This window comes from Streptomyces sp. AHU1 (assembly GCF_045343905.1).
GTDB lineage: Bacteria > Actinomycetota > Actinomycetes > Streptomycetales > Streptomycetaceae > Streptomyces > Streptomyces triticiradicis.
In genome coordinates, this window is the sequence record NZ_CP174283.1 from 3,250,281 (window position 1) to 3,480,966 (window position 230,686).

189 protein-coding genes, 3 tRNA genes and 2 pseudogenes (2 of these 194 only partly in view) are annotated in these 230,686 nt (G+C 71.3%); 103 read left to right on the plus strand and 91 right to left on the minus strand.

Annotated features, from left to right (window positions below):
• Positions 1-486 carry the start of an RNA-guided endonuclease InsQ/TnpB family protein gene (locus ACICHK_RS14690; RefSeq protein WP_406837247.1) on the minus strand. Its footprint begins 738 nt before the window's first position, so 486 of the gene's 1,224 nt are visible here — the first part of the coding sequence; its start codon is at positions 484-486; the stop codon falls past the left edge of the window.
• 575 nt (positions 487-1,061) lie between these two features.
• Entirely contained in the window at positions 1,062-1,406 is a 345-nt protein-coding gene (locus tag ACICHK_RS14695; protein WP_406837248.1) for a DUF1330 domain-containing protein, read from the minus strand.
• Between the two features lie 198 nt (positions 1,407-1,604).
• On the opposite strand from ACICHK_RS14695, the gene ACICHK_RS14700 reads away from it, so the two are divergent.
• From ACICHK_RS14700 to ACICHK_RS14710, 3 genes are all read left to right on the plus strand, one after another.
• On the plus strand, positions 1,605-1,826 hold the full coding sequence (locus ACICHK_RS14700; protein ID WP_406837249.1) for a hypothetical protein: 222 nt from the start codon (positions 1,605-1,607) through the stop codon (positions 1,824-1,826).
• A gap of 194 nt (positions 1,827-2,020) precedes the next feature.
• Positions 2,021-2,431: a hypothetical protein gene (locus ACICHK_RS14705; protein WP_151471382.1), complete on the plus strand. Its 411-nt coding sequence runs from the start codon at positions 2,021-2,023 to the stop codon at positions 2,429-2,431.
• Between the two features lie 319 nt (positions 2,432-2,750).
• On the plus strand, positions 2,751-3,221 hold the full coding sequence (locus tag ACICHK_RS14710; RefSeq protein ID WP_406837250.1) for a VOC family protein: 471 nt from the start codon (positions 2,751-2,753) through the stop codon (positions 3,219-3,221).
• 235 nt (positions 3,222-3,456) lie between these two features.
• Here ACICHK_RS14710 and ACICHK_RS14715 read toward each other — a convergent pair whose 3' ends face one another.
• Positions 3,457-4,548, minus strand: coding sequence for a PP2C family protein-serine/threonine phosphatase (locus ACICHK_RS14715; RefSeq protein ID WP_406837251.1), 1,092 nt, complete (start codon positions 4,546-4,548; stop codon positions 3,457-3,459).
• A gap of 1,052 nt (positions 4,549-5,600) precedes the next feature.
• Positions 5,601-5,837 (minus strand): hypothetical protein, encoded by a 237-nt coding sequence (locus ACICHK_RS14720; protein WP_406837252.1) that lies wholly within the window; start codon positions 5,835-5,837, stop codon positions 5,601-5,603.
• Between the two features lie 567 nt (positions 5,838-6,404).
• Here ACICHK_RS14720 and ACICHK_RS14725 point away from each other — a divergent pair.
• From ACICHK_RS14725 to ACICHK_RS14740, 4 genes are all read left to right on the plus strand, one after another.
• On the plus strand, positions 6,405-11,825 hold the full coding sequence (locus ACICHK_RS14725) for a DUF6531 domain-containing protein (protein WP_406837253.1): 5,421 nt from the start codon (positions 6,405-6,407) through the stop codon (positions 11,823-11,825).
• Between the two features lie 27 nt (positions 11,826-11,852).
• Positions 11,853-12,332, plus strand: a complete 480-nt coding sequence (locus tag ACICHK_RS14730) for a hypothetical protein (RefSeq protein ID WP_406837254.1) — start codon at positions 11,853-11,855, stop codon at positions 12,330-12,332.
• 1,026 nt (positions 12,333-13,358) lie between these two features.
• Positions 13,359-13,715: a PadR family transcriptional regulator gene (locus ACICHK_RS14735; RefSeq protein ID WP_406837255.1), complete on the plus strand. Its 357-nt coding sequence runs from the start codon at positions 13,359-13,361 to the stop codon at positions 13,713-13,715.
• Positions 13,712-14,440, plus strand: a complete 729-nt coding sequence (locus tag ACICHK_RS14740) for a DUF1700 domain-containing protein (RefSeq protein ID WP_406837256.1) — start codon at positions 13,712-13,714, stop codon at positions 14,438-14,440. Before ACICHK_RS14735 ends, ACICHK_RS14740 begins: the two co-directional genes overlap by 4 nt.
• Before the next feature lie 294 nt (positions 14,441-14,734).
• On the opposite strand, the gene ACICHK_RS14745 is transcribed toward ACICHK_RS14740, so the two are convergent.
• The 11 genes from ACICHK_RS14745 to ACICHK_RS14795 form a co-directional block, all read right to left on the minus strand.
• A complete protein-coding gene (locus ACICHK_RS14745) occupies positions 14,735-16,705 on the minus strand; it encodes a TIGR03960 family B12-binding radical SAM protein (RefSeq protein ID WP_406837257.1) in 1,971 nt (656 codons plus the stop codon).
• Between the two features lie 176 nt (positions 16,706-16,881).
• Complete coding sequence (locus tag ACICHK_RS14750) at positions 16,882-18,408, minus strand: CHAD domain-containing protein (RefSeq protein ID WP_406837258.1); 1,527 nt, start codon at positions 18,406-18,408, stop codon at positions 16,882-16,884.
• Between the two features lie 138 nt (positions 18,409-18,546).
• Complete coding sequence (gene rodA, locus ACICHK_RS14755; RefSeq protein WP_406837259.1) at positions 18,547-19,743, minus strand: rod shape-determining protein RodA; 1,197 nt, start codon at positions 19,741-19,743, stop codon at positions 18,547-18,549.
• Positions 19,740-21,998 carry a penicillin-binding protein 2 gene (gene mrdA, locus ACICHK_RS14760; protein ID WP_406837260.1) on the minus strand — a complete coding sequence of 753 codons (2,259 nt, stop codon included), beginning with the start codon at positions 21,996-21,998 and terminating at the stop codon, positions 19,740-19,742. The genes rodA and mrdA overlap by 4 nt, the downstream gene beginning before the upstream one ends.
• 140 nt (positions 21,999-22,138) lie before the next feature.
• Complete coding sequence (gene mreD, locus ACICHK_RS14765; RefSeq protein WP_151471394.1) at positions 22,139-22,810, minus strand: rod shape-determining protein MreD; 672 nt, start codon at positions 22,808-22,810, stop codon at positions 22,139-22,141.
• A gap of 19 nt (positions 22,811-22,829) precedes the next feature.
• Positions 22,830-23,768 carry a rod shape-determining protein MreC gene (gene mreC, locus ACICHK_RS14770; protein WP_151471396.1) on the minus strand — a complete coding sequence of 313 codons (939 nt, stop codon included), beginning with the start codon at positions 23,766-23,768 and terminating at the stop codon, positions 22,830-22,832.
• Positions 23,769-23,987: 219 nt separating this feature from the next.
• On the minus strand, positions 23,988-25,007 hold the full coding sequence (locus ACICHK_RS14775) for a rod shape-determining protein (RefSeq protein WP_103551380.1): 1,020 nt from the start codon (positions 25,005-25,007) through the stop codon (positions 23,988-23,990).
• Positions 25,008-25,447: 440 nt separating this feature from the next.
• On the minus strand, positions 25,448-25,861 hold the full coding sequence (gene ndk / locus ACICHK_RS14780) for a nucleoside-diphosphate kinase (RefSeq protein WP_045557536.1): 414 nt from the start codon (positions 25,859-25,861) through the stop codon (positions 25,448-25,450).
• Positions 25,862-26,057: 196 nt separating this feature from the next.
• Complete coding sequence (locus ACICHK_RS14785) at positions 26,058-26,429, minus strand: DUF4233 domain-containing protein (RefSeq protein ID WP_406837261.1); 372 nt, start codon at positions 26,427-26,429, stop codon at positions 26,058-26,060.
• Between the two features lie 5 nt (positions 26,430-26,434).
• A complete protein-coding gene (locus ACICHK_RS14790; protein ID WP_406837262.1) occupies positions 26,435-27,973 on the minus strand; it encodes a bifunctional folylpolyglutamate synthase/dihydrofolate synthase in 1,539 nt (512 codons plus the stop codon).
• Between the two features lie 255 nt (positions 27,974-28,228).
• Positions 28,229-30,853 carry a valine--tRNA ligase gene (locus tag ACICHK_RS14795; protein WP_406837263.1) on the minus strand — a complete coding sequence of 875 codons (2,625 nt, stop codon included), beginning with the start codon at positions 30,851-30,853 and terminating at the stop codon, positions 28,229-28,231.
• A 137-nt stretch (positions 30,854-30,990) separates the two neighbouring features.
• Here ACICHK_RS14795 and ACICHK_RS14800 point away from each other — a divergent pair, with 137 nt between their 5' ends.
• Complete coding sequence (locus tag ACICHK_RS14800) at positions 30,991-31,926, plus strand: hypothetical protein (protein WP_406837264.1); 936 nt, start codon at positions 30,991-30,993, stop codon at positions 31,924-31,926.
• Between the two features lie 570 nt (positions 31,927-32,496).
• Here the strand turns inward: ACICHK_RS14800 and clpX are convergent.
• The 5 genes from clpX to ACICHK_RS14825 form a co-directional block, all read right to left on the minus strand.
• Positions 32,497-33,783, minus strand: coding sequence for an ATP-dependent Clp protease ATP-binding subunit ClpX (clpX, locus tag ACICHK_RS14805; RefSeq protein ID WP_151471405.1), 1,287 nt, complete (start codon positions 33,781-33,783; stop codon positions 32,497-32,499).
• Between the two features lie 159 nt (positions 33,784-33,942).
• Positions 33,943-34,623: an ATP-dependent Clp protease proteolytic subunit gene (locus tag ACICHK_RS14810; protein WP_037618822.1), complete on the minus strand. Its 681-nt coding sequence runs from the start codon at positions 34,621-34,623 to the stop codon at positions 33,943-33,945.
• A 117-nt stretch (positions 34,624-34,740) separates the two neighbouring features.
• A complete protein-coding gene (locus tag ACICHK_RS14815) occupies positions 34,741-35,349 on the minus strand; it encodes an ATP-dependent Clp protease proteolytic subunit (protein ID WP_192582552.1) in 609 nt (202 codons plus the stop codon).
• A gap of 469 nt (positions 35,350-35,818) precedes the next feature.
• Positions 35,819-37,204: a trigger factor gene (gene tig, locus ACICHK_RS14820; RefSeq protein ID WP_406837265.1), complete on the minus strand. Its 1,386-nt coding sequence runs from the start codon at positions 37,202-37,204 to the stop codon at positions 35,819-35,821.
• A gap of 211 nt (positions 37,205-37,415) precedes the next feature.
• A tRNA-Pro gene (locus ACICHK_RS14825) sits at positions 37,416-37,492 on the minus strand.
• Between the two features lie 151 nt (positions 37,493-37,643).
• Between ACICHK_RS14825 and ACICHK_RS14830 the strand changes: the two genes are divergently transcribed.
• Positions 37,644-37,717, plus strand: a tRNA-Gly gene (locus ACICHK_RS14830).
• Between the two features lie 260 nt (positions 37,718-37,977).
• Here the strand turns inward: ACICHK_RS14830 and ACICHK_RS14835 are convergent.
• Positions 37,978-38,172 (minus strand): hypothetical protein, encoded by a 195-nt coding sequence (locus tag ACICHK_RS14835; protein ID WP_103551386.1) that lies wholly within the window; start codon positions 38,170-38,172, stop codon positions 37,978-37,980.
• A gap of 645 nt (positions 38,173-38,817) precedes the next feature.
• Here ACICHK_RS14835 and ACICHK_RS14840 point away from each other — a divergent pair.
• The gene (locus ACICHK_RS14840; protein WP_406837266.1) at positions 38,818-40,080 is read left to right on the plus strand and encodes an acyltransferase family protein; all 1,263 of its coding nucleotides are present in this window, start codon (positions 38,818-38,820) and stop codon (positions 40,078-40,080) included.
• An 85-nt stretch (positions 40,081-40,165) separates the two neighbouring features.
• Here the strand turns inward: ACICHK_RS14840 and ACICHK_RS14845 are convergent, their stop codons facing one another.
• Both ACICHK_RS14845 and ACICHK_RS14850 read right to left on the minus strand, forming a co-directional pair.
• Positions 40,166-40,621 (minus strand): HD domain-containing protein, encoded by a 456-nt coding sequence (locus ACICHK_RS14845; protein ID WP_406837267.1) that lies wholly within the window; start codon positions 40,619-40,621, stop codon positions 40,166-40,168.
• A gap of 60 nt (positions 40,622-40,681) precedes the next feature.
• Positions 40,682-41,854 (minus strand): PP2C family protein-serine/threonine phosphatase, encoded by a 1,173-nt coding sequence (locus ACICHK_RS14850; RefSeq protein WP_037618834.1) that lies wholly within the window; start codon positions 41,852-41,854, stop codon positions 40,682-40,684.
• Between the two features lie 170 nt (positions 41,855-42,024).
• On the opposite strand from ACICHK_RS14850, the gene ACICHK_RS14855 reads away from it, so the two are divergent.
• The gene (locus tag ACICHK_RS14855; protein ID WP_406837268.1) at positions 42,025-43,254 is read left to right on the plus strand and encodes a GNAT family N-acetyltransferase; all 1,230 of its coding nucleotides are present in this window, start codon (positions 42,025-42,027) and stop codon (positions 43,252-43,254) included.
• Positions 43,255-43,277: 23 nt separating this feature from the next.
• Here ACICHK_RS14855 and ACICHK_RS14860 read toward each other — a convergent pair whose 3' ends face one another.
• Together ACICHK_RS14860 and ACICHK_RS14865 are read right to left on the minus strand one after the other, a co-directional pair.
• Entirely contained in the window at positions 43,278-44,087 is an 810-nt protein-coding gene (locus ACICHK_RS14860) for an Fpg/Nei family DNA glycosylase (RefSeq protein ID WP_406837269.1), read from the minus strand.
• Positions 44,088-44,190: 103 nt separating this feature from the next.
• Positions 44,191-44,679, minus strand: a complete 489-nt coding sequence (locus tag ACICHK_RS14865; protein WP_151471448.1) for a ribose-5-phosphate isomerase — start codon at positions 44,677-44,679, stop codon at positions 44,191-44,193.
• 261 nt (positions 44,680-44,940) lie between these two features.
• Here ACICHK_RS14865 and ACICHK_RS14870 point away from each other — a divergent pair, with 261 nt between their 5' ends.
• Positions 44,941-46,419 carry an amino acid permease gene (locus ACICHK_RS14870; RefSeq protein ID WP_406837270.1) on the plus strand — a complete coding sequence of 493 codons (1,479 nt, stop codon included), beginning with the start codon at positions 44,941-44,943 and terminating at the stop codon, positions 46,417-46,419.
• A 1,011-nt stretch (positions 46,420-47,430) separates the two neighbouring features.
• On the opposite strand, the gene ACICHK_RS14875 is transcribed toward ACICHK_RS14870, so the two are convergent.
• Positions 47,431-48,015, minus strand: coding sequence for a biotin transporter BioY (locus ACICHK_RS14875; RefSeq protein WP_151471451.1), 585 nt, complete (start codon positions 48,013-48,015; stop codon positions 47,431-47,433).
• A gap of 579 nt (positions 48,016-48,594) precedes the next feature.
• On the opposite strand from ACICHK_RS14875, the gene ACICHK_RS14880 reads away from it, so the two are divergent.
• From ACICHK_RS14880 to ACICHK_RS14905, 6 genes and pseudogenes are all read left to right on the plus strand, one after another.
• Positions 48,595-49,797 carry an ROK family protein gene (locus ACICHK_RS14880; RefSeq protein WP_406837271.1) on the plus strand — a complete coding sequence of 401 codons (1,203 nt, stop codon included), beginning with the start codon at positions 48,595-48,597 and terminating at the stop codon, positions 49,795-49,797.
• Between the two features lie 433 nt (positions 49,798-50,230).
• Positions 50,231-51,331: an ABC transporter substrate-binding protein gene (locus tag ACICHK_RS14885; RefSeq protein WP_406837272.1), complete on the plus strand. Its 1,101-nt coding sequence runs from the start codon at positions 50,231-50,233 to the stop codon at positions 51,329-51,331.
• 5 nt (positions 51,332-51,336) lie between these two features.
• A complete protein-coding gene (locus tag ACICHK_RS14890; RefSeq protein ID WP_406837273.1) occupies positions 51,337-52,398 on the plus strand; it encodes an ABC transporter permease in 1,062 nt (353 codons plus the stop codon).
• A pseudogene (locus tag ACICHK_RS14895) lies at positions 52,374-53,108 on the plus strand (ABC transporter ATP-binding protein); the annotation flags it as partial. The gene ACICHK_RS14890 and the pseudogene ACICHK_RS14895, both read left to right, overlap by 25 nt.
• 116 nt (positions 53,109-53,224) lie before the next feature.
• Positions 53,225-54,613, plus strand: coding sequence for an LLM class flavin-dependent oxidoreductase (locus ACICHK_RS14900; protein WP_406837274.1), 1,389 nt, complete (start codon positions 53,225-53,227; stop codon positions 54,611-54,613).
• A 49-nt stretch (positions 54,614-54,662) separates the two neighbouring features.
• Positions 54,663-55,556, plus strand: a complete 894-nt coding sequence (locus tag ACICHK_RS14905) for a TauD/TfdA dioxygenase family protein (RefSeq protein WP_406837275.1) — start codon at positions 54,663-54,665, stop codon at positions 55,554-55,556.
• A gap of 63 nt (positions 55,557-55,619) precedes the next feature.
• Here ACICHK_RS14905 and ACICHK_RS14910 read toward each other — a convergent pair whose 3' ends face one another.
• Both ACICHK_RS14910 and ACICHK_RS14915 read right to left on the minus strand, forming a co-directional pair.
• Positions 55,620-56,246 carry a histidine phosphatase family protein gene (locus ACICHK_RS14910; RefSeq protein ID WP_406837276.1) on the minus strand — a complete coding sequence of 209 codons (627 nt, stop codon included), beginning with the start codon at positions 56,244-56,246 and terminating at the stop codon, positions 55,620-55,622.
• A gap of 140 nt (positions 56,247-56,386) precedes the next feature.
• Entirely contained in the window at positions 56,387-57,055 is a 669-nt protein-coding gene (locus ACICHK_RS14915; protein WP_406837277.1) for a DsbA family protein, read from the minus strand.
• 192 nt (positions 57,056-57,247) lie between these two features.
• On the opposite strand from ACICHK_RS14915, the gene pepN (ACICHK_RS14920) reads away from it, so the two are divergent.
• From pepN (ACICHK_RS14920) to ACICHK_RS14930, 3 genes are all read left to right on the plus strand, one after another.
• Positions 57,248-59,839: an aminopeptidase N gene (pepN, locus tag ACICHK_RS14920; RefSeq protein WP_406837278.1), complete on the plus strand. Its 2,592-nt coding sequence runs from the start codon at positions 57,248-57,250 to the stop codon at positions 59,837-59,839.
• A 315-nt stretch (positions 59,840-60,154) separates the two neighbouring features.
• Positions 60,155-61,207, plus strand: coding sequence for a hypothetical protein (locus ACICHK_RS14925; protein ID WP_406837279.1), 1,053 nt, complete (start codon positions 60,155-60,157; stop codon positions 61,205-61,207).
• A 208-nt stretch (positions 61,208-61,415) separates the two neighbouring features.
• Complete coding sequence (locus ACICHK_RS14930; protein WP_406837280.1) at positions 61,416-61,982, plus strand: cysteine hydrolase family protein; 567 nt, start codon at positions 61,416-61,418, stop codon at positions 61,980-61,982.
• Here ACICHK_RS14930 and ACICHK_RS14935 read toward each other — a convergent pair.
• Positions 61,979-63,184, minus strand: a complete 1,206-nt coding sequence (locus tag ACICHK_RS14935; protein ID WP_406837281.1) for a serine hydrolase domain-containing protein — start codon at positions 63,182-63,184, stop codon at positions 61,979-61,981. The genes ACICHK_RS14930 and ACICHK_RS14935 overlap by 4 nt on opposite strands.
• A gap of 233 nt (positions 63,185-63,417) precedes the next feature.
• Between ACICHK_RS14935 and ACICHK_RS14940 the strand changes: the two are divergent.
• Positions 63,418-64,686, plus strand: a pseudogene (locus ACICHK_RS14940) (RNA-guided endonuclease InsQ/TnpB family protein).
• Here ACICHK_RS14940 and ACICHK_RS14945 read toward each other — a convergent pair.
• The 3 genes from ACICHK_RS14945 to ACICHK_RS14955 all read right to left on the minus strand — a co-directional run bounded on the left by ACICHK_RS14945 (position 64,683) and on the right by ACICHK_RS14955 (position 68,126).
• Positions 64,683-66,482 (minus strand): TIGR03767 family metallophosphoesterase, encoded by a 1,800-nt coding sequence (locus ACICHK_RS14945; RefSeq protein WP_406837282.1) that lies wholly within the window; start codon positions 66,480-66,482, stop codon positions 64,683-64,685. The pseudogene ACICHK_RS14940 and the gene ACICHK_RS14945 overlap by 4 nt on opposite strands.
• 259 nt (positions 66,483-66,741) lie before the next feature.
• Complete coding sequence (locus ACICHK_RS14950) at positions 66,742-67,647, minus strand: pyridoxamine 5'-phosphate oxidase family protein (protein ID WP_406837283.1); 906 nt, start codon at positions 67,645-67,647, stop codon at positions 66,742-66,744.
• 14 nt (positions 67,648-67,661) lie between these two features.
• Complete coding sequence (locus ACICHK_RS14955; RefSeq protein ID WP_406837284.1) at positions 67,662-68,126, minus strand: VOC family protein; 465 nt, start codon at positions 68,124-68,126, stop codon at positions 67,662-67,664.
• A 126-nt stretch (positions 68,127-68,252) separates the two neighbouring features.
• Here ACICHK_RS14955 and ACICHK_RS14960 point away from each other — a divergent pair, with 126 nt between their 5' ends.
• Both ACICHK_RS14960 and ACICHK_RS14965 read left to right on the plus strand, forming a co-directional pair.
• Positions 68,253-68,822: a CGNR zinc finger domain-containing protein gene (locus tag ACICHK_RS14960; RefSeq protein ID WP_406837285.1), complete on the plus strand. Its 570-nt coding sequence runs from the start codon at positions 68,253-68,255 to the stop codon at positions 68,820-68,822.
• 244 nt (positions 68,823-69,066) lie between these two features.
• Positions 69,067-72,375 carry a S8 family serine peptidase gene (locus ACICHK_RS14965; RefSeq protein ID WP_406841223.1) on the plus strand — a complete coding sequence of 1,103 codons (3,309 nt, stop codon included), beginning with the start codon at positions 69,067-69,069 and terminating at the stop codon, positions 72,373-72,375.
• A 172-nt stretch (positions 72,376-72,547) separates the two neighbouring features.
• Here ACICHK_RS14965 and ACICHK_RS14970 read toward each other — a convergent pair whose 3' ends face one another.
• Together ACICHK_RS14970 and ACICHK_RS14975 are read right to left on the minus strand one after the other, a co-directional pair.
• Positions 72,548-73,321 carry a hypothetical protein gene (locus ACICHK_RS14970; protein WP_406837286.1) on the minus strand — a complete coding sequence of 258 codons (774 nt, stop codon included), beginning with the start codon at positions 73,319-73,321 and terminating at the stop codon, positions 72,548-72,550.
• A gap of 1 nt (position 73,322) precedes the next feature.
• Positions 73,323-73,844: an RNA polymerase sigma factor gene (locus ACICHK_RS14975; RefSeq protein WP_406837287.1), complete on the minus strand. Its 522-nt coding sequence runs from the start codon at positions 73,842-73,844 to the stop codon at positions 73,323-73,325.
• A gap of 310 nt (positions 73,845-74,154) precedes the next feature.
• On the opposite strand from ACICHK_RS14975, the gene ACICHK_RS14980 reads away from it, so the two are divergent.
• Positions 74,155-75,174 carry an aspartate-semialdehyde dehydrogenase gene (locus tag ACICHK_RS14980; protein ID WP_406837288.1) on the plus strand — a complete coding sequence of 340 codons (1,020 nt, stop codon included), beginning with the start codon at positions 74,155-74,157 and terminating at the stop codon, positions 75,172-75,174.
• An 86-nt stretch (positions 75,175-75,260) separates the two neighbouring features.
• Here ACICHK_RS14980 and pepN (ACICHK_RS14985) read toward each other — a convergent pair whose 3' ends face one another.
• Positions 75,261-77,837, minus strand: a complete 2,577-nt coding sequence (gene pepN, locus ACICHK_RS14985; protein WP_406837289.1) for an aminopeptidase N — start codon at positions 77,835-77,837, stop codon at positions 75,261-75,263.
• 112 nt (positions 77,838-77,949) lie between these two features.
• Here pepN (ACICHK_RS14985) and ACICHK_RS14990 point away from each other — a divergent pair, with 112 nt between their 5' ends.
• Positions 77,950-78,426, plus strand: coding sequence for a DUF1203 domain-containing protein (locus tag ACICHK_RS14990; RefSeq protein ID WP_406837290.1), 477 nt, complete (start codon positions 77,950-77,952; stop codon positions 78,424-78,426).
• Positions 78,427-78,515: 89 nt separating this feature from the next.
• On the opposite strand, the gene ACICHK_RS14995 is transcribed toward ACICHK_RS14990, so the two are convergent.
• The 3 genes from ACICHK_RS14995 to ACICHK_RS15005 are packed head-to-tail and all read right to left on the minus strand — an operon-like array spanning position 78,516 to position 81,238.
• Positions 78,516-78,755: a hypothetical protein gene (locus ACICHK_RS14995; RefSeq protein WP_406837291.1), complete on the minus strand. Its 240-nt coding sequence runs from the start codon at positions 78,753-78,755 to the stop codon at positions 78,516-78,518.
• A gap of 57 nt (positions 78,756-78,812) precedes the next feature.
• Positions 78,813-80,969, minus strand: a complete 2,157-nt coding sequence (malQ, locus tag ACICHK_RS15000; RefSeq protein ID WP_406837292.1) for a 4-alpha-glucanotransferase — start codon at positions 80,967-80,969, stop codon at positions 78,813-78,815.
• Positions 80,969-81,238, minus strand: a complete 270-nt coding sequence (locus ACICHK_RS15005; protein ID WP_406837293.1) for a hypothetical protein — start codon at positions 81,236-81,238, stop codon at positions 80,969-80,971. Before ACICHK_RS15005 ends, malQ begins: the two co-directional genes overlap by 1 nt.
• Positions 81,239-81,535: 297 nt before the next feature.
• On the opposite strand from ACICHK_RS15005, the gene ACICHK_RS15010 reads away from it, so the two are divergent.
• The 6 genes from ACICHK_RS15010 to ACICHK_RS15035 all read left to right on the plus strand — a co-directional run bounded on the left by ACICHK_RS15010 (position 81,536) and on the right by ACICHK_RS15035 (position 89,412).
• Entirely contained in the window at positions 81,536-84,793 is a 3,258-nt protein-coding gene (locus ACICHK_RS15010; RefSeq protein ID WP_406837294.1) for a beta-N-acetylglucosaminidase domain-containing protein, read from the plus strand.
• A 33-nt stretch (positions 84,794-84,826) separates the two neighbouring features.
• Complete coding sequence (locus ACICHK_RS15015) at positions 84,827-85,447, plus strand: RNA polymerase sigma factor (RefSeq protein WP_406837295.1); 621 nt, start codon at positions 84,827-84,829, stop codon at positions 85,445-85,447.
• Positions 85,444-86,520, plus strand: coding sequence for a zf-HC2 domain-containing protein (locus tag ACICHK_RS15020; RefSeq protein ID WP_406837296.1), 1,077 nt, complete (start codon positions 85,444-85,446; stop codon positions 86,518-86,520). Before ACICHK_RS15015 ends, ACICHK_RS15020 begins: the two co-directional genes overlap by 4 nt.
• 98 nt (positions 86,521-86,618) lie before the next feature.
• Positions 86,619-87,377 (plus strand): ABC transporter ATP-binding protein, encoded by a 759-nt coding sequence (locus ACICHK_RS15025; RefSeq protein ID WP_406841224.1) that lies wholly within the window; start codon positions 86,619-86,621, stop codon positions 87,375-87,377.
• Positions 87,374-88,762, plus strand: a complete 1,389-nt coding sequence (locus tag ACICHK_RS15030) for a hypothetical protein (protein ID WP_406837297.1) — start codon at positions 87,374-87,376, stop codon at positions 88,760-88,762. The genes ACICHK_RS15025 and ACICHK_RS15030 overlap by 4 nt, the downstream gene beginning before the upstream one ends.
• Positions 88,759-89,412 carry a hypothetical protein gene (locus ACICHK_RS15035; RefSeq protein WP_406837298.1) on the plus strand — a complete coding sequence of 218 codons (654 nt, stop codon included), beginning with the start codon at positions 88,759-88,761 and terminating at the stop codon, positions 89,410-89,412. Before ACICHK_RS15030 ends, ACICHK_RS15035 begins: the two co-directional genes overlap by 4 nt.
• Before the next feature lie 51 nt (positions 89,413-89,463).
• On the opposite strand, the gene ACICHK_RS15040 is transcribed toward ACICHK_RS15035, so the two are convergent.
• Positions 89,464-90,000, minus strand: a complete 537-nt coding sequence (locus tag ACICHK_RS15040; protein WP_037618871.1) for an HNH endonuclease — start codon at positions 89,998-90,000, stop codon at positions 89,464-89,466.
• Positions 90,001-90,258: 258 nt separating this feature from the next.
• Here ACICHK_RS15040 and ACICHK_RS15045 point away from each other — a divergent pair, with 258 nt between their 5' ends.
• Positions 90,259-91,395 (plus strand): mechanosensitive ion channel family protein, encoded by a 1,137-nt coding sequence (locus ACICHK_RS15045; RefSeq protein ID WP_406841225.1) that lies wholly within the window; start codon positions 90,259-90,261, stop codon positions 91,393-91,395.
• Between the two features lie 134 nt (positions 91,396-91,529).
• Here the strand turns inward: ACICHK_RS15045 and ACICHK_RS15050 are convergent, their stop codons facing one another.
• Complete coding sequence (locus tag ACICHK_RS15050; RefSeq protein WP_406837299.1) at positions 91,530-92,129, minus strand: hypothetical protein; 600 nt, start codon at positions 92,127-92,129, stop codon at positions 91,530-91,532.
• Positions 92,130-92,365: 236 nt separating this feature from the next.
• Between ACICHK_RS15050 and ACICHK_RS15055 the strand changes: the two genes are divergently transcribed.
• From ACICHK_RS15055 to ACICHK_RS15120, 14 genes are all read left to right on the plus strand, one after another.
• The gene (locus tag ACICHK_RS15055) at positions 92,366-93,202 is read left to right on the plus strand and encodes a hypothetical protein (protein ID WP_406837300.1); all 837 of its coding nucleotides are present in this window, start codon (positions 92,366-92,368) and stop codon (positions 93,200-93,202) included.
• 255 nt (positions 93,203-93,457) lie between these two features.
• Complete coding sequence (locus ACICHK_RS15060) at positions 93,458-94,669, plus strand: ROK family transcriptional regulator (RefSeq protein WP_406837301.1); 1,212 nt, start codon at positions 93,458-93,460, stop codon at positions 94,667-94,669.
• An 80-nt stretch (positions 94,670-94,749) separates the two neighbouring features.
• On the plus strand, positions 94,750-96,084 hold the full coding sequence (locus ACICHK_RS15065) for an ABC transporter substrate-binding protein (protein ID WP_406837302.1): 1,335 nt from the start codon (positions 94,750-94,752) through the stop codon (positions 96,082-96,084).
• Positions 96,085-96,094: 10 nt separating this feature from the next.
• Positions 96,095-97,036, plus strand: a complete 942-nt coding sequence (locus ACICHK_RS15070; RefSeq protein WP_406837303.1) for a carbohydrate ABC transporter permease — start codon at positions 96,095-96,097, stop codon at positions 97,034-97,036.
• A gap of 3 nt (positions 97,037-97,039) precedes the next feature.
• Positions 97,040-97,933, plus strand: coding sequence for a carbohydrate ABC transporter permease (locus tag ACICHK_RS15075; protein ID WP_406837304.1), 894 nt, complete (start codon positions 97,040-97,042; stop codon positions 97,931-97,933).
• 2 nt (positions 97,934-97,935) lie between these two features.
• Positions 97,936-99,201 (plus strand): 6-phospho-beta-glucosidase, encoded by a 1,266-nt coding sequence (locus ACICHK_RS15080; protein ID WP_406837305.1) that lies wholly within the window; start codon positions 97,936-97,938, stop codon positions 99,199-99,201.
• Positions 99,198-100,211 carry an N-acetylglucosamine kinase gene (locus ACICHK_RS15085; protein WP_406837306.1) on the plus strand — a complete coding sequence of 338 codons (1,014 nt, stop codon included), beginning with the start codon at positions 99,198-99,200 and terminating at the stop codon, positions 100,209-100,211. Before ACICHK_RS15080 ends, ACICHK_RS15085 begins: the two co-directional genes overlap by 4 nt.
• Before the next feature lie 343 nt (positions 100,212-100,554).
• The gene (locus tag ACICHK_RS15090; protein ID WP_406841226.1) at positions 100,555-101,991 is read left to right on the plus strand and encodes a hypothetical protein; all 1,437 of its coding nucleotides are present in this window, start codon (positions 100,555-100,557) and stop codon (positions 101,989-101,991) included.
• A 14-nt stretch (positions 101,992-102,005) separates the two neighbouring features.
• Entirely contained in the window at positions 102,006-103,031 is a 1,026-nt protein-coding gene (locus tag ACICHK_RS15095; protein WP_406837307.1) for a glutamate ABC transporter substrate-binding protein, read from the plus strand.
• Between the two features lie 69 nt (positions 103,032-103,100).
• Entirely contained in the window at positions 103,101-104,435 is a 1,335-nt protein-coding gene (locus tag ACICHK_RS15100) for a hypothetical protein (protein ID WP_151471521.1), read from the plus strand.
• Between the two features lie 84 nt (positions 104,436-104,519).
• Positions 104,520-107,174, plus strand: coding sequence for a tetratricopeptide repeat protein (locus ACICHK_RS15105; RefSeq protein ID WP_406841227.1), 2,655 nt, complete (start codon positions 104,520-104,522; stop codon positions 107,172-107,174).
• Positions 107,175-108,629: a PP2C family serine/threonine-protein phosphatase gene (locus tag ACICHK_RS15110; RefSeq protein WP_406837308.1), complete on the plus strand. Its 1,455-nt coding sequence runs from the start codon at positions 107,175-107,177 to the stop codon at positions 108,627-108,629.
• Between the two features lie 100 nt (positions 108,630-108,729).
• Positions 108,730-110,076 (plus strand): VWA domain-containing protein, encoded by a 1,347-nt coding sequence (locus ACICHK_RS15115; protein ID WP_406837309.1) that lies wholly within the window; start codon positions 108,730-108,732, stop codon positions 110,074-110,076.
• A gap of 81 nt (positions 110,077-110,157) precedes the next feature.
• The gene (locus ACICHK_RS15120; protein WP_406837310.1) at positions 110,158-111,474 is read left to right on the plus strand and encodes an FHA domain-containing protein; all 1,317 of its coding nucleotides are present in this window, start codon (positions 110,158-110,160) and stop codon (positions 111,472-111,474) included.
• Positions 111,475-111,533: 59 nt separating this feature from the next.
• Here the strand turns inward: ACICHK_RS15120 and ACICHK_RS15125 are convergent, their stop codons facing one another.
• Complete coding sequence (locus ACICHK_RS15125) at positions 111,534-112,532, minus strand: methyltransferase domain-containing protein (protein WP_406837311.1); 999 nt, start codon at positions 112,530-112,532, stop codon at positions 111,534-111,536.
• Between the two features lie 132 nt (positions 112,533-112,664).
• On the opposite strand from ACICHK_RS15125, the gene ACICHK_RS15130 reads away from it, so the two are divergent.
• On the plus strand, positions 112,665-113,069 hold the full coding sequence (locus ACICHK_RS15130) for a globin (protein WP_151471529.1): 405 nt from the start codon (positions 112,665-112,667) through the stop codon (positions 113,067-113,069).
• A gap of 136 nt (positions 113,070-113,205) precedes the next feature.
• Here the strand turns inward: ACICHK_RS15130 and ACICHK_RS15135 are convergent, their stop codons facing one another.
• The 4 genes from ACICHK_RS15135 to ACICHK_RS15150 form a co-directional block, all read right to left on the minus strand.
• Positions 113,206-113,949, minus strand: coding sequence for a hypothetical protein (locus ACICHK_RS15135; RefSeq protein ID WP_406837312.1), 744 nt, complete (start codon positions 113,947-113,949; stop codon positions 113,206-113,208).
• Positions 113,946-114,356, minus strand: coding sequence for an acyl-CoA thioesterase (locus tag ACICHK_RS15140; protein ID WP_406837313.1), 411 nt, complete (start codon positions 114,354-114,356; stop codon positions 113,946-113,948). The genes ACICHK_RS15135 and ACICHK_RS15140 overlap by 4 nt, the downstream gene beginning before the upstream one ends.
• Before the next feature lie 6 nt (positions 114,357-114,362).
• Positions 114,363-116,027 carry an energy-dependent translational throttle protein EttA gene (gene ettA / locus ACICHK_RS15145; protein ID WP_151471533.1) on the minus strand — a complete coding sequence of 555 codons (1,665 nt, stop codon included), beginning with the start codon at positions 116,025-116,027 and terminating at the stop codon, positions 114,363-114,365.
• 251 nt (positions 116,028-116,278) lie between these two features.
• Positions 116,279-116,794 carry a hypothetical protein gene (locus ACICHK_RS15150; protein WP_406837314.1) on the minus strand — a complete coding sequence of 172 codons (516 nt, stop codon included), beginning with the start codon at positions 116,792-116,794 and terminating at the stop codon, positions 116,279-116,281.
• A 135-nt stretch (positions 116,795-116,929) separates the two neighbouring features.
• Here ACICHK_RS15150 and ACICHK_RS15155 point away from each other — a divergent pair, with 135 nt between their 5' ends.
• Complete coding sequence (locus ACICHK_RS15155) at positions 116,930-117,214, plus strand: DUF1876 domain-containing protein (RefSeq protein ID WP_192582553.1); 285 nt, start codon at positions 116,930-116,932, stop codon at positions 117,212-117,214.
• A gap of 336 nt (positions 117,215-117,550) precedes the next feature.
• Positions 117,551-117,934, plus strand: a complete 384-nt coding sequence (gene gcvH / locus ACICHK_RS15160) for a glycine cleavage system protein GcvH (RefSeq protein WP_406837315.1) — start codon at positions 117,551-117,553, stop codon at positions 117,932-117,934.
• Between the two features lie 800 nt (positions 117,935-118,734).
• Here the strand turns inward: gcvH and ACICHK_RS15165 are convergent.
• Both ACICHK_RS15165 and ACICHK_RS15170 read right to left on the minus strand, forming a co-directional pair.
• On the minus strand, positions 118,735-119,514 hold the full coding sequence (locus tag ACICHK_RS15165; protein ID WP_406841228.1) for an SAVMC3_10250 family protein: 780 nt from the start codon (positions 119,512-119,514) through the stop codon (positions 118,735-118,737).
• A gap of 209 nt (positions 119,515-119,723) precedes the next feature.
• Positions 119,724-120,482 (minus strand): GntR family transcriptional regulator, encoded by a 759-nt coding sequence (locus tag ACICHK_RS15170; protein ID WP_406837316.1) that lies wholly within the window; start codon positions 120,480-120,482, stop codon positions 119,724-119,726.
• A 78-nt stretch (positions 120,483-120,560) separates the two neighbouring features.
• Here ACICHK_RS15170 and ACICHK_RS15175 point away from each other — a divergent pair, with 78 nt between their 5' ends.
• The 5 genes from ACICHK_RS15175 to ACICHK_RS15195 all read left to right on the plus strand — a co-directional run bounded on the left by ACICHK_RS15175 (position 120,561) and on the right by ACICHK_RS15195 (position 124,000).
• Positions 120,561-120,839 carry a hypothetical protein gene (locus ACICHK_RS15175; protein WP_406837317.1) on the plus strand — a complete coding sequence of 93 codons (279 nt, stop codon included), beginning with the start codon at positions 120,561-120,563 and terminating at the stop codon, positions 120,837-120,839.
• A 541-nt stretch (positions 120,840-121,380) separates the two neighbouring features.
• Positions 121,381-121,605, plus strand: coding sequence for a hypothetical protein (locus ACICHK_RS15180; RefSeq protein ID WP_406837318.1), 225 nt, complete (start codon positions 121,381-121,383; stop codon positions 121,603-121,605).
• Complete coding sequence (locus tag ACICHK_RS15185; RefSeq protein ID WP_406837319.1) at positions 121,602-122,345, plus strand: GntR family transcriptional regulator; 744 nt, start codon at positions 121,602-121,604, stop codon at positions 122,343-122,345. The genes ACICHK_RS15180 and ACICHK_RS15185 overlap by 4 nt, the downstream gene beginning before the upstream one ends.
• The gene (locus ACICHK_RS15190; RefSeq protein WP_406837320.1) at positions 122,342-122,644 is read left to right on the plus strand and encodes a hypothetical protein; all 303 of its coding nucleotides are present in this window, start codon (positions 122,342-122,344) and stop codon (positions 122,642-122,644) included. The genes ACICHK_RS15185 and ACICHK_RS15190 overlap by 4 nt, the downstream gene beginning before the upstream one ends.
• A gap of 510 nt (positions 122,645-123,154) precedes the next feature.
• On the plus strand, positions 123,155-124,000 hold the full coding sequence (locus ACICHK_RS15195; RefSeq protein ID WP_406837321.1) for a DUF6602 domain-containing protein: 846 nt from the start codon (positions 123,155-123,157) through the stop codon (positions 123,998-124,000).
• Between the two features lie 121 nt (positions 124,001-124,121).
• Here the strand turns inward: ACICHK_RS15195 and ACICHK_RS15200 are convergent, their stop codons facing one another.
• Positions 124,122-124,973 (minus strand): DUF6602 domain-containing protein, encoded by an 852-nt coding sequence (locus ACICHK_RS15200; RefSeq protein ID WP_406837322.1) that lies wholly within the window; start codon positions 124,971-124,973, stop codon positions 124,122-124,124.
• A 217-nt stretch (positions 124,974-125,190) separates the two neighbouring features.
• On the opposite strand from ACICHK_RS15200, the gene ACICHK_RS15205 reads away from it, so the two are divergent.
• Positions 125,191-125,850 carry a hypothetical protein gene (locus tag ACICHK_RS15205; RefSeq protein WP_406837323.1) on the plus strand — a complete coding sequence of 220 codons (660 nt, stop codon included), beginning with the start codon at positions 125,191-125,193 and terminating at the stop codon, positions 125,848-125,850.
• A gap of 324 nt (positions 125,851-126,174) precedes the next feature.
• Here ACICHK_RS15205 and ACICHK_RS15210 read toward each other — a convergent pair whose 3' ends face one another.
• Positions 126,175-126,639, minus strand: a complete 465-nt coding sequence (locus tag ACICHK_RS15210; RefSeq protein ID WP_406837324.1) for an NUDIX hydrolase — start codon at positions 126,637-126,639, stop codon at positions 126,175-126,177.
• Between the two features lie 18 nt (positions 126,640-126,657).
• Between ACICHK_RS15210 and ACICHK_RS15215 the strand changes: the two genes are divergently transcribed.
• The 12 genes from ACICHK_RS15215 to ACICHK_RS15270 all read left to right on the plus strand — a co-directional run bounded on the left by ACICHK_RS15215 (position 126,658) and on the right by ACICHK_RS15270 (position 134,284).
• Entirely contained in the window at positions 126,658-127,437 is a 780-nt protein-coding gene (locus ACICHK_RS15215) for a GntR family transcriptional regulator (RefSeq protein WP_406837325.1), read from the plus strand.
• 138 nt (positions 127,438-127,575) lie between these two features.
• Positions 127,576-127,932: a hypothetical protein gene (locus ACICHK_RS15220; RefSeq protein WP_393199728.1), complete on the plus strand. Its 357-nt coding sequence runs from the start codon at positions 127,576-127,578 to the stop codon at positions 127,930-127,932.
• A 14-nt stretch (positions 127,933-127,946) separates the two neighbouring features.
• Positions 127,947-129,290 (plus strand): FtsK/SpoIIIE domain-containing protein, encoded by a 1,344-nt coding sequence (locus tag ACICHK_RS15225; RefSeq protein ID WP_406841229.1) that lies wholly within the window; start codon positions 127,947-127,949, stop codon positions 129,288-129,290.
• 82 nt (positions 129,291-129,372) lie between these two features.
• On the plus strand, positions 129,373-129,576 hold the full coding sequence (locus ACICHK_RS15230; RefSeq protein WP_406837326.1) for a hypothetical protein: 204 nt from the start codon (positions 129,373-129,375) through the stop codon (positions 129,574-129,576).
• Entirely contained in the window at positions 129,576-130,289 is a 714-nt protein-coding gene (locus ACICHK_RS15235) for a DUF2637 domain-containing protein (protein ID WP_406837327.1), read from the plus strand. The genes ACICHK_RS15230 and ACICHK_RS15235 overlap by 1 nt, the downstream gene beginning before the upstream one ends.
• Positions 130,290-130,306: 17 nt before the next feature.
• A complete protein-coding gene (locus ACICHK_RS15240; protein ID WP_406837328.1) occupies positions 130,307-130,492 on the plus strand; it encodes a hypothetical protein in 186 nt (61 codons plus the stop codon).
• A 6-nt stretch (positions 130,493-130,498) separates the two neighbouring features.
• On the plus strand, positions 130,499-130,690 hold the full coding sequence (locus ACICHK_RS15245) for a mobile element transfer protein (RefSeq protein WP_406837329.1): 192 nt from the start codon (positions 130,499-130,501) through the stop codon (positions 130,688-130,690).
• Positions 130,691-130,701: 11 nt separating this feature from the next.
• Complete coding sequence (locus ACICHK_RS15250) at positions 130,702-130,857, plus strand: hypothetical protein (RefSeq protein WP_406837330.1); 156 nt, start codon at positions 130,702-130,704, stop codon at positions 130,855-130,857.
• A gap of 23 nt (positions 130,858-130,880) precedes the next feature.
• A complete protein-coding gene (locus ACICHK_RS15255; protein WP_406837331.1) occupies positions 130,881-131,198 on the plus strand; it encodes a SpdD-like protein in 318 nt (105 codons plus the stop codon).
• Between the two features lie 88 nt (positions 131,199-131,286).
• Complete coding sequence (repSA, locus tag ACICHK_RS15260; protein ID WP_406837332.1) at positions 131,287-132,696, plus strand: replication initiator protein RepSA; 1,410 nt, start codon at positions 131,287-131,289, stop codon at positions 132,694-132,696.
• On the plus strand, positions 132,693-132,890 hold the full coding sequence (locus tag ACICHK_RS15265; protein WP_384788494.1) for a helix-turn-helix transcriptional regulator: 198 nt from the start codon (positions 132,693-132,695) through the stop codon (positions 132,888-132,890). Before repSA ends, ACICHK_RS15265 begins: the two co-directional genes overlap by 4 nt.
• Positions 132,890-134,284 (plus strand): tyrosine-type recombinase/integrase, encoded by a 1,395-nt coding sequence (locus tag ACICHK_RS15270; RefSeq protein WP_406837333.1) that lies wholly within the window; start codon positions 132,890-132,892, stop codon positions 134,282-134,284. The genes ACICHK_RS15265 and ACICHK_RS15270 overlap by 1 nt, the downstream gene beginning before the upstream one ends.
• 175 nt (positions 134,285-134,459) lie before the next feature.
• On the opposite strand, the gene ACICHK_RS15275 is transcribed toward ACICHK_RS15270, so the two are convergent.
• A tRNA-Arg gene (locus ACICHK_RS15275) sits at positions 134,460-134,535 on the minus strand.
• Between the two features lie 271 nt (positions 134,536-134,806).
• Between ACICHK_RS15275 and ACICHK_RS15280 the strand changes: the two genes are divergently transcribed.
• The 4 genes from ACICHK_RS15280 (at position 134,807) to ACICHK_RS15295 (ending at position 140,937) form a co-directional block, all read left to right on the plus strand.
• Positions 134,807-136,453 (plus strand): dynamin family protein, encoded by a 1,647-nt coding sequence (locus ACICHK_RS15280; RefSeq protein WP_406837334.1) that lies wholly within the window; start codon positions 134,807-134,809, stop codon positions 136,451-136,453.
• Positions 136,450-138,672, plus strand: a complete 2,223-nt coding sequence (locus ACICHK_RS15285; protein ID WP_406837335.1) for a GTPase — start codon at positions 136,450-136,452, stop codon at positions 138,670-138,672. Before ACICHK_RS15280 ends, ACICHK_RS15285 begins: the two co-directional genes overlap by 4 nt.
• Positions 138,673-138,804: 132 nt before the next feature.
• A complete protein-coding gene (locus tag ACICHK_RS15290; RefSeq protein WP_151471551.1) occupies positions 138,805-139,272 on the plus strand; it encodes a single-stranded DNA-binding protein in 468 nt (155 codons plus the stop codon).
• 258 nt (positions 139,273-139,530) lie between these two features.
• On the plus strand, positions 139,531-140,937 hold the full coding sequence (locus ACICHK_RS15295) for a Cys-Gln thioester bond-forming surface protein (RefSeq protein ID WP_406837336.1): 1,407 nt from the start codon (positions 139,531-139,533) through the stop codon (positions 140,935-140,937).
• Positions 140,938-141,175: 238 nt separating this feature from the next.
• On the opposite strand, the gene ACICHK_RS15300 is transcribed toward ACICHK_RS15295, so the two are convergent.
• Together ACICHK_RS15300 and ACICHK_RS15305 are read right to left on the minus strand one after the other, a co-directional pair.
• Entirely contained in the window at positions 141,176-141,955 is a 780-nt protein-coding gene (locus tag ACICHK_RS15300; protein WP_406837337.1) for a YcnI family protein, read from the minus strand.
• 31 nt (positions 141,956-141,986) lie between these two features.
• Positions 141,987-142,574 (minus strand): hypothetical protein, encoded by a 588-nt coding sequence (locus tag ACICHK_RS15305; RefSeq protein WP_151471556.1) that lies wholly within the window; start codon positions 142,572-142,574, stop codon positions 141,987-141,989.
• 234 nt (positions 142,575-142,808) lie between these two features.
• Here ACICHK_RS15305 and ACICHK_RS15310 point away from each other — a divergent pair, with 234 nt between their 5' ends.
• Positions 142,809-143,141: a chaplin gene (locus tag ACICHK_RS15310; protein WP_151471558.1), complete on the plus strand. Its 333-nt coding sequence runs from the start codon at positions 142,809-142,811 to the stop codon at positions 143,139-143,141.
• A gap of 75 nt (positions 143,142-143,216) precedes the next feature.
• Here the strand turns inward: ACICHK_RS15310 and ACICHK_RS15315 are convergent, their stop codons facing one another.
• From ACICHK_RS15315 to ACICHK_RS15340, 6 genes are all read right to left on the minus strand, one after another.
• Positions 143,217-144,083, minus strand: a complete 867-nt coding sequence (locus ACICHK_RS15315; RefSeq protein WP_406837338.1) for a tyrosinase family protein — start codon at positions 144,081-144,083, stop codon at positions 143,217-143,219.
• Entirely contained in the window at positions 144,067-144,615 is a 549-nt protein-coding gene (locus ACICHK_RS15320) for a tyrosinase family oxidase copper chaperone (RefSeq protein ID WP_406837339.1), read from the minus strand. The genes ACICHK_RS15315 and ACICHK_RS15320 overlap by 17 nt, the downstream gene beginning before the upstream one ends.
• A gap of 339 nt (positions 144,616-144,954) precedes the next feature.
• Entirely contained in the window at positions 144,955-145,584 is a 630-nt protein-coding gene (locus ACICHK_RS15325) for a vitamin K epoxide reductase family protein (RefSeq protein ID WP_151471561.1), read from the minus strand.
• On the minus strand, positions 145,584-146,081 hold the full coding sequence (locus ACICHK_RS15330) for a DUF5949 family protein (protein WP_406837340.1): 498 nt from the start codon (positions 146,079-146,081) through the stop codon (positions 145,584-145,586). Before ACICHK_RS15330 ends, ACICHK_RS15325 begins: the two co-directional genes overlap by 1 nt.
• Before the next feature lie 204 nt (positions 146,082-146,285).
• Entirely contained in the window at positions 146,286-146,588 is a 303-nt protein-coding gene (locus tag ACICHK_RS15335; protein WP_406837341.1) for a hypothetical protein, read from the minus strand.
• Between the two features lie 266 nt (positions 146,589-146,854).
• On the minus strand, positions 146,855-147,094 hold the full coding sequence (locus tag ACICHK_RS15340) for a chaplin (RefSeq protein ID WP_151471566.1): 240 nt from the start codon (positions 147,092-147,094) through the stop codon (positions 146,855-146,857).
• 315 nt (positions 147,095-147,409) lie between these two features.
• Here ACICHK_RS15340 and ACICHK_RS15345 point away from each other — a divergent pair, with 315 nt between their 5' ends.
• The 9 genes from ACICHK_RS15345 (at position 147,410) to ACICHK_RS15385 (ending at position 157,479) form a co-directional block, all read left to right on the plus strand.
• Positions 147,410-147,778, plus strand: a complete 369-nt coding sequence (locus tag ACICHK_RS15345) for a hypothetical protein (RefSeq protein WP_406837342.1) — start codon at positions 147,410-147,412, stop codon at positions 147,776-147,778.
• Positions 147,779-147,818: 40 nt separating this feature from the next.
• On the plus strand, positions 147,819-149,018 hold the full coding sequence (locus ACICHK_RS15350) for a glycosyltransferase family 4 protein (protein WP_406837343.1): 1,200 nt from the start codon (positions 147,819-147,821) through the stop codon (positions 149,016-149,018).
• Complete coding sequence (locus ACICHK_RS15355) at positions 149,015-150,451, plus strand: exopolysaccharide biosynthesis polyprenyl glycosylphosphotransferase (RefSeq protein WP_406837344.1); 1,437 nt, start codon at positions 149,015-149,017, stop codon at positions 150,449-150,451. Before ACICHK_RS15350 ends, ACICHK_RS15355 begins: the two co-directional genes overlap by 4 nt.
• A 4-nt stretch (positions 150,452-150,455) precedes the next feature.
• Complete coding sequence (locus tag ACICHK_RS15360; protein ID WP_406837345.1) at positions 150,456-151,865, plus strand: O-antigen ligase family protein; 1,410 nt, start codon at positions 150,456-150,458, stop codon at positions 151,863-151,865.
• A 188-nt stretch (positions 151,866-152,053) separates the two neighbouring features.
• A complete protein-coding gene (gene murJ, locus ACICHK_RS15365; RefSeq protein ID WP_406837346.1) occupies positions 152,054-153,841 on the plus strand; it encodes a murein biosynthesis integral membrane protein MurJ in 1,788 nt (595 codons plus the stop codon).
• On the plus strand, positions 153,825-154,589 hold the full coding sequence (locus ACICHK_RS15370) for a polysaccharide deacetylase family protein (protein ID WP_406837347.1): 765 nt from the start codon (positions 153,825-153,827) through the stop codon (positions 154,587-154,589). The genes murJ and ACICHK_RS15370 overlap by 17 nt, the downstream gene beginning before the upstream one ends.
• The gene (locus ACICHK_RS15375; protein ID WP_406837348.1) at positions 154,586-155,683 is read left to right on the plus strand and encodes a glycosyltransferase; all 1,098 of its coding nucleotides are present in this window, start codon (positions 154,586-154,588) and stop codon (positions 155,681-155,683) included. Before ACICHK_RS15370 ends, ACICHK_RS15375 begins: the two co-directional genes overlap by 4 nt.
• A 15-nt stretch (positions 155,684-155,698) precedes the next feature.
• On the plus strand, positions 155,699-156,355 hold the full coding sequence (locus ACICHK_RS15380) for a lipopolysaccharide biosynthesis protein (RefSeq protein WP_406837349.1): 657 nt from the start codon (positions 155,699-155,701) through the stop codon (positions 156,353-156,355).
• A gap of 44 nt (positions 156,356-156,399) precedes the next feature.
• Positions 156,400-157,479, plus strand: a complete 1,080-nt coding sequence (locus ACICHK_RS15385; protein ID WP_406841230.1) for a GNAT family N-acetyltransferase — start codon at positions 156,400-156,402, stop codon at positions 157,477-157,479.
• A gap of 24 nt (positions 157,480-157,503) precedes the next feature.
• Here the strand turns inward: ACICHK_RS15385 and ACICHK_RS15390 are convergent, their stop codons facing one another.
• From ACICHK_RS15390 to ACICHK_RS15415, 6 genes are all read right to left on the minus strand, one after another.
• Entirely contained in the window at positions 157,504-159,210 is a 1,707-nt protein-coding gene (locus ACICHK_RS15390) for a glycosyl hydrolase (protein ID WP_406837350.1), read from the minus strand.
• A 417-nt stretch (positions 159,211-159,627) separates the two neighbouring features.
• Positions 159,628-160,512: a chaplin gene (locus ACICHK_RS15395; RefSeq protein ID WP_406837351.1), complete on the minus strand. Its 885-nt coding sequence runs from the start codon at positions 160,510-160,512 to the stop codon at positions 159,628-159,630.
• Between the two features lie 106 nt (positions 160,513-160,618).
• Positions 160,619-160,876, minus strand: a complete 258-nt coding sequence (locus ACICHK_RS15400; protein ID WP_406837352.1) for a chaplin — start codon at positions 160,874-160,876, stop codon at positions 160,619-160,621.
• A 317-nt stretch (positions 160,877-161,193) separates the two neighbouring features.
• The gene (locus ACICHK_RS15405; RefSeq protein WP_406837353.1) at positions 161,194-162,780 is read right to left on the minus strand and encodes a von Willebrand factor type A domain-containing protein; all 1,587 of its coding nucleotides are present in this window, start codon (positions 162,778-162,780) and stop codon (positions 161,194-161,196) included.
• A gap of 264 nt (positions 162,781-163,044) precedes the next feature.
• Positions 163,045-163,908 carry an ABC transporter permease gene (locus ACICHK_RS15410; RefSeq protein ID WP_406837354.1) on the minus strand — a complete coding sequence of 288 codons (864 nt, stop codon included), beginning with the start codon at positions 163,906-163,908 and terminating at the stop codon, positions 163,045-163,047.
• Entirely contained in the window at positions 163,905-166,589 is a 2,685-nt protein-coding gene (locus tag ACICHK_RS15415) for an alpha/beta fold hydrolase (protein ID WP_406837355.1), read from the minus strand. The genes ACICHK_RS15410 and ACICHK_RS15415 overlap by 4 nt, the downstream gene beginning before the upstream one ends.
• A gap of 116 nt (positions 166,590-166,705) precedes the next feature.
• Between ACICHK_RS15415 and ACICHK_RS15420 the strand changes: the two genes are divergently transcribed.
• A complete protein-coding gene (locus tag ACICHK_RS15420) occupies positions 166,706-167,116 on the plus strand; it encodes a GNAT family N-acetyltransferase (RefSeq protein WP_151474374.1) in 411 nt (136 codons plus the stop codon).
• A 58-nt stretch (positions 167,117-167,174) separates the two neighbouring features.
• Here the strand turns inward: ACICHK_RS15420 and ACICHK_RS15425 are convergent, their stop codons facing one another.
• Positions 167,175-168,584: an APC family permease gene (locus tag ACICHK_RS15425; protein ID WP_406837356.1), complete on the minus strand. Its 1,410-nt coding sequence runs from the start codon at positions 168,582-168,584 to the stop codon at positions 167,175-167,177.
• A gap of 427 nt (positions 168,585-169,011) precedes the next feature.
• Between ACICHK_RS15425 and ACICHK_RS15430 the strand changes: the two genes are divergently transcribed.
• On the plus strand, positions 169,012-169,857 hold the full coding sequence (locus ACICHK_RS15430) for a hypothetical protein (protein ID WP_406837357.1): 846 nt from the start codon (positions 169,012-169,014) through the stop codon (positions 169,855-169,857).
• 61 nt (positions 169,858-169,918) lie between these two features.
• Here the strand turns inward: ACICHK_RS15430 and mmsA are convergent, their stop codons facing one another.
• From mmsA to iolC, 5 genes are all read right to left on the minus strand, one after another.
• Positions 169,919-171,421 carry a CoA-acylating methylmalonate-semialdehyde dehydrogenase gene (gene mmsA / locus ACICHK_RS15435; protein ID WP_406837358.1) on the minus strand — a complete coding sequence of 501 codons (1,503 nt, stop codon included), beginning with the start codon at positions 171,419-171,421 and terminating at the stop codon, positions 169,919-169,921.
• A 14-nt stretch (positions 171,422-171,435) separates the two neighbouring features.
• Entirely contained in the window at positions 171,436-173,343 is a 1,908-nt protein-coding gene (gene iolD, locus ACICHK_RS15440; protein WP_406837359.1) for a 3D-(3,5/4)-trihydroxycyclohexane-1,2-dione acylhydrolase (decyclizing), read from the minus strand.
• Positions 173,340-174,182, minus strand: a complete 843-nt coding sequence (gene iolB, locus ACICHK_RS15445) for a 5-deoxy-glucuronate isomerase (protein ID WP_406837360.1) — start codon at positions 174,180-174,182, stop codon at positions 173,340-173,342. Before iolB ends, iolD begins: the two co-directional genes overlap by 4 nt.
• Positions 174,183-174,189: 7 nt before the next feature.
• Positions 174,190-175,086, minus strand: a complete 897-nt coding sequence (locus ACICHK_RS15450; RefSeq protein ID WP_406841231.1) for a deoxyribose-phosphate aldolase — start codon at positions 175,084-175,086, stop codon at positions 174,190-174,192.
• Between the two features lie 104 nt (positions 175,087-175,190).
• Entirely contained in the window at positions 175,191-176,156 is a 966-nt protein-coding gene (iolC, locus tag ACICHK_RS15455; RefSeq protein ID WP_406837361.1) for a 5-dehydro-2-deoxygluconokinase, read from the minus strand.
• A 130-nt stretch (positions 176,157-176,286) separates the two neighbouring features.
• Between iolC and ACICHK_RS15460 the strand changes: the two genes are divergently transcribed.
• Together ACICHK_RS15460 and ACICHK_RS15465 are read left to right on the plus strand one after the other, a co-directional pair.
• Entirely contained in the window at positions 176,287-177,264 is a 978-nt protein-coding gene (locus tag ACICHK_RS15460) for a sugar phosphate isomerase/epimerase family protein (protein ID WP_406837362.1), read from the plus strand.
• A gap of 305 nt (positions 177,265-177,569) precedes the next feature.
• Positions 177,570-177,770 carry an AlpA family transcriptional regulator gene (locus tag ACICHK_RS15465; protein ID WP_151474367.1) on the plus strand — a complete coding sequence of 67 codons (201 nt, stop codon included), beginning with the start codon at positions 177,570-177,572 and terminating at the stop codon, positions 177,768-177,770.
• 62 nt (positions 177,771-177,832) lie between these two features.
• On the opposite strand, the gene ACICHK_RS15470 is transcribed toward ACICHK_RS15465, so the two are convergent.
• Both ACICHK_RS15470 and ACICHK_RS15475 read right to left on the minus strand, forming a co-directional pair.
• Entirely contained in the window at positions 177,833-178,876 is a 1,044-nt protein-coding gene (locus tag ACICHK_RS15470) for a zinc-dependent alcohol dehydrogenase family protein (protein ID WP_406837363.1), read from the minus strand.
• 42 nt (positions 178,877-178,918) lie between these two features.
• Positions 178,919-181,306, minus strand: a complete 2,388-nt coding sequence (locus tag ACICHK_RS15475) for an MMPL family transporter (protein WP_406837364.1) — start codon at positions 181,304-181,306, stop codon at positions 178,919-178,921.
• 166 nt (positions 181,307-181,472) lie between these two features.
• Here ACICHK_RS15475 and ACICHK_RS15480 point away from each other — a divergent pair, with 166 nt between their 5' ends.
• From ACICHK_RS15480 to ACICHK_RS15490, 3 genes are all read left to right on the plus strand, one after another.
• Entirely contained in the window at positions 181,473-182,147 is a 675-nt protein-coding gene (locus ACICHK_RS15480) for a TetR/AcrR family transcriptional regulator (protein WP_406837365.1), read from the plus strand.
• A gap of 397 nt (positions 182,148-182,544) precedes the next feature.
• Entirely contained in the window at positions 182,545-182,784 is a 240-nt protein-coding gene (locus tag ACICHK_RS15485; protein WP_151474364.1) for a heavy-metal-associated domain-containing protein, read from the plus strand.
• Positions 182,785-182,876: 92 nt separating this feature from the next.
• Positions 182,877-185,120: a heavy metal translocating P-type ATPase gene (locus ACICHK_RS15490; RefSeq protein WP_406837366.1), complete on the plus strand. Its 2,244-nt coding sequence runs from the start codon at positions 182,877-182,879 to the stop codon at positions 185,118-185,120.
• 577 nt (positions 185,121-185,697) lie between these two features.
• Here the strand turns inward: ACICHK_RS15490 and ACICHK_RS15495 are convergent.
• From ACICHK_RS15495 to ACICHK_RS15515, 5 genes are all read right to left on the minus strand, one after another.
• Complete coding sequence (locus ACICHK_RS15495; protein ID WP_151474362.1) at positions 185,698-186,987, minus strand: citrate synthase; 1,290 nt, start codon at positions 186,985-186,987, stop codon at positions 185,698-185,700.
• A 286-nt stretch (positions 186,988-187,273) separates the two neighbouring features.
• Positions 187,274-189,529 (minus strand): ATP-dependent RecD-like DNA helicase, encoded by a 2,256-nt coding sequence (locus tag ACICHK_RS15500; protein ID WP_406837367.1) that lies wholly within the window; start codon positions 189,527-189,529, stop codon positions 187,274-187,276.
• A 361-nt stretch (positions 189,530-189,890) separates the two neighbouring features.
• Positions 189,891-190,721, minus strand: a complete 831-nt coding sequence (locus ACICHK_RS15505) for a sugar phosphate isomerase/epimerase (protein ID WP_151474360.1) — start codon at positions 190,719-190,721, stop codon at positions 189,891-189,893.
• Positions 190,718-191,875, minus strand: coding sequence for a dihydrodipicolinate synthase family protein (locus tag ACICHK_RS15510; protein ID WP_406837368.1), 1,158 nt, complete (start codon positions 191,873-191,875; stop codon positions 190,718-190,720). The genes ACICHK_RS15505 and ACICHK_RS15510 overlap by 4 nt, the downstream gene beginning before the upstream one ends.
• Positions 191,872-193,023 carry a Gfo/Idh/MocA family protein gene (locus ACICHK_RS15515; RefSeq protein ID WP_406837369.1) on the minus strand — a complete coding sequence of 384 codons (1,152 nt, stop codon included), beginning with the start codon at positions 193,021-193,023 and terminating at the stop codon, positions 191,872-191,874. Before ACICHK_RS15515 ends, ACICHK_RS15510 begins: the two co-directional genes overlap by 4 nt.
• Before the next feature lie 307 nt (positions 193,024-193,330).
• Between ACICHK_RS15515 and ACICHK_RS15520 the strand changes: the two genes are divergently transcribed.
• From ACICHK_RS15520 to ACICHK_RS15530, 3 genes are all read left to right on the plus strand, one after another.
• Positions 193,331-194,380 (plus strand): LacI family DNA-binding transcriptional regulator, encoded by a 1,050-nt coding sequence (locus ACICHK_RS15520; RefSeq protein ID WP_151474357.1) that lies wholly within the window; start codon positions 193,331-193,333, stop codon positions 194,378-194,380.
• 488 nt (positions 194,381-194,868) lie between these two features.
• Positions 194,869-195,819 (plus strand): GNAT family N-acetyltransferase, encoded by a 951-nt coding sequence (locus tag ACICHK_RS15525; RefSeq protein ID WP_406837370.1) that lies wholly within the window; start codon positions 194,869-194,871, stop codon positions 195,817-195,819.
• Between the two features lie 210 nt (positions 195,820-196,029).
• Positions 196,030-196,932: an MHYT domain-containing protein gene (locus ACICHK_RS15530; protein ID WP_406837371.1), complete on the plus strand. Its 903-nt coding sequence runs from the start codon at positions 196,030-196,032 to the stop codon at positions 196,930-196,932.
• A 49-nt stretch (positions 196,933-196,981) separates the two neighbouring features.
• On the opposite strand, the gene ACICHK_RS15535 is transcribed toward ACICHK_RS15530, so the two are convergent.
• From ACICHK_RS15535 to ACICHK_RS15550, 4 genes are all read right to left on the minus strand, one after another.
• Entirely contained in the window at positions 196,982-197,617 is a 636-nt protein-coding gene (locus tag ACICHK_RS15535; RefSeq protein ID WP_406837372.1) for a GNAT family N-acetyltransferase, read from the minus strand.
• Positions 197,618-197,700: 83 nt separating this feature from the next.
• On the minus strand, positions 197,701-198,960 hold the full coding sequence (locus tag ACICHK_RS15540; protein ID WP_406837373.1) for a Gfo/Idh/MocA family protein: 1,260 nt from the start codon (positions 198,958-198,960) through the stop codon (positions 197,701-197,703).
• Between the two features lie 109 nt (positions 198,961-199,069).
• Complete coding sequence (aroA, locus tag ACICHK_RS15545) at positions 199,070-200,308, minus strand: 3-phosphoshikimate 1-carboxyvinyltransferase (RefSeq protein WP_151474352.1); 1,239 nt, start codon at positions 200,306-200,308, stop codon at positions 199,070-199,072.
• 4 nt (positions 200,309-200,312) lie between these two features.
• Positions 200,313-201,218 (minus strand): EamA family transporter, encoded by a 906-nt coding sequence (locus ACICHK_RS15550; RefSeq protein ID WP_151474351.1) that lies wholly within the window; start codon positions 201,216-201,218, stop codon positions 200,313-200,315.
• Between the two features lie 123 nt (positions 201,219-201,341).
• Between ACICHK_RS15550 and ACICHK_RS15555 the strand changes: the two genes are divergently transcribed.
• Both ACICHK_RS15555 and ACICHK_RS15560 read left to right on the plus strand, forming a co-directional pair.
• Entirely contained in the window at positions 201,342-202,253 is a 912-nt protein-coding gene (locus ACICHK_RS15555) for a LysR family transcriptional regulator (RefSeq protein ID WP_151474350.1), read from the plus strand.
• Between the two features lie 401 nt (positions 202,254-202,654).
• Positions 202,655-204,523: a glycoside hydrolase family 3 protein gene (locus tag ACICHK_RS15560; RefSeq protein WP_406837374.1), complete on the plus strand. Its 1,869-nt coding sequence runs from the start codon at positions 202,655-202,657 to the stop codon at positions 204,521-204,523.
• Between the two features lie 17 nt (positions 204,524-204,540).
• Here ACICHK_RS15560 and ACICHK_RS15565 read toward each other — a convergent pair whose 3' ends face one another.
• Both ACICHK_RS15565 and ACICHK_RS15570 read right to left on the minus strand, forming a co-directional pair.
• The gene (locus tag ACICHK_RS15565; RefSeq protein WP_406837375.1) at positions 204,541-206,004 is read right to left on the minus strand and encodes a S28 family serine protease; all 1,464 of its coding nucleotides are present in this window, start codon (positions 206,002-206,004) and stop codon (positions 204,541-204,543) included.
• An 86-nt stretch (positions 206,005-206,090) separates the two neighbouring features.
• Positions 206,091-206,480: a hypothetical protein gene (locus tag ACICHK_RS15570; RefSeq protein WP_406837376.1), complete on the minus strand. Its 390-nt coding sequence runs from the start codon at positions 206,478-206,480 to the stop codon at positions 206,091-206,093.
• Positions 206,481-206,665: 185 nt separating this feature from the next.
• On the opposite strand from ACICHK_RS15570, the gene ACICHK_RS15575 reads away from it, so the two are divergent.
• On the plus strand, positions 206,666-207,142 hold the full coding sequence (locus tag ACICHK_RS15575) for a hypothetical protein (protein ID WP_406837377.1): 477 nt from the start codon (positions 206,666-206,668) through the stop codon (positions 207,140-207,142).
• Here ACICHK_RS15575 and ACICHK_RS15580 read toward each other — a convergent pair.
• Both ACICHK_RS15580 and ACICHK_RS15585 read right to left on the minus strand, forming a co-directional pair.
• Positions 207,126-210,854, minus strand: a complete 3,729-nt coding sequence (locus ACICHK_RS15580; protein ID WP_406837378.1) for an ABC transporter ATP-binding protein — start codon at positions 210,852-210,854, stop codon at positions 207,126-207,128. The two genes, ACICHK_RS15575 and ACICHK_RS15580, sit on opposite strands and share 17 nt — an antisense overlap.
• Positions 210,855-211,032: 178 nt before the next feature.
• Positions 211,033-211,956 (minus strand): serine hydrolase, encoded by a 924-nt coding sequence (locus ACICHK_RS15585; RefSeq protein WP_151474344.1) that lies wholly within the window; start codon positions 211,954-211,956, stop codon positions 211,033-211,035.
• A gap of 188 nt (positions 211,957-212,144) precedes the next feature.
• Here ACICHK_RS15585 and ACICHK_RS15590 point away from each other — a divergent pair, with 188 nt between their 5' ends.
• Together ACICHK_RS15590 and ACICHK_RS15595 are read left to right on the plus strand one after the other, a co-directional pair.
• Positions 212,145-214,469, plus strand: a complete 2,325-nt coding sequence (locus ACICHK_RS15590; protein WP_406837379.1) for a glycosyltransferase family 39 protein — start codon at positions 212,145-212,147, stop codon at positions 214,467-214,469.
• Between the two features lie 203 nt (positions 214,470-214,672).
• The gene (locus tag ACICHK_RS15595) at positions 214,673-215,476 is read left to right on the plus strand and encodes an endonuclease I family protein (RefSeq protein WP_406837380.1); all 804 of its coding nucleotides are present in this window, start codon (positions 214,673-214,675) and stop codon (positions 215,474-215,476) included.
• A gap of 83 nt (positions 215,477-215,559) precedes the next feature.
• Here the strand turns inward: ACICHK_RS15595 and ACICHK_RS15600 are convergent, their stop codons facing one another.
• The 3 genes from ACICHK_RS15600 to ACICHK_RS15610 form a co-directional block, all read right to left on the minus strand.
• Entirely contained in the window at positions 215,560-217,245 is a 1,686-nt protein-coding gene (locus tag ACICHK_RS15600) for a thiamine pyrophosphate-binding protein (RefSeq protein WP_406837381.1), read from the minus strand.
• Positions 217,242-218,210: an agmatinase gene (gene speB, locus ACICHK_RS15605; RefSeq protein WP_151474340.1), complete on the minus strand. Its 969-nt coding sequence runs from the start codon at positions 218,208-218,210 to the stop codon at positions 217,242-217,244. The genes ACICHK_RS15600 and speB overlap by 4 nt, the downstream gene beginning before the upstream one ends.
• Before the next feature lie 63 nt (positions 218,211-218,273).
• A complete protein-coding gene (locus ACICHK_RS15610) occupies positions 218,274-219,737 on the minus strand; it encodes a sodium:solute symporter (RefSeq protein ID WP_406837382.1) in 1,464 nt (487 codons plus the stop codon).
• 185 nt (positions 219,738-219,922) lie between these two features.
• Between ACICHK_RS15610 and ACICHK_RS15615 the strand changes: the two genes are divergently transcribed.
• Together ACICHK_RS15615 and ACICHK_RS15620 are read left to right on the plus strand one after the other, a co-directional pair.
• Positions 219,923-221,560 (plus strand): PucR family transcriptional regulator ligand-binding domain-containing protein, encoded by a 1,638-nt coding sequence (locus ACICHK_RS15615; protein ID WP_406837383.1) that lies wholly within the window; start codon positions 219,923-219,925, stop codon positions 221,558-221,560.
• A 97-nt stretch (positions 221,561-221,657) separates the two neighbouring features.
• Entirely contained in the window at positions 221,658-222,446 is a 789-nt protein-coding gene (locus ACICHK_RS15620) for a phosphatase (protein ID WP_151470806.1), read from the plus strand.
• An 80-nt stretch (positions 222,447-222,526) separates the two neighbouring features.
• On the opposite strand, the gene tesB is transcribed toward ACICHK_RS15620, so the two are convergent.
• The 3 genes from tesB to ACICHK_RS15635 form a co-directional block, all read right to left on the minus strand.
• Complete coding sequence (gene tesB / locus ACICHK_RS15625) at positions 222,527-223,399, minus strand: acyl-CoA thioesterase II (protein WP_406837384.1); 873 nt, start codon at positions 223,397-223,399, stop codon at positions 222,527-222,529.
• A 34-nt stretch (positions 223,400-223,433) separates the two neighbouring features.
• Positions 223,434-224,591, minus strand: a complete 1,158-nt coding sequence (locus tag ACICHK_RS15630; RefSeq protein ID WP_151470808.1) for an acyl-CoA dehydrogenase family protein — start codon at positions 224,589-224,591, stop codon at positions 223,434-223,436.
• A gap of 108 nt (positions 224,592-224,699) precedes the next feature.
• Positions 224,700-225,326, minus strand: coding sequence for a TetR/AcrR family transcriptional regulator (locus ACICHK_RS15635; protein WP_406837385.1), 627 nt, complete (start codon positions 225,324-225,326; stop codon positions 224,700-224,702).
• A 98-nt stretch (positions 225,327-225,424) separates the two neighbouring features.
• Between ACICHK_RS15635 and ACICHK_RS15640 the strand changes: the two genes are divergently transcribed.
• The 4 genes in view from ACICHK_RS15640 to ACICHK_RS15655 are tightly spaced (at most 11 nt apart) and all read left to right on the plus strand, a layout consistent with a single transcriptional unit that may run on beyond the window.
• Positions 225,425-227,041: a carboxyl transferase domain-containing protein gene (locus tag ACICHK_RS15640; RefSeq protein WP_406837386.1), complete on the plus strand. Its 1,617-nt coding sequence runs from the start codon at positions 225,425-225,427 to the stop codon at positions 227,039-227,041.
• A gap of 8 nt (positions 227,042-227,049) precedes the next feature.
• The gene (locus ACICHK_RS15645) at positions 227,050-228,981 is read left to right on the plus strand and encodes an acetyl/propionyl/methylcrotonyl-CoA carboxylase subunit alpha (RefSeq protein ID WP_406837387.1); all 1,932 of its coding nucleotides are present in this window, start codon (positions 227,050-227,052) and stop codon (positions 228,979-228,981) included.
• Positions 228,978-229,937: a hydroxymethylglutaryl-CoA lyase gene (locus ACICHK_RS15650; RefSeq protein ID WP_225860630.1), complete on the plus strand. Its 960-nt coding sequence runs from the start codon at positions 228,978-228,980 to the stop codon at positions 229,935-229,937. The genes ACICHK_RS15645 and ACICHK_RS15650 overlap by 4 nt, the downstream gene beginning before the upstream one ends.
• Before the next feature lie 11 nt (positions 229,938-229,948).
• Positions 229,949-230,686 carry the 5' portion of an acyl-CoA dehydrogenase family protein gene (locus ACICHK_RS15655; protein WP_406841232.1) on the plus strand. 423 nt of this gene lie beyond the right edge of the window, so 738 of the gene's 1,161 nt are visible here — the first part of the coding sequence; its start codon is at positions 229,949-229,951; the stop codon falls past the right edge of the window.

Here is a 230,686-nt window from a genome sequence, read left to right on the forward strand (position 1 = left end):
GACCACGGTGACCGAGGAGGGCCGTGCGGGCAGGGTGCGGGACCACTTCACCTTCACCGCACCGATCTTGGGCAGGTTCAGACGGCCGCCGGTGGTGATGTTCCAGCGGGCGTTGGCGGTGAACCGGACGGACTGTCGGGTGTCCTTGCGGGACTTGAAGCGGGGCGCACCCAGCCTGGGGCCTTTGCGGGTGCCCTTGAGGGAGGCGAAGAAGTTGCGGTAGGCGGTCTCGGCGTCCCGCAGAGCCTGCTGGAGCACCACGGCGGAGACCTCACCCAGCCAGCACCGCTCCTTCGTCCGCTTGGCCTCGGTGATCAGGCGCGTGGACAGTTCACCGATCTTCGGGAACGGCCGCTGGGCCTTGCGGGCATCTTCACGGGCGCGGACCGCGTCGTTGAACACGACGCGGGCGCACCCGAACGCTCTGGCCAGCGCGGTGCGCTGAGCGACGTCGGGGTACAGCCTGAAGGCGTACCGGAGCTGCATGACGATCACACTAGGCAGGCCGAACCCACATCGTCACCGGGAACATGCGAGCGCCCCGTCACCGGCACGAAGCAGAGTCCGGCTCCGCCGGAACGCCACCGCGACGCTCCGCGTCGCGACCACAGGATCCGCTGGAAGTCTGTTCACGCGATCCCCGCGCCATCGCGAAAACTTCGTAGCGGGCCCCGGGACGAGCGCGAGCGGGGGCCGGACACCGGCCGCGCCCGGCCGTCCCTCACCCCGCCAGAGTCACCAGGACTCAGCCTCCAGGAACAGCGTGATCACCTCCCAGAAGAACCAGAGGATGAACACCAGACACGCGCCCCACAGACCCCAACGGACCTCTCGCCGTAAACGCATGAGCGGATCATCCCCTCCCACCCCCTACCCCGCACGGTCCGGGTCCCGCCACCGGCCCGGCACTTCCACCGCACAGCCAAGAGCCCCTTCCCGCGGGAAGGGCTCGATCGGCCGCACGGACAAAGGTGCGGCCCCGGCGCCCGTCAGTGGTGCCGGACGCCGGGGCCGGCGGGGGCGGGCGTGACCGGCAGAGCCTGTGCGGCACGCCGGGTGTGTTACCTGGGCGCCTGCGCCCGTAGTTTCTCCGCACGTTCACGCGGGTCGTAGCCGGGGCCGACGCCCTCGACCAGGACGAGGTCTCCGTCGATGTGGTCGGCCCGCAGCCGCAGGATCCTCTGGTACCCAGGGGACTCGTACCAGGCGCGGGCCTCGGCCATGCCGGGGAACTCGATCAGCACCATGCTGCCCGGCCAGCTCCCCTCCACCACCGCCGTCGGCGGTCCGTGGACCAGGAAACGGCCGTGGAACGGGTCGAGGGTGTCCTGGATCCTTTCGAGGTACTCGATGACGTCCGGGTGGTGGCGGCGGTCACGCAGGTGCGCGAACCCGTATGCGGGCATATCCGGCCCCTTCGTTCGTTCCGGCAGGACGGCGCGAACGTAGCCAGGAACGCCGCGCGCCACCATTACCTCGGAGGTAAGCGCCGGGGCCGCCCGGACCGAGGCGCGGCCGACGCGCACCGCGGCCCGGTTTCCCGTCCCGCGACAAGGGAACACGGCCGGTGGTATTCCGCGGAGGTACAAAGCGGAGGTACGAAGATGAGCGCCGGAGAACGGGCCAGGGCGAAGGCCGAACAGGTGGTCGGGAAGACCGTGCGGAAGGCGGCCCACGCGCTGCACAAGGAAACCCTCGCGGCGAAGGGCGCCGCCCTCGAGACCCGCGGCAGACTGCGCGGCACGAAGGAACGGGCCAAGGACACCTTCACGCCCTGGCACCTTCACGCCCTGGCACCTTCACGCCCTGGCACCTTCACGCTCTGACGGCCCGCCGGCCCGGTGCCCGGCCCCGCCCGGAACAGCCGACGACCGACGTCGGATCGGGGTGACTCCCGTCCATTCCGCCTGATCCGTCCGAGGTCCGGACCAATGATCTTGGAAGGCTAGAATCGGGCTCAACTCCTCACTCGACCAGAGGAGTTCGCACCGCAAGGCGGGTTGAAGGAACGGGGCACCAATTGAAGAAGACAGTCGGCAGGATCGCCGTGGCCTGCGCCGTGGCCATCGGCGGCGTGATCGCCACCAGCGGTACGGCGAGCGCGTACGGCACCGGGGACTGCACGTACTCGAAGGAGCGGACCGCCTCGGGCAGCGGGGACTCGGTCATCCTCCAGGTCTGGCGGTGCCCGGACGGGCACGACTACGTCAAGGGGATCATCTCCGGCAGCGCGAACGCCTCCAGGGCGCGGGTGTGGCTGGACGACTCGATCAACGGCGGCAGCAGCTGGACCCAGCGCCAGTACACGAGCAGCTCGTCGAGGTCGACGCAGACGCCGCAGAACAACCTGCTGTTCGACGGCTCGCCGCACAAGGTGCGGGCATGCGGTGACACCAGCGGTCACCGGACCATCTGCACCGCCTGGTACTGACCTGGCCGGTACGGCCCCGACCGGGTGACCGGCCGGGGCCGGTCCGCGTCACGGAGCCGCCGCCCACTTCTCGTGGGCGGCGGCTCCGTCCGTACGGGGCAGGGGCGGGGTTCCGCCCGGCTCCCGGCAGACCCCGCGGCCGGCGGACGCTCGCTCCGGCCGACCGCGACCACAACCACGACCCGACCGCGACCACGACCCGGCCGGGACGGCCACGAGCCGGCCGGGATCCGCCGATCCGCCGATGCACCGATGAGTTCCGCCGACCGGACCGGTCCACCAGGACGTACGCCATCGAGCCACCGACTGGAGACCCACCATGACGCACCCCGCACACCCCGGCCGCATGCTGTTCGTGAACATCCCCGTGGCGGACCTCGAGCTCAGCAAGGCGTTCTTCGCCAAGCTCGGGTTCGCCTTCAACCCGAAGTTCACCGACGAGACCGCCGCCTGCATGCTGGTCGGCGAGCACGCCTTCGTCATGCTGCTCACCCGCGAGAAGTTCGCGGAGTTCGCGAAACTGCCGATGGCCGATCCCACCACGCACACGCTGGCGCTGTACTGCTTCAGCGTGTCGTCCCGCGACGAGGTCGACGCGGTCAGCGCCGCCGCGCTCGCGGCGGGCGGCACCGAGGTGGACGGCGCCGAGGACTACGGCTTCATGTACTCGCGCAGCTTCTACGACCTCGACGGCCACGGCTGGCAGGTCATGTGGATGGACCCCGAGGCGGCGGAGCAGGGCCCCGAGGCGTTCGCGGCCTCCACGCAGAATGCCGACACCCCGGCCTGACCCACCGCGTGCCCCACCGCGTGCCGCGCGTACGCCGTCGTCGTACGGCCGACAGCCGCGCCGTGAGCCCCCTCCCGGGCGGGAAGGGGCTCACGGCCACACCCGTTCGGACCCGCGTTCCCGGCCGTCGGCGGCGGCAGGAGCTTCTCGCCGGCGGGACCGGTCCGGACGTGGGTGCCCGTCCGCGGACACCGAGCTGCCCGCGACCACGTCATGACACGCGGCGGGCACGCGGTCATGCACTGTCGTGGGCATGGGTGATGGCCAGCAGCGCCATGTCGTCGGCCCTCCGTCCACCGGTGTGCCGGTGCACGTCGGCCAACACGGCGTCGAGGAGGGCGTCCGGGCAGGCGTACCGGGATCCGGCGAATCTGCCGACCGGGTCGTAGAAGACGCCCCTCTCGTCACGGGCTTCCGTCAGACCGTCCGTGTAGAGCAGCAGGGTCGCGCCTTCCGGGAAGGCCAACGTGTCGACGGGCTCCGGACCGGGGGCCAGCGCGGCCATGCCCAGCGCCGGCGCCGGCCGGCTGGGCTCGACGTACCGCACGGCGTCGGGCAGGAACAGCACGGGTGCCGGGTGGCCCCGGTTGACCAGACGGACTTCCCTTTTCCGGCGGGAGAACTCCACCACCACGCTCGTGATGAACCCTTCGAGTTCGGTCTCGCTGCCCGGCTGCTGGGTCTCACGGGTGGCGGCCCGCTCCAGCCGCTCCACGAGCTCGATCAGACCGGGCTCCCGCAGGGCCGCCTCGCGGAAGGTACCGATGCTTGCCGCCACGGCCCTGACCGCGCCCAGCCCCTTGCCGCGCACGTCCCCGATCATGCAGCGCACGCCGAACGGGGTGTCCACCACGGCATAGAGGTCCCCGCCGATCTGCGCGTCCGCCTGCGCGGCTTCGTAGCGCGCGGCGAAACGAAGCGGACCGCTCGCCTTCGGCGGATCGGGCAGCACGGCCCGCTGGACGGCGACGGCGATGTCGCGCGCGGAGCTCAGCTGGGCCTGAAGGTGGTACAGCAGGCGATTGAGGAAGACCGCGATCACGGACACCGTCGCGACCATGGTCAACTCACTGGCCTCGGGCGGGCTTCTGTGGCGGCCGAAGTGGACGAACATGGCCAGGTCGACAAGGAGCGCGCACACCCCGGTGACGATGGTGCCGCGCAGGGAGAGCAGGGGCGCGGCCATCAGGACCGCGGCCGCGTAGAGGGCCGCGGCGCTGACGTCCTCCGGCGTGACGAAGTCGATCACCGCGGCCAGGAGCAGCAGGACGGCCGGCAGCAGACGCCTCCGTCTTTCCAGCCACAGCCACGCCCCTGGCCTCGCCACACGCTGCTCCAGATGCCGACTGAGATCCCCCTACGGCCCAGGCTAAGGTCCACCTCACCCGCTCGCTTCCGCGCTTCACCCCGGTTCGCCCACACCGCGCTGCCCGCCACCCGGACGGCCCACACATCTGGGACGCACTGCTGCCGGCCTCACGGAAAGCGGCACCGCGCCGACCGTGTCGACGAACCGACGGCGCACCTCCGGGCCGGGCAGCCTTCGGCCACGACAGGCCAGGAACCGGACGTCACGCACGCCCGAACGCCGACGAGCCCCCCTCCCCGGCCGGGAAAGGGGGCTCGTGATCCCATCACGTCAGTGCGAGTGCCCACTCGCAGTCGGCGCCGGACCCGCGTTCTTGACCGTCAGCGGCAGCAACTTCTTGCCGGTCGGGCCGATTTGTATGGCCGTGTCCATCTGCGGGCAGCCGGTTACCCGCAATCGCGCCAAGCCCTGTCGACCACCGTTTTAGGAGCGAGACGAGGCATTTGCTGGCGTGAGCTGCAGAAGCATGGCATGGAGCAAGGTCCGGTGCTTGCACCGTCGTTGCCCTCGAGTCCCCGTAAGGACCCGCCCGTTCTGGCGCGAGAGTGGCATGAGTGGTGGTGAGGCAGCCGACCCTTGTCGCACCCCGGGTCGCGGCCTTTACCGTGCGGACGACCTCACCGACCGCCCAGGCTACGGCCTTCTGATCCGTAGCTCTAGCCAGTCCGGTCAACAACGGTCATTCCGGTCGCTCCGAGGACTCTGAGGAACGCCGACGGGCCGGGGCAGTCGCTGAGGCTGCGGTGCCGCGCTGCTGTTCCAGGATTTCTCCAGGACTGTTGAGGCGCGCCTTGCCGTCGACTTCCTCCCGTGTCCACCGGAAGGAGCTCTCCGGTACGGCGCAGTGACGGACCGAGTCGCCAGTCACCCAAGGCCTCCGCCTGCGTACGTCGGCTTGCCGCACGCTGACCCCCGCCCAGCGCCACAGGCGTGCGACTGGTGGACAAGATCCCGATCACTAACGCAGCTCACCATCACCGCACGGCTGACGCCCACTGAATCCGGAGTTGCTAGTAGTAGAGCCACAGGGGGAATACTCCATTGCCCATGGCGATCACTACTTCACCCGGCCCTTGCGGCGGAGGGTTGTTCGCCGCTGTCGCGCAGTCAGCCGCGCTTCCGAAGTTTCCCTGAAAGTGCCACGTCTTGGCTGCGACACTGCTTGCAGTCCTTGTCTTGAACTCGATTGCCTCCTCCAGCGTGACCGTTCGGTCAGTCGGAAGCTCTTCATACTCCTGATCACCCATGATCATCCTCCTGTCTCGGTTCCCCACCGAGGATGCGTCGGGCTGTGTGGGCTCGCCATTTCTCGGCCGCCTTCCGTGTGGGGTGCGGGTAGCGGAATCCATGAGTGCACAGGCGCCTGCTCACGTTCACCAACCGTGACGGTACCGATGAGATATCCAGGGCTCGTTGCCAGTGGCCTGCTCTACGGGGTCGGCCATGGCACCGTCTGGGATCACTCGTGCAGGCAGAGGGTCTGCCGCACGATCGGGTGACATCTTGACCAGACCCGCTCCTCCGTGGCCCGCGCCGGACTGGTGTCGCGGGACCACAGTGATTCAGGCTCTTGTCGCGAGCGATGAAGCCAGTGGAATTTTTCATTCCGAATGCACAAACCGGGCGAGCGTAAGCTTCTACAGCGCTTTCAGTGCGTTCGCGGCCTGTCCTCTGCGTGTCCAGATCCAGCGTGTCCGATGCGGGAGAGGTTGACATTAGCCCATGCGGACCTGACAAGATCACATCTCCCTGTTGGCAACCTGGGTATTTTTCGCCCCAATGCTGAAAGGTTAGCTCCGATGCGGATTCGAATAGTGAGCATCTTCGCTGCAATAACGATCCTGATTGCACTGTTATACGCCAATTCCATGCAGCCGATGCCGAGTGGATACAGCGATCCGATCCTCCAGGTTTCAGCACCCGTCGCTAAGCGCACATCGAAGCCGCTTAAGCCCGCGAGGGCGATGACCGTCAAACAGCGAAGATACCAGTTGGATCGAGATGAGCTTCTGGCGACGCTTCGCCCCGGATTACGGCACAACAATCGCGTCCAGAAAGCATTGAGCAGCACGGTCGGTGACGGGCCCAGCACTATTAAGACCGGTCGCGGCACGCTCAAGCTTTCACGAAAGGCTGCTCCAGCAGCCACCGTGACTGATTCTAATTTCGAAGGAGCCATATGGGGATCTACCTACATCGTCAATGACGAATCACAGCTGGATCCCGCTGGCGTAGCAACGCCGCTGAAAGCGAATACTCCACGCAATCTCAAGGTGTACCCGAACTATCGGCCCGGGAGCACCACATGGTATGTGGGGGCAGATTGGCAGGAGGCTTCCAACGTTTTCCCGCTGATCCTGCGTGTGCAGTTGTATCGGGCTTCGGATAACCAATTGGTCGCGACGCGACTGACCAGCAGGGACACTTCCACCAGCGCAGAAACCAGTACTCAGTGCCTGCGGTGGAGCATGGGCAGCGCAGCGCCGCAGACGTGCCTGTGGTCGTTGCGTGACGGTGTGCTCGTCGGTAAGGCAGGCACGGCCTACTACGCAAAATTGTCGTACGCGACCGAGATGAAAAATCACTTCTACAAGGTGCCAGGCCAGGAGAGGCTGACCTACCGCGAATACTGGCTGCCCACGAAGTGGACAGCGACAGCCACCAGTCCGGCAGCGCCGGCTCTCTACACGCCGGGCATCAGCGACGGATTGTCCGGCCTGTGCACCTGCTGGTACCAGACGCGGATCGCCGATCCGGTGAACACCGCGACGGGCGCGGTCACGGAGACCGTCACCGACGCAGTCGTCCCGGGCAAGGGCCTTCCTCTCACCTTGTCCCGCTCGTATTCATCGGCATCCAGTGATACCACCAGCCTTCTCGGGAAAGGCTGGAAGCTGCCCTTCGAGGCCAAACTCACGGTTACAGCTGGCACCGTCACACTCAACGAAGCCGACGGCGCCAAGATCGGCTTCGTCAAGCAAAGTGACGGCTCCTACACGGCACCCAAGCCCGTGCGCTATGTCCTGGCGCAATCCAGCAACGGTTTCACGGTCACCAACATCGACCACACCAGTCGCGTTTTTGACACCTCCGGTCAGCTGACCGGCTGGCTGGACGGTGCTGGGCATGGCCTTTCATTCGGCTATGCAGGGGGAAAGCTCGCCAAGATCACGGACGCTGCCGGGCGCGCGACCACACTCGACGTCGACGCGGCCTCTGGGCGGCTCAGGTCGGTCACCATGCCGGGCGGCACGACGGTGACTTACGGCTACGAAGCCGGGCAGCTGAAAACAGTGACCGGAACCAATGGCGGCGTGACCACGTACACGTACGACGCCGGTCGGCTTACGACGGTTGTCGACCCCAAGGGAACCACTGTCACGCAGAACACCTACGACGCGACCACTGGGCGCATCAAACAGCAAGTCGACGCTTCCGGAGGCACGTACGCCTTCACCTGGCAACCCACCGCCAATGCGCCTGCAGGCTCGGGGAAATCGACCATGAAAGACCCGGGCGGCGGGCTCTGGACCGACGTCTACGAGGCCGGTGTCCTCGTCCGCAATTATCGACCCGCGGGCAGCAGCAACAACCGGGACTACGACCAGAACCTCAACGTCACAGCCGAATACGACGGCAACTCCAACAAAACGACACGGGCATTTGATGAGCGCGGCAACCTGAAGACCCAGGTAACAGAGGGCATTACGGAGATTTTCGACTTCGATTCCTCCAACCGCCTCAAGTCCGTGGCCAACGGACGCGGCTACACCACCACGTACACATTTGACGGAAACAGTGACCGTATCAAGACCCGTACGGGACCGGCTGGGGTCACAGCTTTCACCTATACGGCTGACGGCCAGGTCGAGACAGAAACGGCACCGGGCGGTGGCGTCACTCACTACGAATATACCGACGCCGGACTCGTGAAATCGGTGACGACTGCCGAGGGCAACAAGACCACCTACGGCTACGACGCCGCCGGCCGTGTCAAGACGGTGACGGAACCACGCGGCAACCTCGAGGGAACAGACCCGGCCAAGTACTCCACGAGCTACGACTACGACTCGCACGGGCGCTTGTGGAAGGTGACCGATCCGGAGAAGCACACCACCGCCTACGAGTATGACGAAAACGGCAACGTCAAGACCGTCACGGACGCGCTCAATCGGGCCGCCACGTACGAGTACAACAAGGCCAACAATCCGAAGAAGGTCACAAACCCCGACGGCAGTTCCTCAACCTGGGAATATGACGACCGCGGCAATCAGGCCGCAGTCGTGGACGAGACCGGTAGGCGTACCACATACGGATACGACGGCGAGAACCGCCTCTCATCCGTGACGACCCCTCGCGGAAATATCGCCGGAACTGACCCAGCAAAGTACACGACCACGTACGGCTATGACGGCAACGGCAACCTGACCAAGGTGGTCGATCCCACCGGAGCCCTGACAGTCACCAAGTACGACGCCTTCGATCAGCCGTATCAACTGACCGACCCCATGGGCAGCACCACCACAACAAAGTATGACGGCAACGGCAATCCAACTGAGGTGACCGACCCCCTCAACAAGAAGACGACATACACCTACACAGCAGCCGACCTCGTCGAAACGGTCACCAACCCACTGAGCAAGACCACGACATACGGTTACGACAAGGACGGCAACCAGACCTCGCTGACCACCCCCCTCGGCCGCAAGACGACGTGGACCTACGACCATGATGGACGGCTCACCAGCGAAACCGACCCCCGTGGTTACGCGGCAGGCGCCGACCCCCAGTCGTACACCACCCGATACCGCTACCCGGAGGCCGGCGGAAAGACCACTGTCACGGATCCTCTGGGCAACACCGAGACCACGGAATACGACAGCCGGGGTCTGATCAGTCAACACAGCGATGCCAACCAGCATCAAACGGGATACGGATATGACGATATTGGCCGGCTGAAGACGGTCACCGCCGCGGACGGCGGCCTCACGACGTACACCTACGACACCGCTGGCAACGTCAAGACACGCACCGACGACAACCAGCACACCACCACTTACGACTACGACGCCGCACACCGACTGAAGACAGTCACTGATCCGCTCAGTCACACCCTCAGCTACGACTACGATCCGGACGGGAACCGAGAGAAGGTCACCAACGCTCGCGGCACGGTGGCGACCACCACCTACAACGCCATCAACTTGCCCAACTCCACGGTGTACTCCGACGGCACACCCAGCGTTTCCCTCACCTACAACGCAGACGGCACACGGAAGACCATCACCGACGCCACAGGCACCCGCACGCTCGACTACTACGCGGGAGGCCGCCTGAAATCGGTCATCGCGCAGGGCCAGGCCAAGGGCTTCAGTTACACCTACGACGACGCGGGTCAACTCACCGGGCGCACCTACCCCGACGGGCGGGCCACCACCTTCACCTACACCTCCGACGGCGACAGGGACTCCAGCACAACCGACGGGCTGAAAACCACCTACGGCTACACCCCTGCCCGCCAGCTCTCAAGCGTCACGCTCCCCACCGCCAACGGCTACCAGGAGATCCGGTCCTACGACCAAGCCGGCCGGATGACCGACATCAGCAACACCAGGGGCACCAGTGTCCTTTCCTCCTGGCATCAGGAGCTCGACCCCACCGGACAGCCCTGGCGCCTTGATGCGACCCGCAAAAGCAGCGCCAAGTCCACGTACTACACGTACGACAAGGTCGGCCGCCTGCTCACCGAATGTGCCTCCACCACCAAAACCACAGAATGCCCCGCCGGTGAGGCCACGGACACCTATACCTACGACAAGGTCGGAAACCGGGCCACCCGGACTTCTGCCAGCGGCACAACCACCACATACAGCTATGACGCTGCCGACCGCCTCACCCAGACGAGTGCCGGCTCATCCACTACCGGATACGACTACGACCCGGACGGCAACCAGATCAAGGCCGGCAGCACCACCTTCGGCTACGACGCAGACAACCGCCTGACCGGTGTCACCACCAGCTCCACGCAGTACGGGTTCACCTACGATGCCGACGGCCTCCGAACGAAGGCAACAAAGAGCGGCACAGCACTGCGCACCACCACATGGGACCTCAACTACAACGACGGTTTGCCGCGCGTGGCAACCGAGACCAACGGGTCCGGGAGCCTCATCGCTGACAACCAATACAACTCCCTCGACCAGATCCAAGGAGAAACGGCCGGCTCAAGCCCCTTCTACCACCACCACGACCTGCTCGGCTCCGTGACCGACATCACCGACTCTGCAGGCGCCGCACAAACCGCGTACGACTACACCGCATTCGGCGAGCTGACCACCACCAACATCGCGGCCACCCCGCCGGTCAACCGGTTCACCTTCACCGGCGAGTACAAGGAGCCCACGACCAGCACCGCGGGCTATTACCTACGGGCCCGCAACTACGACCCGGGTACAGGACGCTTCACCACGCGAGATCCGTACGCCCCCGCGCAGGACACGTCATACACCCAGCCTTACGCGTATGTCGAGAACGCGCCGACCAGCCGCACCGACCCTAGCGGCCTGTGCAGCGTCACTACCCAGCTCAAGGACATGTTCACCGGCAACTGGGGCTGGAACAACAGCTGTACGAAGGAGGATCGCGAAACAGCGGGCAAGTCCCCTACCGCCCAAGCCGCCAAGAACCTGTCGGACACCACTACCCGCGGCCTGATCAACGTGTCTGGCCAAGCCAGTCTCGGTTTCCTCGACGGATTCACCTTCGGAACCTTCAGCTACTTCAGCGGAGCCCAGACCACCTGCCCGTCGGCCTACAACTTCGGTCTGTACGCGAGCATGGTGCCGTTCCCTGTTTCAGGGGGAAAGCACCTTGCCCTCGAGGGAGTGGAGTACGCCACCGCTTCCGTGTGGTCCAGGATCGCGGCGACTCAGCCTGCTTACTCCAACACTCTCCTTCCTAGATCGTTCAATCTGATGACTGCTACCGGTCGCCAGATCTGGGTGCACCCCAACGCGACGAAACACATCGCTGAGGAGATCATGCACAATTCCTTCTCTCGGAATATGAAGACCGAGGAAATGCTGGTCACCCTTGTCAGATCGGTGGATGACGCCACCAGGCAGGGCATCCAGTATGGTCGGAGGGTTCTCAGCCATGGCTGGGAACTGATCATCGTCCCAGGGAAGACGGTGCTGGACAATCCAGTGTTGAAACATGCGCGAAGGCTTGGGTGATCGAAGGTGCCGTTTGAGATTCTGGGAGTGAGTCCCGAAGTGAGGCATTTCGTCGAGATAGACGAATACGTCCCCTTGACAGTCCAATGGTCGGGTTACTCTCACCTGCGGGAAGCTCCACAATCCATTGTGTTGGACGCGGGAGCATCCCTGGTCGAAGTCAAGACGCACCGGGAAAGCGGTGAGGTGGTTGAACTCATCCTGATCGACATCGGTCAACCGGAGAACTTCGACACCTCGCTGAACGCCAGTGCGCCTGTGCTCATCGACTCAGGTGTTCCACTCGTGTCGTTCAAGGAATCTTCCCAGGACCGTTCGGTAGGCGGAGTCGACCTGTATGTCGACGGACTACGGCTCCGTCTGGGCGAGGGGCATACGGCGAGGGTGGTCGGCAGCCAGGATGCGGCGTTCGGGTTCTCGGATCCAGGTCACCTGGTCGAGTTCGACCTGAGGCTTGACCCAGACCGAATGGCTCAGCTGCGAGCGGTGGCCTGCGCCCGGCATTGAGCAGGCAGGATCACCGTACGCGCATGTGGATCGAGTTCGGCTGGAGGGCGGCAACGTGTCAGAACTGACAGCGCTGCCGCCCTCTCCGGCTCAGGCTGGCAATTTTTGGAGTGCCTGCCAGTGAGCCTCTTTCATCCTGAACAGTCGCAGGTCAGCAGTACGTGGATGGCTTGGACAGTGCGGCTGATGCGGCGAGTGGAGGAACGTGCTCTGCGCATGATGTATGAGCAGCTTCGTCCGGCCAAGGCCGGGACACGCGTGGAGAGCAGAGGGAGCCACCTTGATGGGGTGGAAGCAACTCGTAAGTCAGCCACGTGAGATACACGAGCGCCGAGTGCAGGGACTCACGCTGTCCAGCGCCAACAAGCCCCCTTCCCGGTCAGGGAAGGGGGCTTGCAAAGTCACACAGTCATGCAAAAGCCGCTACAGACCTTCAGACCCACTCCACCTCGGAAACGATGTGCAGCGAAGCCTCCGGACCCGGCAGGGGCGTCCGGAGGGGTGCTGACGACACCGGCGGGCGAGGGGCGGAGACGCCGACTGCGGACAGTGCGGCCGTCACCTCGTCCTCGCTAACCCCCGCCAACGCCTCAATCACCCGATCGAGTGCCCCGCTCACGTCAGTGAGAGTGACCGCTCGCGGCAGGCGTCGGACCAGCGTTCTTCACCGTCAGCGGCAGCAACTTCTTGCCAGTAGGGCCGATCTGGATGTGGGTGTCCATCTGCGGGCACTGAGCAACCCGCAGCCCCTCCGGTCGCTGACAACCGCTGGCTCGTTCGGCTTCCTGCCGGGACACCCCATCCGCTGAGGGCTGTCGTCAGCCGCTGCTCTTCGCTTCTGCTGGTGCCAGTCGCTGACGCCAGGGCGCGCTTCGGCAATCCGAGGTGCGGGGGCTGCCCGGGCCGACTACCTCCGCGCCTCGCAGAAGTGGTGCCGGTCCAGACTTCGGCTGCATCTGTGCGACCCAAGAGCCGCTGGTCAGAACCACCTTGCGATACATGCAACTGCCATCTACTATGCATTGCATGGAACCTGGCAAAACATTGAGCCAGCTCCGCAAGGGGGTCCTTGAGTACTGCGTGCTGTCGCTTTTGCGTGACGGTCCGCGCTACGGCACGGAGCTTCTGGGCGAGCTGGCGGAAACCGGCGCACTGGCGACGAGCCAGGGCACGGTGTACCCGCTGCTGACCCGGTTGCGACGCGAGGAACTGGTGACGACCGACTGGAGCGAGTCGCCCAGCGGCCCGCCGCGGCGCTACTACGCCCTGACGGACAAGGGCCGCACCGCACTCGCGGACTTCGCCCTCGTCTGGGCGGAGTTCACCCAGGCCGTCGACCGCCTCATCACCCCCGACCAGCACGCCGACCGGAGAGCACAGTGAAGACCACCGCCACCCACCCCGAGATACGCCGCTACCTGGCCGCCGTCGACCGCGCCGCCTCCGCCCTGCCCACCGGGCGCCGCAGGGAACTCCTGTCCGACCTCTCCGAGCACATCGACGTCGCCCTGGCCGAACGGCCCGGCGAACTCGACCGGATCCTCGCCGAACTCGGCGACCCCCAGGACATCGCCGCCACCGCCGTACGCGAGGACGCCGCATACGACGACCCCGAGCAGCGGCGCGGCAACCCGCGCACCGTTGTGGCACTGCTCGCGGCCAGCTCGGTGATGGGCCTGCTCACCGCAGCGCCGCACGCCGACGCGCTGAACTTCCCGATCCTGGTCGTCACCGCGCTCGGGTTCATCACCCTGGCCCTGTCGGCCTGGTGGACCACCGCACGCAAGTGGACCACCGCCGCCTGGTTCATCCTGCCGAACCTGTTCCTGCGCGTCGTCGACCAGGCCTTCGGACTGGGCCACCCGGCCGAGTTCGCGATGTCCTGCATCTCGGTGGTCGTCCGGGCCGGCATCCTGGTCTGGCTGTGGCGTCACCGCGTCACCCCCGAGGGTCCCGGACGCATCGCCTTCCGCCTTCCCCGCTGGGCCCGCATCCTGCTGTGGACCCTGCTGGTCCTCTTCCTCGCCTTCGAGGTGTTCATGTGGGTCTCGGCCTTCGCCGTCACCGACGGCCTCTCCTCGATGAAGGAAGGAACCTTGAACTCCTAGGACCAAGTCCGTCGGCCCACCGACCGACGAACGCCGACGAGCCCCCTTCCCAGCCAGGAAAGGGGGCTCGCAGGGTCATGGATGTCACGCAGAAGCCGATCCGGGCCTCAGACCCACTCCACCTCGGAAACGATGTGCAGCGAGGCCTCAGGTGCCGGCAGCGGCGTCCGAACGGGCGTCCGCGGCGCCGACGGGCGAGGCAGCCGGACGCCGACCGCAGCCAAAACCGCGGTCAGCTCGTCCTCGCTCGCTCCCGCCAACGCCTCAATCACCCGATCGAGTGGCCCGCTCACGTCAGTGAGAGTGACCGCTCGATGCCGGCGTCGGACCCGCGTTCTTGACCGTCAGCGGCAGCAGCTTCTTGCCGGTCGGGCCGATCTGGATGCTGGTGTCCATCTGCGGACACACCCCGCAGTCGAAGCACGGGGTCCAGCGGCAGTCCTCGACCTCTGTCTCGTCGAGGGAGTCCTGCCAGTCCTCCCAGAGCCAGTCCTTGTCGAGGCCCGAGTCCAGGTGGTCCCAGGGGAGGACCTCCTCGTAGGTGCGCTCGCGGGTGGTGTACCAGTCGACGTCGACGCCGAAGGGGGCCAGTGCCTTGTCGGCGCAGGCCATCCAGCGGTCGTAGGAGAAGTGCTCGCGCCAGCCGTCGAAGCGGCCGCCGTCCTCGTAGACGGCGCGGATGACGGAGCCGATGCGGCGGTCGCCGCGGGAGAGCAGGCCCTCGACGATGCCGGGCTTGCCGTCGTGGTAGCGGAAGCCGATCGAGCGGCCGTACTTCTTGTCGCCGCGGATCTTGTCGCGGAGCTTCTCCAGGCGGGCGTCCGTGTCCTCGGCGGAGAGCTGCGGCGCCCACTGGAAGGGGGTGTGGGGCTTGGGGACGAAGCCGCCGATGGACACCGTGCAGCGGATGTCGTTCTGGCCGGAGACCTTGCGGCCCTCGGCGATCACGTTCATCGCCATGTCGGCGATCTGCATGACGTCCTCGTCCGTCTCCGTCGGCAGGCCGCACATGAAGTACAGCTTCACCTGGCGCCAGCCGTTGCCGTAGGCGGTGGAGACGGTCCGGATGAGGTCCTCTTCCGAGACCATCTTGTTGATGACCTTGCGCATGCGCTCGGAGCCGCCCTCGGGGGCGAAGGTCAGGCCCGAGCGCCGGCCGTTGCGGGTCAGCTCGTTGGCGAGGTCGACGTTGAAGGCGTCCACGCGGGTGGAGGGGAGGGAGAGGCCGATCTTGTCTTCCTCGTAGCGGTCCGCCAGGCCCTTGGCGATGTCGCCGATCTCCGAGTGGTCGGCCGAGGAGAGGGACAGCAGGCCCACCTCCTCGAAGCCCGTCGCCTTCAGGCCCTTCTCGACCATCTCGCCGATGCCCGTGATCGAGCGCTCGCGCACCGGGCGGGTGATCATGCCCGCCTGGCAGAAGCGGCAGCCGCGGGTGCAGCCGCGGAAGATCTCCACGGACATGCGCTCGTGGACCGTCTCGGCCAGGGGCACGAGGGGCTGCTTGGGGTAGGGCCACTCGTCGAGGTCCATCACCGTGTGCTTGGACACGCGCCACGGGACGCCCGACTTGTTCGGGACCACACGGCCGATGCGGCCGTCGGGGAGGTACTCGACGTCGTAGAAGGCCGGGACGTAGACGCTGCCCGTCCTCGCGAGGCGGAAGAGGACCTCCTCGCGGCCTCCGGGGCGGCCCTCCGCCTTCCAGGCGCGGATGATCTCGGTCATGTCGAGCACGGCCTGCTCGCCGTCGCCGATGATCGCCGCGTCGATGAAGTCGGCGATCGGCTCGGGGTTGAAGGCCGCGTGGCCGCCCGCGAGGACGATGGGGTCGTCGAGCGTGCGGTTCTTCGACTCCAGGGGGATGCCGGCCAGGTCCAGGGCGGTCAGCATGTTCGTGTAGCCCAGCTCCGTGGAGAAGGACAGGCCGAACACGTCGAAGGCCTTCACCGGGCGGTGGCTGTCCACGGTGAACTGCGGGACCCGGTGCTCGCGCATCAGCTCCTCGAGGTCCGGCCAGACGCTGTACGTGCGCTCGGCGAGGACGCCCTCGCGCTCGTTCAGCACCTCGTAGAGGATCATGACGCCCTGGTTGGGCAGGCCGACCTCGTAGGCGTCGGGGTACATCAGGGCCCAGCGGACGTCACAGGACTCCCAGGGCTTGACCGTGGAGTTGAGTTCTCCGCCGACGTACTGGATCGGCTTCTGCACATGCGGGAGCAGAGCTTCGAGCTGTGGGAAGACCGACACGGCGGTTTCGGCAGGCATCTCGCGAACCTTCGTGAGCTGATGGGGGTGACCATCTAGCGTAACGCGATCGGAGGGGCCCGCCGCACCGCCGGACGGACACAGGGCTCCCACCACCTCCCGGCCCCCGTCTCCGGTGCCGCGCCGCCGGACGGGTGCTGGGGCTCCGGTCCTGTCCGTGACCTGCGGCGACGCCGTCAGACCGCCGTCTGTGCCTCGATCTTCTCCCAGGCTTCCGGCAGGGCCGCCTCGACCGCGGCGGCGCGCTGCTCCTCACGGCCGTAGAGCACCCCGTAGGTGAACGAGCTCTCCCCCGCCGCGTGGGCCAGGGCCGCCAGTTCCCGCAGGGTCTCCCGGGTCATCACGCTGTCCTGGTGGTCGCCGAGGAGGCTCTGCAGCGACTTCATCGACTTGACCAGGCCGGCGGCCGGTGCGCCCAGGGCCGGGGCCGCGGCCTCGGCGGCGTAGCGGGTGCGCTTGGCCTTCTTGCGGGCCTCGTGCATCGCGTGGTCACGGTCGCTGCCCGGCGGCTGGTCGAGGGCCTGCTCGACGAGGTCGGAGACCTTTCCGAAGTCCTTGCGGACGGCCTTCGCGATGACCTTCGCGGGGTCGCCCCCGGCCGCCTCGAGCAGGGGCGGGTCGGCGACGAGCGCTTCGAGCGCGGTGAGCAGCGTCAGGTACCGCTTGCCGTCCAGGACGGCGATCAGGCGGCGCCGGGAGCCGCCGCGGCGGGCGTTCGCCCAGGTGCGCAGCCGGGTGCGGACGGGTCCGGAGAGCAGGGTGCGGGGCAGTCGGCCGAGGGACTCGGTGAGCCGCTCGGTGAGGACTTCCTGGTCGCGGCCGACGCCGAGCTCGCCGGCCAGCCATTTCAGTTCGTCGCCGATCGGGTCGGTGACGGCGCGGTCCAGGACCTTCCCGTACGAGCGGAAGGTGCTGCGCATCCGGCGGGTGGCGACGCGCATGCTGTGCACGGAGTCGGGGAGGTCGCGGCGGACGGCGGGATCGAGTTCGACGATGGCGTCGTACTGGGCGCGGAGGTAGGCGAGGACGTGGTCGCCCGCGTCGGCCGGCTCCTTCTCGGGGGCGGGCTTCCCGGCTCGCTTCCCGGTCTCGCCCAGCGCCTTCGCCAGCTTGGAGGACGCGGTGGAGCGCCTCAGACCGGCTTTGCGGAGCTTCTTCTCGACCTTGTCGAGGAAGGCGGGGTCTCCGTCGTCGGCGAGTTCGACCTCGATCTCGGTCCAGGCCGCGGTGCCTTCGCCCGCGCCGATCCGGTCCGCGCCGATCCGGTCCGCGCGGACGCGGTCGAGGCTGACCTCGGCGAGCAGGGCGCCGGAGTCGTCGACGAGGTGGCGGACGTCGCGGGCCGAGCGCAGGCGTACGAGGGGGACGAGTTCGGCGTCGCGGACGCGGGAGCGGACGAGGCCCGCGAGCGCGCGGGGCACGGTGTCGGAGAGGGGGGCCCGGATCTCGTCGCGCACGCCCTCGGAGACGGGGAGCTTGAGGTGCCAGCCGGCGTCGTCGCCACCGGTGCGGCGGCGCAGGGTGAGGGAGGCGGCGGCGAGGCGCTGGTCGGGGGTGTCGTAGTAGGTGGCGTCGAGTTCGGCGACACCTTTGTCGACGATGCCCGCGACGCCCGGGACGCCGCTCAGGTCGGGCATCTCGGCGCCGCCCTCGGCGGCGGGTCCTTCGTACTTACGCTCGATCTCGCGCTTCGTGTCCGCCATGACCCGAATCTAGACGTGTTTGCGGGCCGTGGGCAGTAGCCGACCGGCCCCGGCTCGGCCGGAGGTCGCCCTGTGCGGCCGGTCCTGGTGTCGCCCCGTGTTCTCCGGGGCGACACCAGGACTCCATCCGGGAATCGCCTAGGCCGACATCGGGCGTTGCACCTTGATCGACTGCAGGAGGCCGATCGCGACCCAGACCGCGAACATGGAGGATCCTCCGTAGGACACGAACGGGAGCGGCAGGCCGGCGACCGGCATGATCCCCAGGGTCATGCCGACGTTCTCGAAGGACTGGAACGCGAACCAGGCGATGATCCCGGCGGCGACGATCGTGCCGTACAGCTCGGTCGTCTCGCGGGCGATGCGGCAGGCGCGCCACAGGATGACGCCGAGGAGCAGCAGGATCAGGCCCGCGCCCACGAAGCCCAGTTCCTCGCCCGCGACCGTGAAGACGAAGTCGGTCTGCTGCTCGGGCACGAACTGGCCGGTGGTCTGCGAACCGTGGCCGAGGCCGGTGCCGAAGAGGCCGCCGGAACCGATGGCGATGCGGGCCTGGTTGGTGTTGTAGCCGACGCCGGCCGGGTCGAGGTCGGGGTTGGCGAAGGCCGCGAAGCGGTTGATCTGGTACTCGTCGAGGACGTGCAGCCGCCAGGCGGCGACCGCGCCGAGGGCGCCCGCGCCGATGAGGCCGAACACCCAGCGGTTGGAGGCGCCGGAGGAGAGCAGCACGCCGAGCACGATGACGACCGCGACCATGATCGTGCCGAGGTCGGGCATGAGCAGCACGATCATCATCGGGACGGCCGCGAGGCCCAGTGCCTGGACCACCGTGCGGTGGTCGGGGTACATCTTGTCGCCCGCGTCCACCCGGGTGGCCAGCAGCATGGCCATGCCCAGGATGATCGTGATCTTGATGAACTCTGCGGGCTGGAGCGACAGTCCGCCCGCGACGAGCCAGTTGCGCTGGCCGTTGATCGTGGCGCCGAGCGGGGTCAGCACCAGCAGGATCATGAAGACCGAGATCCCGTACAGGATCGGCACGGCCGTGCGCAGGGTGCGGTGGCCGAGCCAGATCGTGCCGATCATCAGGGCGAAGCCGATGCCGGCGTTCACCAGATGGCGGATGAGGAAGAAGTACGGGTCGCCCTGGTTGATCTCGGTGCGGTTGCGGGTGGCCGAGTAGACGAGGGCCGATCCGATCGCCGAGAGCGCGACGGCCGACAGCAGTATCGGCCAGTCGAGCCTGCGGGCGATCGAGTCGCGGGCGAACAGGCGTGTCCAGCCCGCGCGCTCGGGTCCGTACCCGGAGACGGAGAAGTTGTTGGCTCCGGTCATGTCAGGATCCTCTTCCCCCGCCCCTTCGGCGGGCGGGCGGTACGCCTCCGGGTGACGCGGTTGCCGCCGGTGGGTGACGCGGTGGTGCCGGCGGGCTGGTCCGGGCCGGGGGTGGCGTCCTTGGGGGCCTGGCTGGCCTGCTGGTCCTTGGCCGGGTCCTTGGAGATGCGGCCGGACTCGATCGTGCCGTCGGTCTGGATCTTCGGCAGGCCCTTCTGCGGGGTGGGCAGGAGGGCGTTCTTCTTGTCGATGCTGCCGTCGGCGGCGACGCCGTAGAGCGCGTTGTAGATCTTGCGCACGGCCTCACCGGACGCTCCCGAACCCGTACCGGCCTGGGAGATCGTCATGATGATCGCGTAGTCCTTGGAGTACGTGGCGAGCCACGACGTCGTCTGCTTGCCGTAGACCTCGGCGGTACCGGTCTTGGCGTGCAGCGGGATCTTGTCCTGGGGCCAGCCGCCGAACTTCCAGGCGGCGGTACCGCGGGTGACGACGCCCGCGAAGGCCTCGTTCATGCCCTTGAGCGTGGCCTTGCTGACCGGCAGCTTGCCGCTGACCTTGGGCTTGATCTCCTGGACGGTGCTGCCGTCGGCGCTGACGATCGCCTTGCCGATGGTCGGCGTGTACATGGTGCCGCCGTTGGAGACCGCGGAGTAGATGACGGCTTCCTGGATGGGGGTGACGAGGGTGTCACCCTGTCCGATGGAGTAGTTGATCGAGTCGCCCTCGCGCATCTTGTTGCCCTCGAGGCAGTTCTCGTACTCGATCTGCTGGACGTAGGTGCCGCCCTTCTTGCCGCTCTTGCACCAGGCGTCCTTGTTGGCCTTCCAGTAGTTCTGCTTCCAGGTGCGGTCCGGGACGCGGCCGGTGACCTCGTTGGGGAGGTCGACGCCGGTCTCCTGGCCGAGCCCGAACTGGTGGGCCGTCTTGTAGAAGTAGTCCTTGGGCTTCTTCTTCGGGTTGATGCCGCCGTCCTTCTTCCACTCGTTGTCGGCGAGTCCGTAGAAGACGGTGTCGCAGGAGACCTCCAGCGCGCGGCCGAGCGAGATCGGGCCGAAGCTCTCCCCCTCGAAGTTCTTGAAGACCTGGCTGCCGACGGAGTACGAGCTGGTGCACGGGTAGTGCCCGTCGAACGGGTATCCGGCCTGGACCGCGGCGGCGGTGGAGATCACCTTGAACGTCGATCCGGGCGCCGACTGACCCTGTATGGCGCGGTTCAGCAGCGGGTAGTTGGACTTCTTGCCGGTGAGGGCGGTGTAGTCCTTGCCGGAGATGCCGCCGACCCAGGCGTTCGGGTCGTACGTCGGGGCGGACGCCATGGCGACCACGCGGCCGGTCTTGGCCTCCATGACCACGACGGCGCCGGAGTCGGCCTTGTAGTTCTCGCCGGTGATCTTGTCGAACTGGGTCCGGGCGACCTTCATCGCGTAGTCCAGCTCGTACTCGGCGACGCGCTGGACGCGGGCGTCGATGCTGGTGACGAGGTTGGCGCCGGGTTCGGCCTTGTCGCTCTTGGCCTTGCCGATGACGCGGCCGAGGTTGTCGACCTCGTAGCGGGTGACGCCGGCCTTGCCGCGCAGGGCCTTGTCGTACTGCCGCTCCAGGCCGGAGCGGCCGACCTGGTCGGAGCGCAGGTAGGGCGAGTCGGTGTCCTTGGCCTTGGTGATCTCGTCGTCGGTGACGGGCGAGAGGTAGCCGAGGACCTGCGCGGTGTTGGCCTTGCCGGGGGCCGCGTAACGGCGCACGGCCTCCGGTTCGGCGGTGATGCCGGGGAAGTCCTCGGAGCGCTCGCGGATCTGCAGGGCCTGGCGCGCGGTGGCCTTGTCGGTGATGGGGATCGGCTGGTAGGGCGAGCCGTTCCAGCAGGGCTGCGGCGTCTTGGCGTCGCAGAGGCGGACCTTCTGGATGACGTCCTTCGGCTTGAGGCCGAGGACGCCGGCGAGCTTGGTGAGGACGCCCTTGCCGTCGTCGGCCATCTTCATCAGGTCCGTGCGTGAGGCGGAGACCACGAGCCGGGTCTCGTTGTCGGCGATCGGCACGCCCCGCGCGTCGAGGATCGAGCCGCGCACGGCGGGCTGGACGACCTGCTGGACGTGGTTGCCGGAGGCTTCCTTGGCGTACTCGTCGCCGTTGCGGATCTGGAGGAACCAGAGCCGTCCGCCGAGGGTGCCGAGGAGGGAGAGGACGAGAATCTGGATGATGACGAGACGGATCTGGACCCGTGGGGTCCGGCCGGTCTCCGGGATATTGGTCACTGCTGCTGCCTCCCCCTCTCAGTGTGTGTACGAGTCGTACGAATACACGGCGAACCTGTGCGCGGTGACACCGCGGCCGGTCAAGTCCCGTGACGCCCGGGGCGCTTGGGCCGGCCGCCGGACGGGGCTCGTCGCTGTGGTCACAGGCGCTTGACCCCCTTGATGCGTCCGGCGCGGGCGCTCCGTGCCTTGGCCGCCTTCACGCGCAGTCCGCCGCGCTGGCTGCCGATGCGCAGGCCGGTGCCGGAGGACAGCCAGCCCGAGGAGACGTCGGCCGTCTTGGAGGCCGGACCGCCGTCGGTGAGCGGATCGTTCTCGGCACGCCGGGCCAGGGCCATCAGCACCGGCACGACGAAGGGCGCGAGCAGCAGGTCGTAGAGGGTGGCCGTGATGAGCAGGTTGTTGAGCCCGACGTGGCGGGCGGCGGTGTCGCCGACGAGTGCGCCGACGCCCGCGTACAGCACGGTGGAGCCGATCGCGGCGGCGACGACCACGGCCATGGGGCCGGTGGCCGACTTGAGCCGGCCGTTCTCGGGTCTGGCCAGACCGGCGAGGTAGCCGACGACGCAGAGCACGAGGGCGTAGCGTCCGGCGGCGTGGTCGGCGGGCGGGGCGAGGTCGGAGAGCAGGCCCGCGCCGAAGCCGATGAGCGCGCCGCCGACGTGCCCGTAGACCAGGGCGAGGGCGAGCACGGTCAGCAGCACCAGGTCGGGGACGGCGCCCGGGAGATGGAGTCGGGCGAGGACGCTCACCTGGATCACCAGGGCGACGACCACCAGGGTGACGGAGAGCAGCATCCGGTTGAAACGCATGGGATTCGGCTCCTCCTGTTTACTGCTGCTGGCCGAGGTCGGGGGCGCTCGCCGAGGGGGTGACCGTCACGGTCACGGTCGGCGTGGGCGTCGGCTTGGGTTTCGGGGGCAGCACGGTGTCGCGGGGGTCGCTCTTGGGTGCCGCGACGACGACGCCGACGATGTCGAGCTTGGTGAACGATACGAACGGCGTCACGTAGATCGTGCGGGTCAGGTCGCCGCCGGAGGGGTCGACCCGGGAGACGACGCCGACGGGGACGCCGGGCACGAACGGCTTGTCGGACTGCGAGCCGAAGGTGACCAGCCGGTCGCCCTTCTTGATCTTCGCCTTGGCGTTGAGGAGTTCGACGCGCAGCGGGCGGTCGCCCTGCCCGGCGGCGAAGCCGAGTTCGTCGGTCGACTCCATGCGGGTGCCGACGGTGAAGTCGGGGTCGTTGGCGAGGAGCACGGTCGCGGTGTCGGGGCCGACGGTGGTCACGCGGCCGACCAGTCCGTCGCCGTTCAGGACGGTCATGTCGCGCCGGATGCCGTCGTTGGCGCCGACGTCGATGGTGACGGTCCAGGAGAAGCCCTGGGCGGCACCTATGGCGATGACTTCGGCGCCCTTGATGCCGTACTGGCCCTCGCCCGCCACCTTGATCATCTTGTCGAGCTGCTTGAGGCGGCTGCGGTTGCGGTCGTCGCTGCCGAGCTTCGCCTTCAACGCCGCGTTGTCGTGCTCCAGTTGGGCGACACGGTCGTGCCGTTCACCCGAGTCGCGGACCGCGGAGATCGCGTTGCCGACGGGGTCGACCGCGGACGACACCCCGTTCTCGATCGGGCCGAAGACCGTCGCGGCGGCCTGGCGGGCACCGTCGACCGGTGAGTCCTGCCCGCCGCGGATGTCCACCGTGATCAGTGCGAACGCGATGGCGATCAGCAGCACCAGGAGCAGCCGGCTCTCTCGTGTGTCCCTCACGTGCGGCGGCCGTGCCTTCCTCGTCGTATTGGGTCAACAGGGGCGCGCCCTGGGCGAAAAGGATGCCCACGGTGCGATGAGGCTGGGGTGGGGGGTGGTGAGGCGGGGTGGCTGGTTTGGAGGAGTTTATGACTCTATGTCGCAGGAGTTTATGCCTCCATACCAACGATCCGCCGCACGAGAAGGGGTGATCTCGTACGGCGGAATCGAAGTGTTACGTCATCTGCGGGGCTGGGCGTCCAGGACCTGCTGGAGCGCCTCGAACTCCTCGACACACTTGCCGGAGCCGAGCGCCACGCTGTCGAGCGGGTCCTCCGCGATGTGGATCGGCATGCCGGTCTCACGGCGCAGCCGCTCGTCCAGGCCGCGCAGCAGGGCTCCGCCGCCGGTCAGGACGATGCCCCGGTCCATCACGTCACCGGAGAGCTCGGGCGGACACTTGTCGAGCGTCGTCTTCACGGCGTCGACGATCGCGTTGACCGGCTCCTCGATCGCCTTGCGGACCTCCGCGGCGGAGATGACGACCGTCTTGGGCAGACCGGAGACCAGGTCCCGGCCGCGGATTTCGGTGTGCTCGTCAGTGTCGAGGTCGTACGCCGAACCGATCGTGATCTTGATCTGCTCGGCCGTCCGCTCACCGAGGAGGAGGCTGTACTCCTTCTTGATGTGCTGGATGATCGCGTTGTCCAGCTCGTCGCCCGCGACACGGATGGACTGGGCGGTGACGATGCCGCCGAGCGAGATGACCGCGACCTCCGTGGTGCCGCCGCCGATGTCCACCACCATGTTGCCCGTGGCCTCGTGGACCGGCAGGCCGGCGCCGATGGCCGCGGCCATGGGCTCCTCGATGATGTGCACCTGGCGGGCGCCGGCCTGGGACGACGCCTCGATGACGGCACGGCGCTCGACGCCCGTGATGCCGGAGGGCACACAGACGACGACACGGGGGCGGGCGAGGTAGCGCCGCTTGTGGATCTTCAGGATGAAGTAGCGGAGCATGCGCTCGGTGATCTCGAAGTCGGCGATGACGCCGTCCTTCAGCGGACGCACGGCGACGATGTTGCCCGGCGTCCGGCCGATCATCTTCTTGGCTTCCGCGCCCACCGCGAGGATCCCGCCGGTGTTGGTGTTGATCGCGACGACGGAAGGTTCGTTGAGTACGATCCCTCGGCCCCTGACGTACACCAGCGTGTTGGCGGTCCCGAGGTCGACAGCCATGTCACGGCCGATGAACGACATTGAGTTCCCCATCAGGATTCGTCTGGCCTTCCCAAAGCGAACGTTGACGGCTTTTTAGGGACGGCGCGAGGTTGGTGCAGCGACGTGAACGGTCCCATCGTAGACGCGCCCGCACGAACACTGCGCGATGGTCCTGGCCATTGTCGGCAGATGGCGGAGCGACTCGCTTGCGGAGACGAGCCATCGGGGTCACCCGTTCCCTCGATCAGCACGCATATGCCACGGGACGGCCGGATTTTTCACGGCCGTCCCAGGTCAGACTGTCGAAACCCTACTGACGAGGCCTCAGAAAATTCTTTGAAAATGTACTGCCCGACAGGCCCCGGAGATCGTCACGGACGGCCCCGACGAGGCCGTCCGTGACCTCGGCGAGGCCGTCCGTACGCGAGACCGTGACCGTCCGTGCGCGCGGACGCCGCGCGGAACCGTCGTCCGGGCGCTCAGGCGCGGCCGGGGAAGAAGATCTTCACCTCGCGCTCGGCGGACTCCTCGGAGTCGGAGGCGTGGATCAGGTTCTCGCGGACGATCACGCCGTAGTCGCCGCGGATGGAACCGGGGGCGGCGGCGATCGGGTCGGTCGGGCCGGCCAGGGCGCGCACGCCCTCGATGACCCGCTCGCCCTCGACGATCAGGGCCACGACCGGACCGGAGGCCATGAACGCCACCAGCGGCTCGTAGAAGGGCTTGCCCTTGTGCTCGCCGTAGTGCTGCTCCAGCGTGTCCTGGTCCAGGGTCCGCAGCTCCAGCGCGGTGATCTGCCAGCCGGCCTTGCGCTCGATACGGCTGATGATCTCGCCGGTCAGGCCGCGACGGACGGCGTCGGGCTTGAGAAGGACGAGGGTGCGCTGGCTCACGGGAAAGCTCCTTCGGGGTCACACTTGTGCGGATGAACGAGGCTACAGGGCGTGTCCGGGTGGCCGTCGCACAGCGCCAGGTGGTACGGGCGCGCGCCTCCGTCCGCCGGGGCCGCGCGCTCGCGCGCCCCACGGACCGGTGCGGGCCGCCGTCCGCACGCACCGGAACGGCACACCGGGCCGGTCCGCCTGCCGTCTAGGCCGGGTTGCCGCCGGGCTCGGTCCGGTCCTGCGCCTGCGCCTGCGCGGCGAACCTGGCCTTGGCCTCGTCGATCTTCCGGCCGTAGTGGACCGAGGCCCACCACAGGGCGGCGAAGGCCGCGCCCAGGATGAACATCGACGGCACGAAGACGCCGCCGGCGATCAGCAGGATCTGCAGCGCCCAGCCGAGCTGGACACCGCCGGGCCGCGTGATCATGCCGCACAGCAGCACGCTCAGCGCCATCAGGACCCCGCAGACCGTCCAGACCGTGGCCGTGGACAGGTCGGGTTCCTTCATGGCGACGAGCCCGGCGAAGCCGATGACGAAGAACTCGCCGATCAGCGTGGAAGCACAGAGCGTACGCACGTGGGTCAGCCCTTCCCCAGGAGCAGTCGGACCTCGCCGACCGTGATGACGGATCCGGTGACCAGCACGCCCCCGCCCGCGTACTCGCCCTCTTCCTCGGCGAGCGTGATCGCGGCCTCCAGGGCGTCGTCGAGACGCGGTTCGACCTGTACCCGGTCCTCGCCGAAGACCTCGACGGCGATCCCGGCGAGTTCGTCCGCGTCCATCGCGCGATGGCTGGAGTTCTGGGTGACGACGACCTCGGCGAAGATCGGCTCGAAGGCCTCGAGCACTTCGCGCACGTTCTTGTCGCCGCTCACACCGACGACCCCGATCAGCCGGCTGAAGTCGAAGACCTCGCTCACCGCCTCGGCGGTGGCGCGGGCCCCGGCGGGGTTGTGCGCGGCGTCGAGCACCACGGTGGGCGAGCGGCGCACGATCTCCAGGCGGCCCGGCGAGGTGACCGAGGCGAACGCCTTGCGCACGGTGTCGATGTCGAGCCGCTGGGCGTGCGCCGAGCCGACGCCGAAGAACGCCTCGACCGCGGCGAGCGCCACGGCGGCGTTGTGCGCCTGGTAGGCGCCGTGCAGCGGCAGGAAGACCTCTTCGTACTCCCCGCCGAGGCCGCGCAGGGTCAGCAGCTGCCCGCCGACCGCGATCTGCCGTGACACGACACCGAACTCGAGGCCCTCGCGGGCCACCGTCGCGTCGACCTCGACGGCCTTCTTCAGCAGCACCTGGGCCGCGTCGACCGGCTGCTGGGCGAGGATGACGGTGGCGTCCTGCTTGACGATGCCCGCCTTCTCGGCGGCGATCTCGGCGTGCGTCTCACCGAGCCGGTCGGTGTGGTCGAGGTCGATGGGGGTCACGACGGCGACGTCCCCGTCGATCACGTTGGTGGCGTCCCAGCTGCCTCCCATGCCGACCTCGACGACGGCGACGTCCACGGGCGCGTCGGCGAAGGCCGCGTACGCCATGGCGGTGAGCACCTCGAAGAAGGACAGCCGGTACTCCTGCCGTGCGTCGACCATCTCGACGTAGGGCTTGATGTCGTTGTACGTCTCGACGAAGCGCTCGGCGGGGATCGGGGTCCCGTCCAGGCTGATCCGCTCGGTGATCGACTGCACGTGGGGGCTGGTGTAGCGGCCGGTGCGCAGGTCGAAGGCGCCGAGCAGCGCCTCGACCATGCGGGCGGTGGAGGTCTTGCCGTTGGTGCCCGTGATGTGGATCGAGGGGTACGCGCGCTGCGGCTCGCCGAGGACGTCCATCAGCGCCGCGATCCTGCTGACGGACGGCTCCAGCTTGGTCTCGCCCCAACGGGTGGCGAGCTCGGACTCCACCTCGCGCAGCGCCTTGTCGACCTCGGGGTCGGCGGGCCGCGCGGGTACGTCGGCCTGGGGACCGCCGCCGCCCCGGGTGCGCAGGGTGCGGCTGCCGGCTTCGATCACCGCGAGGTCGGGGTCGCGGTCGGTCTCGTTGGCCACGATCTCGTCGAAGAGACCGAGCGGGTCGTGGTCCTGCGACTCGTCGGACGCGCTGCTGTCGTGCGGGGGGAGGTCACTCACGGGGCCAGTCTACGGAGGTGGCGGGGTGTGGGGGCGTGTGGGGCCCCATGGGGTTTTTCGCCCCCTCCGCCCCTTCCCGTCCCGCACCCGGGGCTCCGCCCCGGACCCCGCTCCTCGAACGCCGGAGGGGCTGATTCTCAGCCCCTCCGGCGTTCGAGGACGAGGCCGTCCAGGCCGAAGAAAGCCTGTCGTGTACGGCGGAAGGCCCCCGGAACTCGATGGTTCCGGGGGCCTTCGCCGGGCCGGGGGCCGGGGCTACGCCTCGGGCAGGCGCTCCAGCTGGGCCTGGATGCGGGCGATGTCCTCGTCCGCCTTGGCGAGCCGGCCTCGGATCTTGTCCACGACGTTGTCCGGGGCCTTGGCGAGGAACGCCTCGTTGCCGAGCTTGGCGTTCGCCTGGGCCTTCTCCTTCTCCGCGGCGGCGAGGTCCTTGGCCAGACGCTTGCGCTCCGCGGCGACGTCGATCGTGCCCGACAGGTCGAGCGCGACCGTGGCGCCCGCCACCGGCAGGGTCGCCGTGGCCGAGAAGCTCTCGCCCTCCGGCTGGAGCCGCAGCAGCTGGCGGATGGCCGCCTCGTGCGGGGCGAGGGCCGTCCCGTCGAGGGCCAGCCGGGCCGGGACCCGCTGGCCGGGCTGGAGGCCCTGGTCGGCACGGAAGCGGCGGACCTCCGTGATGACCTGCTGGAGCTTCTCGATCTCCTGCTCGGCGGCCTTGTCACGGAAGCCCGAGTCGGTCGGCCAGTCGGCGACGACGACGGACTCGCCGCCGGTGAGCGTCGTCCACAGCGTCTCGGTGACGAAGGGGACGATCGGGTGGAGGAGGCGGAGCGTGACGTCCAGGACCTCGCCGAGGACCCGGCCGGAGACCCTCGCGGGCTCGCCGCCCGCCATGAACGTCGTCTTGGACAGCTCGACGTACCAGTCGAAGACCTCGTCCCACGCGAAGTGGTAGAGGGCGTCGGAGAGCTTCGCGAACTGGAAGTCCTCGTAGAACGCGTCGACTTCGGCGATGGTCTCGTTGAGCCGGGAGAGGATCCAGCGGTCGGTCGCCGACAGCTCCTCCGGCTCGGGCAGCGGACCCTCGACCGTCGCGCCGTTCATCAGCGCGAAGCGGGTGGCGTTCCAGATCTTGTTGGCGAAGTTCCGGGAAGCCTGGACCCAGTCCTCGCCGATCGGCACGTCGGTACCGGGGTTGGCGCCCTTGGCGAGGGTGAAGCGGACGGCGTCGGAGCCGTACTTGTCCATCCAGTCGAGCGGGTCGACGACGTTGCCGAAGGACTTCGACATCTTCTTGCCGCGCTCGTCGCGGACCAGGCCGGTGAGGGCGATGGTCTTGAACGGGACCTCGCCGTCCATCGCGTACAGGCCGAACATCATCATCCGGGCGACCCAGAAGAAGATGATGTCGTGGCCGGTGAGCAGGACGTCCGTCGGATAGAACTTCTGCAGGTCGGGGGTGTTCTCCGGCCAGCCGAGGGTGGAGAACGGCCACAGGCCGGAGGAGAACCAGGTGTCGAGGACGTCGGTGTCCTGCGTCCAGCCCTCACCGGTCGGCGGCTCCTCGTCGGGACCGACGCAGACGACCTGCCCCTCCGGCCCGTACCAGACCGGGATGCGGTGGCCCCACCACAACTGGCGCGAGATGCACCAGTCGTGCATGTTGTCGACCCAGTCGAAGTAGCGCTTCGACATGTCGGCGGGGTGGATGGCGACCCGGCCGTCGCGGACCGCGTCACCGGCGGCCTGCGCCAGCGGGGCGACCTTGACCCACCACTGCATCGACAGGCGCGGCTCGACCGTCGTCCTGCAGCGCGAGCAGTGGCCCACGGAGTGGACGTAGGGGCGCTTCTCGGCGACGATCCGGCCCTGCGAGCGCAGCGCGCCGACGATGGCGGAACGGGCCTCGAAGCGGTCGAGTCCCTGGAAGGGGCCGTGGACCGTGATGACGGCACGCTCGTCCATGACCGTGATCGACTCCAGGCCGTGGCGCTGGCCGATCGCGAAGTCGTTCGGGTCGTGGGCGGGGGTGACCTTGACGGCACCGGTGCCGAACTCGGGGTCGACGTGGGTGTCCGCGACGACGGGGATGGAGCGGTCGGTCAGCGGCAGCTTGATCCGCTTGCCCACGAGGTGCTTGTAGCGCTCGTCGTCCGGGTGGACGGCGACGGCGGTGTCACCGAGCATGGTCTCGGCACGGGTGGTGGCCACGACGAGGGTCTCGTCGCCCTCCCCGTACTTGATGGAGACGAGCTCGCCGTCGTCCTCCTGGTACTCGACCTCGATGTCCGAGATGGCGGTGAGACAGCGCGGACACCAGTTGATGATGCGCTCGGCGCGGTAGATCAGCTCGTCGTCGTAGAGCTTCTTGAAGATGGTCTGGACGGCCTTGGACAGGCCCTCGTCCATGGTGAACCGCTCACGGTCCCAGTCCACGCCGTCCCCGAGCCGGCGCATCTGGCCGAGGATCTTGCCGCCGTACTCTTCCTTCCACTGCCAGACCCGCTCGACGAACTCCTCGCGGCCCAGGTCGTGGCGGGACTTGCCCTCTTCGGCGAGCTGCTGCTCGACCTTGTTCTGCGTGGCGATGCCGGCGTGGTCCATGCCGGGGAGCCAGAGCGCCTCGTACCCCTGCATGCGCTTACGGCGCGTCAGCGCGTCCATCAGCGTGTGCTGGAAGGCGTGCCCGAGGTGCAGGCTTCCGGTGACGTTCGGCGGCGGGATGACGATGGTGTACGGAGGCTTCTCGCTCTTCGCGTCGGCGGCGAAGTAACTCCGTTCTACCCAGCGCTCGTACAGCTTCCCCTCTACCTCGGCCGGCGCGTACTGGGTCGGCAGTTCGGTACTGGGCGCTGATGGCTGCTGCTGAGCGTTCTCGGTCACGGGATCAGTTTAGGGGCGTCACGCCCATGTCCCGAAACGGGATTACTTCGTAACGGTGCACCCCCTGCGGACCTGGGGGCCTGACCTGTGCGTCAGGATGTCAGGAACACATAAGGCACCTGGAGGGGAACCCAGAAATGAGCTACAACCAGCCGGGCCCGTACGGCGGGCAGCCCCAGCAGCCCGGACCCTACGGTCAGCCGGGCGGCCAGCCCGGCCCTTACGGCCAGCAGCCGCCGGCCCCCCAGCCCGGCTACGGCTACCCCCAGCAGGCTCCCCCGGCCCCGGGTTACGGCTACCCCCCGCAGGCTCCGGGTGTCCCGCCGCAGACTCCCCCGTACGGCCAGCCGCCCTACGGCACGGTCCCGATGCCGCCCGTGCCGGACGGCGGCAAGAAGAAGACGGGCCTGATCATCGGCGGCGTGGCCGCGGTGGCGGCGATCGCGGTGGGCGCGTACCTGGTGCTCGGCGGCAGCAGCAGCGGCTCCGACGTGGCCGACGACGGCCCGCACAAGCTGACGACGCCGGCGACGGTGATCGACGGACAGTACAAGCGCATGGGCAAGGACCAAGGCCCGCAGGACCCGTCCTCCGGCGACGCGAAGGACCTGGCCGCCAGCGGTATCACCAACTCCAAGTCGGTGGGCGGCGTCTATTCCACGGTCGACCTGAGCAACCCGGACACCCTGAAGGACCCGACCGCCATCGCGGGCTCCAAGGCCATCACCTTCTCCGGCCTCTACGGCAAGGTGAAGGACCCCGAGGCGGCGATCGACGCCTCGTTCGCCAACATCAAGAAGGACTCCGCCAAGGAGTCCGACTCCAAGATCGAGTTCATCGGCGACGCCAAGTCCGTGAACCCGTCCGGCCTGGACGGCGCGATCATGAAGTGCCAGGAGGCAAAGGCGCCCAACCAGGCGACCGGCAAGACCGACACCCAGTACATGTGCATGTGGGCCGACTACAGCACGCTCGGCTTCGGCGTGGCCGCCCAGGGCGGCCAGGGTGTGAGCATGGAGGAGTCGGCCCGGGTGACCGCGGCCCTGCGCAAGGACATCCGCGTCAAGATCTGATGTTCCGCACCGCGTGCGGGAGCGCATCGAACGGTGAGGGGCTCGGCCTGTCGGACGAGCCCCCTCTTTCCCTGCGCTAAGGCCCTTGTTCCGGTCCCTTCAGAGCCACAGCCCATCCGTCATGCGTATTTACAAGCGCTGTCGGCTTCGCCAGCCTTGAGGCCCGCGTTGACCAACGCGACATAGCAGGCCGGATTTGCGACTCTGCCCGCGACCGGGGTCGATATGTGGTGATGGCCGCAAGCTGCGGTCACCTTGGGCCCGACGTTGTAGCCGAGCCAGGCGACATAAGACCGGCACTCCGCAGTGGTGGCGGACGCCGGTGCTGCCATCACGAGGGGAACGACCCCCGCCGCCGCAGCCACGCTCAGCGCCGTCAAGGCACGCCTCAGTCTCATCTTCCGGTCCTCCCGTTTCACCTTCGCAAGGCGGTCTACCTTGTGTGATCAATAAACATCAGATGTCGACACGATGTGGGCAGAAAACAGGAGTTGGCGTGATCTTTGCGTCACACGCCGAAGAGGCACCCGGCAATTGTCCGCCGGGTGCCTCTTTGTCATGCAGGTGTCGCTACGCCGTCTTCTGCTCCCCGGGGCCGCCGCGGCGGGCGTCCCTCGGGATCAGGGTCGGGTTGACGTTGCGCAGGACCACGTCGGCGGTGATGACGACGCGGGCCACGTCCTTGCGGGACGGGACCTCGTACATCACGGCCTGGAGGACTTCCTCCATGATGGCGCGCAGGCCGCGGGCGCCGGTCTGGCGCAGGATGGCCTGGTCGGCGATGGCCTCCAGGGCCTCGCGCTCGAAGTCCAGCTCCACGCCGTCGAGTTCGAAGAGGCGCTGGTACTGCTTCACCAGGGCGTTGCGCGGCTCGACCAGGATCTGCAGGAGCGCCTCGCGGTCCAGGTTGTGGACCGAGGTGATGACCGGCAGACGGCCGATGAACTCGGGGATCATGCCGAACTTGACCAGGTCCTCCGGCATGACGGCCTCGAACTGGTCCTTGGACTCCAGCTCGCGCTTCGAGCGGATCGTCGCGCCGAAGCCGATGCCCTTCGCGCCGGCCCTGGACTCGATGAGCTTCTCCAGGCCCGCGAAGGCACCGCCCACGATGAACAGGACGTTCGTCGTGTCGATCTGGATGAACTCCTGGTGCGGGTGCTTGCGTCCGCCCTGCGGCGGCACCGAGGCCGTCGTGCCCTCGAGGATCTTGAGCAGGGCCTGCTGGACGCCCTCGCCGGAGACATCGCGCGTGATCGACGGGTTTTCGCTCTTACGGGCGACCTTGTCGATCTCGTCGATGTAGATGATCCCGGTCTCGGCCTTCTTGACGTCGTAGTCGGCGGCCTGGATCAGCTTCAGCAGGATGTTCTCGACGTCCTCGCCGACGTACCCCGCCTCCGTCAGCGCCGTCGCGTCGGCGATGGCGAACGGGACGTTCAGCATGCGCGCGAGGGTCTGGGCCAGGAGCGTCTTGCCGGAGCCCGTGGGGCCCAGCAGGAGGATGTTGGACTTCGCGAGCTCGATGGCGTCCTCGCGGTTCTGGCCCGTGCTGTTCTCACCGGCCTGGACGCGCTTGTAGTGGTTGTACACCGCGACGGAGAGGGCCTTCTTGGCCGACTCCTGGCCGACCACGTACCCCTCGAGGAACTCGTAGATCTCGCGGGGCTTGGGAAGTTCCTCCCAGCGCACCTCGCTCGTCTCGGCGAGCTCCTCCTCGATGATCTCGTTGCAGAGATCGATGCACTCGTCGCAGATGTACACACCGGGGCCTGCGATGAGCTTCTTGACCTGCTTCTGGCTCTTGCCGCAGAACGAGCACTTGAGCAGATCGCCGCCGTCACCGATGCGTGCCACGGTGTGCTTCCCCTTCGCCTGGGAGCCGCCTGGATCCAGCGGCTCCTGGTGCTGCCTTATGTCCGACGGTACCTTGCCGAGCCCCTCGTTCGGGCCCCCTTGGCGCGGTTCACTTTGTCGTGAACCGCGCCAAGGGGCGGCAGACGATACAGCGATACGTCACACGACCGCGGAGTTGTTCATCTTGCGGGTGGAAATGATCTGGTCGATCAGGCCGTACGCCAGCGCGTCCTCGGCCGTGAGGATCTTGTCGCGCTCGATGTCCTCGCGGATCTTCTCGATCGGCGTGGTCGAGTGCTTGGCCAGCATGTCCTCCAGCTGACCGCGCATCCGGAGGATTTCGTTCGCGGCGATCTCGAGGTCCGAGACCTGACCGCGTCCGGTCTCGCTGTAGGGCTGGTGGATCAGCACGCGCGCGTTCGGGAGCGCCATGCGCTTGCCCGGGGTGCCGGCGGCCAGCAGGATCGCGGCGGCCGAGGCGGCCTGGCCCATGCAGACCGTCTGGATGTCCGGCTTCACGAACTGCATCGTGTCGTAGATGGCCGTGAGGGCCGTGAACGAGCCGCCGGGGCTGTTGATGTAGACCGAGATGTCACGGTCGGGGTCCATCGACTCCAGGCACAGCAGCTGCGCCATGACGTCGTTGGCGGAGGCGTCGTCGATCTGCACGCCGAGGAAGATCACGCGCTCCTCGAACAGCTTCGCGTACGGGTCGTACTCGCGCACGCCCTGCGAGGTGCGCTCGACGAAGCGCGGGATGACGTAGCGGGACTCCGCGCGAGGACCGGTGTACTCGGCCTGCGTGCGGGCGTAGAGGCCGCTGCCGGGGAAGTCGTTCACTGTGTCTCCTGGAAAACCTGAAAAGGGCTGAGCGGTCGGCTGTGGGCGCGCAAGGGGCCTGACCCCACTCGGGGACGGGGAAGGGCTCCGCGCCGCCCTCGGGGGCACTGGAGGGGCTTACGCCGCCCCGGTGCCGCCGCCGCCCGGCATGCCGGCAGCGGTGGGCATGATGTCGTCGATGAGGCCGTACTCCTTGGCCTCGATCGGGTCGAACCAGCGGTCGCGGTCCGAGTCGATGGTGACCTGCTCCACCGTCTGGCCGGTGTGGAAGGCGGTCAGCTCCGCCATCCGCTTCTTGGTGTGCAGCAGCCGCTCGGCGTGGATCTTGATGTCCGACGCGGAGCCCGCGAGACCCGCGGAGGGCTGGTGGATCAGGATCTCGGCGTTCGGCAGGGCGAAGCGCTTGCCGGGGGTACCGGCGCTGAGCAGGAACTGGCCCATCGAGGCCGCCATGCCCATGGCGATCGTCACCACGTCGTTCTTGATGTACTGCATGGTGTCGTAGATCGCCATGCCGGCCGTGATCGATCCGCCGGGGCTGTTGATGTAGAGGTAGATGTCCTTGTCCGGGTCGGAGGCAAGGAGCAGCAGCTGCGCGGTGATCTTGTTGGCGATGTCGTCGTCCACCGGCTGGCCGAGGAAGATGATCCGCTCGTTGAGCAGCCGGTTGTAGACCTGGTCGCCGAGGCCACCACCGAAGTTGGGCTCACCGGCGGCGGAGGGCATCAGATTCGTCACGTATCCACCTGCTCGTCTTACGACGGCGCCGGGCCGTCTCACGTCTTCTGTGGGGCCTGGGACCCCGGGTTCCGCGCCGCCTCCCGACGGCGTCCGGGGACTCCCCTGCCCTCGTATTCATGGACCCTAACGCGCGGGTCCCTCCGGGGAATCCCGCAGAGGGAACTGTTCGCTGTGAGCGCATGCGCTGCGCTGGCTTCACCAGGGTTCCGGTCCCGTTTCCCGGGGGCGGCCGGCCGGTGGCTCGCACCCTCGAAAGGCCGCACCCGTCGGGGGGGGGCGGAGGCCGGAGCGCGACCGCGGGGCGGTGGGGGTTGCCCGCGCAGTTCCCCGCGCCCCTGGGTAAGCCGGTGGGGGCCTGCGGAGAGAAGGTCCTAGGTCCCCTGCCCGGGTATGCCGACGGGCCCCCGGGGACTCGGAAGTCCCCGGGGGCCCGTCCGGGCTACCGCTGAGGCGATCAGGCCTCGGGCTTGTCCTCGGTGTCGGCCTCGGCCGCGTCGGTGGCCTCGACGGTGTCGGCCGTCTCGTCCTCCTCGTCGTCCAGGTCGACGATCTCGCCGTTGGTGTCCTTGACCGTGGCGGCCTCGACGACGACCGCGAGGGCCTTGCCGCGGGCGACCTCGCCGACGAGCATCGGGACCTGGCCGCCCTCGACGACGGCCTGGGCGAACTGGTCGGGGGACATGCCGGAGGAGGCCGCGCGACGCATGAGGTGCTCGGTGAGCTCCTCCTGGTTGACGTTCAGCTTCTCCTTGTTGACGAGCTCGTCGAGGACGAACTGCGTCTTGATGCCCTTGACCGCGGCTTCCTTGGTCTCGGCGTCGAACTCTTCCTCGGTCTTGCCCTGGATCTCCAGGTACTTCGCGAGGTCGAGACCCATCTGGCCGAGCTGGTGGTGCTCGAGGTTGTGCTTACGGGTGTTGATCTCGTCCTCGAGGAGCTTCTCGGGGACCGGCACCTCGACGAGCTCCAGCAGCTTCTCCAGGACGCGCTCCTGGGCCTGCGTGGCCTGGTCGTACTGCTTCATGTTCTCGAGGCGCTTGCGGCTGTCCGCCTTCAGCTCGTCGAGGGTGTCGAACTCGGAGGCGAGCTGCGCGAACTCGTCGTCCAGCTCGGGCAGTTCACGCGCGGCGACCTGGGTGACCTTGACGGTGACCTCGGCCTCCTTGCCGGCGGCGGAGCCGCCCTTGAGCTCGGAGGTGAAGGTGGCCTCGCCACCGGCCTCCAGGCCCTTCACGGCCTCGTCGATGCCGTCGAGCAGCTCACCGGAGCCGATGGTGTACGAGACGCCGCTGGCGACACCGTCCTCCAGGACCTCGCCGTCGACCTTGGCCTCGAGGTCGATGGTGACGACGTCGGCGTCCTGGGCGGCGCGCTCGACCGGGGAGGTCGACGCGAAGCGCTCGCGCAGGTCGGAGACGGCCTTCTCGACGTCCTCGTCGCTGACCTCGACGGCGTCGACCTCGACCTCGATGCCGGAGTAGTCCGGGATCTCGATGGTCGGGCGGACGTCGACCTCGGCGGTGAAGTTCAGCGTCTCGCCGTCCTTCAGCTCGGTGATGTCGACCTCGGGCTGGCCGAGGACGTTCAGCTCAGCCTCGTTGACCGCTTCGGTGTAGAACTTCGGGAGCGCGTCGTTGACGGCCTCCTCGAGCACGGCGCCGCGACCGAACCGCTGGTCGATGACGCGCGCCGGGATCTTGCCCTTCCGGAAGCCCTTCACCGTGACCTGCTGGTTGATCTTCTTGTACGCCGCGTCGAGGCTGTCCTTGAGCTCCTCGAAGGGCACCTCGACAGTGAGCCGAACCCGGGTCGGGTTCAGGGTCTCCACGGCGCTCTTCACGGTTCGGTCTCCTTGTGGCTGACTTCTTGGGGGGTTCTGCTGCGTGCCGCTGCCGGCCGGGCAGAGTCCCGGGCGGATTCCGCGGCCCTTGAGAGACGAACACTGCAGACATACGGGCACGCAGCTTGCATAGTAACCGCAGGCGGTACACGCCCCAAAAGGTGATCTTGTCCGAGCGAGCCCTCCGCGGGCCCTCCGCAGGTCCTGCCGGTGGTCGGGGTGGCGGGATTTGAACCCACGGCCTTCCGCTCCCAAAGCGGACGCGCTACCAAGCTGCGCCACACCCCGTCGGTGCGACACGTAGGGTACATGCCCGCGGACAGTGCGGCCGCCGCATTTCACGTGCTCCGACGCGGACGGGAACGGGGTGTGCATTGCGGGCCGTCGACCCGCTACGATGCATTCTGTGCCGCGGTCGCTGACCTGCGGCGCACGCTGTGCGGGCGTAGCTCAATGGTAGAGCACTAGTCTTCCAAACTAGCTACGCGGGTTCGATTCCCGTCGCCCGCTCCACATGGCACAAGGCCAGGCCGGAGGGTTATTCCTCCCCGCCTGGCCTTTGTCGTTCCCGGGCTCCGGGCGGCCCTCCGTGCACGCCGCGTGCCCGTTCGGCTGCCGTCGGTTCCCCGCCTCCCCGGGTGCGGAGGGCCGCGCGGACTTCCGGGCGCGGAGAGGTCCGTCACCGGCGCGCGGGACCGGTGACGCGCGCCCGGCGCGGGCCGTGCCGCCCGTCACGCGCCCACCGTCGGCGGACACCCTTCGCCGTGTTCCGCTCAGAAGCTGATCGAGTTGATGGTCTGCGCTATCGAGTCGAGGAACCGGTTGATGGACGGGGCCATACCGGTCGACGCGAGGAAGAAGCCGAAGAGCACCGCGACGATGGCGGGTCCCGGCTTGATGGATCCCCCTCGGATCAGCACCACGAGGATGATCGCCAACAGCAGCACCACTGACAGCGAAATGGCCACAACTGATCACACCCTACGGTCGGTCCGCTCTCCCGGCCCGGAGGTGCAGGCCCGCGCACCCCCGCCAGAACCATCGTGCCACCAACCGGCCATTCCTATGCGACAGGTGACGCATCGTCGGCCGGGGGCCGCCCCGTGAGCGATCCGGCACCCCACCGGAACAGCCCGGCACACCGTCCCCCGGCACTACGGGAAAACGTCAACTCCGCCGCCCCGCAACATAATTCGACGGCAGGCCGGGACGGCGAATTCACGACACCGATTGCCGTGTCCACACATCTCGTTCGCAGATATTTCGAATTACCGCCGCAGGCGCATCGTGAACGCGGGGCGCGGACGGACAAAGACAGCCGAACCGGACATATCTTCAGAGTCGCCTGCGGGCGTTATGCACCGATTGATCACCATAGAAGGGTACATAACACCCGTCATCGGTAAGTGAGTCGATGCGTGGAACCCGTGCGAATCGACAGGCACACATCTCCGAATCCGGGGTAGGCGCAGGCGATAAGCAGGAATGAGATCGAGCATTTCACGAGAACGCACAGACGACGCTAGGGTGCCTCAGATGTTCCACGCCGCCACGTCCCCCGCACACGCAGCGAGGTCCAGATCCGTCCCCCTGAGTTCCCGGCGGGAGGGCCTGTGACCGACTCGCTCCGACTCCATGACCACCAGGGATCACCCCCTCCGCCGGACCCACGGCCGACGGACCCGGCGAACGGGGTACCGGGCCCGCGCTCGCCCCGGGCCGCCGCGGCGGCCGCCACCGGCGCCGCGCCGGACGGCGGGCCCGCCGGACAGCGCGACCCCTTCTTCGACAACGCCAAGTACCTGGCGATCGTGCTCGTGGCCATGGGTCACGTGTGGGATCCGCTGAAGGGCCAGAGCCGGGTCCTGGAAGCGCTGTACATGGTCGTGTACGCCTTCCACATGCCGGCCTTCATCGTCATCTCCGGCTACTTCTCCCGTACCTTCGACATGCGCCCCGACCGCCTGAAGCGGCTGGTCACCGGCGTCCTCGTGCCGTATGTCCTCTTCGAGACGGCGTACTCCCTCTTCAGTCGCTGGGTCGGCGGCTCGGACCTGACGGTCAGCCTGCTCGACCCCTGGTACCTCACCTGGTTCCTCGCCGCGCTGTTCGTCTGGCGGCTGACGACCCCCCTGTGGAAGCTGGTCCGCCAGCCGCTCCCGCTGACCCTGTGCATCGGCCTGGCCGCTTCCGTCTCGCCGGAGATCGGGAACGACCTGGACCTCCAGCGGGTGCTGCAGTACCTGCCGTTCTTCGTCCTCGGCCTGTGCCTGAAGCCCGAGCACTTCCGGCTCGCGCGCCGCCGCGAGGTGCGCGTCCTGTCGGTCCCCGTCATGATCGCGGCGCTGGCCGTGGGCTACTGGGCGGCGCCCCGGATGAACGCCGCCTGGTTCTTCCACCGCGACAGCGCGCAGGAGCTGGGGGTCCCCTGGTGGACGGGCGTCCTCATGACGCTCGCGCTCTACTGCTGCTCGCTGCTGCTCACCACGTGTTTCTTCGCCTGGGTGCCGCGGCGCAGGTACTGGTTCACGGCGCTCGGCGCGGGCACGCTGTGCGGCTATCTGCTGCACGGCCTGGTCCTCAAGGGGTGCGATTACGCGGGATGGTTCGACCAGGCCTGGCTGCACGAGCCGCTCGGGGAGGCCCTCGCGACGGTCGCGGCGGCCGCGCTCATCACCGCCCTGTGCACACGGCCCGTCCGGCGGGTCTTCCGGTTCTCGATGGAGCCGAGGATGGAGTGGGCGTTCAAGCGGGACGCGGCGGAGGTCGCCCGCGAGCGGGCGAAGGCCGACGCCCACCGGTCCGGCGCACGACTGGCCGCGGCACGACCGGCCGACGCACGACCGGCCGGCGTACAGCCGGTGGGCCGCGCCTGACCGGCCGGTGCGGGTGAGGGCGGGTCCGGAGAACCGGGCCCGCCCTCTCCTTGCGTCGGCACGCCCTCCCCCGGCACCGGCTCGCTCAGCCCGGTGGCAGCCCCAGCAGCGCCCGCATCGTCGCGTACTTCCTCGTCAGACGGGTCCGGGTGAGCTCGTCGAGGACCGCGAGGCGGAGCGGGTCGGAGTTGTGCGCCAGGTCGGAGGCCTTGACCAGCAGGGCGCCCCGGGTGGTGCGGATGCGTCGCGCGTACGCCTCCGGGGCCTCGCCGTCCGCCTTGGTGAGCGCCCGGACGATGTCCTTCGTACGGGGGCTCAGCGCGGCCTCGTCCAGCCAGTCCTCGGAGAGGACGTCGTCCTCGACGGCGTCGTGCAGCCAGGCCGCCGCCACCTGGTCGTCGTCGCCCCCGCGCTCGCGGACGCCGTCCGCCACGGCCTGGAGGTGCTCGGCGTACGGCCGGCCGGCCTTGTCGGTCTGGTCCGCGTGCGCCGCGCGGGCGAGCGCCTCGACTTCGGCCAGGGTCAGGAGAGGTCGGGTCACGCGATCAGTGTCTCCTCGGTACGGGCCGCCGCCCCGGTCGCCGGATTCCGCGGGGCGCGGTCAGCGTACCGGCGCCAGACCGTCGCGGCAGATGAGCAGGAGGGCCCGGTCGTCGTTGACGTCCCTGGCCACCGCCTCGATGAGGTGCCAGGCGGCGCCGTGGAAGCCTCCGGCGACATAGCGGTCGGCCTCCCCGGTGAGCCGGTCGATGCCCTCGACGATGTCCCGGTCGGCGGTCTCGACCAGACCGTCCGTGAACAGCATGAGCACGTCCCCGGGCCGCAGAGATCCCTTCACCGGGTCGAACTGGGCGCCGTCGTACACCCCCAGCAGGGGGCCTTCGGCGGCCTTCTCCTCCCAGCGGCCGCTGCCCGCGCTGAGCTGCAGGCCCGGCGGGTGTCCGGCCGAGAAGAGTTCGTAGTCGCCCGAGTCGAGGTCGAGCACCAGGTGGATCGAGGTGGCGAAGCCCTCGTCCCAGTCCTGGCGCAGCAGATAGCCGTTCGCGGCGGGCAGGAAGGCGTGCGGCGGCAGCGAGCCGAGGAGGCCGCCGAAGGCACCGGACAGCAGCAGGGCGCGGGAACCCGCGTCCATTCCCTTGCCGGAGACGTCCGTGAGGACGACTTCGAGGGTCCGGCCGCCGTTCGTCCGGGCGGCCACGACGAAGTCTCCGGAGAAGGACTGGCCGCCCGCCGGGCGCAGCGCCATCTCGCGGTGCCAGCCCACCGGCAGTTTCGGCAGCTTGCTCTGCACGCGGATGCGTTCGCGCAGGTCGAAGAGCATGGTGCCGCCGCGGCGCCAGGGCACGCCCACCCGGCTGCGGAACTGTGCGATCAGCAGGCCGAAGAAGCCGCAGGCCGCGACGACCAGGACCACGCCCGGTGTGACCCGGGAGGGGCCCTCGGTGTACGGGCCGAGCTTCACGGACTCCACGATCAGCGCGGTGGCCGCGGCCGCGTACAGCCCGAGCAGGCTGGCGGGCCGCAGCAGGAGTCCGCCGGCCACGATCGGCAGGACCAGGGCGGCGGGCGAGCACCACACCGAGTTGACCAGGGTCGTGGAGGCGATCACCGGGATCATGATCAGCAGGCCGGCCAGCGCGATCCAGTCGGAACCGTCCCCGCGGAAGTAGTCCACGGCGGATCTGCGCAGCCCTGTGCGGGCCCGGTGCCATTGCATCTTCAACCGGGCCGTGAACGTATCGGCTTCAGCGCGCCGCTCTCGTCCTGCTGCCATTAGTTCGGGACCCTATCCATCGGACCAGGCGCTTGGCACGGGAGGTCCCACTTGTCCCCCTCCGAGCGCTCAACTTCACAGAGAACCGCACCGGCGCATCACGGCCGGGGGCCGTCGCGGCCGGGCGAAATTCCCTCGCTCGTACCGCATTGCCCTGGTAGGCATGGGTCATGACGACTGACGTTCGGGTGCTGCGGCGGGCCGACTGGGACGAATGGTACGAAAACCTGATCCGCGCGTTCGGAGGTGTGGCGGAGTCGTCCGAGGAGCGCGAACTGTGGAACGCGCTCACAGAGTACGACCGTTCGCTGGGCGTGTGGGACGGGGAGAACTGCGTGGGTACGGCGGGGGCCTTCTCCTTCCGTGTCACGGTCCCCGGCGGCGCCTCGGTGCCGGCGGCCGGGGTCACGATGGTGAGCGTCGCGGCCACGCACCGGCGGCGGGGGGTGCTCACCTCGATGATGCGGCGCCAGCTGGACGACATCCGTGCCGGGAGCGAGCCGCTCGCCGTCCTGGTCGCGTCGGAGCCGGGGATCTACGGGCGGTTCGGCTACGGCATCGCGACCTCCTCGGTCAGCGCGGAGATCGACACCGCCCGCGTACGGCTGTCCGTGCCGCCCGGGACCGATGGCGTACGGCTGCGCTACGCGGTGCCGGCCGAGGTGCTGGACGCGTGCGAGGCGGTGTACGCGCGGCTCGTGCCGGAGCGGCCCGGGATGCTGGCCCGGCAGCCCGGCTGGCAGCGGCTCATGCTCCTCGACCCGGCGGACGAACGGAACGGCGCCTCGCCGCTGCAGTGCGTTGTCGCCGAGCGGGACGGCGAGACCGTCGGGTACACGCGCTTCCGGGTCAAGCCGGAGTGGGGCCCGGCCGGGCACAACGGGGTGGTGACGATGGTGGACCTCGAGGGTCTTGACCCGGCGGCGCGGGCCGCGCTGTGGCGGTTCCTCTTCGACATCGACCTGACGTCCACCCTGCGGACCCGGGCCCGTCCCGTGGACGACGCCTGGCAGCACCTGGTCTCCGACATCCGCCGCTGTCAGCTGCGGGTGAAGGACTCGCTGCACGTACGGCTCGTCGACGTCGGGGCCGCGCTGGAGGCCCGGACCTACCAGGCCCCGGTGGACGTGGTGTTCGAGGTCGAGGACTCCTTCTGCCCCTGGAACGAGGGGCGTTGGCGGCTCACCGGCGACGCCAAAGGCGCGGTGTGCGCCCGCACCGAGGACGCCCCTGATCTCGCCCTGTCCGTGCGGGAGTTGGGGGCCGCCTACCTGGGCGGCGTGTCCCTGGCCTCGCTCGCGGCCGCGGGCAGGGTGCGTGAACTGCGGGGAGGGGCGCTGGCGGAGGCGGCGACGGCGTTCGCCTCGGCGCTCGCCCCCTGGCTGCCGCACGGATTCTAGGGTCCGGGACCCCTGACGGGGGCTCAGGCCTTCTGGCAGGCCGGGCACCAGAAGAGGTTGCGGGCGGCGAGATCGGCGGTGCTGATCTCGCCGCCACAGATGTGGCAGGGCAGGTCGGCCCTGCGGTAGACGTAGACCTCGCCGCCGTGGTCGTCCACGCGCGGCGGGCGGCCCATCGCCTCGGGAGTGTGTTCCGGCCGGACCGTGTCGATGCGGTTGTTGCGGACGCCCTCGCGCATGAGGTCCACGAGGTCGGCCCAGATCGCGTCCCACTCGGTGGCGGCGAGGTCCCTGCCCGCCCGGTACGGGTCGATGCCGTGCCGGAAGAGGACCTCGGCGCGGTAGACGTTGCCCACGCCCGCGATGACCTTCTGGTCCATGAGCAGCGCGGCGATCGTCGTACGGCTGCGGGAGACCCTGCGGTAGGCCGCCGACGGGTCGGCGTCCGGGCGCAGCGGGTCCGGACCGAGGCGGTCGTGTATCGCGTGCTTCTCGTCGTCCGTGATCAGGGCGCAGGTGGTGGGGCCGCGGAGGTCGACGTACGCCGTCTCGTTCACGAGGCGCAGCCGGACGGTGTCCGTGGGCGGCGGGGCGGGCGTGCCGCCGAATCCGACCTTGCCGAAGAGACCGAGGTGGATGTGGACCCACCGCCCCGGACCGAACCCGAGGAAGAGGTGTTTGCCGTGGGCCTGCGTCGCGGTCAGGACCGATCCGTCGAGGAGGGCCGCGGCGTCACCGAACTTGCCCTGGGGGCTGGTGACCCGGACGGCGCGGCCACCGAACGCGGCGAGGTAGTCCTCCGCGAGCCGGTGAATGGTGTGCCCCTCGGGCACCGTTCCTCCTGCTGTCTCTCTCGTCCGGCGGCCCGGGGGCCCGACGGTTCGCCGGCCCCGGGGCCCCGCGGGCCCGTGGGCCCGCGGTCCGTCGGTGCCGGTCCTACGGCTGCTGCGGGTGGTGGGCCGGGATCGGCGGGAGTTCCCGGGTCTTCTCGTAGTCCGCGAGCATCTCGATGCGGCGGACGTGGCGCTCCTCACCGGTGAACGGCGTGCCGAGGAAGGTCTCGACGAACTTCGTCGCCTCTTCCTGGGTGTGCATGCGGGCGCCGACGGAGATGACGTTCGCGTTGTTGTGCTCGCGGCCCAGCGCGGCGGTCTGCTCGCTCCAGGCGAGCACGGCCCGGACGCCGGCGACCTTGTTCGCGGCGATCTGCTCGCCGTTGCCGGAGCCGCCGATGACGATGCCGAAAGCACCCGGGTCGGCCACGGTGCGCTCCGCCGCGCGGAGGCAGAACGGCGGGTAGTCGTCCTGGGCGTCGTAGATGTGGGGCCCGCAGTCGACGGGCTCGTGGCCGGCGGCCTTGAGCCACTCGACGAGGTGGTTCTTCAGTTCGAGACCGGCATGGTCGGATCCGAGATACACGCGCATGGTCCGAGTGTGACACGGCCGTCCCGGGCCGGCCGCGCCGGGGCCCGCACGAGAAAACTGTGAGCAAGCCTACAGAACCTCAAGAAAACCTCAAGTAACAATCTGGATTCGAAGGTTCACGAACCCCTCCACCTCCGTTTCACTGGTCGTGCCCGTGCAGCGGTCCCCACGAAGGGTCGGTGCCGTGCCCTGTACGCCGCTCGTACGGGGCAGGCGTTCTGTACGGCGATCTGCTCATACGGCGCAAAGGAATCCCCCTTCATGACCTCGCAGCCGACCCCCACGAAGGCCGCACAGGCCCCCGGAGAACCCGGTGGCGGCCTCCAGGCAGGACTCAAGAACCGTCATCTGTCGATGATCGCCATCGGTGGTGTCATCGGAGCCGGGCTCTTCGTCGGCTCCAGCTCCGGCATCGCCACCGCGGGCCCCGGCATCCTCCTCTCCTACGCCCTCGTCGGCACGCTCGTGGTGCTGGTGATGCGGATGCTCGGTGAGATGTCCGCCGCCAATCCGACCTCGGGCTCGTTCTCCGCGCACGCCGACCGGGCGCTCGGCCGCTGGGCGGGCTTCTCCATCGGCTGGCTGTACTGGTTCTTCTGGGTGGTGGTGCTGGCCGTGGAGGCCACCGCCGGCGCCAAGATCCTCGAAGGGTGGGTGCCCGCCGTACCGCAGTGGGGCTGGGCGCTCATCGTGATGGTGGTGCTGACGGCCACCAACCTGGTCTCCGTCGGCTCCTACGGCGAGTTCGAGTTCTGGTTCGCCGGGATCAAGGTCGTGGCGATCGGCGCGTTCATCGTGGTCGGCGCCCTCGCGATCTTCGGGGTGCTGCCGGGCGTGGACGCCCCGAAGGCCGGGCTGGACAACCTGACCGGCCACGGCGGCTTCCTGCCGCACGGCCCCGGCGCGATCCTCACCGGTGTGCTGCTGGTCGTCTTCTCCTTCATGGGCAGCGAGATCGCGACGCTCGCCGCCGGCGAGTCCGAGGACCCGCAGCGGGCCGTGACCAAGTCGACGAACAGCATCATCTGGCGCATCGCCGTCTTCTACCTGGGTTCGATCCTCGTCGTCGTCGCGCTGCTGCCCTGGAACGACCCGTCGATCAAGGACAAGGGCTCGTACGTCGCCGCCCTGGACTCCCTCGGCATCGCGCACGCCGGTCAGATCATGAACTTCATCGTGCTGACGTCCGTGCTGTCCTGCCTCAACTCCGGCCTCTACACGGCCTCCCGCATGGCCTTCTCGCTCGGTCAGCGCGGGGACGCGCCGAAGTCGTTCGCCCGCACCACGGGGCGCGGTGTGCCGATGACCGCCATCCTCGTCTCGGTCGTGTTCGGCTTCGTGGCCGTCTTCTTCAACTACAAGTTCCCGGACTCGGTCTTCCTCTTCCTGGTCAACTCCTCCGGTGCGGTGGCCCTGTTCGTGTGGCTCGTCATCTGCTTCTCGCAGCTGCGGATGCGGAAGATCATCCAGCGCGAGGCGCCGGAGAAGCTCGTCGTGCGGATGTGGCTCTACCCGTACCTGACCTGGGCGACGGCCGCGATGATCGTCTTCGTGCTCGGCTACATGCTGACCGACACCGAGCACGACGGCCGGGAGACCGTGCTGCTGTCGCTGCTCGTCGCGGCGGTCGTGCTGGTCATCGCGTTCGTCCGGCAGAAGGTCGGCGCGGGCGCCCGCTCCTCCGCGCAGCCGGTCGAGAGCGGCGCTCCCGAGGAGACCCGGGCCGAGGTCGGCGCCTGACCCGCCCCCGACGCCCGAACGAGAGAGGGGCCCGCGGCCGATCGGCCGCGGGCCCCTCTCTCGTTCCCCTCGCCACCCGCACTTCCTCTCACCCACCGAAGCACGACGGCCTCCGGCCGGGACCGAGCCAAGTCCCCGGCCTCGGCCGGGGCCGGGGGCCGGCCGAGGCCGGGGCCAGAAGACGGAGGCGGGACCGGAGCCGGGCTGGAGGCCAGGAGCCGAGGGTCGGGACCGGGACCGGAGTCAGGGTCAAAAGCCGGACCGGGGGCGGAACCAGAGGGCCAGATGCGGGGCCAAAGGCCGGGAGCCGGAGCCGGGGGCGAAGTCCTGGCACCTGCCGCGGTGAGCCGACCGCGAGCCGCGGCAAAACACCGACCGCCAGGCCGGAACCGGAAGCCAGGGGCGGGGGCCATAGGCCGGGAGGCGGGGCCGGGGCGATGTCCTGACGCCCACCCCGGTGGGCCAGCCGCTGACCGCGGCGAGAACACCCATCGCCGGACCGGGACCGGAAGCCGGAAACGGGGCCGGGGGTAAGTGCTGGCGCCCGGCGCGGTGGGGCGGTATCGGAAGCCGGAGGCGAGGGGCTGCCGTTCGGTGCGGTGGGCGTGGTGCCGGGGCCGCGGTGAGAACAGTGATCGCCGGGACGGGACCGGGAGCCGGAGGCGGGTGCCGGGGCCGGCCGGGGCAGCGTGGCCGCGGTGGGAACAGTGGTTGCCGGGCCGGGACCGGGAGCCGGAGGCGGGGTGCCGGAGGCGGGGTGCCGGAGGCGGGGTGCCGGAGGCGGGGTGCCGGAGGCGGGGTGCCGGAGGCGGGGTGTCGGAGGCGGGGTGTCGGTGTTGGTCGGGGGCTTGGTGGGCCGCGGTGGTCGCCGGGGGTTGTGGCGGGTGGGGAAGCGTGAAGGCTCGCCGGGTGGGGTCGAGGACCGGGCCGGCGAGCCTTTCGCGGGGAACGACGACCGCTCGGACACGAGCGTCGTCCGGCCGGTGAGGTCCTGGCCCCACCGGCACGGTGTCACTTCTTGTCGACGAGCTTCCACGCGCCCGGCAGGATGCCCATCGCCAGGGCGGCCTTGAGGGCGTCGCCGATCAGGAACGGGGTGAGGCCCGCCGCGACGGCCGCGCTCGCCGACATGCCGGTGGCCAGGGCCAGGTAGGGAACGCCGATCGCGTAGATGATCGCCTCGCCGAGCAGCATCGTGCCCGCCATGCGCAGCACGGAGCGGTCGGCACCGCGGCGGGCCAGGGCGCCCACGACGGTGGACGCGAGCAGCATGCCGAGGATGTAGCCGAAGGACGGGGCCGCGGCACCGGAGCTGCCCCCCGCGAACCACGGGACGCCGGCCATGCCCACCACCGCGTACACCGCGAGCGACAGGAAGCCGCGGCGTGCGCCGAGCGCCGTGCCGACGAGCAGCGCGGCGAAGGTCTGGCCGGTCACCGGCACCGGGGAACCCGGGACGGGCAGGGAGATCTGGGCGGCGAGGCCGGTGAGCGCGGCACCGCCGAGCACGAGGACGGCGTCACGGACGCGGGAGGCCGGAAGAAGGTCGGCGAGGACCTCACCGGGGCGGGAGGGCGTGGCGACAGCGGTGCTCATGAGGACTCCGGCGAACGGGGGTACCCCCTTGGCCCACGCGGAGCTCGGGGGAGGACAGGTCGGAACACGGCGACGCTATCCCAGGGGCGTACGGGTGATCACCGTCAGTGCTCGACAAAGCGCGGATCCGGGGCTTGGTGGGCACCTTACAAAGAGTGCCCGGTACACCTGCCCCAGGGTGATGCTGGTCACTGAGGTGACGTCGTTTCTGCTACGGGGCGGTCCGGGGCCGGCACTGTGGAGATTCACCAAAGACCCCGCCGAGCGTCCGGACCCGTCCGGAGCCGGCCGGAGCGGGAACGCACCGGCGTTGTCCGGTCCTTGGGCGTATCTGGCGGGGGCCCCGGTCGGCCCCCTACCCTTCACCGCATGGTTCCCCAGGCCCTGAACTTCTCGTCGCGTCGCTACGTCGACCTGCGACGCCAGGGCACGGCCACCTGTCGCCGCCCGTCCTGAGGCGGGGCGGAGCGGATCCGGCTCGCCGAGACCACAGCGGACCACAGCAGACGCACGCCGCGCCCGTCGCGGCGGGGCGTACGTGACGGCGCTCGGCCGGACCAGCTCCCGAGGAAGAACTCCATGGCCAGTACGGTGGCACCCCCTTCCACGTCCCTTCCTTCCCCCGTCCTCGCCCGGCGCCGGGCGAGCGCCAGCGTGATCCTGCGGTCCGTGCTGGAGCACGGGCCGGTCGCCCGCAGCACCATCTCCCGGCTGACCGGGCTCTCCCCCGCGTCGGTGACCGACTACTGCGCCCGGTTCACCGAACGGGGTCTGATCCGGGAGGCCGCCGCGCCCCTCCGGTCGGGCGGGGTCGGGCGGCCGCACCTCCCGGTCGACCTGGACCACTCCCGTTTCGTGGTCGGCGGGGTGCACGTGGCCGTGCCGTACACGACCGTGGCGCTGCTGGACCTGCGCGGGCGGGTCCTCGCCGAGAAGCGGCTGCGGCACGACCGCACCGAACCGGGCCCCGTCCTCGCCAACGCCGCCGACGCGGTCGCCGCCCTCCTCTCCGACGTCCCCGGCCGGACCGCCCTCGGCATCGGAGTGGCGGCCGGCGGCTGGGTGGACCCGGACTCCGGCACGATCGTGGAGCACCCGATGCTGGGCTGGCGTGACGTGGCCGTGCGGGAGGCCGTCGGGACCCGCACGGGGCTGCCGGTCCATGTGGACGGCCACGCGCGGGCGCTGGTCAACGGGGAGCGGTTGTTCGGGCGGGCCAGGGGCAGCCGGAGCGTGCTGCACCTGTTCGCCGGCAACGTGGTGGACGCCGCCTTCGCCACCCACGACCAGGTGCACTACGGGCCCCGCTCGCAGGCCGGAGCGATCGCCCATCTGCCCCTGCCGGGCGGGTCGGAGCGGTGCGACTGCGGCCGGACGGGGTGCCTCCAGGCCGAGCTGAGCGAACGGACGCTGTGCCGGCGGGCCCGCGAGCGCGGGGTCACGGACGGCTCGAACCCGATGCACGTGGTCTCCGCCGCGGCCGCCGGCGACCCGCTGGCCGTGGAGCTGCTGACGGAGCGGTCCCGGACGGTCGGGCGGGCGGCGGGGCTGCTGCTCGACGTGCTCAACCCGGAGACGGTCGTCGTCACCGAGATAGGCGCCGTGCACCGGGAGGACTGCCTCGGCGCGCTGCGCGAGGCGGTGGGACCGGAGCGGGCGTCCGCGGTCCTCCCGACCAGCTTCCCCGATTCGGTGCTGACCGTGGCGGGCGGGTCCGTCGTGCTCGACGTCCTCTACCGCGATCCGCTGGGCTCCGCGGGCTCCCCACCGGGAGCTAATTAATTCAGAAAGTCGGAATGTTGACAGGGTTCGTTCCCGGACAGGAGCATCGTGTGCATGAGCAGCGCGCGGGTGCAGGTTCCGCTCACCAAGTGCCGTGTGGTCGACCTGATGCGGGTCGCACGCACACGTTGTTGCTGACCCTCTGTCGCTGACCGGCCGCCACTGACCCACCGTCACCGACGCGTGGTCACCGGCGCCTCGTCGCCGGTCCCCCGAGACGTTGATCCGCCGGTGCGCTGATCCGTCGTATCGCGGGACCGGCCGTCCGACGCCGCCGCGGCACGGATCGTCCGGACGCCGTCGTCCCGGTCGGCCCGTCTTCTTCGGCACGCCACCGGCGTGTGTCCTTCTCGGCGCGCCCGCCTCCCTTCCGGCTTCGCCATGCCCGGAACCCCGCGCGCCCTCCCGCCCCCTGGATCCCCGGAGTCCTTCCATGCCACCACTGTCCGCGCGGTCGACGCGTTCCTCCTCGTCCCCGTCCACGTCCGGTGTCGACCGGCGCGTGTTCCTGTCCTCACTGCTCGGTGCCGCGGCCGTGGCCGGGCTGAGCGGCTGCGCCGGCGCCAGCGCGGCCGGCAGCCAGTCCAAGGGAGACCTGTCGGCGCCCCTGTCCGACAAGGTGCCGAAGGGCACCAAGCTCTCGATCGCCTCGTACCAGGGCGTCCAGGAACTCCAGTTCAAGCTGGCGGGGCTGTCGGGACTGCCGTTCGCCGTGTCCGACTGGGTGAACATCGGCGCCGGGCCCGACGTCATCAACGCCTTCCGCGCCAAGTCCCTGGAGGTCGGGAACAACGCGGGCATCCCGCCGATCCAGGCGCACTTCCAGGGCTTCGACGCGAAGATCGTCGCGATCAACATCACCCGCAAGCCCAACTACCTGTTCGCCACCAAGCCCGGCAGCGACATCAAGGACGTGCAGGGCTTCAAGGGGAAGAAGCTGGCCTTCTCCCAGGGCCAGGCGCAGGGCGTGGTCCTGCTGCGCGCCCTGAAGCAGGCGGGTCTGTCCTACGACGACGTGAACCTCGTGCCGCTGACCAGCAACCAGTTCCTCACCGCGCTCCAGGCCGGGCAGGTGGACATCGCCCCGCTCGCCAACAGCCAGGCACCCGCCTATCTCAAGCAGTACGGGTCCAAGGGCGCCCACACCATCAAGACCGACGTGGTGGACCTGCTCAACCTGCTCTGGGCGCCCACCTCGGTGCTGGCCGACCGGGCGAAGGCGGCCGCGATCGCCGCGTACATCCCGCGCTGGGCGAAGGGCCAGGTGTGGGCGTACGAGCACCCCGACGAGTGGAACGAGGAGTTCTACGTCAAGACGCAGAACCTGACCCTCGCGCAGGCGCGGTCGATCACCGCGCTCGCCAACAAGCCCCTCTTCCCGCCGAGCTGGGACGAGGCCGTCAAGTGGGAGCAGGAGACCGCCGATCTGCTGGCGGAGGGCGGCTTCGTGAAGAAGTTCGAGGTCGGCTCGCTCTTCGACCGGCGCTTCGAGGCCATCGCGGCCAGGGCCGTACCCGCGGAATACCGGAGGTGACGGCCATGACGAGCAGGACCTCCACCGAGGACCGGTCCACGACCGGGTCCACTACCGGGTCCACTACCGGGTCCACGCCCGCCGCGGTCGCGGCCGGCACCACGCCCCCGCCCGTCTCGGCCGCGACCGCGGACGGCACCGCCCCGGCCTCCGCCGCCGCGCCGCCCGCCGGCGTCGGCACCGAGCCGCCCCCGGCCGTACCGGTCGTACCGGTCGCGGCGGAGGCGGCCGGTACGGAGACGTCCGGCGGGGCCGGCGGCCGTCCGTTCCGGCGGGCTCCCCGGACCCGGCGCCGCACCCTCGCGCCCGGCAAGCGACTGCCCGCCTCCCGGCTCGTCGGTCCGGTGCTGTTCCTGGCCCTGTGGGCCGTCGCGTCCGCCGCCGGACAGCTGGATCCCGGCGCGATCCCCGCGCCCTGGACGGTGCTGAGGACCACCGGTGACCTGTGGACCGACGGCACGCTGCCGACCGATGTGCTGACGTCGCTGGAGCGCGCGGGGTACGGGTTCGCGTTCGGCCTGACCGCCGGTGTCGTCCTCGCCCTCGCCTCCGGGCTCAGCCGGGTCGGGGAGGCGCTGATCGACGGGACCGTCCAGCTCAACCGGGCGATCCCGACCCTCGGTCTGATCCCGCTGTTCATCCTCTGGCTGGGCATCGGCGAGACCTTCAAGATCGCGATCATCGCCATCGTCGTCTACATCCCGATCTATCTGAACCTGCACTCCGCCCTGTCCGGCATCGACAACCGGTTCGTGGAACTCGCCGAGGTCCAGGGGCTGTCGAGGATCCGCTTCATCCGCCAGATCGTGATCCCCGGCGCGCTGCCCGGCTTCTTCGTCGGGCTGCGGCTCGGGGTGACCGGCTCCTGGCTCTCCCTGGTCGTCCTGGAGCAGATCAACGCCACCAGCGGCCTCGGCTACATGATGTTCCAGGCCCAGAACTACGGCCGGACCGACATCATCCTCGTCGGCCTGCTGATCTACGGCATCTTCGGGCTCGTCTCCGACAGCGCGGTTCGTCTCGTCGAACGAAAGGTGCTGTCGTGGCGACGCACACTCAGCAGCTGAACCGCTCCCACACGGTCCGCCTGCGCGGGCTCACCAGGTCGTTCGAGGGCCGCACGGTGCTCGACGGCATCGACCTCGACCTTCCGGCGGGCCAGTTCACCGCCCTGCTCGGCCACAGCGGCTCCGGCAAGAGCACGCTGCTGCGCGCCATCGCCGGCCTCGACCACGACGTCGCCGGGAGCGGAGAACTCACCGCCCCGGAAAGGGTGTCCGTCGTCTTCCAGGACTCCCGGCTGCTCCCCTGGCGCCGCGTCCTCGACAACGTCCTGCTGGGCACGGACGGCCGGGAGGCCGCGGCAAGGGGCCGCGCCGCCCTCGCCGAGGTGGGGCTCGCGGGACGTGAACGGGCCTGGCCGAACGAGCTGTCCGGCGGCGAGGCACAACGCGCCGCCCTGGCCCGCTCCCTGGTCCGCGAGCCCGAACTGCTCCTGGCCGACGAACCGTTCGGAGCACTGGACGCGCTCACCCGGATCCGGATGCACGTGCTGCTGCGCGAACTGTGGGAACGCCACCGGCCGTCCGTGCTGCTCGTCACGCACGACGTGGACGAGGCGATCGTGCTGGCCGACCGGGTGCTCGTGCTCGACCACGGCCGCATCGGCCTCGACCTGTCCATCGACCGCCCGCACCCCCGCTCGTACCGCGACCCCCTGCTCGGCGAATACCGCGAACGGCTGCTGAACGCCCTCGGGGTGACCGAGGACGTGACGGGGACGACGGCGAGGACGGAGCCCGGGACGACGGAACGCCCCGCGACCGGACCGGACGCGGCGGCGGACGACGGCGCCGGGCACGGCACGTCCGCACACCGGAAGGAGAAGCACCCGTGACCAGCCCGCGTCGGCTCCACCTCAACGCCTTCCTGATGAACACCGGGCACCACGAGGCCTCCTGGCGGCTCCCGGAGAGCGACCCGTACGCCCACGTCGAGACGGACCACTACCTGCGTCTCGCGCGGATCGCCGAACGCGGCACCTTCGACTCGCTCTTCCTCGCCGACGGCCCGGTCCTGTTCAACAGCGTGGGCCAACGCCCCTCCGGGGCGCTCGAACCCATCACCCTGCTCACCGCGCTGGCCACCGCCACCGAGCACATCGGCCTGATCGCCACCGCCTCCACGTCCTACAACTCCCCCTACAACCTGGCCCGCAGACTCGCCTCCCTCGACCACATCAGCGGCGGCCGGGCGGGCTGGAACATCGTGACCACCGCGGGCGCGGAGGCCGCCCGCAACTTCGGTCTCGAGGACGAGCCCGCGCACGCCACCCGGTACGAGCGCGCCGCCGAGTTCCTGGACGTGGCGCTCAAGCTCTGGGACAGCTGGGAGGACGACCTCGTCGTCGCCGACAAGGCGGCGGGCGTCTGGGGCGACCCCGGCAAGATCCATCCCGCGCGTCACAGGGGGACGTACTTCAGCGTGGAGGGCGCCCTCAACGTGCCCCGCACACCGCAGGGTCACCCCCTCCTCGTGCAGGCGGGCTCCTCCGAGGACGGCAAACGGTTCGCGGCCCGGTACGCGGAGGCGGTGTTCACCGCCCAGCAGACCCTCGCGGGCGCCCAGGAGTTCTACGCCGACCTCAAGTCCCGTACCGGGCGGGCCGGCCGGAACCCGGACCACATCAAGGTCCTGCCCGGCATCGTCCCGGTCGTCGGCTCGACCGAGGCGGAGGCGCGCGCCCACGAGCGGGTCCTGGAGGACCACATCGTGTACGAGCACGGGCTGAACCGGCTGGAGCACCTGCTCCACCTGGAGCCCGGCACGCTCGCCCTCGACGCGCCGCTGCCCGACGGCCTGCCGCCGGAGAGCGCGATCGAGGGGGCCAAGAGCCGCTACACCCTCGTCGTGGAGCTCGCCCGGAGCGAGCGGCTGACCGTCCGCGAGCTGATCGGCCGGCTCGGCGGCGGGCGGGGCCACCTGACCTTCGCCGGAACGCCCGAACAGGTCGCCGACACGATCGAGGAGTGGTTCCGCGGCGGCGCCGCCGACGGCTTCAACATCATGCCCGCCGTGCTGCCGTCCGGCCTCGGCCTCTTCGTGGACCACGTCGTGCCGATCCTGCGCGAGCGGGGCCTGCTCCGCCGGGAGTACGGCCCCCGGCAGACCCTGCGCGAACGCTACGGGCTGCCGCGCCCGGCCAACCGGTACGCGACCGCGCCCACCGTCCCCGCACCCACCCCGGCGACCGCGTCCGTGAACGCGACCGCCGTCGCCTGAACCCGACCGCACCTCCCCCGAACCGCCCAGCCGAAAGGACCCGCATCCCATGACGGACATCGAGATTCAGAAGGTCACCGCGCACATAGGCGCCCGTGTCCTGGGCGTCGACGTCTCCAAGCCCCTGGACGACATCACCGTCGCCGCCCTGCGCACCGCCCTCAACGAGCACAAGGCGCTGGTCTTCGACGACGTCGACCTGGACGACGAGGGCCAGCAGGCCTTCGCCCGCCACTTCGGCGACCTCACCACCGCGCACCCCACCGTGCCCGCCGTGGACGGCGCCCCGAACGTGCTGCCCGTCGACAGCGAGCGGGGCCGCGCCAACCACTGGCACACCGACGTGACCTTCGTGCTCAACCCGCCCCAGGCCAGCACCCTGCGCAGCATCACGATCCCGCCGTACGGCGGCGAGACGCTCATCGCCAACGCCGCGGCCGCCTACCGCGATCTGCCCGAACCGCTCCGGGCGTTCGCCGACACCCTGTGGGCCGAGCACACCAACGACTACGACTACGCGGTACCGGACGAGAACATCGACGAGGAGCAGGCCGCGCAGCGGGCCCAGTTCACCTCCATCACGTTCCGCACCGCGCACCCGGTCGTCCGGGTCCACCCGCTGACCGGTGAACGCGGCCTGTTCATCGGCGGGTTCGCGCAGCGGATCGTCGGACTGTCGGTGGGCGAGTCCCGCAAGATCCTCGACCTGCTCCAGGCGTACGTCACCCGGCCCGAGAACGTCCTGCGCTGGCGCTGGTCCCCGAACCAGCTCGTGCTGTTCGACAACCGGATCACCCAGCACTACGCGATCGACAACTACGACGGCCTGCCCCGTCGGCTGAACCGGGTGACGGTCGCCGGTGACGTGCCGGTCGGCATCGACGGCACGCGGAGCCACTCGGTCGAGGGCGACGCCTCGCACTACACGTCGGTGGCCGGCTGACGCCCCCGCCCGACGAGCACCGGGACGGCCCCCGCGGGGAAACCCCTCGCGGGGGCCGTTCCGTCACGGTCCGCACGGCACGTTGAGCGAGACCAGGGCGGCCGCCCCGTCCTCCATCCGGAGTTCGGTGACCGCCGCGTTGCGCAGGCTCGGCAGGACCCGGCGGTACTCGCCCAGCGGGATGGACAGGACGGTGCACAGCACCAGGCGCAGCAGGGTGTTGTGGGCGACGACCAGGACGCGTTCGCCGGGGTGGGCCTCGGCGATGCGGCGCAGGGCGTGCGTTCCCCGGGCCGCCGCCGTGCGCGGATCCTCCGCCTCGGGGAAGGGGTAGGACACCGGATCGGCACGGTACGCCTTGGCGCGGGCCGGGTTCTCCCGTTCGAACTCGGCGAGCGTGCGGCCCTCCAGCACCCCGAAGTCGCATTCACGCAGGGTGGGTTCGCGCCGTGCGACCAGCCCGAGGGCGCGGCACGCGGGCTCGGCGGTGGCGACGGCCCGGGACATGGTCGAGGTCCAGACCGCGTCGACGGGGTTCGCGGCGGCCCAGCGGCCGAGGGCCTCCGCCTGGGCGCGGCCCTCCTCGGTGAGCTGGATGTCGCTCACTCCGGCGTAGCGGTTCTCGGCGTGCCAGACGGTCTGCCCGTGCCGGACCAGGAGGAGGGTCGTGCGGCGGCTCGTAGTACTCATGAAGCCGCAGTATCCAGGTCGGGCCGGGTCCGTGGGCGCGCCACGGGAAGTCCCGGGCGCGGCGGACCGTTTCGTCCCGCGATCGGCCCCGCGGGCGCACGCGCCCGCGGGGCCGGTTCTCGTCCGGACGACCGGAAGGCCTACAGGTTGCTGAAGTCCGGTCCCGCCGTACGCGTGCGCTTGATCTCGTAGAAGCCCGGCACCGAGGCGACCATGAGCGTGCCGTCCCAGAGCTTGGCGGCCTCCTCGCCCTTGGGGGCCGGGGTGACGACCGGGCCGAAGAAGGCGAGCTGCTCGCCGTCGGAGCCGGGCACGGCGATGACCGGCGTGCCGACGTCCTGGCCGACCTTGTCGATGCCCTCCTTGTGGGAGGCGCGCAGCTCGGCGTCGAACTCGAAGTCCTCCTGGTCGGCGTAGTCGATCAGGTCGGCGGGCAGCCCCACCTCTTCGAGGGCGCCGGCGATCGCCTCCTTGGTCGCGCCCAGGCCGTCGTTGTGGAAGCGGGTGCCGAGCGCGGTGTACAGCGGGCCGAGGACGTCCTCGCCGTGCTTCTGCCAGGCGGCGGTGACCACCCGGACGGGCTGCCACGCCGTGGTCGCGAGCATCTCGCGGTAGTGGTCGGGAAGCTCGTCCAGCTTGGGCTCGTTCAGGACGGCCAGGCTCATGATGTGCCAGCGGACCTCGATGTCGCGGACCTTCTCCACTTCCAGCACCCAGCGCGAGGTCATCCAGGCCCAGGGGCACAGCGGGTCGAACCAGAAGTCGACGGGGGTCTTGCCGGAACTGGTCTGAGCGGTCTGCTCGGGCATGGCTCTCCTCGGAAGGCGGTCTTTCCCGTGGCAACACGGGCGAACACCTGACCCATTCCCGAGCATCCGTGCGATCGCGGGGTCGCATGGGGATTCCCCTGTGTCGCCGTCGTCACGCCACCCTCCGTAAGGAGCGCATGGCAGGATCGGCCCTGTTCACACATGTCTATGACGCCATGAGGGAGTGCAGCCGTGCCCGGTGAGAACCTGTCCCGCGACGAGGCCCAGGAACGGGCGGCATTGCTGTCCGTGGACAGCTACGACGTCTTCCTCGACCTGCGTTCGGCCGTCGGGGAGACGGAACCCGGCGCGGCGGCCGGGGAGCCCCGCACGTTCCGCTCGGTCACCACGCTCCGCTTCCGCTGCGCCGAGCCGGGCGCGGCGAGCTTCGCGGACCTGGTCGCGCCGAGTGTGACGGCCGTCTCGCTCAACGGCCGGGACCTCGACCCCGGTGAGGTCTTCGACGGCGTCCGGATCCGGCTGGAGGACCTCGCCGCCGAGAACGAGCTGGTCGTGGACGCGCAGTGCGCCTACTCCCGCACCGGCGAGGGCATGCACCGCTTCGTCGACCCCGAGGACGGCGAGGTGTACCTGTACACGCAGTACGAGCCCGCCGACTCGCGCCGCGTCTTCGCGAACTTCGAGCAGCCGGACCTCAAGGCCCCGTTCCGCTTCGAGGCACGGGCCCCCGAGGGCTGGACCGTCTGGAGCAACGGCGTCGGCGAACTCGTGGACGGCGTGTGGAAGTTCGCCGAGACGAAGCCGATCTCGACGTACATCACCGCGGTCGTGGCGGGCCCGTACCACTACGTGACGGACTCCTACTCCCGCACCTTCGACGACGGCACGAAGCTGGAGATCCCGCTCGGCGCGATGTGCCGCAAGGGCCTGGCCTCCCACTTCGACGCCGACGACGTGTTCCTGGTGACCAAGCAGGGCCTGGACTTCTTCCACGACCACTTCGACTACCCGTACCCCTTCGGGAAGTACGACCAGGCGTTCGTGCCCGAGTACAACCTCGGCGCGATGGAGAACCCGGGACTCGTCACCTTCCGCGAGGAGTACATCTTCCGCGGCAAGGTGACGCAGACGTCGTACGAGGCGCGGGCGAACGTCATCCTGCACGAGATGGCGCACATGTGGTTCGGCGACCTCGTCACCATGGTCTGGTGGGACGACCTGTGGCTGAAGGAGTCCTTCGCCGACTTCATGGGCACGTTCGCGAACGTCGGCGCGACCCGCTTCACCGACGCCTGGATCACGTTCGCCAACCGCCGCAAGGCCTGGGCCTACCGCGCCGACCAGCTCCCGTCCACCCACCCGATCACGGCCGACATCCGTGACCTGCAGGACGCCAAGCTGAACTTCGACGGCATCACCTACGCCAAGGGCGCCTCCGTCCTCAAGCAGCTGGTGGCGTACGCCGGACAGGACGCCTTCCTGGAGGGCGCCCGCCGCTACTTCAAGCGGAACGCGTACGGGAACACCCGCCTCGGCGATCTGCTGTCGGCCCTGGAGGAGACGAGCGGACGGGACATGGCCGCCTGGTCCCGGTCCTGGCTCCAGACCGCGGGCGTCAACTCGCTGACCCCGCAGGTGATCCTGGACGCCGAGGGCCGCGTCGGCGAGCTGTCCGTGCTCCAGGAGGCTCCCGAGTCCCACCCCGAACTGCGCCCGCACCGCGTGGCCGTGGGCCTGTACCGGCGCGAGGGTGACGGCCCGCTCGTGCGGTACGCGCGCGCCGAGGTGGACGTCGACGGGCCGCGCACGGTCGTGACCGAGCTGGCCGGCGCCGAGGCCCCCGGGCTCGTCCTCGTCAACGACGACGACCTCACGTACTGCAAGATCCGCTTCGACGAGAACTCGCTGGCCACGCTGCGGGAGGCGCTCGGCGAGATCACCGACCCGCTCGCCCGGGCCCTGTGCTGGTCCGCGCTGTGGAACCTCACGCGCGACGCGATCCTGCCCGCCCGGGACTTCATCGCCCTGGTGCTGCGCTTCGCGGGCCGCGAGTCCGACATCGGCGTCCTCCAGATGCTGCAGGCCTGGGCGGACTCCGCGCTCGTCCACTACGTGGCGCCCGACTGGCGCGAAGAGGGCGGGGCGCTGCTCGCCGAGGGCGCGCTGGAGGAGCTGCGGCTCGCCGAGCCGGGCGGCGAGCACCAGCTCGCCTGGGCCCGCTTCTTCGCCGTCGTCGCCTCCGGCGAGGCCGATCTCCAGCTGCTCCAGGGTCTGCTGGAGGGGACGGCGGAGATCGACGGCCTCGAGGTCGACCAGGAGCTGCGCTGGGCGTTCCTGGAGCCGCTGGCCGCGCGGGGGGCCGCCGACGAGTCCGTCCTCGCCGCCGAACTCGCCCGCGACGACACGGCGTCCGGCAAGCGGCACCAGGTCCGCTGCCTCGCGGCCCGCCCCTCGGCCGAGGTCAAGGCCCAGGCCTGGGCGGCCGTCGTGGAGTCCGACGCGCTGTCCAACGCCCTCGTCGAGGCGACGATCTCCGGCTTCGGCCGGCCGTCCCGGCGGGATCTGCTCGCGCCGTACACCGAGCGGTACTTCGCCGCCATCGACCGCGTCTGGGCGGAGCGCTCCATCCAGATCGGCATGGACGTGGTCAGGGGGCTGTTCCCCTCGCTCCAGGACTCCCCGGAGACCCTGGCGGCCACGGACGCGTGGCTCGCGGCGCACGAGGACGCCCCGCCCGCGCTGCGCCGGCTGGTGCTGGAGTCGCGGGACGACCTGGCGCGGGCACTGCGGGGGCAGGCCCGCGACATCGCCGCCGCGGGCTGATCACCCGTCCCGGACGGACCTGACCGCAGGGGGCACCGGCGCCACGGGCGTCCGGTGCCCCCTGCGGTGTGCCGGTCCGGCGCGCGCCGACGGGCCCGCCGGTGGACCGACCCGGCGCGCGCACCGGTCGGCTGATCCGATGCGCGCATTGGTTACGAAATGCAGGTATTCAGACCCGTAACCCCTATGAACGCCCGCCCGGACCAGCGGCTTTCCGTGGTCGAACATCCGTGCTTTCGGGAGCGTTTGTCGCGATTCTCCGACGGGCGGGTAACAGCGGTTAGAAGGCCGCTGTCCGGCGGGCATCCCCGGTCCATGAACCACAGCACCCCCCTCTCCATCCGCACCCTGCACCACCCGTCCCCCGTGCAGCACCGGGTCCTGACCGCCGCCCAGCTGCGCGACCACGGCGTGACCGCCGCGGACGCCGGCGAGCGGTGCCGGCCCGGCGGCCCCTGGCAGCGGATCCTTCCCGGCGTCTTCCTCCTGCATCCCGGCCCGCCCACCCCCGAGGAGCGGCTGCACGCGGCGCTGCTCTACACCGCCCGTCCCCCTTCCTCCCGCCCGGCGCCCCGCGTCCCCGCCCAGCCGGGCTCCGCGGGACCGTCCGCCCCCCGGCCCTCCGCGGACGCGCTGATCACCGGCCTGGCGGCGCTGGCCCTGCACGGCTTCTCCTGCGCCCCGCCGCTGCCCTCCCTCGACACGATCGACGTACTGGTCCCCCGTATGCGCCGGCTGCGCTCGACCGGCTGCGTCCGCATCGTGCGCACGACCGTGCCGCCGGCCCCCGTGTTCGTGGCCGGACTCCCGGTCGCGGCCGTCCCCCGCGCGCTGGCCGACGCGGTCGCGGAGCTGACCGACGGGGAGACCGTGCGCGGTCTGCTGACGGAGGCGGTGCGCCGCGGCCTGTGCGAGCCGCGCTCGGTCGTGGAGGAGCTGACGGCGGCCCAGCTGCTCGACCGCCCGCACGTGATCGACGCCGTGGACTCGCTGGTGGCGGAGGGCAGGGCGATCGCGGAGAACCGTCTGTACCGGATGGTCTTCGACCACGGGCTGCCCGACCCGGTCTGGAACGTCGGCCTGCGGCTGCCCGGAGGCCCGCACCTCGGCGGTGTGGACGCGTACTGGCCCGAGCAGGCGGTGGCGGTCGAGCTGGACACCCGGCCCCTGCTCCGGGGCGCGGAGGCCGGGCGCTCGGAGCAGGCCCGCAGACGCGAGCGGCTGGAGCGGCTCGGCATCACCGTCGTCCACATCGCCCCGCGCGGGCTCAGGGACGCGATGGAGGAGCAGGCCACGATCGTGCGGACCGCGCTCATGGCCGCGAGCGACCGCGATCCGGCCGCGTACGTCCTGGTGCTGCCCCGGTAGTGACGGACCGGGCCGCGCCGGAGGGGAGGGAGAGGGCCCGCGGACCGTTCGCGCGGGCCCTCTCCTGATTAGCGGGCCCTCTCCCTGATTACGGGGGCGTTGTCGGTGCGCCGAACTACTGTGGAGCGAGCGGGAGTTCCACGGCCGGACCCGCCTGCCACGACGAGCCGGGCGGAAGACGGGCCCGGACAGGAGACAGGAGAACGCGATGACGACCCTGCCCGACCGCCCGAACACGGCGCTGCTGGTGATCGACATGCAGCACGGAGCGGTGGACGGCGCCCACGACCTCGCGGGGGTGATCGCGAACATCGGCACACTGGTCGCCAGAGCTCGCGCCGAGGCCGTGCCGGTCATCTGGGTGCAGCACTCCGACGATCACATGAAGTACGGCAGCGACTCCTGGCAGTACGTGCCGGAGCTGGTCCGCCAGGACGGGGAGCCGGTCGTCCACAAGAACTACGGCGACTCCTTCGAGGCCACCGGGCTGGAGGACCTGCTCGCCGAGCGTGCCGTCGGCCATGTCGTGGTCACCGGCGCCCAGACGGACATGTGCGTCCGCTCCACCCTCCACGGCGCCTTCACCCGCGGGTACGACGTCACGCTGGTCGGCGACGCCCACACCACGGAGGACCTCACCGCGTACGGCGCCCCCGCCCCGGCCGAGGTCGTCGCGCACACCAACCTGTACTGGAAGGAGCAGCGCGCGCCCGGCCGGCGCGGGGACACCGTCGAGACGGCGAAGGTGGACTTCGCCGCCGGGGCCGCCGGCTAGAGCCCCTCGGACAGGCTTCGGGAAAGGCCCGGGGAGAGACCCGGAGAGGGGCTCGCCGCGGGCGGCCGCGTCCCGCAGAACTCCGCCTCGACGACCGCCACGGCGTCACCCGTCCAGTCGCCGTTGAAGTTGAAGGCGAGGGAATGACGGCCGTCCTCGGTGGTGACGGCCACGGAGGTCGAGCCGTGGATGCCGCCGTCATGGCCCCAGATCCGGACGCCGCAGCTCAGCTTCTGCTCCAGGAGGCCGAGGCCGTAGCCCGCGTCCGGGAAGCCGTCGATGCCGACCGTCGACTTCATCTCCTCGAGCTGCTCCCGTGGCAGGAGCCTGCCCCGCAGGAGGGCCGTGTAGAAGCGGTTCAGGTCGGCGCTGTCGGAGATCATCTCCCCCGCGGAGGAGCCCCAGGAGGGGTTCAGGGCGGTGACGTCGTAGGTCGGTCCGGTCGTCGTCTCGGCCAGTTTGGAGTACGCCCTGCTGTGCGGCCCGGGAACCGTGACCCGGGTGCCCGGCAGCGACGTGGCGTGCAGGTTGAGGGGCTTGATGATCCGGTCGCGGATCTGTGAGGCGTAGGAACGGCCGGTGACCTTCTCGATCACCATGCCGGCCAGGACGTAGTTCGTGTTGGAGTAGTTCCAGGACGTGCCCGGCTCGAAGTCCGGCTTGTGGGACAGGGCGACGGCGACGAGTTGTCCGGGTGTCACCGTGTCGTAGCGGTGGCGGAGGAATCCGTCCTTGGCGAGGTACTTGGCGCCGAAGCCCTCGTCGGCGGTGTAGTTGAAGATCCCGCTGGTGTGGTTGAGGAGCTGGCGGACGGTGATCTTCGTGCCGTCGTTGCCGTTGCCGCGCACCACTCCGGGCAGCCAGGTGTCCACGGTGTCGTCCAGTGACAGCCGTTTCTCCGCCTCCAGCTGGAGCAGGACGGTGGAGATGAACGTCTTGGTGATGCTGCCCACGCGGTAGTGGTCCGCCGTGGAGCGCGGTGCGCCGGTCCGCAGGTCTCCCACGCCCGCGGTGGCGGACCACGTGCCGTGCCGGTCCACGGCCGTCGCCGTCACCCCCGGCACACCGTCGCGCACGGCCGCCTCCATGGCCCCCCGCGTCGGTGTGTGGCCGCCCCTCGCGGGCGCCGCCGCCGCGATGCCCGCCTGCGTCACCGCGACTCCCGCCACGATCGCCCCCACCAGTGCCGTACGTACCCTCATGTCTTCCCCGTCTCGCTGTGGGACTCGGTCGGGGGGAGGGACACGAGGGCGCGTCGGCGGGTTGCCCGGTCCCGGCAGGTTGGGCCATTTTCAGCGAGATTCCAAGAGGAACGTCAGGTGGGTGAAGGCCAGATGCGCGTACAGAACGTGGACGATACTGCACTTCCCGCCTATGTCAGGGTTTAGTTTTCATTTTGGTGATACAGGACGATGTTGGACGCTAGCCTGAGCGGGTGAAGTTGGTGATGCAGGTGAAGCTTCTGCCGACGCCCTTGCAAGCGGAGGCGTTTGAAGCAACCCTGCACGCCTGCAACGAGGCCGCGACCTGGGCATCTGAGGTCGCCTTCACCAAAGACGTGAAGCGGAACTTCGCGCTGCGTGAGCACGTGTACGACGAAATCAAGCAACGCTGGGGGCTGGGTGCGCAGGCTGCCCAACACGTCATCAAGAAGACCTGTGACGCGTACGCCACGCTGAACGGGAACCTGAAAGCCGGGAACCTGGGCAAGCCGGGGTCCGGGCGCTATCGGCGGGCCACCGAGAAACCGATCGTCTTTCGCGCACAGAGCGCTCAGCCGTACGACGACCGGATGCTGTCCTGGCAGACCGCCCGGCGCACGGTGTCGATCTGGACGCTGTCGGGGCGGATGAAGAACGTGGCGTTCACCGCCGAACCCGAGCAGTTGGCCCGTCTGGCCCTGTACCGCAAGGGTGAGTCGGATCTGCTGTACCGCGACGGCATGTGGTTCTTGAACGCGACCTGCGAGGTCCCTGAAGCCGAGCCCAACACTGACCTTGTGGACTTTCTCGGCATCGACCTGGGCATCGCCAACATCGCCACCACCTCCGACGGCGAGATCATGGCCGGGCGTGCACTGAACCGGGGACGGCTGCGTGAACGCACGCTGCGCACCAAGCTGCAACGCAAGAACACCCCGTCGTCCAAGCGCCGACTGAAAAAGCGGCGGCACAAGGAATCGCGGCGAGCCAAGGACATCAACCACAAGATCGCGAAACATGTGGTGGCCGAGGCAGAACGCACCGGCCGCGGAATCGCCCTGGAAGACCTGACGGGCATCCGCGAACGGGTACGGCTTCGCAAGCCTGGGGGTACCTCCCACGCCCTTTAGGCAGTGGGGGAGGGCCACCCACTCCAGCTGGGCCTTTCATCAGTTGGGGCAGTTCATCGCGTACAAGGCCCGCAGGGCGGGGGTGCCGGTGGTGTACGTCGATCCGGCGTACACCTCCCGCACCTGCGCCGAGTGCGGCCACATCGACAGGGCGAACCGGGTCTCTCAGGCCTGGTTCGCGTGCCGGTCCTGCGGATTCGTCGATCACGCGGACCGGAACAGCTCCCGCAACATCCGCGCTCGCGCGGAAAAGTTGTGGCGCTGCGGGGCGCAGTCAATCGCCCCAGACCCACCGCCGAAACCGGACGTGGGACAGGACGCAAGCGCAGCACCACACCCAGTGGCGCCCGCTGTGCAAGCCCGGAGCTCTAGCGACGGGTAGTTGACCCCTTCTTGAGGATCAGCTCGGTGTTGCGGTCGCGCGAGGTGCCCGCCAGGGTGGTGCGGGCGCCGGGCGTGTTGAAGGAGATCTCGCGGTAGAGCGCCGCGAGCCCGGTCTGGGTGAGGTCGGAGAAGTCCGTCGTGTGCGGGGCCGAGGACTCGACGAGGGTGGTGAACAGGGAGAGCGTGCCGTCCTTGTTGTCCACCAGCTCGATGATCCGCGCGAGCTGGGGGAAGTCGATGTGGGAGGCGGTGCTGATCTCCCAGAAGGAGCGGTTGCCGGAGGCCGCGTGCGGGACGATCTCGTTCCTGTGGGTGTGGCCGTTCACCCAGGCGAGGACGTTGCTGTAGCCGGCGAGGAGGGCGACGAGCTCGTCCCCGCCGTGCCGCCTCTCGGCCGGGTGCGCGGGGTCGGCGTGGGTGTTGTGCATCGACTTGCTGGTGTGGTGGCTGAAGACGACGGCGTACGAGTCACTGTTCTCGCGCAGTGTCTTCTCCAGCCAGCGCATCTGCGCCGTGCCGATGGAGCCCTCGTAGTGACCGCCGGGGTCGGTGGTGTCGAGGCTGATGCCGATGACGTCCTCGGAGATGCGGAACGTGTAGTACTGCGTGCCCGCGGCGAGGTTCGCGCTGGAGTAGCCGTGGCCGATCGGGCCCGGTCCGGTGTGGGCCGGGTCGAGGTGCGCCTTGACGTACTCGGCGGGGGTGAACGGGGCGCGCTTCTCGTCGGGTGTGACCGAGCGCATCTGCCGGGTGTGCACCCTGAGGAGGTCGCGCATGTCGGCGCCCTTCGGGCTGGTGCCCGTCTTGAGGCTCTTGGCGATCGCGACGCACTCCGCCGCGCTCAGCGACATCAGCTTCTTGCCGCCGACGGCGAAGTCGGTGAGGTACGAGTCGCCGTGCGAGCCGTAGCAGCCGAGCGGGAGCGCGTCGTGGTTGCCGACGGTGGAGTACCAGGGCAGGTTCAGTCCGGGGCTGCGCAGCTCGCGGATCGCCGCGTCCAGGAAGCCCTGGATGCGCGGGAAACCGATCTGCTTGTCGATGTCGCGCAGGGCCGCGTCGGGCTGCCAGTAGGTCTTCAGACCGCTGGCCTGGACGCCCTCGTAGTGCCGCGGGTCACCGCTGTTCGGGGTGACGCGGCCACCGCTCATGACCTTCAGGAACCACTCCAGCTCCGTCTTGGAGTTGTTGTCCGTGTTGTCCCCGGTGGTCATGACGAAGTGCAGCGGGGAGCCGGTGACGGGAGCTCCCCGCAGCGAGTTGATGCGCTCGACCAGCGAGACGGCGCCCGCGACGGTCAGCGTCTCCTGGGGACGCCAGGCGCTCGTGTTCTGGGAGCGCAGGAACTCGACGCGCAGCGGGTGCTGGGTGTCGGTCAGATGCATGTCGGTGAGCTGGACGAACGCGGCGAGCGTGGTGCGCCGGTCGGCGCGGCCCGTCTTGGCCGCGGCCAGTTCGTCGCGCAGGACCCGCTTCCAGCCGGGGCCGGTACCGAGCCGGCGGTACCCGGAGGACCCGGAGCGCGGCGTGGCGACGCTGGTCAGTGTGGTGCCACGGGTGTACGGGACGAGGGCGGCCGGTGCCGTCCGAACGGTCGCGGCGGCTTCTCCCCCGGCGTGGGCGACGGAGTCGGCGACCGGAGCCTGCGCGGCCGGCGCCCCGTGCGCCGGGGACTGCGGGCGCAGGGCGAGGCCGATCCCGGCGGAGATGGACACCGCTCCGCCTGCAGCCAGCAGGGTGCGGCGATCGAGGGCGGGTACGGTGGCGACAGAGCGTATGCGCGGCATGGCGCGGTCTCCCCGAGTGCGAACGCATCGACAGTGGCCGCGGGGTGCTCGACCGGCGAACTCCCCGCTCGTACTGGATGGTTGGCACTCGGGATGACCTGCGCGTTAACTGGGCGGCAACGGGCGGCGCCGATCACCGTACGTCGATCTCGGCGCGCCCTGGGCGTCCATGGAGTCCTGTCCGAACGGCCGGTGGACGGTCACTCCGTGTTCATCTCGCTGGGTAGGGGGGGTGAATTCGGGTGTGGCGCCCGCCCGTTCACGGGTTCGCCGGCGAGTACGCGGGCGCGGACCAGCGCAGGGGACTGGCGGCGGGCGTCTCGACGGCCTCGGCGAGGGTGAAGCGGACGGTGCGTTCGCCGTCGGGGGCGAACTCCGCGCGGGCCGTGCCGGTCAGCTGGAGCACCGATCCCGATGTCCAGTCCAGGAAGAGCAGACCGGCCCGCGGGTCGGCCGCGAGGTTGCCGAGGGTCAGGAACATGGAGTTCCCGGGGTAGTCGCGCCAGCTCAGCTCGCCGGGCGCGTCGACGCGTACGAAGCCGGGGTTGCCGCCGCGATGGCTCGCGTCGGCGCCGTGCGCGTGGACCGTGGCGAGGAAGAAGGTGTCGGCTTCCTCGACGAACTCCCGTTGCGAGGGGGTGAGTTCCCTGCCGCGCCGGGGTGGGCCCGCCGTGCGGCCGGTGACCGTCCCGTACGTCTGCCTCTTCTGGATGTACTTGGGGCAGTTGGAGAAGACCTGGTCGGCCTCGACCGCGAAGCCGCGCGGGGTCGGCCGGGCCCGGCCGTTGAGGCGCATGCGGCGACGGGTGCGCGGGTCGAGGGCGATGGTGCCGACGGCCGTGCCCGGGGTGGCGAGAGCGTCGGCGAGCGGGTCACCGGCCGGGAGGCCGCCCACGACCGAGATCTGCCGGACGCCGGTGGCCCGTACGAATCCCGGCGCCCCGGTGAGCAGCGAGGCCCACACGCCGCTGTTCCCCGCCGCGGCGGCCCCGTACCGCGTGCCGCTCCCCGGGGCCGCCGCGCCGACGACCAGCATGGGCTGGAGTTCGAGGAAGGCGGCGGCCACCGGGCGGATGCCCTGTCCCACGGACCGGCCCACGTGATCGGCGAGGTCCCGGACGCCGACACGGTCCTGGATCGCCCGCGAGCCCGAGTGATACGTCATGACCTCTCCCCGGGCTAGAAGAAACCGCAGGTCGGCGCGGACGCGTTCGGTGCCGGTGCCTCTTCGGCGCCGCTCGCCGCGAAGATCTCCAGGCGGGTGCCGTCCGGGTCGTGGAAGAAGATGCCGCCCGAGGCCGCGCCCTCACGGTGAGCTACCACTCCGTCGTGGGCGAACGTCGCGCCGGCCTCGCGCAGGGCCGTCTCGTACTCCCTGACCCGCTCGACGGTGTCGACCTCGAACGCGAGGTGGTGCAGGCCCGCCAGGCCCGTGTCGAACCCGCCGCGCGCCTGCTGCCAGAGCGTGAGCACGGGGCGGCCGTCCCCGGACAGGGACCCGAGGAACGCGTACCGCCGCTCTCCGCCGTCGCCCTCCTCCTTGCCCTCGCCGAGCACCCCGAATCCGAGGACGTCGCGGTAGAAGGCGAGCGAGCGGTCGAGGTCGGTGACGTTCAGGCCGACGTGGCCGGTGCGCAGCGTCATGACAGTCCCTTTCTGCCGTTGGCCGCCCCATCGAGAGGCTAACCCTTGTCATTGACATTAAAGGTTAGAAGCGGGAGCGTCAACCAGTGACCTAACCTTGAAGGGTTAGCAGCGAAGGGAGACCCCATGTCCACCAGCCCCGACCCCCGGCCCCTCACCGGCGAGCCGGTCTCGCTCGACCTGCTCAACACCCGCTGGGTGCACGAGGGCGAGGTGCGGGACCTGCTGACCGACACCGGGGGCCTCGCGGTGTGGCTGGCGGGCAACGGCCTCGACTTCCCGGCCGACGACACCGTCCTGCGGCACACGCTCGAGGCCCGCGACGCCCTGCGCGCCGCGGTCGACACCCCCCGCGGAGGGGCCGGCGGACAGGACTCCCGGTTCCCGGCCGAGGCCGCCGCCCGCGTCGACGCCGTCCTCGCGCACGGGCGGATCCGGCTGAAGCTGACCGACCGGGGGCCGGGCGGGACGCCGGAGTTCGACGACCCCTCCTGGGGCCCGGCCTGGCTCGCCGCGCGCGACTACCTGGAACTGCTCCGGGCCGCCCCGGACCGCATCCGCCGCTGCGCGCACGAGGCGTGCGTCCTGCACTTCTTCGACACCTCGCGGAACGGCACCCGCCGCTGGTGCTCGATGGCGGCCTGCGGTAACCGCGCGAAGGCGTCCCGCCACTACGCGCGCACAAAAGAGAGCTGAATCGACAAAGAGAGACGTCCAGGTCGTCGGAGATATCCCCTCATAGCCCGTCATCGACGGCATGGCGCATGGCGGAAGTACGCCATGCGCCTTTCCTTGCTTGGTCAACTCTCCCCAAACAACTGCCCCTTGGGTAAAGCTGAGCGGTCATCCGGGTTCACATTCCGGACTGATGCGACCGGTGCCACAAGAACCACCGGAACCGGCCGTTCCACGCTCGTTCCTTTACCTACAAGGGATGCAGATGACCTCCGACCCTCAGCGCGCACCTATATCGGGCGCGAGACGCGTGGCCCGCCTGGCCATGGCAGCGGGCCTGGTGGCCGCGCTCTCCGCGGCCGGGCCGATACCCATGGCCTTCTCCGCGGACGCGAGCGCGCCCACGGCCGACCCCGGCACCAAGTCCGCCACCGCCAAACTCGGTTCGAGCGACGCCGACCTCCTCGCCGAGGCCAAGGCCAACGGCGACAAGAACGTCACGATGATGATCGCGACGGCTCCCGGTCAGACCGAGCAGGTCGCGAAGGAGCTGGACGCCGTCAAGGGCGGCTCGGTGGGCCGCAGTTACGACAAGCTCGGTTACGTCCGCGCCACCGTCCCCACGGGCAGGGCGGACGCGGCCATCGCCGCCGCCGCGAAGCTCTCCTCTGTGCACGGGATCGACCTGCGCCAGGAGATCGCGCTGGACGACCCCACGCCGAGCGCCGACACGGCCCGGCACGGCAGCAACACCTCCACGGCCGCCACGTACCCCGGCCCCGGCAAGAAGACCCCCGCCACGAACCCGTACAACCCCTCCTTCGAGACGGGCGCGGTCGACTTCGTCGAGGACCACCCGAAGGCGGACGGCCGGGGCGTCACCATCGGCATCCTGGACTCCGGCGTCGACCTGGGCCACCCCGCCCTGCAGAAGACCACCACCGGCGAGCGCAAGATCGTCGACTGGGTCACCTCGACCGACCCGATCCTCGACAGCGACGCGACCTGGCGCCCGATGGTCACCCCGGTGGCCGGGCCCGCCTTCACCTACGGCGGCAAGTCGTGGACGGCGCCCGCGGGTTCGTACGAGATCAGCACGTTCCGGGAGTCGGCGACGGCGGGCGGCGACGCCGCGGGCGACGCGAACCGCGACGGTGACACCACCGACGTGTGGGGCGTGCTCTACGACCCGGCGGCGGGCACGGTCACCGTCGACCTGAACAACAACAACGACTTCACCGACGACACGCCGATGAAGCCGTACAAGGACGGCTTCCAGATCGGCTACTTCGGGACCGACAACCCGGCGACGGACGTCGTCGAGCGGCAGCCGTTCGTCGTGGAGATCCGCAAGGACGTCCCCATGGACCCGTACGGCGGGACCTGGGTCGGCAAGAAGGCCGACTTCGTCAACATCGGCGTCATCGAGTCCGAGCACGGCACCCACGTCGCGGGCATCACCTCCGCCAACGGCCTGTTCGGCGGGAAGATGAACGGCGCCGCGCCCGGCGCGAAGATCGTCTCCTCCCGTGCCTGCACCTGGACCGGCGGCTGCACCAACGTGGCGCTCACCGAGGGCATGATCGACCTCGTCGCCAACCGTGGCGTGGACATCGTCAACATGTCCATCGGCGGTCTGCCCGCGCTCAACGACGGCAACAACGCGCGCGCCGAGCTCTACACGCGTCTCATCGACACCTACGGCGTCCAGCTGGTGATCTCCGCCGGCAACTCCGGCCCCGGCGCGAACACCATCGGCGACCCGGGCCTGGCCGACAAGGTCATCTCGGTCGGCGCGACCATCTCCAAGGAGACCTGGGCCGCCAACTACGGCTCGCAGGTGGAGAAGAAGTACGCCATGCTGCCCTTCTCCTCGCGCGGCCCGCGTGAGGACGGCGGCTTCACGCCGACGCTGAGCGCGCCCGGCGCCTCCATCAACTCCACCCAGACCTGGCTGCCGGGCTCCCCGGTCGCCGAGGCGGGCTACACCCTTCCGGCCGGCTACTCGATGCTCCAGGGCACCTCGATGGCCTCCCCGCAGGCCGCGGGCGCCTCCGCGCTGCTGCTGAGCGCCGCGAAGCAGAAGGGCATCAGCCTCACCCCCGCCGCCCTGCGCACCGCGCTGACCTCGACCGCCCACCACATCAAGGGCGTCCAGGCGTACGCGGAGGGCGCGGGCCTCATCGACGTCGAGGACGCCTGGGACTCCATCCGGGACGGCGCCACCGCCCACGACTACACGGTGAAGGCGCCGGTCGACACCGCGATCGACTACGCGCTGAAGACCCCGGGCTTCGGCACCGGCCTGTACGACCGCGAGGGCGGCCTCAAGGCCGGGCAGCGCAAGACGTACGACGTCACCGTCACCCGTACCTCGGGCCCGGACCGCAACCTGTGGCACGAGCTGTCCTTCGCGAACAACGCCGGGGACACCTTCCGGATCCTCGGCAAGGACGAGGTGAACCTCCCGCTGAACCGGCCGGTCACCGTCAAGGTCCAGGCCGCTCCGGAGTCCGCCGGGCTCAAGAGCGCGATCCTGGAGGTCGACGACCCGCGCACCGAGGGCGTGGACAAGCAGATCCTGACGACCGTCGTGGTCTCGTCGCCGCTGAAGTACACCTACGCCGCGTCGGGTTCGGTGCAGCGCAACAGCACCACCTCGTACTTCGTCACGGTCCCCGAGGGCGCCACGTCCCTGGAGGTCGCGATCGGCGGGCTCAAGGACAAGAGCCAGACCCGCTTCATCGCGATCCACCCGTACGGCGTCCCGGTGGACAACACCAGCACTCCGTACTGCTACAACAACTACCTCGACGGCAACGGCTGCAAGCCCGACGTGCGCGCGTACGCGGACCCGCAGCCCGGCGTGTGGGAGATCGAGGTCGAGGCGCGCCGCACCTCGCCGCTGCTCGACAACCCCTACAAGCTGGACGTCGCCGTGCTCGGCGCGGCCTTCGACCCGGCCGTCGTGACCGTCCCCGAGGCCAAGGTCGGCACCCCGGCCACCGCCTCCTGGAAGGTGACGAACAAGTTCGCCGCGCTCGACGGCAAGCTGAAGGGCGGTCCGCTCGGTTCCTCCAAGAACGCGCGGCCGACCATCACCGAGGGCGCGACGCAGACCACCACGGTCGAGGTGCCCGCGGGCGCGGCCTCGCTCGACGTGGTCATCGGCAACGTCTCGGACAACGCCGCCGACCTCGACCTGACGGTGAAGAACGCCGCCGGGACCGTCGTCGGGCAGTCCGCGGACGGCGACTCGGAGGAGGCCGTCTCCATCGCCAACCCCGCCGCCGGGACGTACACCATCGAGGTCGCGGGCTACGCGGTCCCGTCGGGCTCGACCGCCTACGACTACCGGGACGTCTTCTTCTCCAGCGCGCTCGGCACGGTCTCGGTGGACGGCTCCACCCCGGTGAAGCTCGCCACCGGTGCCTCGGCCACGGTGTCCGGCTCGGTCACCGCCGCCGCGGCGGCGCCCGAGGGACGCGAGTTCTTCGGCCAGGTCCAGCTGGTGAACGCGCGCGGCACGGTCGCGGGCATCGGCAGCGTGAAGATCGAGAAGGTCACTCCGTAGCGGGGTGACCCCCGGCCGCGCGAGCGGCCCGGGCACGGGGCGGGCGTCCGGGAACGGGCGCCCGCCCTTTCGCGTCACGCCCTCCTGGACACCGCCTTCCCGGACACCGGCCTCCCGGGCACCGGCCTTCCGGGAGCCGCCCTCCCGCGGGCGGCCCGGCCCGTGCCGGGCGTCACTGCGCGCACCTCATGCTCCGGGACTCGGGCAGCGCCTTGACGATCCAGGACCGGTCGCGGGCGATCTGCTCCTCCCCGGTGCTCCAGAGGTCGGGCGTCGAGTCGTGCTGCTGGATGCCGATCAGGACCTCGTCGCCCCGGTGCAGCCGCGGGTCGACGGCCTGGTCCATCAGGAAGGTGACCGTCTTCTCGCCCTCGGCCGGCTTGTAGTAGTGGTAGACGTCGAGGGTGATCCGGTCCCGCGTGGTGCCGGGGACCGCGGCCACCTTCGTGACCGTGCCCTCCACGAGGAGCCGCGAGCAGGCGATGTAGCCGGGCGCGGTGAGCTTGCCCTCGCTGCCGCTGTCCGCCTTGGCGTCCGAGGCTCCCTGGGCCTTCGCCGTGTCCGCCCCCCCGCCCTGCGCCGCCAGCCAGCCGATCCCCAGCACCAGGGAGGCCATGGCGGCCGCCACCAGCGTGCCGACGACGAGGGCGCCCGGATGCCGGGAGCGCTTCTTCGGAGCACCCCCGGGCCGCCCGCCGCCGGACGGCCTCGGCTCCCGGGCCCGCCGGTACCTCCCGGGCCTCCGGTCCCCCCGGGCCGTCCCGTCCGGCCGGCCGGAGTCCGCCAGCGCGTCCCCGATGATCACCAGCTGCTCCCGGAGCACGTCCACGTCCGCGACGGCCGACCGGTGCTCCGCCATGAACACGATGTCGTCGCGAGCGCCCTCGGGCAGTTCGGTGTCCGTGAGCGCGGCCAGCAGCGGGTCCAGACCTTCGTACTCGGCCACGTCACACCACCTCGTTCTCGTGCAGGCGGGCGCGCAGCGCGCGGACCGCCGTGTGCAGCCTGCTCTTGACCGTGCCCTCGGGGACGCCGAGCTCGTCGGCGATGTCCCGCACCGGCAGGTCGGCGTAGAACCGCAGGACGAGGACCTGGCGCTGGGCGTCGGGCAGTTCGTCCAGGCCCTGGGCGACGGCCAGCGAGAGCACGCTGGACTCCTCGTCGGAGGGCTGCTCCAACGGGCGCAGCGAGGCGAGCCGCTCGCCGAGGCGCTCCTGCCGGCGCTTGGCCCGGTGCCAGTCCATCGCCAGGTTCGAGGCGACGACCGCCGCCCAGGCGGACACGTCGCGCGGCGCCTCGTCCCCCTTGGCGGCCCGCTCCAGCAACCGCAGCCGGACCTGCTGTACCCCGTCCGGCAGGTCCGCCTGCGGTACTCCTCCGAGCGCGAGCACCGCCCGCACCCGGCGTTCCTGTGTCGCGTCCAGGGGGTCGTCCGCCCCCGGTGTCCGACGTGGTCTTCTGCGCAGCACGCCGCCCCTCCCCTCCCCGCGTCCCCTCTACGACGCCGGTGCGGGTGAAAACGTTCGGCCTCGTTCGAGGCGTGCGTCACACCGGGACCGGATCCAGGACCGGGACGCACCGTACGGCTTGCGGTTCCCCCGTGTCGCCGGGCGATTTCTTCGTACCCGGGCGCCCGGCCGCCGCAGGATCGGGCCCGTCGGCGCGTGGGTGCGCGTCCCACGCTGTGAGCCGCGCGACGAAAGGATTGGACACGTGGGCCCGGGTGAGACGCATGATGGAAGCGCTGGACCACGTAGAACGCACGTCAAGGGAGTCGCCGTGAGGGTCGGAATCGTCGGAGCCACCGGTATGGTCGGCACAGCCATGCGCAAGATCCTCGTCGAGCGGGAGTTCCCGGTCGAGGAGCTGCGTCTGTTCGCCTCGGCCCGCTCGGCCGGGACGGTCGTCGACGGGGTCACGGTGGAGGACGCTTCCACGGCGGACTACTCGGGCCTGGACATCGTGCTGTTCTCGGCGGGCGGGGCCACCTCCAAGGCGCTGGCCGAGAAGGTCGCCTCCCAGGGCGCCGTCGTGATCGACAACTCCTCCGCCTGGCGCAAGGACCCCGAGGTGCCCCTCGTGGTCTCCGAGGTGAACCCGCACGCGATCGCCGACCGCCCCAAGGGCATCATCGCCAACCCGAACTGCACGACGATGGCCGCGATGCCGGTCCTGAAGCCGCTGCACGAGGAGGCGGGTCTCGAGGCCCTGGTCGCCACCACCTACCAGGCGGTGTCCGGCTCCGGCGTCGCCGGTGTGGCGGAGCTGCACGGCCAGGCACTGAAGGTCGTCGGCGAGGCCGACCGGCTGACCCACGACGGCGAGGCGGTCGACTTCCCCGAGCCGCAGGTCTACAAGCGCCCCATCGCCTTCAACGTGCTCCCCCTCGCGGGTTCGATCGTCGACGACGGTCTGAACGAGACCGACGAGGAGCAGAAGCTGCGCAACGAGTCCCGCAAGATCCTGGAGATCCCCGCCCTCAAGGTCTCCGGCACCTGCGTCCGCGTCCCGGTGTTCTCCGGCCACTCCCTCCAGGTGAACGCCCGCTTCGCCCGCCCGGTCTCCGTCGAGCGCGCCACCGAGCTCCTCGCGGGCGCCCCGGGTGTCGTCCTCTCCGACATCCCGACGCCGCTGCAGGCCGCCGGCAAGGACGCCTCGTACGTCGGGCGCATCCGGCAGGACGAGACCGTCGAGCACGGTCTCGCGCTGTTCATCTCCAACGACAACCTCCGCAAGGGTGCCGCGCTGAACGCGGTCCAGATCGCGGAGCTGGTGGCGGCCGAACTCAACGAGGGCTGACACCCGGCTCCACCACACGCCCGAGGGGGCGGGCACCGGCCGGTGCCCGCCCCCTCGGGGTCGTTCCGCGTGCCTGGGCCGCGTGCCTAGGCGGTCGCCGCCGCGTCGGCCGCCTGCGCCTTCAGGGCGCGCTCGACACCGGAGCGGGACTCCGAGACCAGACGCCTGAGGGCCGCGTTGGGCTCGGCCGAGGCCAGCCACGCGTCCGTCCTGTCGAGGGTCTCCTCGGCGATGTGGATCCCCGGGTAGAGACCGGTCGCGATCTGCTGCGCGATCTCGTGCGAGCGGGTGTCCCAGATCTCCTTGACCACGGAGAAGTACTTGTCCGTGTACGGGGCGAGCAGCTCACGCTGGTCGGCCTGCACGAACCCGCCGATGACCGCTTCCTGCACGGCGTTCGGGAGCTTGTCGGACTCGACGACCGAGGCCCACGCCTCCGCCTTCGCCTCCTCGGTGGGACGGGAGGCGCGGGCGGTGGCCGCGTGCCGCTCACCGGCGGCGGTCTTGTCCCGCTCGTACTCGGCGGCGATCTCCGCCTCGTCGAAGCGTCCGACGGCCGCGAGCCGCTGCACGAACGCCCAGCGCAGCTCGGTGTCGACGGCGAGGCCCTCGATGCTCTCGCGGCCCTCCAGCAGCGCCTCCAGGAGGTCGAGCTGCTCCGGCGTGCGCGCGGTCGCCGCGAAGGCGCGCGCCCAGGCGAGCTGGTGGTCGCCGCCGGCCTCGGCCGTGCGCAGGTGGGCGAGCGTGGCGTCCGTCCAGCGGGTCAGCAGCGCCTCGCGGGCGGCCGGGTCGGCATACAGCTCGATCGCGAGCTTCACCTGCCGGTGCAGCGACTGCACGACACCGATGTCGGACTCCTTGCCGATGCCGGACAGCACCAGCGCCAGGTAGTCGCGGGTGGCGAGTTCGGCGTCGCGGGTCATGTCCCAGGCCGAGGCCCAGCACAGGGCGCGCGGCAGGGAGGACTCGAAGTCGCCGAGGTGCTCGGTGACGAACGCCAGGGAGTCCTCGTCGAGACGGACCTTGGCGTACGACAGGTCGTCGTCGTTGAGCAGGATCACGGCGGGGCGGCGCTTGCCGGCGAGCTGCGGTACGGCGGTCAGCTCGCCGTCCACGTCCAGCTCGATCCTCTCGACCCGCACGAGCTTGCCGCTGTCGGCGTCGAGGTCGTAGAGGCCGACCGCGATGCGGTGCGGGCGCAGCGTCGGCTCGCCCTGGGCGCCGGCGGGCAGGGCCGGGGCCTCCTGGCGGATCGCGAAGGAGGTGATCACGCCGTCGGCGCCGGTCTCGATCTCCGGGCGCAGGATGTTGATGCCCGCGGTCTGGAGCCACTTCTGCGACCAGGTGCCGAGGTCGCGTCCGGAGGTCTCCTCCAGGGCGCCGAGCAGGTCGGACAGGCGCGTGTTCCCGAAGGCGTGGGCCTTGAAGTAGGCCTGGACGCCGCGGAAGAACTCGTCCATGCCGACGTAGGCGACGAGCTGCTTGAGGACGGAGGCGCCCTTGGCGTACGTGATGCCGTCGAAGTTGACGAGCACGTCGTCGAGGTCGCGGATCTCGGCCATGATCGGGTGGGTGGAGGGCAGCTGGTCCTGCCGGTACGCCCACGTCTTCATGGAGTTGGCGAAGGTGGTCCAGGAGTGCGGCCAGCGGCTGTCGGGGTGGTAGGCCTGGCAGGCGATGGAGGTGTAGGTGGCGAACGACTCGTTCAGCCAGAGGTCGTTCCACCACTCCATGGTCACGAGGTCGCCGAACCACATGTGGGCCAGCTCGTGCAGGATCGTCTCGGCGCGCAGCTCGTAGGCGGCGTCGGTGACCTTCGAGCGGAAGACGTACTGGTCGCGGATGGTGACGGCGCCCGCGTTCTCCATCGCGCCCGCGTTGAACTCGGGCACGAAGAGCTGGTCGTACTTCTCGAACGGGTACGCGTAGTCGAACTTCTCCTGGAACCACTCGAAGCCCTGCCGGGTGACCTCGAAGATCGCGTCCGAGTCGAGGAACTCGGCGAGCGAGGGGCGGCAGTAGATGCCGAGCGGCACGGACTGCCCGTCCTTCTCGTACACGCTGTGCACGGAGTGGTACGGGCCGACGATCAGCGCGGTGATGTACGTGGAGATCCGCGGCGTGGGCTCGAAGACCCAGACGTCGTCCTTGGGCTCCGGGGTCGGCGAGTTGGAGATGACCGTCCAGCCGGCCGGCGCCTTCACGGTGAACTGGAAGGTGGCCTTGAGGTCGGGCTGCTCGAAGGACGCGAAGACGCGGCGCGCGTCCGGCACCTCGAACTGGGTGTAGAGGTAGGCCTGCTGGTCGACGGGGTCGACGAACCGGTGGAGGCCCTCACCGGTGTTGGTGTAGGCGCAGTCGGCCACGACGCGCAGGACGTTGCGGCCCTGAAGGAGGCCGGGCAGCGCGATCCGCGAGTCCTCGAAGAGCTCTGCCGGGTCGAGCGCGTCGCCGTTGAGGGTGACCTCGTGGACGGCCGGGGCGACCAGGTCGATGAAGGACTCCGCGCCGTTCTCGGCGGAGTCGAAGCGCACCGTGGTCACGGACCGGTAGGTGCCGCCCTCCTGCGCGCCGGAGAGGTCGAGTTCGACCTCGTACGAGTCAACGGTGAGCAGCTTCGCCCGCTGCTGCGCCTCTTCGCGGGTCAGGTTTGTGCCAGGCACGCGGTCATCTCCTCGTTATGTGTGGGTTGCGCCATCCTTCCACGGGACCCGCGCGGAACGCGATGTCCGTTTACCGCCGGTGCCGGGGCGTCACGGGCGTGATCCTCGGTGCATGACGACGTACACCGCACGGCCCATCGGCCCGGCCGCCCTGAAGGAGCTCCGCGACACCGACGACGCCGGGCACCGGCCCGTCCCGGGGACCGACGAGGAGGGCGGGTCCCCGCTGCGCTGCTGTCTGCGCCGCGGCGAGCCGGGCGAGCGCCTCCTCCTGGTCTCCTACGCCCCGTTGCGCCGCTGGGCCCTGGAGACGGGCGCCGAGCCGGGCCCGTACGCCGAGACCGGTCCGGTCTTCATCCACGCGGAGGAGTGCGCGGGCCCGGCCACCGACGCCCTCCCGTTCACCGACGCCCACCGTGTGGTCCGCCGCTACTCGGCCCGGGGGCACATCCTGGGCGGACGGCTGGTCGAGACGCCGGACGCGTTCGGCGAGGCCTTCGCGGAGGCGTTCAGGGACCCGGAGGTGGCGCTGGTCCACGTACGGGCGGTGGAGTACGGCTGCTTCCTGTACGAGGTGCGGCGGGGCTGACGGCGGTCCCGGGAACGCTCCGAGGGAGTCCCCGCGCCGGCCGGCGCGGGGACTCCCTCGGCGGAGAGTCGGGGTGAAGCGGGCGGGGTTCAGCCCTGCTTCGGCTGCTTGTGGGACTTGTCCAGGACCATCACGAGAGCGGTGATGCCCGCGAACAGCACGATCGGCAGCGCGACGTAGAGGCCGAGCGTCTGGGCCACGCTCAGGCCGGAGCCGGGGTCGTCGCCGTCGTCGCGGGTCACCGCGAGCGCGGGGGACGACATGAGCAGCATCATCAGCGTCGTACCGGCCGCCAGGGCACCGGCGCGCAGGGCGTTCTTCTTGTCCACGGTGCAAACGTAGCGAACACCCGACGGGGCCGCGCGCCCGGGGGTGCCGTACGAAGGTCACGGGGCCCGGCGCGGGGGGTCCGGGGGGCTCCCGGGCCCTCCTGCCGGGCCGCTCTCCGCCCGTACGACGTCGAGCAGGGCGTGCAGCCGGGGCGAGGCGGCCAGCTCCTCCAGGGTCACCGGGCGGCCCTCGGCGTCGGCGACGGGCAGGCGCCAGTTGGGGTACTCGTCCCAGGTGCCCGGAAGGTTCTGCGGGCGGCGGTCGCCGACGGCGTCCGGGAGCCAGACACCGATGAGGCGGGCCGGGGTGCGCAGCAGGAAGCGGTGCACGGCCTGGATCGCGGCCTCCTCCTCCGCGGCGGGGCTCCCGCCGTCCCGGTCGCCCAGCAGCCCGAGCCGGGAGAGCAGCTCCAGCCACTCCCGGGTGTCCGTGGCGGCGGCCGCCCGCTCCTCGCCGAGGGAGCCGGCCAACAGGCCAAGCCGGCCGCGGAGTTCGACATGCTCCCCGGTGAACCGGGCCGCGGTGGGCGGCAGGTCGTGGGTGGTGGCGGTGGCCAGGCAGTCGGCGCGCCAGGCGTCGGGCGGCAGGGGCAGGCCGTCCCCCTCCCAGTCGCGTTCGAACCACAGCACCGAGGTGCCGAGCACCCCGCGTTCCTGGAGCCTCTCGCGCACCCCGGGGCCGACGGTGCCGAGGTCCTCGCCGATCACCAGCGCTCCGGCCCGGGAGGCCTCCAGGACGAGGATCGCGAGCATGGCCTCGGCGTCGTAGCGGACGTAGGTGCCCTCGGTGGGCGGCCCGCCCTGCGGGATCCACCAGAGGCGGAACAGGCCCATGACGTGGTCGATGCGCAGGGCGCCCGCGTTCCGCAGGAGCGCGTGCAGCAGCCGGCGGTAGGGGGCGTACCCGCGGGCGGCGAGCCGGTCGGGCCGCCAGGGCGGCAGACCCCAGTCCTGGCCGCGCGCGTTGAAGGCGTCCGGGGGCGCGCCGACGGACATGCCGGCCGCGAAGTACTCCTGCTGGGCCCAGGCGTCCGCTCCGTCGGGGTGGACGCCGACGGCGAGGTCGTGCACGAGCCCGACGGTCATGCCCGCGTCGCGCGCGGAGCGCTGGGCGCGGGCGAGCTGGGCCTCGGTGAGCCAGGCGAGCCGGCTGTGGAAGTCGACGCGGGCCGTCAGCTCGCCCCGGGCGCGGGCGGTCGCCGTCGAACGGGGGTCGCGCAGCGCCACGGGCCAGTTCCGCCAGTCGGAGCCGTGCACCTCGGCGAGCGCGCACCAGGTGGCGTGGTCCTCCAGCGCCTGGCCCTCCTCGGCGAGGAAGGCGGCGTACTCGGCCTGCCGTCCGGGCCCGAGCGGCACCGCGCACACGGCTTCGAGCGCCTCGCGCTTGAGGTCCCACACGGCGTCGCGGTCGATCAGCTCGCCCTTGCGCAGAACGGAGTCGCGCAGCCGTCCGGCGCGTTCCAGCAGCGCGGACAGCCGGCCCTGGTCCTCGGCGTACGGGTACTCGGGGACGTCCTCGACGCGCAGGTGCACCGGGTCGGGGAAGCGGCGGGAGGAGGGCCGGTACGGGGAGGGGTCGGTGGGGGCGCCGGGGACGGCCGCGTGCAGGGGGTTGACCTGGACGAATCCGGCTCCCAGGGCCCGGCCCGCCCAGGTGGTCAGCTCGGCGAGGTCGCCGAGGTCGCCCATGCCCCAGGAGCGGCGGGAGAGCAGGGAGTAGAGCTGGACGAGCAGGCCGTGGGCGCGTCCGGGCGGCGCGGGCAGCCGGGCGGGGGCGACGACGAGGTGGACGTCGGCGTCCCGGCCGTCGGGGGCGGTGGCGTGCAGCGCGTGGACGCCGGGCGGGAGGCCGTCGGCACGGGTGCGGGACTCGCCCTGCTCGGTGGTGATCCGCAGCCGGGTGCCGTCCGGCAGCGCGGCGAGTTCGGCGGGGAGGAGGCCGCCCCAGCACACCAGGGTCGGCGGCAGCAGCCGCCGCGCCGCCTCGGCCTCGCGCAGCGCGAGAGCGTTCCGTACGGCGTCCGGGGTGCTCGCGTCGACGCCGAGCGCCGCCAGGACCGCCACGAGCGCGCTGTCGGGGGCCGCGACCGTGCGGCCCGGGGAGGGGCTGTAGGAGGGGGCGACGCCGTGCAGTTCGGCGAGCCGGGACAAGGGGGTCCGCGGGGGCGGCTCCGAGGCCGTCCGCGGCGGGTCGGCGGGCCCGGCGGGTGCCATCAGGCCCCCGACGCGGCGCCGGCGGAGGTGGGCTCGCTCGTCAGGTGCGCGGCGTCCGCGAGCGGCGGTTCGCTGGTCAGCGGCTCGGCGTCGGGCAGCGGGGGCTCGCTGGTCAGCGGCACCTCGGAGCGGGCGCCTTCCGATCCGAGCGGGCACAGGTGGGTGCCCTCGGGCCCGTCGGACGCCCGGCCCGCGCGGGGGCCGGGGAGGGACGGCTTTGTTCCGTGTCCGGACAGGGCCGTGAGGAGAAGGTGTGCCGATGCGGCCACGGGGGCCTCCTTGTCGAGGTCGGATGCGGCGGCCGGGGGCATTCCGGCGGATCGTGCCGGAAACGGGTGCCCCGGGCGGTCACCGCAGCCCTACCCCGTGGGCGCGACGGCAGACGCGCACGGACGGACAACGTGCTCCTGGTCACATTCCGTCGCCGTCCCGCATACCCGGGCCGCACCTCCAGGCTGGGGCAATCACGGCACTTCGGCCACTCTCGTTGACACTTTCGCCACCCGGATGGTGGGCTCGGACGCCAACCGACGCCGTGGTCGGAACGGCGGCTACGAGGGGGAACCGTGCGACTCGGGCGTGGAAGAGGAGCGACCGCACTCGCGTTCGCCGTGGTCGCGAGCGCGTTCGTCACGGCCCCCGCGGCCGTCGCGGCGACACACGGTCCGGCGGCCTCCGCGGACGACCGCGAGCCCACCGGGAGCGGGGTGGCCGCCGTCTGGCCCCGCCCGCAGTCCCTGCGCGCGAACGGCACCCCGGTCACGGTCACGGACGAGGTCGTCCTGGTCACCCCCGGGCCCGGCGCGGCCTCCGGGTCCACGGCCGGTCCGTACGCCCCCGGCGTGCCCCTGACTCCGTACGCCCCCGGCGTGAGCGTCGACGCGAACACCCCGGACAGCGCCCTCGACCCGTACGCCCTCGAAGCGTTGCGCGCCCTGCTGCGGCAGGCCGGCGCACGCACGATCACGACGGTGCGTGACGGTGACGCGCTCCCGGCGCACGCCCTGGTGGTGCGCCTGGGCACGGACCCGGCGGACACCGGCGGGCGGGGCGCGGGTTCCTTCGGCGGCGCGCGGGTCGCGTCGGGCTCCCTGGAACGGACGCTCACGGCGCTCGGCGCCGCGCCCCGGGCCGATCTCCCCTCCGGCGGCTACCGGCTGGCCGTCGGCCGCGCCGACGGCCGGGACACCGTCGCCCTCGCGGGAGTCGGCGAGGACGGCCTGTTCCACGCGGTGCAGACACTGCGCCAGCTCCTCGGGACCGACCGTCGGATCGCCGGCACCGTCGTCCGGGACTGGCCCGGCACCGCCGCGCGGGGCGTCACCGAGGGGTTCTACGGCAGCCCCTGGACCCCCGAACAGCGTCTCGCGCAGCTGGACTTCCTGGGCAGGACCAAGCAGAACCGCTACGTCTACGCGCCCGGCGACGACCTCTTCCGGCAGGCACGCTGGCGCGAGCCGTACCCGGCCGGGGAGCGCGCCCGCTTCCGGGACCTGGCGGAGCGGGCGCGCCGCAATCACGTCACGCTGACCTGGGCGGTGGCCCCCGGGCAGGCGATGTGCTTCTCCTCGGACGCCGACGTGAAGGCCCTGACGCGCAAGCTCGACGCCATGTGGGCGCTCGGGTTCCGGTCCTTCCAGCTCCAGTTCCAGGACGTCAGTTACACCGAGTGGCACTGCGGGGCGGACGCGGACGCGTTCGGCTCCGGCCCCGAGGCGGCGGCGAGGGCGCAGGCGCGGGTGGCGAACGCCGTGGCCCGGCATCTCGCCTCCCGGTACCCGGACGGGGCCGCGCTGTCGCTGATGCCGACGGAGTACTACGAGGACGGCTCGACCGACTACCGCAGGCGGCTGTCGGAGGCCCTGGAGGAGGGCGTCGAGGTCGCCTGGACGGGCATCGGTGTCGTGCCGAGGACCATCACCGGCGGTGAACTGGCCCGCACCCGCGAGGTGTTCGGCAGCCACCAGCTCGTCACCATGGACAACTACCCCGTCAACGACTACGCGCAGGACCGGGTGTTCCTCGGCCCGTACCAGGGGCGCGACCCGGCGGTGGCCACGGGTTCGGCGGCCCTGCTGGCGAACGCGATGCCCCAGGCGGAGGCCTCCCGCATCCCGCTGTTCACGACGGCGGACTACGCGTGGAACCCGCGGGACTACCGGCCCCAGGAGTCCTGGGAGGCCGCGATCGAGGACCTCGCGGGCGAGGACGCCCGGGGAGCGGACGCGCTGCGCGCGCTGGCCGGGAACGAGGCGTCCTCGGTCCTCGGCGGCGAGGAGTCGGCGTACCTGCGTCCGCTCATGGAGGCGTTCTGGCAGGCGCGGACGACCGCGGACCGGGCCGCGGGCGACCGTGCGGCCGAGCGGCTGCGCGCGGCGTTCTCGGTGATGCGCGAGACGCCCGAGCGGCTGGCGGGCCGCCCGATCGCCACCGAGGTGCGGCCCTGGACCGAACAGCTGGCGCGCTACGGCGAGGCCGGTGAGACGGCCGTCGCGCTCCTCGACGCCCAGTCGAAGGGTGACGCGACGGCGGCGTGGACGGCCTACCGCGCGCTGGACCGGCTGCGCGACGGGCTCGCGGCGAGCGAGGTGAAGGTCGGCACGGGCGTGCTCGACCCGTTCCTGACGCGGGCCCGCACGGCGTACGAGAAGTGGGCGGGCCTCGGCAACGAGTCCTCCACCGGCGACGGGGCCCCGAAGGACCCGGGGACGGCGGAGGACGGCGGGACGGGCACCGGCGGCGGCCCGACGGCGGGCACGGACGGGGGCACCGGAGGCGCGGACGGCGGCGGGACCGCGCAGGACGACCCCGCCCCCAGGGACGGCACCGGGCAGGACGGCCGCCTCGTCCTGCTCCCGCGCCCCCGTGTCCTCACCGACGTGAGCGTGCTCACCGACCCCGGCGCGACGGGGTACGTCGAGGCGTACGTCCCGGGCGAGGGCTGGCGGTACCTCGGCGCCCTCGACGCCGGGGGCGCGACGGAGATCGGCGCGGCGGAGATCGGTACGGCGGGCGTGCGCGTGAGCGCGCTGCGGGTCGTCGGTCCCGAGCGCTCCCAGGTCCGCCATCTCGTGCCGTGGTTCGCCGACACCCCCGCCGTCGCGCTGGAGCTGGACCGTTCCACGACGGACGTGGAGATCGGCGGCACGGAGCGGATCACGGCCCGGCTGACGTCACAGCGCCCGACCGGCGTCAGCGGGGAACTGACCGCACGGGCCCCGAAGGACATCCGGGTCGAGGTCTCGCAGCCGTCGCCGGTCCTGTCGCGCGGTGCCGTCGTCGACGGCACCGTGGAGGTCACGGTGCCGCCGGGGACGCCGTCGGGCACGTACGAGGTGACGGTCGCCTTCGGCGCGCAGACCCGCACCCTGACCGTCCGCGCCTTCCCGCGCACGGCGGGCCCCGACCTCGCCCGCACCGGCACGGCCTCCTCGTCCGCCGACGAGACCCCCGACTTCCCGGCCGCGGCGGCCAACGACGGCGACCCGGCCACGCGCTGGTCCTCCCCCGTCGACGACGGCGCCTGGTGGCAGGTGCAGCTCGCCGAGCCGGTGCGCCTCGGCCGGCTCGTACTGACCTGGCAGGACGCGCACCCGTCCGCGTACCGCGTCCAGGTCTCCGCCGACGGACGTGTGTGGCGCACCGCGACCACCGTGAACGACAGCCGCGGCGGCCGGGAGTCCCTCCGCTTCGACGAGCGCGACGTCCGTTACCTGCGCGTCCAGGGGATGCGGCGGGCCACGGCGTACGGCTACTCGCTGTGGTCCGTCGAGGCGTACGCGGTCGCCGAGGAGACCGGCGGACAGGAATCCGCCGCTCCGTGAACCGGCGGGCCCTGAGCCGTCGATAGACGGGGTGTGAGACTGTTCCGCCCCAAAGGGGGCCACCGGGAGGACGATTCGGACGCGGCGCTGCTGCGGGCCGTCTCGGACGGGGACCCGTCGGCGATGGCCGCGCTGTACGACCGGCACGCCGGCTGGCTGCACGCGCGGCTGACCCGGCGCTGCGCCGACCCCGAGACCGTGCGCGAGGTGCTGCAGGACACCTTCGTGACGGTGTGGCGGTCGGCCGGCGGCCACCGGGGCACGGAGGCCGGCGGTTGGCTGTGGACGATCGCCGCGCGGCGTCTGGTGGACGCGCGACGGGTCCAGGAGCGGGCGGACCGGGTGGAGTACACGGCGCCGGGCCCCGCGCCGTCCGCCGAGGACCGCGTCCTGGCGCGGCTCGAGTACGGCGACGTGGGCACGGCGCTGGACCGCCTCTCCCCCGAACTGCGCGAGGTGCTGCGGGCGACGGTCGTGGACGGGCTGACCACGCGTGAGGCCGCCCGCCTCCTCGGCATACCCGAGGGCACGGTCAAGACCCGTGCCCTGCGCGCCCGCGCCGAACTCCGCAAGGCGCTCGCCCAGTTGAACCCGCCCCAGGGCGCCCACGCGCGCCCGGCCCTGGCCCCGTCCCCGCTGGGAGGCCCGGCATGACCGGTTGGCACGCCCCCGACGACCTCGTCACCCGCTACGCGGACGGCTCCCTCGCGGAGACGGACGCCTGGTCCCTGGAGAAGCACCTGGAGCGCTGCGGCCGGTGCGCCGCACGCGTCTCGCACGCGGTGCGGGCGGGCGCGGCGGGACCGGCGCTGACGGAGGTCCGCGACGCGGTCCTGGCGGCGGTGCTCGACATGCCCCCGGCCGCCGCGCCCGTCCCCGCCACCCGGTCCGGCACGGATCGGGCGGCGGTTCCCACCGCACCCGCGGCCCGAGCCCGTACGACCCCGGCGGCCCTCCCCGCCGCACCCTCGGCCCAGGCCCACGCGAGCCCGGCGGCAATCGCACCCGCCGGCCCGGCCTCCGCGGCTGCGGCCGTACCGGTTCGCACTCCGGCGGCGGCAGCGCGGACCCCGCGGGCCTCCGGGGGACGGCTCACCCGGATCCTCTGGGCCGCGGGGCCCGCCGTCCGCGGAACCTGGACCGGGGCGGTGCTGCTCGTCGCCCTGGGCGCCGTCGCCCTCGCGTACGGAGGCGGATGGGCGGGCGCACGGCCCCTGCTGCTGGCCCTCGCCCCCGTCGTCCCGGTGGCCGGGGTCGCCCTCTCCTACGGACGGCACGCCGACCCGCTCCACGAGATCGCGGCGTCGGCCCCCTCGGGCGGGCTGCGCCTCCTGCTGACGCGGACGGCCGCCGTGCTGGTGGTCAGCGCGCCCTCGCTGACGGTGGCGGGGCTGCTCCTGCCGTCCTCCGGCCCGCGGCTGCCCGCGGGACCCGCAACGGCCGGCTGGCTGCTGCCCGGGCTGGCCCTGACCCTGGCCTCGCTCGTCCTCTCGGGATACCTGGGCTGCCGTACCGCGACGGCGGTGGTCGGCGGCGGATGGCTGCTCGCCGTCTCGGCCCCCCTCCTCGCGTCCGCCGGCACCGGTCTGACGGCCGGTCTCACCGAGCAGCTCTCCCTCTACTTCACCGGCGCCCCCTCCCAGGGCGGCTGGGCGGCGGCGACCGTGCTGTGCGCCCTGCTCCTCGCCGCGCGCCGCACCGCTTACGACCGTCTGGAGACGATGTGAACAGGCCCCGCACGACCGCCGTGCCGCCCTCCGGCGGCGCCGAACACCACCCGGCCGCCCCGACCGGGCGCGACCGGGACGGCTCGGGGGACGCAGCCGTGCGGGTCTCCGGACTGACGGTCCGGCACCGCAGGACCACCGCCCTGGACGGTGTCGACCTCGACTTCGGGCTCGGCGTCCACGGCCTGCTCGGGCCCAACGGCGCGGGCAAGACCTCCCTCGTCCGCGTCCTCGCGACGGTCGCGGAGCCCGCGGCGGGCCGGGTCGAGCTGCTCGGGAACGGCCTTCGCGACCACCGGGGACGCGCCGCGGTCCGCCGCGAACTGGGCTACCTCCCGCAGGACTTCGGGTACTACCCGGGTTTCACGGTGCGGGAGTTCGTCGCCTACGTGGCCTGGCTGAAGGAGCTGCCGGGAGCCGGGGCCGACGCCGCGGTCGAGCGGGCCGTGGCCCGGGTCGGCCTCGCCGACCGCATCGACGCCAAGGTCAAGACCCTGTCGGGCGGCATGATCCGGCGCGTCGGCATCGCGCAGGCCATCGTGAACGACCCCCGCCTGCTGCTCCTCGACGAGCCCACCGCGGGCCTCGACCCCGAGCAGCGCGTCGAGTTCCGCACGCTGCTGCGGGAACTGGGCCGCACCGCCACGGTGATCGTCTCCACCCATCTCGTCGAGGACGTGGCCGCGGCCTGCACGGAGGTGACGCTGCTCGAGGCCGGGCAGGTCGCCTACCGCGGCACGCCCGGCTCGCTCGCCGCGCTCGGCGCGGACGGCCACGAGTCCGACGGCAACGCCATCGAACGCGGTTACACCACGGCCCTGCGCGGCCACCGCGCGGCGACGGGGGCCGGCCGATGAACACCCGCCTCCGGCCGGGCGGAAACGGTCCGGCGCGCACCCTCGCCCAGAGCCCCCGTTCCGCGCCGCACCCCCTGCGTGCCGAATGGCTGCGCGGCTTCGCCCCCTGGGCGGCCACCGGGCTGCTGCTCGCCCTCGCGTGGTCCGTGGTGGCCAAGGCGGACCAGTGGCAGGGCAGCTGGGGGGCGACGACGGAACTGCTGAGCACCGCCGCCGCGCTGATCGGTGTCCCGTTCGCGCTCGCCGCGGGCGCCTGGCAGGGCGGCAGGGAGCGCAGACGCCGGACGGAGGAGCTGCGCTCCTCCACCGCGCGCACACCGCTCGTCCAGCTCCTGGCGGCCGCCCTGCCCCTCGCCTGCTGGCTGGCCGCTGCCCACCTGCTGGTGGTGGCCGGAACGCTGGCGGCCTGCGCGCCGTACGCGTCGGCGGGCGGACCCGCGTACACCGTGTTCGCCGGGAACGCCCTCACCCTCGCCGCCTGCACGGTCCTCGGTCACACGGCCGGGCGGGCCGTCCCCTTCCGGCTGACCGCCCCGCTGCTCGCGATCGGCGGATACGCCGTCGTCGGCGCCCTCGGCACCCGGCGGTCCGACGTCCGCCACCTCGCGCTCTGCATGGTCCACGTCCTCGGTGACAACGACCTCGCCGTCTGGTGGTACCCGCTGGTGTCGGCCCTGTGTGCGGCCGGGCTCGCCGCCGCCGCGGTCCTGGCCCTCACCGCGTACCGCCGTGCCGCCGCGCTGCTGCCGCTCGCGGCCGCTCTCGGCGCCGCCGTCCTCCTCGTCTCGACGGGCGACGGCCTGCTGCGCGACAACCCGCTCTCCCACCGCCAGGTGTGCGACACCTCGACCGCCCCGGACATCTGCGTCAACGCCACCTATCCGGGCATGCTGCCGGAGGTGACCCGGGCCCTGTCCGGCCTCACCGGCCGGCTGGAGGGGGTGCGGAACCTGCCGGTCCGCTACGAGGACCTGTGGCGATCCCCGCGCCCGGGCGAGGCGCAGTTGCCGAACCTCAGTCCCCTCGGCTGGAGCGCCGTCCGCGGCAAGGTGACCGACCCGGAGCGGTACGCGTGGGAGGCGGCCCACATGCTGGTCCGCCCGGACTGCGAGCAGGCGCCGACCGCGGGCCGGATCACGGTCACCGACGAGGCCGTGCTGCGCTGGCTGGCGCCTGAGCCAGGGTTCGCGGAGCTGCGTGAGTTCTCCGTGACGAGGGCCCGGCAGGAGGGGGACACGAAGAGACTCGCGTGGTACCGGGCGGAGGACGAGGCGTACGCACGCCTGAAGGCGATGAACGACGACGAACGCCGTTCCTGGCTCGGCCGCTACTTCGCGACGGCCGCCGAGTGCGCCCCGAAGCCGGGGGAGGTGCCGTCCCTGTGAACGCCCCGCAGACGTCCTGGGCCGCACGGTCCGCGTCCGGACACCGGTTCCGCTCCCCGGCCCTGTACGCCCGCTCGCGCGGCATCCCGGCGACCGTCGCGGCCCTGGTCTGCGCCGCGCTGCTCACCGTGTGGACGGCGAGCCGCCCGGACGCCTATCTCGACCCCGACCGCAGGGTGCCGCTGGTCGCGCTCGCCCCGCTGCTGGCCGCGGCGGCGACCGGCGCGAGCCTGCACACGCACACCCGTGAGCTGGACGACACCGCCGTACGCCGCTGGTGGCCCCGGCGCCTGGCCCACCTGCTGTTCCTCGGCGCCCTCTCCGCCGCTCTGCTGGCCCTCGCCGTGCCCGGGCACGCGCAGGAGTTCGGCGCGGCGGCGATGGTCCGCAACACGCTGGGAGCCGTCGGCATCACGGCCGGCGGGGCGGTGCTGATCGGCGCCCGGCTCAGCTGGATGCCGACGACGCTGTACTTCAGCGCCGTGTACCTCTCGGCCGCCTCTCCTCGTGTGAACAATGCGACAGTCGTGGGCTGGCTCGTGCAGCCGGGCCCGCAGCACGGCGCCTGGGCGGCCGGCCTAGTACTCTTCGTGACCGGCACGGCACTCTGCGCGGCCCGTGGGGCCCGTCCCGAAGGACCCCGCGGCTGACACGGGGTCGCACGGGCCGGGCCCCGTGAGCCAACGCAAAGGCCCGGATCGTCAGGCCGATATGCCGTCGATCCGGGCCATGGCGTCGTCCGCGCCGTACGGTTGCAGGTAGGGCATCCAGCGTGGGTCCCTGTGCCCGGTTCCGATGATGCGCCATGCGAGCCCCGTCGGCGGGGCGGGTTTGTGGCGCAGGCGCCAGCCGATCTCGACCAGGTGGCGGTCGGCCTTGGTGTGGTTGCAGCGGCGGCAGGACGCCACCACGTTGTCCCAGGCGTGCTGACCTCCGCGGGAACGCGGGATGACGTGGTCGACGCTGGTTGCGACGCCACCGCAGTACATGCACCGGCCGCCGTCGCGGGCGAACAGAGCTCGCCTGGTCAGCGGGACGGGCCCGCGGTAGGGGACCCGTACGAACCTCTTCAGCCGGACCACGCTGGGTGCGGGGACAGTAACGGTCGCGCTGTGCATGAAGGCGCCGGATTCCTCGAGGCAGACTGCCTTGTTCTCGAGGACGAGGACGAGCGCGCGGTGGAGCGGTACGACGCCGAGCGGCTCGTACGACGCGTTGAGGACCAGGACGTGCGGCACGGATGCCTCCTTGTACGCCGGCGGCGCGTGGCTCGCGCCGGGACGATCTGCAGCCAGTCTCCCCTCATGCCTGGTGACGGCGCCACCATGTCCCGGTAACGGGCTGGGAGTGTTTTCGACCACATCCCCTACATCCCCAGGTGAGCACCATCTCTCCCCTCGGCATGACAACGAGCCTCGCGCGTTGCCCCGTTAGTGTGGTGGTTCTGCCCGGACGGCATCCCTCTCGTGTCCCCCGCCGCGGGCAGACCGCTACGCCTGGAGGTACCTGCCGTGTCCCTGCCCGTCCTATCGGCCCTGGTCGCCGGACCAGCCCCGTCGCCGTCCCCCTCGACGTCGACCGGTCCGCTTCCGGTGACCCCCACGCTTCAGGACGCCCAGGAGAGTGCGACCCATGCGGCGAGCTGGGTCGAGGAGAACTGGTCGACCTGGCTGGCCATAGGCCTGCGCGTGCTGCTGATCCTGGTGATCGCCGCCGCGCTGAGAGTGTTCGTGCGCCGGGCGATCACCAAGCTCATCGACCGGATGAGCCGCACCGCCGAGGCCGTCGACGGCACGGCGCTGGGCGGTCTGCTGGTCAACGCGGAACGCCGTCGGCAGCGCTCCCAGGCCATCGGGTCGGTGCTGCGCTCGGTCGCGTCCTTCCTGATCATGGGCACGGCCGCGTTGATGATCCTCGGCACGTTCGAGATCGATCTGGCCCCGCTGCTGGCCTCGGCGGGTGTGGCCGGTGTCGCGATCGGTTTCGGCGCCCGCAACCTGGTCACCGACTTCCTCTCCGGCGTCTTCATGATCCTGGAGGACCAGTACGGCGTCGGTGACACGATCGACGCGGGCGTGGCCTCCGGCGAGGTCATAGAGGTGGGCCTGCGCGTGACCAAGCTGCGCGGCGACAACGGCGCGATCTGGTACGTCCGCAACGGCGAGGTCAAGCGCATCGGCAACCTCTCCCAGGGCTGGGCCACCGCCGGTGTGGACGTCACGGTCCGCGCCTCGGAGGACCTGGACCGCGTCCGGTCCGTCATCGCCGACGTCGCCGAGACCATCAGCAAGGAAGAGCCCTGGAGCGAGCGGCTGTGGGGCCCGATCGAGATCCTGGGCCTGGACAGCGTCCTGCTCGACTCCATGGTGGTCCACGTCTCGGCCAAGACGATGCCCGGCAAGGCCGTCTCCGTGGAGCGCGAACTGCGCTGGCGCATCAAGCGTGCCTTCGACGCCGCCGACATCCGCATCGTGGGCGGCCCGGCCGCATCCGCGGAGGAGGAGCCCCTCGACCCGACCGCCGTGGTGGCGGCCCCGTCGGCCCTGAACAACCCGGCCTCCCCGCAGTCGGAGGCGGCCGCGCCCATCCCGTCGCCGGCCCCGTCCCCGGCCCCGTCGGGCGTGCCGAAGTAGGCCCGCGACGCCACGCGAGAGGGGGCGGCACCCGGAACACCCGGGTGCCGCCCCCTTCTTCGTCGCCGTCCGGTCTCGTCGCCGTCCGGTCTCGTCGCCGTCCGGTCCGCGCCCGTCGGGCCGGGCGCCGCTCGTCAGGCGGTCCGCCGCTCGTGTCCCGCCGGGTGTCCGTCCACGAGCGCTCCCGCCTCCAGCCCGGTCGCCCCCGCTATCCGGCACAGCGCGGCGAACGCCGACCCCTTGCCCAGTCCGGCCACTCCCAAGAGCCCCTCACCGTCATGGACGTCGAGGACGACCCCTCCGGAGGGCTCGTCGAAGGACATCGATCCCCGGACCGACCGGTCGAGCCGCCCCGGACGCCACCGGAAGCGGATCTCCTCGCGGCCCTTCTCGGCGACGAGGAACGACCGCTCCGAGGCCTCCAGTTGCTCGCGGACCCGCTCCTGCCACCCGTCCTGGACCCGCGTCGGGCGCAGCACGTGTCTCTGCCGGTCCTCCAGCGCCTCGGCGGAGACCGCGGCACCGGCCGCACGGGCCCGCCGCCGCAGCAGCCACACCCCGACGACTGCCCAGCCGAGCGTCATGACCGCCCAGGTCAAAGGCCTGATGAACAGCGTTTCGCCCACCGAGTGCCACGTGAGACCGTCGTCCACGAAATCCATGGCGCTCAGCAGGAGCAGCGCCGGCACGAGCTTGACCGCGGCCGCGCGCCAGAACCCCGTCAGCAGCTTCACGGATGACCTCCACGGAGGACCCCGGCCGGAAAGGCCGACGCGGTCCACGCCGAACGATGCAGCTTCATGCGGCGGATCACAGAAAAAGGATCTTGCGGGGAAAGCGTCGGACGGAGCGCCCCCCTTCACACGGCCCCCGCATTCCGGCCACATCGTCCGACCGTCTACTGTCGCCCCGACAGCGGGCCCTTGTTCTGGAGCTCAACGCCCGGGGGCCCGCCTCGAATGGGGAACCCATGCGCAAATACGCCATCGGCGCCGTCGTCTCCGGCGCCCTGGCCCTGTCCGCCCTGGCCGTGCCGTCCGCTTCGGCCGCCACGCCGGACCTCTCCTTCTCGGGCGTGGTGGTGAACAACGGCAAGCCGATCGTCGTCGGCACCACCAAGACGGTGAAGGTCCCGGTCACGTACACCTTCGTGCGCCCGGCCGACCTCGTCGTCGACGGCACGAAGAGCGTCGCGGGCGTCCTCCTGTACCGCGGGGCGTCGCTCTCGCGGCAGGAGAACGAGCTGGGGCCGGACGACGCCCCGACCTGCACCACGAAGGCCACGACGGCCACGACCGTCACGCAGTCCTGCACCGAGGTCATCTACGTCGAACCCGACGAGTACCTCTACGAGGCGGCGGACGCCGGCACCTGGAAGGTGGCCGGCTTCTACAGCGACACCGTCGTGGACAACGACGACTCCGACAACCACATCAGCATGCAGTTCGGCTACGACATGTGGGGCGTCCCCGGCACGGCCCAGGTCAAGCGCGCCGCCAGGCTCACCGCCAACGCCACCCCCGAGCCGGTGAAGAAGGGCGCCACGCTCACCGTCAAGGGCGCGCTGACCCGCGCCGACTGGAACAGCGGCAAGTACGCCGGCTACAAGGGCCAGTCGGTCGTCCTCCAGTTCAAGGCCAAGGGCGCCACCGCCTACAAGGCCGTCAAGACGGTGACCTCCGGCACCGCGGGCGCCCTGAGCACCACGGTCAAGGCCTCGACCGACGGCACCTACCGCTACGCGTTCGCGGGCACCGCCACCACGGGCACCGCCACGGCCACGGGCGACTACGTCGACGTGAGGTAACCGGCGCCGAAGTCTCCTCCGGCCCACCACGAGCCGCCCCCGCAGCAGACGAACTCGTCCGCGGCGGGGGCGGCTTCGCGCATTCCGGCGACGGTCCCACCTCCCGGGCGGCGGTTTCCCTTGACGCCCGCGCCCCCTCCGGCCTACTTTCCTCGCAACAGCAATAGGAAACTTTCCTAACAGTGATCTTCCGGTGGACTTCCCGGAGGCTCCCCTGGGAAGCTGGTCGGCCTAGAAGGGCAGGTGGCGACAGACATGGCAGGATCCGCCGGCACACCGGGCACCCCGCGCGTCCTGCGCGCGATGAACGACCGCGCCGCCCTCGATCTGCTGCTCGCGCACGGACCGCTCTCGCGGACCCGGATCGGCAAGCTCACCGGACTGTCCAAGCCCACCGCCTCACAACTCCTCGCGCGCCTGGAAGCCGCCGGACTCGTCCTGGCCACCGGCACCAGCGAGGGGCGGCCGGGCCCCAGCGCCCAGCTCTACGAGGTCAATCCGGGCGCCGCGTACGCCGCCGGACTGGACGTCACCCCCGAGCGCGTCCTCGCCGCCGTCGCCGACATCACCGGCCGCACGATCGGCACGTACGAACTGCCCACCCCCGGCCGCCGCCCGGACCGGCCCGTCGTGCGCCAGGTCACCGACGCCCTCGACGGCGCGGTGAAGGCCGCCGGGCTCGCCCGGGACGACGTCCGCCGCCTGGTCATCGCCACCCCCGGCGCCTTCGACCCCAACACGGGCCGGCTGCGCTACGCCTCCCACCTGCCCGGCTGGCACTCGCCCACCCTCCTCGACGAACTGGCAGCGGCCCTGCCGATGCCCGTCGAGTACGAGAACGACGTCAACCTCGTCGCCATCGCGGAGCAGCGCCTCGGCGCCGCCCGGGGGCACGAGGACTTCGTCCTGCTGTGGAACGAGGGCGGTCTCGGCGCGGCCCTCGTCCTCGGCGGCCGGCTGCACCGCGGCTGGACCGGCGGCGCGGGCGAGGTCGGCTTCCTGCCGGTGCCCGGCGCGCCCCTGGTGCGCCAGGTGACCCGGGCCAACAGCGGTGGCTACCAGGAGCTGGCCGGCTCCCAGGCCATCCCCCAACTGGCCCGCGAACTCGGCGTCCAGGACCTGCCGACGGGTCCGTACACCGAGGTCGCGGCCACCCTCGTCGAGCGGGCCGCCGCCGTCGACGCGGGCCCCTACCGGCGGCTCCTGGAGAAGTACGCGACCGGACTCGCCACCGGTCTGGCCTCACTCGTCTCCGTGCTCGACCCCGAACTGGTCGTCCTCAGCGGAGCCTCGCTCACCGCGGGCGGCGAGCCGCTGCGCGCCCTGGTCCAGGCCGAACTGGAGGAGCTGGCCGCGTCCCGGCCGCGGCTCGTCGTCGGCGACGTCCACGAACACCCCGTGCTGCGCGGGGCGCTGGAGAGCGCCCTGGCGGCCACCCGCGACGAGGTCTTCGACACCTCCCGCTGAGTCCGTCCCGCTCCGCCGCTCCACTCGCACCGTCCCGCAACTCCCCCGTCCCGCCACGTCCTTCGCAGGGAGATCTCGCCATGCCCGGAATATCCCGAAAGGCGGCCGTCGCACTCGCCGCCTCCGCCTCGATGGCCCTCCTCGTCACCGCCTGTACCGGCCAGTCCGGCGGCGGGGGCGACGACGCCTCCAAGGAACAGACGATCAACTTCTGGCACGGCTGGAGCGCGCCGAACGAGGTCAAGGCCGTGAAGTCACTGGTCGCCGGCTTCGAGAAGGCGCACCCCAACATCCACGTGAACATCGTCGGCAACATGACCGACGACAAGATCAACCAGGCGCTGCGCGCGGGCGGCGACAAGGCCCCCGACGTGGTCTCGTCCTTCACCACCAACAACGTGGGCAAGTTCTGCTCGTCCGGCGCCTTCGTCGATCTGAACCCCCTCTTCAAGAAGGCGCACATCGACCCGGAGACGACGTTCCCGAAGGCGATGAACGAGTACACCCAGTTCGAGGGCGACCGCTGCACGGTGCCGCTCCTCGGCGACGCCTACGGGCTCTACTACAACAAGACCGCGTTCGAGAAGGCCGGGATCGCCTCCCCGCCGAAGACCTGGTCCGAGTTCGAGAAGGACGCCAAGAAGCTCACGATCGCCAAGGGCGACTCCTACTCCCAGCTCGGTTTCATGCCGAACTACCACGGCTGGGAGTCCACCACCGAGCACTACTTCGGGCAGTTCTCACCGACGTACTTCGACGGCGGCGGCAAGTCGAACATCGCCAAGGACCCCGCCTTCACGGCCGGGTTCACCCTCCAGAAGAAGCTGGTCGACGAACTCGGCGGGTTCGAGAAGCTGGAGACGTACCGCTCCAAGCTCGGTGACGAGTGGGGCACCAAGCACCCCTTCCACACCGGCCAGGTGGCCATGCAGCTCGACGGCGAGTGGCGGCTCGGCATGGCCGAGGAGGCGGGGCCCGGCTTCGAGATCGGCGTCGCCCCGCTGCCCGTGCCCGACGACCAGGCCGACCAGTACGGCAAGGGCTACATCACCGGCACGATCGCGGGCATCGCGTCCACCAGCCGCAAGCAGAACGCGGCCTGGGAGCTGGTGAAGTACATGACCACGGACACCGACGCGGTGGTCGGCTTCGCCAACGACATCCACAACGTGCCCTCGACGCTCGCGGCCCTCAAGTCGCCGAAGCTGAAGTACGACCCGCGCTTCAAGACGTTCCTGGACATCGCCTCGAACCCGGACTCGACGACGACCCCGCCGTCCGTCAACGGGGGCACCTACCTCGTGACGATCCAGCAGTTCGGATACGACTACGAGAGCGGCAAGGCGAAGGACCTGAAGGCGGGACTGGAAGCCACCGCCCGGCAGATCGACACCGACATCGCGCAGGCGAAGTAGCGGCACGGACATGAGTACCGTCACGCTCGCCTCCAAGCGCCGCAGGTCGGCGCTTCGGACCCTCGCCTTCATGTCGCCCTGGCTGATCGGCTTCGCGGTCTTCTTCGCCTACCCGCTGATCTCGACCGTCTACTTCTCCTTCATGCACTACGACGGCTTCAGGCCGCCGACGTGGAGCGGGACGAGGAACTGGACCTACGTCTTCGAGAACTACCCGCTGTTCTGGCCCGCGCTGCGCAACACCCTGTGGCTGGTCCTCGTCATGGTGACCCTGCGGGTGGTGTTCGGGCTCGGCGTGGGCCTGCTGATCACGAAGATCAAGACGGGCACGGGTGTCTTCCGCACCCTCTTCTACCTGCCCTACCTCGCCCCGCCGGTGGCCGCCACCATGGCCTTCGCCTTCCTCCTCAACCCCGGTACGGGACCGGTCAACTCGATCCTGGAGAAGGCCGGCGTATCGGCTCCCGGCTGGTTCAACGACCCCGCCTGGTCCAAGCCCGCCCTGACCCTGCTGGCCCTGTGGGGCATCGGCGACCTCATGGTCATCTTCATGGCCGCGCTGCTCGACGTGCCCGCCGAGCAGTACGAGGCCGCCGAACTGGACGGCGCCTCGGCCTGGCAGCGCTTCCGGTACGTCACGCTGCCGAACATCTCGCCCATCGTGATGTTCGCCGTGGTCACCGGGGTCATCCAGACCATGCAGTACTACACGCAGCCGCTGATCGCCGGGAAGGTCGCCTCGGGCGTGATCCAGGGCGCCGGAACGCAGTTCGAGCCCGGCTACCCCGACAAGTCGACGCTCACCCTGCCCCAGCTCGTCTACAACCTCGGCTTCCAGCGCTTCGACTACGGCTCCGCCTGTGTGGTCGCGCTCGTGCTGTTCGCCCTGTCCATGGTGTTCACCGCGTTCCTGATGCGGCGCCGGGGCGGTCTCATCCAGACAGGTGACTGACCGATGACCCAAGTACTCGACAAACCGGTGGAGCTGACCGACCGGGTCTCCCCCGCCGAACGCACCGCGCGCCGCCGGGCCCTGCTGGAGTGGGTCGCGGTCCACGCGCTCGGCGTGGCCGCCGCGCTCTTCTTCGTCCTGCCGTTCGTGTTCGTGTTCCTGACCTCGCTGATGAGCGACAGCCAGGCGCTCAGCCGCGACCTGGTCCCGCGCACCTGGGAATGGGGCAACTACACCAAGGTCTTCGACACCCCGGGCTTCCTCACCTGGTGGAGGAACACGCTGCTGTACGCCAGCCTCGGCACGGCGCTCACCGTCGTCTCGTCGGTCCCCGTCGCCTACGCGCTCGCCAAGTTCCGCTTCCGGGGCCGCAACCTGTCGCTGATGCTGGTCATCTCGATGATGATGCTGCCGCCGCAGGTCGTGATCATCCCGATGTACCTGTTCTGGGCGAAGCAGCTCGACCTGTCCGGCACCCTGTGGCCGCTGATCATCCCGATGGCGTTCGGGGACGCGTTCTCCATCTTCCTGCTGCGCCAGTTCCTGACGACCATCCCGAACGAGTACCTGGACGCCGCCAGGGTCGACGGCTGCGGGGAGCTGCGGACGCTGCTGAAGGTCGTCCTGCCGATGGCGAAGCCGGGCATCGCGGCCGTCGCGCTGTTCCAGTTCTTCTACGCCTGGAACGACTACTTCGGCCCGCAGATCTACGCGTCCGAGAACCCGGGCGCCTGGACGCTCAGTTACGGCCTGGAGTCGTTCAAGGGCGTGCACCACACCGACTGGAATCTCACCATGGCCGCGACCGTCCTGGTCATGGCCCCCGTGATCCTCGTGTTCTTCTTCGCGCAGAAGGCGTTCGTCGAAGGCGTCACGCTCACCGGAGTGAAGGGTTAACCATGAAACTCACCGTGGTCGGCGGAGGGTCGACCTACACCCCCGAACTCATCGACGGATTCGCCCGGCTCAGGGACACCCTGCCCGTCGAGGAGCTGGTCCTCGTCGACCCGGCCGCCGAGCGCCTGGAACTGGTGGGCGGTCTGGCCCGCCGGATCTTCGCCCGGCAGGGCCACCCGGGCCGGATCGTCACCACCCACGACCTGGACGCGGGGGTGGAGGGCGCCGACGCCGTGCTCCTCCAGCTGCGCGTCGGCGGGCAGGCGGCCCGCGAGATGGACGAGACCTGGCCGCTGGAGTGCGGCTGCGTCGGGCAGGAGACGACCGGCGCGGGCGGCCTGGCCAAGGCGCTGCGCACGGTTCCGGTGGTGCTGGACATCGCCGAGCGGGTCCGTCGCGCCAACCCGGACGCGTGGATCATCGACTTCACCAACCCGGTCGGCATCGTGACGCGTGCCCTGCTCCAGGCCGGCCACAAGGCGGTCGGCCTGTGCAACGTGGCGATCGGCTTCCAGCGGAAGTTCGCCGCACTGCTCGGGGTCTCCCCCACCGATGTGCATCTCGACCATGTGGGCCTCAACCACCTCACCTGGGAGACCGGTGTGCGCCTGGGCGGCCCCACGGGCGAGGACGTGCTGCCGCGGCTGCTCGCCGAGCACGGCGGCGCCGTCGCCGAGGACCTGCGGCTGCCCCGGACCCTGGTCGAGCGCCTCGGCGTGGTCCCCTCGTACTACCTGCGCTACTTCTACGCGCACGACGAGGTCGTCCGGGAGCTGCGCACCAAGCCCTCCCGCGCCGCCGAGGTCGCGGAGATGGAGCGGCGGCTGCTGGCCATGTACGGCGACCCCGCCCTCGACGAGAAACCGGAGCTGCTGGCGAAGCGGGGCGGCGCGTACTACTCCGAGGCGGCCGTCGACCTCGCCGCCGCGCTGCTCGGCGGGGGCGGCAGCCCCTACCAGGTGGTGAACACCCACAACCGGGGGACCCTGCCGTTCCTGCCGGACGACGCGGTGATCGAGGTGCAGGCCGCGATCGGCGCGAAGGGGCCCGCCCCGCTGCCGGTGCCGTCCGTCGACCCGCTCCACGCGGGCCTCGTGGCGAACGTGACCGCGTACGAGGACCTCGCTCTGGACGCCGCCCTGCGCGGCGGGCGCGACCGGGTCTTCCGGGCGCTGCTCGCCCACCCCCTGGTCGGCCAGTACGCCCTGGCCGACGCCCTGACCGACCAGCTGATCGCGCACAACCGGGAGCACCTCGCGTGGGCATGACGTCGACGGAGACCGGGGCCGGAACGGCCGCCGGGTCCGGCCCCCCGGGCCTCGTACTGGCCATCGACGCGGGGAACAGCAAGACCGACGTGGCCGTGGTGGCCGCGGACGGCCGCGTGACCGGCGCCGCGCGCGGGGGCGGGTTCCGGCCCCCGGCCGTCGGCGTCGAGACGGCGGTGGACGCGGTCGCCGACGCCGTGCGGCGGGCCTTCGCCGAGGCGGGCGTCACCTCGGTCGGCCACGTCTCCGCCTGTCTCGCCAACGCCGATCTGCCCGTGGAGGAGGAGCAGCTGGCGGCCGCGCTGCGGGCGCGCGCCTGGGGCGCGGAGGTGGAAGTGCGCAACGACACCTTCGCGATCCTGCGGGCCGGGATCGCCGAGCCGCGCGGTGTCGCCGTGGTCTGCGGGGCCGGCATCAACTGCGTCGGCATGCGGCCCGACGGCCGCACCGCCCGTTTCCCCGCCATCGGCCGCATCTCCGGCGACTGGGGCGGCGGCTGGGGGCTGGCGGAGGAGGCCCTGTGGCACGCGGCGCGGGCCGAGGACGGCCGGGGCGGCGAGACCGCCCTGGCCCGCACCCTGCCCGCGCACTTCGGTCTGGACTCCATGTACGCGCTCATCGAGGCGCTGCACCTGGAGCACGTCCCGAACGCGCGCCGCCACGAGCTGACCCCGGTGCTGTTCGCCACGGCGGCGGACGGCGACCCGGTGGCCCGGGCGATCGTCGACCGGCTCGCGGACGAGGTGGTCACGATGGCGACGGTGGCCCTGAACCGCCTCGGTCTGCTCGCCGAGGAGACCCCGGTCCTGCTCGGCGGCGGCATCCTCGCCGCCCGCCATCCCCAGCTCGACGACCGCGTCCACGAACTCCTGGCCGCCCGCGCGCCCAAGGCGGTCCCCCGGGTGGTCACCGCCCCGCCGGTGCTGGGCGCGGCGCTCCTGGGCCTGGACCGCGTACGGGCCCAGGGCGAGATCCACGCGCGGGTACGGGCGCACTACGAACGGGGCTGAGGAAGCCCGGTGGAACGGACCGCGGCCGTGCCGGCGCCCACGGCCGCGGGACCGCCGATGACCTGGAGTGAAGGGACGGGAACCAAACGGATGCGGAACACGTGTTCATGAGAAGGGGGGTGGCGCGGGGGAATCGTGCTGCGCCGTGATCCGAACAAGATCCAGGCAAGGCCTGTGCGGATGCCGGTACGGGCGGCGATACTTGCCGCCGTGCACGTACGCCGGCCGGCCGCGCCCACCGCGTCCGCGGCGGGCGTGAGCGGTTGGATGACCATGGGGGAGGTCGACAGTGACACACCCGCCGAAGGGCGGCTCGGCGCCACCGGGTCGGGGCACGCCCACGATGCCGTCCGTGCCGACGCAGTCCGGCCCTCCCCCGTCGCCGGACGGGTCCCCCGCGTACCGGGGCGGGTCCGGTGCCGGGCCGAGCGCTCCCCCGGCTCCCGGCGCGGCCCCCCGGCGCACCGCGTGGGCGGAGGGCGTGGACCGGCTGCGCGCCGCGGCGACGACGGAGCCGGGGCGGCTGCGGATCATCGGCGCCGTCCTCGCCCTGCTGGTGGTCGCGTTCGGCGCGGTCACCGCCTGGCAGATGACGGAACGTTCGGCCGCCGCGGACAACGTGCTGCACAGCAGCCAGCCGCTGAGCGCGAGCGCCGCCGACATCTACCGCTCCCTCGCCGACGCCAACACCGCCGCCTCCAGCGGCTTCCTGGCGGGAGGTCAGGAGTCCCAGGAGACCCGCGAACGCTACGAGGAGGACATCAGAACGGCGGCCGCGAAGCTGATCACCGCGGCCAACAGCTCCGAGCCGGGCTCCCCCGCCGCCAAGACGATCTCCCAGCTCAACGAGCTGCTGCCCAAGTACAAGGGCCTGATCGAGCGGGCCCGCGCCAACAACCGGCAGGGCTACCCGCTGGGCGGCGCGTACCTGCGGTACGCGAACGACACGATGCAGCGCGAGATGCTGCCGAAGGCCGAGCGGCTCTACAAGAACGAGAACCAGCGGCTGAACGCCGACTACGCCGACGCGAAGCCCTATCCGTGGGCCGCGATCGCGCTCGGACTCGTCGCGCTCGGCGCCCTCGCCTGGGCCCAGCGGCGCAACTACCTGCGTACGAACCGGGTGCTCAACCAGGGCATGGCCGCCGCCACCACGGCCTGTCTGGCCGTACTGCTGTGGCTCACCGTCGGACACACCTTCGCCCGGTCCGGACTGGACGAGTCCTACGACCACGGGGTCCGCTCCCTGAACGTGCTGCACGACGCGCAGATCGCGTCCCTGAAGGCGCGGGGCAACGAGAACCTCACCCTGGTCAGCCGGGGCGCGGAGACCAAGACCCTGCCCGACAGGACGACCGAGGACCTGTACGACTACAACTTCGACCAGGACATGAAGGCGCTGACCCAAGGCCTCGCCGTCGCGGCGGGTCTCGCGGACGACAACGCGGGCGAGAAGCCCGTACGGGCCGCGACCGCCGGCATGGAGGTCTGGAAGCAGCGTCACGCGGAGGCCCGCAGGGCCGACAACGACGGCGAGTACCAGCTGGCACTGGACCGGGTCATCGGCTCCCCCGACAAGAAGCCCACGGGCGAGTGCTTCGACGTCGTGGACAAGAACCTGGGGATCGCGCTGACGCACGAGCAGAACGAGTTCCGGCAGGCGGCGGACGACGGCCTGGGCGCCATGGCCGGCCTCCCGGTCGGCGCCGCGGTCCTGGCCGTGCTGGCCGCCGCGGGCGCGGTGCTCGGCATTGGCCGCAGGCTTTCGGAGTACCGGTGAGGGGAGGGGCGACGATGACCGCACGACGTCTGAGGGCGAGCCTGCGCGGCTGGGGCGGTGTGGGCGCGATGGCGCTCGCCTGCGTCACGGCCCTGGTCCTCGCGCTGATGCTGCCGGACTCCGCGCGCGGTGACGGCGGCACCGGTGTCGGCGGTCCTGGCCTGGCCCGGGGCACGCAGGCCAGGGCCGAGGAGTGCACCGACCCGCAGAACCAGAGCCTCGCCCCGTCGGGCGCGGACGGGACGACGATCGACGCCATCAAGAACCGCAAGGACCGGCGGCTGATCGTCGGCGTCGACCAGAACAGCTACCACTGGGGCTACCGCGACCCGAACAACCCGAAGGCCGGCGGCGACCTCGAGGGCTTCGACATCGACCTGGTCCACGCGATCGCCAAGGACATCCTGGGCGACGAGAACGCCGTCCAGTTCCGGGCGATCCCCACCAGCCAGCGCATCCCCGCGATCCAGAAGGGCAAGGTCGACATGGTGGTGCGCACCATGACGATCAACTGCGAACGCCTCAAGGACGTCGCGTTCTCCGCGCCCTACTTCAAGACCGGCCAGCAGGTGCTGGCCCCGGTGAGCTCCGGCATCACGGGGTACGACAAGAGCCTGGCCGGCAAGCGCATCTGCTCGGCGGCCAAGTCCACCGCGAACGAGCGTCTGACGGACGACCGGAAGGCGGGCAAGCTCGTCTCCTCCGCCGTCGTCCTGCCGCCCGTGCCCAACCAGCTGGACTGCCTGGTGCGCCTCCAGCTCGGCGAGGCCGACGCGGTGGTGACCGACAGCGCGCTCGCGGCGAGCCAGGCCGCCCAGGACCCCACGGTCGAGCTCAAGGGCGGCACCTTCACGACCGAGTACTACGGCGTGGCGATGAAACTGGGCGCCAAGGACCTGGTACGCCGGGTCAACCAGGTGCTGGCCGACTACCGCAAGGACGGCTGGCGGCAGTCCTACGACAAGTGGCTCGCCCCGACCCTCGGGGCCGACTCGCCCTCGCAGGACCCGCCCCCCGCCCTGTACCGGCAACCGACCTGACACGACCGGAGAGTTGCCCGGCCACGCACACCGAGCGCGCCGGGAACGCACGAGATGGAGAGGTGATCGATGGGCGTCACGGGACCCCCCGGGCCGGTGATGGACCGGGACGAGGCGGACCGTGCGCTGGCGCGCCTCGGCGCGGAGCACGAGGCCATCGAGACCTCGCTCCTCGCCCTGCAGGACCACGCGGGCCGAAGACTCCTGGAGGGCGCCGAGCTCACCGGCTCGACCAAGGAGCGCTGGGCGTCCGCGGAGGCGTCGATCACCCTGTTGTGGGCGTACTTCGACGCGTACACGGACGCGCTGCGCTCCGCGCGCGAGATCCGCTCCCGCAGACGCTGGTCCAGCCGTGAGGACCTGGTCGAGCTGACCGAGCTGCTGCGCGGCTCGGGCATCACGGTCGCCGGTTCCACCACGGCCACCGCGAACGCGCCGACCCTGGCCGGCACCGGCAAGCTCAGCGAGCGGTTCTCGCTGGCGGGCCTGGTGGACCGGATGAACGAGCTGTACGCGGCCTCGCTCGACATGGTCGTCACCGCGGACGCCGTGTGGTCCGCGCTGCCCGCCCGCATAGATTTACTGGCCGCGGAGCTCCAGCGCACCCGGGCGCTCGCGCACTCCGTGGGCGTGCGCCCCGGCGAGCACCCCTCGGGCGACGACCTGGAGCGGATCACCCGGACCCTGACCGCCCTGCGCGAGCGCGTGGTCTCCGACCCGCTCTCCTTCTGGGTTCCCGCGCAGGGGAGTTCGGCCCCCGGCGGCGGACGCCCGGACACGACGGCGTACGACCGTGAGGCGCGCGCCCTGGAGGAGGTCCGCCGGGAGATCGACGCTGTCCTGACGGTGCGCCAGGACGCCGAGGCGCGGCTGGTGAAGCTGCGGGACGTGCTCAGCCGCGCGGACCGCACCCTCGCCGAGGCCCGCAGTGCCCGCGGCGAGGTCCTCGCGAAGATCGCCGCGTCCGAGGTGCCGGCCGTCAGCGGTCCGCCGACGGCGCTGCAGGAGCAGCTGGCGACGGCCGCGGAGTACCGCAGGCACGCGCAGTGGCACCGCCTCTCGCCGCTCCTGGAGGCACTGGAGGAGAAGGCGGAGGACGAACTCCTGCGTGCCCGGGAGTCGTTGACGGCGGTCACCCAGCCGCTGGCGGTCCGTGCCGAGCTGCGCGGCCGGCTCGACGCGTACAAGGCCAAGGTCGCCCGGCACGGCTTCGCCGAGGACCCGTTCCTCGTCGAGCGCTACGACGCGGCCCGCCGCATGCTGTGGAGCGCTCCCTGCGATCTGCGGGTGGCGGAGGAGGCGGTGCTGCGCTACCAGCGGGCGGCGGCCGAGCTGCTGAGCCCGCAGGTGCCCGAGCAGGGCGGGCCTCATGACCGTGCGGACCGGAGGGGGACCGACGCGTGAGCGGTGGAGGGATGCGCAGTGAGCGAGCGGCCGGTGAGTGAGCGGAAGTGCGGCCGGCCCGGCTGCGAGGGGTCCTACGAGGACATGGGCGGCGGCGAACTGTACTGCGACACCTGCGGACTCGCCCCCGCCGAACCCGTACCGGGCTCCTCCCGGTCCGGGAGCGCGCCGGAGCCCGGCACCGGCGAACGGCCGGCGAGCGGGCGGAAGTGCGGCCGGCCCGGCTGCGAAGGGTCCTACGAGGACATGGGCGGCGGCGAACTGTACTGCGACACCTGCGGACTCGCCCCCACCGAGCCCGTACCGGGCTCCTCCCGGTCCGGGAGCGCGGGCGCGGCGGGTCCGGCGCCGTCCGGCTCCTCCGCGCGCGGATCCGACAGCAGCAGCGTGCGCGGCGGTTCACGCGCCAGTTCGCGTACGTCGTCGCGCTCCTCGCAGTCACGGCGCTCGGTCTCCGGGCGGCTGTCGCGGTCGTTGTCGGGACGGTCGACGGGCCGTTCGGTGTCGGTGCGCAGCTCCGGTTCGACGACGTCCTCCTCCGGGCGGGGCCGGCTCGGCGCCGGGCTCGTCGAGGTCCCGGGCGTGCCGCGGCCCGACCCGCGCGCGATGGTCCTGGAGAACCCGGAGGTGCCCGAGCGCAAACGGTTCTGTTCGCGCTCCGACTGCGGTGCCCCGGTGGGGCGTGCGCGCGGCGACCGGCCCGGCCGCACCGAGGGGTTCTGCACCAAGTGCGGCCACCCGTACTCGTTCGTGCCGAAGCTCACCACCGGTGACGTCGTGCACGGCCAGTACGAGGTGATGGGCTGTCTGGCGCACGGCGGGCTCGGCTGGGTGTACCTGGCCGTCGACCGCGCGGTGTCCGACCGCTGGGTGGTCCTCAAGGGTCTGCTCGACACCGGCGACCAGGACGCGATGGCGGCCGCGATCTCCGAGCGGCGCTTCCTCGCGGAGATCGAGCACGCCAACATCGTGCGGATCTACAACTTCGTCGAGCACCTCGACCAGCGGACGGGTTCGCTGGACGGGTACATCGTCATGGAGTACGTGGGCGGCAAGTCGCTCAAGGAGCTCGCCAACGGGCGCCGCACGGCGGACGGCAAGCGCGACCCGCTGCCGGTGGAGCAGGCCTGCGCCTACGGCATCGAGGCCCTGGAGGCCCTCGGCCATCTGCACAGCCGCAACCTGCTGTACTGCGACTTCAAGGTCGACAACGCGATCCAGACCGAGGACCAGCTCAAGCTGATCGACATGGGCGCGGTGCGCAGGATGGACGACGACGAGTCGGCCATCTACGGCACGGTGGGCTACCAGGCCCCCGAGGTGGCCGAGACGGGCCCCTCGGTCGCCTCCGACCTGTACACCGTCGCCCGTACGCTCGCCGTCCTCTCCTTCGACTTCCAGGGCTACACGAACGTCTTCGTGGACTCCCTGCCCGACCCGGACAACATCGAGGTCTTCCGCCAGTACGAGTCGTTCTACCGGCTCCTCGTCCGGGCCACCGACCCCGACCCGGCCCGCCGTTTCGCCTCGGCCCAGGAGATGTCCGAGCAGCTGACGGGCGTGCTGCGCGAGGTGGTCTCGCTCCAGACGGGGCGGGCGCGGCCGGCGCTGTCGACCCTGTTCGGACCCGAGACCAGGGTCACCGACACCGAGCTGTTCGGGAAGGCGGCCGAGGACGTGTCGCGGCTGGGGGCCCGCGCGGTCCCCGGGCGCGCGGGAAAGGGCGCGGCGCCGCTGCCCGCCGGGAGGAACGGGAACGGACCGCTGCCTCCCGCTCCACCGGCCTCCGGCGCCCTGGTCAGGCCCGTCGCGGCGGCGGCCACCGCGCTCGCCCTGCCCGTGCCGCGGGTGGACCCGGGCGACCCGAACGCCGGTTTCCTCGCGGGACTCATCGCGTCCGCGCCCGCGGAGCTGATCGCCGCGCTGGGGGCGGCCCCGGCCCCCTCGCCGGAACTGCGGCTGCGGGAACTGCGGGCCCGACTGGAGATGGGCGAGCCCGGCGGCGCCGGCGCGGCCGTCGACGCGCTGGAGGCCGATCACCCGGACGACTGGCGGGTGGTCTGGTACCGCGGTGTCACGGCGCTGGCGACCGGCGAGAACGAGATCGCCGCACTGTCCTTCGACGCGGTCTACGACGCCTTCCCCGGCGAGCCCGCGCCCAAGCTGGCCCTCGGCGTGTGCGCGGAGGTGCTGGGGCAGCTGGACAACGCCGCCGAGTACTACCGCCTGGTGTGGACGACCGACCCCAGCTATGTGAGCGCGGCGTTCGGACTGGCCCGGGTGCAGCTCGCGGCGGGGGACCGCCGTGGCGCCGTACGCACCCTGGAGTCCGTGCCGGAGTCGTCGATCCACTACACGGCGGCCCGGGTCGCCGCCGTGCGGGCACGGTTGCGGCAGCGGCCGGTCACGGAGACGGCGGCGCCGTTCCTGGACGATCTGACGGCGGCCGCCGGTCAGGTCGAGGCGCTCGACGGATTCGGTCTGGACGCGGTGCGGCGCGAGCAGTTGTCGACGGAGGTCCTCGGCTGCGCGCTGGACTGGGTACTCTCCGGTAGCCAGGGTTCCGCTCCGGCTCCAGGGAGCGTGACCGCGCTGCTCGGCAGCGAGTTGGACGAGCGTGGCCTCCGTTTCGGCCTCGAACGTTCGTACCGGACGCTGGCCCGGCTCGCGCGGGGCGGCGATGAAAGGATCGACCTGGTGGAACGAGCAAACCGTTACCGCCCCCGGACGTGGGTGTGATTGATGTCCCAGATGCCCCAGCCGACGGCCCTTTCGCGGTGCCCCAGTTGTGAGGAGCCGCTGGAGGCGGCCGACCGTTTCTGCGGCGCGTGCGGCTACGACCTGTCGACGGTGTCCGCACCGCCGCAGGACCACCCCACGATCGCCATGAACGGCACCCCGGCCGCCCCGCCGCCGGCCGCCCCGCCCGTGGACTGGCCCCTCGCGCAGGAGCCCGGCAGTACGGACACGCCCGCGCCGGTGCACCGTGCCGCCGACATCCACGGCACCGATTCGGGTGGTTCCGAACTGCCGCACCCGGAGCACCCCGAACCCCCCGAGCACGCGCAGGGCGATCCGGCGGGCATCCGGCCGGCCACCGCCCGGCGGCCCGCCGGGCGGCCCTCGGGCGTCCGGTTCGACAGGCCGTCGGAGCCCGACGAGTACCCGCTCGCCCCTCCGGCCGGTGAGCCCCCGGCCGCGCGGGGCCGGCCGGCCGACGGCCCGGACCCCGAGGTCCCGGACCCCCGGACCGCCGACCTCCCGGCTCCCCCCGCGGGCGCCAAGCTGTGCGTGGCCTGCCGTGCGGGCCAGGTGGACCCCGACGGCTACTGCGAGAACTGCGGGCACGCCCAGCCACGGGAACGGGACCACATGGAACAGGAGTTGGGCGCGGTCGCCGCGGTCAGCGACCGGGGGCTGCGCCACCACCGAAACGAGGACGCGTTCGCGGTCTCCTCGACCGCGCTGCCCGACGGCTCCCCCGCGGTCGTCGCGATCGTCTGCGACGGGGTCTCCTCCGCGACCCGCCCCGACGAGGCGTCCCTCGCCGCGTCCCACGCGGCGAACGAGTCGCTCCTGGCCACCCTTCCGCTGGGCACGCACCCGCAGGCGGCCATGCACGAGGCGATCGTCGCGGCCTCGGAGGCCGTCAACGCGCTGGCGGGCCCGGACACCGCGCAGGGCGAGCACGCGCCGCACGTGAACGCGCCCGCCTGCACCATCGTCGGCGCCCTCGTGACGTCCACCCTGCTGATCGTCGGCTGGGTCGGCGACAGCCGCGTCTACTGGGTTCCCGCCGACCGCTCCTCGCTGCCGGCCCGGCTCACCGAGGACGACTCGTGGGCCGCGCAGATGGTCGCCGCGGGTCTGATGAACGAGGCGGAGGCGTACGCCGACGAGCGCGCCCACGCGATCACCGGCTGGCTCGGCGCCGACGCCTACGAACTGGAACCGCACACCGTCTCGTTCAAGCCGGACCGGCCGGGCGTGGTCGTGGTGTGCACCGACGGTCTGTGGAACTACGCGGAGACGGCGGAGGAGATGGCCGAGGCCGTCCCCCCCGACGCCGCCGAGAGGCCACTGCACGCCGCCCGGGTTCTGGTCGGCCACGCCCTGGACGGCGGGGGCCACGACAACGTAACAGTGGCCGTCATGCCGTTCCCCGCCCCCTCGCAGGGGGCAGGATCGGCCTGAGGCCGCGAACGAACGGGGGCGGCCGCGGACCGGAGGGGACCGGTCCGCACCCAGTCAGCACCTCCGCCGGGGGGCGGGGGCCGAGGGGGACAGAGAAGTCATGGCCAATTTCTCGAAGTCGAACGTGCCGCAGTTCTCGGTCGACGTGTACCAGAACGAGTACCTGCCGGAGGGCGGCCGCGAGGTCAACGCGATCGTCACGGTGAGCGCGACCGGCGGCGGCACCGTCGGAAGCGCGGTCGCCGCGCCGCACCTCTACACGGCGGGCCAGGCGCCGGACGCCGCCGTGGCGATCATGGTCGACTGCTCGGGCTCGATGGACTACCCGCCGGCCAAGATGCGCAACGCCCGCGACGCGACGGCCGCCGCGATCGACACCGTGCGCGACGGGGTCCACTTCGCCGTGATCGGCGGCACGCACGTCGCCAAGGAGGTCTATCCGGGCAACGGGCGGCTCGCCGTCGCGGACGCCTCCACCCGTGAACAGGCCAAGCAGGCGCTGCGCAGGCTGAGCGCGGGCGGCGGCACGGCGATCGGCACCTGGCTGCGGCTCGCCGACCGGCTGCTGTCCTCCGCGGAGGTGTCGATCCGGCACGGCATCCTGCTCACCGACGGCCGCAACGAGCACGAGTCGCCCGAGGACCTGCGGGCCGCGCTGGACTCCTGCGCCGGACGCTTCACCTGCGACGCGCGCGGGGTCGGCACCGACTGGGAGGTCAAGGAGGTCACCGGGATCGCCTCGGCGCTGCTCGGCACCGCCGACATCGTCGCCGACCCCGCCGCCCTCTCCGCCGACTTCACGCACATGATGGAGACGGCCATGGGCAAGGAGGTCGCCGACGTGGCCCTGCGGGTGTGGACACCGGTCGGCACCGAGATCAGGTTCGTCAAGCAGGTGGCGCCCACCGTCGAGGAACTGACGGACCGCCGCACCGAGGCCGGACCCCGGGCGGGCGACTACCCGACCGGCTCCTGGGGCGACGAGTCCCGCGACTACCACGTGTGCGTCCGGGTCCCGACGGCCGGGGTCGGCCAGGAGATGCTCGCCGCCCGGGTCTCGCTGGTGATCCCGCGGAGCGACGGCTCGGTGCAGAACCTCGGCGCCCAGGGTCTCGTGCGGGCCGTGTGGACCGATGACATGGCCGCCTCGACGTCCATCAATCCGCAGGTCGCGCACTACACGGGGCAGGCCGAACTGGCGCAAGTCATCCAACAGGGCCTCGACCTCCGCAAAGCGGGAGATGTCGACGGAGCGACGGCCAAGCTGGGACGGGCCGTCCAACTCGCCGGTTCCTCCGGAAACGCCGATACTGCGAAACTGCTCGCGAAGGTGGTGGACGTGGTCGACGTCGCGGCAGGTACTGTGCGATTGAAAGCGCGTGTCGCGGAGGCCGACGAGATGACCCTCGAGACACGGTCCACAAAGACTGTTCGTGTAAAGAAGTAGCGGGAAGCAGCGAGCCCGGTCCCGCTGGGATCCGGAGAAACCCGGTCATGACGACCGGAAAAGGAAGGGGGAAGGACCGACATGCCGACATGCCCGAACGGACATCAGTCGAATTCCGACGATTGGTGCGAGGTCTGCGGCCACCGCATGGCCGGTGTGCCCCCGCTCCCTCCCCCGCCCCCGCCCGGCGGCGGTTACGGCTACCCGGCGCCCGGTTCACCGCCGCCCGCGCCCGGCGGCCGGTCCGGCGCGCCGGGCCCGAACGCCGAGCTCTGCCCGCAGTGCCGCACGCCCCGTGAGGGCGCGGCGCCGTTCTGCGAGGAGTGCCGGTGGAACTTCCTGACCAACACCGCCACGTCGTACACACCGGCGGCACCGCGCCCGCCGGCCGGGGCTCCGGGCGGTCCCGGCGCCCCTGGCGCTCCCGGCGGGCAGTCGCCGTACGGGGCTCCCGGCGGTTTCGGCGGCCCCGGCGGCCAGAATCCCCCGCCGCGGTTCCCGCAGTCCGGTCCCGGCGGCCCAGGTGGTCCGGGTGCCGGTGGCCCCGGTCACGACCCGTTCGACTACCAGAGTTCGCGGCCCTCGCAGGTGAACCGGCCCGCCGAACCGATCCCGCCGGGCCCCGGTGCCCAGCCGTACGGCGGCCCCCAGGGCTTCGGCGACCCGTCCCGTCAGCCGGCTCCGCCCGCGCCCGGCGGCCCCGGCGCCCCGCAGCAGGCCTACACCCAGCAGCCCTCCCCGCCGCCCTTCACCCAGGGCGGACCGCCGCAGCAGGGCGGCCCGGGGTCCGGCGGCCCGGCCTTCGGCGGCGGTGACGACGACTGGGTGATCCCCCCGCCGTCGTCCGGCGCACCCGGCGGTCCCGGTGCGCCCGGCGGTCCCGGTCGCCCCGGCGGCCCGGGCCAGGCCGCCGGCTACGGCTACCCGGAGCCCGGGGCCACCCAGGCTCCGCCCGGCCCCGGCTACCAGCAGCAGCCCCCGCAGCAGCAGTCGCTGTCCTGGAGCGCGACCATCGCACCGGACCGCGAGTACTTCATGGCGATGATGCAGCGCTCCGGACCCGAGGCCGCGGGCCTGAACCTGCCCGCGTACTCGCCGGAGCTGCAGCGCCCGCTCCTCGGCAACCAGATCACCATCGGCCGCCGCAGGCACTCCACCGGCGACACCCCGGACATCGACCTGTCGGTGCCCCCGGAGGACCCGGGCGTCTCGCACCAGCACGCGGTCCTGGTCCAGCAGCCGGACAGCACCTGGGCGGTCGTCGACCAGAACTCGACGAACGGCACCACGGTCAACGGCGGCGAGGAGCCCATCCAGCCGTTCGTGCCGGTGCCGCTGCAGGACGGCGACCGGGTGCACGTGGGCGCCTGGACGACGATCACGATCAGACGGGGCTGAGACACGGCCGCCGGGCCGCGACGGCGGCCCGGCGCGCCCGGCACCCGGCCGTTCGGGGCTCAGGGCAGCTGCCAGGTGTACGGCCCCTCGGGGTCGTCCAGCCAGGCCCGGACGCCCTCCTCGCCGACCGTGACCCCGTACCGCTCGCGCTGCGGCCTCCCCTCGCGCTCCCACAGCGCGTAGGCGTCGTGCGGGTCCAGGCGGCCCGCCGTCAGGGTGAGCAGGAAGCGGAACAGGTCGTCGCTCCGGGCCCGGCGCGGCACCCCGCCGGTCCGGACCGGTTCCGGCTCCGACTCCGGGCCGGGCCGGGCGGAACCCCGCAGCGGCACGAAGAAGGCCGAGGTGTGCAGGAAGCGTCCCTCGGCGTGATCGGGGTCCCGGACCTCCAGCGCGATCAGACCGGTGGCCAGCGGGGCGATGATCCGGGCCCCCGGAACGCACTGGGCCAGCCAGGAGCGCGGGATCGTGGTCAGCGTGCAGGTGGCGATGATCCGGTCGAAGGGAGCGCGTTCGGGAACCCCGCGGGCCCCGTCGCCGGTGACGACGGTCGGGTGGTACCCGGCGACGGCCAGGTGCTGCCGCGCGGCCTCGGTGATCTCCACGTCGAGGTCGACGGTGGTCACCGGTTCGTCGCCGAGACGGTACGACAGCAGGGCCGCGTTGTAGCCGGTCCCGGCGCCGATCTCCAGGACGGCGTCCCCGTCCCGCACCTCCAGCGCGGCCAGCATCATCGCCATCAGCGACGGCTGGCTGCTGGAGGAGACCAGCTGCCCGTCCTTCACCCGGGTCGCCAGCGGGGCGTCCGCGTACGCGCCGCGCAGCCAGCGGTCCCTGGCCCGCGGGTCCGGGTCCTCGCCCCACAGCCGTTCGTAGCCGCCGACGGCACCGATGTAGTAGTACGGCACGAACAGGTGGCGCGGGACGGCCTCGAAGGCCTTCCGCCAGACGGGGTCGCTCGCCCAGGCCCCGCTCCGGTCGATCTGGCGCACCAGGGAGGCCCGCGCCAGATCGGCGGGGTCCTCGGGTCCGGGACCGGTTTCGAGAGCGTGCGCGCCCATACCTCCACTGTGCTGCCGAACGGGCCGCGAGGCGAGCGCCGGACCGGCCGGTCCGGAACCCCCGCGTCCGGGTACCGCGTGGGTGGACCCGGGCCTTGAGTCCTAGGCCGCCCCGTCTGAGAACATGGGTGCGTGAAAGAGATTCGGCGCGGCACGCTTCAGGAGCAGACCTTCTACGAGCAGGTCGGCGGCGAGGAGACCTTCCGGCGCCTCGTGCGCCGTTTCTACGAGGGTGTCGCCGGGGACCCGCTGCTGAAGCCCATGTATCCCGAGGAGGACCTGGGCCCGGCCGAGGAACGCCTCACGCTGTTCCTCATCCAGTACTGGGGTGGTCCGACGACGTACAGCGAGAACCGCGGCCACCCCCGGCTGCGGATGCGGCACGCCCCCTTCAAGGTCGACCAGGCCGCGCACGACGCCTGGCTGAAGCACATGCGGGTCGCCGTGGACGAGCTCGGCCTCTCCGAGGAGCACGAGTACACGCTGTGGAACTACCTGACGTACGCGGCCGCCTCGATGGTGAACTCGGCGGACTGACCGCCGGTCCCGGCGGCGGACGCGCGCGCCGGTGACCGGCGCGCGGTGACCGGCTCCCGGCGCGGAGATCAGTGAGCGCCGGGGACCGGCGAACGCCGAGGACCGGCGAACGCCGAGGACCGGCGAACGCCGAGGATCAGTGAACGCTGACGCCCAGCGCGCCGAGTCCCGCCCGGCGGACGGCGATCGCCCCGAACGGTGTCCGCAGGCGCAGCCAGGCCCCGGACGAGTACAGCGCCAGCGGGCCGCCGTCCGGCTCCCCGCCGCCCGACGGGCTCCCGCCCGGGAGGACCCGTCCCGCGACGGACACCGCCGCGGGCGGGACGGGGCGCAGGAATCCCAGGGACTGCGCGGCGTGCGCGGCCCGCACGGGAAGTCCGGTGTCACCGATCGGCCGGGACCATATCTCCCGCCCGATCCGGTCGAGTTCGGCACGGGTCCGCAGCTCGGGGGCCAACTCCTCGGTGCGCGACCGGAATTCGGCCACCGCGGCGGCGACCTTCGCCCGTACGGCGTCCGGGGCGGGCAGCCCCGGCTCCTGCCGCCAGCCGCCGCGGGGCGGCAGGACCCCGGCCCACGGGGGCCCGGTGACGGCGGCGGGGACGACGGCGGTGGCCGCGGACTCCTCGACGGACTCCAGGAGTTCACCGGCGGAGACGGTCACGTCGAGGGTGGCGTCGAGTCCGTTCCCGTACGGCTCGGCGAGCCGCGCCGTACGGATCGCGAGGACCTCGAACGACGGCGGCCGGCCGAAGACCGCGAGCGTGGTGCCGCCCGCCTTCAGGCGCACGGCGGCCGCGCGGTCGTAGTGGACGAGCCGGGAGAGGAAGGCGGCGAGATCGGCCGCCTCCCCCGCGTCGGCGAGGTGCAGGACGGTCATGCCGCGACGGCCTCGTCCTCGTCGTCGCGGTACGACTCCAGGAAGTCGCGCTCCTCCGCCGTGATCCGGCGAGGACGCTGCTGCTCGAAGTCGAACGGAACGATCACCGTCGAGGCGGTGACGTAGACCTGGTCGGGGTCCTTGACCTCATAGGCGATCGTGAAGGACGCCGCCCGGATCTGCGTCACCCACAGCTCGATGTCCACCGGCGCGTGCCGGTGGACCAGCTGCCTCTTGTAGTCGATCTCGTGGCGCGCCACCACGGACCCCTGCTTGAAGTCCTTCTCCGGGCGGAACAGGAAGTCGATACGGGCTTCCTCCAGGTACCGGAGGAACACCACGTTGTTGACGTGGCCGTACGCGTCCATGTCCGCCCAGCGCAGCGGGCAGCGGTAGGTGTGCCGCAAGATCGATCAGCCCCGGGTCAGCTTCTTGTAGGTGGCACGGTGCGGACGCGCCGCCTCCGCGCCGAGCCGCTCGATCTTGTTCTTCTCGTACGACTCGAAGTTGCCCTCGAACCAGAACCACTTGGACTCACCCTCGTACGCGAGGATGTGGGTCGCGACCCGGTCGAGGAACCAGCGGTCGTGGGAGACGACCACGGCCGCGCCCGGGAACTCCAGCAGCGCGTTCTCGAGCGAGGACAGCGTCTCGACGTCGAGGTCGTTGGTGGGCTCGTCGAGGAGCAGCAGGTTGCCGCCCTGCTTGAGGGTCAGCGCGAGGTTGAGGCGGTTGCGCTCACCACCGGAGAGGACGCCGGCCGGCTTCTGCTGGTCGGGGCCCTTGAAGCCGAACGCGGAGACGTAGGCGCGGGAGGGCATCTCGACCTGGCCGACGTTGATGTAGTCGAGCTCGTCCGAGACGACGGCCCACAGCGACTTCTTCGGGTCGATGTTCTCGCGGCTCTGGTCGACGTACGAGATCTTGACGGTCTCGCCGACCTTGATCGAGCCGGAGTCCGGGGTCTCGAGGCCCTGGATCATCTTGAAGAGCGTGGTCTTGCCGGCGCCGTTCGGGCCGATGACGCCGACGATGCCGTTGCGCGGCAGGGTGAAGCTGAGGTCGTCGATGAGGACCTTGTCGCCGAAGGCCTTGGAGAGGTTGTTGACCTCGACGACGACGGAGCCCAGGCGCGGGCCCGGCGGGATCTGGATCTCCTCGAAGTCCAGCTTCCGCATCTTGTCGGCCTCGGCCGCCATCTCCTCGTAGCGCGCGAGACGGGCCTTGGACTTGGCCTGACGCCCCTTGGCGTTGGACCGCACCCACTCCAGCTCTTCCTTGAGCCGCTTGGCGCGCTTGGCGTCCTTCTGGCCCTCGACCTTCAGGCGGGAGGCCTTGTTGTCGAGGTACGTGGAGTAGTTGCCCTCGTACGGGATGGCGCGGCCGCGGTCGAGCTCCAGGATCCACTGCGCGACGTTGTCGAGGAAGTACCGGTCGTGGGTGACGGCGACGACGGTGCCGGGGTACTTCGCGAGGTGCTGCTCCAGCCACTGCACGGACTCGGCGTCCAGGTGGTTGGTGGGCTCGTCGAGCAACAGCAGGTCGGGCGCTTCGAGCAGCAGCTTGCACAGCGCGACGCGACGGCGCTCACCACCGGAGAGGTTGGTGACGGGCCAGTCGCCGGGCGGGCAGCCGAGGGCGTCCATGGCCTGCTCCAGCTGGGTGTCCAGGTCCCACGCGTTGGCGTGGTCCAGGTCCTCCTGGAGCTTGCCCATCTCGTCCATGAGGGCGTCGGAGTAGTCGGTCGCCATCAGCTCGGCGACCTCGTTGAAGCGGTTCAGCTTGCCCATGATCTCGGCGGCGCCGTCCTGGACGTTCTGCAGAACGGTCTTGGACTCGTCGAGCGGGGGCTCCTGGAGCAGCATGCCGACGCTGTATCCGGGCGACAGGAACGCGTCACCGTTCGACGGCTGCTCGAGGCCCGCCATGATCTTGAGAACGGTGGACTTACCGGCACCGTTGGGACCGACCACACCGATCTTGGCGCCAGGCAGGAAGCTCAAGGTGACGTCGTCGAGGATCACCTTGTCGCCGTGCGCCTTGCGCGTCTTGCGCATGGTGTAAATGTACTCAGCCAAGAGAAACCGTCCGGACGCTTGAAATCGGCAGTGGGCAGATACACCCCATCTTGCCTGACGGCTAGCCCTCGGGGGAAACCCGTTCGGCCGAGGGCTCCTGACCTGGGGTTCTGCTGCTGATCTCTGTGGACGTCCGTCACTGTCGGCCGCCGCGGGCCGCCACCGAGCCGGGAGCTCAGGGGCTCAGCGGGGCCACGCCCCGGGTCTCCCTTCGCTCTCCTCACGCCCCTCGCGGCCGGTGAGTGCTCGACTCACCGGTAGTCCTCCGGGTGGCCCTGCATCCAGGCATTGATCTTGTCCCGCGTTCCGGTGAGCAGGTCCTGGTGCTTCTTGAGGTTCTCGAAGGATCTGTCGCCGCCCAGTCCGGTCCGGAGTTGCGCGATCCACGCACGGGGCTCCTTGAAATGTCCGGGGCCCTGGGGATCCGCTTCCATCGCCTTGTCGAGAGCGCCGAGATTGTCGAGCACGCGCCCGAGGAAGTATTCGCAGTTCCCCGGGGTCGTGCACCCGTCGTTGTAGGTGGCCTGAAGCTGGGCGAACACGTCGCGGACCTTCTCGACACCGGCTCCCGGCGCCGACTGCGTCGCACTGGGGGCAGGCGTCCCCTCGGCCGTGGGGGCCGATGCCGACGTGCGTACACCGCGGACGGGGGACTCTCCGTCACCCGGGTCCGTGCCCCGGCCGCCGGAACAGGCGAGCGCCAAGGACGCCAGGACCACCACGAGCGAGGAAGCGCCGAAGACGTGCCGTACACGTATGTCGATCATGCTCCGTACGACGTCCCAGGAGGCTCCCCGGTTGTACCGCTCCCTCGCCTCGTGCCGGGACGAACGAAGGAGCACACTTCTTCTTAGGGACTTCACCGGGGGGCGGCTGCTTCGGAGGTGATCGCGATGACACAGATGACAGCGATGCAGGCACGGACCACGGTCGGCTGGCACGTCGAGATGGAATTCCAGGAGGACGACCACCGCACCCGCGCGGCGGCCCTGCTGCGGCTCCCCGACGGAAGCGAGGTGCGCGCCCACGGGTACGCCAGCCGTCACCCCTCGGACGCGAACCAACCCCGGGTCGGCGAGGAGGTCGCGGGCGCGAGGGCCCTGAACGAACTCGCCATGCAACTGCTGACCAAGGCCCACGACGAGATCGACGCGGCCTCGGGCAGGACGTCGCACCCGCTGAGGTGATCCGGGCACCGTTCACCGGAGGCCCGCCCTCCGCTCCGCCGGAGCCGTTGCGCGAGCACGCCTGAATCACGAGCTGTCCGCTTCGGGCCCCCGGATCCGTCCGGGGGCCTTCGCGACGGTTGCCGCACCTCACCGTCGTACGGCCGGACCAGTGAGCCCGCGGCCCCCGTTTCAGAAGCGAGGCCGGGCGATCACAGGCCTGCGCTGCGAGCTCCCTTGATGCAAACTGCGGACATATGGGCAATTCATAGTCCATACAGGTTAAGTCACCCTGAAGCGCTCTGAACCCTGGGCATGATGAAGGTGTTGATCACCTAACGCCTCGAGGGAGCGCGCGTGTCGAACATTCCAGCTGATCTGCGGTTTGCCGAGTCGCACGAATGGGCGCGTCTGGAATCAGACGGCACGATCACGGTCGGCATCAGCGACCACGCCCAGAAGGCGCTCGGCGATGTCGTGTTCGTGGAGCTGCCCAAGGTCGGCAAAGTCCTCGCGGCCGAGGATGCCATCGGTGTCGTGGAGTCGGTCAAGGCGGCGTCGGACCTGTACACGCCAGTCGGCGGCGAAGTACTCGCCGTCAACGAGGAGTTGATCGACAGCCCGGAGCTTCTCAACGATGAGCCCTACGACTCATGGATTTTCAGGCTCAAGCCGTCGGACCGTACCGAGTTCGACCACCTTCTTGATGCGGCCGGCTACAAGGCCGCGATCGGCGAGTGACCCGCAGCAGCCCGACCGGCACGTCGGCGTGATCAGAGGCCGGTGGAGCCTCGACGGGCGAGTCAAGGCGCATCCGAAGCGGATCGTGATCGCTGCGGGCATGTCCGGTTCCGGGCCGGTGCCGCACTCCACGAGCACGGCCACGGGCACCGATCGTCCGAAGCCGTGGAGCCGACCGCCCAGAACTTCGAAACGCGTGAGGCACGGCCCCGTGAAAACCCGGTGACAGCCGGACGACCCCGGACCTTTCCTTGATCATCGGGAAGGCGTCCGGGGCTTCGTCGCATCAAGTGAGACATGCTCTGACCAGCAAAAAGCCCTCCCGGAGGGGAGGGCGGAGACTGGCGCCCCCGGCAGGACTCGAACCTGCGGCCAAGCGCTTAGAAGGCGCCTGGCGCGTCCGGTGCTTCGCTCCTGCTGACCTGCCTCTCTTCCATGGCGGGGCCTCTCACCGACGGGCCGTCGACACGCATTCGACAGGAAACAGAGGATGGGCCTAGGTGTGCTGTCCGTCGGGTCGCGTGACGGGCCCGACGGTGGATCGTCCGTACCGTGTGAGGCGGAGTGATCTTACGGACTCGGAGTGGAGTCGACTGGAGCCGCGCCTCCCAAAGAGCGCAGAACGGGCTGAAATCGCTGGGCAGCCATCAGCAGCGATCTCTTCCGCCAGCAGACATCGCCGCGCCCAAGCACTGCGGAACCGCGGCAACCCGGCACAATAAGCGAGCGTGCGCCTTTCACAGCACGGCGCTGTTGGTGCGATCCGGCTGTGGCTCCGTTAGCGATCCGCCGGACAGTCCTTACTCGGCGGCGAACTCTACATACAGAGGCGTGCCAACGACATACGCGGCGCTCTCACTGCTAGGCGGCGCGTCAATGACCGCTGTTATGCGCGCGAAACCGCACATCCACGCGGCCGTTTCTGCAGGCAGTTGGCCGTCAAGTGTCTCCAAGAGTTGACAAGTTCCGTCCGCCAAGGTCCTCACTCCACGCCCCCCGGGGTCACCCAACCTTGGGAGGTCACTGGTCACCGCAGGTTCCCCCGCCAAGTCAGTTAGCAGTGATGCGGCCGGAGTAAGCACAAGTCGGCCAAAACTACCTCCGAAACTGCCCCCTAGAGCGCCACGTTGCTCCATACCCAGTGGCGGCTCAGCAACGACCGGATTCTGACTACTGGTCAAGTGCCTTGCTGAGCCATGCAAGACCAGCCTGACTCTCCCTCCCGTCTCGTACCCTTCGACAGGGCGAGGGGGGTCAACAAAGAGCACCATGTCGGGAGCCAATGATCCACGCAACATCAGATAGTTGAGCGGAGCTTCAAATTGGACCCATGAGCCTGCCCGTAAGCCGTCCTCAGTGAACCAACGGGCGTTGACGGATACATGTCGAACAACCTGATGCAGACGCTCGTTCCGCGCGCGCTCGACATCCAGCGCTTCCGGCTCCCATCCCACCCCGCCGACGGGGGTGCTGAGCTGCCATTTCGCCCGAGGCGCACGAAGGCGCCGCTCAGGCAAGAATTGCCTGAGCTTGCCATCAGAGAGATAGACGAGCTCGCGCACAACGCTCCTCGGGTGCATCCATTTACGCTTCTGACGATCGACATTATCGAGGTGGACGCCCACGTCTGCACATAAAGGAGCGGAGATCACTCGGCCCCAAAGCTTCGGTTCGTGCGGAGCGTGCCCATCGGACTCCCATACACCGCATATGACGTGGGGCCTCGCGCTTCGGTGCGCTGACCAGTGTCACCATCCGTGCGACGCCGACACGACCCGCCGGACCGGCGCTAGGGACGATTGATCGGGATCTCGTAAACGACCTCGCAATGAGCGGCGGGCACCACGATGTCCGCCGTCTCCACGGGCCGCCCCCGGTCGCTGTAGTACGTCCGCCGGATGTGCGTCACGAGAGCGGCCTTCTGGATCCCCAGAAGTGACGCCTCCTCGGCGGTAGCCTGCCTCGGCTCCGGTTGCTCCACGGCGTGGCTGACGGTGACTCCGATCGCGGCCATGCGGTTCACGACACCGACACCGGCATGCGGGCCTCCCTCGGGGAGGACGACGAGGGTGCCGGCTGTGAGGTCGTACGGCTCCCAACTCGTCGAGAGTTGCACCGGCTTGCCATCGGCCAGGAACTCGTACGCGGTCCGGACGCACAGCTCGCCTTCGGTGATCCCGAGCCGCGCGGCGATGTCGGCAGGCGCCGGCACCTTGGCATCCGTCCGGCTCTCCCAGTCACCCTGCTTGCCCACGGCTCTCATGTCTGTCCGGAAGGGCGAGTCACCGGGGTGCTCCCGGGCCGACGACCGCACGACCCGCACCTGCTGTCGAGGCTCGGCGACGTACGTACCCGACCCGGCGCGGCCCTCCAGCACTCCGTGGGAGATCAGCAGCTCCTGCGCCCGGCGGACCACGTTCTCGCCCACTCCGCATTCCTGGCCGATCTGGGCGCGGGAGGGCAGGCGATCGCCCGGCTCCCACACGTGTTCCGCGATCCGGCGCCGGAGTTCGTCGGCGATGCGGAGATAGGGCGGCTGCTCAGGCATATGGAAAATCTAGTCCACTAGCTCTAATCTAGTTAACTAGCTTCACTGAATGTGATCGCCGGTGACGGAGGCTGTCCTGTGCCCGCTTCGGGAGTTAGCGCGGCGGCCATCGCCGCCCGGCTGTCCACCCTCGGGCTTCCCACTCGACTGGAGGAACACCGCCGTCACACGTCGATCGAGGCGGAGGTGCCGGACGGGCTTTCCCCCGACTCATGGCGGGAGGTCCTGGACGTGGTGGCCGAGGCCGACCGGTTCGGGCTCCTCGCCACCAGCTTGAACGGCCGCACCCTCTGGGCGGTCGTACGCAGAACGGTCCCCACGACGGGCGATGTCTGGGGACCGGGCCATCAGCGATAGGAGCTGACCAGCGTGCTCAACCGTATCCGCCGCGCCGCATCCCTCACCAGGGCGCGTCACTCCGCAAAAGGCAGGCATCGCCGCCCCTTAACGGCCGTCCACGCACCGACCGTTCCCGCTGCCCCCGCGTCCGCCAACGCGTTGACGGCCATCCTGGATCGGGCCTCCACCGATGGGAACCGCTGCCACCCGCTCGCGGCTGAAGACGTCGCACTCGTCCGCCCGTACGTGCTGGCCCGGGAGAAGCGCGTCCGCACGCACACAATGGTCGTCGCTCCCCATCTGCCTATCCATGCATGGCCGGCTCTCGCGGGGGTCCGCTGATGCCCTCGATGTCCTCAAGGCCGTCTCGCCGACATCTCCGCGTCGAGGACGCCCCGGCCGTTCCATACCGCTCGACCGCCTGTCGCATCGGCACGCACCTCGCCTGCGCGGAGTCCTCCCCGGCCTCGGCCCCGGCCAGTCTTCCCGTGATCTACGAAGCGTGCGAATGCCCATGCCACCCGGCAGCCGACCGAATCCCTCCCTCGGAGGTGGAGCGATGAGCGCATGGGCCCCCGGCGGCGCATTGGTCGGCAGCGTCGAGGTCACCGCAGCCACCGTGCAGCGCGGCGATGTCATCCAACTCGGCGGTCGAGCCTGCCGGGTGAGAGACCTCTTCCAGCTTCCTCAAGGGACCAAGCAACTGCTCTTCGAATCGGGCGAGCTGCTGACCATCCACGCACGCACTCGGCTACTTGCCGTGCGGTCGCTGAGAAGGCGGTGACCAGGTCCGTGCCCTCTCGCCATCACGACATCGCCGACGACCTCCGGCAACAGATCACGACCGGCCGTCTCCAGCCCGGTGAACGCCTGCCGTCCGAAGCCGACCTGGCCGACCGGTACGAGGTCAGCACGCTGACTCTGCGCAGCGCACTCGCCGCACTACAAGGGGAAGGCCTCGTTGAGAAGATCCACGGCAAGGGCAACTTCGTCCGCCGCTCCCTTCGCAAGATCATGTACGTCGGCGGCTGGGGAACCCTGGACCCATGGACCGCTGCCGAAGCGGCCCTGCGCGTCACCGTTCGCACCACCACGGTTCAAGCGCACGGACACCTCATGGCCTTGCTCAACGCGCCCATGGGCAGTCCCGTCGTCGAGTTCTCGTGCCTCAGCTTCGAAGAAGCGTCACCGCACGGGCTGGCCCGCATCTACATCCCGCGCGACCTGGTGCCAGCCGGAGTGCTCGACGACGAATCCACGCACGAGGAAGAGATCAAGAGATTCGCCGTTCTCGCTCCTGCGCCGGCCACTGTCCGGGAGACGGTCCGCGCCCGTCCACCGACGCCGGACGAAGCATCGGCTCTTCGGATCGGCTTCACCCTGCCGGTCCTCGCCATCACGCGCACCGCGACCAACTCGGCCGGGCGCGTTGTCGAAGCCGCACTGCTGGCCTTCCCGGGCGATCGCGTCGACGCGGTCTTCGCCACCCACCACGTGACCGACGAGAGGCAGACGCAAGGATGACGGCACAAGACGAACTGCGACTCCTCCCGTGGTCGGGCCCCGGCGGAAACCCCTGCTACCTGAGCACCGACGACCGGGACGGCTTCATGTCCCGCTTGGCGGACAACATCGAATCGGTCCAACTCGGCACGGCCGCCGACCTGCTGGAGCAAGCCTCAGAAACGCTCGACGACCAGGACGCGGACCTGGAGGAAAAGCAACAGCTGGCGAAGGAACTAACCGGAGCCCTGCGAGACGTCCTCCGCGTCGCAATCAGCCGCGGCCACCTACTGGCAGTGAACGAATCGCACAGCGTCTGAAGACGCGTCCATACAACGGCACTTACCGATGATGCTCCTTCCTTCTACACGGGGAGGGGAGCCCGAAGACCAACCCGGGCTCCCCTCCCCGTCGCGCTGTGCCGACCCGGTACAGACGCATCGCACGCCGAAGCAGAGACGAACCCTCTTGCGACCGCCTGAACCTCAGCCACCGAAAGTCAGCCACGACGGCGGGCACGCCAACCGACCAGGCGCGCGTGGCCTCGCTGCACCCCCACCAGGCTCAGCCACGTCATCGCCCGTCGACCAGCGCATGCCTCGACGGCCGATCCGGGACAACGCTGCCTGAGCCATCAGCTTGGGAAGCTGAGGTGGTCGAGAACAGGGACCGCTTGCCGCTTTAGGGTGCGACTCCATCTGGGCAGCGCGCTCTTGTTCACCGACGTTGATGTCAACTGGTGATGTCAGGCTGACGGACCATGCGCCGTCGGCCAACTCTCATGCTTGTTGGCAGGCTTGGGCCCCCAACTGCGGTGGCAAACTGTTGCCATGCCTGACTCCGAGCCCTCAGCTCTAGCCAAGATCCTCGCTTCAGTGGCCGACAGAATGCTTGCTGACTTCAAGGCCAGTGGCATTGCTAAGCATAGAGGGTCAAAAGGAACCGTCCGCGAGGCTCAACTCTTGAGTAACTTTCTCCGAAAGTATCTGCCCCGCACTGTTGTAGCGGAGCACAGCGGTGAAGTGATCTCCACGGATGGGCAAGTATCCGGACAGTGCGACATCCTAATCATGGATCCCGACACGCCCCCATTCTGGGACGAAGAGGACTATCGAATCGTCCCGAATGAATGCCTTTACGGCGTCATTGAGGTCAAGTCGTTCCTGGATAGCGAAGAATTGCGATCTGCGTGCACGAATATCGCACGCCTTAAATCCTTCCCGAAGACGGCATATCACTGGGACAAGATCGGGCGCACGCGCTGGGCATACGGAAAATCCTGGCAGTACGTCCCGACCGTCGGCCTAATCTTTGCTTATGACGGCCTGAACCTCGAAACCTTGGGGGAAACGCTGAAGGAAGCCTCAGAAGGACAGCCTCCCGAGTTGAGAGTCGACAGCATCTGGGTGCTCAATAAAGGATTCATTAATTGGTCAAGCCCAACCAACGCCATTATTGACGTGAGCCCTGAACCTGGAGCCGGGATCGTCGCCTTCGATGCAACCCCCCAAGAGATGCTAATGCCTTTGGTGGCTCATTTGAATAGCCATTTCACGACTGCATGGATGTCGGCACTAAAGATCACCGACTACATGCCGAACGATACTTGGGGACGATGCATCAAAGCTTGGCCACCCTCGCCCCAAATCGCGCGGCCCGACCGTGATTCGGAGTAGCTAAAATCTCGCGAAGACGGGCGGGGTCACCAGCAGGAAGTCGCAGGAAAAATCCTTCTAGTGACTAGCCGATCTCGACGGCAGGCAGCGTTCACCTGCCGTGACCATAGGCAAATATCGCCTAGTAGAATAGATCGACATGTCGACGCTTACTGTCGAAATCATTCCAAATGCGAAGGTTATTCGAAGACCAGGAACCAACCCCTTCGAGGCCCGACATTCCAAAATATGAAGCTAGTCCCCGATATTTTTCATCATGATAGGAAAGTCGACGCAGCACATAGGTGATCATCCTTCCGATCGGTGATGTATCAGCACCATTCTTTCCGTTGATGCTGGAGAGCGAAGGTCCCGAGTAGTAGGAAACGACTCCCGGGCCGTAATACTCTTCGTCCCACTGCATCCGGAGAGTCCACGACCCAAGGTCGGCAATGCATACAAAGTCTAGAGAATTATTTGGATGCCTGACATGGACATTACTAGCCTCTGCGAGCTTATCAGAGATCCTGCCTATCACTTTTGACGTTTCCGCCCCCCATGAGTGAGAATGGGCCACCAATCCATAAATAACCTCCTTTCCGTGCGCCTTATAGATTGCTTCCTTGGCGCGACTGGCGCTTTCAATTGTTTTGTCAATGTGCTGCGCCTTCAGGGTCGCCTTACATTCGAAGATGGCCATCACCTCTGAAGCGAGGTGCATTTTCTTGTTGAGCATCCCGGGTGGATAAGAAGGAGATAGCGCCACGATGTCTACTTGATCTGTCGCCTCTCCACTACCGCAGAGAACTCTCCCTTTAGTGGCGATCTGCAAATCTCCTGGCAGCCACTTCCTGAATAGCGAAGCCCAATTCTCCTCGCCTTCATCTCCGGCTGTTCCCGGGTCTTCGGCGGCGCGTGCGCGGATTCGCTCGTACTCAAGCTGCATCTCCATAGTCGCTTGCTTGAAATAAGAAACAAGCTCCTGTTGACTCACTCCTACCCCCTCGTGCTCGAACTTTCACGGTTCATCGCTCTTTGCAGCGAGCATGCAAGTGTCCGTCGCGTCGCGGCGCTGGCGCAACCGTGTCTCCCAGCGGCTCATCCTGGACTGCTGGTCACGCTCGCCCTGGCCCGCTGGTCAATCGGTCGTATGGAGGGGATGCGAGCCGATCGACGCCACCAAGTCGATTGGCTTCTGGGATGATTGAGGCGTGATCGTAGTAACGCAGGTTACAGAGAAACAGGGTTCAGCTTGGACGCCGGTGGCATGGGTGGCCATCTGCGCGCTGCTCTTCACGGTCGGCTCGTTCTGGTGGCTCAACGCTCGCCAGGGCCGTTTGAGGTCTTACGAGCCGCACTCGTTCGCCGCCGCCGCGAACCAGCAACTCACCTTGTTGCGCCTACCACTCGTGGTGTACAACACGGGAGCTAAGCCCATTGTTGTACAAGATCTCCGTCTTCGATTCCCAGGCGAGCCTGCCGCACTACTTCCGCTTCCTTGGCGGACCTCGCGGTCGAAGCTCATGCCCAAGTCAGACGACGGACATGCTTTGCCAGCAGTCTTTGCCGTGGGAGGCCGACAGGCAGAGCAACTTTTTGTTGAATTCGGCGCTCCGTTCCCTGGGTTCGTACCCGAGGCGCGTGACTACCAAGTCGTGATCGACGTGCGGATGGGACACCGAAAAGGGTGGAAACCGCTACTGAAATTTACTTGGCGTGCCGCTCGCATGAGCACACCCGGGCAGTACATCACGTACAGCAACTCGCCTCATGACCTGTCGGCGGAGCAGAAGAAGCAGGCTGACGAGGCGCTGAAAGAACTAGCGGCCAAGCTCATCCAAAGCGAGCATCCGGATACGGAAAGGTCGTGAAGCGGGCGGTGTAGTGGCTTTGGGCGGGAGCTGCCATGGGACGAGTGATCATAGCCTCGTAAGCTTCCGGCGAGTCGGGCAGTCTGTGGACCTGCCCGGTAAAGCACGACGTTGGGGCCATGATCTTCGAGGCTCGCCTCATGGGGGCTGCCTAAAGCCGCGGAGTCGACCGCCCTAGCCACAGAGGATGTCTCCCACTTCTTGCCCGCTGCCGCTAGCGCGCCGCCGGGCGGGGCCGCCGCTGGCGAAGACAGGGCGGCGGCCCCGCCGACAAGGCGGCGCGCGCCCGCGCCGTGCGCGGGCCTTGATGAAGGAGAGAAGGTTTTATCCCGCTGGGATGAGGCGCTGTCCGTCATGGCTTCGTACGTGCGGGCCGTTGCCGTCCAAGGCATCCAGGAGTCTGACAGCGAAGGCCTCGAACATCCGCTCACTGACCTCGTCCGGCGTGAGCCAAGAGACCGCCGTGGACTCGCCCGAAGTGCGTTCGGTGCCGCCCGAAGGCTTGCAGCGGAAGACCAGGGCAACGACTCCGCGGATCATGTTCTTGTAGACGCCGGTGAGTTCGTCCACCTCGACGTGGATGCCTGTCTCCTCCAGGACCTCGCGGGCGACGCCGGCTTCCGGGGTCTCGTCGAGTTCGAGGATGCCGCCCGGGAGCTCCCAGGTGCCGTTGTCGGCTCGGCGGATTGCCAGGAGGCGGCCGTCCTCGCGCACTACTACTCCGGCTACGGACACGGAGTGCAGGGGGGAGGGTGTCGCTTCCTGTGATTGACTCATGTAGAGGAGCATAGGAGGCAGGGAAGGACTATGGGAACTGCGGCGGGAGGGGCCGGTTCCGGGCCTCGGTACGTACAGATCGCGGACGAGATCGTGCGGCAGATCCGAGCGGGCGTTCTCAAGCCCGGCGACATGGTGCCGAGCGAATCGGAGCTGGTGGAGCGCTACGGCGTCGCCGGCGGGACGATTCGCAAGGCCATGGTCGAGGTGCGGGCGAGCGGGCTGGTCGAGACCCGGCACGGCAAGGGGTCGATCGTGAAGGACCGGCCTCCGGTGCGGCTCCGTTCCTCGGATCGCTTCCGGCGTTCGCTGCGGCGGGGAGGACAGGCGGCCTACCTCGCGGAGTCCGCACAGTCCGGGGCCACCGCCAAGGTCAGCGTCCTCTACATCGGTCCCCTGGAGGCACCCGAGGGAGCCGCCGAACGTCTGGACGTCCCCGTCGGTACGCAGGTGCTGGCCCGTCGGCGTCTCTACTTCCGTAACGGCACGCCGGTCGAGACCGCCACGTCCTACCTGCCGTGGGACGTCGTGAAGGACATCCCCGAGCTGTTCGCCGAGAATCCCGGTGGCGGCGGTATCTACGCCCGGCTCGAAGACCACGGGCACGAGTTCGCCGAGTTCGTCGAGACGGTGCAAGCGCGTCCGGCCTCCAAGGCGGAGGCTTCGGAGCTGGCGCTGAGCCCGGGTGCACCGGTGGTCCATCTGATCCGGGAGGCACGTACGACCGCGGGTCTCGTGGTCGAGGTGTGCGACACCCTCATGGCCGCTGATCAGTTCGTTTTCGAGTACCGGATCCCGGCCGAGGACTGACGCCCGCTCAGCATCCCGCAGCCCGCCACGAGTTCTTCTTCGTGGCGGGTTGACTCATGTACAGGAGTGAGGCACTCTTCTTCATGTCACTCCTATACATGAGTGACGAAGTCCAGCATCTATAGAGGAGTGAGCTCTGTGCGTCAGATTCCCGTCGACACCTCCGGCGCGGTCGTGATGGTCGCCAAGTCCCCGCAGGTCAAGGTGCGTGACCGTCGTACCGGGGAGGTCGCCACGGACACGGAGACCGGGGCGAGGCTGATGACCGTGGACGTGATGTTCGCGGCGAACGAGGAGGTGGAGATCCTGTCCGTCACCGTTCCGGAGCCGGGCATCTCCGGTGAGCTGGCCATGGGCACGCCGGTCGCGCTCACGGGCCTGATCGCCCGGCCCTGGGAGAACGACTTCAACGGCCAGAAGCGGCACGGGATCGCGTTCCGCGCGGTCGCGGTCACCTCGCTCGTCGGTGCTGCCGCAGGGTCCAAGGCGGCCTGATCGTGGCCGACTTCATGGTCGTCCTGGTGCTGGTCGTCGCCGCCGTGGGTCTCCTGCGGTGGCGGCGCCCCGCCTGGTACTGGTTGACCTTCGGGGTCACTCTGGCCGTGTTACGGGTCCTGGTCCGCTACCGCTCGGTCATGGACGCGTGCGGGCTGACCGTCCCGCCCTCGCGCTGGCGGCTCGCCCTGGCCCGTGCCGCCAACCGGCCGATGCCGGATCCGCGTCCGCCGCGCATCCTGCGGCTGCGGCCCACTCGTACCGGCCTGGTCCTGAGGCTCAAGCTCCGCCCCGGGCAGGACGCGTTCGACGTCGCCGCCGCCTCGGACCGGCTCCGGCACTCGTTCTCGATGTACGGCGTGACCTCGCGTGAGCTGCGCTCCGGCGTCGTGGAGGTGCGGATGACCGGCTACGACGTGCTCAAGCGGGTGCAGATGCCAGCCGAGACCGACCACCGGCCGATGCGGGTACCGGTCGCCCTGCGGGAGGACGGCTCGGTGCACTACCGCGACTACCGAGCAGTGCCCCACGCCCTCACCCTCGGTGCCACGGAGTCCGGCAAGTCCGTCTACCAGCGCAACCTGGTCGCGGGACTCGCCCCGATGGACGTCGCCCTCATCGGCATCGACTGCAAGCAAGGGGTCGAACTGTTCCCGCTGGCCCGCCGGTTCTCCGCGCTGGCCGACGATCCTGACACCGCTGCGGAAGTGCTCGAAGCGCTCGTGGCCCGGATGGGGCACGTCTATCAGCTCATCCGGTCCCAGCAACGGATCACCTCCGACGTGCCGGACGCGGAGATCGCCGCCGACATCTGGGACCTGCCCGACGACCTACGCCCGGTCCCGGTCGTGGTCCTGGTCGACGAGGTCGCCGAACTCGCCCTGTATGCCAGCAAGGAGGAGGAGAAGCGCCGGGACCGCATCATCACCTCTCTGGTCCGCCTCGCCCAGCTCGGCCGTGCGGCCGGCATCTACCTGGAGATCTGCGGACAGCGCTTCGGCTCCGAACTCGGCAAGGGCATCACCATGCTCCGCGCCCAGCTCACCGGCCGCACCGCCCACCGCGTCAACGACGAGACCTCAGCCAACATGGCCTTCGGCGACATCTCCCCGGACGCCGTCCTCGCCGCCATCCAGATCCCGGCCGAGACACGGGGCATCGCCATCGCGGGCGACTCCTCCGGCGGGTGGCACCGCATCCGCGCCCCGCACACCTCGCTCCGCCAGGCCGTGAACATCTGCAACCGGCACGCCGACCGGACACCGGACCTGCCCGAGCTGGCCCCGTTCCGACCCTCTCTCCCCAGCACCGCCGCCGAGCCCGTGCCGCTGGTCAAGGCGTCCTCGGTCACCGTCTGATCCCTGCCCCACCCCACGGTCGGCGCGACCGCCTTCGCGCCAGGTCCCTACCCCCGCCATGCCCAAAGAAGGGAGACCCGCCATGTGCCCGAACTGCGAGGACTTCGCCAGGACCGTGCTCCTACTCGGCCAACTCGCACTCTACGCCGACATGGCCGGCGCCGACCTCGACTTCGTGAACACCGTCAGTCCGGCCCTCGCCGCCTCGCTGCCCGAGCCGCCGCCCGGCGTGTTCCCGGACGACTACGACCCCGACGACGGCCCCGCCTATCCGGGCGACGCCTGATGGGCGCCCGTCACGGCCTCCGGGTCGACGCGGTCCTGATCCAGGCCGTGATCGCCGGTGCCCTGTCCTTCGCCCACCTGCACGACCTGGCCGCCGCTGCCGGACAGAACGGCTGGAAGGCCTGGGCCTACCCGGTCAGCGTCGACCTGCTCCTCGTCGCCGCCTGGCGGAGGCTGCGCGGCGAGGGACCGTCCCGGCTGGCCTGGTGCTGGTTCGTCGTCGCACTGTTCGCCTCGCTCGGCGCCAACATCGCCACCGCCGGATTCCTCGACCTGGCCGACCCACCCGCCCCGCTCCGCCTCGGCATCGCCGGATGGCCCGCGCTCGCCTTCCTCGGCGGCACGCTCCTCGCCCACTCGCCGGCCCCGGAGCTGCGGATGGCACCGCCGACCCCGGTCGCCCCACCGCAGGACCCCGAGCACTCGGACGGACAACCGTTGCCGGACGCCGGGCGCGCATCGGTCGCGGAAGCCCTGCCCGAGCCCGCTGCGGCCCCTGTCCCAGCCGTGGAAGTCGCCACTTCCTCGGGGCCTGCCCCGGCTCTCGTCCCGACTTCCGCCCCATCGGTCCCCGCCGTCCTGGTCGACCACGCCCGCAAGGTCGCCGACGAGTACCGCGCCCGTACCGGCTCCCCGATCGACCCCGACACCCTCCGCTCCCGCCTCGGCGTCCCGCCCCACCTCGCCGACGCCATCGCCGCCCACCTCAACTGACGCAAGGGAGAACAGAGATGACTTCCGACCCGGCCGACCTGACCGCAGCTGACTACCTCGACGCGGCACGGGACATGGCGGCGGCCGGACGCCCCTTCCTCGCCCACCTGCTCGCGGAGGAAGCCGCCGGACACGTCGACGACCCGGTCACCGCCCAGAACATCCGCACCCAGTACCCCGACCCCACCACCCGAAGGGACTGAACCGACATGCCCGCACGCGACAACTTCCACTCCCTGATGCAGATCGGCCCCGTGCAGATCGGCACCCACCGCGACCGCAACGGCCGCACCACGCACGCCGCCGTCTGCACCGCCGACCGCTGCGGCTGGTCCGCCGACTACTCCAGCCAGACCGCCGCCCAGCTCGCCGCCCGTACCCACCGTTGCACCGTCCGCTGAGGAGACACCTCGTGCAGGTCCCGCTCTGGCTCGCCCTGATCGCCGTCGGCTACCTCGGCGTCAAGCTCATCCGCCCGCCCTGGTGGCTCATCGCCGTACTGCTCCTCGGCGGATTCCTCCTCGCCGACAGCGTCCTGGCCCCCGTCATCGACACCGCCGTCAAGTAGCGCACCGCGAAGGAGAACTGCCCATGCTCCGGCCCAAGTTCCCGACCATGCCCCAGCCCACGGGACTGATCACCCCGCCCGCCGTCATCCAGCCGACCACCGTCACCCCGGGGGCCCCGGTCCCGCAGCCGGTCCCCGTCACCCCCGCGCCGTCCCGTCCGGTCGTCCAGCTCACCCCCGGCACCGCGCTCGCCCTCGTGGGCGGTGGAACGGCCGTGGTCCTAGTCGTCGGCGCCGTCCTGGTCTCCCTGCTCCTGGCGGTCGCCATCACGGGCGCCTCAGTCGCCGTCTGCGCGGTCGTCCTGCGCTCCCTGCTCGCTGCCGACGCCAAGCGTCGCTGACCGGCCCCCGGGCGGCCTCGATACCGCCAAGCATCCGCCGCCCGGGAGCCGTCCCTGTCCGATCTCACAACCGGAAGGAACCCCCAGCATGGCCCACCGGGCCTCATCCGCGACACAGAAGGCACCCACGCCCGCCCCACTGCTCGACCCGACCACGCTCGGAGACATCCTCCGGGTGGCCTCGGCCTCCGACTACACCCGCTGGGAGGACCAGATCCGCCGCACCGGCGGCTGCTCCGACCCGGTCCACCTCACCGGCTGGACTCTCGCCAAGGACAAGACCACCGGCGAGACCCTGCACCACTACTCCACCGCCGACGAGCCGGGCGGGCGCCTCCGCCTCGCCTGCGGCAACCGTCGGGCCTCCCGCTGCCCCTCCTGCGCCTGGACCTACGCGGGCGACACCTACAACCTGATCCGAGCCGGTCTCTCCGGGGACGACCGCCGAGACATCCCCGGCACCGTCCGCGATCACCCGCGGGTCTTCGCCACGCTCACGGCTCCCTCGTTCGGCCCAGTCCACAACCGGCCAGACCACGGCGGCCCCTGCCGGTGCGGTGCCCGGCACGCGTCCGACGCACCGGAGCTGGGCACGGCCCTCGATCCGGAGGCCTACGACTACGCGGGCGCCGTCCTCTTCAACAACCACGCCGGACAGCTCTGGCAGCGCTTCACGACCCGCCTCCGCCGGGAACTCGCGGCTCGCGCTGGCCTGCCCCGCCGCGAACTCACCGAACACCTGCGCGTCTCGTACGGCAAGGTCGCCGAATTCCAGAAGCGCGGCGCCCTTCACTTCCATGCCGTCGTACGCCTCGACGGCCCCGACGGACCCGGCACACCCCCACCCGCGTGGGCCACGGTCGGCCTCCTCTCGGACGCGCTACGCGCCGCCGCCGCGCACTCGTACACATCCGTCTCGGTCCCGGCCGCAGGTGACCAACCGACCCGGACCTTCCGATGGGGAAGACAGCTCGACGTCCGACCGGTCAAAGCATTCGGGGACGGCTCCGACATCACCGAACAGGCGGTCGCCTCGTACGTGGCCAAGTACGCGACCAAGGCCGCCGAGAACACCGGGACCCTGGACCGCCGCATCGGCGAACTCGCCGAACTCGACCGCCACGGGGTGCCCGACCACACACGGCGGCTCATCACCGCGTGCCGCGACCTGGACGGCCTGTATCCGGACCGGCGGCTGTGGGCCTGGGCTCACATGCTCGGCTTCCGCGGGCACTTCTCGTCCAAGTCGCGCACGTACTCCACCACCCTCGGCGCCATCCGCCAGGAACGCGCCGACTACCGCGCCGCCCAGGAGGCATCCGTCCTCGGCCTCGACGACCGCGAGCCGGACACCGTCCTCGTCCTGACCGACTGGCAGTACGCCGGCCACGGCCACACCCCTGGCGAGGCGGCCCTCGCCGCGACCATCGCGCGCGATCTCCAGGCCAACCGTGAGACGGCCCGTGAAGCCCTGCTCGGCGAAGGGAGCACGCCATGACCACGGCCACCCGGTCACGCAACATGCTCACGCTCGCCGAGGTCTGTGACGAGCTGAGCGTGTCGCGCTCGACCTTCTACGACTGGCGGGCGAAGCGGCGCGCGCCCCGTTGCATCAAGCTCCCGAACGGCGACCTCAGGATCCGGCGGAGCGATCTCGACCACTGGCTCGACGACCGTGAGGACGCCGCCTGATGGAGACCTCGTACGACGTCAAGATCTACAAGATCCTCACGTACAAGGGTGCCCGGAAGACCACGTACACCGTGCGCTGGGTGGTGGCGGGCAAGTCTTGGCGTGAGCCGTTCCGCACTGTCGCGCTCGCCGAGGGCTTCCGCTCCGAACTCATCCGGGCGACTGGCAAGGGTGAGGCCTTCGTGATCGCCACCGGGCTGCCGGTGTCCCACCGCTCCAAGTCGGCCGCCATGAGCTGGTACGCGTTCGCCGTCGAGTACGTGGATGCCCGCTGGCCGGAGCTCGGCGGCAACAGCCGCAAGAACACCGCCAAGACCCTGACGGCGGTCACCATCGCGTTGCTGCGGGCCCAGTCGGTCCAGTTCGACCCGGTGGCCGTACGGACCGCGTTACGCGAATGGGCGTTCAACGCGACACGCCGTGCGGACGCCCCGCGGGACGTGGTGACCATCCTCAGATGGGTGGAGCGCAACTCGCTGCCGGTCTCGGTCTGGGAGGAGACGGAGAGGGTTGACGCGGTCCTGCGCGCCGTCGACACGCGGCTCGACGGCAAGCAGGCGGCGGCCTGGTCCAGGAAGCGGCACCGCCGGATCCTCAACGTCGTCATGAAGCACGCGGTCCGGCGGCGCGTTCTGCGGACCAACCCGCTCCCCAAGGGGAAGGACTCGACGGCCGTCACCAAGACCAGCAACGCCGTGGACAAGCGGTCCCTGCTGAACGCGGACCAGGCGGCAGCGCTCCTCGACTGGATCCGGCGCCGGCCCCGTGGTGGGAAGCGGCTGCACGCGTTCTTCGCGACGCTGTACTACTGCGGTCTGCGGCCGGAGGAAGCGGTGGCCATGCGGGTACAGGACGTCACACTCCCGGGCGTCGATGCCGCTGACCAGTGGTGCGAGCTGCTGATCCACACGGCGACCCCGGAGGTCGGCAAGCAGTGGACCGACACCGGCGCGATCCACGAGGAGCGCGATCTCAAGGGGCGTGCCGAGGGCGAAACCCGCACCGCGCCGGGGCATCCCACCCTGACTCGCGTTCTTCGGCAGCACATCGAGGACGAGCGGCTGAAGCCCGGGGATCTTCTGTTCCAGGGGGAGACGGGCGGCATCCTCGCCGGTTCGGTCATCCGGCGGGCCTGGCGCAGCGCGCGGAAGGCCGTCCTGCCCCCGCACGTCTTCGACTCGCCCACGGGAAGGCGGGTCTACGACAACCGGCACACGCGACTGACGAAGTGGCTCAACGACGGGATCCCACCCGCCCAGGTGGCCGACTGGGCCGGCAACAGCGTCCCGGTACTCCTGGCGACCTACGCGCGCTGCGTCGAGGGACAGCTCCCTGACTTGAAACGGCGCCTCGAAGCCGCGGGAGACCTTCCCGAGCCACCCGACGCGGGCTGAGGCCTCCGCCGAAAACTTCGACACGTATTCGACAGGACCACCCGCGAAAACCCGGTGACGACCGGACAGCCCCGGACCCTTCCCTTGATCATCGGGAAGGAGTTCGGGGCTTCGGCGTATCGCGTGAGACGTGCTCTGACCAGCAAAAAGCCCTCCCGGAGGGGAGGGCGGAGACTGGCGCCCCCGGCAGGACTCGAACCTGCGGCCAAGCGCTTAGAAGGCGCCTGCTCTATCCACTGAGCTACGGGGGCCGGGTATGTCGGCCTGTGTCCTGGTGCCCGGGTGTGGGCGGATCCGTGACCTTGCCGGGGACAAGGATAGGGCTCCCGCATCCGTGTCCCTCGTGCTTCGCCTCCGTGGCTCGATGTGGAGGTTCGGTGAAGCGGTCCTGATAATCGCAGGCAGGTACGAATCGTGCACCATTTTTGGCGTCTCGCGCATCGGGTGTTGTGCACTCGTTATGCCTGCACCCCGGTCACCCCTTCCGCCCCGTGCAGCCTATCGGCGCGCAGACGCACCCATATGCTTCAGAAAGACTCCAAAATTGGGCATTCTTCACATGTGGTGACCTTGGAGGTACGGCCTCAGCTGCTCGACGCACTTTCCGCCCTGCGCGACTGTGTCGCCGCCGCACGCTTTCCGCTGCCCCTGGCAGGGGCTCCACGCGCGCGTGCCAACCGCGACGAACTGCTCGCACAGCTCGACGACTACTTGGTGCCCCGGTTGAGGGAACCCGAAGCACCTCTTCTCACCGTCATCGGAGGGTCCACCGGCGCCGGCAAGTCGACCCTCGTCAACTCCCTTGTGGGGCGCCGGGTCAGCGAAGCGGGCGTCCTGCGCCCGACGACCCGCACACCGGTGCTGGTCTGCCATCCGGAGGACCATCACTGGTTCAGCGGCATGCGGGTACTGCCCCGGCTCACGCGCGTGTGGATGCCCCACCAGGAGCCCGGCGACGATCTTCCCGTCCTCGCCGACCACGGTGAGCGGGTGCTGCGCATCGAGACCGCCGACACGCTCCCCCGCGGCCTCGCCCTCATCGACGCGCCCGACGTCGACTCCCTGGTGGCCGACAACCGGGTGCTGGCCGCCGAGCTGATCTGCGCCGCCGACATCTGGGTGATGGTCACGACGGCCGCGCGGTACGCCGACGCCGTGCCGTGGCATCTGCTGCGTACCGCCAAGGAGCAGAAGGCGACCTTGGTGACGGTCCTGGACCGGGTGCCGCACCAGGTGGTGTCCGAGGTCTCGCGGCAGTACGCCGCGCTGCTCGCCAAGGCGGGACTCGGTGAAGCGCCCCGCTTCACCGTGCCCGAACTTCCCGAGTCCGCGTGGGGCGGCGGCCTGCTTCCCGCCACGGCCGTCGCACCGCTGCGCACGTGGCTCACGTACCAGGCCCAGGACCCGGGAGCCCGCCAGGGGACCATGGCCCGTACGGCCCACGGTGTCCTCGACTCCCTGAAGGCGCGGATGCCCGAACTGGCCAGTGCCACGGCCGCGCAGTACGCCGCCGCGGCACGGCTCACCATGGCCGTCGACGGGGCGTACGACAGCGAGCACGCGCGCGCGAAGGGACGTCTGCAGGCCGGGGCCGTGCTTTCCGGGGACGCGCTCAAGCGCTGGCGCGCCTATCCCCTCGACTGCACCGCCGAGGAACTGCTGGACGCGCTCGTGGAAAGCCTGTCCGCCCTGCTGCTGTGCTCCGTGACGGCCGCGGACGAGCGCGTGGACAACGCCTGGCGCCGTGAACCGGCCTCGGGAGCGCCCGGGCTGACGGACCGTGATCCGACACTGGAGAGTGCCGAGCACCGGGTCGGTCTGGCCGTACGGCGCTGGCGGCGCGTCCTGGAGGAGCACGCCGAGGACGAGGTGCGCGACCTCGACAAGAGTGTCGCGCCGGACCCCACGGTGGTGGCCGCGCTGGTCGCCACCGCGCTCCTGGGCGGCCGCAGGGCGCGCAGCGCGGGTGAGGGGCTGGCCGAGCGGATCGGGGCGCACGGCGCGCTGCGGCTGCGCGACAAGGGCGGCCGACTGCTCACGGACCTCATCGACAAGACGCTGCGGACCGAACGCGAGCGCCGTCTCGCCCCCCTCGAAGCCCTCGACGTCCATCCGGAACCCCAGGCAGAACTCATCGCCGCGCTGTCCGTACTGCAGAAGGAGAGGTGACCGCGGTGACTGCCGTCACTGACCACACGGATCAGGCTGACCGTCCCGGAGACGGGCGTTCCGGAGACGGACGTTCCGGAGACGGGCGTCCTGAAGGCGGACGCTCCGAAAGCGGTCGTCCCGAAGAGAGCCGTCCCGCAGGCGGTCGCTCCGCGGACGGTCGCCCCGCGGCGGACCGCTCCGAAGACGGCGCCCGCGAAAGCGCACCCTCCGGTACGGGCACCTCGGACGCCCGGCGCGCCGAGCACGACGACCGTGCCGGTGCGGCCGGGGCCGCCGGGAGCGCTCCGGACGGCCGCCCGGAAAGTCCGCCCGGTGCGGCACGTCCCGGGGGGCGGTCCCCGCAGGACACCGGGAAAACCCGTGAGGGCGGCGAGGGTGGTGGGAGGGACGGTGGAGGCGCCCGGAGCGGCGGCGCGGCCGGGCAGGGTCCCTGGCGGGACGTGTCCGAAGCGGAGTCACGCGCGCGCGGGGAGGGCAACGACCCGGCACGTGCGGAGGAGGGCCTCGTCTGGGACGACGGCCTCATCGCGCGGCGCGTGACCGAGGCGGTCCCCGGCCGGTACCAGACGCCATCGGCGGAGGCCGGGGCCGCCGCCTCGGCGATGCCGTCCCCCCTCGTGTACGACGCTCCGCTGCGCTCGCGCCTGGACGCGCTCCGCGAGCTGGTGGGCCTCTCCCGCGCCCGGCTCGACAGCGGGACGCTCGCCGAGGCGGGCCGGGTGCTGGACGAGGCGGCGGCCCGCCGCAGGCTCTCCGGGGAGCACACCGTCATCGCCATCGCCGGAGCCACGGGCAGCGGCAAGTCGCAGCTCTTCAACGCGCTCGCGGGCGTGGCCATCTCGGAGACCGGCGTGCGCAGGCCGACCACCTCGGCACCCATCGCCTGCACCTGGAGCGACGGCGCGGCCGCACTCGTCGACCGGCTCGGCATCCCCGGGCGGCTGCGCAGGCGTCCGCTGCAGAGCCCGGAGGCGGAGGCGCAGCTGCGCGGCCTGGTCCTGGTCGACCTGCCCGACCACGACTCGGCGGCCGTCCAGCACCGCGAGCAGGTGGACCGTGTCCTCGCACTCGTCGACGCGGTCATCTGGGTGGTGGATCCGGAGAAGTACGCGGATGCCGTCCTCCACGAGCGCTATCTGCGACCGCTGGCCGGACACGCGGAGGTCACCTTCGTGGTCCTCAACCAGGTGGACCGGCTTCCCGGGGAAGCCGCCGATCAGGTGCTCGACGATCTGCGGCGGCTGCTCGACGAGGACGGCGTCGCGCTCGGCGAGTACGGCGAGCCGGGTGCGACCGTCCTGTCCCTGTCCGCCCTCACCGGAGCCGGGGTCCCCGAACTGCGGGAGTGCATCGGTCAGTTCGTGGCGGAGCGCGGCGCCGCCGCACGGCGGATCTCGGCCGATCTCGACGCGGCCGCCGCACGGCTGCGGCCCGTCTACGCGACGGGGCGGCGGGTCGGGCTCAGCGAGGAGGCGCGCGACGAGTTCGCGGACCGGCTCGCGGACGCGGTCGGTGCCGTGGCGACCGGCGAGGCCGCCGAGCGGGCCTGGCTCCGCAACGCCAACCGCGCCTGCGGCACCCCCTGGCTGCGCCTGTGGCGCTGGTATCTGGACCAGCGCGAACCCCCGACCGGGCGTGTGCCCGTGCGCCCTCCCGCGGACGACGAGGTCACCGCGCGCCAGCGCGTGGAGCAGGCGGTGCGGACGGTCGCGGACCGGGCCGCGTACGGGCTCCCCGCGCCCTGGGCACAGGCGGTGCGCGAGGCCGCCGTACGGGGCGCGCAGGGGCTGCCCGAGGCGCTGGACGACATGGCGGCGCGCGCGACGGCACCGGCGGGACGGCCGCCGAGGCCCGGCTGGTGGCCCGTCGCGGTACTGGCACAGGCCGCGATGACGATCGTCCAGGTCATCGGCGGACTCTGGCTGGTGGGCCAGATCATCGGGGTCATGTCTCCGAACCTGGGGGTTCCGGTGCTGTTGATGGTGTCGGGCATCGTCGGAGGCCCGGCCGTCGAGTGGTGCAGCAGGATGGCGGCCCGCGGGCCTGCCCGGCGCTACGGCCTGGAGGCGGAGAGACGGCTGCGCGAGGCGGCCGCCGGATGCGGAAGGGCCCGGGTACTGGATCCCGTGGCCGCGGAGCTGCTGCGGTACCGCGAGGTGAGGGAGCAGTACGGGCGGGTCATGGGGACGGCGGCGGTGGGTACCCCGGTCGGGTGACGCGGTTTTCCACAACCGGCCGGCCGCGCACAGCGCCGAGCGGGTCCGGCCCGGCGGAGGCAGTCTGATCCCGCGGCGATCGCAGCGCATGCGATCGCCGCGGCAGACACATCCGCACGGGAGGGATTCACGATGAACGAGACGATGGTGTGCGCGGTGGGCAACGTGGCGACACGGCCCGTCTACCGGGACCTGGCGAACGGCGCGTCGGCGCGGTTCCGGCTGGCGGTGACCTCGCGGTACTGGGACCGCGAGAAGAACGGGTGGACGGACGGGCACACCAACTTCTTCACGGTGTGGGCCAAGCGCGCGCTCGCCACGAACGTGGGGGCCTCGGTGTCGGTGGGCGATCCCGTCATCGTGCAGGGCAGGCTGAAGGTGCGCACCGAGACGCGCGACGGACAGAGCTGGACGTCGGCGGACATCGACGCGGTGGCGATCGGCCACGACCTCTCCCGCGGCACGTCGGCCTTCCGGCGTCCGTCCAGGGAGGGTGAGCCGGCTTCGGCGCAGCGTCCCGAGCCCAGTTGGGAATCGGACCCGGACACCCTGCCCGAGGGCGCGTCCCAACCACGCCCCGAACCTGCCGGGGTGACGTGATGTCAGGGAGCGGCACGATCTGACCGAACTGCGACTTATCGACAAATACATGACGAACCACCCTCATGGATTTGTCGATAGGCGCAGCTCACGAACGTGATCGCGATAACGATTCCGAGTCAGATCGGTTATCGGAAGACATGATCGGGGGGAGCGATGCGGCGCTTCTTTAGGATGCCGAACACAGCTTTCGGGGCTTCTGATTCTGCTGGCGGGACCGTCCCCCATGTCAAAGGGTCCTGCGCGAAGGGGAATTCTGTGTCTTCTGCGTTCTCTGTGTTGTCCGCGCGCGGGCGAGGGGCAGCCCGTCTCGCCGCCGCGGCCCTGGTGTGGGGGCTCGCCGCCGCGGGGACCGTCGCCGCGGCCGGTACGGCCGCAGCCGACGAGATACCGCAGGACCAGGGCGGAGCGACCGCCACCATAGGGGACCTGAAAACCTACGGGTCGGCGGTCGTGCATGAGAACGGCGAGGACTCCTGGGTCTCGGCCGGCCTGTTCGAGATGACCGTCGAGAACGGCGGCATGCTGCAGACCTATTGCATCGACCTCCACAACCCGACGCAGCGGGACGCCAGATATCAGGAGACCTCCTGGAGCGGCACATCGCTGAGCGGCAACAAGAACGCGGGCAGGATCCGCTGGATCCTCGAGAACTCCTATCCGCAGGTGAACGACCTGGCGGCGCTGGCCGAGAAGGCCGGTGCCGGCGGCCTCACCGAGCAGGACGCGGCGGCCGGCACCCAGGTCGCGATCTGGCGGTACTCGGACGGCGCCGACGTGGACGCCGCGGACCCGCAGGCGGAGAAGCTCGCGGACTACCTGCAGAAGAACGCGCAGGACCTGTCGGAGCCCGCGGCCTCGCTGACGCTCTCCCCGGCCGCGGTGTCCGGCCACCCCGGCGAGCGGCTCGGCCCGGTCACGGTGCACACCAACGCGAGCAGTGTGACGGTGACCCCGCCCACGGACATCGCCGCGGGCGGAGTGAAGGTCGTCGACGAGAACGGCAAGCCGGTCACCTCCACGGCGAACGGCAGCAGGCTCTTCTTCGACGTGCCGAAGGACAGCGCGGACGGTTCCACCTCCCTCACCGTGCAGGCCTCCACGACCGTGCCGGTCGGCCGTGCCTTCACCTCGGAGACCCGCAGCCAGACGCAGATCCTCGCGGGCTCCAGCGAGTCCACCGTCTCCGCCGCCGCCACCGCGAACTGGGCGGTGAAGGGCGCGATACCCGCGCTGTCCGCCCAGAAGGACTGCGCCAGGAGCGGTGTGGGCATCACCGCCGCGAACAAGGGTGACGAGGCGTTCACGTTCGAGCTGATGGGTGTCGAACACACCATCGCGCCGGGCATATCCGAGACGCTCACCATCCCGCTGCAGGAGGACCAGGCGTACGACTTCACGATCGGCGGCCCGGAGGGCGGCGGCAAGCGGTTCAAGGGGGTTCTGGACTGCAGGACCCAGGGCGGTACGAGCGACATCTCGGCCCAGACGCTCAGTGAACCGAGCCCGGCGTCGGTGGGAGGTTCCGGCGGAGGCACCGACCTCGCCGAGACCGGCGGCTCCGGAGTGACCCCGTTCATCGCGGGCGCGGCCATCGCCCTCGTGGTGATCGGCGGGGCCGTGGTGGTCTTCGTCGGCAGGAAGCAGACACCGCCGCAGGTCTGACGGCACAGCGCCCCGGCCGACGGACCCGGCTGCCCGCCCGTCGGGGCTGCCCGCCCGTCGGGGCTGCCCGCCCGTCGGGGCTGCCCGCCCGTCGGCCACCCGGCAGCTCGGGGTCCCCGTTGTCAGGTGTCCCCGTCACTCGACCGCCCGGTCACCGGGTCGCCGGGACACCGTGTACGTCCGTGGGGATCGGCCGCCCCGCCGACGGAGGTCGACGGGGCGACGGCCCCGAGAGGGTCTAGGAGCGGGCGTTCCGGACGCGCACGAGGGCGAACGCGGCCGCGACCAGGCCGAGAACACCGACGATCAGGCCGGCGGTGCCCAGGGTGCGCGCGGTGGAGTCGCTGCTGTCGCTCGCGGCCGTTTTCTCGGCGGCCGAGGACGAGGAGGACGAGGACGAGTCGGAGGAGGACGACGAGTCGGAGCCGGAGGCCCCGGTGCCGGTCCCGGCCGAAGCGGGCTCCTCTCCGGCGCCCTTGGCGGTGAGCGTGAGCACGGGGGCCGTGCTCTCCGGCTCCTCGGCGCCCTTCTGCGTCCGCTCGATCCAGCGGACCACGTTGCCGTCCGAGTAGGTCTGGAGCGTCTTGAAGGTCAACTGGTCGGTGTCGTCCGGGAGCTGGCCGAAGGCGACCTGGAAGTCCTGGAACTCGCCGTGGCGGATCCGGCCTCCGGTCCAGGTGATCTCGGAGACGGCGTCGGTGATCGTGCCGTCGTCCGTCTTGATCGGCTTCTTCAGCTTGACGGTCGTCGCCTTCGCGGTCCAGCCGGCCTGCGGGGTGACCAGGACGCCCAGGACCGGGTGATCGGTGGGCAGGAAGATCTGCACCTTGGTGGTGCTGGCGGTGTCCTCCTCGTTGGGGACGCGGAAGCTGAGGAGGCCGTCCGTGGCTCCCTTGGCGTAGCTCTCGGGGTGGACCGTCACATGCGCGAAGGCCGCGCCCGCGGCGGCCAGGACGCCCGCGGTGGCGAGGGCGGCGACGGTGCCGGTGCGGCGCAGGGTGGTGCTGATCGGGGACATCTGGGGAACTCCGTACTGAGGGGAAACGTGGTCAGGGCGTGTGTACGAGCCCTGCCGGCGGTCCCCGGCGCGAGACCGCGTGACGCAGCGGTGTCCGGCCGAACGGCCACGGCCCGGCCGGGGTCCGGCTCCCGGCGTTCCCGTGCGGCCGTACCGGAGGCGGTCCCGTCCTCGTCCTCCACCACGCGACGAGCCCCGGCACGAACGTCACGGCCCGGCGCAGCAGGGACCACAGCGCGGCCTCGCCGCGTCGCAGCCACCACGTCGCCAGCAGGGCGGCGGCGACGTGCGCGGCCGTGGCGTGGGGGGTCAGGGCGTGTGCGGACGGGTGCGTCATGTGCATCCCGTGCATGTTCATCGCCGTGCGCGGCCGGGCGGCCGCGAAGCCGAGGTGGAGTCCGGCCTGCGCGACCAGCATGGCGCCGCCTATTCCGGACAGGGACCGTTCGCGGCCGCCCAGCGGACAGCCGACGGCGAAGACGGCGAGGAACCCCGCGCCGTCCGCCCAGAGCGGCGGCGCCTGCCCGGTGGAGAGCAGGTGCCCCCCGGCGGCCAGCAGCACGCACAGTACGGCGAACACGGCCGCGCGCAGACTCCGTACCGCCGGTGACGCATTCATGGTGCCCAGATACTGCCATGGGGTCCGAACGGCCGTCTCGGCTCCCCGCGGCACTCCGTCACGGTCCGCCGGGAGCACCTGCGGCCCGAACCGGACGAACAGCCGCTTTTCCGGACCCCGTTCGAAGAACAATCCCCTAATAGAACGCCCGTGACCAGGTGTGGGTGGACGCGTTGAAGGGGAAGTGCGGTCGCGTCCGAGCCATCGCACTCGTCGAGTCTTAAGGAGAACGTGATGTCTCGCATCGCGAAGGCCGCCGCAGTCGTCGTGGGCACGGGTGCCGTGGCGCTCAGCGGGGCCGGTATGGCCATGGCTGACGCCGGCGCCCAGGGTGGGGCCTCCAACTCGCCCGGTGTTCTGTCGGGCAACGTCGTCCAGGTCCCGATCCACGTGCCCGTCAACGTGTGCGGCAACACGATCAACGTCGTCGGTGTGCTGAACCCGGCCTTCGGCAACGCCTGCGTGAACGGTGACGGCCACGTCAAGCAGAGCAAGGCCGCCAAGAAGCACCACGACACCAAGAAGAAGCACCACACCACGAAGGAGCGCCGCGGCTACGGCAGCTGAGCCAGGCACGCGCACTGGGCCCCCGGCGGGAAGTCGCCGCCGGGGGCCTCGCCGTTCCCACGCGCGTGACCGTGACTACGCGTACCGGTAGATGTGGCTGTGGTCCTCCATCGAGGCCGGCGTCACGCCCCACGGGGGCATCTTCTCGTGGCGGGCGACGATGCGCCGGTACTGGGAATCGCGTGAACCCGGGGGCCGCTCGGGCAGATAGCGGGCGCCCCTGTGCCGCTGCCGCCAGCGGGACCACTGGAGGTCGACGAAGGCGTGGTGCAGCCAGAAGGCGGGGTCGTTGACGGAGGCGCCGCCCAGCATGTGGCCGCCGACCCAGCGGTGGACGCGGTTGTGGTTCTCCCAGCTGGCGTTCCCCGTACCGTGCCCCCAGCCCTCCAGCCGGTTCCGGAAACCGCGTGTGGTCGTCGAGTCGTAGGGGGCCGTGTCGTAGACGGGGTCGTCCAGGGCCGCTTTCAGCTCGGCCCGTGTGGGCAGCTGGATCGGCCTGCGCGGGCGGCCGAACTCCCGCATGAGGAATTCCCCGTCGGTCACCCCTTCCCTGATCGTCCACTTGCCCTGCGCGTAGGCGAAGGGTCCGGTCATGACCTGCCGGTCCGAACTCCGCCCGTCGCCGCCGAGCAGGTCCTTGGTCCAGGGCGCGGAGGCCGGCGTGCGGTCCCGCGTCCAGTCCCAGTACGGCACGCTCACCCCGGGGTCCACGCGCTGCAGCGCCTGCTCCAGGTCCAGCAGGAAGCACCTGTGCCAGGGCAGGAACGAGGGCGCCATGTGGGCCGTGCGCAGTCCGCCGTCGCCGTCGGAGACGTAGTAGTCGATGTGCCTGCGGACGAACTCGTCGTACTCTCCGCGGCGTTTGACCTCCAGCATCGCGGTGACGAAGCGGCGCCGCTCCGCCTTCGTGAGGGTGCTGACGTCCTTACGGGTGTACACCATGGTGGTGGCCGCTCCCTTCCGTGCCGCTCCTGCGCGTGCCGGTCCCCCGCCCGCCGTCCGTCCCGTCGTCCATGCCTCTGAGCTGTTCCGCGGGGCCCAGTTCGTCGACGGCCGCGCGTGCCGCCGCCAGCGGTGTCGGATAGGACTCGTAGTGGTCCACCATGCTGAGGTAGCCGCCGTCCGCGCGGCGCATCAGATGCAGCGGCCGGCCGTCCACCGTGACCTGCCACGCACCGCCGGTGAACGCGGCCCGGCCGTCCGAACCGCTCTTCGTGCCGAGGATGTGCCGACCGCGGTACACCTCGTCGAAGGAGGAGTCCCGGGGGTGGCGCCGCCGCAGCGGACGCGAGGCCGCGACGACGGGGGCCAGCGCCATGCCGACGGCCGACACGAGCAGTCCCCGCATCGCGCCGCGCCGCGTCAACGCCAGTCCACCCGCCACGCGTTCCGTGCCGCGGCGGCGCACCGGGCCGGCCGGCACCCGGCTCCGCCCGTGCCTCGGTGCCCCGCCCGGCATCCAGCTGGCGAACATGCTTCTCTCCTCCACGGATTCAGGCTGTTCCGGTCGGCTCCGCGCGGGCCGGCGACAGCGGCTGATTCTGGACGCCTCCGGGCCGAGGAACCGTTCGAAACCGTTCGACGGCACCGGGACGGGGACCGTGTCGGCCGCGACGGCCCGGGCCCCGGTGGCGCCCGCGGCCATCGCCCCACCGGTCGTGGCGGCGACGGGAGTTCCTCGTGCGTCCGGCTTCATCTCAGGTACGGTCCCTTTCAGGATTCTGGGCCAGGCGTCCGTACCGCGTAACGATTCCGGGAACGTCATCAGCTCAAGATTCCCTCGACGGACCCATTAGTCGTCCGATAGAGAGGATCAGCTCGTCCAGAAATCCCACCAGCGGGTGAGGATCAGCATTCCGATGACGCCGATGTGCAGCGCCGGGACGACCCAGGTGAACTCCGCGAGGAACGCCTTCAGCCATTCCGGTGCGGGCAGGAAGCCGTTGCGGACGTTGAAGGACGTGACGTACCAGAACATGATGATCGTGGCGGCCCAGGCCAGACAGCACCACAGACACAGCGCGTTGATCCGGTACAGCGACTGGAACTGGAGCCAGCCGACGAATCCAACGCCGAACAACGTGCCCGCGTCGAAGGTCAGCCAGTACCAGCGCGGGAACCCCGCACCGGTCAGCAGGCTCACGCCCACGCAGATCACCACGCTGTACGTCACCAGGCCCAGCATCGGGTTGGGAAATCCGAAGGCCGAGGCCTGTGCGCTCTTCATGACGCTTCCGCAGGAGACCACCGGGTTCAGGCTGCAGCCGGGAACGAAGTTCGGGTTCTCCAGCAGCTTGAACTTGTCGATCGTGATGACCCACGCGGCGAGGAGACCGGCCGCCCCCGTGATCACCAGCAGCAGGGCGAAGGCTCGGCCGCTGCCGGCGGTGCGCCCGGGTACGACACCCCCGCCGCCCGTCCCCCGTTCCGGGGCGGCGCTCATCAGCCGCGCGGGCTGCGCGCGGGCAGCAGTACGTGCGACGCGCTGAGCAGGGTCTCCTCGTCGCCCGCGAAGGCCGTCAGGTCCTCGGGCGCGACGGGCCTGCCGGGCTCGGCCACCGGCCAGGCCCGGGTGGCGAACAGGAAGTAGGCGTAGCCGCGTTCCCCCACCGCCGCGAGCCACTCCGGCGGCGCGACGCACTGGGCGTTGAGGTACGGCATGCCGACGACGGCCCGGCCTTCCTCGATGACCAGGGTGAGCGGCAGGTCCGGCTTCCGGGAACCGTCGACGAGCGTCTCGCCCACGGGCATTCCGTTGTCGATCAGCAATTGCCGGATGGCGGCCGCGGATCCTTCGGGCCCCCCGTCGCCGTCGCCCAGCGAATAGGCGAGGAGATAGGGCATGTCGCCGTCGGGGGCTTCACCGCTGAATGCCATGACGGCGAGCGTCCCGAGATCGGCGACCCGAAAAGAGCTTGTCCCGCTTGAGGTTGAGGTCACCGCGGAACCTTATCGACGCGTCCGTTCGGGTTCTGTCCCGATATCACTCGGCCGAGGGAAGTCCATGAGCACGACCACACGAACGAGGTATGCGGATCGAACAGCGCGAGGAGCTGACTGCGCACCCGCGGAATCGGCTCTTCTTCCTCGTCGGCCTCACGGCGTCGGCCGTTTGCGGAATCCGGGTTCAGCGGGCGGACACGACTACTTCTGCAGGGGGAGTCCGCCGAGGAGCTGTGCGGGTTCGCTCGCCGAGTTGAGCTTCTTCGTCGCCCCGTTCACCCCGTTCAGCACCGAGCCCTTGTTCTCGGTGTCGAGCGCGTTCGACTGCTGCTGCAGGGGAAGGACGTCCTGCGCGCTGAGCGAACGCTGGCTGGTGACGTTCTCCAGGGCGCCGTTGAGTCCGGAGGGCGTGATGCCGGAGGCCCCGGCGGCGAACGCGGGCGCGGCGGTACCGGCGACGGCCATCGACCCGGCGATCACGGCGGCGGCCTTGAGGAACTTCATGGTGTTTCCTTTCTTCGGCGACCGATGTCACCGGAGGGGATTCCTCTTCGCGCTGCCTAACGAGCCCCGGACGCGACGGAAACTCCGCGCGCCGAAAATTCCTGTACTCCGCCCGGAAACGCGGCACCTTTCGCCGTACGGCCGATTCACCGGACGACCGATTCACCGGACGGGCTTTCGCGCGAACGGCCGTGCCGTGCGGGACGATGCGGACCGGCCGCCCTCCGCTTCGGGAGGACGGCCGGCCGGAAGGGTCCGTGACGACGTCAGTCGTTGACGCAGACGTTCCCGACCGCGGAGTTCAGCGCGCCGATGACGGTGACCGTGTTGCCGCAGACGTTGACCGGGACGTGAACGGGGGCCTGGACGACGTTGCCCGACAGGACACCCGGGGAGTGGGCGGCCGCGCCGTGCGCGCCGCTGTCGGCGGCGGCGATGCCGGCAGTACCGGCCACGGCGGCGGCGGCGACGGAGGTCAGGGCGAGGCCCTTCGCGATACGCGACATGGAGAAGTGCTCCTTGAAATTCGACACGACATGCGGGCGGGGTGCCCGACTCCGGGTTCAACGCGCGGCGCACACGCGGGTTGTGCCTCCAAAGGGGTGATCTGCCGAACGGTCGGGCTTCACGATTCCGACACACATCACAGCTTTCGGTGACAAAGGCGGACACCGGCTAGAGTCGGGCTCTCCGAGGGCGCCCGGAAGCGGGCGTCGAGGGGCGCCGGGGGCTCGCGGGGAGCCGACGCGCACGTGTCTGATTCTCGGATTGTCGTCCGTCCGCTGGTCCAGAACCTTTTCCCCGAAAGGGCACCGCCGGTCATGCGTACTTCCCCGGGCCTGCTGCCGCGCCGTGCGACCGTGGGCCGCTCCGCCCTCGCCACCCTCAAGACGCCGGCCGGTCCCGCGTCCGCACCCGCACCCGCCGACAGACCGGCCCGCGCGCGGGCCGGGACGCTCGTGTCCACGTGGAGACACCGCGCGCTCCGGCACGGGGGAATTATGTGCGTCGCCAACTCCCTTTTCGGTCGCCGGAGTTGCGCGAGACCCGCCCTGCCCCACGGCTCGGGCCTCCTCGAACCCGGCAGGGAAATCCGTGCCGCGGGTGACCAGTTGGCCTTCCGGATCGTTTCGCAGCGGGACGCGGCCTGGGTCGAAGCACTGTTCGCCGCCGTCGACGCGAAGCAGTGACGCGCGCCCCGGCGCGCCGCCCGTCAGCGAGGAACCGCGCATGCATCAGCCAACAGACCCTCCGCCGCGGGTCCTTCATGTCACGCAGCCGGTCGACGGCGGCGTCGCCCGGGTGGTCGCCGACCTCGTCGGGGCGCAGCTCGCCACCGGAACACGGGTGACCGTCGCCTGCCCGGACGGCAACGGCTTCACCCGGGAGGTGCGGGCGCTCGGCGCGGACGTACGGCCCTGGCACGCGACGCGGGCACCGGGGCCGCAGCTGGCCCAGGAGGTACGGCGGCTCGGCCGGGTCCTGGCGCGGGTGCGGCCCGACGTGGTGCACGCGCACAGCGCCAAGGCGGGGCTCGCGGTCCGGCTCGCGCTGCGCGGACGGGTGCCGACGGTGTTCCAGCCGCACGCCTGGTCGTTCGAGGCCGTCGACGGCGCCGCCGCGGCGCTCGCGCTGCGGTGGGAGCGGTGGGGGGCGCGCTGGGCGTCCCGGGTGGTGTGCGTCAGTGAGGCGGAGCGTGCGACCGGCGCACGAGCCGGAGTGCGCGCCCCCTGGAGGGTGATCCCCAACGGCGTCGACCCCGAGCGGTTCCACCCCGCCTCCGCGGACGCCGTACGAGCCGGGATGCCACTGCTCGCGGGGGTCGGTCCCGCCGCCCCGCTGGTGGTGTGCGTGGGACGGCTGTGCCGGCAGAAGGGGCAGGACATCCTGCTCGAGGCGTGGCCCTCGGTGCTGCGGCGGGTGCCGGCGGCACGGCTCGTGCTCGTCGGGGACGGACCGGACGCCACGCGGCTGCGCGTCGGGGCACCGCGCGGCGTGCTGTTCGCCGGGGCCGCCGCCGACGCGGTGCCCTGGTACCAGGCCGCCGATCTGGTGGTGCTGCCGTCCCGTTGGGAGGGCATGGCGCTGGCTCCGCTGGAGGCCATGGCCTGTGGACGTCCGGTCGTCATGACGGACGTGGACGGGGCCCGCGAGAGCCTGCCGCCGGGACACGACGTCCGCTGTCTGGTGGGCACGCCGGAGCCGGAGCCGCTGGCGGAGTCGATCGGCGCGCTGCTGTCCGATCCCCGGCTGCGCGAGTCGCTCGGCCGCCAGGGCCGCCGCCACGTACTGAACACGCACGACGTACGCCTCACGGCCGACGCGGTCGCGGGGGTGTACCGAGAACTGCTGACCGGGCGACAGCCGCAGCACGTCGGGGGCGTCATGTGCGCGGACCATACCGAGTGCAGGGAGTCCATCCACTCGTGACTGCGGAAAGCACCGTTCCCTCCCCCGGCGGACAGCCCCGGGAGTACGGATCCTCGTCCGTCTCGGTCATGCCTTCGCGCGAGACCTACGGCGGTTTCAGATTCCCGGCCGGGCATCGGCCCCCGGCCCGGAACACCTCCTGGCTGCCGCTGGCGGCCGTGGACGCCGTCGCGGCGCTGGCGGCCGGACAGACGCTCACGGAGGTCCAGCGGCACCCGCTGCTGATCGCCGCCCTGCTGCTCGGCGTGCTCGGCCTGAACGCGCGGGCGTCCCTGTACCGGCCGCCACCGCTGCCCACGCTGCTCGACGAACTGCCCGCCGTCTGCGCGCGGGTCGCGGTCACCTGGTGCGCGCTGGCCGCCGCCTGCGCCGCGTTCGCCCCGGAAGGAGCGCTGTCGGCCCGGACCCTGGCCCTGGGGTGCGCCGCCCAGTCGGCGATCAGCTGCGCGGGCCGCGGCACGGTGCACTGGCGGCGTCGGCGGGCCCTCGCGCGGCACCCCGGTGCCGCCCTGGTGATCGGTCCCGCCGGGACCGCGCAGCGGGTGGCCGCGGCCTTCCTGCGCCGTCCGGACTGCGGGGTACGGCCGGTCGGCGTCGTCTCCGACCGGCCGACCGGCCCCGACGGGCTGCCGGTGCTCACCACCGGCGAGGAAGTGCAGCGGGCGCTCATCCAGAACGGCGTGCGGGCGGTTCTGGTGGTGGAGCCGCCGAGCCGGCGCGGGCCGATGCTGCGGGCGCTGGCCCTCGCGGGCTGCGAGCTGTGGGAGGTCGACCCGGACTCCCCGTCGTACGACCGCGAGGGCCGGTACACGCTGGCCGGTTTCGCCTGCCGTCCCCTGTCGGTCGGCGGACGGCGCGCGGGCTTCGGGAAGCGGCTCCTCGACGTCGCGGTCTCCGGCACGCTGCTGCTGCTGGTCAGTCCGCTGCTGCTGGCGTTCGCGGCCGTCCTGCGGCTGACCGACGGGCCCGGCGTGGTGTTCCGGCAGGAGCGCATCGGCAAGGACGGGCGGCCGTTCACGCTGCTGAAGTTCCGCACCCACCGCCCGGCCGACGCGCACGAGGCCGCGACCCGCTGGAGCGTGGCGGGCGAGCAGGAGATGAGCCGCTTCTGCCACTTCCTCAGGCGCACCTCGCTCGACGAGCTGCTCCAGCTGCTGAACGTCCTGTGGGGCGACATGAGCCTGGTCGGACCGCGCCCCGAACGCCCCTACTTCGTGGCCAAGTTCAGCCAGACCTACCCCGGTTACGCGGCCCGGCACCGGATGCAGACCGGCATCACCGGACTCGCCCAGGTGCACGGGCTGCGCGGCGACACCTCGATCGAGGACCGCTGCCGGTTCGACAACGCGTACATCGACAACTGGTCGATGTGGCAGGACATCTGCATCCTGCTGCGCACGGCCGCGGCGCTGGTGCGCCCGACGGGGAGCTGAGCCGGTGAGCCAGGTCCTGCCCCTCACTCCCCTGGACACCCTGACCGCCGCCCTGCGGCGCGCGCTGCCGGTGCTGCCCGTCGTCGCGGTGATCGCGCTGCTCGGGCTGCCGGTCTCGCCGGACGGCGGGGGCGGCGCGAACATCGCGGACGCCGTCTCCGGCCTCGTGGTGCTCTGCTGCGCGGTCCATCTCCTGCGGACCCGCCGGCGCCCGCTGTCGGCGACGGCCGCCCTGGTCCTCGGGCTCCCGGTGGTCGGCATCTCGGTCGCGGCGGCCGGGGCCGCGGACGTGGGGACGGGGATCACGGGCCTCACCCGCTATCTGCAGGTCTTCGTGCTGGTGCCGGCCGCGGTCCTGCTGCTCGTCCGCGACCGGCGCGATCTGCGGCTGCTGGCCTGGTCGTTCGTCGCGCTGGCGCTGTGGCAGGGGGCGGTCGGCGTGCGGCAGTACGTGACCGGGACCGGTGCCTCGTACCAGGGCGAGGACGTCCGGGCGGTCGGCACCTTCGGGCCGACCGACGTGATGGGCATGGCGACGGTGGTCGCGTTCGGGGTGGTGTGCGCGGTGGCGCTGGCCCTCGGGACGACCGGGGCGCGGCAGCGCTCGGTCGCCGTGCTGTGCGCGCTGGCCCTGCTGGGGCCGCTGGCCCTCTCGTTCAGTCGGGGCGCGTGGATCGCCACGGTCCTGGCCTGCGGCGCGCAGCTGGTGCTGGCGGGGCTCCGGCGCGCGGTGAAGGTGGTCGCGGCGCTGGCCGCGGCCGGGACGATCCTGGTGGGCGGTCTCGGTGTCGGCAGCAGCATGCTCCAGGAGCGTCTCACCAGCATCACGCAGGTCGCCGACGCGCCGGACCAGTCGGTGACCGACCGGTACACGATGTGGGCGGCGGCCACCGGCATGTGGCGCGAACACCCGCTGACGGGCGTCGGGCTGAAGGGCTTCCCCGACCACCGGGACTCCCACGCCTCGCTCGCGCTGTCCTCGGGCAGCGACATCGCCGGCGCGGGCTCCGCCTACCACAAGCAGGCGCTGCTCTCGCCGCACAACATGTACCTCCTCGTGCTCGGCGAGCAGGGCCTCGTCGGACTGCTGGCCCTGGCGGGCAGCTGGCTCGCGCTGCTGGTGTGCGCGCTGCGCGGACTCGTCCGCGTACGCCGCGGGACCCGGGACGCCCCGGGGCCCGGCCTCGCCGGGGACCGCGCCCCGCACGGCACGGACTGCGCGCTCGTCGCGTGCGGGCTGCTCGTCTGGCAGCTGGTCGACTTCGTGTACGCGGACATCGGCGGTCCCTCCACGGTCCTGACGGGCGTCGTGTTCGGCGTCGCCGGCTGGTGGGCGCTGATGGATCCGTCGTCGGCGCCCGGCACCGGCGCGGCGGCACCCGCCGCCGTACGGGAGGAGGCCGCGGCGCGATGACGGTGACGCCTCCCAGGGCGGGGGAAGGCCCGGACACCGACCCGGGCCTCGGGACGGGCACGGGGACCGACACGGGTCCGGGGACGAGCACAGGTCCGGGGACGGGCACGGGGACGAGCACAGGTCCGGGGACGGGCACGGGGAGCGGCGCGGGTCCGGAAACGGGGACGGGCGCGGGGAGCGCGGGGATGAGCACGGACACCGGGGCGGGCGCGGGGACGGGAAGCGGCGCGCGGGCGGGGACGGCCCCCCGTACAGAGCCCGGCCCGGGTGCGTCGGGCACGGGAGTCGGCACCGGCACGGGAAGTGGTGCCACCGAGGAGAGCGGCGCCGGGCCGGCCCTCCCGCTGCCCTCCGCCCGGGCCGCCCGCTCCTCCGCCGCGCGGCCCCCCGGTCCCCGGAAGGGAGCGGACCAGCCCGAAGCCGCCTCCAACCGGTTCCTCGCCAAGGCCGCTCTCGTCACCGTCGCCCTCTCGATCGCCGGAGCCCTGCTGGGCCTCGGCCGGGACCAGGCGCTGGCGCACCTGTTCGGCGCCGGGTCGGACACGGACGCCTTCCTCGTCGCGTGGACGGTGCCGGAGTTCGCGGCGACGCTGCTGATCGAGGACGGACTGGCCTTCGTGCTGATCCCGGCGTTCAGCGTGGCCGTGACCCGGCGCGCCCGGGGAGCCGCCGGTGATCCCGTACGCGCCCTGGTCGCCGCCACCCTGCCCCGGCTGACGCTCGCCTTCGCGGCCGTCGGCGCGCTGCTGATCGCGGGGGCGCCGTACCTGGTCGAGGCGCTCGCGCCCGGCCTGCCCGATCCCCGGCTCGCGGTGGACTGCACCCGGCTGACCGCGACCTGCGCGTTCTCCTTCGGGCTCGCCGGGTACTGCAGCGCGGCCCTGCGCGCGCACCGGCGCTTCGTGGCACCGGCGGCGATCTACATGGCGTACAACGCCGGGATCATCACGGTGATGTTCGTCCTCGGCGCGCGCTGGGGGGTGCGGTCGGCGGCGCTCGGGGTCGCGGTCGGCGGCGCGCTCATGGTGGTGGCGCAGGCACCGTCGCTGTGGCGGCAACTGCGCCGCGGGGAAGCGTCGGCCGGGGCCCCGGCCGACGAGCCGGCCCGCCCGATGGACCTGACCCTCGTCGGCACGGTCCTGCTCTTCGCGCTGTGCCGGCAGTCCCAGGTCCTCGTCGAGCGCTTCCTGGCCTCCTCGCTGCCCGCCGGGGCCATCTCGCATCTGAACTACGCCCAGAAGGTGGCCCAGATGCCGATGGTGCTCTCCCTGATGCTGTGCACGGTCACCTTCCCCGTGGTCGCGCAGGCCATCGCCGAGGGCGACACCGAGCGGGCCCGCGACCGGGTGGAGCGCGATCTGACGCTCGTCGCCTGCACGGTGCTCCTCGGCACGGCCGTGGTCGTGGCCTGCGCCCCGCAGATCGTCCAACTGCTCTTCCAGCGCGGCGCGTTCACCGCCCAGGACACGGCGGCGACGGCGGCGGTCATGCGGGTGTACGCCCTCGGTCTGCTCGGCCACACCCTGGTCGGCGCGCTCGTGCGCTCGTACTTCTCCTCGGCACGGCCGACCTGGTACCCGCTGTTCGCGATGACCGCCGGGATCGTCGCGACCTGCTCGACCGGGGCCCTGGCCGTCGGCCCCTGGGGAGTTCGGGGGATCGCCCTCGCCAACGCGGCCGGCATCACCCTCACGGCCGTGCTCCTGCTGCACGGCACGGGTCCGCGCAGCGTGCCGATCCGCACCCGCAAGGTGGTGGCCGAGATCGGCAAGACGCTGCGGGCCGCCCTGACCGCGGCGGCGACCGGCGGTCTGTGCGCGAGCGGCGTGGACTCCCCGCTGCTCGGACTCGCCGTCGGCGGCACGGTCGTGACCGTCGTCTTCGCCCTGCTGGCCTGGGCCTTCCGGGTCGAGGAATTCACCTCCGCACTCCGTTCCGTCACACGAAGGGTTCCGCATGCCCGTTTCCGCTGACAGCAGCAGACGTACCGGCACGAACTCCCTCGACGCGCCGCCCTGGGTGGCGATGTACCACTCCGTCGGGGACTGTGCCGACGACCCGTACCGCGTCACGGTCTCCCCGGAGCGCCTCGACCGGCAGCTGGGCTGGCTGCGCGGACGCGGTCTGCGCGGGGTGTGCGTGAGGGACCTGCTCGCGGCCCGCGCCCGCGGCGGGGGGCGGGATCTGGTGGGCCTGACCTTCGACGACGGGTACGCCGACTTCGTCGAGGCCGCCCTCCCCCTCCTGCGGCACCACGGGTTCGGCGCCACCCTCTTCGTCCTGCCCGGCCGGCTCGGCGGCGACAACGGCTGGGATCCGCTGGGCCCCCGCAAGCCGCTGCTGGACGAGCGGGGCATCCGGCTCGCCGCCGCCTGCGAGGGCGTGGAGGTCGGCTCGCACGGACTCACCCACGTCGACCTGACGAAGGCCGACGACACCGTGCTGCGCGCCGAGGTCGCGGAGAGCAGGGCGGTGCTCTCGGAGCTGATCGGCGCTCACGTCGACGGCTTCTGCTATCCGTACGGGACCGTCGACCGCCGGGTCGTCGACGCCGTTCGCGACGCCGGGTACGGCTACGGCTGCGCGATCGACCCCGGCCCGCTGACCGGCCCGTACGCCCTCCCCCGCCTGCACGTCGGCGAGCGGGACACCTCGCTGCGCCTGTTCCTGAAGCACCGGCTGCACCGCCTGCGCCGGCGCCCGGTCGGGGCGGGCCGGTGAAGGCGCTGCACGTCATCACCGGTCTCGGCGTCGGCGGCGCCGAACAGCAACTGCGGCTGCTGCTGCGGCACCTGCCCGTCCCCTGCGACGTCGTGACGCTCACCGATCCCGGGGCCGTCGCCGAGGGGCTGGCCGACGACGGTGTGCGCGTGATCCACCTCGGCATGTCCGGCAATCGCGACCTCACCGCGCTCCCCCGCCTGGTGAAGGTGATCCGCGCGGGCCGCTACGACCTCGTGCACACCCATCTCTACCGGGCCTGCGTGTACGGAAGGCTCGCCGCCCGGCTGGCCGGAGTGAGGGCGGTCGTGGCCACCGAGCACTCGCTCGGCGACTCGCAGATGGAGGGCCGTCGGCTCAGCGCGGGGGTACGCGGCCTGTACCTGGCCAGCGAGCGGCTCGGCCGCACCACCGTCGCCGTCTCGCCCACCGTCGCCGAACGGCTGCGCCGCTGGGGCGTGCCCGGACCGCGCATCGAGATCGTGCCCAACGGCGTCGACCTCGCCCGCTTCCGCTTCGACCCCCTCCTGCGCGAGCGCACCCGCCGCCGGCTCGGGCTCCCGGAGGACGCCTACGTCGTCGGCGGCGTCGGCAGGCTCGCGCCGGGCAAGCGGTTCGACGTCCTGGTCCACGCGCTGGCCGGGCTTCCCCGCGACTGCCGGCTGCTGCTGGTCGGCGGCGGCACGGAGGAGGGCCCGCTGCGGCGCGCGGCGCACGACGCGGGGGTCGCGGACCGGGTCCTGTTCACCGGCGAGCGCCCCGCCGACGACCTGCCGTCGCTGCTGGGAGCCATGGACGTCCTCGCCTCGCCCAGCCCCGAGGAGGCGTTCGGGCTGGCCGTCGTGGAGGCGCTGGCGGCCGGACTGCCGGTGCTGTACGTCTCCTGCCCGGCCGTCGAGGACCTGCCGCCCGGGGCGGCCCGCGGGGCCGTCCGCATACGGGGCGGCGCGGACTCCTTCGCCCGCGCGCTGACCGGCGTCCGGGCCCGGGGCCCCGCCCCCCGCCCGGCCTCCGAGGCGGCCCACCACTACTGCATCACCCGCAGCGCCGCACGGCTCATGGACGTGTACGCGGCCGCTGCCTCGCGCACCTGACTGGAGTGAGTTCCCATGTCCGAAAACCTCACCAGGGGCCACCGCCCCCCGCATCCGGCCCCTTCCCGGGCGAGGACCGTGCCGGCGTGGTCGCTGCTCGCCGCCACGGCCGTGCTCGGCGGCGCGCTCGGCGGCGCGTACGGCGTGGTGAAGCCCCCGGTCTACACGGCCACGAGCTACGTCATCGCCGTGCCGACGGACAAGGGCGACCCCTCGGCCGCGCTCGGCTTCGCCCAGGCCTACGGCCGGGTCGCCACACAGCTCGCGGTGCTCGGGGACGCGCAGGTGTGGGCCGGTGTGCCGGTGAGGACGCTGGAGTCGAGCGTGCGGACGGCGACCTCCCCGGACGCCCCGATGGTCGCCGTGTCCGCCACCTCCTCACGGCCCGGCCTGGCCGCCGACATGGCCAACGCGGTCACCCGTTCACTGACCCAGCACGCCAACGAGAGCAAGCAGAGCACCCACGTCGAACTGCTGTCGTTCTCCCGCGCGCCGAAGCCGACGTCGCCGTCCTCGGCGTCCCCGACGGTGACGGGCCTGGTCGGCGCGAGCGCGGGCGGGCTGCTCGGCGCTCTCGTGCTGCTGGTCCGTCCCCGGCGGCACACCGAGCCGGCCCGGCCCGCCTCGGTGCCGAGCCCGGCCACCGCGGCCGATGTGCACGGCCAGCTGTGAGCGGGACGCTCCGGACCGGTGCGCGGAGCACCGCACGGGCAGAAATCGTCACCGAGGAGCGGGAGTTCACCGCACTCGCGGCGCCCTGGGGGCGCCTGTACCGCCGATGCGGCACCGCCACCGCGTTCCAGAGCCACGCCTGGCTGCACTCCTGGTGGCTGTCGTACGGGACGCCGGGGCGGCTGCGCCTGGTGGTCGTGCGCGAGGGGGGTGAACTGCTCGCGGTCGCGCCCCTGATGCGGGCCCGCCGCGGACTGCCGACGCTCGTGCCGCTCGGCGGGCCGATCTCCGACTACGCGGACGTGCTCCTCGACGACGAGCACGCCGACCGCGCGGCGGCGACGCTCGCCGAGGGACTGTCGGCCGCAGCCCGCACCGCGCTGATCGACTTCCGCGAGGTCCGCCCCGGCGGCGCGGTGGAACGGGTCTACGAGCACTGGGACGGGCCGCGCCGCCGGGTCGGTGACTCCCTGTGCCTGGAGCTGCCGGCCGGCTCGATGGACGAACTGGTCGGCCGCCTCCCCTCCGCCAAGGCCCAGCGCGTCCGGGCCAAGCTGCGCAAACTCACCGCGCTCGGGGTCGAACGGCGGGTGGTGGGCCACGACGAGGTGGACGCGGCCCTCGGCCGGCTGCTCGAACTGCACCGGTTGCAGTGGGAGGGCCGGAAGGTGACCTCCGAACACCTCCATGAACGGTTCTCGGAACATCTGGTCCGCTCGGTGGGCCCGATGGTGCGGTCCGGCGACGCGGTGGTCACCGAGTTCCGGCTCGACGGCGCCGTGATGGCCGTGGACCTCACCCTGCTGTCGCGGCGCCTGGCCGGCGGCTATCTGTACGGCGCCCATCCACGGCTGCGCGAACGCAAGGCGGACGTGGCGGTGATGCTGCTCGACGCCTGCTCCCGGCACACCGAGGGCGGCGGCCACGGGACGCTGAGCCTGCTGCGCGGCGACGAACCCTACAAGCACCACTGGCGCCCGGCTCCGGTCGTCAACCAGCGACTGCTCCTCGCCCGTCGACGCACGGCACCGCTGATGTCGGCGGTCGTCTGCGACGTCGCCGCGCGCCGATGGGGCAAGGAGCTGCTGCGGAGCTGGAAGGAACGCGGGGGCGGCGGGCCCTGAACGGCCCGCCGCCCTCCGGGGCCGTCAGTCGCCCGACCACCAGTCGCCGGACCACCAGTCCCGCGACGACCAGTCCTGCGACGGCCAGTCCCGTGACGGCCAGTCCCGTGACGGCCAGTCCCGTGACGGCCAGTCGAGGGGCACGCACAGCTTCTCGCCGAGCCAGTACTCCACCCAGTCACCGAGTTCCAGCGGCATGCAGGTGGCCTGGTCCGGTGCCGCGGGCTCGGCGGGCTCGACCGGCGGGGTCGGGGCGGGCTCGGGCGTCTCGGTCTTGGCCGGGGGCGGCGTGAAGACCGGCTCGGACACCGGGGGCGGTGTGGAGACGGGGGTCTTGGCCGGGGTCGGGACCGGCTCGGGCGTCGATGCCGGTTCAGGCGTCGGCGTCGGTTCGGACGTCGGCGTCGGCGTCGGCGCGGGTGTCGGCGCCGGTTCGGACGCCGGGGTCGGTTCCGGCGCCGGACCGGTGGGCGTCGGGCCGGTGAAGTGGGACAGTGCCGCCCGATAGGCCTCGGCCGCCCGCGGGTTGTCCTCGCACTGCCACACGCCGTGCGGGCAGTAGTCGGTGAGCGTGTTGTACAGCGGCTTGTGCTCGTCGATCCACGCGAGCATGTCCTTCATGTACGCCGCGTTGTCGCCGTTGCGGTAGAGGCCCCACTCGGGATAGGAGACGGCCTTGCCGTGGGCCTTCGCGAAGTCCACCTGGTCCTGGAGCCCGTACGGCTCCTTCACCTGCTCGTCGAACGAGAGTCCCGACGGCTGGTCGTACGCGTCCATGCCGATGATGTCGACCGTGCCGTCCCCCGGATAGCACTGGGTCCAGGGAACGGCGTCCCGGCCGCGGTTCGGGGCGAAGTCGAACCGGAACCTCTGTCCCGGCACCGACCGCATGGCGGTGACGATCCTGTTCCAGTACCTCTTCCAGGCCTCCGGGTCGGGGCCGCAGCGATGGGTGTACGTGGTGCCGTTCATCTCCCAGCCGAGCACGATGACGGTGTCGGGCACCTTCAGGGCGACCAGCCGCTCGGCCAGCGCGCGGAAGTGGTGGTCGAAGGCCCCGCTCTCGGCCTCGCGCAGCAGCCGGCGGACCTGGCCGTCGGAGAGCCCTTCCTCGTTGCGCTCCATCATCGGGACGTTGAGGACGAGCATCCGGTCGTCCCGTCGGCGGCGCCAGTCGGCCCAGGCGTCCAGGAATCCGGGCGCGCCCTCGATGTTGCTCCACCGGTCGCCGGGCAGATACGTGTGTCCGACCCGCAGTTCGGTACCGCCCAGCCAGCGGCTGAGCTCTCCGATGCGGGCGATGCCCGCGGCGCCGTAGTCGAGGTAGGCGCCGAACGCCGGCGGCCCGGCGGCGCCCTGTCCGGCGGACCGGGCGGGCCTCGCGCCGTCCGCGCCGTCCGCGACGGGCACGGCAGGCACGGCAGGCACGGCGGGCACGGCCGTGGTGGGGGCCCCGGTGGGCACGGGCGCCGACGACACGGCCGCGCCCGCCGCCGGAGCCGCGTTCCCCGCCGTGGCCGTGCTCCCCATCGAAGAAGGAACGTTTCTGCTGGTCGAGGAACTCGCGGACGGTTTCGCCGCCGTGGGGGTCGGAGCCGGCGGGTCGCCCACCCGCGTCGCCCCGGCGCCCACCGCGTACACCGGACCGGACGCGAGAGCGACCGACGTGACGATGCCGGCCGCGACGAACGTCAGCCTTGCGCTCCGGGGCCGCTGTTGCTGTGGGGCCATGCCTGCTCCTCTCCCTCTTGGTCCTCGGATTCTTCGTTTCCGATGGCTGACACTCAGTCATGCGAATGCCCGCTCGGCCAACCGAGGTTCCGGTCTCCCGCTCCGGCGGCCACTCTCACGGGTGACCCGCCCGGTCGCCGGTTCCGGGGGAAGTCGCGTCCGCGGGTCGCGTTCCGTGAGGGGGACGCGCCTTCCGCTTCCTGCCGGTTCGTCCGTCGCGGACACCGCCGCGGTGTTGCGCCAAGTGGCCGCCCGGTTTTCCCGGCCCGCCGTACTGCTCCCGTCGGATGACGGCGGAGCCGTCCCCGGTGGGTACGCGACCGCCCCGGGTGCCGGACACGTCACCGCGCCCGGCACCCGGGGCGGGAACGCGCCCGGCACCCGGGGCGGGAACGGTCCGGCACCCGGGGCGGAGCGTCACGGACGGGCCGCGACCCGGCCTCGCCGGTACAGCAGGGCACCGCCCACCAGCAGGGCGGCACTGATCGCCGAGGCGGCGAACAGGCCCTCGCTGCCGGTCTCCGCCAGCGTCGGGGGCGGGGTGTACTGCCGGTGCACCGTGACGGGCGGCGTGTACGGGGTCTTCGTCGGCGGCTGCTCGTGGACCGTCGGCGGGGGCGTGTGCCGGACCGGCGGCGGGGGTGTCACGTGGGGCTGGTCATTGCCGCATTCGTTGCCGTACGCGGAGTTGCCCAGGCCGAGCACGTTCACGGAGTTGCCGCAGAGGTTCAGCGGGATGTCCACCGGTACCTGGATGCTGTTGCCCGACAGGACACCCGGCGAGCCGTGCGTCTCGCCGTACGCCGAGGAGCCGTTCCCGTCGCCGTGGCGGTCGCCCGAGTCGCGGTACCCCGAGCCTCCGTGCCGGGAGTGCCCGTAGCCGGAGTCGTCGTACCCGGAACCGCCGCCGTGGCCACGGCGTTCGTCCCCGTGGCCGCCGTACGCGCCGTGGCCGCCGCCCGAGCGGTCGGCGCCGCGGTGACCGGCGTCGCGCCCCAGGCCGCTCTCGGACCCTCGGCGGACGTCGTGGTGCGGCGCGGCGTGCCGGTCGTGCGAACCGGAGCCGTTGACACAGGCGTTGCCGAAGGCGGGGTTGAGCGCGGCGACGACGTCGACCGTGTTGCCGCAGAGGTTCAGCGGCACGTTCACCGGGATCTGGATGTTGTTGCCCGACGCCACGCCGGGTGAGTCCGAGGCGGTCGCGGCCGCGTTCGAGTCCGCCAGCGCCGGACTGGCGTAGAGGGACATGATGCCTGTCGCGGCCGCGGCCACGACCGCTCCCCTACTCAGGTTCTGTCGCACTTTCGTTGTCTTCCTGCCGGTAGAAGTGAGGAGGCCGGCCCCGGGACCGGATGGAGGGTCCCGAGCCGGCCGTGGCACAGCCGGAGGCGGCTGGAGCGCCGAAGTGTCAGTCGTTGACGCAGATGTTGTCGGCCGCGGTGTTCAGCGCGGCGATCACGTTGACCGAGTTGCCGCACACGTTGACGGGGACGTGGACGGGGGCCTGGACCACGTTGCCCGAGAGGACACCGGGGGAACGGACGGCGGCGCCCTCGGCGCCCGCGTCCGCGAAGGCCGGGGCGGCCATGCCCAGGGCCATGAGCGTGCCGGCGACGAGAGCGGCGCTCTTCTTGTGCTTCATGTGCTTTCCCTTCTCCGCGGTCATGCTCCTTTTGCCGGCCGAAGCCGAGCGAGCACCACCTGAACGGCTCGCACCATGACCTGCAGGCTGTGAACGAGGGACGGACGGCGCAAGAAACTACGGAGGACGAGTGACTTGGGAATTCACCCGAATCGCCCTGTGCCGGATCGGCGCGGAAGCCGGGCGGCGGGCGGAACGCTCCCTGCGAAGGAGCGTTTCGCCCGGGGAGGGACGTCAACTCGGCGGAAACGGAATTCACCCCTGTGGCAGAAGCCCGGGGCGAAACCCGCGACGGGGCCCGGCCGTGCGCCCGGACGCGGTGCACGCACCCGGGCCTGCGGTCACCGCGCGCAGTCGCCGGAGCAGTCGTCCAGGTCGCGGGCCTGGCCGACCGCGGTGGCGAGCGCCGACACGTCCTCGTCCTCGGTCAGGTTCGCCAGGGAGCGGGCCCGCGAGGCGAGTTCGCCGAGGGACGGGACGCCGGGCAGGGAGTTCCACCGGGCGTCCCCGGAGCGCAGGGCGTCGGCGAAGTAGGCGGCCACGGCCGTGACCTGGAAGGAGGACGGCGAGTCCCAGACACCGCCGCGCAGATCGCCGGTCTCCAGGCTGCCGGACCTCTCGTGCGGGGCGCGGGAGTCGGGGTCGAGCCAGCGGACGGTCGCGGTGGCCAGGTGGCCGGAGGCGCCGGGACGGGTGCGGACGGCGTAGAGGGCGGTGACCGTGTGGCCGGGGCCCACCTCTCCGCCGTCCACCCGGTCGTCGCGGAAGTCCTCGTCGGCGACCTTCCGGTCGTCGTAGCCGATCAGCCGGAACTGTTCGACGGTCTCGGGGTCGAAGGCGACCTGTGCCTTGGCGTCGCGTGCCGTGAGGTCGATGTTCTGCGGGAGCTGGTCGCAGAAGACGGTGAGGGCGTCGTCGCGGTCGGCGACGTACGTCGTGTGCCCGTCGCCCTTGTCGGCGAGGCGTTCCATGAGGGCGTCGCCGTAGTCGCTGCCGACGCCCACGCCGAAGAGGGTGATGCCGTGCTCGCGGCGAGCGGAGGAGATCCGTTCGAGGATGGTGTCCGCGTCCGTGTCACCGGTGTTGGCGAGGCCGTCGGAGATCAGGACGACCCGGTTGGTGGCTCCCTCGCGCAGCCCGTGGACGGCGGTCGCGTACCCGGTCCGCACGCCCGCGCCGAGGTTGGTCGAGTCGGTCGGCTCCAGACCGGCGATCGCCCGGTGGACGCGGGCGCGGTGGTCGCCGAGCCGGGTCATCGGCAGCACGGTCTCCGCTTCGTCGCTGAAGGTGACCAGGGCGACCGAGTCGTCGTCGCGCAGCCGGTCCGTCATCGTGTCGAGGGACTCCCGGGCCAGGTCGAGTCGGCCCGGCTCCGCCATGGAGCCCGAGGTGTCGATGACGAAGGTGAGGGCGGCGGGCGGGCGTTCGCGCTCGCTGTCGGCGGGCCGGGTGGCGAGCCCCACCCGGACGAGGGACCAGCGTCCGTCGTCCGTACGGGCGCCGTCGACGGACACGGAGAAGCCGTTGCCGTCGGGGCGTGCGTAGTCCTGGCGGAAGCTGTTGACGAACTCCTCGGGGCGGACCGTCGCGGGGTCGGGGGCGCGGCCGCCCGCGAGGGTGCGGCGGGCGTAGCCGTACGACGCGGTGTCGACGTCGAGGGCGAAGGTGGAGAGGTAGTCGGCCGACGGCGTGGCCTCGGGGGCGTCCGACTGCTCGCCCTGCTCGTCGCCCCTGGCCGCGCCGCCCGTCGGCTGGGCGGGGGCGGGCAGCGGGAGGTTGCGTCCGCCGGACTTGTCCGCCCCGTCGGAGGAGTTGCTGCCGCTTCCCGCTCCGCATCCGGTGAGCAGCACCGCGCCCGCCACCGTCAGGGCGAGCAGCGGTCCGCCGAGCCTCCTGCGCGTCGCCGTCCGTGTGTGGTTCTTCCCCATCGGTACCCCCTCGGCGTACGGCCCTCGTGCGGGCCGACATGTGTGACTGTGACGGCCGAGGGGGCCGGGACGAGCGCTCGGAAGCGTTGCGGAAGGATTGCGAAGCGGCCACGGCGGGGGCTCTTCGAGACCGGTGGGTGATCTTCCGGAGACCTGAGGGGTGTCGTCCGGACCGACGCGGGTCCGGACCGGTCCGGACCGACGTGGGCCCGGACCGGTCCGGGTCGGGTCGGGTCGGCTCGGCGCCGGTCCGGACGATGGCCCCTACGACACGATGTCCTTGCACCGGAAACCGCGGAAGGCCAGGGCGAACAGGACGAGCGCGTACGTCACCGAGACGGCCGCCCCCTGGATCATCCCTCCCCACTCCGGTGTCGGCTGGATGGCGTCGGCCCAGGCGAACTGCCAGTGGGCGGGCAGGAAGTCGCGCCAGTGGCCGAGGGCGGTGACCGCGTCGAGGACGTTGCCCACGATGGTCAGGCCGACCGCGCCGCCGACCGCGCCGAGCGGGGCGTCCGTCTTCGTCGACAGCCAGAACGCGAGCCCCGCGGTGACCAGTTGGGACACGAAGATGTACGCGATCACCGCGAGCAGCCGCTGGGCGGCGGTGCCCGCCGGGAGCGCGCCGCCGGTGGGGATCTGCAGGGGCCCCCAGCCGTAGGCGGCGGTGCCCACGGCGAGCGCGACGACCGGCAGCAGGACCAACGCCGCGAGGCTGAGCCCGAGCGCGACGGTGAGCTTGGACCACAGCAGCCGGGCCCTGGGCACGGGGGCCGCCAGCAGGTAGCGCAGGGAGGACCAGCTCGCCTCGGAGGCGACGGTGTCGCCGCAGAACAGCGCGACCGGGATCACCAGGAGGAAGCCCGCCGACACGAACAGGTTCACCGCGGCGAAGTTGGCGCCGGACGCGGTGGCCGTGTCCATCAGGGTGATCCGGTCGTTGCGCCCGCCGGGCTGTCCGCCGATCGCGAAGGCGACGAGCAGGACGAAGGGCAGGACCGCGAGGACCGCCCCCATCACCAGGGTGCGGCGGCGCTTCAGTTGGCGGGCGAGTTCGACCCGCAGCGGCAGGGTGCGGCGCGCCCGGTACCCGTCGGCCGTCTCGGTCCGCTCGAGGAGCGTGCTCATGCGGAGCCTCCGATCAGGGTGAGGAACGCGTCTTCCAGACGGCGGTGGGGTCCCACCGACGCCACCGGTACTTCGAGGCGCACGAGTTCCACGACCAGGCGTTGCGCGCTGCCGCCGGTGTCGAGGCGGACCAGCAGTCCGTCCTCGGTGGCAACGGCCGAGAGCACGCCCGGCAGCGCGCCGACCTTCTCCACGACCGGCGCCTCGACGGGTGCCCCGGTGCCGACGAGCAGGGTGTCGCCGGAGCCGACGATCTCGGACACCGGTCCGGCCTGGACGAGCCGGCCGCGGTCCATGACCACGAGGTGGGTGCAGGACTGCTCGACCTCGGCGAGGAGATGGCTGGAGACGATGACCGTGCGGCCCTGGGCGGCGTAGCGGATCATCACCTGGCGCATCTCGCGGATCTGCGGCGGGTCGAGGCCGTTGGTCGGTTCGTCCAGGATCAGCAGGTCCGGGAGGCCGAGCATGGCCTGGGCGATGGCGAGGCGCTGGCGCATGCCCTGGGAGTAGGTGCGCACCGCGCGGGCCAGGGCGTCGCCAAGTCCGGCGATCTCCAGGGCCTCCTCCATGTGGGCGTCCTCGGCGGGACGGCCGGTGGCCCGCCAGTACAGCTCCAGGTTCTCGCGGCCGGACAGGTGCGGGAGGAAGCCCGCGCCCTCGACGAAGGCTCCGACGCGGGAGAGGACGGGCGCGCCGGGGCGGATCGCGTGCCCGAAGACGTGGATCTCGCCGTCGTCGGGCTTGATGAGGCCCATGAGCATGCGCAGGGTGGTGGTCTTGCCCGCGCCGTTCGGCCCGAGCAGTCCGAGGACCTGACCCTTCTCCACGCGGAACGACAGGTCCCGTACCGCGTACCGGTCGGCGGACTTCGCGTAGCGCTTGGCGAGTCCGGTGATCTGGAGGGGGACCTCGGCGAGTGCGGGGTCGGGCGCCGGGGCGGCGGTGCGGCGGCGGCCGGTCACGAGGAGGGCCAGAGCGGCGAGCGCTCCGGCGAGCGGGAGCCACCACACCCAGGAGGGCAGCGGCGCGGCGGCGGTCCTCACCGCGGGGGCCGTGGGCACCTGGAGGGCGCTCCTCAGGGACACGGTGTACGTGGCCGGGGCCGCCGGGGAGGCGTAGCCGAGGTCGGTCGAGGACAGGACCAGGCGCAACCGGTGGCCCTTCCGGACCGCGTGGTCGACCGCGGGCAGCGTGAGGGACACGTCCCGGCCGCTCTTCGCGCCCTCGACGCGGACCGGGGTGACCAGCTGGGAGGGCAGTACCTGCTGGGCGCCGCCGGGGCCGACGTCGTACACCTTGGCGAAGAGGACCGCGTCGTCGGCGCTGGAGCGGACGTGCACGGTGGCGGTCGGCGCGCCGGTGATCCGCACGTCGTCACGGAAGGGCGCGGACTCGAAGCGGGCGTACTGGCCGGGGAAGTCCAGGGAGATCCCGACGCCGAGGCTGGACAGCTGGGAGAGGCCGCCGGAGCCGCCGAGTCCGGGCAGGGCCGAGATGGCGGGCGGACTGGAGCCCGCCGGGTTCTGGAAGCTCTGCTCGCGGCCGGTCAGCGCGACGGCGCGACGGCCGCTGTCCAGTCCGGGGTAGGTGTCCGAGCTCGCGCCGCGCAGCAGGGCGGCGCCGTCGGTGGAGTCGACGCCTCCGCTGCGGGTGACGCGGAAGGCGGGGCCGGTGTCGGCGCCCTTGTCGTCCTTCAGGTAGCGGTCGAACCAGGAGACGACGCGGGAGGTGACGCGGTCGGCCTCCAGGTCGCCGCCGTCGTGTCCGCCCGCGATCCAGTCGACGTCGACGGGGGCGCCGTTGGCCTTGACCGCCCGGGCCATCGCGTCGGCCTGGCCGAGGGTGAAGAGGGAGTCGGACTGGCCCTGGGTGATGAGGGTGGGGACCTCGATGCGGTCGCCGACGGCGGAGGGGCTGCGCTCCTGGAGCAGCTTCACCGCCGCGGCGTCGGGCTTCCCGGACTCGGCGACCCGGTTGTACATCGCGCACAGCTCGGGTTCGAAGCGGGCGCAGCCGCCGCCGGAGTTGAGGAAGATGCCCGCCCAGAGCTTCTTGAACACGCCGTTCGGGAACAGGGCGTCCGCGAGGTTCCAGTACGTGATCGAGGGGGCGACGGCGTCGACGCGCGGGTCGTTCGCGGCGGCCAGCAGGGAGACGGCCCCGCCGTAGGAGGCGCCCGTCACGCCCACGCGGGGGTCGCCGCCCTTGTCGAGCCGGACCTCGGGGCGCCGGGCGAGCCAGTCGACGAGCCGGGAGACGTCGGCGACCTCGGCCTTCGGATCGTTCAGCCCGATCCGGCCGGTGGACCGGCCGAAGCCGCGGGCCGACCAGGTCAGGACCGCGTATCCGTCGCGGGCGAGCTTCTCCGCCTCGTCGCGGACGTCCGCCTTGCTGCCGCCGAAGCCGTGCGCGAGGAGGACGGCGGGGCGGCGGCGCGAGGAGGGGCCCTCGGTGAAGTACGAGGTGTCGAGCCGCACTCCGCCGTCCATGGTCATGACACGGTCGGTGCGGTGCACGGGGGGCGCGTCGTCGGAGGCGACGGCCGTCCAGGTGCCCGCGCCGGCGAGCACCACGAGGGCCGCGGCAGCGGCCGGCCATCTCCCGCGGGCTCGCCCCGTCGTTCCGGCGGCGGGTCGCCCCCGGCGCGGCCCGCGCGGCCGGGGCAGTCGAAGATCCATGGCTCAACGGTACGGGTGCCCGTCGGCGGCGAGGACAGCCGCCGGGGTGAACCGGCACCCCTCCCGGGGAAGTACGGCGGGGGCCGCGTGTACCGCGTCCGTGGTACGAACGGGCCATGGAGCTGCGCCGCGCCGCCACCGTCTCGGAACTGACCGCCGCCGAGCACCTCTTCGACCACCCCGTGCGCCCCGAGTGGGCCCGGCGGTTCCTGGAGGCGGGGGGCCACCATCTGTTCCTGGCCTACGAGGACGGGGTGCCGGTCGGCTTCGTCAGCGGTGTCGAGACGGTTCACCCGGACAAGGGCACCGAGATGTTCCTGTACGAGCTGGGGGTGGCGGAGCCGTTCCGGCGGCGGGGCGTCGGGCGGGCGCTGGTCCGCGCGCTCGCGGCCCTGGCGGGGGAACGCGGCTGTCACGGGATGTGGGTGGGCGTGGACGCCGGGAACGACGTCGCCCTCGCCACGTACCGCAGCGCGGGTGGCGAGGACGACGGGATGTGCACGGTGGTGACGTGGGACCTCGGCTGAGGCTCCCGTGCGGGGGCGGGGCCCGGCGGGAGGGAACCCGCCGGGCGAACCGCCGCGGTCACGCCTGCGTGTCCTCCGGGATCGACACCAGCCAGCGGGTGTCGCGGCGCGGGCGCAGGTAGAAGGCCCAGTAGAGGGTGGCGACGGCGGTGATGCCGCCGGTCCACAGCAGGTACTGGGTCTCCTGCTGGGTGAGGACGTAGGCGAGGACGACGATCAGCAGGACCGGCACCGCGGGCCACAGCGGCATCCGCCAGGCGGGGGTGTGGCGGTGGTGGCCGCGCCGGGCGAGCAGGGCGGCGACCGCGACGAGCAGGTACATCGCGGTCACCGACACGCCGGTGACGCCGTACAGGGTGTCCAGGTTGACGAAGCAGAGGGCGGCGCCGGGGACGCCCACCAGCAGGGTGGCGACCCAGGGGGAGCCGAACCGGCCGAGCTTGGACAGGCCGTTGTTGACCGGCTCGGGCCACGCCTTGTCACGGGCCGAGGCGAACAGGACGCGCGAGTTCTGGATGACCATGACGATGCCCGCGTTGATGATCGCGAGGGCGACGCAGAGGCTGACGAAGGTGCCGACGGCCGAGTTGGACCAGGCGGTGACCATGCTGCTGATGTCGCCGCCGGTGAGCTCCTGGATGTCGGAGGCGCCCATGGTGATGGCGACGACCGGGACGAGGATGACGACGGTGGAGATGGCGAGGGTGGCCAGCACCGTGCGGGCGACGTTGCGCCGCGGGTTCTCCAGCTCCTCGGAGAGGTAGACGGCGGTCGAGAAGCCCTGGGTGGCGAAGAGGGCGATGGCGAGCCCGGAGATGACGAGCATGGCCGTGACGGCGTCGGTGTGTCCGCCGGTGCCGGCGACCTGCATGGAGGTGAGGCTGCCGAGGCCGCGCCGGCTGTGCGTAAAGCCGAGGAGGGCCACCACGCCAGCGGCGACGACTTCGAGGACGAGGAAGATGCCGGTGATCCAGGCGTTGGCGCGCAGGTCGAGCAGTCCGGCGAGGGTGGCCAGCAGCATCACGCCGGCGCCGGTCATCGCCGGGTCGAGGTGTACGACGGGGGCGAGGTAGTCGGCGGTGCCGATGGCGATCACCGGCGGGACGATCATGACCACCAGCAGGGACATCACGAAGACGAGCCAGCCCGCGAGGCGTCCGGCCATCGTCGAGACCATGGCGTACTCGCCGCCCGCGCTGGGGATGAGGGTGCCCAGCTCCGAGTAGCAGAACGCCACGGCGATACAGAGCAGGGAGCCGATCGCGATCGTGAGGGCGGTCGCGGTGCCGAGCGAGCCGAAGAGATCGGGTATGACCACGAACAGCGTCGAAGCCGGGGTCACGCATGACAGCGTCAGCAGGGTGCCGCCGACGACGCCGATGGATCGCTTGAGCGTCTTGTGGTTCCCGGCCGCCGTCGGTGCGGCGTCCAGGACGGCGGTCTCGACGGGGCGGAGCGTGTCGGTCATGAAGCGGTTCCGATCAACTCGTGCATCAGAGGTTCGGGCGGGAGCGATATCGCCTCCGGCGGCTCGCGTCGTACGTCTTTTTCGTCCGCTCCCGCGCTGATGGAACCTTGACGGAAACCGTTGCGTCAATGGCCGTTTACCTACGGAATCCGCAGCAGCGGAGCGACGCACGTCACATAACTTTCCCAGGCCGTAACACTCCTGTACGGCAATCATCAATACTCATCGGACAACGACCTTGTTTTCGAAGGTCATAAAAGCGTTTCACCTGCATTACCCGTTTCGTCACCGCATGACGAGAACCGCAGCCGGACTACCGAGACTCGCTGGAATTGGTCCGCATTCCGGACGCAAATCTGTGGTGGCCATGTCAGTCCCTGAGGCTAGAGTCCTGCGCGCAGAGGACATATGGACAGGGGTGGGGAACGTGCGGTACACGCGGGGTGCGGTCTGGGCGGGAGTGGCCGTCGCGGCGCTGGCCGGGACGACCGGATGCGGTGCGGAGACGACGAAGAAGGCCGCCGAGACGGTCAGCCACGCGGACACGATCATGGCGGCACTGGGACGGGCCACGGACCGGACGGAGTCCCTGGGCTCCGCCGAGATCAAGATGACCACCCAGCTGAACGGAGCCGCGCCCATCGCCATGGAAGGCACCTACTCCTGGGGCCACGGCTACGCGTTCGACGTCCGCATGAACACCAAGGCCGCGAAGATGGAGACGCTGACACGCGACCCGTCGATCCGCGCGCTCTTCGTGAACGGCGCCTACTACTACGACATCGACCCGCAGCCGTCCGGCCCGCTCAAGGGCAAGGAGTGGATGAAGGTCGACGGGTCGGCCGTCTTCGGCACGGCGGGCGCCGCGGCGATGCGCGGAAACCCGAACGCCGGCAGCCCGGCGGCGAGCATGCGGGGGTTGAAGTACGCGAACAACGTCGAGGACCTCGGCGAGGAGACCGTCGGCGGGAAGACCGCGACCCACTACCGGGCCGTGATCGACAAGAGCCACATGGGCAAGTACAAGGAAGCCCTGACGGCCGGGGACGACACGCTCTTCGGCTCGGCGACCGGCGCCGTCGACGCGATCACCATGGACGTCTGGGTCGGCCCCAAGGACCTGCCGGTCCGCTTCAAGGAGGTCCTCGGCACCATGACGGTGACCATGGACTTCGAGAAGTTCAGCACCACCTCCGACGTGAGGACCCCGCCGGCCGCGCAGACCGGTGACGTCACCGAACTCCTGAAGAAGGCCGCCGCGCAACAGCAGTAGACCCCGGCACGACGGTGCCCCGCCCCTCGTGCGAGGAGCGGGGCACCGGTGGCCGAGGGCCTCAGTGGTTGCGCGGGAAGCCCAGGTCGACGCCCGCCGGGGCCTCCGACGGGTCCGGCCAGCGGGTGGTGACGACCTTGCCGCGGGTGTAGAAGTGCGTGCCGTCGTTGCCGTAGATGTGGTGGTCCCCGAAGAGGGAGTCCTTCCAGCCGCCGAAGGAGTGGTAGCCCACCGGCACCGGGATCGGCACGTTCACGCCGACCATGCCCGCCTCGATCTCCAGCTGGAAGCGGCGGGCGGCGCCGCCGTCCCGGGTGAAGATCGCGGTGCCGTTGCCGAAGGGGGACGCGTTGATCAGCGCCACGCCCTCCTCATAGGTGTCCACGCGCAGCACGCACAGCACCGGGCCGAAGATCTCGTCCTTGTACGCGTCCGCCGTCACCGGCACCCGGTCCAGGAGCGAGAGGCCGATCCAGTGGCCGTCCTCGTAGCCCTCGACCGTGTAGCCCGTGCCGTCGAGGACGACCTCGCAGCCCTGGTCGGCGGCGCCCTTCACGTAGGAGGCCACCTTGTCACGGTGGACGGCCGTGATGAGCGGGCCCATCTCGGAGGCCGGGTCGTCGCCGGGACCGATCTTGATCTTCTCGGCGCGCTCACGGATCTTGGCCACCAGCTCGTCGCCGACGGAGCCGACCGCCACCACCGCGGAGATCGCCATGCAGCGCTCGCCGGCCGAGCCGTACGCGGCCGAGACGGCGGCGTCGGCCGCGGCGTCCAGGTCGGCGTCCGGCAGCACCAGCATGTGGTTCTTGGCACCGCCGAGCGCCTGGACCCGCTTGTGGTTCGCGGAGGCGGTGGTGTGGATGTAGCGGGCGATCGGCGTCGAGCCCACGAAGGACACCGCGGCGACGTCCGGGTGCTCCAGGAGCCGGTCGACGGCCACCTTGTCACCGTGCACGACGTTGAAGACCCCGTCGGGCAGGCCCGCCTCGGCCAGCAGCTCGGCGAGCTTCATGGCTGCCGAGGGGTCCTTCTCCGAGGGCTTGAGGACGAAGGTGTTGCCGCAGGCGATGGCGATCGGGAACATCCACATCGGGACCATCGCCGGGAAGTTGAACGGCGTGATGCCCGCGACGACGCCCAGCGGCTGGCGGATCGAGGACACGTCGACCCGGGAGGCCACCTCGGTCGACAGCTCGCCCTTGAGCTGCGTCGTGATCCCGCAGGCCAGCTCGACGATCTCCAGGCCGCGGGCGACCTCGCCGAGCGCGTCCGAGTGCACCTTGCCGTGCTCGGCGGTGATCAGCGCGGCGATCTCGTCGCGGTGGGCGTCGAGCAGGGCGCGGAACTTGAAGAGGACCGCGGTCCTGCGGGCCAGCGAGGACTGGCCCCAGGTCGCGTAGGCGTCCTTCGCGGCGGCGACCGCGGCGTCGACCTCGTCGACGGTCGCGAACGCGACGCGCGTGGTCACGGCACCGGTCGCCGGGTCGGTGACCGGCCCGTACGTACCCGACGCCCCCTCGACGGACTTGCCACCGATCCAGTGGTCGACGGTCTTCGTCATGGCCATGCACTCCTTCACAGATGGCGTCGTCGGGCGGCGACGTGCCGGTCGTACTCCTCGCGGGCCTTGACCGCCGACGGTCGGGTCGCGGTCTCGGCCACGGGTACATCCCACCAGGCCTGCGCCGGGGGCGCGCCCGACACTGTGTCTGCCGTTTCGGTCTCCACGTAGACACAAGTGGGAGTGTCCGCCCCGCGCGCCTCGGCCAGGGCCGCCCGCAGGTCGCGCACGGTTCCCGCGCGCAGGACCCGCATACCCAGACTGGCCGCGTTGGCCGCGAGGTCCACCGGCAGCGGCACCCCCGTGTAGGTACGGTCCGCGGCCAGACGGCGGTACGCCGTGCCGTACCGCTCGCCGCCCACGGACTCCGAGAGGCCCCCGATCGACGCGTACCCGTGGTTCTGGAGGACGACCACCTTGATCGCGACGCCCTCCTGGACGGCGGTGACGATCTCGGTCGGCATCATCAGGTACGTGCCGTCGCCGACCAGCGCCCACACGGGCCGGTCCGGGGCCGCCATCCGCACTCCGATCGCGGCCGGGATCTCGTAGCCCATGCACGAATAGCCGTACTCGACGTGGTACTGGTCCCGCGACCGCGCCCGCCACAGCTTGTGCAGGTCACCGGGGAGCGAGCCGGCCGCGTTGATCAGGATGTCGTCCTCGGTGACCAGCTCGTCGAGGACGCCGAGGACCTGCGTCTGGGTGGGCCGGACGTCGGTGTCCTGCGCCTCGTAGGCCGCGTCGACACGGTGTTCCCAGCGTTCCTTGTCGTCCGTGTACTCGGTGACGTACGCGGGCTCCGCGCGGTGGCGGTGTGCCGGCAGCGCCCCGGCGAGCGCCTCGAGACCGGCGCGGGCGTCGGCGATCAGCGGGACGCCGGCGAGCTTGTGGCCGTCGTGGGGGGCGATGTTGAGGTTGAGGAAGCGGACGTCCGGGGCCGCGAACAGCGTGCCCGAGGCGGTGGTGAAGTCGGTGTAGCGGGTGCCGACGCCGATCACCAGGTCGGCGGTGCGGGCGAGGTCGTCGGCGGTCGCCGTGCCGGTGTGGCCGATGCCGCCGACGTCCTGCGGGTGGTCCCAGCGCAGCGAGCCCTTGCCCGCCTGGGTGGAGGCGACGGGGATGCCGGTGGCCGAGGCGAACTCGGCGAGCGCCTCCTCGGCGCGGCTGTGGTGCACGCCGCCGCCCGCGACGATCAGCGGACGCCGGGCCGCGCGGACCGCCGCGACGGCGCGGGCCAGCTCGCCGGCGTCGGGCGCCTGGCGGCGCACGCTCCAGGTCCGCTCGGCGAAGAACTCCCCGGGCCAGTCGTACGCCTCGGCCTGCACGTCCTGGGGCAGCGCGAGCGTGACGGCGCCGGTGTCGACGGGGTCGGTGAGCACGCGCATCGCCTGGAGGGCGGCGGGGATCAGGGCCTCGGGGCGGGTGATCCGGTCGAAGTACCGCGACACCGGGCGCAGACAGTCGTTGACCGAGACGTCCCCGGCGAAGGGGACCTCCAGCTGCTGGAGCACCGGGTCGGCGGGGCGGGCCGCGAAGACGTCCCCGGGCAGCAGCAGCACCGGCAGGTGGTTGACGGTGGCGAGCGCGGCGCCGGTGACGAGGTTGGTGGCGCCGGGGCCGATGGAGGTGGTCACGGCGTGCGCGGAGAGCCGGCCGCACTGACGGGCGTAGCCGACGGCCGCGTGCACCATGGCCTGTTCGTTGCGCCCCTGGTGGAAGGGCATCACGGGGTGCGTCCCCCCGGGGGGCACCGTGGAGTGCTCGACGAGCGCCTGGCCGATCCCGGCGACGTTCCCGTGGCCGAAGATGCCCCAGACGGCGCCGATCAGCCGGCGGCGGGTGCCGTCCCGTTCCGTGTACTGCGCGGCCAGGAACCGCACCAGCGCCTGCGCGACCGTCAGCCTCGTCGTCGAGGTCATCGGTACCCCCCTGTGCTCCTCGCGTGCTCCGGGTGGAATCGGATCCGCCACTCCCTGTCCCCGCCCGGACCCGCCATGACGTTCAGGTAGTACATGGTGTGACCGGGCTGGGCGATGGACGGGCCGTGCCATCCGTCGGGGACGAGGACGGCGTCGCCGGTGCGGACCTCGGCGAGGACGTCCGCACCGCCCTCGCGGGAGGGGAACACGCGCTGGTAGCCGAAACCGCCCGGCCCCTCGATCTCGAAGTAGTAGATCTCCTCCAGCCGGGACTCGACGCCGGGCAGGTCCTCGTCGTGCTTGTGCGGCGGGTACGAGGACCAGTTGCCTCCGGGGGTGATCACCTCCACGGCGATGAGCCGGTCGCAGTCGAAGACGTCCGCGGCGGCGAAGTTGCGCACCTCGCGGGCGCAGGCACCGCTGCCGCGGTCTTCGACGGGAACCTCCGGCGCGGGGCCGTAGCGGGCGGGGAGTCGACGCTCGCACTTCGCTCCTGCCAGGGCGAAGCGGCCTCCCGCGCCGGAGGCGATCTGGGCCCGGGCCTCACGGGGAACGTACGCGAAGTCGGAGACTCCGTCGAACACGCTCCCCCTGCCCAGGAGTTGGAACTCCTCCTCTTCCATACCGTCTTTGGTGCGCACCGCGCAGCCGCCGCTGAGCGGGAGCACGATCCATTCGCTGTCCCCGGTGGTGAACGTATGGGTGCCGCCGGGCGCCAGCTCCACGATCCGCAGGCTGCTGTGGGTCCAGCCCGCCCGTTCGGGGTCGATGTCCAGGGCGTAGTGGGCGTCGGCGGCGGTGCCCCTGGGCACGTGCAGCCCGTTGCTCGGACGAGTCATGCGGCCCTCACAGAAGTCCTACGGCGGTGTCCACGGCCGCGGCGACATCGCCGTCCGCGGGGTACAGCAGCGAACGGCCCACCACCAGGCCCTGCACGGTGGGGAGTTGGAGCGCCCCGCGCCACTTCTCGTACGCACCCTCCTGGTCCTCGCCGACATCGCCGCCGAGCAGGACGGCGGGCAGCGTGGAGGTCTCCATGACCCGGGCCATGTCGTCGGGGTTCTCGGTGACGGGGACCTTCAGCCAGGTGTACGCCGAACTGCCGCCCAGGCCGCCGGCGATGGCGATGGACTTGGTGACGGCCTCGGCGCTCAGATCGTTGCGCAGGGTGCCGTCGTCGCGGCGACGGCAGAGGAACGGTTCGACGAAGACCGGGAGTCGCCGTTCGGCCATGTCGTCCACCACGCGGGCGGCGGACTCCAGGGTGCGCAGCGATCCGGGGTCGTCGTAGTCGATGCGCAGCAGCAGCTTGCCGGCGTCGAAGCCGAGCCGTTCGATGTCCCTCGGGCGGTGGCCGGTGAACCGGTCGTCCATCTCGAAGACGGAGCCCGCGAGTCCGCCCCGGTTCATGGACCCGATGACCACCTTGCCGTCGAGCACGCCGAGCAGCAGCAGGTCGTCGAGTATGTCGGCGGTGGCGAGCACGCCGTCGACCCCGGGGCGGGAGAGCGCGAGACACAGCCGCTCCAGCAGATCGGCGCGTCCCGCCATGGCCAGCTTCCGGTCGCCGACGGCCAGCATGCCGCGCGCCGGGTGGTCCGCGGCGACGATCATCAGCCGCCCGGAGCCGTCGAGCAGCGGCCGCCGCGCCCGGCGGGCGGCGGCCTCCGCGACCGCCTCGGGGTGACGGGCGCGGGTCCGGACGAGGGCGGAGACGTCGACGCGGGGGGAGGCGGGGCGCAGGCGGTCGTAGGCGGTGGGGGTGACCGGGGCGGTGGTGAGCGGCCCGGCGGGCGGGGGCGCGTCGCCGCCCTTCTCCTGACGGGCTCCTCCGACGTGGCCCGCCCTCACCGCACCGCTCCGGCGGCGAGGGCCTGTTCGATCTCGTGCGGGACGGGCATCGCGGAGGAGCACTCCAGACGGGAGGCGACGATGGCGCCCGCCGCGTTCGCGTGGCGCATGGTCTTCTCCAGGTCCCAGCCGGCGAGCAGTCCGTGGCAGAGGGAACCGCCGAACGCGTCGCCCGCGCCGAGGCCGTTGAGGACCTCGACCGGCAGGGGCGGGACCTCGGCGGTGGTCCCGTCGCGGTGGACGGCGAGGACGCCCTTGGGTCCCTGTTTCACCACGGCGAGTTCGGCGCCGGCCTTGAGGAGGGCGGCGGCAGCGGCGTGCGGATCGCGCTCCCCCGTGGCGACCTCGACCTCGTCGACGTTGCCGACGGCGACGGTGGCGTGGCGCAGGGCCTCCCGGTAGAAGGGGCGGGCGGAGGCGGGATCGTGCCAGGCTGTGTTCTTCCAAAACATGGGCCGCCAGTCGAGGTCGAAGACCGTCGTGCCGGAGCGGGCCCGGTGGGCCAGGGCGGTGAGCGTGGCCGTGCGGCTGGGTTCCGCGCTCAGTCCCGTGCCGGTCACCCACAGGACGCGGGTGTCGCGCACGGCGTCGAGGTCGAGTTCGTGGGCGTGGATCTCCAGGTCGGGGGCCTTGGGCTGCCGGTAGAAGTACAGCGGGAAGTCGTCCGGCGGGAAGACCTCGCAGAAGGTGACCGGGGTCGGCAGTCCCGGTACCGCGGTGACCCAGCGGTCGTCGACGCCGAAGTCGCGCAACGCCTCGTGCAGATAGGTTCCGAAGGGATCCGCACCCGTTCGGGTGACGACGGCGGTACGCCGTCCGAGCCGCGCGGCAGCCACCGCGACATTGGCCGCCGAGCCGCCGAGGAACTTGCCGAAGGAGGTCACCCGGGACAGCGGGACCCCCGTCTGCAACGGGTAGAGGTCCACGCCGATCCGCCCCATGGTGATCAGCTCGTACGCCATCGAGTTCCCTTCCGCGCGGTCACTGCGGCTGCCCCCAGGTCTAGTCCCGCGGAGGGAGCCTGTCAACGTTTTGTCCAGACATTCGGACCAGGGCTTGACACCTTTCCGGAGCCGCCGGAAGCTGGCGCCCATGACGTCGTTGCCGCCTCAGTCATCGCCGCAGCCATCCCCCGGGCCCTCGCCGAAGTCGTCACCGCGGTCGTCACCTCCGTCCTCACTCTCGCGCATCCGGATCGGTTCGGCTCCCGACTCCTGGGGCGTCTGGTTCCCCGACGACCCCTTGCAGGTCCCCTGGCGGCGCTTCCTCGACGAGGTCTCCGAGTCCGGCTACGAGTGGATCGAGCTCGGCCCTCACGGCTATCTGCCCACCGATCCGGACGTCCTCCGCGAGGAGACCGGGCGGCGCGGGCTCGGCGTCTCGGCGGGCACGGTCTTCACCGGGCTGCACCGGGGCCCCGACGTGTGGGAGTCCACCTGGGCGCACGTCTCGGAGATCGCGGCGCTCGCCCAGGCGATGGGCGCCGGTCATCTCGTGGTCATCCCGGCCTTCTGGCGGGACGACAAGACCGGGGCGGTGCTGGAGGACAGCGTGCTGACGCCGGCCCAGTGGCGCGATCTGGCCACCCAGACCGAGCGGCTCGCCCACGAGGTGCGCGAGCGCTACGGGCTGAGGGTCGTCGTCCATCCGCACGCCGACACGCACATCGACAGCGAGGAGAACGTCACCCGCTTCCTCGACGCGACCGACTCCTCGCTGGTGTCGCTCTGTCTGGACACGGGCCACTACGCCTACTGCGGCGGCGACAGCGTCAAGCTCATCGAGACGTACGGCGAACGCATCGGCTACCTCCACCTCAAGCAGGTGGACCCGCGGGTGCTGGCCGGAGTGCGGGCGGAGGAGCTGCCGTTCGGGCCCGCCGTCGCACGCGGCGTGATGTGCGAACCGCCTTCCGGCGTACCGGCGCTGGAACCCGTCCTCGCCGCCGCGCAGGACCTCGGCGTCGAGCTCTTCGCGATCGTCGAGCAGGACATGTACCCGTGCCCGCCGGACAAGCCGCTGCCGATCGCCCGGCGCACCCGGGCGTTCCTGAGGTCCTGCGGGGCCTGAGGTCCTGCGGGGCCGGACGCACGCGCCCCGGACGTCCGGCTTCCGCACTCACCGGGCGGCCGCCGAAAGTCCGGGCATCCGCGCCCCGTTGTCACCGAATGCATCACTCGTGTCACAAAAAACACACCCGTGTCACGCATGTCGCGTATACGCGAGTCTTGCGTCACACCCGGTCGACAGCCACGACCCAGCGCTCACGCCGCGTCGTTCACCGGGCACAGGCTTTGTGATCACCAGCGCAGCGCCCGGCTCCCCCGACGGCCGTCCCAGGCCGCCGCCGCGGCGCGCGCGGGGAGGTGCCACTCATGACCGACCGCGGACTCTGGTCGTACAAGGAGATCGCCGCGCACATCAAGGTGCAGCCGGACACCGTCCGGTCCTACCGCAAGCACGGGCTGCTGCCACCGCCCGATCACGTCGAGGCCGGGAAGCCCTACTGGCACGCCGACACCGTCCGTGCCTGGGTCGCTTCCCGCCCGGGGAACCGGGGCCGCAAGGGCAGTTGACCGCATCCGGCCGGGGGCGTCCCCGGGGTGGCGCGCCCCCGGCCGGATCCGGCCCGGCCCCCTCACGCCCACGGCTCGATGACCGTCACCCCCTGCCCCGGAGCCGATCCCATGGCGGCCAGGGCGGGCGGCGCGGCGTCCAGCGCGATGGTGGAGGTCACCAGGAGGTCGGGGCGGAGCACTCCGGCGCGGACCAGTTCCAGCAGGGGCGGATAGGCGTGGGCCGCCATTCCGTGGCTGCCGAGGAGTTCGAGTTCGAGGGCGATCACCCGGGCCATCGGGACCGGGGTGGTCCCGTCCGGTGAGGGCAGCAGCCCGACCTGGACGTGCCGGCCGCGACGGCGCAGGCCGTCCACCGAGGCCGCGCAGGTGCCGGGCGATCCGAGGGCGTCCAGCGACAGGTGCGCGCCGCCGCCGGTCAGTTCACGGACCGCCTGTGCCGGGTCCGCCACGGCGGAGGCGTCCACGCACTCCGCCGCTCCGAACCTCCGTGCCAGATCGAGCGCCGCGGGTGACACGTCGACGGCCACGACCCGGGCGCCGGAGGCCGCCGCGATCATCACCGCCGAGAGGCCGACGCCGCCGCAGCCGTGCACCGCGACCCACTCGCCCGGAGCCCCCCTCCCCTGGGTGACCACCGCGCGGAACGCGGTGGCGAACCGGCAGCCCAGCGAGGCCGCCGTGGCGAAGGACAGCTCCGGCGGCACCGGGACCAGGTTCACCTCGGCGTGGTCGAGCGCCACGTACTGGGCGAAGGAGCCCCAGTGCGTGAACCCCGGCTGGGTCTGCCGTTCGCACACCTGCTGGTCGCCCGCCGCACAGGCGGGACAGCTTCCGCAGGCGCAGACGAACGGGACGGTGACCCGGTCGCCGGGACGGTGGCCGGTCACCCGGGCGCCCACCGCCTCGATCACTCCGGCCAGTTCATGGCCCGGCACGTGCGGCAGCGTGATGTCCGGGTCGTGGCCCATCCAGCCGTGCCAGTCGCTCCGGCACAGTCCCGTGGCCTCGACCCGCACCACCACCCCGTGCTCCGCGGGCGCCGGGTCCACCACCTCCCGCACCTCGGCCGGCTCCCCGTACCGCTCGAACACCACTGCCCGCATCGGCTCCCGCCCTCCGCTCGGAGATCAGCTTCCGCGGAAACGCTATCCGCGCGCCTCGGCCCTGTCCCTCCCGGGCACGACCGCCGTCTCCGGCGCCGGTTCCGACACCGCCCCGGGCGTCTCGTCCGGCACCGCCTCGGGCGTCTCGTCCGGGACCGGTCCGGCGTCCGGGGCCGGCTTCGGGGCCTCCCCCTCGCTGAGACCGAACCGGTCGTGGAAGCGCCGCAGGGGTCCGGGCGCCCACCAGGTGGCCCGGCCCGTCAGTCGCATGACCGCCGGGACCAGCAGACTGCGGACGACCATCGCGTCCATCAGGACGGCGAGCGCGACGCCCAGTCCGAGCATCTTGGTGTTGGCCACCCTGGAGGTGCCGATCGCGACCATCACCACCGCGAGGATGACCGCGGCCGCGGTGATCAGTCCCCCGGTGCGCTGGAGCCCGAAGCGGACCGCCTCCCGGTGGTCGCCGGTGTGGTCGTACTCCTCCTTGATGCGGGAGAGGAGGAAGACGCCGTAGTCCATGGAGAGGCCGAAGGCGACGCAGAACATCAGGACCGGGAGGGTCGTCTCGATCGAGCCGGAGCTGGTGAAGTCGAGGAGGCCGGAGAGGTGGCCGTCCTGGAAGACCCAGACCACCGCGCCGAACATCGCGGTCAGGCTGAGCGCGTTGAGCAGCACCGCCTGGAGCGGGATCAGCACGCTGCCCGTCAGCAGGAACACCAGGAACAGGGTGACGACCGCGATGAAGACGCCCGCCCACGGGAGCCGGTCGGCTATCGCGTGCTTGGAGTCGACCAGGACGGCCGCCGTACCGGTCACGGAGGTGTCGAACGGGGCGTCCGTCGCGCGGAGTTCGCCCACCAGCCGCTGGGCCCCCTCGTCCACGGCCTCGCCCTTCGGCAGCACCGAGAAGTACGCGGCGTCGCCCTTCACCAGGGGCCCGTCCACGCGCAGCACCTCGGGCAGGGCCGCGATCCGCTCCTTGTACCGGGCGTACTCGGTCTCGGTGGCGGACCCCTCGGCCAGGACCTCCAGGGCGCCGCCGGGACTGCCCGGGAAGCCGTCGCGGATGTGCTGCTGGACGATGTGCGACTCCGCGCCCGAGGGCAGCTGCCGGTCGTCGGCCGTGCCGAACTTCACGCCCAGGAAGGGCAGTCCGAGGACGACGAGGCCGGCCGTGGTGGCCACCGCGAAGAGCGGTGCCCTGCGCATGACGAGGGAGGCCATGCGGCCCCAGACGGCCCCGCCGCCTGCGAGGTCCGGCCTTCCGCGCCGGAACAGGCGCCGCAGATCGAGGGAGTTGACCCGGTCGCCGAGGAGCATCAGCGCGGCCGGGAGCAGGATCAGCGCGGCGGCCGCGGCGAGCAGCACGACGGCGATGCCCGCGTAGGCGAAGGAGCGCAGGAAGTACTGCGGGAAGACCAGCATCGCGGCCAGCGACACGGCGACCGTGAGGGCGGAGAAGAGAACGGTGCGGCCCGCGGTGCGCAGGGTGACGCCGATCGCGGCCCGCGGCGGGGCGCCGCCGGCCAGTTCCTCGCGGAACCTGCGGACGATGAACAGGGCGTAGTCGATGGCGAGACCGAGTCCGAGGGCCGTCGTCAGGTTCAGCGCGAAGACCGAGACGTCCGTGACCTCGGTGAGCGCGCGCAGCACGGCGTTGGTGCCGAGGATCGCGATGATCCCGACCCCGAGCGGGAGCAGGGCCGCGACGGCGCTCCCGAAGACCATGACCAGCAGCAGGAGGGTGACCGGAAGGGCGATCATCTCGGCCCGGGTGAGGTCCTCCTTGATGGTCGTCTGCATCTCGTGCCGCACGGCGACCGGTCCGCCGACCCGGACCTCGACGGGACCGCTCTTCCCCCGGTAAGAGGGCGCGAGGCGGTCCAGGGTGCCGGCCGCGGCCGTCTCGTCGCCGGTGAGCCGGGCCGCTATCAGCGCTTCGTGACCGTCGCCCGCCCTCAGCGCGGGTGAACCGGACTGCCAGTACGAACCGACGCCGGTGACACCGTGCTCGGCGGCCAGACGCGCCGCGATCCGCTTGGCCTCCGCGGCGACCGCGGGGTCGTCGACCGAGGACCGGCCCGCGTCGAGGAGGAGCAGCAGATTGGGCTGCGAGGCGGGGAACTCCCGTTCCAGCGCCCTGGTCGCGTACGTGGACTGCGCGGTCGGGTCCTCCCAGCCGCCGCTGCCCAGCCGGTCCGCGACCCCGCTGCCGACGACCACGGCGAGCGCGGTCAGCAGGAGGGCGACGAGCAGGGAGAGCCGTGGCCGCGCGGTCACGAACCGGGTCCAGCCGCCGAGGCGCGCCTCCTCGCCCGTACCTCCGCCCGTGCCTCCGTCCGGGGCCGGACCCGAGTCCGTACCCCTGCCCCCGCCCTGGTTCCCGCCCTCGCCGGGCCCGTCGTCCGCGCCGTCGACTTCGGACATGATGCGGTGTCCCCTTCACCGTGACCCGATGACCCGCATCCGTGCAGGCATCATGGATCGCCCATTGCCAATAGACTGGCAAACACGAGTCGTCGCTCGCGTTTTTCAAGAATGCGAGTGGTCGCTCGCATTTGTCAATCGCGTCCGGAGAAGCTGGGGATGCCCCGTGCCCGAGAAGCAGCAGACCGAGGAGCCGTCGGAGCGACAGCAGCAGGCCGAGGAGAAGCCGCGCCGCCGCCAGGCCCGCGGTGAGCGCCGCGTCGCCCAGCTCCTGGAAGCGGCGGCCTCGGTGTTCTGCCGGACCGGCTACACCGCGGCGAGCACCAACGCCATCGCCCGCGAGGCGGGCGTGTCCCCCGGCACGCTCTACCAGTTCTTCCCGAACAAGGAGGCCATCGCGGTCGGCCTCAGCGACCAGCTCCTCGACCACTGGGCGCGGTCGCACGGACAGGCGCTCGCCCGCGAGAACGCCGGCCTCCCGCTGGACCGGATGCTCGACGCCGTCCTCGACCCGCTGATCGCGTTCAACGTCGAGAACCCGGCCTTCGCCGTCCTGATGCACGGCGCCGACACCCCGGGAGTGATCGTCGACGAGATCGGCACCCTGCACGGCACCATGCTCGCCCGCGTCGAGGAGATGATCGGGGCCCGCCTGCCGGACCTGCCGTCCGACGTGCGCACCCGCACCGCGAACATGGCGGTCCACCTGTTCAAGGCCGGCCTCACCCTGGTCATGTCCCACGAGGGCGCCGAGCGGGACGCCTACATCGCGGAGCTGAAGACGGTCATGCACCGCTACCTGGAGCCCCTGCTCGACAGCGGGTCCCCCGCCGGCCGCTGAGCCGCGCCGGACGGGGCGGCACCGGCCCGTCCGCCCTCCCGCCTCCCGCGCCGCACACCCATGGGCGCCCCGGCGCGCCGGAACGCGGATCCCCCGTCCGAGCCCACGCCCCCGGCCGCGGCGGCCCTCGCCGCGGCCGTCCCGCACACCACGGGCGACACCACGCAGCCGCCACTCCACCACCCCCGATCCCGCCCGACGGCCCCCTCGGTCCCGCCGCCCCGGCGCCCCCACCCCGCCTCCCCCACCTCCGGGCGCGCCCGTCGGCACGCCGGGACCCCGCTTGGAGAAATACCCCCTAGGGGTATAACGTGGTGAGCATCGGGGGGAACCCTGGGTTCCCAGGGATCCCTTCGGCGCACGTACGTCCCAGAACGCCTCGACGAGGAGCAACGCCATGACCGCCCAGACCGGCACCCCGGGTTCCGTCACCACCGTCTACCAGGTGAGCGGCATGAGCTGCGGACACTGTGAAGGCTCCGTCAGCGACGAGATCTCCACGATCTCCGGCGTGAGCTCGGTGAAGGCCGTCGCCTCGACCGGCGAGGTCACCGTCGTCTCCGCCGCCGCGCTCGACGAGAGCGCCGTCCGCGCCGCCGTCGACGAGGCGGGCTTCGAGCTCGTCGGCCTGGCCTGAGCGAGTCCAGCAGCTCTCCTCACTCCGCACCGGGCCGTGCCGACCGGCTGATACCGGCTCCGCGCGGCCCGGCCTCCTCCTGGAGCCGCACCATGACCACCGCAGCACCCGAGACGCCGATAGGCACGACCTCGGAAGTCGAGCTCTCGATCGGCGGGATGACCTGCGCCTCCTGCGCGGCCCGCGTCGAGAAGAAGCTCAACCGCATGGACGGCGTCACCGCCACCGTCAACTTCGCGACGGAGAAGGCCAAGGTCTCCTACCCCGAGGGGGTACGGGTCGCCGACCTGATCGCCACCGTGGTGAGGACGGGCTACACCGCCGAGGAGCCCCCGCCGCCCGCACCGGCCGAGGAGGAGGCGCCTCCCGTCGAGGACGACCCCGAGACGGCCTCCCTGCGCGAGCGGCTGACCGTCTCCGCGGTGCTCGCCCTGCCCGTCGTCCTCATGTCGATGATCCCCGCCCTCCAGTTCGACAACTGGCAGTGGCTCTCGCTGACGCTCGCCGCACCCGTCGTGGTGTGGGGCGGGCTGCCCTTCCACCGGGCCGCCCTGACGAACGCGCGGCACGGCGCGGCCACCATGGACACCCTGGTCTCGGTCGGCACCCTCGCCGCGTTCGGCTGGTCCCTGTGGGCGCTGTTCTTCGGCGACGCGGGGATGCCGGGCATGCGGCACGGCTTCGAGTTCACCGTCTCCCGCACCGACGGGGCCTCCACGCTCTACCTGGAGGTCGCCGCGGGCGTCGTCGCGTTCATCCTGCTCGGCCGCTACCTGGAGGCCCGCTCCAAGCGGCGCGCCGGAGCGGCGCTGCGGGCGCTGCTGGAACTCGGCGCCAAGGACGTCTGCGTGCTGCGGGACGGCCGTGAGGTCCGCCTGCCGGTGGCCCGGCTGGCGGTCGGCGACCGCTTCGTCGTCCGGCCCGGCGAGAAGATCGCCACGGACGGGACCGTGGTCGAGGGCACCTCGGCCGTGGACGCGTCCATGCTGACCGGCGAGTCGGTGCCGGTGGACGTGGGCGTCGGGGACCCCGTCACCGGTGCGACCGTGAACGCCGGGGGCCGGCTCGTCGTCGAGGCCACCCGGATCGGCGCGGACACCCAGCTCGCGCGGATGGCCCGGCTCGTCGAGGACGCGCAGAACGGCAAGGCCGAGGTGCAGCGGCTCGCCGACAGGATCTCCGGGGTCTTCGTGCCCGTCGTCCTGCTCCTCGCGCTCGGCACCTTCGCGGTGTGGATCGCGGTCACCGGGGACACGGTCGCGGCCTTCACCGCCGCCGTCGCGGTGCTGATCATCGCCTGCCCCTGCGCGCTCGGACTGGCCACCCCGACCGCCCTGATGGTCGGCACGGGCCGCGGCGCCCAGCTCGGCATCCTGATCAAGGGACCCGAGGTCCTGGAGTCCACGCGCCGCGTCGACACCGTCCTCCTGGACAAGACCGGCACGGTGACGACGGGCCGCATGAGCCTGCACGAGGTGTACGTCGCCCCGGGACGGGCCGAGGAAGACGTCCTGCGGCTCGCCGGAGCCCTTGAACACGCCTCCGAGCACCCGGTTGCCCGAGCGATCGCGACAGGCGCCCAGGAGCGCGTCGGCGGCCTTCCCGCCCCCGAGCACTTCGAGAACGTGCCGGGGCGGGGCGTGCGCGGGCGGGTGGACGGCCGTGACGTCGCCGTCGGCCGGTTCCCGGGCGCGCTCCCGGCAACGCTTGCGGACGCGAAGAACGCGGCCGAGGCGGCGGGCCGTACGGCCGTCGTGGTCCACCTGGACGGCACGGCGGCGGGCGTGCTGGCCGTCGCCGACACGGTCAAGGAGACCAGCGCCGGGGCCGTGCGCGAACTGCGGGCCCTCGGACTCACGCCAATGCTGCTGACCGGGGACAACCGGGCGGTCGCCGAGGCCGTGGCCCGGGAGGTCGGCATCGGCCCGGCCGACGTGATCGCCGAGGTGCTGCCCGAGGACAAGGTCGCCGTGGTCGAGCGGCTGCGGAACGAGGGGCGGACCGTCGCGATGGTCGGCGACGGGGTGAACGACGCGGCGGCGCTCGCCACCGCCGACCTGGGCCTCGCGATGGGCACCGGGACGGACGCGGCGATCGAGGCGAGCGACCTGACGCTCGTGCGCGGGGACCTGCGGGTGGCCGCGGACGCGATCCGGCTGGCACGCGCCACGTTGTCGACGATCAAGGGAAACCTCGTCTGGGCCTTCGGCTACAACGTGGCGGCGCTTCCGCTGGCCGCCACCGGCCTGCTCAACCCCATGATCGCGGGAGCCGCGATGGCCTTCTCGTCGGTCTTCGTGGTCACGAACAGCCTTCGACTGAGAGCATTCGCGTGACGACAGGGCATGAGTCCCCCTAGAGTCCAACGAGAGCCTCACATAAGCTCTTCACAAGGCTCGCGCATCTTCCTTACGCTTGGTCCTCGATTCGCATATCGGGGCTCTTGCCTATCTTCAGGACATATGCAAGAGACTCAGATCACAGTGATGTGAATGTAACCACCGAAGGGGTTCGTCAGTCTAAGTTGGCGATGTCAGAAGCGTCTTGGGGGGCGCGACTGGCATCTGGGGATGTCTTGGGGGACGTTCCCGGAAATTGCGTCGCCGGGGCACGTACAGCGGGGAGCTTTGAGCGGCCCTCCCGATCCGTACGCGTCCCGGCAGATCGCACCGCACCACCGCAGTACGGCGAGCTCCGCTCGCCCGGCACACCGCCGGCCCCGTGCCGGCACACAGCGATTCAGGCGCTGTCCACAGACGCCCGGCCGGATCCCGTGGGGGGAATCCGTACCGGGACAAGGAAAGCGCCCTGACTACCGGCCCGTGGGGGGACCAGTAGCAGGGCGCTTTCCGTTTTTCGCGCTCTACGTGTTCACCGGGCCCGTGTGCGGAGCCCGGTGGTCGCGTGCGTGCCTCAGCGGGCCTCGACCGGCACGAAGTCGCGCTCGACGACACCCGTGTAGATCTGGCGCGGGCGGCCGATGCGGGAGCCGGGCTCCTTGATCATCTCGTGCCACTGGGCGATCCAGCCCGGCAGCCGGCCGAGGGCGAACAGGACCGTGAACATCTCGGTCGGGAAGCCCATGGCGCGGTAGATCAGGCCGGTGTAGAAGTCGACGTTCGGGTAGAGGTTGCGCGCGACGAAGTACTCGTCGGAGAGCGCGTGCTCCTCCAGCTTCAGGGCGATGTCCAGCAGCTCGTCGGACTTGCCCAGAGCGGACAGGACGTCGTGCGCGGCAGCCTTGATGATCTTCGCGCGCGGGTCGAAGGACTTGTACACCCGGTGGCCGAAGCCCATCAGGCGGACGCCGTCCTCCTTGTTCTTCACCTTGCGGATGAAGGAGTCGACGTCGCCGCCGTTGGCTTGGATGCCCTCGAGCATCTCCAGGACGGACTGGTTGGCGCCACCGTGCAGCGGGCCCCACAGCGCGGAGATGCCGGCGGAGATCGAGGCGAACATGTTCGCCTGCGAGGAGCCGACCAGACGCACGGTGGAGGTCGAACAGTTCTGCTCGTGGTCGGCGTGCAGGATCAGCAGCTTGTCGAGCGCGGAGACGACCACCGGGTCGAGCTCGTAGTCCTGCGCGGGGACCGAGAAGGTCATGCGCAGGAAGTTCTCGACGTAGCTGAGGTCGTTGCGCGGGTAGACGAAGGGGTGGCCGACCGACTTCTTGTACGCGTAGGCCGCGATCGTCGGAAGCTTGGCGAGCAGCCGGATGGTGGAGAGGTTGCGCTGCTTCTCGTCGAACGGGTTGTGGCTGTCCTGGTAGAAGGTCGACAGCGCCGAGACGACCGACGAGAGCATCGCCATCGGGTGGGCGTCGCGCGGGAAGCCCCGGTAGAAGTTCTTGACGTCCTCGTGCAGCAGGGTGTGCTGCGTGATCTCGTTCTTGAAGGAGGAGAGCTCGTCGACGTTCGGGAGCTCACCGTTGATCAGCAGGTAGGCCACCTCCAGGAAGGTGGACCGCTCGGCCAGCTGCTCGATCGGGTAGCCGCGGTAGCGGAGGATGCCCTGCTCACCGTCGAGATAGGTGATCGCGGATTTATACGCGGCGGTGTTGCCGTACCCGCTGTCCAGCGTCACCAGACCGGTCTGGGCGCGGAGCTTTCCGATGTCGAAGCCCTTGTCGCCGACGGTGCTGTCGATCACCGGGTAGGTGTACTCGCCATCGCCGAACCGCAGTACTACAGAGTTGTCGCTCACGTCATCCCTCACCGACGTTGTGCCTCTTCTTCGAGGTGCCCTGACTGTCTCTACCATCCCCCATTTGGCCCTGGAGAGTGCACTCGGGGTCGGCCATCGGGCTCATCGGCGGCACTGAGTGCCGCCAATCTGCTCATCCTGCCGCGTCCGCCCCGCAACCGGAAGAGCTCTGTGACCCACATGACTCGTTTGATCGATCATTTTTTTGCGACGGGCCGCGTATGTACCCGAAAGGCCCCGTTCGGCACTCGGAGAGGGCCGGTCCGCCTCGGCGGGAGGCGGTGGTTCACGAGCGGGAGAGCCGGAAGTCCAGGGCCGTGCACCGGCGACCCGCGGACACCGTGCGCACCGCCTGCCCTATCGCCTTGCGCGAACCGACGAGGACGACCAGCTTCTTGGCCCGGGTGACCGCCGTGTAGAGCAGATTGCGCTGGAGCATCATCCAGGCGCCCGTGGTCACCGGGATCACCACCGCCGGGTACTCGCTGCCCTGGGAACGGTGGATGGTCACCGCGTAGGCGTGGGCCAGCTCGTCGAGCTCGTCGAACTCGTAGGGCACCTCCTCGTCCTCGTCGGTGCGCACCATGAGCCGCTGTTCGACCGTGTCGAGGGAGGTGACGACGCCCACGGTGCCGTTGAAGACGCCGTTCTCGCCCTTGTCGTAGTTGTTGCGGATCTGGGTGACCTTGTCGCCGACCCTGAAGACACGGCCGCCGAACCGCTTCTCGGCGACGTCCGGGCGGCCGGGGGTGATGGCCTGCTGGAGCAGCCCGTTCAGATGGCCGGCGCCGGCCGGGCCCCGGTGCATGGGGGCGAGGACCTGGACGTCCCGGCGGGGGTCGAGACCGAACCTGGCCGGGATCCGCCGGGCCGCCACGTCCACGGTGAGCCGCCCGGCCTCCTCGGTGTCGTCCTCGACGAAGAGGAAGAAGTCCTTCATGCCGTCGGTGAGGGGGTGCTGCCCGGAGTTGATCCGGTGCGCGTTGGTCACCACCCCGGACTGCTGGGCCTGGCGGAAGACCTTGGTCAGGCGCACCGCGGGGATCGGGCCCCGCTCGGCGAGCAGATCGCGCAGCACCTCGCCCGCGCCGACGCTCGGAAGCTGGTCGACGTCGCCGACGAAGAGCAGGTGCGCGCCCGGGGGCACCGCCTTGACCAGTTTGTTGGCGAGCAGGAGGTCGAGCATGGAGGCCTCGTCCACGACGACCAGATCGGCGTCCAGCGGGCGGTCCTTGTCGTAGGCCGCGTCGCCGCCCGGTTTGAGCTCCAGGAGCCGGTGCACGGTGGAGGCCTCGGCCCCGGTCAGCTCCGCCAGACGCTTGGCGGCGCGGCCGGTGGGCGCCGCGAGGACGACCTTGGCCCCCTTGGCGCGGGCCAGCTCCACGATCGAGCGGACCGTGAACGACTTGCCGCAGCCCGGCCCCCCGGTCAGCACGGCGACCTTCTCGGTGAGCGCGAGCCGGACCGCCGCCTCCTGCTCGGGGGCCAGCTCCGCGCCCGTCCGCCCCCTCAGCCAGGCCAGCGCCCTGTCCCAGGCCACGTCACGGAAGCCGGGCATCCGGTCCCCCTCACCGCGCAGCAGGCGCAGCAACTGCGCGGAGAGCGAGAGCTCGGCACGGTGGAAGGGGACGAGATAGACGGCCGTCACCGGGTCGCCGCCGTCCGGGCCCGGCACCTTCTCCCGTACGACACCGGGGTCCTCGCCCTCCTCCGGAGGGGCCGCCAGTTCGGCGAGGCACTCGATGACCAGGCCGGTGTCGACCTGGAGCAGCTTCACCGCGTCCGCGATCAGCCGCTCCTCGGGGAGGTAGCAGTGGCCCTGGTCGGCGGACTGCGACAGGGCGTACTGGAGGCCGGCCTTGACGCGCTCCGGGCTGTCGTGCGGGATGCCGACGGACTGGGCGATCTTGTCGGCGGTGAGGAAGCCGATGCCCCACACGTCGGCCGCCAGGCGGTAGGGCTGGTTCTTCACGACCGAGATCGAGGCGTCGCCGTACTTCTTGTAGATGCGTACGGCGATGGACGTCGAGACCTCCACCGTCTGCAGGAAGAGCATGACCTCCTTGATCGCCTTCTGCTCCTCCCAGGCGTCGGCGATCCTCTTCGTGCGCTTGGGGCCGAGTCCCGGGACCTCGATGAGCCGCTTCGGCTCCTCCTCGATGATCCGCAGGGTGTCCAGGCCGAAGTGCTCGGTGATGCGGTCGGCGAAGACCGGTCCGATGCCCTTGACCAGGCCGGAGCCGAGGTAACGGCGGATGCCCTGGACGGTGGCCGGGAGCACCGTCGTGTAGTTCTCCACGGTGAACTGCTTGCCGTACTGCGGGTGGGAGCCCCAGCGGCCCTCCATGCGCAGCGACTCGCCGACCTGGGCACCGAGAAGGGCGCCGACGACGGTGAGCAGATCGCCGGCGCCCCGGCCGGTGTCGACCCGGGCGACCGTGTATCCGTTCTCCTCGTTGGCGTACGTGATGCGTTCGAGCACGCCTTCCAGCGTGGCCAGTCGTCGTTCGCCCGTCTGGGCGGCCCCCGCCTGATCGGTCATGATCCGACCGTACCGCCCGCCACCGACAGCGCTCCGGCGCTGTGGACGACTCGTCCCTCCGGGACCCGCGAGGGATCTCGCGCCCTCCCGGGCCCGCGAACGTTTCGAGGGGCCCGGTCCGTCGACCGGGCCCCTCGGTTTCCCCTCCCGTATCAGAACCCCCGCGATCCCCCCGGATCCCCCTCCAAAGGTCCTGATGCCACGTACGACCCGCGAGGGTGCGGAAGGGTTGCACGAACTTCCGAAGATTTTTTCCGCCGACCGGGACGGTAGGGATCACCGCAGGTCAGGACCGGTTCCGCAGGCGGTCGGTCGCCGCCGCGGCGACCGCCTGACGGCCGCCCGGCGGCGATGCGGAACGCTACCCGGCGTGCTCCGCGAACCGCGCCGCCGTCTCCGCCAGCACCTCGCGCCCGTCCCGGGCCCACAGCCCCTCGTTGAAGAGTTCGACCTCGATGGCCCCGGTGTACCCCGCCGCCTCGACCAGACCGCGCCACACCCGGAAGTCGACCGAGCCGTCGCCGAGCTGGCCGCGGCCGACGAGGACGCCCTCGGGAAGCGGGGTGACCCAGTCGGCGAGCTGGAAGCCGTGGATGCGCCCGCCCGCTCCCGCGCGGGCGATCTGGGCGGGCGCCGTGTCGTCCCACCACAGGTGGTAGGTGTCGACGGTGACGCCCACCTGGTCGGCGGGGAAGCGTTCCGCGAGGTCCAGGGCCTGGGCGAGGGTGGAGACCACACAGCGGTCGGCCGCGTACATGGGGTGGAGCGGTTCGACGGCCAGCCGCACCCCGCGGGAGGCGGCGTACGGGCCCAGTTCTCCGAGCGCGTCGGCGATGCGCTCGCGGGCGCCGTGGAGGTCCTTCGAGCCGGGCGGCAGACCGCCGGAGACCAGGACGAGCGTGTCGGTGCCGAGGGCCGCGGCCTCGTCGACGGCGGCCCGGTTGTCGTCGAGCGCGCGCGCCCGCTCCCCGGGGTCGATCGCCGTGAGGAAGCCGCCCCGGCACAGGGTGGTGACGGCCAGACCCGCGTCGCGGACCGCCCGCGCGGTGGCGTCGAGCCCGTACGCCCGCACGGGTTCGCGCCACAGACCGACCCCCGGGACGCCCAGCTCCAGGCAGCCCTCGACCAGTTCGGGGATCGACAGCTGCCTGACCGTCATCTGGTTGACGGAGAGACGGGCGAGGCCGCTCATGAGGACACCCCGTACAGGGCGAGCAGGGTCTTCATCCGGGTCTCGGCGCGCTCCGGGTCCGGGAACAGGCCCAGCCGGTCGGCCAGTTCGTAGGCGCGGGCGAGGTGCGGCAGGGAGCGCGCCGACTGCAGGCCGCCCACCATCGCGAAGTGCTCCTGGTGGCCCGCGAGCCAGGCCAGCAGGACGACGCCCGTCTTGTAGAAGCGGGTCGGGGGCTCGAAAAGATGCCGGGCCAACTCGACGGTCGGGTCGAGGAGTTCACGGAAGCCCTGGACGTCCCCGGTGTCCAGGACGCGCACGGCCCGGGCGGCGAGGGGGGCGAGCGGGTCGAAGACGCCGAGCAGCGCGTGGCTGAAGCCCCGTTCGTCGCCCGCGATCAGTTCGGGGTAGTCGAAGTCGTCCCCTGTGTAGCAGCGGACGCCGTCCGGGAGGCGGCGGCGCAGGGCGACCTCCCGGCGGGCGTCCAGCAGGGAGACCTTGACGCCGTCCACCTTGTCCGGGTGGGCGGCGATCACCTCCAGGAACACCTCCGTCGCCGCGTCCGGGCCGTCCGATCCCCAGTAGCCCTCCAGCGCCGGGTCGAACACGGGGCCGAGCCAGTGCAGGATCACCGGTTCGGCGGCCTGGCGCAGCAGGTGGCCGTAGACCTCCAGGTAGTCCTCGGGGCCGGAGGCGGTCGCGGCCAGCGCGCGGGACGCCATCAGGACCGCCCGGGAGCCCGACTCCTCGACGAGGGCGAGCTGTTCCTCGTACGCGGCCCGTACGTCCCCGAGCGTGGCCGGACCGGTGAGCTGGTCCGTTCCCGCCCCGCAGGCGATCCGGCCGCCGACGGCCCGGGCCTCGGCGGAGGACCTGCGGATCAGTTCGGCCGCCCCGGCCCAGTCCAGGCCCATCCCCCGCTGGGAGGTGTCCATCGCCTCGGCGACGCCGAGGCCGTGCGACCACAGATGGCGCCGGAAGGCGAGGGTGGCGTCCCAGTCGACGGCGGCGGGGGCGCCGGGCGAGACGTCCGCGTACGGGTCGGCGACGACGTGCGCGGCGGCGAAGACCGTGCGGGAGGCGAGGGGCACGGCCGCGGGAGGAGCGGAGAGGGGCTCGGAGCGCGGTTCGTAGGTCCGCGACCGGCCGCCGGCGTCCGGGAGCCGGATGGTCACAGCGCGATCTCCGGGACGTCGAGGCGGCGGCCCTCGGCCGAGGACCTCAGGCCCAGTTCGGCGAGCTGGACGCCGCGGGCGCCGGCGAGGAGGTCCCAGCGGTAGGGGGCGTCGGCGTGGACGTGTCGCAGGAACAGCTCCCACTGGGCCTTGAAGCCGTTGTCGAACTCGGCGTTGTCGGGGACCTCCTGCCACTGGTCGCGGAAGGAGCAGTCGGTCGGGACGTCCGGGTCCCAGACCGGCTTGGGGGTCGAACCGCGGTGCTGCACGCGGCAGTCGCGCAGTCCGGCGACGGCCGACCCCTCCGTTCCGTCGATCTGGAACTCGACGAGCTCGTCGCGGTGGACGCGGACCGCCCAGGAGGAATTGATCTGGGCGACCGCGCCGCCCTCCAGCTCGAAGATCCCGTACGCGGCGTCGTCGGCCGTGGCGTCGTAGGGCTTGCCCCGTTCGTCCCAGCGCTGCGGGACGTGGGTGGCGGTGAGCGCCTGCACGGAGGTGACGCGGCCGAACAGTTCGTGCAGGACGTACTCCCAGTGCGGGAACATGTCGACGACGATGCCGCCGCCGTCCTCGGCACGGTAGTTCCAGGAGGGCCGCTGGGCGCTCTGCCAGTCGCCCTCGAAGACCCAGTAGCCGAACTCGCCGCGGACGGACAGGATCCGGCCGAAGAAGCCGCCGTCGACCAGGCGCTTCAGCTTGAGCAGGCCGGGGAGGAAGAGCTTGTCCTGGACGACGCCGTGCCTGACGCCCGCGGCGTGCGCGAGGCGGGCCAGCGACAGCGCCCCGTCGAACCCGGTGGCGGTCGGCTTCTCGGTGTAGACGTGCTTGCCCGCGGCGATCGCCTTCCTGAGGGCCTCCTCGCGGGCGGAGGTCACCTGGGCGTCGAAGTAGAGGCCGACGGACGGGTCGGCGAGCACCGCGTCCAGGTCCGTCGACCAGTGATCGAGACCGTGCCGCTCGGCGATCGCCCTGAGGGCGCTCTCGCGACGGCCGACGAGGACGGGTTCGGGCCACAGCACGGTGCCGTCGCCGAGGTCGAGGCCGCCCTGGTCGCGCAGGGCGAGTATCGAGCGGACGAGGTGCTGGCGGTAACCCATGCGACCCGTCACGCCGTTCATGGCGATACGCACCGTCTTGCGTGTCACGTCTTTCCCTCCGTACGCCTCGGGCGCCGCGCACGCTTCCAGGTGAACGTGACAGCAAGCGCTTTCTATGCAGGAAGAAGCTAGCCTCTGCGCAGCGGTACGGACAAGACCGCCGCGAAGGCGAGTTGTTCGAGGGGGCGAACAACGGGGGCCGATGGCCGTATGGTCTGCACGGACCCTGCCCACAGGAAACGGCGTACCCGGCCTTCGGCTCCGTGTTCGACGCCGTACGACGAGACGCGGGCAGGCACGACGACGTACGAGACGTACGAAGTGGCACGACAAGGCGCGACCGGAGGACGACGAGATGACGGTGACCCTGGCGGACGTGGCGGCCCGCGCGCAGGTCTCTCCCGCGACGGTGTCGCGCGTGCTGAACGGGAACTACCCCGTGGCCTCCTCCACGCGCGAGCGGGTGCTGCGCGCGGTGGACGAGCTGGACTACGTGCTGAACGGGCCGGCGAGCTCGCTGGCCGCGGCGACCTCCGACCTCGTCGGCATCCTGGTCAACGACATCGCCGACCCCTTCTTCGGGGTCATGGCGGCGGCGATCCAGTCGGAGATCGGCGGGCCCGGGGGGCGCGCGGGCGGGGAGCGGCTCGGGGTCGTCTGCAACACCGGTGGCTCCCCGGAGCGCGAACTCACCTACCTCACGCTGCTCCAGCGCCAGCGCGCCGCCGCGGTCGTGCTCACCGGCGGCGCCATAGAGGACACGGCGCACGCGGGCGCCGTCGCCGCCAAGCTGCGCAAGCTCCACGAGGCGGGCACCCGGGTCGTGCTGTGCGGGCGGCCGCCCGCGCCGGAGGCGCCCGAGGCGATCGCGCTCACCTTCGACAACCGCGGCGGCGGCAGGCAGTTGACCGAGCACCTGATCGGCCTCGGGCACCGGCGGCTCGGCTACATCGCGGGTCCCGAGGAACGCACGACGACCCGCCACCGCCTGGAGGGCCACCGGGCCGCGCTCGACGCCCACGGCATCGAGGACGACCCGCGGCGCACCGTGCACGGCCGCTACGACCGCCGGTCCGGTTACGAGGCGACGCTCGAACTCCTGCGCCGCGACCCGTCGCTGACGGCCGTCGTCGCCGCGAACGACACCGTGGCGCTGGGCGCCTGCGCGGCGCTGCGCGACTCCGGGCTGCGCATCCCGGGCGACGTGTCCGTCGCGGGCTTCGACGATCTGCCGTTCAGCGTCGACGCGGTGCCCGCCCTGACGACCGTGCGGCTGCCGTTGACCGAGGCGGGTGCCCGGGCCGGGCGGATCGCCATGGGGCGTGAGGAGCCGCCGCCGGGGGGGATCGCCACGGTGCGGGGGGAGTTGATGGTGCGGGGGTCCACCGGGGCTCCCCGGGCCTGAGCCCCGCTCCCGCGGGGGCTCCCGGGTTCGCCCCCGGCTTCCGAGGCCCCCGGCACTCGAGGCCCCCGGGGCCCGGGGTTTCCGAGCTCCCCGGCACACCCCAAGCTTTCTTTCGCCCCCTCCGCCCCTACCCTTCCCGTCCCTGGGGCTCCGCCCCAGACCCCGCTCCTCAAACGCCGGAGGGGCTGGGTCTTGCAGCCGGGATCCGGCGGAAGGGGCCGTGCCGGTACATCGATGCCCGTCGCCACCGACGCCCACGCCTCACCCGACAGCGACGGGCTGATGCACCGGCACGGCCCCGACCCACGACGCACCGGCACCGAACCCGCGCCCGCGACGGCACCGGCCGGCGCAGCGAACCGTGCGGAAAGGGGGGCGAGCGCCCGTCGGGGGTTCTATGCTCAGGGCAGCCAGATATCTGACTGAGTCAGCCATCCGGGCCGAGCAGGCCAACCGCGACCGCGCACAGCCGACCTCCGGGGCCGATCATGACCGTCCAGGACATCCGCTCCTTCAACCGCTTCTACACGAACGTCATCGGCGCACTCGACTACGGCCGCCACCTCTACGCGCCGTACACGCTCACCGAGTCCCGCGTCCTCTACGAACTGGCGCACACCCCCCAGGCGGACGCCGCCGACCTGCGGACCGAGCTCTCGCTGGACTCGGGCTACCTGAGCCGCATCCTGAACAAGTTCGAGCAGGACGGGCTGGTCGAGCGCGCCACCTCGGAGAAGGACCCGCGGCGGCGCAGGATCACGCTCACCGCGCGCGGCCGGGAAGCCGCCGCGCTGCTGGACGAGCGGGCGCGCCGGACCGTGGGCACGCTGCTGGCGACCGTGCCGCCCGCCGACCGGCCGCGCCTCACGGAGGCGATGCTCACGGTGCGCACGCTCCTGGGCGACAGCCGGACCGCACCGCGCCCCGAGGACGTCCTCCTGCGCGAACCGGGCCCCGGCGACCTCGGCTGGATCGTGCAGCGCAACGCGGCGCTGTACGCGGCCGAGTACGGCTGGAACGCCGACTACGAGGGCCTGGTCGCGAGGATCGTCGCCGACTTCGCCGAGGATCACGATCCCCACCTGGAGCGGGTGTGGATCGCCGAGCTCGACGGGCGGCCCGTCGGGTGCGTGATGTGCGTACGGGACGAGGCTCCCGGCACCGCCCGCCTGCGGCTGCTGCTGGTCGAACCGGAGGCGCGGGGGCTCGGCGTCGGCGACCGTCTCGTCGGGGCCGTCATCGGCTTCGCGCGCGGCGTCGGCTATCACGAGCTCGTCCTGTGGACCAACGACGTCCTGACCGCCGCCCGGCGCATCTACCTGCGCCAGGGCTTCACCCTGGTCGCCGAGAAGCCGCACCGGTCCTTCGGCGCGGACCTGACGGGCCAGGACTGGCGGCTGGACCTGCGCGCCGACCCGGACCGCCCCGGGCCACGATGACGCACCGGACGCCCACCGGAACCCGGACAAGTGCCCACCGGCACCCGAACGGACATCCGACACGTCCGGAGTGCGGACAACCCGTCCGCCCGCTGAACGAAGCCGCATCGCAGAGTTAACTCAAACACCTACCGTACGGAACCGCTCACGCAACCTGGGCGCGAGACCGTGCTTCCCCAAGCGACCTGTTCTCATGGGGAGTTGGCATATATGCAAGGCACTGTGGACGACTTCGCGTTCGGGGCGGCGACGCCGGCGGCCTCCTACCTCGTGGCCTGTGTGGGCAGTGCCCTGGGGCTGCGCTGCGTCGTCCGTTCCCTGAACAACCGGCAGTCGTGGAAGCCCGGTTGGCTGGTCCTCGGGGCGGCGACCATCGGCTGCGGCATCTGGACCATGCACTTCGTCGCGATGGTCGGCTTCAGGATCCAGGGGATCCCGATCGACTACGACTCCCGTCTGACGTCGCTCGGCCTCGTCGTGGCGGTCGTGGTGGTCGGCCTCGGCGTCTTCGCCGTGGGGTACCGCGGAGCCACCCCCGTCACCCTGACCGCCGCCGGGATCGTCACCGGGCTCGCCGTGGTGGCCACGTACTACATCGGCATGGCCTCGCTCGAACTGAACGGGTCCCTGGAGTACGACTCGCTCATGGTCGTGGTCTCCGTGCTGATCGCGGTCACCGCCGCGACCGCCGCCCTGTGGACCGCCGCCTCCTACCGGGGGTTCCCGGCCGCCCTCGGCGCCACCCTCCTCATGGGCGTCGCCCTGACCGGCACGCACTACACCGGCATGGCCGCCCTCGGCGTGCACCTGCGCGGCGCGACGGACGCGTCGTACATGACCGGGACGTACGGCAACGCCTCACCGGTCTCGATCCTGCTCCCCATGATCATCGGACCGGTGGTCTTCCTGATCCTGTCCGGAGTGGTGGTGATGTTCGACCCCCAGCTCGTCCTCGGCGGCGGGGACTGGAGCCGGGCCGCCCCGCGTCGGCGCCGGGGCACGGGAACCGCGCCCGAGCGGCCCGCACAGCCTCCGCGGCCCGCGCAGAACGCCTCCCTCTTCGAGCCGCGGGACCAGCCGGTGGGCCGGCACGCAGGCCCGCGCGGACGGTGAGCCGCGCCGTCCCCTCCGGACACCGCTCCGGCGCGGCGGGCCACAACCTCTACCCGGCGTCCGTGCCGAGGTGTCCGGCCACTCTCGCGGACAGCCGGTCCCGGCACCCGGGCCACTCCGCCGCCGTCACCGAGAAGACCGCGGAGTCGCGCAGCATGCCGTCCTCGCCGGGCGCCCAGGAACGGGACCAGTTGCGCAGGACGCCCTCCAGGCGGGCGCCGGTGGCCGCGATCGCCGCGCGGGAACGGGCGTTGCGGGCATCGGTCTTCAGGTCCACGCGGGCCACGCCCCACTCCTCGAAGGCGTGCCGGAAGAGCAGGAGCTTGGACTCGGCGTTCAGGCCGGTGCCCTGGGCCGAGGCCGCGAGCCAGGTGAAGCCGACCTCGACGGCGTCGAGCCGGTCGTCCGACCGCCAGCACCGCGGTTCCCAGTACGAGGTGGCGCCGACCGCCCGTCCGGAGGCGAGGGAGATCTGCGCGTAGGGCGCGAGCCGACCCGTCGCGGCGCGGGCGAGCTGCGCGTCGACGTAGTCCGTGACCTCGTCGGCCCGGGGCACCCAGGTGAACGCGTACGAGTCCCGGTGCTCCTCCGCCGCCTCGGCGAGGTCGGCCGCGTGCCGGTGGCCGAGCGGCTCCAGCCGTACCAGCGCGCCTTCGAGGACCGGCCCCTCCAACTGGAAACCCAACGCCCCGCTCCCTTTCGCCGAAACGGTCGTGTCCGCTGCGATTCCTATGCGGCGGGGGCGATCCGTGTCCAGCGGTTATACGGCTACACGGCCTCCACCGTGCCCGCGAGCCGGGCCCGTTCGGCGGCCAGGACGGTGAGATGGCTGGTCAGGGACTCCCGGGGGCCGGACTTCACCAGGGCGGGGTTCCCGGTGGCGACGGCGGCGACGAAGGCGTCCATCAGGCCGGCGTCGCCCCCGCCGTGGCCGCCCGCCGCGTCCATGGCGCCCGGGGCCGCGAGGTCGACGGCCTCCTCGGTGCGGGTCAGGAAGTCGTAGACGCTCAGGCTCCGCCCGTCGCCGCGCAGTTCGCCGCGGGTCCCGAAGATCCGGGTCCGGCGGTCGGCCTGTTCGGTGAAGGCGGTCATGGTGAAGGTGGCGGTGGCCCCGGAGGCGAACTCCATCGACACCACCTGGTGGTCCACCACGTCGTTGTCGCAGGCGTACACGCACCGCCCGTACGGGCCCTCGCGCAGGGCGGTCTCCAGCGCCTCGGGGGTGAAGTCGTCGACCAGTACGCTCAGCGGCCAGTGGTGTTCGCCGCGGGCGAGCCGGCCGCCGTACTCGCGCCGGGCGGAGTAGGGGCAGGTGTCCTCCACCGCGCAGTCCAGGCAGCGGTCGGCGGCGCCCTCGGGCCTGTTCTCGGGCCGGAAGTGCGACAGGCGTCCGAAGCTGGAGACGCGGACCGGGGGTTGGCCGAGGACGTACTGCAACCAGTCGATGTCGTGGCAGGACTTGGCCATCAGCATGGACGTGGCCCGGTCCGTGCGGCCCCAGTTGCCGCGGACGAAGGAGTGGGCCTGGTGCCAGAAGCCGACGGGTTCCAGGTGCTGGACGTTGACGACGTCACCGAGCCGGCCGGAGTCCACGACCTCCTTCACGGCGCGGGTGTACCGGGTGTAGCGCAGGACGTGTCCGACCGAGAGGATCACGCCGGCCCGTTCCACGGCGTCGACGATCCGCCGGCACTCGCCCTCGGTCAGGGCCATCGGCTTCTCCAGCATGACGTGGTAGCCGAGGGCCGCGAACTCCAGTACGGGTTCCAGGTGTTCGCGGTCGAGGGTGCAGATCAACACGGCGTCCGCGACGCGGCCGCGGGCGGCCAGCTCCCGCCAGTCGTCCACGACGGCGTCCGGTTCCAGGCCGTGGGCGGCCGCGAGGCGGTTCCGCCGGGTCCGCCGGGGTTCGGCGACGGCCACCACCCGGGCCCGCTCCGGGTGGTCCAGGGCCCAGCGCGCGTGACCGGTGCCCCGGTCCCCGGCACCGACGACGGCGAGTGTGACGACGGAGGGGACGGAGGGCATCTGTTCACCGCTTTCCGGTCGGATCGCAGGCGCGGTCGGCGCCGTCCGTCGGGAAGCTATCCGTCCCGGACCCCCGCGACAAGACGGTCGCGGGGCTCTCCGTGCCCGCTCAGCGGTCCTCTCCGGCCGCGGCCCACGCCCCGAACACCTCGTGGAAGTCCGGGAACGTCTTGCGGACGCATCCGGGGTCGTCGAAGCCGATGCCCGGCACGCGCAGCGAGGTCACCGCGAAGGACATGACGATGCGGTGGTCGCCGTACGTCCTGATCTCGGCGGCGGCGGGGACGCCCGGGTGGATCTCGATCCAGTCGGGGCCGGTCTCCACCCGGACGCCGAGCGCCCGGAGGTTCTCCGCGCAGGCCTCCAACCGGTCGCACTCCTTGACCCGGGTGTTGGCGACGTCCTCGATGCGGACCGGGCCGTCGGCGAAGGGCGCGATCGCGGCGAGCGTCGGCATGGTGTCGGAGATGTCCCGCATGTTGACGGTGAGGCCGCGCAGTCCGCCGGTGCCGCGCACGGTCGTGCGGTCGGGTCCGGTCTCCACGTGCGCGCCCATGCGGCGCAGGACGTCCACGAAGGCGAGGTCGCCCTGGAGCGCCCCGGCGCCGAGGCCGTGCACGGTGACCTCGCGGCCGGTCAGGGCGGCGGCCGCGAAGAAGTAGCTCGCGGTGGAGGCGTCGGGTTCGACGGGGTAGGTGGTGGCCCGGTAGCCGCCGGGCGCCACCTCGAAGACGTCGCCGTCCACCGTCACGTCGGCCCCGAACGCGCGCATCATCGCGAGGGTGATGCCGACGTACGGGGCGGAGACCAGGTCGGTGACCTCGATGCGCAGGCCCGTACGGGTCAGCGGGCCGAGCAGGAGCAGGGCGGTGAGGTACTGGGAGGACTGGCCGGCGTCGAGGGTGACCGTGCCGCCCTCCACCCCGGACGCCGAGATGCTCAGCGGATGGTGGCCCTCCGCCTCCTCGTGCCGGAGGTCCACGCCGAGGTCGCGCAGCGCCCGCGACAGGGGGCCGAGCGGCCGCCGGCGCATCTGGGCGGAGGCGTCGAAGCGGTAGGTGCCGTGGCCCGCGGCGGCGAGGGTCGGCAGGAAGCGGGCCGTGGTCGCGCCGTCCCGGCAGTACACGTCGGCCCGCTCCACCGCCGGACCCCCCGGGCGGCCGTCGACGTGCCAGCTGTCCGGGGTCCGGCCGACGCGGTAGCCGAGCCGGGTCAGGCCCTCCGCGAAGCCTTCGGTGTCGTCCGAGCGGAGCGGGCGGACGAGACGGGTGACCCCGTCCGCCGCTGCCGCCAGGAAGAGCGCGCGGGCGGTGATGGACTTGGAACCGGGGATGTCGACGAGGGCCATGGGGTCATGCTGGCGCCCCGACCCGCTCCGGCGCCGGAACGTCCGCCGACTGGACCTCTCGCGGCGTGCGCGAGGTGAGCGCCACCCCGCCCACCAGCAGGGCCGCCGCCGCCCACCGCAGCGGGCCGACGCCCTCGTGCAGGAACAGCGCCGCCGACGACATCCCGAAGACCGGGACGAGCAGCGAGAAGGGCGCGACGGTGGACGCGGGGTGCCGGTGCAGCAGCCAGCCCCAGGCGCCGAAGCCGAACACGGTCGTGATCCAGGCGACGTAGACGACGACTCCGGCGCCCTGCGGGTCCAGGTTCCGGAGCGCGTCGAGGTCGCGGGAGGGGCCCTCGGTGAGCAGGGACAGGCCGAGCAGCGGCAGGACGGGGACGGTGCTCACCCACACCATGAAGTTCAGCGGGTCGGGCGGGGACGCCTTGCGGGTGAGGACGTTGGACAGCCCCCAGCAGGCCGCCGCCGCGATCACCAGGGCGAAGGCGCCGAGGGGGCCGGAGGTGCCCTCGTCGACGGCGGCCAGGCCCACACCGGCGAGGGCCACCGCCATGCCGCAGAGCTTGACGCGCCCGGGGCGTTCGCCGAGGAAGACGAAGGCGGCGACCGCGGTGAAGACCGCCTGGACCTGGAGCACGAGGGAGGAGAGTCCGGCGGGCATCCCCGCGTCCATGCCGATGAACAGCAGCCCGAACTTCGCGACGCCGAGGGCGAGTCCCACCCCGACGATCCACTTCCACGCCACCTTGGGGCGGCCCACGAAGAACACGGCGGGCACGGCCGCCACGAGGAAGCGCAGGGCCGAGAAGAGCAGGGGCGGGAAGTGGCCGAGCCCGATCTCGATGACGGTGAAGTTCACGCCCCAGACGGCGGCGACGAGGACGGCGAGGCTGATGTGCGCGGGTTTCATGCGTCGAGCATCGGATGCCGTCACCATGTAGCACCAGCGCGAATGTCTGCATGGATGGATGAAGCAACGCTTACGTATGCTGGGAGGGGCCGCGAGAGCCGCGTCGCCGACCGGGAGGCATCCGTGCTCGATCTCCAGCGCCTGCGCGCGCTGCACGCCGTCTCGGTGCACGGCACGGTCGGCGCCGCCGCGACCGCGCTCGGCTACACGCCGTCCGCCGTGTCCCAGCAGATCGCGAAGCTGGAGCGGGAGACCAGGACCGTGCTGCTGGAACGGCGCGGGCGCGGTGTCCGGCTCACCGAGCAGGCCGAGCGACTCGCCTCCACCGCGCAGGAGTTGCTGGCGATCGTGGAGCGGGCGGAGACCGAACTGGAGGAGCGCCGGGGGATGCCGGCGGGGCGGCTGACGGTGGCCGCGTTCGCCTCGGCGGCCCGCGGTCTGATGCCCGCCGTCCTGGCCGATCTGGCCGCCCGGCATCCGGCCCTGGACACCCGGCTGACGGAGATCGACCCGCATCTGTCCGTCGACCTGGTCGCCAGGGGCGCGGTCGACATGGCCGTCGCGCACGACTGGGACATCTCGCCGCTGCCCGCCCCGCCGGGGGTGGAGCAGGCGGTGATCGGGGACGACCTGTGCGATCTGCTCGTCCCCGCCGGACACCCCTTCGCCGGACGGGCCTCGGTGCGGCGCGAGGACCTGGGCGGCCAGCGGTGGATCTGCCAGCCGCCCGGCAGGGTCTGCCACGACTGGCTGGTGCGCACCCTGCGCGCGGCGGGCAGCGAGCCGGACATCGTCCACCAGGCCGAGGAGAACCCGACCCTCGTCGCCCTCGTCGCCGCCGGTCTCGGCGTCGCCCTCATCCCGCGCCTCGGCCGCGGCCCCCTCCCCGAAGGAGTGGTGGAGGTGCCGCTCGACCCGCTGCCCGTCCGCCGGCTGTACGCGCTGTGGCGCTCGGGGGCGGCGCGCCGCCCGGCCATCGCCGAGACGGTCCGCACGCTCCAGTCCCACTGGCCCACCGTGACGGAACACCCCTGACCCCCGCAGCCGGAGCCCAACGCGAGGGTCCGCGCCGCCGACCCACCAGGTCCGGACGCGTCTTTCGCCCCCTCCGCCCCTACCCTTCCCGTACCTGGGGCTCCGCCCCCGGCCCCCTCGCTCCTCAAACGCCGGAGGGGCTGAAACTCACGCACCCTGGCCACCGCGCACCCGCAGCCGGGATCCGGCGGAAGGGGCCGTGCCGGTACATCGATGCCCGTCGCCACCGACGCCCACGCCTCACCCGACAGCGACGGGCTGATGCACCGGCACGGCCCCGACCCACGACGCACCGGCACCGAACCCGCGCCCGGCGCGCCCTGCGCACACCCTTGACTGGAAGAAACTTCCCGGATAATCGTGACTCCTCGGAAGTTTCCTTCACGAGGGAAGGAGCGCTTGTGCGCGACTCCAGCACGGGAAGCACCGCAAGACCGTCCGGGCCGGCGGAACCGGACGGACCGTCAAGGCCCTCCCGGCGCACGGTCCTCGCCGCCACGGCGGGCGTCACCGCCGCGCTGGCCGCCGGCCCCCGCGCCCACGCGGCGCCCGCCCGCCCGGGCACCGACAAGGCGCTGCGCGCCCTGATCTCCCGTATGACGCTGGAGGAGAAGGTCGGCCAGCTCTTCGTCATGCGGGTGTACGGCCATTCGGCCACCGCGCCCGACCAGGCCGACATCGACGCCAACCTCAAGGAGATCGGCGTCCGCACGGCCGCCGAGCTGATCGCCAGGTACCGCGTCGGCGGCATCATCTACTTCGCCTGGGCGCACAACACCCGTGACCCGCACCAGATCGCCGCGCTGTCGAACGGCATCCAGCGGGCCTCGCTGGAGCTGCCGCGCGGGCTGCCGCTGCTGATCGCCACGGACCAGGAACACGGGATAGTGGCCCGGGTGGGCAAGCCCGCGACGCTGTTCCCGGGCGCCATGGCGCTGGGCGCGGGCGGTTCGCGGGCCGACGCGCGGACGGTGGGCCGCATCAGCGGTGCCGAGCTGCGCGCGCTCGGCATCAACCAGGACTACTCCCCCGACGCCGACGTGAACGTCAACCCGGCCAACCCGGTGATCGGCGTGCGCTCCTTCGGCGCCGATCCGGAGGCGGTGGCGGGCCTGGTGGCGGCCGAGGTGAAGGGGTACCAGGGCTCGGGGGTCGCGGCCACCGCCAAGCACTTCCCCGGCCACGGCGACACCGCCGTGGACAGCCACTTCGGCTTCCCCGTCATCACCCACAGCCGCGAACTGTGGTCGGAACTCGACGCGGTGCCCTTCCGGGCCGCGATCCGCGCCGGCATCGACTCGATCATGACCGCGCACATCATGGTCCCGGCGCTCGACCCCGCCGGCGACCCCGCCACCCTCTCCCACCCGATCCTCACCGGCATCCTGCGCGGCGAACTCGGCTACGACGGCGTCGTGGTGACGGACTCCCTGGGCATGGAGGGCGTCCGGACGAAGTACGGCGACGACCGCGTCCCCGTCCTCGCGCTCAAGGCCGGCGTCGACCAGCTCCTCAACCCGCCCGACCTCGGCGTCGCGTGGAACGCGGTGCTGAACGCCGTGCGCGGCGGCGAGCTGACCGAGGCCCGGCTCGACGAGTCGATCCTGCGCATCCTGCGGCTCAAGGCGAAGCACGGGCTGCTGCACGACCCCTACGTCCCCGACGCCGAGATCGACCGGGTGGTCGGTGTCCCGGCGCACCTCAGGGCCGCCGACCGGATCGCCGAGCGCACCACCACGCTGCTGGTCAACGAGGAGGGACTGCTCCCGCTGTCCCGGCGGCGCACCCCGAGGGTGCTGGTGGTGGGCGCCGACCCCGCCTCGCCGTCGCTGTCCGACGGACCGCCCACCACCGTCATGGCCGCCGCGCTGAACGGACTCGGGTTCACGGCGACGGCCCTGTCCACGGGTACGGCGCCGTCGGCGGCCACGATCACCAAGGCCGTCACGGCGGCGGCCGACGCGGACGCGGTGGTCGCCCTGACGTACAACCTGACGGCCACCGGGTCCCAGAAGACCCTGGTCGAACGGCTGGTCGCCACGGGGGTCCCGGTGACCGCCGTCGCCGTCCGCAACCCGTACGACATCGCCCGGGTCCCGGGGGTCGGTGCCTTCCTGGCGTCCTACTCCTGGACCGACGTCGAAGTGCGCGCCGCCGCCCGGGTGATCGCCGGCCGGGCGGACCCGCGCGGGCGGCTGCCGGTGGCGGTGCAACGGGCGGACGACCCGGCGCAGGTGCTGTACCCGATCGGGTACGGGCTGACGTACTAGCCACGGCCCGGGTCCGGTCACGGACGCAGGGTCATGTCCCGTTCGACGTCGCGGCGGTCCAGCTTCGCGTCGAACCGCGCGAGCGGCCGGGCCGCCGACGGGTTCGCCCGGACCGTCGCGGAGGCGACCCCGGCCCAGTCGAGGATGCGGGCGGTGGCGAGCGCCTTCTCGTCGGCGACGAGCCCGGCGACGTTGGCGCCGTGGTTCAGGCCCGGGGCCGTGAAGACGTAGGAGTCGCGCGCCTTGGGACCGGGGCGGAACCGCTCGGCTCCCCAGGGGTCGTTCTGGCCGTAGACGAAGAGCATGTGGTTCGCGTGCCGGCGGACCCAGGTGTCCACGTCACGCATCGCCCACGGCTGGAACTTCATCGGGATGGAGCGGGGCACGAAGTTCCGCGGCGGCTGGTAGCCGTACCTGACGTACTTCTTCTCGATGTACGGGAAGTGGATGGTGGGGGCGCCGAGTTGGGTGCCCGCCTGGTAGTAGTACGGCGTGTACGTCTCCAGGCCCTGGTCGGTGTAGGCCGAGAAGCCGGAGATGCCGTCCACCGAGTCCCAGATCGCGTCGTCCGTCGCGTGGGCGGCGTCCGCCGGGATCGTGTCGCAGTCCTTCAGCAGGCTGTACTGCCAGAAGCCCCACACGTAGTCGAGCACGACCGCCTCGTAGGCCCGGTCGAGGCCGCCGATGGTCGTGAACGTGTAGCCGTTGTCGGCCGCGTACTGCTCGTACTTCTTCTCCAGGGGCTCCCGGCGCACCAGGGCCTCGCGCTGCACGGCGTTCAGCCGGTCGCGGCACTCCTTGGTGCCGACCTGCGCGAAGAAGCGGTCGTACGCCGAGTCCTCGTCGTTCACGACGTCGTTGGGCGCGACGTAGGCGACGACGCCGTCCATGTCGCGCGGGTAGAAGCGCTCGTAGTACGTGGCGGTCATGCCGCCCTTGGAGCCGCCGGTGGATATCCACTTCTGGCCGTAGATCCGCTTCAGCGCCCGGAAGATGCGGTGCTGGTCGCTTGCCGCCTGCCAGATGTCGAGCTTGGACCAGTCGGCCGGGTCGGGCCGGGACGGCGTGAAGAAGCGGTACTCCATGGAGACCTGGTTGCCGTCCACGATCTGGGTCGGCTCGCGCCGGCTCGGCGTGGTGGAGACGTTGTAGCCGCCGGTGTAGAAGACCGTCGGGCGCGCGGTGTCCTTGTGCAGCACGGTGATCCGCTGCTGGAACGTGCCCTTGGACGGGTGCCGGTGGTCGATGGGCTGGGTGTAGTTCAGGACGAAGAACCGGTAGCCGGTGTACGGCTTCTCCTGGACGAGGCTCATGCCCGGGATCGCGAGGAGCCGGTCCAGGATGTCCTTGTTCTCGTCGGCCGTGCCGGTGGTTCTCGCGGTGCGGTGGGCCTCCGCCGGGCCGGCGGTGGCCGTCCCGGCCGTGCTCAGCGTGCCGATGAGCACCGTGAGCACGAGCAGCCCTCTGAGCGCCTTGCGCATGCACCCTCCCCTGGGATACGCGGTTGTCCGCCGGAACCTAACGGAGCAACTCCCGTGACACCAGGGGGTCTTGGGTCATATGCGGTTCAGCACAGGATCCAGCCGGAACTCACCGATCCCGATCCGACCGAGCCCTTGACCCGCACGCAGCGGTGGCCCGCGTACAGGGTCACCGGGCCCGCGTGATGCGCGAAGCGCCCGGAGTTCACGACCGGCCGGCCGCCGCGGGCCTGCACGCTGACGGACATCCGCTTGCGCGAGCCGCGCGCCCCGGGGAAGGTCACGGCGCAGACGTAGCCGCTGCGCTTGTACACCTGCACGGAGCCGGTCGTGAAGGGCAGGGTGCGGACCTTGCGGCCCATGCAGTGCGAGGGGGCGGCCTGGGCGCTGCCCGGGCTCATCAGGGCGAGCAGTCCGGCCGCGGTCAGAACGGCCGTGCCGAGCGCCAGGCGTCGGCGTATCGCACCACTGTCCACTGTCGTCCCTCCCGCAGCAATCAGCGTACTGATGTACGGACGCAGGACATGCGGCGGATGGTTGCGTACCGCTACGACTTCACTGCCGGACACGCCTCACCCTTGCGAGGTTTTTTCCTTTTTCGGACACAACCGTGCCGGTTTCCCCTTTGTCCAACGGAGCAGGAAACGAAAGGCGGTTACCCATGTCCGGCATCACGTCCTCCCTCACGACCGGCCGCGCCCTCGTCGCCGCGGCCCTGCTGATCGCCGCCGGCGCCTCGGTGCCGGCCGTCGCGAGCTCCACCGCTCCGCCGCCCGCCCGCAGCGGGAGCAGCGGCCCCGCCTACGACCGCGTGGCCGACTTCTACGGCGCCTACATCGACGCCGTGACCGACGGGGGCTCCGGCACCCTGGGCACACGGCTGCGGACCTTCTACCTGACCCCGGCGCTGCGCTCCCAGCTCGCCGGCTGGGAGCACCGGCAGCACGCCGACGGGGTGCTGCGCGCCCAGGACGTGCCGAGCGCCTGGAAGGTGACGGCGGGCGACAGCGGCGCCGGGCACACCTGGTCGACGGTCCGGCTGACCTGGGGCTCCCCGCAGCACCCGACGTACACCTATCTGACGGTGCAGTCGGATCTGGCCACGAAGAAGATCTCCGGCATCAAGCCGAGGAGCTGACGGGCTCCCCGGGCTCCGGGGAACCCACGAAGGTCCGCCACAGCTCGGCGTAACGGCCGTCGAGGCGGAGCAGTTCCCCGTGGGTGCCGTCCTCGGCGACCCGGCCGTGGTCCATCACCACGACCCGGTCCGCGCGGGCGGCCGTCGTCAGCCGGTGGGCGACCACCAGCGTCGTACGGCGGCCCGCCAGCCGGTCGGTGGCCTGGTTGACCAGGGCCTCCGTCGCCAGGTCCAGCGCGGCCGTCGCCTCGTCGAGCAGCAGCACGTCCGGGTCGACCAGCTCGGCGCGGGCCAGCGCGATCAGCTGGCGCTGCCCGGCGGAGAGGTTGCGTCCGCGTTCGGCGACCTCGTGGAGGTAGCCGCCGTCCAGCGTGGCGATCATGTCGTGCGCTCCGACCGCGCGGGCGGCGGCCTCCACCTCGGCGTCACCGGCGCCGGGGCGGCCGTAGGCGATGGCGTCGCGGACGGTTCCCTGGAAGAGGTAGGCCTCCTGGGGGACGACACCGAGCCGGTGCCGGTAGGAGGTGATGTCCAGGTCGCGCAGGTCCGTGCCGTCGACCGTCACCCGCCCGGTGGTCGGGTCGTAGAACCGGGCGACCAGTTTCACCAGCGTCGACTTGCCCGCGCCGGTCTCGCCGACGAAGGCGACGGTCTGCCCGGCGGGGATGCGCAGCGACACCGCGCTGAGCGCCTCCTCGGCGTCGTCCGCGCGGCCGTAGGCGAAGCCGACGTCCTCGAACGCGATCTCGCCCCGCAGCGAGGTGACCTCCAGCGGCGCCTCGGCGGCCTTCGTCGAGGCCGGTTCGCGCAGCAGTTCCTGGATGCGGCCGAGCGAGACGGTGGCCTGCTGGTAGCCGTCGAACACCTGCGACAGCTGCTGCACGGGCGCGAAGAACAGGTCGATGTAGAGGAGGTAGGCGACCAGGGCACCGGTGGTGAGCGTGCCGGAGCCGATCCGGTGGGAGCCCACGATCAGCACGGCCGCCGCGGCCCCGGAGGCCAGGAGCTGGACGAACGGGAAGTAGACCGAGATCAGCCACTGGCCGCGGATGCGCGCCCTGCGGTAGCTGTCGCTGCCCTCCGCGAACCGCCGCGCGCTCGCGTCCTCGCGCCGGAACGCCTGGAGGATCCGCAGCCCGGACACCGACTCCTGGAGGTCGGCGTTGACCACCGACACCCGCTCGCGGGCCAGCTCGTACGCCTTCACGCTCGCCCGGCGGAAGAAGAACGTGCCGACGACCAGCGGCGGCAGCGTCGTGAAGACGACCAGCGCCAGCTGCAGGTCGATCACCAGCAGGGCGGCCATGATGCCGAAGAAGGTGACGACGGAGACGAACGCGGTCACGAGCCCGGTCTGCAGGAACGTGGACAGGGCGTCGACGTCGGTCGTCATCCGGGTCATGATCCGGCCGGTGAGCTCGCGCTCGTAGTAGTCGAGTCCCAGGCGCTGGAGCTGCGCGAAGATCTTCAGGCGCAGCGCGTACAGGACCCGCTCGCCGGTGCGGCCCGTCATCCGGGTCTCACCGATCTGCGCGGCCCACTGGACGAGCACGGTGATCAGCGCGAGGGCGGCCGCCGCCCAGACCGCGCCGAGGGCGAGCCGGGTGACGCCCTGGTCGATGCCGTGCCGGATCAGGATCGGCAGCAGCAGCGTCATGACCGCGTCGACGGCGACCAGCGCGAGGCTGACGAGCAGCGGGGCCCCGAAGCCGCGCAGCAGCCGGCGCAGTCCGTAGGAGTCCTCGGGCGTGACCGCGCGGACCTCGTCGACGTCGGGCACGTCGGCGGCCGGGGGCAGCGCCTCGACCTGGGCGAGCAGTCCGGGGGTGGCGGGCATCCCGTCGAGCGCGGTGTCCCGGGGTTCGCGGTCGCCGGTCCACAGGCGCGGTGTCACCCCGCGCTCGGCGTCGAACTCGGCGTCCAGCTCCTCGCGTACGGAGGTGTCCTCGCGCGGCGCGGCCGGCAGGGCGTGTCCCGGGGAGACTCCGCCCAGCTCGTCGGGGTCGGTGAGCAGCCGCCGGTAGAGCGCCGAACGCTCCTGGAGCTCCTCGTGGGTGCCGATGTCGGCGAGCCTGCCGCCGTCGAGGACGGCGATGCGGTCGGCGAGGTTGAGGGTGGAGCGGCGGTGCGCGATCAGCAGGGTCGTGCGGCCCTCCATGACCTGCCCGAGCGCCTCGTGGATCTCGTGCTCGACCCGGGCGTCCACGGCGGAGGTGGCGTCGTCGAGGACGAGGAGGCGCGGGTCGGTGAGGATGGCGCGGGCGAGCGCGACGCGCTGGCGCTGGCCGCCGGAGAGGGTGAGGCCGTGCTCGCCGACCTTGGTGTCGTAGCCGCCGGGCAGCTCGGCGATGAAGCGGTGCGCCTGGGCGGCGCGGGCGGCGGTCTCGATCTCGTCCTGGGTGGCGTCCGGGCGGCCGTAGGCGATGTTGGCGCGCACGGTGTCGGAGAAGAGGAAGGAGTCCTCGGGGACGAGCCCGATCGCGGCGCGCAGGGACTCCGCGGTCAGCTCGCGGACGTCGTGCCCGCCGACGAGGACGGCGCCGTGCGTCACGTCGTAGAAGCGGGGCAGCAGCAGCGAGACCGTCGACTTGCCGGAGCCCGAGGAGCCGACGACGGCGAGGGTCTCGCCGGGCCGGATCTCGAAGCTCAGCCCGTTCAGGACCGGCCGGCCCTCCTCGTACCCGAAGGACACGTCGTCGAACTCGACGGTGGCGGGCGCGTCGGCCGGCAGGGTCTTGGTGCCGTCCTCGATCGACGGTTCGGTGTCGATGAGCTCCAGCACGCGCTCGGCGCCCGCGCGGGCCTGCTGCCCGACGGTCAGCACGACGGCCAGCATCCGCACCGGGCCGACGAGCTGGGCGAGGTAGGTGGAGAACGCCACGAAGGTGCCCAGCGTGATCTGGCCGCGCACGGCCAGCCAGCCGCCGAGGGCGAGCATCGCGACCTGGCCGAGGGCGGGCACGGCCTGGAGGGCCGGGGTGTACTTGGCGTTGAGCCGGATGGTCCGCAGCCGGCCCGCGAAGAGCCGCCGCCCGACCTCGCGCAGCTTGCCGGTCTCCTGTTCCTCCTGGCCGAAGCCCTTCACCACGCGGACGCCGCTGACGGCGCCGTCGACGACACCGGCCACGGCGGCGGCCTGCGCCTGCGCGTACCAGGTGGCGGGGTGCAGCCGGGAGCGGCTGCGCTTGGCGACGAACCACAGGGCCGGGGCGACGGCCAGCGCGACCAGGGTGAGCGGCAGGGAGAGCGCGGCCATGATCGCGAGGGAGATCAGGAAGAGCAGGACGTTCCCGATGGTCATCGGGAGCATGAACAGCAGGCCCTGGATCAGCTGGAGGTCGCTGGTCGCGCGGCCCACGACCTGTCCGGTGGACAGCTCGTCCTGGCGCCGCCCGTCCAGCCGGGTGATCGTCCCGTACATGTCGGTACGGAGGTCGTGCTGGACGTCGAGGGCGAGCCGGCCGCCGTAGTAGCGGCGGACGAAGGTGAGGGCGTACACGAGGACGGCGGCGCCGAGCAGCGCGCCCGCCCAGGGGGCCATGCCCCGGCTGTGGTCGCCGATGACGTCGTCGATGATCACCTTGGTGACCAGCGGGACCACCGCCATCAGGGCCATGCCGCCCAGCGAGGAGCCGAGCGCGAGCACCACGTCCTTCGGGTACCGCCAGGCGTAACCGGCGAGCCGCCGCGCCCATCCCCGTTCCGTCGCCACTCCGGCACCTTCCGTAGAACTCACTCCGCCGGAAGGCACCAACACCGAGCGAAGCGGATTTCATCCCTCCGCAACAATCGCCCGCCCGTCCGCCCGACACACGTCCGCCCGCCGGGCACGGTGGCCGGGCGGGCGGACGGGGAATGCGGACGTGACGACGCGGGCTCTAAGGTCCCGTTCAGCTCGCCGGGACGGCCGGGAAGGCCTCCGTGGGCTGCGAGGTCGGCGTGAACCGCTGGGGGGCCACGGAGGTCGGCACGAGGTCCTTGTGGATGACCTTGGCGACGGCCTGGATGGTGGCGACGCCGTAGTCCATGGTGCTGCTGCCGACGGTGAGCACCGACATCGTGTAGTCGCGGCCGCCGCCGTTGAAGGTGCCGAGGCTGTGCACCCGCCACGCGTTCGAGGAACGCGAGAGCCAGCCGTTCTTGACGTGCACGGCGACCGTGGAGGGCGCCCCGGCCGGTGTCCCCCAGCGCTGCGAGGAGACGACCTGGCCCATGAGCTTCAGGATGTAGGCGCGGGCGTTGTCGCTCAGCACCGTGTTCTTGGCGGTGACGAGCTTGAGCAGCTTCTGCTCGTCGGTGACGTTGATCTGGGTCAGACCCCAGTAGCCGTCGGTGCCCGGCACGGTCTTCGTCATCCCCGCGGCGGTCAGGAAGCCCTTGATCTTCGTCATGCCGAGCTGGTTCCACAGCTTGGTGGTCGAGGCGTTGTCCGACTGGGTGATCATCTTGGTGGCGAGCGACGTCTCGGTGCTCGTCAGATAGCGGTTGTGCTTCTTCGCGTCCCACAGCAGCGCGGCGAGGACGGTGACCTTCACCGTGCTGGCCGAGTCGAACGAGGTGGTGGCGCGGAGCGTGCAGGTGGTGTTGGTCGCACGGTCGTACAGACCGACCGCGACCGTGCCCCTGCGGTTCGCGAGCGCCGCGGTGATGTCCGTCTTCAGCTTGGCGGCCAGACCCGCCTTGCTCGACGTGCAGCTGACCGTCGGCGCCGGCGCGGCTCCCGCCGGGGTCGCGCCGACCGTGATCGGCACGATCACCGCGGCACCGATGCTCGCCGCGAGCACACGGGCACGCCGGGATATCCGGTGAGTCATGGAGGTTTCCCATCCCCTTGAAGCGATACGGACGCGCCAAGGGCGCGCCCGCATGAATGACTCACCGGGGGACCCGATAGTTGTACGGATGTTCCGGGCACGGGAGTTCGGGCACGGGAGCCCGAACGCACAGCTCACCCCCAGGCGGGCCACAGTCCGCGCCCATCACCGCGCGTCAGGGTGCGATGGTGACGTCTGCCACTGACCCCTCTCCCGACGCCCCCACGACTCCCCCCGCCCCGCCGCCGCGTCCCGTGCCGGCGGGGCCCGCGGAGCCGGCGCCGGCCTCACCCCGCTGGTCGCTGCCCGCGCTGCTCGCGATCCTCGTACTGGCCGCGGTCCTCTACTCCTGGAACCTGTCGGCATCGAGCCTCAACAGCTTCTACAGCGCCGCGGTGCTCAGCGGCACCCAGAGCTGGAAGGCCTGGTTCTTCGGCTCGCTCGACGCGGGCAACTTCATCACCGTCGACAAGCCGCCGTTCGCGCTCATGATCATGAGCCTGTCCTGCCGGGTGTTCGGCTTCGGCACCTGGCAGATGATGGCGCCCATGGTGGCCGCGGCGCTCGGCACGATCTGGATCCTGCACGCGAGCGTGAAACGGCACTTCGGGCACGCGGCCGCCGCCGTCGCGGCCCTCGTCCTCGCCCTCACCCCGATCACGGTCGCCATCAACCGCGACAACAACCCGGACACCACCCTCGTCCTGCTGATGGTCGCGGGCGCGGCGCTGGGCCTGCGGGCCACCCGCGAGGGCAGGCTGCTTCCGCTGCTCGGCTCGGCGGTGTGCTTCGGGCTCGCCTTCAACACCAAGATGCTCCAGGGGTACATCGCCCTGCCCGCCGTCTTCGCCGTGTACGTGTACGCCTGCCGGCTCCCCTGGGCGAGGAAGGTCCGCGACCTGCTGCTCGCCGCCGTGACCCTGGCCGTCGCGAGCTTCTGGTGGGCGGCGGCCGTCTCCCTCGTACCGGCCGGCGAGCGCCCGTACATCGGGGGCTCCACGGACGGCTCCGCCTGGGACCTGATCATGGGCTACAACGGCCTGGGCCGGGTGCTGGGCGGCGAGGGCAACGGCGGCGGGGGCGGCACGGGCGGAGGCGGCGGCTTCTCCGGGACCGCTGGCCTCGGCCGGATGTTCAACGACGTCCTCGGCGGCCAGATCTCCTGGCTGCTCCCCTTCGCCGGCATCGCACTCGTGGGCGGCCTGGTGCTGTGCGGGCGCGCGCCGCGCACCGACCCGACGCGTGCCGCGCTGCTGCTGTGGGGCGGCTGGACCGTCCTGCACCACTTCACGTTCAGCATGGCCGAGGGCACCATGCACCCCTACTACACGACGGCGCTCGCCCCCGGCATCGCGGCGCTGACCGGCGCGGGCGGTGTCATGCTGCTGCGCGCGCTGCGCGGTCCGGACACCCGCTGGGTGTGGGTGCTGCCCGTCGGGCTCGCGGTCACCGCCGTCTGGGCGGTCGTCCTGCTGCGCCGGGCGGCCGACTGGAACGGCTGGCTGTGGCCGGCGATCGCGGTGGTCATGGCCCTGGCCGTCGCGGGGCTGGTCTCCTTCCGCTCGGGCGACCGCGCCCGGCTGTTCGCCGCCTCCGTGGCCGCGGCCCTCGTCGCGGCGCTCGCCGGGCCGGCGGCGTACGCCGCCGCCGAACCCCTGGGATCCGGCGGCGGACCGGGCGGCGGTGGCATGGGCGGCACCAACCCGACCGCGGGGCCGACCACGGGCGGCGGTCCCGGCGGCGGCCGGGGCGGGTTCCCCGGAGGCGGCCAGGCGCCCGGAGGGAACGGCGAGACGCCCGAGGGCTTCCCCGGAGGCGGGCAAGCACCCGGCGGGAACGGCGAGACGCCCGAGGGCGGCCTCCCCGGGGGCGCCCAGGGCTCGGGCGGACCGGGCGGCGCGAACGGGGAGTCGCCCGGCGGCCAGGCACCCGGCGGAAACGGCGAGACGCCCGAGGGCGGCTTCCCCGGCGGCAACGGCGAGCTGCCCCAGGGCACCACCGGCGACCGGCCGGGCGGCGCGGGCGGCTTCGGCGGAGGCGGCATGGGCGGCACCACGAGCAGCGCCCTGGTCACCTACCTGGAGAAGCACCAGGACGGCGCCAAGTGGCTGCTGGCGGTGTCCAATTCGCAGGGAGCCGCACAGCTGATCGTGAGCACCGGAAAGCCCGTCATCTCCATGTTCGGCTTCACCGGTTCCGACAGGGCCATGACCCTCGCCAAGCTCAAGGAGCTCGTGCGCAAGGGCGAGTTGCACTACATCCAGCTCGGTGGCGGTATGGGCGGCGGAATGGGCGGGAACAATACGCTCGACTCGCAGATCACCGCCTGGGTGGAGAAGAACGGCACGGCGGTGAAGGAGAGCGAGTACGACAAGTCGGCTTCGTCCGGCTCCACTTCGACGGCCGACTCCGGGTCCGAGTCCGAGTCCGGGTCCGGCTCCGGGAACTCCTCTTCGAGCAGCGGCCGGTCGGCCTCGACGCTCTACCGGCTGGACCCCTCCGACCTCGACTGATCCCGCGTCCCGGCACACCCCGGCGGGCGGCCCCCGACCCCATTGGTCGGGGGCCGTCCGTTCCGTCATGTCCCGCGAAGAAGAACCGAGTTGTTGAATCCCGACACAAAACCAACACGTCCCCTTAACCCGCTACACCGCATGCCCATGTCACCCTCCCGATTACCCGCTCCATTCAACCCGCGTAGAACGGACACCCCACGATGCCCGCCACGCAGACACACCGTTGGAAGACCCTGGCGGTGGCCACCTCCGCAGTCCTCGTCGGGATCACCCTTCCGACACTGACCGCGACCCCCGCGAGCGCCACCACCACCGCGTACGACAGCACGTACTACAAGAACGCGATCGGCAAGTCCGGCACGAGCCTGAAGTCCTCGCTGCACACCATCATCAGCAGCCAGACCAAGATCTCGTACTCCGCCGTCTGGAACGCGCTGATGGCCACCGACCAGGACCCGAACAACAGCAGCAACGTGATCCTGCTGTACAGCGGCGTCTCGCGCGCCAAGTCCCTCAACGGCGGTGACGTCGGCGACTGGAACCGCGAGCACACCTGGGCCAAGTCGCACGGCGACTTCGGCGAGGTGACCGGTCCCGGCACCGACCTGCACCACCTGCGTCCGGCGGACGTCCAGGTCAACAGCATCCGCGGCAACCTGGACTTCGACAACGGGGGCAGCGCCGTCACCAACGGCGGCGGCAGCAAGGTCGACTCCGACTCCTTCGAGCCGCGCGACGCGGACAAGGGCGACGTGGCCCGCATGATCCTCTACATGGCGGTCCGCTACGAGGGCGACGACGGCTTCGCGAACCTGGAGCCCAACGAGAAGGTGAACAACGGGAGCAACCCCTACATGGGCAAGCTCTCCGTCCTCAAGGCGTGGAACGAGCAGGACCCGCCGAGCGCCTTCGAGGAGAAGCGCAACCAGGTCATCTACGACACCTACCAGCACAACCGCAACCCGTTCATCGACCACCCGGAGTGGGTCGAGGCGATCTGGTAGACGGGCGGGCCCGTGAGCCCCGGGACCCCTTCCGCTCGGGAAGGGGTCCCGGGGTGGCGCTCGTTCCCGGCGGGGGCGGCCCCTCAGTCCAGGTGGGTCGGCGCGAACATCCGCAGCAGCGCCGGCAGGACGACCACCGAGGGGCCGGGCGCGGCCAGGGCCTTGGCCAGGTCCTCCTCCAGCGTCCCGGGGGTCGTCAGGACGCCCGGGACCCCGAAGGACTCGGCGAGCGCCACGTAGTCCGGACGGGACAGCTCCGTCGCCGTGGCCTGGCCGAAGGCGTCGGTCATGTACTCGCGCAGGATGCCGTAGCCGCCGTCGTCGACGATCAGCCAGGTGACGTTCAGGCCGTACTGCCTGGCCGCGGCGAGTTCGGCGATCGAATAGAGCGCGCCTCCGTCGCCGGACACCGCGAGGACCGGGCGGGAGGGATCGGCCGCCGCAGCGCCGAGGGCCGCCGGGAAGCCGTAGCCGAGCCCGCCCGCGCCCTGCGCGGAGTGCATGGTGTTGCTCCCGCGCGGGTCGAAGGCCGACCACGCCCAGTACGCCAGGATCGTCATGTCCCAGAAGGACGGCGAGCCGGCCGGCAGGGCCCGGCGGACGGCCGCCAGCACGTCCTGTTCCAGGGTGAGTTCCTGGGCGGCGATGCGCTGCGCCACCCGGGACAGGACCGTGCTCACGCGCTCCGCCGCCGACGGGTCGGGGCGCTCCTCCACCGTCTCCAGGAGCGCGGACAGCGCGAGGCGCGCGTCCGCGTGGATGCCGATCGCCGGATGGTTGGACTCCAGCTTGCCGAGGTCGGCCTCGATCTGGATCACCCGGCCGCGGGGCTTGAACGTGTGGTAGTTCGAGGACAGTTCACCGAGGCCGGAGCCGACGACCAGCAGGACGTCCGCGTCCTCCAGGAAGTCCGTGGTGTGCCGGTCCTCCAGCCAGGACTGGAGCGAGAGCGGGTGGGTCCAGGGGAAGGCGCCCTTGCCGCCGAAGGTGGTGACGACCGGAGCGTTCAGCTTCTCCGCGAGCGACCTCAGCTTGCCGGAGGCGTCCGCCCGGACGACACCGCCGCCCGCGATGATCGCGGGACGGGCCGCCGAGGAGAGCAGGTGGGCGGCCAGCGCGGTCAGTTCGGGACGCGGGACGACGTCCTCCGGGGTCGCGTCCATCGCCGTGACCTGCGGCAGGTGCGTCTCGGCGAGCAGGACGTCCTGGGGGATCTCCACCCACACCGGTCCGTGCGGGGCGGTCAGCGCCGACTCCCAGGCCGCCGCGATGGCGGAGGGGATCTGCGACTGCGTACGGACCGTGTGCACGGACTTGACGACACCCCTGAACGACGCCTGCTGGTCGGGGAGTTCGTGGAGATAGCCGTGTCGGCCGCCACCGAGTCCCGCGGTCGGGACCTGGCTGCTGATGGCGAGGACGGGCGCCGAGGCGGCGCGCGCCTCCTGGAGCGCGGCGAGTGAGGTCAGCGCCCCGGGGCCGGTGGAGAGCAGCAGCGGCGCGGCCTCGCCGGTGATGCGGCCGTAGGCGTCCGCCGCGAAGCCCGCGTTGTTCTCGACGCGCAGACCGATGTAGCGGAGCGAGGAGCGGCGCAGCGCGTCGAACATGCCGAGCGCGTGCTGGCCCGGCAGCCCGAAGACGGTCGTCGCGCCGAGACCGGAGAGGGTCTCCACGACCAGGTCTCCGCCGTTGCGGCCGGGGGGCGGGTTGAGCGCGGCCTCCGTCTGCGCCGCCGTCGGACGGAGAACCAGGTCGTGGTCGTGGGTCACTTGCTTCGGGCCTCCGCGATCTGGCGGGACATGATGGTGGTCAGTTCGTACGCGGTGTGGGACGCGGCCACCGCGGTGATCTCGGCGTGGTCGTACGCGGGGGCGACCTCGACGACGTCGGCCGAGACCAGGTTGCAGGACGACAGTCCGCGCAGGATCTCCAGCAGCTCGCGGGAGGTCATGCCGCCCGCCTCCGGGGTGCCGGTGCCGGGCGCGTGCGCCGGGTCGAGGCAGTCGATGTCGATGGAGATGTAGAGCGGGCGGTTCCCGATGCGCTGGCGGAGCTGGTCGGCGACCTCGTCGGCGCCGCGGCGGTAGACGTCCGCCGAGGTGACGATGCCGAAGCCCATCTTCTCGTCGTCGGTGAGGTCCTGCTTGCCGTACAGCGGGCCGCGGATGCCGACGTGGGAGAGTGCCTCGGTGTCGAGGATGCCCTCCTCGACGGCGCGGCGGAACGGGGTGCCGTGGGTGTACTCGGCGCCGAAGTAGGTGTCCCAGGTGTCGAGGTGCGCGTCGAAGTGGAGCAGCGCGACCGGGCCGTGCTTCTTGGCGACCGAGCGCAGCAGGGGCAGCGCGATGGTGTGGTCGCCGCCCAGGGTCATCAGGCGGGCGCCGGTGCCGAGCAGTTCGTCGGCGGCGGCCTCGACCGTCTCGACGGCCTCGTTGATGTTGAACGGGTTCGCCGCGATGTCTCCGGCGTCCGCGACCTGCGCGAGGGCGAACGGGGAGGCGTCCTGCGCCGGGTTGTAGGGACGCAGCAGCCGGGACGCCTCGCGGATCGCGTTGCCGCCGAAGCGGGCGCCCGGCCGGTACGAGACGCCCGAGTCGAACGGCACACCGACGACGGCGACGTCGGTGGTGCCGACCTCGTCGAGGCGCGGCAGCCGGGCGAAGGTCGCGGGACCGGCGTACCGCGGGACGCGGGAGGAGTCGACGGGGCCGCGGGGCGTCTCGTTGCTGCTCATGAGGGTTTTCCTTCTTTCCTACGCTTCGTCGCGTTTGTACAACTAAGTACAAGTAATACGACTCTACTGGGGAACCGGGACCGGTTCGGACAGGGGTTCGGCGTCACGGCCCGCGAGCCGCTCCCGCCAGGCGGCCAGCACCGCGGCGTCGGTCGCCGGTGTGACGAGCGAGACGATCACGTACGCGGCCAGGGAGAGGAGCAGCCCGTAGTAGACGGGCTCGTTGGCGAGGATGCCGTAGGCGGCCATCAGGCCGATGACGGCGAGACCGCCGACGGCGACGGAGGCGAGCGCGCCGTGCACCGTGCCGCGCTTCCACAGCAGACCGCCGAGGATCGGGACGAGCAGACCGCCGACGAGCAGGTTGTAGGCGACGGTCAGCGCCTCGACGACGTTGTTCAGCGCGATCGCCGTGCAGATCACGGCGATGCCCATGACCAGGATGAAGGCGCGGTTGCCCTTGACCTCGTCGTGGTCGTCACCGGCGTCGCGCTTCACGACGCCGCGCAGCCGCGACCAGATGTCGTTGTTCGCGACGGTGGCGCAGGCGATCAGGGCGCCGGAGGAGGTGGACATCACGGCGGCGAGAGCCGCGGCGAGCACCAGTCCGCGCACGCCGACCGGGAGTTCGTCCTTGACGATGGTCGCGAAGGCGGTGTCGGCGCTGGGGAGCTTCGGGTACATGACCTTGGCGGCGGTGCCGATGACGGCGCCGGCGAGGGCGTACACCAGGCAGTAGGTGCCGGCGACGGTCCCGCCCCACTTGGCGGTGCGGTCGTTGCGCGCGGTGAACACGCGCTGCCAGATGTCCTGCCCGATCAGCATGCCGAACGTGTAGATGAGGACGTAGGTGAAGATCGTCTCGCCGCCGATGCCCAGCGGGTCGAAGTACTCGGTGGGCAGCTTGGCCTTCATCTCGGAGAAGCCGCCCGCCTTGACCACCGCGATGGGCAGGAGCAGGAGCAGCACGCCGATCGTCTTGACCACGAACTGCACCATGTCGGTGAGCGTGATCGACCACATGCCGCCGAGCGTCGAGTAGGCGACGACGATCGAGCCGCCCAGGATGATCGCGAGCGTCCGGTTCATGTCGAAGAGGACGTCGAAGATCGTGGCGTACGCGATGGTCGAGGTGACCGCGAGCATGAGGGTGTACGCCCACATGACGACGCCGGAGATGACGCCGGCCCGGCCGCCGTAGCGCAGGTCGAGCATCTCGGAGACGGTGTAGACCTTGAGGCGCGCGATGCGGGCGGAGAAGAAGACGGACAGGGCCAGCAGGCCGAGGCCGATGGTGAAGACCATCCAGGCTCCGGAGAGGCCGTACTGGTAGCCGAGGCCGACGCCGCCGATGGTGGACGCGCCGCCCAGGACGATCGCGGCCATGGTGCCGGAGTACATGACGGGCCCGAGCCGTCGTCCCGCGACGAGGAACTCGCTCTTGGACTTGGCGCGGCGCATGCCCCACCAGCCCATGGCCAGCATGCCGGCCAGATAGACGACGATCACTGTGTAGTCGACGGCCATGGGTCTCCTCCAGGCGCTCGGTGGCGTGTCGTGCGGGGATGTGGGGGACGAGCCGGCAACTGATCACGGGGACATCCGCCCGTACCCGCGGCTGCCGGTCGGGACCGACATTAGGTGGCCGGAAGGCGACTGCGAAGTGTACGTTTCATCCATCGGACGCGAACGGGATGGAGGAAACATCCATCATGCCGGAACCGCAGTCGCCCTCCGCCCCGACCGTGCCGCCGACCCCTCCGGTGCCGCTGTCGGCGCTCCTGGCCCGCGAGGACCTGGCCCTGCGCCTGATCGCCGGGCCCGCGGAGCCCGACACGGTGATCCACTGGGCGCACACCTCGGAGATGGCCGACCCCTTCCCGTACCTGCTGGGCGGCGAGCTGCTGCTGACGGCGGGGGTCCACGTGCCCGACGCGGGCGGTCCCGACGCGACCGGCCCCGACGCGGGCGCCCCCGGCCCGGAGGAGTACTTCGACGGCTATGTCTCCCGGATCGTCGCGGCGGGCGGCGCGGCCCTGGGATTCGGCCTGGCGCCGGTGCACGACACGGTCCCGCCCGCCCTCGTCGCGGCCTGCGACGCCTACGGGCTGCCCCTCCTCGAGGTCCCGCCCCGGACGACGTTCTCCGGGGTCGCCCGCGCGGTGTGGCAGCTCATGGCCCAGGCCCGGCTGGCCGAGCTGCGCCGGGTGACCGAGGCCCAGCAGAGCCTGGCGGCCGCCGCCGCCCGCCCCGATCCGGTACCGGCGGTCCTGCGGCAGCTGGCCCGGCGGGTGGGCGGCCGGGCATCGCTGTTCGGCCCGGAGGGCACGGAGCTGGCCCATGCCGGCGGACCCCCGCGGCCCGGCCCACCGGAGACGGCTCCTCCGCCCGACCGGCTCGACCCGACGGCCGCGGCCCGCCCGACGCCCGAGGCCCGCCCGGGGGACGAGGCCCGCCCCGGGGAAGCGGTGTCCCCCGAGGAGGCGCTGGCCCGGCTCGCCGGTGTCGTGCGGCCCCGGGGCGCCCAGGGGCCCGCCCCGGCCTCCGCCGCCGACACCGTGGACGGCGTCCACCTCACGGCGTACGCCCTGGGCGGCGACCAGGGCTTCGTCCTGGGGGTCGCCGCGCCGCGGCGCGACCCCGGCGACCACACGATCGCCTCCGTCGCGTCCGTACTGCTCTCCCTGCTCACCGGGGAGCACCAGAGCGGCAGCGGGGCCGCGCGGTCGGCGGCCCTGGTACGGCTGCTGCTCGGGGCCGCGCCGGAGACGGTGGCACCGCTGCTCGGCGGCGAACGGTGGACCGTCGTGCACGCGCGTCCCGCCGGGGACCGTCCCGCCCCGGACACCGTCTCGACGTCCGCGCTGGCGACCGCGCTGGGCTCGGCCCTCGTGGACGTGGAGGGCGACGTCGTCCGCGTCCTCGTCCCCGGCGACCGCGCGCCCGCCGCGCAGCCGGGCTGGATCTGCGGGGTCAGCGCGCCCGCGGACCCGCGGGGCTGGACGGCCGCCGACGCCCAGGCGGCCCGCGCGCTGGCCCGCGCCCGGGCCACCCGCGCGGCCCTGGTGCGGCACGGCGACCGTCCCGCGCTCGCCGGTCTCGTCCTCCCGGAGGACGCCGAGGCGCACGCCCGGACCCTCCTCGCCCCCCTCGCCGGGACCCCCGCCCTGACCGAGACCCTGCGCACCTGGCTTTCCCTGCACGGCAGTTGGGACCGCACCGCGGTGGCGCTCTCCGTCCACCGCAACACCGTCCGCCAACGCATCGCCCGCTGCGCCGCGTTGCTGGAGGCGGACCTCGACGACCCCGACGTACGGATGGAGTTGTGGTTCGCGCTCAGGGAGGGCTGACCCCGGGGTGCCCCGTCGCCGGGGCCCCCGAGTGACGCGCGTCCCAGCGACGGGGACGGCCGCGCCCCGGGCCCGGGCGCACCGGCACAATGGTGCTATGCCGATACCCGGGACGCCCAGCCGCGCCGAACTCGTCGCCCACCTCGTGAAGACCCGTATCGCGGGCGATGTCGCCACGCCTCGCGAGAACAACCTCTCCCACTACCGCAAGCTGGCGAACGGCGAGCGCAACTGGTGGCTCGGTCTGGAACTCGGCGACCGCTGGAGCGACGAGCAGGACGTGCTCGCGGTGATGGCGGAGCGGGTCGGCGTCAGCGACGACCCGGAGCACCGCTACGGCCAGGACACCATCGACCCCGAGCTGACCGTGGACGCGCTGGACCGTCTCGCCGGGCGGCTGCGCAAGGCGGCCGAGGACCGGCAGCGGGTGCTGTTCGCGACCGGTCACCCCGGGGGGCTGCTGGACGTGCACCGGGCGACGGCCGCCGCCCTGCGCGCCGCCGGCTGCGAGATCGTGGTGATCCCGGACGGTCTGCAGACGGACGAGGGGTACGTCATGCAGTTCGCGGACGTGGCGGTCCTGGAGCACGGCGCCACGCTGTGGCACACCCACTCGGGCGAGCCGATGCGCGCGATCCTGACCGCGCTGGAGCGGGAGGGCCGCCCGCTGCCCGACCTGGTCGTGGCCGACCACGGCTGGGCCGGTTTCGCGGGCCAGCACGGGGTGGACTCCGTGGGCTACGCCGACAGCAACGACCCGGCGCTCTTCCTCGCCGAGTCGGAGGGCACGCTCCAGGTCGTGGTCCCGCTCGACGACCACGTCCTCAGCCCGCGCCACTACGACCCGATGACGGCGTACCTGCTCAGAGAGGCGGGCCTGGCCTGAGGGCCCTCCCGCGGTCCCGGCCCGGATCCCGGTGACCGGCCCGGGGGCGCGCCCGGCACGGGCGATCCCCCGGGGAACGCCTACCGCGGGACGCGGACCACGCCCTCCTGGATCACCGAGATGGCCAGCCGGCCGTCCTGGGTGTAGATGCGGGCCTGGCCGAGGCCCCGGCCGCCCGAGGCGGACGGCGACTCCTGGTCGTAGAGCAGCCACTCGTCGGCCCGGAACGGGCGGTGGAACCACATCGCGTGGTCCAGCGAGGCGCCGACGACGTCGCCGGTCACCCAGCCGCCGCGCCCGTGCGCGAGCAGGATGGAGTCGAGGAGCGTCATGTCCGAGACGTAGGTGGCGAGGACGACGTGCAGCAGGGGGTCGTCCGCGAGCTTGCCGTTGGTGCGGAACCACACCTGGGAGCGCGGCTCGCGGGCCTCGCCGACGGTGGCGTACGGCGGCGCGTCGACATAGCGCAGGTCGACGGACTCCCGGGCCTCCAGGATGCGTTCCACGACCTCGGGGTCGGTGAAGACGTCGGCGTACAGCGGCAGCTGCTCGGCGGTCGTGGGAAGCGTCTCCGGGTCGGGCGCGGGCGGCATCGGGGCCTGGTGCTCCATGCCTTCCTCGTACGCCTGGAAGGACGCGGAGAGGTGGAAGATGGGCTGTCCGTGCTGGACCGCGACCACCCGGCGGGTGGTGAAGGAGCGGCCGTCGCGGATGCGGTCCACCGAGTACACGATGGGCGCGCCGGGATCGCCGATCCGCAGGAAGTACGCGTGCAGGGAGTGGGCGAGCCGGTCCTCGGGGACCGTCCGCCCGGCGGCCACGAGGGCCTGGGCCGCGACCTGTCCGCCGAAGACCCGTGGGACGACGGCGGACCGGGAACGGCCGCGGAAGATGTTCTCCTCGATCCGCTCGAGGTCGAGCAGATCGAGGAGAGACTGAAGTGCCTCGCTCATAAGGCAGTTGTACCGCGCAGCCTTTTCGCGGACCTTACAGGCCCATGTCCTTGGCGATGATCGTCTTCATGATCTCGCTGGTGCCGCCGTAGATGCGGTTGACCCGGTTGTCCGCGTACAGACGGGCGATCGGGTACTCGTTCATGAAGCCGTAGCCGCCGTGCAGCTGGAGGCAGCGGTCGATGACGCGGTGCGCGACCTCGGTGCAGAACAGCTTGGCGCTGGCGGCCTCGGCCGGGGTCAGCTCACCGGCGTCGAGGGCCTCCAGGGCGCGGTCGGCGACGGCCTCGGCCGCGTCCACCTCGGCCTGGCAGGCGGCCAGCTCGAACTTGGTGTTCTGGAAGGAGGCGACCGACTTGCCGAAGACGGTGCGGTCCTGGACGTACTCCTTGGCGAACCGGACGGCGGCCTTGGCCTGCGCGTAGGCGCCGAAGGCGATGCCCCAGCGCTCGGAGGCGAGGTTGTGGCCGAGGTAGTAGAAGCCCTTGTTCTCCTCGCCGAGCAGGTCCTCGACGGGCACCTTCACGTCGACGAACGCCAGCTCGGCGGTGTCGGAGGTCTTCAGGCCGAGCTTGTCGAGCTTGCGGCCGACGGAGTAGCCCTCGGACTTGGTGTCCACGGCGAACAGCGAGATGCCGAAGCGGCGGTCCTCGGCGGTGGGCGCGGAGGTGCGGGCGCAGACGATCACGCGGTCGGCGTGGACGCCGCCGGTGATGAAGGTCTTGGCGCCGTTGAGGACGTAGTGCGTGCCGTCCTCGGAGAGCTTGGCGGTGGTCTTCATGCCCGCGAGGTCGGAGCCGGTGCCCGGCTCGGTCATCGCGAGGGCCCACATCTCCTCGCCGGAGACGAACTTCGGCAGGAACCGCTTCTTCTGCTCGTCGCTGGCGAGCATCTTGATGTAGGGCAGACCGAGCAGCACGTGCACGCCGGAGCCGCCGAAGGTGATGCCCGCGCGGGCGGTCTCCTCGTACACGACGGCCTCGAACTTGTACGAGTCGATGCCGGCGCCGTCGTACTCCTCGTCGACGCGGATGCCGAAGACACCCAGCTCGCCGAGCTTGTGGTAGAAGTCGCGCGGCGCCTGGCCGGCGGCGAGCCACTCGTCGTAGACCGGGACGACCTCGGTCTCGATGAAGGCGCGCAGGGTCTCCCGGAACGCCTCGTGGTCCTCGTTGAACACAGTACGGCGCACCGCCGCCACCTCCGCCTGGATACCTGGGTCATGTCTAAGCGCTTGCTCATTTATCAGGTTACCCGCCGGTCACGAGCGCCGTCCAGGGGTCACCCCCCGAGACGCTCGTCACGCCCCGGGAGTCACGGCGGCCGCTCCGAACGCCCCCCGTGCCATCCGGTGCAGCAGCTCCGCCGTTCCCGCGCGCCCGGGGAGCGCGCCCGGCCGCCCCAGGTGCGGGGTCGAGTTCAGCAGGCCGAAGACCGAGTGCACGGCCGACCGGGCGGCCGGCTCGGTCAGCTCCGGGTACACCTCGCGGACCACTTCCACCCACAGCTCCACGTACTGGCGCTGGAGCTGGCGCACGAGCTTGCGGTCGCTGTCCCGCAGGCGGTCCAGCTCCCGGTCGTGCAGGGTGATCAGAGGGCGGTCGTCGAGCGCGAAGTCGATGTGCCCCTCGATGAGCGAGTCGAGGAGGCCCTCGGCGCCCTCCTCGGCACCTCCGTCCGATCCCGCCCTGGCCTCCGCCACCCGGCGCCGGCCGCCCGTGAGCAGCTGCCCGCTGATGCCCACCAGCAGTTCGGCGAGCATCGCGTCCTTGCCGGCGAAGTGCCGGTAGAGACCGGGGCCGCTGATGCCGACCGCCGCTCCTATCTCATCCACTCCCACACCGTGGAAACCACGTTCGGCGAAGAGCCGCGCGGCCTCCCTGAGGATCTGTTCGCGCCGGGTGGGGGCGTCGGTTCTGGTGGCCATGAAAACAATTCTAGACATCGCGGTTAGCGCTCGTTAACCTGAAGGAAATGCGTTAACGCTCATTAACTTGGTCGATCACCTGGTGAGGAGACCGCAGGATGCAAGAGGCACCGGAGCTGACGAGCGCGGCGGATCCCGCGTCGGAGGCCTGGAGGGCCAACGAGGCGGCGCACCGCGCGCTGGGCGAGGAGCTGCGCGCCAAGCTGGCCGCGGCACGGCTCGGCGGCGGCGAGAAGGCACGCGCGCGGCACACCGCGCGCGGCAAGCTGCTGCCCCGCGACCGCGTGGACACCCTGCTCGACCCCGGCTCCCCGTTCCTGGAGCTGGCGCCGCTCGCCGCCGACGGGATGTACGACGGAGCGGCCCCGGCCGCCGGTGTCATCGCCGGGATCGGCCGGGTGAGCGGGCGCGAGTGCGTGATCGTCGCCAACGACGCCACCGTCAAGGGCGGCACGTACTACCCGATGACGGTGAAGAAGCACCTGCGCGCCCAGGAGGTGGCGCTGGAGAACCGTCTGCCCTGCGTGTACCTCGTCGACTCCGGGGGCGCCTTCCTGCCCATGCAGGACGAGGTGTTCCCCGACCGCGAGCACTTCGGGCGGATCTTCTACAACCAGGCGCGGATGTCCGGCGCCGGGATCCCGCAGATCGCGGCCGTCCTCGGCTCCTGCACGGCCGGCGGCGCCTACGTGCCCGCGATGAGCGACGAGGCCGTGATCGTGCGGAACCAGGGGACGATCTTCCTGGGCGGTCCGCCGCTGGTGAAGGCCGCCACCGGCGAGGTCGTCACGGCCGAGGAGCTGGGCGGCGGCGAGGTCCACTCGCGCGTGTCGGGCGTCACCGACCACCTCGCGGAGGACGACGCGCACGCGCTGCGGATCGTGCGGAACATCGTGGCCACGCTCCCCGCGCGCGGAAGCCTCCCCTGGTCGGTCGAGCCCCCGGCCGAGCCCAAGGTCGACCCGTACGGGCTGTACGGCGCGGTGCCGGTCGACTCCCGCACCCCCTACGACGTGCGCGAGGTCATCGCGCGCGTGGTCGACGGCTCGCGCTTCTCCGAGTTCAAGGCCGAGTTCGGCCAGACCCTGGTCACCGGCTTCGCGCGGATCCACGGACACCCGGTCGGGATCGTCGCCAACAACGGCATCCTGTTCTCCGAGTCCGCCCAGAAGGGCGCCCACTTCATCGAGCTGTGCGACCAGCGCGGCATCCCGCTGGTGTTCCTGCAGAACATCTCCGGCTTCATGGTGGGCCGCCAGTACGAGGCCGGCGGCATCGCCAAGCACGGCGCGAAGATGGTCACGGCCGTGGCCTGCACCCGCGTGCCGAAGCTGACCGTCGTGATCGGCGGTTCGTACGGCGCGGGCAACTACTCGATGTGCGGCCGGGCCTATTCGCCGCGCTTCCTGTGGATGTGGCCGGGCGCCAAGATCTCCGTGATGGGCGGCGAGCAGGCCGCTTCCGTCCTCGCGACCGTCAAGCGCGACCAGATCGAGGCGCGCGGGGAGTCCTGGCCGGCGGCGGAGGAGGAGGACTTCAAGGACCCCATCCGCCGGCAGTACGAGCAGCAGGGCAACGCCTACTACGCGAGCGCCCGGCTCTGGGACGACGGCGTGATCGACCCGCTGGAGACCCGGCAGGTCCTCGGACTCGCTTTGACCGCCTGCGCCAACGCGCCCCTGGGTGACCCCCAGTTCGGCGTCTTCCGGATGTGAGGGGACCCATGTTTGACACGGTGCTTGTGGCCAACCGGGGCGAGATCGCCGTACGCGTCATCCGCACCCTGCGCGCGCTCGGGGTGCGTTCGGTGGCCGTCTTCTCGGACGCCGACGCGGACGCCCGGCACGTCCGGGAGGCCGACACCGCGGTACGGATCGGACCGGCGCCCGCGTCGGAGAGCTATCTGTCGGTGGAGCGGCTGCTGGAGGCGGCGGCCCGCACCGGCGCCCAGGCGGTCCACCCGGGGTACGGCTTCCTCGCCGAGAACGCCGCCTTCGCGCGGGCCTGCGCGGAGGCCGGGCTGGTCTTCATCGGCCCGTCCGCCGAGGCGATCTCCCTGATGGGCGACAAGATCCGCGCCAAGGAGACGGTGAAGGCGGCCGGCGTCCCGGTCGTCCCCGGCTCCTCGGGCAGCGGGCTGACGGACGCGGAGCTGATCGCGGCCGCCCGTGAGATCGGCGTCCCGGTGCTGCTGAAGCCCAGTGCGGGCGGCGGCGGCAAGGGCATGCGCCTGGTGCGCGACGCCGGGGTCCTGGCCGACGAGATCGCCGCCGCCCGGCGCGAGGCGCGGGCCTCCTTCGGCGACGACACGCTGCTCGTCGAGCGCTGGGTCGACCGGCCCCGGCACATCGAGATCCAGGTCCTGGCGGACGGGCACGGCAACGTCGTGCACCTGGGCGAGCGCGAGTGCTCCCTCCAGCGCCGCCACCAGAAGATCATCGAGGAGGCGCCCAGCGTGCTCCTCGACGAGGCCACCCGGGCCGCGATGGGGGAGGCGGCCGTCCAGGCGGCCCGCTCCTGCGGCTACCGGGGCGCGGGCACGGTGGAGTTCATCGTCCCCGGCGGCGACCCGTCCTCGTACTACTTCATGGAGATGAACACCCGTCTCCAGGTGGAGCACCCGGTCACCGAGCTGGTCACCGGCCTCGACCTCGTCGAGTGGCAGCTGCGGGTCGCCGCCGGCGAGCGCCTGCCGTACGGGCAGGACGACATCACCCTCACCGGGCACGCGGTGGAGGCCCGGATCTGCGCCGAGGACCCGGCGCGCGGCTTCCTCCCCTCCGGCGGCACCGTGCTCGCCCTGCACGAGCCCCAGGGCGACGGGGTGCGCACCGACTCGGGCCTGACGGAGGGCACCGAGGTCGGCAGCCTCTACGACCCGATGCTCTCCAAGGTCATCGCGTACGGCCCCGACCGCCCCACCGCGCTGCGCAGGCTGCGGGCCGCCCTCGCCGGGACGGTCACGCTCGGGGTCCAGACGAACGCGGGCTTCCTGCGCCGTCTGCTGGCCCACCCGGCCGTGGTCGCGGGCGACCTGGACACCGGTCTGGTCGAGCGGGAGGCCGACGGCCTGGTCCCGGACGGGGTGCCCGAGGAGGTGTACGAGGCGGCGGCGGCCGTCCGGCTCGCCGGCCTGGCCCCGGCGGGCGAGGGCTGGCGGGACCCGTTCTCGGTGCCGAGCGGCTGGCGGCTCGGCGGCACACCGAAGCCGGTGAGTTTCTCCCTGCGGGTCCTCGACCCCGTGGAGTACACCCCGCGCGGCACCCACACGGTCACCGCCGACCGGGTCGCGGTGACACTGGACGGGGTGCGGCACACCTTCCACCGCGCCGCCGACTGGATCGGCCGCGACGGCGACGCCTGGCACGTGCGCGACCACGACCCGGTGGCCGCCTCGCTCACCGGATCGGCGCACGCCGGTGCCGACTCGCTGACCGCGCCGATGCCCGGCACCGTGACCGTCGTGAAGGTCGCCGTCGGGGACGAGGTGGCGGCCGGCCAGAGCCTGCTCGTGGTCGAGGCGATGAAGATGGAGCACGTCATCTCCGCGCCGCACGCCGGGACGGTCAGCGAACTGGACGTCACCCCGGGCACGACGGTCGCCATGGACCAGGTGCTCGCGGTCATCACCCCCGCGGAGGAGGAGACGGCGTGAACACCTCCGAACTCGGCCTGCCGATGGCCGTACCGACCCAGGACCTGCCCGCCCGGGTCAGGATCTACGAGGTCGGCGCGCGCGACGGGCTGCAGAACGAGAAGGCGACCGTACCGACCGAGGTGAAGGCGGAGTTCATCCGCCGCCTCGCGGACGCGGGCCTGACCACCATCGAGGCCACCAGCTTCGTCCACCCCAAGTGGGTTCCCCAGCTGGCGGACGCCGAGCAGCTGTACCCCCAGGTCGCCGACCTGCCGGTGGCGCTTCCGGTGCTGGTGCCGAACGAGCGCGGTCTGGACCGGGCGCTGGCGCTCGGCGCCCGGCACGTGGCCGTCTTCGCCAGCGCGACGGAGTCCTTCGCGAAGGCCAACCTCAACCGGACGGTCGACGAGTCGCTCGCCATGTTCGAGCCGGTGGTGCGCCGCGCGAAGGACGCCGGCAGCGCGGTCCGCGGCTATGTCTCGATGTGCTTCGGCGACCCGTGGGAGGGGCCCGTCCCGGTCCACCAGGTCGTCCGCGTCTGCAAGGCGCTGCGGGACATGGGCTGTGACGAGCTGAGCCTCGGCGACACGATCGGCGTGGCGACGCCGGGCCACGTGCAGTCCCTGCTCGCCGGGCTGAACGAGGAGGGCGTGCCCACCAGCGCCCTCGGCGTGCACTTCCACGACACCTACGGCCAGGCGCTCTCCAACACCCTGGCCGCCCTCCAGCACGGCGTCGCCACCGTCGACGCCTCCGCGGGCGGCCTCGGCGGCTGCCCGTACGCGAAGTCCGCGACGGGCAACCTCGCGACGGAAGACCTCGTGTGGATGCTCCAGGGCCTCGGTATCGACACCGGGGTCGACCTCGGCCGCCTCACCGCCACAAGCGTGTGGATGGCCGGACGACTGGGCCGACCCAGCCCCTCCCGCACCGTCAAAGCACTCGGTACAACGACACAGTCCCACCAGGAGTGAACACCATGTCCCTGGACCACCGCCTCTCCCCCGAACTCGAGGAACTCCGCCGCACCGTCGAGGCGTTCGCCCACGACGTCGTGGCGCCGAAGATCGGTGACTTCTACGAGCGGCACGAGTTCCCGTACGAGATCGTGCGGGAGATGGGCCGCATGGGCCTGTTCGGCCTGCCGTTCCCCGAGGAGTACGGCGGCATGGGCGGCGACTACCTCGCCCTCGGCATCGCCCTGGAGGAGCTGGCCCGCGTCGACTCCTCCGTGGCCATCACCCTGGAGGCGGGCGTCTCGCTGGGCGCCATGCCGCTCCACCTCTTCGGCACCGAGGAGCAGAAGCGCGAGTGGCTGCCGCGGCTGTGCTCCGGCGAGATCCTGGGCGCCTTCGGCCTGACCGAGCCGGACGGCGGCTCGGACGCGGGCGGGACCCGCACGACGGCCCGCCTCGACCCCGAGACCAACGAGTGGGTCATCAACGGCAGCAAGTGCTTCATCACCAACTCCGGCACGGACATCACGGGCCTGGTGACGGTCACCGCGGTCACCGGCCGCAAGCCCGACGGCAAGCCGCTGATCTCCGCGATCATCGTGCCCTCCGGCACCCCCGGCTTCACGGTCGCCGCCCCGTACTCGAAGGTCGGCTGGAACGCCTCCGACACCCGTGAGCTGTCCTTCACGGACGTGCGCGTCCCGGCGGCCAACCTGCTCGGCGAGGAGGGCCGCGGCTACGCGCAGTTCCTGCGCATCCTGGACGAG

Bases quoted from the DNA above. Each gene is read 5' to 3' on its own strand.
- ACICHK_RS14695 (WP_406837248.1), bottom strand. From the start codon at position 1,406: ATGCCCGCATACGGGTTCGCGCACCTGCGTGACCGCCGCCACCACCCG.
- ACICHK_RS14700 (WP_406837249.1), top strand. From the start codon at position 1,605: ATGAGCGCCGGAGAACGGGCCAGGGCGAAGGCCGAACAGGTGGTCGGG.
- ACICHK_RS14710 (WP_406837250.1), top strand. From the start codon at position 2,751: ATGACGCACCCCGCACACCCCGGCCGCATGCTGTTCGTGAACATCCCC.
- ACICHK_RS14720 (WP_406837252.1), bottom strand. From the start codon at position 5,837: ATGGGTGATCAGGAGTATGAAGAGCTTCCGACTGACCGAACGGTCACG.
- ACICHK_RS14735 (WP_406837255.1), top strand. From the start codon at position 13,359: ATGGAACCTGGCAAAACATTGAGCCAGCTCCGCAAGGGGGTCCTTGAG.
- ACICHK_RS14745 (WP_406837257.1), bottom strand. From the start codon at position 16,705: ATGCCTGCCGAAACCGCCGTGTCGGTCTTCCCACAGCTCGAAGCTCTG.
- ACICHK_RS14750 (WP_406837258.1), bottom strand. From the start codon at position 18,408: ATGGCGGACACGAAGCGCGAGATCGAGCGTAAGTACGAAGGACCCGCC.
- rodA (WP_406837259.1), bottom strand. From the start codon at position 19,743: ATGACCGGAGCCAACAACTTCTCCGTCTCCGGGTACGGACCCGAGCGC.
- mreD (WP_151471394.1), bottom strand. From the start codon at position 22,810: ATGCGTTTCAACCGGATGCTGCTCTCCGTCACCCTGGTGGTCGTCGCC.
- ACICHK_RS14775 (WP_103551380.1), bottom strand. From the start codon at position 25,007: ATGTCGTTCATCGGCCGTGACATGGCTGTCGACCTCGGGACCGCCAAC.
- ACICHK_RS14800 (WP_406837264.1), top strand. From the start codon at position 30,991: ATGAGCTACAACCAGCCGGGCCCGTACGGCGGGCAGCCCCAGCAGCCC.
- ACICHK_RS14815 (WP_192582552.1), bottom strand. From the start codon at position 35,349: ATGCCCTCCGCCGCCGGTGAGCCCAACTTCGGTGGTGGCCTCGGCGAC.
- ACICHK_RS14850 (WP_037618834.1), bottom strand. From the start codon at position 41,854: ATGGCAGCAGGACGAGAGCGGCGCGCTGAAGCCGATACGTTCACGGCC.
- ACICHK_RS14855 (WP_406837268.1), top strand. From the start codon at position 42,025: ATGACGACTGACGTTCGGGTGCTGCGGCGGGCCGACTGGGACGAATGG.
- ACICHK_RS14865 (WP_151471448.1), bottom strand. From the start codon at position 44,679: ATGCGCGTGTATCTCGGATCCGACCATGCCGGTCTCGAACTGAAGAAC.
- ACICHK_RS14870 (WP_406837270.1), top strand. From the start codon at position 44,941: ATGACCTCGCAGCCGACCCCCACGAAGGCCGCACAGGCCCCCGGAGAA.
- ACICHK_RS14875 (WP_151471451.1), bottom strand. From the start codon at position 48,015: ATGAGCACCGCTGTCGCCACGCCCTCCCGCCCCGGTGAGGTCCTCGCC.
- ACICHK_RS14880 (WP_406837271.1), top strand. From the start codon at position 48,595: ATGGCCAGTACGGTGGCACCCCCTTCCACGTCCCTTCCTTCCCCCGTC.
- ACICHK_RS14885 (WP_406837272.1), top strand. From the start codon at position 50,231: ATGCCACCACTGTCCGCGCGGTCGACGCGTTCCTCCTCGTCCCCGTCC.
- ACICHK_RS14890 (WP_406837273.1), top strand. From the start codon at position 51,337: ATGACGAGCAGGACCTCCACCGAGGACCGGTCCACGACCGGGTCCACT.
- ACICHK_RS14905 (WP_406837275.1), top strand. From the start codon at position 54,663: ATGACGGACATCGAGATTCAGAAGGTCACCGCGCACATAGGCGCCCGT.
- ACICHK_RS14910 (WP_406837276.1), bottom strand. From the start codon at position 56,246: ATGAGTACTACGAGCCGCCGCACGACCCTCCTCCTGGTCCGGCACGGG.
- ACICHK_RS14915 (WP_406837277.1), bottom strand. From the start codon at position 57,055: ATGCCCGAGCAGACCGCTCAGACCAGTTCCGGCAAGACCCCCGTCGAC.
- ACICHK_RS14925 (WP_406837279.1), top strand. From the start codon at position 60,155: ATGAACCACAGCACCCCCCTCTCCATCCGCACCCTGCACCACCCGTCC.
- ACICHK_RS14930 (WP_406837280.1), top strand. From the start codon at position 61,416: ATGACGACCCTGCCCGACCGCCCGAACACGGCGCTGCTGGTGATCGAC.
- ACICHK_RS14935 (WP_406837281.1), bottom strand. From the start codon at position 63,184: ATGAGGGTACGTACGGCACTGGTGGGGGCGATCGTGGCGGGAGTCGCG.
- ACICHK_RS14945 (WP_406837282.1), bottom strand. From the start codon at position 66,482: ATGCCGCGCATACGCTCTGTCGCCACCGTACCCGCCCTCGATCGCCGC.
- ACICHK_RS14950 (WP_406837283.1), bottom strand. From the start codon at position 67,647: ATGACGTATCACTCGGGCTCGCGGGCGATCCAGGACCGTGTCGGCGTC.
- ACICHK_RS14955 (WP_406837284.1), bottom strand. From the start codon at position 68,126: ATGACGCTGCGCACCGGCCACGTCGGCCTGAACGTCACCGACCTCGAC.
- ACICHK_RS14960 (WP_406837285.1), top strand. From the start codon at position 68,253: ATGTCCACCAGCCCCGACCCCCGGCCCCTCACCGGCGAGCCGGTCTCG.
- ACICHK_RS14965 (WP_406841223.1), top strand. From the start codon at position 69,067: ATGACCTCCGACCCTCAGCGCGCACCTATATCGGGCGCGAGACGCGTG.
- ACICHK_RS14990 (WP_406837290.1), top strand. From the start codon at position 77,950: ATGACGACGTACACCGCACGGCCCATCGGCCCGGCCGCCCTGAAGGAG.
- malQ (WP_406837292.1), bottom strand. From the start codon at position 80,969: ATGGCACCCGCCGGGCCCGCCGACCCGCCGCGGACGGCCTCGGAGCCG.
- ACICHK_RS15020 (WP_406837296.1), top strand. From the start codon at position 85,444: ATGACCGGTTGGCACGCCCCCGACGACCTCGTCACCCGCTACGCGGAC.
- ACICHK_RS15030 (WP_406837297.1), top strand. From the start codon at position 87,374: ATGAACACCCGCCTCCGGCCGGGCGGAAACGGTCCGGCGCGCACCCTC.
- ACICHK_RS15055 (WP_406837300.1), top strand. From the start codon at position 92,366: ATGCGCAAATACGCCATCGGCGCCGTCGTCTCCGGCGCCCTGGCCCTG.
- ACICHK_RS15060 (WP_406837301.1), top strand. From the start codon at position 93,458: ATGGCAGGATCCGCCGGCACACCGGGCACCCCGCGCGTCCTGCGCGCG.
- ACICHK_RS15065 (WP_406837302.1), top strand. From the start codon at position 94,750: ATGCCCGGAATATCCCGAAAGGCGGCCGTCGCACTCGCCGCCTCCGCC.
- ACICHK_RS15070 (WP_406837303.1), top strand. From the start codon at position 96,095: ATGAGTACCGTCACGCTCGCCTCCAAGCGCCGCAGGTCGGCGCTTCGG.
- ACICHK_RS15075 (WP_406837304.1), top strand. From the start codon at position 97,040: ATGACCCAAGTACTCGACAAACCGGTGGAGCTGACCGACCGGGTCTCC.
- ACICHK_RS15080 (WP_406837305.1), top strand. From the start codon at position 97,936: ATGAAACTCACCGTGGTCGGCGGAGGGTCGACCTACACCCCCGAACTC.
- ACICHK_RS15085 (WP_406837306.1), top strand. From the start codon at position 99,198: ATGACGTCGACGGAGACCGGGGCCGGAACGGCCGCCGGGTCCGGCCCC.
- ACICHK_RS15090 (WP_406841226.1), top strand. From the start codon at position 100,555: ATGCCGTCCGTGCCGACGCAGTCCGGCCCTCCCCCGTCGCCGGACGGG.
- ACICHK_RS15095 (WP_406837307.1), top strand. From the start codon at position 102,006: ATGACCGCACGACGTCTGAGGGCGAGCCTGCGCGGCTGGGGCGGTGTG.
- ACICHK_RS15100 (WP_151471521.1), top strand. From the start codon at position 103,101: ATGGGCGTCACGGGACCCCCCGGGCCGGTGATGGACCGGGACGAGGCG.
- ACICHK_RS15105 (WP_406841227.1), top strand. From the start codon at position 104,520: ATGGGCGGCGGCGAACTGTACTGCGACACCTGCGGACTCGCCCCCGCC.
- ACICHK_RS15115 (WP_406837309.1), top strand. From the start codon at position 108,730: ATGGCCAATTTCTCGAAGTCGAACGTGCCGCAGTTCTCGGTCGACGTG.
- ACICHK_RS15120 (WP_406837310.1), top strand. From the start codon at position 110,158: ATGCCGACATGCCCGAACGGACATCAGTCGAATTCCGACGATTGGTGC.
- ACICHK_RS15125 (WP_406837311.1), bottom strand. From the start codon at position 112,532: ATGGGCGCGCACGCTCTCGAAACCGGTCCCGGACCCGAGGACCCCGCC.
- ACICHK_RS15135 (WP_406837312.1), bottom strand. From the start codon at position 113,949: ATGACCGTCCTGCACCTCGCCGACGCGGGGGAGGCGGCCGATCTCGCC.
- ACICHK_RS15150 (WP_406837314.1), bottom strand. From the start codon at position 116,794: ATGATCGACATACGTGTACGGCACGTCTTCGGCGCTTCCTCGCTCGTG.
- ACICHK_RS15155 (WP_192582553.1), top strand. From the start codon at position 116,930: ATGACAGCGATGCAGGCACGGACCACGGTCGGCTGGCACGTCGAGATG.
- ACICHK_RS15165 (WP_406841228.1), bottom strand. From the start codon at position 119,514: ATGCACCCGAGGAGCGTTGTGCGCGAGCTCGTCTATCTCTCTGATGGC.
- ACICHK_RS15170 (WP_406837316.1), bottom strand. From the start codon at position 120,482: ATGCCTGAGCAGCCGCCCTATCTCCGCATCGCCGACGAACTCCGGCGC.
- ACICHK_RS15180 (WP_406837318.1), top strand. From the start codon at position 121,381: ATGAGCGCATGGGCCCCCGGCGGCGCATTGGTCGGCAGCGTCGAGGTC.
- ACICHK_RS15190 (WP_406837320.1), top strand. From the start codon at position 122,342: ATGACGGCACAAGACGAACTGCGACTCCTCCCGTGGTCGGGCCCCGGC.
- ACICHK_RS15195 (WP_406837321.1), top strand. From the start codon at position 123,155: ATGCCTGACTCCGAGCCCTCAGCTCTAGCCAAGATCCTCGCTTCAGTG.
- ACICHK_RS15210 (WP_406837324.1), bottom strand. From the start codon at position 126,639: ATGCTCCTCTACATGAGTCAATCACAGGAAGCGACACCCTCCCCCCTG.
- ACICHK_RS15215 (WP_406837325.1), top strand. From the start codon at position 126,658: ATGGGAACTGCGGCGGGAGGGGCCGGTTCCGGGCCTCGGTACGTACAG.
- ACICHK_RS15225 (WP_406841229.1), top strand. From the start codon at position 127,947: ATGGTCGTCCTGGTGCTGGTCGTCGCCGCCGTGGGTCTCCTGCGGTGG.
- ACICHK_RS15230 (WP_406837326.1), top strand. From the start codon at position 129,373: ATGTGCCCGAACTGCGAGGACTTCGCCAGGACCGTGCTCCTACTCGGC.
- ACICHK_RS15235 (WP_406837327.1), top strand. From the start codon at position 129,576: ATGGGCGCCCGTCACGGCCTCCGGGTCGACGCGGTCCTGATCCAGGCC.
- ACICHK_RS15240 (WP_406837328.1), top strand. From the start codon at position 130,307: ATGACTTCCGACCCGGCCGACCTGACCGCAGCTGACTACCTCGACGCG.
- ACICHK_RS15245 (WP_406837329.1), top strand. From the start codon at position 130,499: ATGCCCGCACGCGACAACTTCCACTCCCTGATGCAGATCGGCCCCGTG.
- ACICHK_RS15255 (WP_406837331.1), top strand. From the start codon at position 130,881: ATGCTCCGGCCCAAGTTCCCGACCATGCCCCAGCCCACGGGACTGATC.
- repSA (WP_406837332.1), top strand. From the start codon at position 131,287: ATGGCCCACCGGGCCTCATCCGCGACACAGAAGGCACCCACGCCCGCC.
- ACICHK_RS15265 (WP_384788494.1), top strand. From the start codon at position 132,693: ATGACCACGGCCACCCGGTCACGCAACATGCTCACGCTCGCCGAGGTC.
- ACICHK_RS15270 (WP_406837333.1), top strand. From the start codon at position 132,890: ATGGAGACCTCGTACGACGTCAAGATCTACAAGATCCTCACGTACAAG.
- ACICHK_RS15280 (WP_406837334.1), top strand. From the start codon at position 134,807: ATGCTTCAGAAAGACTCCAAAATTGGGCATTCTTCACATGTGGTGACC.
- ACICHK_RS15290 (WP_151471551.1), top strand. From the start codon at position 138,805: ATGAACGAGACGATGGTGTGCGCGGTGGGCAACGTGGCGACACGGCCC.
- ACICHK_RS15300 (WP_406837337.1), bottom strand. From the start codon at position 141,955: ATGTCCCCGATCAGCACCACCCTGCGCCGCACCGGCACCGTCGCCGCC.
- ACICHK_RS15305 (WP_151471556.1), bottom strand. From the start codon at position 142,574: ATGAATGCGTCACCGGCGGTACGGAGTCTGCGCGCGGCCGTGTTCGCC.
- ACICHK_RS15310 (WP_151471558.1), top strand. From the start codon at position 142,809: ATGTCTCGCATCGCGAAGGCCGCCGCAGTCGTCGTGGGCACGGGTGCC.
- ACICHK_RS15315 (WP_406837338.1), bottom strand. From the start codon at position 144,083: ATGGTGTACACCCGTAAGGACGTCAGCACCCTCACGAAGGCGGAGCGG.
- ACICHK_RS15320 (WP_406837339.1), bottom strand. From the start codon at position 144,615: ATGTTCGCCAGCTGGATGCCGGGCGGGGCACCGAGGCACGGGCGGAGC.
- ACICHK_RS15325 (WP_151471561.1), bottom strand. From the start codon at position 145,584: ATGAGCGCCGCCCCGGAACGGGGGACGGGCGGCGGGGGTGTCGTACCC.
- ACICHK_RS15335 (WP_406837341.1), bottom strand. From the start codon at position 146,588: ATGAAGTTCCTCAAGGCCGCCGCCGTGATCGCCGGGTCGATGGCCGTC.
- ACICHK_RS15340 (WP_151471566.1), bottom strand. From the start codon at position 147,094: ATGTCGCGTATCGCGAAGGGCCTCGCCCTGACCTCCGTCGCCGCCGCC.
- ACICHK_RS15345 (WP_406837342.1), top strand. From the start codon at position 147,410: ATGCGTACTTCCCCGGGCCTGCTGCCGCGCCGTGCGACCGTGGGCCGC.
- ACICHK_RS15350 (WP_406837343.1), top strand. From the start codon at position 147,819: ATGCATCAGCCAACAGACCCTCCGCCGCGGGTCCTTCATGTCACGCAG.
- murJ (WP_406837346.1), top strand. From the start codon at position 152,054: ATGAGCACGGACACCGGGGCGGGCGCGGGGACGGGAAGCGGCGCGCGG.
- ACICHK_RS15370 (WP_406837347.1), top strand. From the start codon at position 153,825: ATGCCCGTTTCCGCTGACAGCAGCAGACGTACCGGCACGAACTCCCTC.
- ACICHK_RS15380 (WP_406837349.1), top strand. From the start codon at position 155,699: ATGTCCGAAAACCTCACCAGGGGCCACCGCCCCCCGCATCCGGCCCCT.
- ACICHK_RS15390 (WP_406837350.1), bottom strand. From the start codon at position 159,210: ATGGCCCCACAGCAACAGCGGCCCCGGAGCGCAAGGCTGACGTTCGTC.
- ACICHK_RS15400 (WP_406837352.1), bottom strand. From the start codon at position 160,876: ATGACCGCGGAGAAGGGAAAGCACATGAAGCACAAGAAGAGCGCCGCT.
- ACICHK_RS15405 (WP_406837353.1), bottom strand. From the start codon at position 162,780: ATGGGGAAGAACCACACACGGACGGCGACGCGCAGGAGGCTCGGCGGA.
- ACICHK_RS15410 (WP_406837354.1), bottom strand. From the start codon at position 163,908: ATGAGCACGCTCCTCGAGCGGACCGAGACGGCCGACGGGTACCGGGCG.
- ACICHK_RS15415 (WP_406837355.1), bottom strand. From the start codon at position 166,589: ATGGATCTTCGACTGCCCCGGCCGCGCGGGCCGCGCCGGGGGCGACCC.
- ACICHK_RS15420 (WP_151474374.1), top strand. From the start codon at position 166,706: ATGGAGCTGCGCCGCGCCGCCACCGTCTCGGAACTGACCGCCGCCGAG.
- ACICHK_RS15425 (WP_406837356.1), bottom strand. From the start codon at position 168,584: ATGACCGACACGCTCCGCCCCGTCGAGACCGCCGTCCTGGACGCCGCA.
- mmsA (WP_406837358.1), bottom strand. From the start codon at position 171,421: ATGACGAAGACCGTCGACCACTGGATCGGTGGCAAGTCCGTCGAGGGG.
- iolD (WP_406837359.1), bottom strand. From the start codon at position 173,343: ATGACCTCGACGACGAGGCTGACGGTCGCGCAGGCGCTGGTGCGGTTC.
- iolB (WP_406837360.1), bottom strand. From the start codon at position 174,182: ATGACTCGTCCGAGCAACGGGCTGCACGTGCCCAGGGGCACCGCCGCC.
- iolC (WP_406837361.1), bottom strand. From the start codon at position 176,156: ATGGCGTACGAGCTGATCACCATGGGGCGGATCGGCGTGGACCTCTAC.
- ACICHK_RS15460 (WP_406837362.1), top strand. From the start codon at position 176,287: ATGACGTCGTTGCCGCCTCAGTCATCGCCGCAGCCATCCCCCGGGCCC.
- ACICHK_RS15465 (WP_151474367.1), top strand. From the start codon at position 177,570: ATGACCGACCGCGGACTCTGGTCGTACAAGGAGATCGCCGCGCACATC.
- ACICHK_RS15470 (WP_406837363.1), bottom strand. From the start codon at position 178,876: ATGCGGGCAGTGGTGTTCGAGCGGTACGGGGAGCCGGCCGAGGTGCGG.
- ACICHK_RS15475 (WP_406837364.1), bottom strand. From the start codon at position 181,306: ATGTCCGAAGTCGACGGCGCGGACGACGGGCCCGGCGAGGGCGGGAAC.
- ACICHK_RS15485 (WP_151474364.1), top strand. From the start codon at position 182,545: ATGACCGCCCAGACCGGCACCCCGGGTTCCGTCACCACCGTCTACCAG.
- ACICHK_RS15490 (WP_406837366.1), top strand. From the start codon at position 182,877: ATGACCACCGCAGCACCCGAGACGCCGATAGGCACGACCTCGGAAGTC.
- ACICHK_RS15500 (WP_406837367.1), bottom strand. From the start codon at position 189,529: ATGACCGATCAGGCGGGGGCCGCCCAGACGGGCGAACGACGACTGGCC.
- ACICHK_RS15505 (WP_151474360.1), bottom strand. From the start codon at position 190,721: ATGAGCGGCCTCGCCCGTCTCTCCGTCAACCAGATGACGGTCAGGCAG.
- ACICHK_RS15520 (WP_151474357.1), top strand. From the start codon at position 193,331: ATGACGGTGACCCTGGCGGACGTGGCGGCCCGCGCGCAGGTCTCTCCC.
- ACICHK_RS15525 (WP_406837370.1), top strand. From the start codon at position 194,869: ATGACCGTCCAGGACATCCGCTCCTTCAACCGCTTCTACACGAACGTC.
- ACICHK_RS15530 (WP_406837371.1), top strand. From the start codon at position 196,030: ATGCAAGGCACTGTGGACGACTTCGCGTTCGGGGCGGCGACGCCGGCG.
- ACICHK_RS15540 (WP_406837373.1), bottom strand. From the start codon at position 198,960: ATGCCCTCCGTCCCCTCCGTCGTCACACTCGCCGTCGTCGGTGCCGGG.
- aroA (WP_151474352.1), bottom strand. From the start codon at position 200,308: ATGGCCCTCGTCGACATCCCCGGTTCCAAGTCCATCACCGCCCGCGCG.
- ACICHK_RS15550 (WP_151474351.1), bottom strand. From the start codon at position 201,218: ATGAAACCCGCGCACATCAGCCTCGCCGTCCTCGTCGCCGCCGTCTGG.
- ACICHK_RS15565 (WP_406837375.1), bottom strand. From the start codon at position 206,004: ATGCGCAAGGCGCTCAGAGGGCTGCTCGTGCTCACGGTGCTCATCGGC.
- ACICHK_RS15575 (WP_406837377.1), top strand. From the start codon at position 206,666: ATGTCCGGCATCACGTCCTCCCTCACGACCGGCCGCGCCCTCGTCGCC.
- ACICHK_RS15585 (WP_151474344.1), bottom strand. From the start codon at position 211,956: ATGACTCACCGGATATCCCGGCGTGCCCGTGTGCTCGCGGCGAGCATC.
- ACICHK_RS15595 (WP_406837380.1), top strand. From the start codon at position 214,673: ATGCCCGCCACGCAGACACACCGTTGGAAGACCCTGGCGGTGGCCACC.
- speB (WP_151474340.1), bottom strand. From the start codon at position 218,210: ATGAGCAGCAACGAGACGCCCCGCGGCCCCGTCGACTCCTCCCGCGTC.
- ACICHK_RS15610 (WP_406837382.1), bottom strand. From the start codon at position 219,737: ATGGCCGTCGACTACACAGTGATCGTCGTCTATCTGGCCGGCATGCTG.
- ACICHK_RS15615 (WP_406837383.1), top strand. From the start codon at position 219,923: ATGCCGGAACCGCAGTCGCCCTCCGCCCCGACCGTGCCGCCGACCCCT.
- ACICHK_RS15620 (WP_151470806.1), top strand. From the start codon at position 221,658: ATGCCGATACCCGGGACGCCCAGCCGCGCCGAACTCGTCGCCCACCTC.
- tesB (WP_406837384.1), bottom strand. From the start codon at position 223,399: ATGAGCGAGGCACTTCAGTCTCTCCTCGATCTGCTCGACCTCGAGCGG.
- ACICHK_RS15635 (WP_406837385.1), bottom strand. From the start codon at position 225,326: ATGGCCACCAGAACCGACGCCCCCACCCGGCGCGAACAGATCCTCAGG.
- ACICHK_RS15640 (WP_406837386.1), top strand. From the start codon at position 225,425: ATGCAAGAGGCACCGGAGCTGACGAGCGCGGCGGATCCCGCGTCGGAG.
- ACICHK_RS15645 (WP_406837387.1), top strand. From the start codon at position 227,050: ATGTTTGACACGGTGCTTGTGGCCAACCGGGGCGAGATCGCCGTACGC.